Origin of the sequence: Streptomyces sp. NBC_00353 (genome assembly GCF_036108815.1) — a bacterium.
Taxonomy (GTDB): domain Bacteria; phylum Actinomycetota; class Actinomycetes; order Streptomycetales; family Streptomycetaceae; genus Streptomyces.
On the sequence record NZ_CP107985.1, the window covers coordinates 5,092,983 to 5,322,389 of the forward strand.

Consider the following 229,407-nt stretch of genomic DNA (forward strand, 5'->3'; position numbering starts at 1 on the left):
TTGGCGGCGGCGGCCTTGGCCAGCAGCTCCTGGCCGATGGCCAGGTTGTCGGCGAGGGTCTCGGCCGAACCGTCCCACATGTGGGACTGGAACAGCGGGTTCAGGCCCTTGGCGACGCGCTCCGCGGAGATGTCGAGCAGCGGACGTACGTAACCGTCCAGCTTGTCCTTGGGGCAGTGGTCGGTGTGCAGCGCGACCGTGACGTCGTACTTGGCGGCGACGATGTGCGCGAACTCGGCGAGGGCGACGGCGCCCGTGACCATGTCCTTGTTGTGCTGGCCGCCCAGGAACTCCGCCCCACCGGTGGAGATCTGGACGATGCCGTCGCTCTCCGCCTCCGCGAAGCCGCGCAGTGCAGCGTGCAGGGTCTGGGTCGACGTCACATTGATGGCCGGGTAGGCGAACTTGCCTGCCTTCGCCCGGTCGAGCATCTCGGCGTAGACCTCGGGGGTTGCGATGGGCATCTGTCCGCTCCTTGGGATGTGCGGGTGTGCGTTGCTGGTTCCCTGACCTGGGGGCGACGTCATCGTCGACCCCATCTTCCCAGACTCTCGCTTCGGCTCCACCCGGCGTACTCCCTCAACGTTCCGGCCGGGGAACTGAAGGCATACGACAAGGGCGGACGGTTTCACGTGAAACCGTCCACCCTCGAAGAAAATCGCAGGTCAGGCCAGCGATCAGGCCAGGTCGAGGTCCGCCACCGTATAGGCGTGGACGTACGGGAGACCGGCCTCGGCAATGGCCGGAGCGGCACCCCGCTCCACGATCGTGGCGACGGCGACGACTTCGCCACCGGCCTCACGCACCGCCTCGACGGCCGTCAGCGGCGAACCGCCGGTGGTCGAGGTGTCCTCGACCACCAGACAACGGCGGCCCTTCACGTCCGTGCCCTCGATCCGGCGCTGCATGCCGTGCGCCTTCTGCGCCTTGCGGACGACGAACGCGTCCAGGGTCTTCCCGCGCGCGGCGGAGGCGTGCAGCATCGACGTGGCCACCGGGTCGGCGCCCAGCGTCAGCCCGCCCACGCAGTCGTAGTCCAGCTCGGCGGTCTCGTCGAGCATGACCTGACCGACCATCGGAGCGGCCGTGCCGTCCAGCGTGATGCGACGCAGGTCGATGTACCAGTCGGCTTCCAGACCCGAGGAGAGGGTCACCTTGCCGTGCACCACGGCCTTGTCCTTGATCTGCTGGAGCAGCTCAGCGCGTACGTCAGTCATGGCTACGAGCTTAAGGGCTGTCCCGGAGGGCGTGTCCGGCTCAGAGCCTGCGCCAGCTCCAGGTCGTCGCGATCTCCAGCGGCTCGATCGGGGTCACATACCGGGGCGCGGTGTTCAGTCCGTTCGGCGGGCCCGACTGCGGCTCCACGCAGACCGCCTCGGCCTGTTCGTCGTAGACGACGACCCACTCGGCCCGGCTCTTCACCTTCAACTCCATTTGCTCCGGCCAGGTGAGCGTCACGTCGACCCCGTCGGGCATCCCGAAGCAGTCGTCCCACGGGCCGGGCATGACCGGGATCCGGCGACCGGTCGGCAGATGGTCCTCGCCCCGCTCCTCCTGCCAGGCGGCGTCGAAAGCGATCTGTACGTCGCCGCCGGTGCCGAGGTTCCGCAGGAACCACGGGTGCCAGCCCGCCTGCGCCGGGAACGAGTCCCCGTACGTCTCGATGCCGAACGCGACCGTGAGTGAGTCCTCGGCCAGTTCGAAGGTCTGGGTCACCCGGCCCGGATACGGCCACGGCTCGGCGAGGTCGTAGTAGAACGCGGCCTGGGACTCGCCCGCCTTGGCGGTGCGCCAGGCCGTGTCGCGGCCGGTGCCGTGAATGGCGTGCGGCGGAGAGCTCAGAGGCAGCTGATGAGGCACATCGCCGTTGAGGAAGTGGCCGTACCCGGTCCGCCCGCACCACGGCACCATCGGGAAGCAGCCGTACCGCTCCCCCTGCCGCAGCAGCTCGGTACCGCCGATCCGGAGGCTGCTGATCCGGCAGCCGTTGGCGGGGTTTACGGTCAACTCGGTGTCGCCGACGGACAGCCGGACGTTCTTCTCGCTACTGCTCACACGACGACACTACTGGCGCCGCTACCTCCGGCGCCGCAGCGCCCGGCCCACCACGACCGCGGAGGCGAGCGCGAGGGCGGCCGCCGGGGCCACCCAGCGCAGGGTGGCGCCCGCGGTGGTCGAGTCGGGCGACGGCACGGGGGCGTAGCGCCCGCGCGGCGGCGCGTGGTCGACCTCCTCGGCACTGCGCCCGATCATCGTCCGCCGGGCGTGCGCGGCCTCGGCGGGCGGTTCGTCGGGGACGGTGAACTCCATGTCCGCGACGGGGTCGAGCGACGGCGGGGGGACGGGCGCGTCGAATACCGAACCGGTACCGGGCAGCGAGCCGGCGGCACCGTCCTGAGCGGGCCCGTTCTCGGGGGACTCTTCGGAACCGCCCTCGGGGGCAGCCTCGGGGAACTCCCCCACCGTCGTCTCGTCCGCCGTCTCCGCGGCCTCCTCGATCGCCCGGTCCACGGCTTCGTCGACGGCCAGGTCCACGACCGCCCCGGCCGGCCCGTCGGACTCGCCCGCCGATCCGTCGGCAGCCGGTCCGTGGGACGCCAGCGTCTCCGTCACCAGCTGCTGCGTGAAGCGGTCCAGCAGCCGGTGGGCCGCCGTGAGCGTCGCCTCGTGTTCCAGTTCCACGATGCGGCCCTCGCCGCCCGCCGTGCCCGTGAAGCCGATCGTCGTACCGCCGTCCGTCTCCGTCAGGCGGATCGTCAGTGCGAGCTTCGCCGAGCCGCTGCCCCGCGCCTCGACGCCCTCGCCCTCCACAGAGATCCCGGCCCCGTCCGGCAGCGCGGCCGAAGTCAGCGTGCCGCGGTATGTGATCGTGTGGCTACCGATCCGGATCTTGAGCCGGCCGGACAGGGGGCCCGCGGACGCGTCGGCGTCCTGCTGGAGGCCCGGTACACAGCGCGCGACCCGGGCAGGATCGCCCAGCGTCCGCCGAAGGGACGGGACCGGAACCGGAACGAACACCTCATGCTCCATGGAAACCGAGCCTACTCAGGCCCGGCCGCCCCGTCAGCGCTTCCGCACCCGGAAGCGGCACTCAGCACCCAAGACCTCCCCCGCCCCCTCACGGCTCCTCCCAGTACCGCGGGTGCACCAGCGTCGACGGCGCCTGCTCCGGCAGCCGCCCCCGCTGCGCGTACCGGGCCGCGCCCGCCAGTACCCCTTCCGTCAGGGAGCGGAGCTTCGGTGCCCGGGGGGACAGGCCCAGCGCCGGGGCTCGCGGCCCCGGGCGGGCGAGGACGAAGCCCCAGCCGTGCGGGGCCTTCGCTCGGTCCGTCGTGCGGTCCGGGTCCGCCGCGCAGCCGGTGCGGCGGCCGCTGATGCCGTACGGGCGGGTGCTCAGGCCCGCCGCCCGTACGGATGCCTCGACCGTCCAGAACGTACGCGGCCGGGTGTCCGGCGGCCCCCCGTGCACCACCAGGCGGCCGCCCGGGGCCAGGGCCTCGGCGATCAGGCCGTAGAACTCCGCGGAGTACAGCTTCGTGCTCGCCGTGATGCCGGGGTCGGGCAGATCGGAGATCACCACGTCGTAGCCGCCGTGCCCCGCCCGCAGCCAGTTGAACGCGTCCGCCGTCACGGCCGTCAGCCGCGGGTCGCGGTACGCGTGCGCGTTCAGCGCGGAGAGCGCCGGGTCCGTACGGGCCAGTCGGGTGACGCCGGGGTCGATCTCGACGAGCGTGACGCTCCGTACGTCCGGGTAGCGCAGCACCTCGCGTGCGGCCAGACCGTCGCCGCCGCCCAGGATCAGCACCCGCGCGTGGCGCCCGTCCATCGCCGGGTGGACCAGCGCCTCGTGGTACCGGTACTCGTCCCGGGCGCTGACCCGCAGCCGCCCGTCCAGATAGAGGTCCAGGGAGCTGCGGCCCGTCCCGGTGAGGACCACCTCCTGCACATCGGTCTGCACAGCGACCCGCACCTCGTCCCCGTACACCGCGCGCCGCGCCGCCCGCTCGAAGTCGTCGGCCAGGACCGTGGCGGTGGCCAGCAGGGCGATCACCGACACATTGACGAGGATCAGCAGCCACCGCGAGCGCGGGGTGAGGTCCCGGCGGAACACCCACAGCACCAGCGCCCCGCCCGCTGCCGCGTTGACCATGCCGGTGAGCAGCGCCCCGGTGAGCTGGCCGAGGACCGGCAGCAGCAGGAAGGGGAACGCCAGTCCGCCGACGAGCGCCCCCACATAGTCGGCGGCGAACAGGTCCGCGACCGTCCCGCCCGCGTCCTGCCGGTCGACGCGCTGGATCAGGGTCATCAGCAACGGGATCTCCGCACCGATGAGGACGCCTATCGCGAGCGAGAACCCGACCAGCGCGAACCGGGACTCCCCGATCCAGGCGAACGACGCGTACAGCACGAGCGCGGAGGAGCCACCGATCAGTGCGAGCCCCGCCTCGATCAGCCCGAAGCCCACTGCCGCGTGGCTGCGCAACCGTTTCGCGAGCAGCGAGCCGATGCCCATCGCGAAGACCATCACGGACAGCACGACGGAGGCCTGGGTGACGGAGTCTCCGATCAAGTAGGAAGCGACCGCGACCAGTTCGAGCTCGTACACCAGTCCGCAGGCGGCGCAGACGAACACGGCGGCCAGCACGAGGAGCCGGCCGGTCCGCGGCCGCACGGGGATTCGCGCCGCGCCCCCTCGCAGCGACACCTGCTGGTCGATCATGGTGCGAACGCTACGTCACGACGGCGTCGCCACCTGTCACCCACACGGGTGCAAGTGCCGCATGCCCAACGGAGTTTGGACAATCAGTGAGCCACCGCCGGCATCCGCACGCCCACGCGGGTGCGGGTCACCACCAGCTGACCCTCCTGCGGGTACGCATGCCAGGTGCGCCACCGCACCTGGCCTTCCGTCCGCTGCGCGAGCATGGCGGTGAAGGCGTGCGGACTGCCGGGAAACGTCCCGGCGAGGCCCTGCGGATGGTCGGTCACCAGCGCGAGGAGTTCCTGCGCACGCCCCGCGAAGGAGTCCGCGGAGAGCGTCTCGACACGCGCCGCGAATTCGTACTCCCACTCCCCGAGCCGTTTGGCGACTCCGAGCGGCAGCGGTGTGCTGCTGCCGGGGATACAGGCCACCGTCTCGGAGCAGCTGCCGCCGTCCTCCTCGAGAAGCACCTGATGGGAGGCGCCGAGCAGGCGCAGTTGCAGTTGGGCACCGCCGAGCTGGAGATCGAGCACGGCCAGGGCGGGGAGCGGTTCACGCCCCAGCGCCCAGGCCAGGTCGGCAGCACGGGTGTCGGAATAGGCCGTCTGGAGGGTCGTGAGCATGGGTCGGCTCCGCAAAACACGCGTGGACACATGGACAGGGGACGCCCCCGTGGCGACATACGTGGGAGGTGGGGAGCGCCCGATCAGGTCCAACTGGGGTCCGAGGGCTGGATGTTCTCTCCAACGAGGGAATCACGAAGTGCGACGATCCACAGCATTTTTGCCCAACTTGCCGTGGTTTCCATCCCCTCGGGGGCCCTACGGTTCAGGTGTTCACCGGGCACGCGCTGCCTGACCCAACAAAAAGGTGCCCGGCGGGAGTTCACCCGCCGGGCACCCGGTGACGCGGACCAGCTGCCCCGTGTCAGCTGCCTCCGCCGCATCCGCCCCCGCCGCCGCACGACGAACCACCACCGCACGAGGAACCGCCCCCGCACGAGTGACCACCGGAGTCACCACCGGAGTGACCGCCCGAGTGACTGCTGCCTCCGCAGGACGCGCCGCCGCCGCCGTCGCCGGCACTACGGCGCCCGGAGCGCCGGGAGGACAACGACTTGCTGCTGTTCGCCGACCGCCACATCGCGACGACGCAGCAGATCACAACGATCCCGGCCACCACCCAGAAGAAAGCCACCGCCCTCACGCCCTTCCGTCCCCCGAAGCGAGGTCCCCCGCTTCATGTTCCTTCCGCTACTTGCGTGAGTGGGGGATGCCCCCGGCCCCGCGGAGCCAAAGCAGACTTGAGCAACTTCAGAGGGTTCTATCGAGAAAACGGCCCCTGACCTGCACGTAAGCGCAGGTCAGGGGCCGCCCGGGGCTCACTGGGCCGTCTGTGGGCCGTGATCTTCCCCGAAGATGCGCTGAAACACCGAGTCGATGGCGCGGCGGGCGCGCTCACGGCTGTCAGGCATCAGGTGGGAGTACACCCGCAGCGTCAGTCCCGGATCGGCATGCCCCATGTACTCGCTGACGGCCTTGATGTTCTCGCCCGCGTCCAGCAACGCGGAAGCGTAGAAGTGTCGCAGGGCGTGCATGCCGTGCTCGCGCGCTGACTCGTACTTGCCGTTCTCATCCACCGCTTCGGGGATGAGCCCGGCTGCCGCGAGAGCAGGCTTCCACTCCTTGCCGTTGAAGTTGTTCCGCCACACCATGCCCCCTTGCTCAGCCGTGAAGATCAGCCGGAAGGACACCTTCGGACCCTCCGGTGTGTCCCACGGCAACGTGATCTCCACGGGCTTGAAGGCGTCCATATGCGCTCTCAGGGATTCCGCCACGTAGTCGGGCAGCGGCACATCCCGCGTCTTGCCGCCCTTGGGGAGAGCGAACACCGGGTGCCCTTCCACGTGCTTGATCTGCCGAACCACACGAAGCGTGCGCCCGTCGACGTCGATGGGGCCAGCGAAAACCCAGGCGGCAAGACTCGGTATCAAGACCAGGAAGACACAGCCGTTTTCGTCGCCTCCCTCTCGAAGTCCTGCCCTAGAGCTCCGGATGTCCTCCGGAGGTATCGGCTCTACCGGCGAAGCACGCGAGCACCGCACCGTCCGAGATCTACAACGTGAGCGCCATCGAAACGAGAGCGGCAAGGAGGAAAAGACACACCGTGAGCCCAAATGTGAACATCTCCGGAAATCCAAGAGTAATCACCCTCCCGATCCCCTTCCCCTCTCCTCGGGGCTCCCCCCTTCTCCTCATCAACTCGAGGGCCACCGAGTCCCTTTTCCGTCTCCCAACAAAAGAAACGTCAAGGGCATCGACAGGAATTTGACCATGACTTCTTGTATTTATTACAAGACTACACTTCCCGCCACACGACAAGATTTCCGCATACGGGATGGTATATCTACTGAAAGCATTATTGACACAGACCTCGCCCTCTTCGAACTTCACGTATGGATTAAGGTAGAGGCGCCATATGATGTACATCACAAGCGGCATCGGCGCAAGCATCCAAAATCGCCGATCCCACGACAGGTCTCCGCCCCACTGGCTAATGAATTCCAAACCAATGATTCCAATTTGGCCAGAAGTGGCCAGAAAAACCTTGCTGAGTCTTCTAATCTTCACGATGACTTGCCCCTCGAAGTCTCGACATAACTCTCACATGCGGACACATCAACACCGCGCTGACCAACGGCGACCGGGAACACTCACCGGGTCATGCGAGAGACGATGCTTGTGTGATCAGCGGCGGGTAGTGCCGGCCTGGCGCAGCTCGGCCAGGGGCTCAGCTCGGTAGGCCTCTGCGGGAGACCCGCCGACAAGGGACTATCCAGCCGGCCATGTCGGTTCCTTCGCGTGCTCTCCACCGGTCTGGCTGATCGTCTCAGCGGCCCCCGCGCATGGAGACGGCTCAGGTGCGGTTCAGAGCCATGAACACATACTCGACCTGTCCGGGAGGGGCGGCAATGAGCACGTCACCCTCTGAAGAGGTGCACTCAATGACCATGTACCGGATGGAGGCATTGACCTCGCGCCCATCGCCCGTGGACGCTTCCCGCACCCCTGCCACCTGCAGATCGGCAGCCAGCGCGCGCATCTCTCCTCGTCTGGGCTCCCAGGTCCACGATCCCGAGTCGATCACGAAATGTCCGATTGTCCATCGGGTCATCTGTGAACTCTTCACGTAGCAGTGGATCTTGATCTGCCTCCCGTCGACGAGGCTTCTTGCGAGCCGTCGCTGGCCCCAGCGGAAGAGCCGACCGGCCAGGATTACGCCGAGCAAAACCCCTGCTATGAGCAACTTCAGCGTATCCATGCGCGCATTCAAGCAGACAACCTTGGTTTTCAGGTCGTCCGTACGGCGATTACCGCTGCCGTGACCTGCAGTTACAGACGTGATGATCTTGTGGCGGCCGGTGTGATCACGGCAGTCGGAGCCGTCTTGGACGGTGCCGTTCATCGGCCTGAGTCCACGCCGTCTCGTGGACCAGTTCCACGTGGTCGCTCTGGATATACCTCTGGAGGCCGACCTCGCGAGGGTCCAACGGCTCCTGGAACATGGCGAGTCTAGGGGGTGGTGGGAGTTCGAGGGGGATGCGTAACCCGCGCGTGGAGGGCAACTCGGGAGTCGGCCTGACATCCGCAGCTGACATCAACGACGGCGGACAGTGGTGGAAGTGGACGTACGGGGATCCACTCACCCGTCAGGCCCGAGGTCGCTCTCCGCAGGCCGAGATCAGCCCCGCGATAGAACTCCTAAAGCGAGTGTCGGCCCACCCGGCTCTGGCCGGGTCAGGGGGCCAAACGGGGGGCCAAAGACAGCAACCTTCCTCGTACTCCCATGGACAGAGCCTTGCGCGCCAGTCCAAGTCAAACGGCCGGCACCCAAGGTCACTTGAGCCCGCGATCGCGTTCGGGACGAAGAGGTCGTCGACAGGTGCGCGCGGCCAACCTGGACGGCGACTTCCGCGGCGCCTCAGAACTCCTAACACAATGTGGAGTGCGCCGTCCTGTGACCGCGTTGCTCGCGTGCGTGAAATCGTGAACCTCAACCATGGTGCTGCCACGGTGATTTGCTGGCACAGGCGAACGGCTGGGCGAGTGCGGCTCGCCGCCTCGTCAGGAGCCGGACGGGCACGGTGGGAGATGGCGCGCGACGACTGCGCGCATCCCGTCGACGTCCGCTCCGTCACGCAGCCCGCGCTTCGGCAGCAGGGTCATTCCTCCCACCGTGTCGTCGATGACCAGTACGAAGAGGTTCACCGTCTCGATGTAGTGGCGGAACGACGCCCAGGGGATCCTGGTCTCTGCGAACGCCGTGGCGCCGTATACGCCGTCGTCGTCCGCCCGCATGGTGTACCCGCCCTGGGCGCGCGCGTACCTGGTCATCTGTCGCACTCGGTACTGATGGTGCACCCACCCGACCGCGAGGCTCCCCAGCACTGCCACCAGGACTGGCACGAGCACTGCCACCAGGCCAGGCATGGCCGCCGCTGCGGTCATGCCCTTGGGCACCTCGAGCATCAGGAGAACAACGAGAACGGCCACCGTGATCAACCCGGCGATCAATGGAAGACGCCACAGTGCGGCGGGACTGGTCCGTGTCCGCGCACGCAATGCCTCGGCCATCTCGGCCCGGGTCGGCAGATAGGCCAGCTCGACCCAGTCCGGCCCCGGTGCCGTCTCCCGTTCCTCGTTCTCCATGGAGCGGCATCGTAATGGCGTCCGGCGGACCGCCCAGGCGCGGGGCTCCCGGACGCCGTGCGTCACCCTGTCGGTCAGAATGCGGCGAGCCGCCTCCAGCAGATGAGCGCGCATCCGACCATGGGCAGCATTCTGAGCCGAGCCCGGACCGAGAGGCAGCCACGTTGGGCAGATCCGTGACCCATGTGCCCGAGACCGCGTACGGGCTGCTGCTCGTTTTCAGCAATCCGGATCACTGCCCGAGGCCAACTTGTGGCCAGGGAGTTTGCGCCGCTCTGCCTCGGCGGACTGACTGAGTTGGCGTGCGCGCGCCGGTCTCAGTTGCGGTCTCGATAGCCGACCGATCCGGAGCGGTCCGCCACCGTCCGTGACAGTACGAATCACCCCCTGACCAGCCATGCGGGCAACGCGGCGGACGACGGCGGGCACCTGCGGAGCGAGATCGGACAACTCGTAATGCCTAGGTCTCGGGTTCGAGTCCCGAAGGCGGCTCAGAGGAACCCCAGGACTCACTCACCGTGACCTGGGACTTTTGCTCTTGTCGGACGCGGCGTCGTCCTCGCCCTGTCCGCGATGTGCCCTGATACGTTCCCGTCCGGGCCTGGACCCGGCGGCGACCGGGCCTGAATCGTTTGCTTGGATCAGCTGCATGACGGACTGGTCCCGGCTCAACCACGCCTACGGCACCGCCCAAGACATTCCCAGCCTCCTCGACGCCATGAGCCCGGATCCGCAGGACGCCGGGTGGGACGCGCTGTGGTCCCGCCTGTGCCATCAGGGCACGGTCTACTCGGCCAGCTATGCGGCACTCCCCGCATTCGCCGATACGGCCCGCCAGTGGTCAGCCACGGAGCGAAGGGCGCCGCTCTATCTGGCCGGCGCCATCGTCGCCAGCATCGACCGACCCGACAGCGGAGAAGACCCCTACCTGTCCCACCCGGCCGCGATCGCCGAGTTGCGCGGGCTGACCGAGGAAGCCCTGCAGGACCCCGGGCTGACCGGAGACCCCCTCAACTACGTCCAGCTGCTGGGGACCCTCCTCAGCTTCGAGGGCGTCGAGGTCTGGGGCGAGCAGATCGACGGACTCAACGGCGAGGAGTACGAACTGCCCTGCCCCGCCTGCGAGACGGAGAACTTCGTCGTCTTCGGCGAGCACGGCTACTTCTCGACCACGGACGACATGTACATGCGACACACGCCCGCCAAGCAGCTCCCCCTCCAGCCACAGGACCCCTCGGTCATGCAGGGCCTGGCCAGAAGGCTGCACGCGCGCATGGTCACGGACGGCCACCCTGACCTCGCGCTCAAGCTGACCTACGTCTTCGGCAGGGCTCAGTGCGCGGACTGCGGCATGCCCTTCAGCGTTGAGGAGGCCGTCGTCACCCGATGGGGCGCCTGACACGCCGTCCGCTGAGCCGATCCGGAAAGGCGCTCGGGTTCAGCCCGATGAGGGAGTCCGCGCGCCGGTCTCATTTGTGGTCTCGATAGGCGACCGCTCCGGACCGGTCCGCCACCGTCCGTGACAGTACGAAGCACCCCCTGACCAGCCATGCCGGCAACGCGGCGGACGACGGCGGGCACCTGCGGACCGAGATCGGACAACTCGTAATGCGTAGAACGCCAGCATCCTGTGCCTACTGTCGTTCCATCCTTGCTTGGCCTTCTCCCGGGCCGCCTGGGGCCGTCCGAGGGCGGCCCATGATGACCGGCAACGACCAATGACGCCCACAACCACGCAGCTCTCCGGCATGTTGCGGGGAGCTGCCGCACCCCCGCCGGAGGGGCGGTTCAATACCAGGAGAGCTGCGGGCGGGGTGTGGGTCTTAGCGGTCGACAGTGCGGGCGGTGTCAGCGGTCCTCGTCTGGCCAGGACTTCAGCACCCGCCCGCCGTCCGCCTCGTCGGTACGCGTGATCTGGGCGCCGTCGCGGCCGCCGCGCTCGCTGATCCACCGCAAGTACTTCCGCTCGGCCGTCGCCAGGTCGGGCCACCAGCCGCGCATGACGGGTTTACCGCCGGTCGACAGGGTCAGGTGAAAGCGCTGGTTGTCCACGGCGGCAGGCTACGGCTCGTCGGTCACGATGGTCAGGTCGACGCCCGCCTCCCGGGCTGCCTCCCGCAGCACGGGGTGCCGTTAACGAGCGGCGAACCAGGTGGCAAGTGACTCACCAGTAGTTTTCGGACCGAAAGCGGCCCCCTTGCCGAGACGTGGCGAGGGGGCCGAGTGGTATGCCTTTGTCTTCAGGCCGCGGCCAGCTCCAGTTCTGGCTTGAGGTCGGGGTCGGGGTCGGTCGGGGCGGGGATCGCGAGGTGGAGGCGGCTGCCGATGTTCAGCCGGACTTCGCCGTAGGGCTGGATGTGCATGCAAAAGAGCGGGGTCAGAGCGCGTTTATCCTCGTCGGTGAGGACGTCGGCCCATACGGGGTCGGCGAGCATGTCCTGGATCATCAGGGCGTTCACGAAGACGAGCGCCGTTTGCAGGAGATGGAGCGCGAGAACGGACAGTTCTTGCTGGTCACGGCGATTGGAGGAGAGCTCGCCGCTCCTGCCGAAGAAGATGATGTCGTTGGCGCCGTTCCAGCCCTCAACGACGTTGAGGCCTTCTCCACTCAACCTGACAACGCCACCTGCCCTGCTGCTCAACTGCGATGCCGCCCAGTAGTCGCTGCCGCCCGAGATGTCGCTCAGCCCACGGAGACGGCGGCCGTGATGCGCGAGCCGGCCGCGGAGCCCATGTTTCCTGACCGTGTGTGACGCACGCCACGGGAACCTGCCCTGCCGTCTGGACAAAGCTTGACGTGGACTACTCATTGCACACCCGAATACGGGCAGGCGACCCCGAGGCGTTCCGCGAGCTCTTCCGTGACCACGCCCGACTGGTCCACCGGCACGCGGTGCGTGTGACCGGGGACTGGACCGCCGCCGAGGACATCGTCTCGCTGACCTTCTTGGAGGCGTGGCGGCTGCGCGTCAAGCTGCGGGACGAGGGCGACAGTCCGCGCCCCTGGTTGATGGGCATCGCCGTGAACGTACTGCGCAACACCACCCGCGCTGCGCGCCGCCACCAGCGGGCCCTGCAGCGTCTACCGGCCAAGGAAACGGTCCCGGACTTCGCCGACGAACTCGTCGGCCGCATAGCCGATGCCGACCAGCTGGCTGCCGCCCAGCGAGTGCTGAAGAAGCTGACCCGGAGCGAGCGCGAGGTCTTCACGCTCTGTGTGTGGTCCGGGCTCGGCTACGCGGAGGCGGCGGCCGTACTCGGCGTCCCGGTCGGGACCGTGCGCTCGCGCCTGTCCCGCGCGCGCAGACGGCTGAGCAAGCTGGCCGACGAAGAACTGAGAAAACGCAGGGAACCGCTACCGCGCAACGGACAAGTACAGGGCGGCCGCACTTCTGCGGCCCGGTCACACGAGTCGTACAAGGAGAGGTCCGAATGATCCGCAAGAAGTCACGGCGTGAGGAGTCGCTGGACCACGCGGAGCTGGCCCGGTTGCTGCCGGCGCCGGGAGACCCGCACCTGTCGCTCGACCGTCACCTGCTTCTCGAGGAGCACCTGATGAACGAGATCCAGCCCACCGCACCCGCCCCTGTGCCGTCCCGCCGCCCGGCACGCCGTGCCCTGCTGATCGGTGTCCCGGTCACCGCCGCCGCCCTGGCCGGCGCATTCGCCTTCACCATGCTGACGGGTTCCGGGGGCAGCGGCACCACCACGGCCACCCCGCCTCCGGTTGAAGCGCCAGTCGTCCGCATCGAGCCCGGCAGCACCGCCCAGCTCGCCTCCACCGTCGAGCACATCGCCGCCGCCGCCTCGGCCAGCAAGACGCCCGAACCCGGTCCGGGCCAGTACATCTACATCAAGAGCAAGGTCTCCTACCTCTCCGTTTCGCACACCGACACGGACAAGTCCAAGACCTGGGTCCAGCCCCTGCATATCCGTGAAACATGGAATTCCCCCGACGGCAAGCAGGGCTGGCTGGACGAGCCCGGCTACCAGCCCAAGGGCGGCATCACCCTCGACAGCGACGTCGAAAACTACTTGGGTGCCCCCTCCTACGACTACCTCAAGACGCTGCCCACCGACCCGGACGCCCTGCTGAAGAAGATCTACAAGGAGACCAAGGGCCAGGGGAACTCCCCGGACCAGCAGGCATTCACCACGGTCGGCGACCTGGTCAAGGAGCAGCTCGCACCGGCCAAGCTGAACGCAGCGCTGTACCGGGCCGCGGCCAAGATCCCCGGGGTCGTGGTGGTGGACCATGCCAAGGACGCCGCGGGACGCGAGGGCATCGCCGTGGCCCGCCTCGACCAGCAGACCGGCGACCGCACCGAATGGATCTTCGACCCCAAGACGTACACCTACCTCGGCAGCCGCGCTGTCCAGGTCAAGCAGGCCTACGACGTCAAGCCCGGCACGGTCACCGAATCCACCGCCGTGCTGGAGCGGGCCGTCGTCGACGCCCAGAAGCAGCGCCCCGGCGCGCAAGGTGCCGATGCGTGAGAACGCGATCGCCCCGCTGGGATCCACTCGGTCGCCCCGCCCTTGGCGGTGATCCTGCCGCGCTTGTCCTGCGGGTACAGGTCTTCCACGTTCAGGCACAGCACCTCATCGGCCCGTGCGGCAGACTCGTAGAGCATCATCACACTGCGCCTTTTCCCGCAGGGCGACCTCCAGGCGCCACAGGGCGGCGACCTCGCCCCCGGCATGTATGAGGTCCCCGCACCCGACCGCGAAGCCATCGCGGCGACCTGGCTCTCCTACTTCAACAGGTGATCACCATGACCATCACGGCAGACCACATCCGCACCACCCTCACCGCCTACCTCGACCAGCATCCCGAGGACAAACACGAGCTCGGTACCGTCCTTGGCTTGCTCGACGACGGGGACGACCTCACCAGCCGGAAAACGCTGCCCGGCCACGTCACCGCCGGCGCGATCCTTATCGGCCCCGACAACCGCGTACTGCACATTCTCCACAACGCAACCCAAAAATGGCTCCTACCCGGCGGTCACCTGGAGCCCTACGACCAGACGCTCCTGCAGGCCGCCCGCCGCGAACTCACCGAGGAAACCGGAATCCCGCCACACCTCGTCACCCCGCGCAGCGACACCCCGCTCCACATCGACATCCACCCCATCGACGCCAACCCCGCCAAGGACGAACCCGCCCACCAGCACATCGACTTCCGCTTCCTCTTCCACACCACCGCCGACATCGGCGAACTACAGACCGAAGAGATCAGTGACGCCGCCTGGCGCGAGACCGACAGCCTCCACGACGAGCAGCTCAAACGACGCGTCACCCAAGCACTCCGCTAGCCCGCTTCGGACTCAGTACGAGTCAGGCCCGCCGGCGCAGCGCCAGAGTAGGCAGGCGGCGGGCGCCTACCGCACCCGCAACGTCTACGACCGCACGCCTCGCGGCCTCGACCTCTACGGCAGCGTTCTGCGCTGCTACACGGCCCACTCCACTCGTCCGCGAGCGGTGCTCGGGGGCCGCCGCGTGGCGTGGTGGCGATGAGGCAGGACATGCACCGGTCGAGCCAGCGGCGGCCGGACCCGGGCACGGTGACGACCCCGGTTGCTCTCGCGGGCTCGCCGCAGCGCACGCAGCGCCCACTCCACCGGCGGGCCGGGCCGTCTGTGGGCCGTCCGAGGGCGGCCGCCGACGACAGACAACGACAGCTACCGACCACTCTCGCCCTGCTCAGCGACGGTCCGGTGGGTACCGCCGCAGGTGCCAATCTTCGAAGGTAAGTTGAGCAACTCCAGAGCTTCGGCACAGGATGGCGGTCATGACACAGGGACGACCGCTGCTCAACCGCCGCCTCGCCGAATTCGGCACGACGATCTTCGCGGAGATGTCGGCGCTGGCCGTACGGACCGGCTCCATCAACCTCGGCCAGGGCTTCCCCGACACCGACGGCCCCGAAGAGATCCGGGAGGCCGCGGTCCGCGCGCTGCGCGCCGGACACGGCAACCAGTACCCGCCGGGCCCCGGGGTTCCCGAGCTGCGCACCGCGATCGCCGCCCATCAGCAGCGGCGGTACGCGCTCACGTACGACCCCGACTCCGAAGTGCTCGTCACGGCGGGTGCCACCGAGGCCATCGCCGCCACCCTGCTCGCCCTCGTGGAGCCCGGCGACGAGGTCATCGCCCTGGAGCCGTACTACGACTCGTACGCCGCCTGCATCGCCATGGCGGGCGGCGCCCGCGTCCCGGTCACCCTGCACCCGGACGCGGGGAGCGGTACGTACCGGCTCGACCTCGACGAGCTGCGCGCCGCCGTCACCCCCCGCACCCGGCTGATCCTCCTCAACACCCCGCACAACCCCACCGGCACCGTCCTGGCACGCGAGGAGCTGGCGGCGATCGCCGAACTCGCCTGCGAACGGGACCTGCTCGTCGTCACCGACGAGGTGTACGAGCACCTGGTCTTCGAGGGTGAACACCTGCCCATCGCCGGGTTCCCCGGAATGCGCGAGCGGACCGTGACCATCGGTTCGGCGGGCAAGACGTTCTCGTTCACCGGGTGGAAGGTGGGCTGGGTGACCGCGAGCCCCGGGCTGGTGACTGCGGTCCGCTCGGCCAAGCAGTTCCTGACGTACGTCTCCGCGGGCCCGTTCCAGTACGCCGTCGCCGAGGCGCTGAACCTCCCCGACAGCTACTTCGAGGGGCTGCGCGCGGATCTGCGGGCCAAACGGGATCTGTTGAGCGGCGGGCTCGCGGAGGCCGGTTTCGAGGTGTACCGGCCGGCCGGGACGTACTTCGTCACCACCGATATCCGCCCGCTCGGCGGCGGGACCGACGGCTTCGCCTTCTGCCGCGCGCTGCCCGAGCGGTGCGGGGTCGTCGCCATCCCCAATGCGGTGTTCTACGACGATCAGGAGGGCGGCCGCAGCAAGGTCCGATTCGCCTTCTGCAAGCGCGAGGACGTCCTTCGCGAGGCCGTTTCACGGCTCAAGGGCCTATGACTCCAGGGAGATCCACCGTGCCGGAGCTCGCCTTTCCGGTGTGTGGAGCGACAGAAGCCCGGCCTGAGGCGGCGGTCGTGGTGACCGTCGCCCCGGCCGGGCTGTCGTTCGCAGGCGCTCCGGATCAGGCGCTGGGCACCGCGTCGTCGCCGTCGGTCTTCTTCTCGGCCGGCTCCAGGCCGAGACGCTCCAGCAGCCACTTGTCGAACTCGATCGAGGCCCGCACCCAGCTGACCGTCGACGAGACGAAGTGCTCCAGGCTGACGCCCGTACCGATGAGCATCTGCGCCTCACCGATCAGACGGACCGAGGTCTCGGTGGCCTCGGCGCCCTCCTCGGCCTCGTGGACGTGCGTGTAGACCTTGGGCCACAGCGTGCGGCGGTTCCAGTCGTCGATCGCGTCGAGGAGGACCGGGCGCTGGTCCATGGCGTGGGGGCGGTCGTAGAACGTACGGACCGAGAAGACCTGCTGCTCGTCCTCGCCACGGAACATGAAGTACGTGCGGAACTCTTCCCACGGCGCCGCGAGGTCGCCCTCGTCGTCGACGACGTACTTCAGCTCCATCTGCTCGAGGAGCTGCTTGACGAGGTCCTGGTCAGGGACGACGGGGCCCTCCGGTCCTGCCGCCTGCGGTTCGGGCTGGCCCCCGAAATTCGGAATCGAGGACGGGTCGATGCTCACCGTGAATATCCCTTCGTACGGTTGCCGCCATCCTCTCCCATGGCAGGCGGGGGATGGCAACCCCCAGCTGGGCCGATCAGCTACAGGCTGACACGATCCGGCCCGCTCGGAGCTCCGGGGGAGCCTGTCCGGAGGGGGAATGTCATGGAAGGGACACGCAGACGGACCCATGTGGGCCCGGACAGCCGTGTGCGAGGGCGGGGACACCGCCCTCGCACACTTCAGTCGGTCCGGCGTCCGACGCCCGCCGGGTCCGTCACCCCACGGCGCCCACGATCAGGCCGGCCTCCTCGCCCTCCCCGAACACGTCCACCCGTACGGTGTCCCCGTCCGTGACCTCGCCCGCGAGGATCTCCTTCGCGAGCCGGTCACCGATCGCGGTCTGGATGAGGCGACGCAGCGGCCGCGCCCCGTAAGCCGGGTCGTTGCCCTCCTTCGCCAGCCAGGCCAGCGCGGCCGGGGTGACGTCGAGGGTGAGCCGCCGGTCGGCCAGCCGCTTGGCGAGCCGGTCGATCTGGAGCGCGGCGATGTGCGCGAGCTCGTCGCCGGAGAGGGCGGAGAAGACCACCAGGTCGTCGAGCCGGTTGAGGAACTCCGGCTTGAACGAGGCGCGTACGACCTCCAGGACCCGCTCCTTCTTCTCCTCCGGCTTCATCAACGGATCGACCAGGAACTGACTGCCCAGGTTCGACGTCAGGACCAGGATGGTGTTGCGGAAGTCCACCGTCCGGCCCTGGCCGTCGGTGAGCCGGCCGTCGTCGAGCACCTGGAGCAGGATGTCGAAGACCTCGGGGTGGGCCTTCTCCACCTCGTCCAGCAGGATGACGCTGTACGGACGGCGGCGGACCGCCTCCGTGAGCTGGCCGCCCTCCTCGTACCCCACATAGCCGGGCGGGGCACCGACCAGCCGGGCGACGCTGTGCTTCTCGCCGTACTCGCTCATGTCGATGCGGACCATGGCCCGCTCGTCGTCGAACAGGAAGTCGGCGAGCGCCTTCGCCAGCTCGGTCTTGCCGACACCGGTCGGGCCGAGGAAGAGGAACGATCCGGTGGGCCGGTCCGGGTCGGCGATGCCGGCCCTGGTGCGGCGTACCGCGTCCGACACCGCCTGCACGGCCTCGGTCTGGCCGATCAGCCGCCTGCCCAGCTCCTCCTCCATGCGCAGCAGCTTCTGTGTCTCGCCCTCCAGGAGCCGGCCGGCCGGGATGCCGGTCCAGGCGCCGACGACATCGGCGATGTCGTCCGGGCCGACCTCCTCCTTGACCATGGTGTCCTTGGCGGCCTCCTGCTCCGCCTCGTCGGCCTCCGCGAGCTCCCGCTCCAGGCCCGGGATCTCCCCGTACAGCAGCTTGGAGGCGGTGTCGAAGTCGCCGTCGCGCTGGGCACGCTCGGCCTGTCCGCGCAGGTCGTCGAGGCGCTCCTTCAGCTCACCGACGCGGTTGAGGCTCTGCTTCTCCTTCTCCCAGCGGGCGGTGAGGCCGCGCAGCTCCTCCTCCTTGTCGGCGAGGTCGCGGCGGAGCTTCTCCAGACGCTGGACGGAAGCGGCATCGGTCTCGTTCTTCAGCGCCAGCTCCTCCATCCGCAGACGGTCGACGGCGCGCTGCAGTTCGTCGATCTCGACGGGCGAGGAGTCGATCTCCATGCGCAGCCGGGACGCCGCCTCGTCGACGAGGTCGATGGCCTTGTCGGGGAGGAACCGGGAGGTGATGTAGCGGTCGGACAGGGTCGCGGCGGCCACCAGCGCGGAGTCCGCGATCTGCACCTTGTGGTGCGCCTCGTACCGGCCCTTGAGCCCGCGCAGGATCGCGATGGTGTCCTCGACGGACGGTTCGGCGACCAGGACCTGCTGGAAGCGGCGCTCCAGCGCGGCGTCCTTCTCGATGCGCTCGCGGTACTCGTCGAGCGTCGTCGCGCCGACCATCCGCAGCTCACCACGGGCCAGCATCGGCTTGAGCATGTTGCCGGCGTCCATGGCGGAGTCCCCGCCCGCCCCGGCGCCCACGACGGTGTGCAGCTCGTCGATGAACGTGATGATCTGCCCGTCGCTCTCCTTGATCTCGGAGAGGACGGACTTCAGCCGCTCCTCGAACTCGCCGCGGTACTTGGCTCCGGCGACCATGGCCCCGAGGTCCAGTGAGACGAGCCGCTTGTTCCTCAGGCTCTCGGGCACATCGCCCTTGACGATGCGCTGGGCGAGCCCTTCGACGACGGCCGTCTTGCCGACGCCGGGCTCGCCGATGAGCACGGGGTTGTTCTTGGTACGCCGCGACAGGACCTGCACGACGCGCCGGATCTCGTGGTCACGCCCGATGACGGGGTCGAGCTTGCCCTCGCGCGCGGCCGCCGTGAAGTCGGTGCCGAACTTCTCCAGGGCCTTGTACTGGCCCTCCGGGTCGGGTGTGGTCACCCGGCGCCCTCCCCTGCTCTTCTCGAATGCGTCCAGCAGCTTCTTCGCACTGGCACCCTGCTGGGTGAGGATCTCACCGGCGCGGCCGCCCTCGGCCGCGATACCGATCAGCAGATGCTCGGTGGAGAGGTAGTCGTCACCGAGCTCCTTCGCTCGCTGCGCGGCGTCGGAGATGACGGCGAGCAGCTCACGGTTGGGCTGCGGCGGGGCGACGGTCGCCCCGGTGACGCTGGGCAGCGACGCGAGCAGCCGGTCCGTCTGGCTCCGTACGGCGACCTGGTCGGCGTCTACGGCGGCGAGCAGGTCGGTGATGTTCTCGTTGTCCTCGCCCTCCAGCAGAGCGAGCAGCAGATGCCCCGGGGTCAGATCGGCGTGCCCGTCCTTCACGGCCCTGCTGGTGGCCGCATTGATGGCGTCCCGGCTCTTGTTGGTCAGCTCGGCGTCCACGTGCGCTCTCTCCTCCTTGCGGTGGCTGGTCCGTCCACTTCTTTCGCGACAACTGACTCAGTCAACGTCCACAAAGTTGAGTCTATTCCACTCAAGGCGAGCCCCTGGCGAGAACCGCCGGACTCCGGCAGCAACTACCGACAGAAACCCGCTCGTGTCCGAGTCAACCGGCCGGACAACCCCTGCGCCACCGCAGGGCCGGGCGACGGCTGCCTACCCTTGGTCCATGGCCGTAGACGTACGCAACCCCAGCCCCGAGTACCTCGCCTTCTGGCGCGAGTACCACGTGTGCACCCTGACCACCCTCCGCCCCGACGGCACCCCTCACGTGGTGCCGGTCGGCGTGACGTACGACCCCGAGGCCGGGCTCGCGCGCATCATCACCAACAAGAGCAGCAGAAAGGTCGCCCACGTCCTGGCCGCCGGCCCGGACGGGGCACGGGTGGCGGTCTGCCAGGTCGACCGGGGCCGCTGGGCGACGCTGGAGGGCCGCGCGACGATCCGCACGGAGCAGGACGTGGTCGACGACGCCGTACGCCGCTACGCGGAACGCTACGAGCGCACCCCGGCGCCCAACCCGGACCGGGTCGTCATCGAGATCACCCTCGGCCGGGCCCTCGGCAGGGGCGCACCGGTCCGCACGGCCTGACCCCCGGCAGCTCCCCGCCGCCCGTTCCCGGACAGCACAGCGGCGCCACCGTGTTCAGGTCACGATGACGCCGCTGTGTGGGGGAAGTGTCTGAGCGACATGGAACGACGGGGGATCGCTCAGGCACTGCGGGGGGTGGCGGTGATGGTTTCGGGTTCGATCAGCTGGTGGTCACGCTGATCGAGGTTGACGAAGATCATTCCGTACCGGATGGCACAACGAACGGGCTGCGGCGCCCCGCGGGGGCGACGAAGGCATCGGTAGGCGCGCACCTCTTCGTCGTCCTCCAGGACAACGACGATCGGCTCCCCGAGCAGGGTGACCATCAACGAATCGCCATGGCGGGGGAGTGCCGTGAGCAGATCGATGAAGTGCCACCCTGAGCGGTAGGCAGAGGCCATCTCCCGCCGGAAAACCCGGTCGTCCGGCGGGATGGTCATGCGCCCGCCAGATTCACCGGAATGCTGTCCCAGGTGATATCGCCGGGCACGTTCAACGACTCAGCACCCCGGGCGGCAGCGCTCGGCGCGGACGCTGCAGCGGCGCCCCCTCCGAAATCACCGCCACTCAGTACGCCACAGGCCAATGCCGCGACGAAAGCAGTGGCAAGCACCGAGCGAAGCATTCGCTTGTACATAGTCGGCTTCGTCCTCACTTGATGGGTTCATCTCCCCCGCACTAAGAAGATGTCTCACCTGGGCACGCGAACACCACCGGGTCGATGCATCATGTTCCTGCACGTTCAGGAACATGGGGGGTGGAGAAATGACCACAAGCAACACAAAACCGGCACATCCTCATGGGATCACCGACCTATGCGAGGCGGGAAAGCGGCTTTACGCCAGTGCATTGCGCTCCGGACGCATATCCCGTCCCGAGGTGGAACCGGCACCGTGCTTGATGGACTTCGCGCTCCTGCACCCCGACCCCGACGACGCCGACTGGCTCCGCCCGGTTCCGCCGTCCGCCGCGCTGGCCAAGCGCCTTCACCCCATAGAACGCGAAATCCAGGAACGCCGACACGCCGCTGTCGAACTGACCGACTCCTTCGAACCGTTCATGGACATCAGCGCCCAGGACCCGCCGACCACGCACGCCATCACGGTGCTCGAGGGCGTCAATCGGATCAACGCAGCCATCGACCTCGCCACCGCAGAGTGCCGCACCGAGGTACTCACCATCCAGCCCGGAGGCGGCCGGAGCGAGCACATCCTCAGCAAGGGCCTGGAACGCGGCCAGGCAGTGATAGACCGCGGCGTCAGCATCCGCACCCTCTACCAGCACACGGTCCGGCACAACCGCGGCACCTTCGTCTACGCGGAGCGGCTGGCCGAGGGCAAGGTGGAGATCCGTACGCTCGAGGAGCTCATCGAGCGCCTGATCATCTTCGACGGGACAGTCGCCTTCATCCCCGCACAGGATGATCGCCAAGTCGCCCTGGAGCTCCGCCACCCAGGACTGGTCTCGTACCTGACGAAGGTCTTCGAACAGCTCTGGCAGCGCGCCGACCCACTGCTCGAAGAGATCCAGTACGACCCCGTCCCCAAGGGCATCAGCGGCGTCCAGCGCTCCATCGCCCAACTCCTCGTCGAGGGACACGTCGACGACTCCATCGCTCGCCGCCTGGGAATGAACGTACGCACCTGCCGCGCGCACATCGCCAAACTGAACGCCGCCCTCGGCAGCGGCAGCCGGGCCCAACTCGGATACCTCATAGCCCAGTCGGGAATTCTGAACCAGAACCACTGACCACGACGCACTCCTACCGGACGCGGGCGGCCGCGACCGCGACACGGGGAAGTGCGGCCACGCTTCCGCTGCACAGGAGGAGTTCACCACCCGGCGGGGACAACACTCCCCCGGTGGCCACGCTTCCACCACCGTCATCTTGCTGCAGTGCACAAAAGTAGGGGATCCCGAATGAGCAGAGACGAGGAGATACCACGACATTCGCACGGCGATCTGGAACTGTGCGACCCCGCACTCCAGCTCTACACCGAGGCGCTCCGCAGCGGCCGGATCGCCCGCGCCGACCTCGCACCCGCCCCGTGCCTCATCGACATGGCGCTCGTCCACCCCGACCCCCGGGACGACGCGTGGATGCGCCCCGTGCCACCGTCCGCCGCCCTGGCACATCTGCTGCAGCCCGTCACCCGCGAGATCCACGAACGGATACGGCGCACCGCGGCCCTCGCGGACTCGCTGGCCCCCCTGGCGTCGGTGGTCAGTGAGGACCCCAACCTCGCCATCACCGTCATCGAGGGAAAGCCGAAGATCAGAGCGGCTGTCTACGATGCGACGGCGAACGCGTCGGAGGAGGTTCTGACGATGCAGCCCGGCAGCACCCGGCCGCTTGAGCGGCTGGAGGAGGCGCTGCCCTACGCCCTCTCCGTCGTCGATCGGAGGGTCAGCCTCCGGCACCTGTATCAGCACTCGGCACGCTACAGCCCGCACCTCAAGGGCTACCTGGAGCAGATACCTCCCGGCCACCTCCAAGTGCGGACCATCGAGCAGACCGCCGAACGGCTGCTCATCTTCGACCGACGGGTCGCCTTCGTCCCCGCCACCCCGGAGCGCGACGTCGCCCTGGAGATCCGCCACCCCGCCCTGGTTCGCTATCTGGTCCAGGTGTACGAGGCGCTGTGGGCCCAGGCCATCCCCATCGAGGAGCACCCGCACCAGGTGTCCCCCGGCACCCCCGTCACCGCCGTACAACGCAGCATCGCGCGCCTCCTGGTCGAGGGCCATGTCGACGACGCCGTCGCCCGCAAGCTGGGCATCAGCGTGCGCACCTGCCGGTCCCACGTCGCCAAACTCATGCAGGCACTCAACGCCTCCAGCCGGACCCATCTCGGCGCGCTCATCATCCGGTCGGGCATCGTCGAGCCGGACGGCACCGCTGCCGGCGCCGCCGACGCGGAAGGCCCGCCACCCGTTTCCGGGTGACGGGCCTCGGCCGCCGTGCGTGCGCCGTAACCGCGCCTATTCCTTCGGCCTCTTCGGCCGCCAGACCACCAACGCACTGGTCTGCTGCACATCCTGATACGGCACCAGATCGCGCCGGTACGACGCATGCACCTGCGCCTCGCGCTGCTGCATCGCCGCCGCCGCGCCGTCCACTGCCGCGGAGAGTTCGGCGACGCGCTGCTGGAGCGCGGCCACCTGATTCTCCAGTTCGATGATGCGCTTGATGCCCGCCAGGTTGATGCCCTCGTCCTGCGACAGTTGCTGCACGGTGCGCAGCAGCTCGATGTCACGGGCCGAGTAGCGCCGGCCGCGGCCGGCCGTGCGGTCCGGGGAGACCAGGCCGAGGCGGTCGTACTGGCGCAGTGTCTGCGGATGCAGGCCCGAGAGCTGGGCCGCGATCGAGATCACGTACACCGGTGAGTCATCGGTCAGTTGGTACGGATTACGTCGTCGGCCGTCCACATCATGCTCCCTTCGCGGCCTGGAACAGCTCCGCCCGCGGGTCCTCCCCCGCGGTCGCCTTCCGGTAGGCCTCCAGCGCGTCCTGCGCCTCGGGACCCAGTTCCTTCGGCACGGCCACCTCGACGGTGACCAGCAGGTCGCCCCGGGTGCCGTCCTTGCGCACCGCACCCTTGCCCCGGGCGCGCATCGTACGCCCGTTGGGGGTACCGGCCGGCAGTTTCAGGGTGACCGGGGGTCCTCCGAGCGTGGGGACCTTCACCTCGCCGCCGAGCGCCGCCTCCACGAAGGTGACGGGCACGGTGACCGTGAGGTTGTCGTCCCTGCGGCCGAAGACCGGGTGGGCGTCGACATGGACGACGACGTACAGATCGCCGGCCGGGCCGCCGCGCTCGCCCGGAGCGCCCTTGCCGCGCAGCCGGATCCGCTGGCCGTCGGAGACGCCCGCCGGGATCCTGACCTGCATGGTGCGCGACGAACGCGCCCGCCCGCTGCCCTTGCAGACATCGCACGGGTCCTGGGCGATGAGGCCCCGGCCCTTGCAGTCCACGCAGGGATCGGTGAGCGAGAACCCGCCGCCGCTGCCACGCGACACCTGGCCGGTGCCGACACAGGTCGGGCAGACCCTCGGGGTGCCGTTCTTGTCGCCGGTGCCCGAACACGCCTTGCAGGGCGCCTGGCTGGACATCCGCAGCGGGACCGTTGCCCCGTCGACCGCCTCGGTGAAGCTGAGCGTCACCTCGGACTCGATGTCCTGGCCGCGGCGCGGCTGCACGCGTGTCCCCGCACCGCCGCCCCGGTTGAACAGGCCGCCGAAGACATCGCCGAGACCGCCGCCGCCGCCGAAACCACCGGGGCCGCCGGCTCCGCCGCCCTGGGTGCCTCCGAAGAGGTCGCCCAGGTCGAAGTTGAAGTTGCCTCCCGCACCACCGGGACCGGCCCGGAAGCCGCCGTTGCCGAAGAGGGCGCGCGCCTCGTCGTACTCCTTGCGCTTCTTGGAGTCGCCGAGGATGTCATTGGCCTCGGAGATCTCCTTGAAGCGCTCCTCCGCCTTGTCGTCGCCCTTGTTGGCGTCCGGGTGGAACTCGCGGGCGAGCTTGCGGTACGCCTTCTTGATCTCGGCGTCGGTGGCGTCCTTGGGGACGCCGAGGACCTTGTAGTAGTCCTTCTCGACGAAGTCCTTCGTGCTCATCGACGTCCCTCCTTCCGGACGATCGGCCGGGCGACCGGCCCGAGGGCCGGTCGCCGGGGCAGACGGTGGGCCCCGCGGTGGTCGGACGAAATGTCAGACCTCCTCGGTGCCACCGCTCTCCTCGTCGTCTGTCTTCTCTTCCTTCGCCGCCGCAGGGGCCGCCCCCGGCTGGGGTTCGGCCACCGCCACCCGCGCGGGGCGGATGGTGCGCTCGCCGATGCGATACCCCGGCTGGAGGATCGCCACGCAGGTCGTCTCGGTGACGTCCGGCGCGTACGAGTGCATCAGCGCCTCGTGGATCGTCGGGTCGAAGGGCTCGCCCTCCTTGCCGAACTGCTGCAGGCCCAGCTTGGCGACGACCGTCTCGAGCGATTCGGCCACCGACTTGAACCCGCCCACGAGCTCGCCGTGTTCCCTGGCGCGACCGACGTCGTCGAGCACGGGCAGGAGCTCGGACAGGAGACCCGCGACAGCGATCTCCTTGACCGTGACCCGGTCCCGCTCGACGCGGCGGCGGTAGTTCTGGTACTCGGCCTGGAGCCGCTGGAGGTCGCCCGTGCGCTCTGCGAGCGCGGTGCGGACCTGGTCCAGCTGGGCGGTGAGGCCGACTGTCTGTACTGCGTCCCCGGCCGGGGACGCCCCCTCCTCCGAAGAGGGGGCGGCGTCCTTCGGCTCAGCTCCGTCAGGGGTGGCGCCGGAGGGGACGTCAGGCTTCTCCTCGAAGCCCGGAGTCTCCTCGGTCACACCGCACCGCCCTTGGCGTCCCGCTCGTCGTCCACGATCTCGGCGTCGACGACGTCGTCCGCGCCGTCGGCGTGCGCCTGGCCGGGCTGCGGGTCACCCTGCGGGCCACCCTCGGCCTGTGCGTTGGCGTACATCGCCTGGCCCAGCTTCTGCGAGACGGCCGCGACCTTCTCGGTGGCGGTACGGATCTCGGCGGTGTCCTCGCCCTTGAGCTTCTCCTTCAGCTCGGTGAGCGCGGCCTCCACCTCCGTCTTCACGTCACCGGGGACCTTGTCCTCGTTGTCCTTGAGGAACTTCTCCGTCTGGTAGACGAGCTGCTCGCCCTGGTTGCGGGACTCGGCGGCCTCGCGACGGCGGTGGTCCTCCTCCGCGTACTGCTCGGCCTCCTCACGCATCCGGTTGACCTCGTCCTTCGGCAGCGAGGAGCCACCGGTGACGGTCATCTTCTGCTCCTTGCCGGTGCCGAGGTCCTTGGCAGCGACGTGCATGATGCCGTTGGCGTCGATGTCGAACGCGACCTCGATCTGCGGGACACCACGCGGGGCCGGCGGCAGACCGGTCAGCTCGAACATGCCGAGCTTCTTGTTGTACGCCGCGATCTCGCGCTCGCCCTGGTAGACCTGGATCTGCACCGACGGCTGGTTGTCTTCGGCCGTCGTGAAGATCTCGGACCGCTTGGTCGGGATCGTGGTGTTGCGCTCGATGAGCTTCGTCATGATGCCGCCCTTGGTCTCGATACCGAGGGACAGCGGCGTGACGTCGAGGAGCAGAACGTCCTTGACCTCACCCTTGAGGACACCGGCCTGGAGCGAGGCACCGATGGCGACGACCTCGTCGGGGTTCACACCCTTGTTGGCCTCCTGGCCACCGGTCAGCTCCTTGACGAGCTCGGCGACGGCCGGCATACGGGTCGAGCCACCGACGAGAACGACGTGGTCGATCTCGGAGAGCTGGATGCCCGCGTCCTTGATGACGTTGTGGAACGGGTTCTTGCAGCGCTCCAGGAGGTCCGCGGTGAGCTGCTGGAACTGGGCGCGCGTGAGCTTCTCGTCCAGGTGCAGCGGGCCCTCGGCGGACGCCGTGATGTAGGGCAGGTTGATCGAGGTCTCCGTCGAGGAGGACAGCTCGATCTTCGCCTTCTCCGCGGCCTCACGGAGACGCTGGAGAGCCATCTTGTCCTTGGACAGGTCCACACCGTGACCGTTGGCGAACTGCTTCACCAGGTAGTCGACGACGCGCTGGTCCCAGTCGTCACCACCGAGGTGGTTGTCACCATTGGTGGCCTTCACCTCGACGACACCGTCGCCGATCTCCAGAAGCGACACGTCGAAGGTGCCGCCACCGAGGTCGAAGACGAGGATCGTCTGGTCGTCCTTGTCGAGCCCGTACGCCAGCGCGGCGGCGGTCGGCTCGTTGACGATACGCAGGACGTTCAGGCCCGCGATCTCGCCGGCCTCCTTCGTCGCCTGACGCTCGGAGTCGTTGAAGTACGCCGGGACGGTGATCACCGCGTCGGTGACCTTCTCGCCCAGGTACGCCTCCGCGTCGCGCTTCAGCTTCTGCAGGATGAAGGCGCTCATCTGCTGCGGGTTGAAGCTCTTGCCGTCGAGGTCGATCTTCCAGTCGGTGCCCATGTGGCGCTTGACCGAGCGGATGGTCCTGTCGACGTTGGTCACCGCCTGACGCTTGGCGACCTCGCCGACCAGCACCTCGCCGTTCTTCGCGAAGGCGACGACGGACGGCGTGGTCCTGGCGCCTTCGGCGTTGGTGATGACGGTGGGCTCGCCGCCTTCGAGAACGCTGACGACGGAGTTAGTCGTGCCCAGGTCGATGCCGACCGCACGTGCCATTTCAATTCCTCCAACTGACTACTTGAGTGGATCTGACTCAAGGATGCATGACACCCGCCTCAGAGTCAACAGACCTGAGTCGAGTCGACTCAACTATCGTGCACACACCACGCGCCACCTGCAGTTTCTCCGAGATCCGAGGGGTACATATCCGGGCACATGTCCGGCTCCCACTACCGGCGATCGAGGGTGACACCTGCCGACCCGACGGCCCACACGCCCCGCTCCATCATCGCCGCATGGGATCGTTCTGTCACAAAATGCCGCGAGATGCACAAAACCGGCATCCGACCCGTCCAACCCGGCAGGTGTGCACGATGCAGACGCAGATGACGGCGAAGCGCGCGCTGGATCTGACCCTCGGCTCGGTCCTGCTCGTCCTGGCCGCCCCCCTGCTCGCCGCAGGAGCCGTCGCGCTCGCCGCACGGCGGCCTCCCGGCGGCGTACTGACCCGCTCCGTGCGGATCGGCCTGGCCGGCCGGCCCTTCGTACTGCGCACCCTGCGCACCCGCCGACTGCGCCTCGACCTGCTCTCCCGGCTGCCTCATGTCGTACGCGGAGAGCTCTCCCTCGTCGGACCGGAACCGCTCACTCCGGACGACGAGCGGGCCGGAACCGCCGACGGAGCGACCGGCGGCACCGGGGACGGGGCCGGCGCGCGACACTGGCGGCAGGAGCTGAGACCCGGCCTGACCGGCCTGGCCCAGATCCGCTCCCGCTCCGGAATGCCGTGGGACGAACCGGCCCTGCTCGACCAGCACTACGCCGAGCACCACTGGCTGGGACTCGACCTGACGATCCTGGCGGCGGCGGTACACATTCCGCTTCGCGCCGCGGTCCACAGGCCCACCCACCGCGGCAAGGCACACCTGAGCGACACAGATCACCGACTGCGCGGCTACAGCGCGGCGGAATAAGTGGATAGTGTCAGCACAGACTGATTAAGTTACTGCTTAGTAATCGCTTGTACTCCGACACGTCCCACAAGTGCCGGATCCCACCCTCGCAGGCCCGAGGAGCCCCCAAATGCAACTCGCCGCGATCATCGTGTCGCTGGTGCTGACTGTGGTCGGCGTTGCGCTCATCGCCCGAGCCGTCGCGCAGATCTACCGGTTCGTCAAACTCGGACAGCCGGTCCCGGCAGGCAGCCGCACCGACAACCCGAAGCAGCGCACGATCACCCTGGCCAAGGAGTTCCTCGGCCATACCCGGATGAACCGGTGGGGGATCGTCGGCTTCGCGCACTGGTTCGTCGCCATCGGCTTCCTGACGCTGCCACCGACGCTGCTCCAGGCGTACGGACAGCTCTTCAAGGCCGACTGGGTGCTGCCGATCATCGGTGAATGGCTGCCGTTCGAGCTCTACATCGAGTTCATCGGCCTGATGACAACGGTCGGCATCCTGGTGCTGATCGCCATCCGGCTGCTGAACCTGCCCTCCCGGGCCGGCCGCAAGTCCCGCTTCGCGGGCTCCAAGGCCTGGCAGGCGTACTTCGTCGAGTACGTCATCCTCATCATCGGCCTGGCGATCCTGACCCTGCGCGGTCTCGAGGGCGCGATCCACCACGTGGGGGGCTACGAAGCCGCGTACTTCGTCTCGTACCCCCTGGTCCTCGCCTTCAAGGGACTCGGCCTCGGCGCGCTCCAGAACCTCATCTACTTCACCGCGATGATCAAGATCGGCACCTCGCTGATCTGGATGATCACGGTCTCGCTCAACACCAACATGGGTGTCGCCTGGCACCGCTTCCTCGCCTTCCCGAACATCTGGTTCAAGCGGAACGCGGACGGCGCGGTCGCACTCGGCGCGCTGCAGCCGATGACGTCCGGCGGCAAGGAGATCGACTTCGAGGACCCGGGCGAGGACGACGTCTTCGGTGTCTCCCAGGTCGAGCAGTTCTCCTGGAAGGGCATCCTCGACTTCTCCACGTGCACGGAGTGCGGTCGCTGCCAGTCGCAGTGCCCCGCCTGGAACACCGGCAAGCCGCTCTCCCCGAAGCTCCTGATCATGTCGCTGCGCGACCACGCGCACGCCAAGGCCCCGTATCTGCTCGCCGGTGGCGGCAAGGACATGGAGGGCAACGAGAAGGCGTCCGAGGAACAGCTGAAGGACGTCCCGGCCGCGGCTCTGGCGGAGGCCGAACGCCCCCTCATCGGCACGGTCGAGGAGAACGGCGTCATCGACCCGGACGTGCTCTGGTCCTGCACCACCTGCGGTGCGTGCGTGGAGCAGTGCCCGGTCGACATCGAGCACATCGACCACATCGTCGACATGCGCCGCTATCAGGTGATGATCGAGTCCGCGTTCCCGTCCGAGGCGGGCACGATGCTCAAGAACCTGGAGAAGAAGGGCAACCCCTGGGGGCTCGCCAAGAAGCAGCGCGTCGAGTGGACCAAGGAGGTCGACTTCGAGGTCCCGATCGTCGGCAAGGACGTCGAAGACCTGTCGGAGATCGACTACCTGTACTGGGTCGGCTGCGCGGGCGCCCTGGAGGACCGGGCCAAGAAGACCACCAAGGCCTTCGCCGAGCTGCTGCACATCGCGGGCGTGAAGTTCGCGATCATGGGTGGCGACGAGAAGTGCACGGGTGACTCGGCCCGCCGTCTGGGCAACGAGCCGCTGTTCCAGCAGCTCGGCCAGGAGAACGTCGCGATGCTGAACATGGCGTTCGGCGAGGACGACGAGGACGAGACGACGAAGAAGCCCAAGTCGTCCAAGAAGATCGTCGCGACCTGCCCGCACTGCTTCAACACCATCGCGAACGAGTACCCGCAGCTCGGCGGCGAGTACGAGGTCATCCACCACACGCAGCTGCTCCAGCACCTGGTGGACGAGGGCAAGCTGATCCCGGTGACCCCGGTCGAGGGTCTGATCACGTACCACGACCCGTGCTACCTGGGCCGGCACAACAAGATCTACACGCCGCCGCGCGAGATCATCGCGAAGGTGCCGGGTCTGCGGAACGAGGAGATGCACCGCCACAAGGAGCGCGGCTTCTGCTGCGGCGCCGGTGGTGCCCGGATGTGGATGGAGGAGCGGATCGGCAAGCGCATCAACAACGAGCGTGTCGACGAAGCCCTCTCCCTCAACCCGGACATCGTCTCCACCGCCTGCCCGTTCTGCCTGGTCATGCTGACCGACTCGGTCAACGGCAAGAAGAACGACGGCAAGGCGAAGGAGTCGATCCAGGTGGTCGACGTCTCGCAGCTGCTGCTCGACTCGGTGAAGACCCCGGCGGACCCGGCGGGCGAGCCGGAGTCCGAGAGTGCGCCGGAGCCGGAGCCGGTGAAGTAGCTTTCGGCCGCAGGAGGGGCTGATGGGGAACTCCCCATCAGCCCCTCCTGTCATTTCCGGCCCCTCCGCCCCCACCGCTACCCCTCCTCCACCCCACCGGCATCATGGGCGAGTTGCAGTCGAGGCACGGGCGGGGTCACAGCTGATGGTGCACAGGACGGTGCACCCGGGCGCCGACGGTGGCGGCTTCGTCGCCAAGAAGCCTCACGTCACCTTCTCCCCGAAGGAGTTCACCGCCTGATGCGTCCGTTCCGCCGGCTGTCCGCGTCCTTCCGCCCGCGTACGTTCCCGGCGGCGGCCGCCGTCCTGTGCGGCGCCGCCCTCCTCGCCGGCTGCACCGCCGACCCGCACCCGCTGACCTGGTCGAAACCCGACGCCGGGAAGCGCTCCGCGCACGGCCCGAGGCCGCGCTCGGCCGGGCCGTCTCCACCTTCGACGGCCCCGCCACCCCGGGCACCGGGGACGCCGACGGGGACGGCATTCCCGACCTGCTCCTGCCGACACCCGGCGCCCGGGGCGGCGTCACCGTCCGCTACGGCGCCGCGTCCGGGCTGGGGACGGGACGTTCGGACACGGCGCTCGGCACCGGGCGGCGCGAGGACTTCGGCGACGGGCCCGTCGTCGGCGAGGTGAACGGGGACGGCAAACCCGACGTCCTTGTCGACACCCCCGGCTTCCGCCGCCACGACGGAAAGATCACGCTGCTGCCGGGCGGCGCTTCCGGTGTGCCGTCCACCGACGGTGAGCAGTCGGTCGACGCGGAGAGCGACGGGCTGCCCGGCAGCCCGAACCCGCACTACTGGAACTACTTCGTCCACTCGGGCCCGCTGCTCGACGTCAACGGCGACGGACACGATGACGCGATCGTGTTCGGGGAGCTCTACAACAAGCGCAAGGGCCAGTACATCGTGCTGCGCGGCACGGCCGACGGCCTCGATCCGCACCGGTCGCAAGGGTTCACACCGCACGACATCGGCATACGACTCCGGATCGAATAGCCGCGCCCGGCCCGACGCCACGCGGACGTGGCGGCGGGAGCACCCGGCGCGAACGCGAGGTGGGGCGGGATCCCGTATCGCGAGGCCGACGAGGAACCGCCGTGCCCGGGCGTGGTCCCGGTGACGCCGGGAAGGGACTTCGGGGCGGTTTCGTACAGGCTGTGCTCGCCCGGCAGCGGGAGTCTCAGGGGAGGCCCCGCGCCTCCTCCCTCCCGCCTCCACCTCCCGCCCCAGAAATAGTTGCACCCCCCATACAACCCTCCACCCCCACCGCGAGTCTCCTGTTCGCCAACCGCAGGGCCACACCTGGGACAACTCCCGGCAAACGCCCATGGAACGCACCCCATTGACTGCGGATGCCCGCCAGGCATCCCCGCATGTTGCAGGAGAACCCGCATGCAGAAGCACAAGCGCACCCCCGCTCCTTCTCCCACGCGCATACGCCTCGCCACCGCGACGGCGGCGGCCGCCGCGCTGACCGCGGGGCTGCTCGCCGTGTCGGCAGGCAGCGCGTCCGCGGTGACCGGCGTGGCCCGCGCCGACGCCGATGCCGACTTCAACGGCGACGGCATCGGCGACACCGCCGTCTCCGCCTCGCACGCCTATGTCGGCGGCCACGCGGATGCCGGGCAGATCGCCGTCGTCTACGGCGGCACGGTCTCCAAGAAGTACGCGACGATCAGCCAGAACACGGCAGGCGTACCCGGCAACGCCGAGAGCGGCGATGTCTTCGGCGCAGACTCGGCGTACGGGGACTTCGACGGCGACGGATACGACGACCTGCTGGTCAGCGCCCCCGGAGAAGACGTCGGCTCCGACAAGGACGGCGGCACGGCGGCGATCCTCTGGGGCTCGCCCTCGGGCCTCACCGGCGGTACGACGGTCGCCGACCCGCGGCCCACCAAGCACGACGGCTTCGGCGGGCCGGCCGAGGCCGGCGACTTCAACGGCGACGGCAAGGCCGACTTCGCGATCGCGTCCGAGCACGGTTCCGCCACGGTGGACATCTTCACCGGCCCGTTCACCCGCACCAACACCACAGGCCGGCACACCACGCTCTCCGCCGCCGTCTACAGCGGCGACGGCGCGGGGGTCTGGAACCTCCACTCGGGCGACGCCAACGGCGACGGCAGCGACGACCTGATCGTCAACGGCTACTCGACCGAGACCGACTACAACGCCAACCTCTGGATCCCGGGCAGCACGTCGGGCCTGAGCGCGGCACGCTCCCAGCGCCTGCCCACCGGTGTCATCACGGATCTCGGCGACACGGACAGCGACGGCTACGACGACGTCGTCATCGGCAACTTCTGGGCCGACTCCAACAGCAAGGCCGAAAGCGGGGCTGTCTCCGTGGTGCACGGCACCGCGTCGGGCCCGTCCGCCGGCGACACCCAGAAGTTCACGCAGGAGACCCCCGGCGTCCCCGGCGGCAGCGAGGGCGGCGACGGCTTCGGTGCCGAGGTCGACCTCGGCGACGTCAACGGCGACGGCCACCTCGACCTGGTCGTCGGCACCCCCGGCGAGGACCTGACCGGCGGCGCCGACACCGGGGCGGCGACGGTCCTGTACGGCGCCGCGGACGGCTCCGGAATCACCGGCTCGGGCGCCCTGTTCCTCGAGCAGAACAACGCGTACGTCCCCAACACCAATGAGAAGAACGACCAGTTCGGTTCGGACGTCCACCTCGACGACCTCAACGGTGACGGCCGCGACGAGGTGTACGTGGGCGCGCTGGGGGAGAACGGCTCCAACGGCGCTCTCTACCCGGTCCGCGTGAACGCCGACGGCACCCTCGCCTCCTCCTCCGGCATCTACACCTCCACCCTCGGCATCTCCGCCACCGGCACCCCGCGCCTGGGCGCCAACTTCACGGACTGACGCCGGCCCCGCACCACAATCCGGCCGGGCCCGCGCATCCGTCGTGGGTCCGGCCTCCCCCCTCCCGGAAGCCTGACATCATGCGCAAACGCACCATCGCGACCGTCGTCGCGCTCACGGCGGCGGCCTTCACCCCCCTGACTCTCCCGACCACCCCGGCGACGGCCGCGCCCGCGAAGTACGCGGACGACTTCAACGGCGACGGGTACCGCGACCTCGCGACCGCCGCCGTCGGTGCCACCGTGGGCGGTGCGAGCCGCGCCGGCGCCGTAGTGGTCAACTACGGTTCGGCATCCGGCATCAGCGCCTCCCGGCGCACGGTCCTCAGCCAGAACTCCAGCGGTGTACCCGGCACCGGTGAGAAGAACGACGCCTTCGGTTCCGTACTCGCGTCCGGCGACCTGAACAACGACGGATACGCCGACCTCGTCGTCGGGACCGGCGGCGAGGACGTCGGCGCCGACACCAACGGCGGCACCGTCGTGGTCCTCTGGGGCAGCGCCCGTGGCCTGTCCGGCGGGACGACCATCGGCGATCCGGACCCGTCCGGCCACGATCTCTTCGGCAAGTCCCTGGCCGTGGGCGACTTCACCGGCGACGGCAGAGCCGACCTCGCGGTGGGCAGCACGGGCAGCGCAGTCTGGATCTACAGGGGTGGATTCACCAAGTCCTCCGGAGCCGCTTCCAAGTTCGAGCTGAGCACCGACCTGGAACCCGGCACCTCCCACGGGGCCAGGACGCTCACCTCCGGGGACTTCAACGCGGACGGCTACAGCGACCTGCTGGTCACGGGCTTCTACAACCCGAACAGCTACAGCGCCGCCGACGGCAGCCTGGTCTATCTGGGGTCCGCGGCCGGCATGGCCTATCAGGACATCCTCGCCGATGGCGACACCGTGGCCACCGGTGACCTCAACGCCGACGGCTACGACGACGTGATCGTCAGCTGGGCCTGGGGTGGCAGTCAGGGCGACGCAGGCGGCTCCATCGTCACCTACCTAGGTGGTGACGAAGGGGTGCGTACCGGCACGGCACAAGTCATCGACCAGGACACCCCGGGTGTGCCCGGCGACGACGAGTCGAGCGACTACTTCGGTAACGCGATCTCCATCGGCGACATCGACGGTGACGGACACGACGACGCCGCCGTCTCCAGTTACTACGAGAGCATCGGCGACGCCACGCTGGCCGGCAGTGTCACCGTGTTCCGCGGGAACCTGCGCGGCCTGTCCACGAGTGGGGTCAAGGTGGTCCACCAGGGCACCACCGGAGTCCCCGGCGCCAACGAGGACAACGACCACTTCGGTTCGGCCGTGCGGCTCGCCGACCTCAACGCGGACGGCCGCGCGGACCTCTCCGTCGGCGCGGACGGCGAGAACAGCGCGGACGGCGCCGTCTGGAGCCTGCGCGGCACCTCTTCGGGCGTGACCACCAAAGGCGCCGTCAGCTTCGGCGCGTCGGCCGTGGGCATCTCCACGGCCGGATACCCGTTCTTCGGAAACGTGATGGCCGACTGACCACGCACGTGCCGTGTGAGCGCAGTGAGCCCGTCCCGGGTGGTGGACAGCACCGGGACGGGCTCGTCGCTTTCGCAGAGGAGAAGGGGCCCTGTTCCCGGCCCTGCCCTGCCGGACCCTGCGTGGCCCTGGCCGCACAACCCTGGCAGCGCCCGGATCAGCCAGGCCCCGGCATCCCCCGCGTCGCCGAGGCCGGGGACCCCTTCGGAACCCCCTGACGGCCGACGGCCGCGGCGGCTACGGCGACGGCCTGCCCGACGCCACGGCCGGCTCCCCCGGCGAGAACGGCTCGCTCGGCGCGGCCTGGCAGCTGCGCGGCGACGGGGACGCCGCGCCCAGCCCGTTCTCCCCGCGCACGCTCGCACTGCCCTCGTCCGTCGATCCCCTGCGGTACGGATCCGTGCCTCCGACCGCCCCGTAGACACCCCTCACTGCTGCCTCGGGACACCCTTAGGGGATGTCACAGCTCGGCCGCAAAGCCGGGCCCGATCCTCCGGGCCCAGCACCTCACTGTCCCGGACCAGGTACGTTCGATTACGTGGCTGGATTCAGGATCGGACGCGGCCGGGACAACCGCACCCCGCAGCAAGGGCAACAGCAACCGCGGCAGCAGCCGTACGGCACGCAGGCACCACCGCCGCCGTACGGTCAGCAGCCATGGCCGCCGACGGGAGGCAACGGCACCCCGTACACAGCCGGCCGGCCCGGGGCACATCAGGGCAACGGCGGCTACGGCGGCGCACACGGCGAGCCCGAATACTTCGGCGACCCGTACAACCAGCCCCAGCAGCCCCACCGAGGCGACCCGTACGCCAACAACCCGGGTCACACGCAAGCGTTCAGCATCAACGAGGACCCGTACGGCGACGGCAACACCTACCGCGCCGGCCAGGCCCCCGCCCAGCCCGCAGGCCCCCGCCTGCACTGGAAGGACCTGCTGAGCGGCATCGTGCTGCGCCCCGGCCCGACGTTCTGGCAGATGCGCGACTACCCCGTCTGGGGCCCGGCGCTCATCGTCACGTTCCTCTACGGCCTGCTGGCACTCTTCGGCTTCGACCAGGCCCGCGACGACGCGATCCACGCGACGCTCTCCGCCGCCGTCCCGTACGTCGTCCTCACGGGCGTCGGCTTCGTCATCGGCGGCCTGGTCCTCGGCGCGGTCACCCACACCCTCGCCCGCCAGCTCGGCGGCGACGGCGCCTGGCAGCCGACGGTCGGCCTCTCCATGCTGATCATGTCGATCACGGACGCACCGCGCCTGATATTCGCACTGTTCCTGGGCGGCGAGAACTCCCTGGTCCAGGTCCTCGGCTGGGTCACCTGGCTGGCGTCGGCCGCACTCTTCACCTCGATGGTCAGCAAGTCGCACGACCTGCCGTGGCCGAAGGCACTCGGCGCATCCGCCATCCAGCTGATCGCGCTTCTGTCGATCATCAAACTCGGCACGATCTGACGCACCCGCACCACAGAAATGACCCCCGGCGCCTCGGCACCGGGGGTCATCCACTTTCCACTGCTGCTCCCGCCTCAGGCGTCGAGAACCTGCCCACTGCGCCGCACGACAGGCTTCTCGACACTCCACGGGAAGTTGATCCAGCGATCGGTCTTCTTCCACACGTACTCGCACTTCACGAGCGAGTGCGACTTCTCGTAGATGACCGCGCTGCGCACCTCGGCGACGTGATCGATACAGAAATCACGGACCAGCTTCAGCGTCTTGCCCGTATCGGCGACATCGTCGGCGATCAGGACTTTCTTGTCCGAGAAATCAATGACATTCGGAACGGGCGCCAGCATGACCGGCATCTCCAGAGTCGTCCCGACCCCGGTATAGAACTCCACATTCACCAGGTGGATGTTCTTGCAGTCCAACGCATACGCCAGTCCGCCCGCGACGAAAACCCCGCCCCGCGCGATGCTGAGCACCACATCCGGCTCGTAGCCGTCGTCGGCCACGGTCTGCGCGAGCTCCCGCACGGCATGACCGAACGCCTCGTAGGTCAGGTTCTCCCGTACGTCATTCATGGTCCGGCATCACACCTGAGTCCGATGGAAGTTCATGAACGAACGCGAGGCCGTCGGCCCACGCTGCCCCTGGTAGCGCGACCCGTACCGCTCCGAGCCGTACGGGAACTCCGACGGCGAACTCAGCCGGAACATGCACAGCTGGCCGATCTTCATTCCCGGCCACAGCTTGATCGGCAGCGTCGCGAGATTCGACAGCTCCAGGGTCACATGCCCGGAGAACCCGGGATCGATGAACCCGGCAGTCGAATGCGTCACCAGCCCGAGCCGGCCGAGCGAACTCTTGCCCTCCAGCCGCGACGCAAGATCGTCGGGCAGCGAGATGACCTCGTACGTCGAGGCGAGCACGAATTCGCCGGGATGCAGGATGAACGCCTCGTCCCCGTCCGGCTCGACCGTACGGGTCAGGTCCGCCTGCTCGACGGCTGGGTCAATATGCGGATAGCGGTGGTTCTCGAACACCCGGAAGTAGCGGTCGAGCCGCACGTCGATGCTCGAGGGCTGCACCATCGACGGATCGAACGGATCAATGCGGACCCGCCCGGCGTCGATCTCGGCCCGGATGTCCTTGTCTGAGAGAAGCACGTCCCGAGGATACGCAGAACGCGCGGGCCCGCCCCAACCGGACCGCCCCGCGCGCTCTGCCACAACCGTCTGCCGACGCCTCTACCGCTCCTCGAACACCACAGGAACGGCATGCCGCAACCGGGCACAACGCGGGCAGCGAATAAGCCTCCCGGGACCGATCCGACCGGCCCCGAGCTGCTGCATCGGGAACGAAGCGGTAGCGAAAATGTGCCCTTCGGCACAGCGGACGACGGTGCGCTCCATGGAGTCCATCAAGTCCCTTCCCCAACAAGCCTTGGACGAGAACGCCACATTAGGGGATGAAGAGGACGCCGCTCCAGGCGGCACTCCGACTACGTACGCTACGCCCCAACTCCCGCCCCCGGCACCCGCATCCACACCTCGGACACGACACCCAGGCCCCCGGCTCACGCACCGGGGGCCTGCCATGGGGTAGAGTGTGCGACGATGAGCGTTGATCAACCAGCGCTCCGCGCGGGTGTAGTTTAATGGTAGAACATGAGCTTCCCAAGCTCAGAGCGCGAGTTCGATTCTCGTCACCCGCTCCATACAAAAGCCCCAGGCCATCGGCCCGGGGCTTCTTTGTTGTCTGGACCAGTTCAAGCGTCCCGTGCCATATCCGTGCCAGATGCCTGGTCATCCACTGCTTCGCGCCGAGCCCGTACGAGCTGGTCGAGGCCGGCTGCCACCTCGCGCTGCCGCTCCAGGTCGGAATGCTGATAGATGAGCGCGGCGCGTTCGGTCGACTGCCCAGCGCGCACCATCGTGTCCTTCAGCGTCGCCCCGGAACGGGTCGTGAGCGTGTGCCCGGTGTGACGAAGGTCGTAGAAGCGGAAGCCGTCAGGAAGACCAACCTTCGTACGCGCAGCACGCCACTTCCGCCCGAAGGTGGACCGGCGGAACGGCTTACCCTTCTCCCCCACGAACAGCAGTCCGTCCGGACCTTTCTCGGCGTACCAGTCGAGATGCCGACGGAGGTCGGCCCGCAGAAAGGCCGGCAGGACCACGACCCGCTTGCCCGCTTCCGACTTGGTGTCGCCAGGAGCACGACGGCCGGTGGTCAGCTCGGGTGCGGCCATGCGGACGCGGATGGTCATCTCGTCCAGGTCGACGTCCCTGCGACGCAGCTCGGCCTGCTCCTCGGGCCTCAAGGGACCGTACGCACCGAGGAAGACCATCAGCCGCCAGCGAGGCCCAAGGGCATCGGCGAGCGCGTCGACCTGGGCGACGGTGGCGATCTGGCGTTCGGCAGACGACTCCTTTCCGGCGCCCCTGATCCGGCAGGCAGGGCGTGCATGGGGAGCTCCCATCCCGTCCACCGTCGACCCAGGCAGAGCCGAGCAGACGCGGCCCATGGCGTCCAGGTCGTTCGTACAGTGGCGCGCTCCACCTGGACGCCATGAACCACGCCCGCTCCACGGTGTGTGGGTCGACGGCGGACGGGATGGGAGCTGGGGAAGGTGGTGGGTTAATCCGGTTGGTCAGTTCACGCAGCCAGGCACCGGGACTGCGCTGCCAGCGCAGTTGGTGGGCTTGTTGTGCTTCACCTTGCTGTCGTTCAGGGCCACCGTGCCGGACTTGTTGTTGATTCCGCCGGGAGGGGCGCTGCTGGTGTTGTGCTCCACCTGGCTGCGGGTGAGCGTGGCGGTCCCACCGTTGTTGGTCAGACCACCGCCCTGGGCACCCGTGCCGGTGGAGGTGTTGTGTTCGATCTCCAGCCGCTTGGTGCTCAGCGTGCCCTCGTTGTAGACGCCACCACCCTGGGCGTTGGTCCCCTCGGCCGAGTTGTGTCCGATCTTTCCGCCGTCAATCGTCACCGTGGCGGCCACTCCCTGGTTCGAAATCCCCCCGCCCACGCCCGGCGCGTTCGCCGTTGCGGTGACCGTGTTGTGCTCCACACGGGTGTGGTGCAGGTTCACCTTGCCGGCGTTGAGGTTGAAGATCCCTCCACCGCCCCTGAAGCCACCGGTGCTGGCTGCGCTGTTCGAGAAGATCTCGGAATCATCGATCGTCGTCGGGCCGCTGTTGGCGAGTCCGCCACCGACGCCGCCGGTGGCGTTATTGCTGATCGTGGTGCCGTCGGCGATGGTGAGGTCGCCTCTGCTCGAGATGCCGGCGCCGAATGCTGCCGAGGTGTTGTCGCGGATGGCACTGTGACGGATCCGCACGGTGGCAGAGGCGAGAATGAAGAAGCCGCCGCCGTCGAAGGCGGTGCCGTTCCTCACGGCGCTACGGGTGAGGTCGATGGTCCCACCCGCATTGGCGATGTTGCCGCCGTCGGTGGCGGTGCCGTTCGTCACAACGCTACGGGTGAGGCTGAGTGTCCCACCCGGAATGACGAGGATGTTGCCACCAGCAGTACCCGGGACGCTGCCGTTGCGGACGGTGAGATCGTTGAGTGCCAGGTTCCCGGGTCCATCGATTTCGAAGATGCGGAACAGGGCTGCCGTCGTCGGGTCTCGTTGGATGGTGGCGTCGCGTCCATTGATGGTGAGTTTCTTGGTGATCACGGGCAAAGCGTTGTTGGCGTTGTCCGGCGTGGTGTAGCTGTAGACGCAGTTGTGGGCCAGCACCAGCGTGTCCCCGGAGTTGGCGCTAGTGATCGCGTTCTTCAGTGCGGTCGGGTCACAGGGCACGTTGGTTGTCGCGGCCTGGGCCGTCGCGGGCATGGCCACCAAACTCACCACCATGCCGGCCACAGCGATCGCACCGCGCAGACAGGCGCCTCGAAACGCCGCCATGGGGCCTCCTTCTTCTCGGGCGGTAGCCCCGGTCCAGAGCTACACGTCAATCACGTCTGCTATCGCTCACAGTGACGGCAGGCCGGATGTCAGCCCCTGCACGGCACGCCGACCTCCATCGAACAGACCACAAGAGCGGCGAGCGCAGCGGCTGCCCCCGACATCACCGGTTGACATCAACGACGACGGACCGGAGCGCACAGGGGCGGCCACGACCCGGAAACTAATGCAGCCCCACGAGCGCGTTGCCGGACGTCGTATGGGTCGGTGATCGAACTCCTAAAGCGGGTGTCAGGCGGGCAGCCCATCGCCGATGATGCGCCCATGAGCCATGACGTGGTGGAGTTCCTGCGAGCGCGCCTGGACGAGGTGGCCGAACTGGCCGGCCAGTGCGACAGCGATGACTGCGGGCAGTGGACCGCCGACGGAGACACTGTCGATTTCTGTCAGATGGATCTCTCCGGATTTCACCCGACGATCGCCCAGCACGTGGCTCACCACGATCCGGCCCGCGTTCTCCGTGACGTAGAAGCCAAACGCCGGGTCTTGGCGCGACACGTGCTCAGCCCCGCAATCGACGACCCAGAGTTGCCCTGGGACAACCGAAACGACTGCCAGTACGACGGCGAGGACTGGCCCTGTCCCGACCTCCTGGACCTGGTCCTGTCATACGCCGATCATCCAGACCACCGTGAACAGTGGCGGCCGCACCAGATGCGCACCAGGTAGGCCAGGGATCAGCGGTCAACCACGGTCACGGCGGTACGCCTCTTCCCACCCCCATCCCGGCTGTTTCCGCAGTTCAACAGGCCCATGGCGTCCAGGTCGTTCGTACAGTGGCGCGCTCCACCTGGACGCCATGAACCACGCCCGCTCCACGGTGTGTGGGCCGACGGCGGACGGGATGGGAGCTGGGAAAGTAGTGGGTTGGGGAAAGAGGTCGGGCGCGGGCCCATCGCCTCGGCCAGTGCGAAGACCTGCTCGACCGTGGCCACCGGCCGCTCGTCGGGTTCTTCCTTGCTGGCGCCCTTGATCCGGCAGGGGTTGCGCTGGAGCAGTTCATCGTCGACGGCAGTTTGAAGGATCGCCTTCAGCCCAGATGGCTTGCCGCCAAGGGTCGACCTGTCCGGCGGGAGCTTCGTGTGCTTGTCCACCCATTGGGGATCCAAGCCCATTACGTGGATCTTGTGCCCCCGTAGGTGCCGTAACGGGCGGCACGATCAGGACCGCAAAGGACGCCGCTGCTGATTAGACGCGCGTCCTGTGGGCGGCGCGCCATCAGAGTTCGCCGTCCCTTCGGCGCGCCGTTGTCCGATGTCGTGTCCCGTCCTGTGTCATGCCGTCTGTCGAAGATCTTGCACCCAAAGAGATATGACGGGACATCACATGATGAGATCTGTTGGTCGGGCTCGTACGGTCGTCGCCGCGGCGGCCACCGTGGGTGCGGTGGTCGCGGGTGCGGGTCTCGGGCAGGCGACCGCGCTGGACAAGGTCCGGTTGGCTGACGATGTGTCCGTGGCACCGGGCATCAGTTACCGGGCGTTCTCGGTGACGGGCTCGCACGGGGTGGTGTCCGGGCATCTGGTCACCGCCGACCTCACCGACCGGCATGTCTCGGTGGACCTGCTCACCCCCGGCACTGTCTCCAGCCGCGTCAAGCTGTCCCAGATGGCCGCCGCCCAGGGCGCGGTGGCGGGCGTCAACGCGGACTTCTTCAACATCGAGGAGTCCCAGCACGTGGGGGTGGCCCCGACCAACTCCGCGGTCGGCCCGGCGATTGCTCACGGTGAGGCACTCAAGGCGGCTGTGCCGGACGGCCAGCGGTTCGGCCCCGGTCTGCCGCCCGGCACATCGACGCGCGATGTGATCGGGGTGGGCTCCGACAAGCGGGCCCGGCTGGACGAGTTGACGCTCAAGGGAAGCGTCCGCACCAAGTCCGGTTCGTTCGACCTGGGCGGCTTCAACCAGTACGCCATCCCGGTGGGCGGGGTGGGAGCATTCAGCCCGAAGTGGGGCGAGGTCTCGCGGCAGCGCTCGGTGTGCGGGACCGACACCGTCCGGGCTGCGGCCTGCTCCACGAACACCTACGAGGTCACCGTCCACAACGGCCGGGTGGTCTCCGGATCCCCGACGATCGGGGCCGGCGCGATCGCCGAGGACACCGTGGTGCTGGTCGGCCGGGAGGCCGGAGCGGACCGGCTGCGCGCGCTCCGGACCGGGGACGAGGTCGAGGTCTCCGACCAGCTGAGGACGGCGAGCGGCAAGCAGTTCCAGTTCGCCGTGGGCGGCTTCCCGGTGCTCCGGGACGGCGAGCCGCTGCCCGGCCTCGACACCAAGGCCGCCGCGACCCGGACCGGCGCGGGTGTCGGTGACCACGGTCAGCTGCTCTACTTGCTGGTACTGGACGGAAGTGCGGAGAGCGGCTCGGGCCTGACGGTCGCCGAGGTCGCCGACGTACTCGGCACCGTGGGCGCCGACGCGGGCGTGAACCTGGACGGGGGCGGTTCGTCCACCCTGGTGACCCGGGACCCGGTGACCGGCACCCCCCTCGTCCGCAACCACCCGACCGGTGGCGCAGAACGCCCGGTCCCGGAGGGCATCGGGCTCTTCTCGCGCTGATCCAATGGCCGGGCGGGCCATGGTGCGTGGCAGGTGCTGCCCCCCGGAAGCGAACCTCGGCAAGATCAAGAAGCTCCTCCACCACGGAACCGATCAGGAGTGGTGGCACATGGAAGAGGGCTGCGTCACGGAAGCTTGGCGAACCACCGAGGTTGCTTAAGACCACCGCTTGATGATCTTTGCTGGAGATTCCGGGGCCGGCCACACCTGGATACGCATCTTCTCGGTGGTTTCGGGGCTCTCGTCAGAGTCGATGTCGGCCTGAGCTGCCCGAGCCAAGTTGCTCCGGGACACGCGGACACGGTTCCAGCCTGACGGGACCTCGAACGTAGCCGCATCGGGGGCGTAGTCCGTGCAACCCAGAACCATCAGGCGACCCAACGACACGTCGAGGCTGGCCTCGACCACGTGATCGAATTCCGAGCTGTCATCACTCGGCTCCTGAGGCAGGATGAAAACAGTGACGGATACGTTGACATTGACCGCCGTGCCGATGCCCAGCGCATCCTGTGCAACCGCGAGGTGACCGGCAACGGCCTGGTCCGTCCACGCGTCGCTTAGATCACCGTCCGAATCCGCATCGGATACGTGTATCTGAAAGTAGTCCGCGAAGAGGGTGAGCTCTGCCGTTGTCGTCATGGCGGCACAGTGCCATGCAGCACTGACAGCCGGAGATGCCGTATAGCAGAGAAGCACAGCAACCGTGTCAGCTGTCCGTGGCCTGCGTAGCCGTGTACTGACCGGAATGCCTGAGGCTGACCGACCTGCATTGAGCTACGGATCAGAAGTTCCCCTGTGCCACAACCGCGCCAGATCGGGCGGGGACTCGCGGGGAACTGCGGCTGCTGGCGGTGGGCGAAGCCAGTAGCCGCCGAAGTCGGCATCCCGCAGGTCAGATCCCAACTCGCCCCACCACGCTCCTAAAGCGGGTGTCGCAGGTTCGAATCCTGCCGGGGGCACCAGGCAAAAGGCCCCGGACCGATCATGGTCCGGGGCCTTTGGCATCAGTTTTTGACACCAACGGGGCGGTCACTCACGGCCGGGGCGCCTCTTGAGCAGCCAGTCCATGTAACTGATGGCCTCGCGCTGCGTGTCGTGAACGACGTGCGTGTAGACGTCCATGGTGATGCTGATCTGGCTGTGCCCGAGGATCGCCATCACGACGCGGGGCGCGACCCCGGCCGCGGTGAGGAGCCTCGCGCAGCCGTGCCGGGCCGCGCCATGCGGAGATGGCGCGGCCCCCTTTCTGCCGCCTGGTGTTCCTGTCGTGCGTGCTGTCCGTGGCGGGTCGTCAGTCGTGGTGTGGCTGCTGCTTACTGTGTGCGTCGTGTCGCTTCTTGTGGTGTTTGCCGTTGTGGTGGTGCTTCTTGTGGTGTTTGCCGTTGTGGTGGTGCTTTTCGCAGTGTTTGCCGCGTTTGATGGTGGTGGGGTCGGTGGCGGTGTCGGGGGTGCTGCCGCCTCCGGTGACCGTGGCGGTGTTGGTGACCTTCTTCGGCGCGCTGCAGGACGCTTTGACCGTGAGCTTGATGGTCGGGTAGCTGCGGCCGGGGGCGAGGGCGTCGCTGCGGGTGCAGGTCAGTGTGGCGCGGGTGCAGGACCATCCGGTACCGCGGAGCGAAACGGGGGTCAGCCCCGTGGGCAGGGTGTCGGTCACGGTGACGGTGGTGGCGTCGGTCGGGCCGGTGCCGTGGTTGGTGACCGTGATCCTGTAGGTGTCCCTCTTGCCCTGAACGAACGCGCCGCGGTGCGTCTTGGTGACGGTCAGGGAGGAGGGGAACCGCGGCGTGACGATGGCCACACCGATGGGGCCATCGTCGATGGGGATGGTGTCGGTGACCGTGTTCGTCGCGGTGTCGATCACCGACACCGTGTTCGAGCCCCGATCGGCGACGTAGGCCTGGGTGCCATCCGAGGTGAAGGCCACACCGACCGGGACGGTGCCGACGTGGATGGTGGCGGTGACCATGTTCGTCGCGGTGTCGATCACCGACACGTCGCCGGAGCCCTGATTGGTGACGTAGGCGTGGGCGCCGTCGGGGGTGATGGCCACACCGACCGCGTTGTCGATGACGGGGATGGTGGCGGTGACCGTGTTCGACGCGGTCTTGATCACCGACACGTCGTCGGAGATCTCATTGGCGACGTAGGCCTGGGTGCCGTCGGGGGTGATGGCCACAAAGGCCGGGGTAGTGCCGACGGGGATGGGGGCTCCGACCACCGTGTTCCCGGTCGTTTCGATCACCGACACCGTGTTCGCGTTCTCATTGGTGACGTAGGCGTGGGCGCCGTCGGGGGTGATGGCCACACCGACCGGGCCGTCGCCGACGAGGATGGTGGCGGTGACCATGTTCGACGCGGTGTCGATCACCGACACGTTGTCGGTGTCGAAATTGGCGACGTAGGCGTGGGTGCCGTCGGGGGTGATGGCTACACCGGCCGGGTGGAGGCCGACGGGGATGGTGGCGATGACCGTGTTCGTGGCCGTGTCGATCACCGACACCGTCGTCGAACCGAAATTGGTGACGTAGGCGTGGGCGCCGTCGGGAGTGATGGCCACAATGAACGGGCTGGTGCCGACGGTGATGGTGCCGGTGACCGTGTTCGTGGCCGTGTCGACCACCGACACGGTGTTCGAATTGAAATTGGTGACGTAGGCGGTCGGCGTGGGGGCGGCCGCCTGCGCCGGGGCCGCGGCCAGGACCGGCAGGGACAGTCCCGCCAGCATGGCCAGCATGGTCAGGGCCCCGATGACCGGCCGCAAGATGCCCAGGCGTAGCCCAGGCCTGCCCCGGTCCGGTACCGGGCCGCCCTGCGGCCTGGGTTCCTTGCCCGCATGTGGGATCACGAATGCCTCGCTTCGTCAGCGTCAGGAAGGGCGGCCGCGAGCGGACATACCGTGGGAGCCGACAGCGCACCGCAGCCACACACACTATGTGACTATTCATCACTCTATGTAGATGATCGCGGAGAGCAAGCGACCCGCCTCACGCGTGCCCCTTTCGTGCCCGATCGAGCGGGAACTGACGGGGAACCACGGTGGCCGACGGGCAGCGCAAATGAGGACGGCCCCTGACCGGTTCATCTGGTCAGGGGCCGTTCACTTGCGGTGGGTGTGGGATTTGAACCCACGGTCACATCGCTGCGACGACGGTTTTCAAGACCGATCCGTCAGGTCAGCGCTTGGCCCCGTGACCTCGGACTACGCTCCGAAGTGGTCTGATCGACCGTCATCCTGGCCACGGGTTGGCCGCGCACCCCTTCTCTGCGGCCCAGATGCCGCCTTGGGTCGCGCACGCATTCCAACTCTGCACGGCCCCTTTCGTCCTGGGTCACGGTCGTCCGTGGGCCGGCCCCCTGAACTGCCTGCAGGAGAGCTGAACGGCCGCGAACGGCGACGAATGAGACCGTCGATGAGACTGCTTGCCCGCTCGGCCGGCAGTCGGGACCTCGCAGCACGTTCAACTCAGGACGCGTGGGCTGACACCCGCTTTGGGAGCGAGATGCGGCCATGCTTGGAGGCCGGACCTTGCCGCGGCCGCGCGCCGCATGACCACGGTCGGGTTGTCGTGCCAGGGACCGCTACTGAACGGCGACGTAGTCACCCGTGGCCTTGACGGCCGGGGTGGTGGAGGTGCCGAGGAAGTAGTAGCGCCAGTAGCCCGAGTAGGTGGCGGTGTACGTGGTCTTCAGCGAGCCCGTGGAGGACGACGTGACCGTCTTCAGGTAGGTCGTCGGGTACGACGACGAGCTGGTCTTGCGGAACTGCAGCTTCACCGGCTGGACGGTGTAGCCGGCGTACTTGTGGGTGTCCCAGTTCGCGCGGGTCAGGGCGCCCGTGATGGTGAGCGTGCCGCCCTTCTTCACCGGCTCCGGCGACGCGTTGACCGTGAGCTTGGAGTAGCGCTGGAGGGCGTTGGAGGACACGGCGTCCTGGTACGCGGTGCCGACCTTGCTCCAGTCGACGTTCGGGTCGCTGGGGTCCTGGCCGTTGTAGGCGGTGGCGAACGCCTCGCCGGTCCAGTGGGCGCCGGCGTCGGCGTTGGTCAGCTCCTCCTGCGGGTGGATGTCGATGCTGCCCTTGCAGTTCGCGACGGTCGACGAGGCGGCCGTGCAGGTCGCCGGAGCGTCGCCGAACAGGAAGTTCCCGTCGTCCGTGTTGCGGTAGAGGTCGATGCCCGAGACGAAGTCGTCGGCGGTGGGGTCCGCGTCCGAGCCGTGGGTGAAGGTGAAGCTGTACGAGACGTGGACCGCGTTGGTGGTGCCGACGACGATCGCCGACTTGCTGCTGTTCACCTTGATGTTCGAGAAGGTGGCGTTCAGCTCGTACGGGTCGCCGGAGTCGGCGGCCGTCAGCGAGCGCGCCTGCATGCCCGACTGGTGGCCCGAGGCCTGCTGCGCGAGCTTGTGGGCCTGCGCCAGGCCCGTTCCGTCGGTCGCCTGCGCGGCCGGCACGGCGAAAGCGGCCAGGGCGAGAGCGCCGGAGACCGTCGCGGCGGCCAGGGTGGCACGTATGCGCATGTGTTCCCCATGTGGAGAAGGGGTCCCGCGGTGCAGAAGTCGTCACGCGGGGCCCAAGTGATCTAGGAGCCTGTTGGCTCGCGTGATTCTGACCTGTGACCCCGGCGAGGGTTATACGGCAGGTGAATGCTTTGTACACGCTTTGCCGAGCCGCACCGGCCTTTGCCAACGTCACACCGGCCTTTGCCAACGTCACACCGGATGCATACAGACCCGCGGTCCGGCGTCTGTCGAACAACCGCACCCGCGCCCCGGTGCACCGGATGTCACGCCAGGTACCCCGACCCGTGGGTACTGGACGTGAACGAGCCGATGCCCTACGCCTGGGCGCGAGAGTCCGACGAGCCGACTCGTCAGAGCGTCCGGACTCCTGACATCAGCGACTGACACCAACGAGCGCGAATCTCACCGATCGACGCTGAACCCCAGCGGCAGGCCAACAAGGGCACGTAGCGCGTTGGACAAGGTCCACGAGTCCTCGTGATCGACCTGATAGGGATGAGGCCACAGGTTCAAATTTCGAGGCCGCCGAGGAGCCGATTGCGGGCGGTGCCGGCCGCGTGAGCTACCCCGGAAATACCAGGAGGGGTGTCACTGGACCCCACTAGAGTCGGCATCCACAACAGAATCACAGCAGTGGGGCGGGACAGATGAGACTGCGATACACCGCGGCCTGCGTAGGGGTCACGGCGGCGGCGCTGATGGTGACGTCCGCGTGCGGCACGGACGGCGCGAAGACGGCCGCCAAGGCCGTCGACAAAGCCGACATGATCATGGCGGCGCTGGCGCGGGCAACTGACCAGACCGAGAACCTGGGGTCCGCCCAGGTCAGGACGACGACCGAGACGCCGACGGCCAGCCCGGTCACCATGGACGGCACGTACTCCTGGGGCCACGGCCTGGCGTTCGACGTCTTGATGGACACCAAGGCCGCCCACTTGCAGCAGCTGCACGCCGCCGCAAAGACCCGCACTGTGTACGTGGACGGCGCCTACTACTACGAGATCGACCCGCAGCCTTCCGGCCCGTTCAAGGGCAAGGAGTGGATGAAGATCGACGCGTCTGCGGTGTTCGGCAACAAGGGCGCCGAGGCGTTGCAGGGGAGCTCCGGCGCGGGCAGCCCAGCGGCCGCCATGAAAGGCCTGAAGTACGCCAACAACGTCGACGACCTCGGCAAGGAGACCGTCGACGGGCAGAGTGCGACCCACTACCGGGCCGTGGTCGACAAGGAGCACATGGGCAAGTTCAAGAAGGCCTACGGGAACAACCTCTTCGGCTCAATGACCGGCGGCAGTGACTCGATCACCATGGACATCTGGGTCGGTGCCAAGGATCTCCCGGTCCGTATGAAGCAGTGGTTCGGCAGTTTGACGGTGACGATGGACTTCGAGAAGTTCGGCGCCACGGCCGCGATCAAGGCCCCGCCCGCCGCACAGACCGGTGATGTCACCGAGCAGGTGAAGAAGGCCACCGCGCAGCAGCAGGGCTGAGCAGGGCCGGACCCGGGCGGTGAAGGTCGGCCATACGGACTGGTAGCCGGACTTCCACGACTGCCGCCACGCCTTCGCCAGCCGGTTGCACGAGCGGGGCGTGCCCGAGGTGATCACACAGGAGATCCTCGGGCACGCGCGCGGGCGAGGGGACGTGGATCTACACCCACGCGGCCGTGGACTACGCGGGCCAGCGTCCTGGCCGCGCTCGAGGACGGGAAGTCTGGTGCCGCGTGCCAGCCCGCCTGCGTTGCTTCGGGACGAAGAGCGGTCGTGCCACATCCGTGCCAGAACGGGACGGTACTCACAGGGAATCGGGGTGGGTAGGGGCACGCACCGCCCGACTCGGCGCAAGGTAGGGAACCGCTGGTCACACCAGTGATGGCCCAACCTCGCTCCTGAAGCGGTGATTACTCGCCCGCCTGCAGCCGCACCAACAGATGCCGTTCCATAGCCATCCCCGCGGTTGTGACGGGAGGGCGAGGAGCTCACATGCCGCTTCGGTCGGTGGAGAGCCAGGTTGGATGCGCCGTCCTCAGTGCGTCACGGGCGACAGCGCTGGGGGCGAATATATCTACGCCTCCTGGATAGGGACTGTAGAGCCAGCCAACATCACTCGGGATCAGCGTGACCTCGACGTCGAGATCGTCGGCGACCAACCGCTCGGCGTCTTCCGAACTGGGGCTGGTCATCCACGCGACCGCCACCAGGGGTAGCCTTCCCGTCCGTTCGAAGGTCCCTGGAGGCTCCCTGTGCACACCACCGCTTTCCTGCTGCGGAGCGCGCTGGGCCTTGGTGGTGGCCTGGTGGGCATCTGGGAGCTGACCCGCCAGGCTTCAGGACCGGGCTGGAGGAAGCTGCGCGTCTTCTTCGCGGTGGCGGCTTTGATGTTCGCCGGGCTGCTCGCCGTCTAGCGATGGCCAGTCGACGTGCCCATCCCGTGCCCGTTCGGTCGGAAGACAGCGGGAAACCGCGGTCGCCGGCGGACAACGCTCACGAGAACGGCCCCTGACCGACTTACCTGGTCAGGGGCCGTTCACCTGCGGTGGGTGTGGGATTTGAACCCACGGTGACATCGCTGCCACGACGGTTTTCAAAACCGTTGGCAGCTCGCTCCCGGTCCACCAACCGGGCCCCTATGGCCTGTTGGGCATGTCTGCTTCTGGAGCGTCGACAGAGAACTCACCGTCTGGGCAGTCGGTGCGTTGGAGTTGACCTCGTGAAGCGGCACGCGCAGTTCGGGGGAGCTGCACCTCTGCCCATTGCCCGTCAAGGAGCATCCACAGGCCGAAGAGCACATCGTTCTCGTTGTGGAGCAGGAGCTGCACGCCGTGAGGACACTTCCACGGAGCCGCTCGGAGTCGCCGTCGCAGCGTCTCTGTGTCCAGGTGGTTGAAGGTCCCGGCAACAGCGTGGCACTCGGCACCGACGTGTCCACCCCAGTGTCCGCTGGGATGGTCTGCGCTCACGCGCTTGAGGTCGCCACCGCCGACGCCTTGCTCCTGAAGGTCCAGCCCGACGAGGTACTCCATCGCGTCGTCTTCCAGACCGCTGAAGAGTAGGAGGACGTCAGTGAAGTCGCTCATGATCGGTGCCTTCCATGCGTGGAGCGAGGGAAGGTTACTCCCACGCTTGTGTCCCTGCCTGGCTGGGCCGTCCCTGGGCCTTCCGAGGAAGAGCCCCGTGCCACAACCGCGCCAGATCAGGCTGGGGACTCACGGGGAACTGCGGCTGCTGGCAGAGGCCGGAGACAGCAGACGCCGAAGTCGGTATCCCGCAGGTCAGACCCCAACTCGCCCCACCTCGCTCCTGAAGCGGTGATTACTCGCCCACCCGCCGTACGCCAGCGCAGGCCACCAGTGCGCCGCCGTCCGCGGTGAGGAAGAGCATGAGACCCATGTCCGGACGACGCACAGCCCCCTGCACAATCGTCCGTTTTCTGCGGTCTAGGAACTGCACGCTCCGGGCGACATCGCTCAACAATCTCGCGAGCAGTGCTCAGACTGCGCGTAGAGGCGTCGGGCAAACGAGCCCAGGGCTGTTCCATAACTGAAGGTCTCGTCGCCACTGATGTTCACCGCGACGACACTGCCGGCCCCGCCCGCGCCGAGGTCGACGATGTAGGGGCCCCCGCTCGACCCGACGCCCATGACGCAGGGGATCCGCAGCAGGGCACTACCGTGGTATTCGCGCGAATTGCCGCCTTCACAGTGCAAGAGCCGGTTCGTGTACGGGTAGCCGAAGAAGTGGGTACGAGTACCCACTTCAGCCGTGAACGAGATCCGCTGGACGCCGGTCACCTCGGAAATACTCCGTCCGTCGTCGCCGGGGTTCATCTCCAGCACGGCGACGTCCAGGCCCTCGTCCTGCCACTCCTCGGCCATCCGCACCCGGCGCACAGTGAAGCCGCCGTAGGGGCTCTTGCCGTCGTGGTAGCCGGGCACGAAGTAGAGCTGCTGGTCCCACGTCGCCGACCGGGAGGGCTCTCCGGCATCCGACGTTCTGACACAGTGCGCGGCGGTTATCACCGTGTTCGTGCCGACCGCAGTCGCCGTACAGGCACCCAAGCCGCCCCCTGCGCCCCGGGCGTACAGGCGACCGACAGTACGGGCGATGACACCGCCCTCCGTCCATTCGGGCTGCACGGGGTCGCCAATGGCGTCCCCGTGGGCCACATTCGCGATGCCCGTGTCGGTCCAGTACGCCTCCACCCGAGTGCGATCCCGCTTCGTGACCGCTGCGTCATGAACAACAATTTCCGGCCCGGCCCCCCTGTGACCGTAGCCGACCATTACCAACGTGATCAGCACGGCCGCGACCGCACTAGCCCACGCGCGTCTCTTCCCCATACCGCTGCCCAGCAGGTTCATCGGTCTGTCCGCACCAGCCACAACAACCCCACAGGCCAAGCCCCTGATCCCCGCGACCTGGCGGCTGACGGATCTTGCACCACCAGCACGTCCCCAAGCAAGGAATTCACAGGCTCACCCACCGTCGCCCCACCACAAGAAGATAGGGGCCGCTGCTCTCCGCAGCGTCCACGACGGTATCCACGATCTCGCCGATGGCAGCCTGAGACACGTCCCTTGGGCTGTCCACGACGACCGGCTCCGAGGCGGCGATCACTTCGTCCGTAGCCGGGTCCGTGAGCGTTACGGCGACCACGCTCGGGTGACTACGTCGACGTGCAGTAACTCGACGCCCATCAAGTCGACGTGCAATATTCCGTAACCCGTAATCTGTAATTCCAGATTCGTTACCCATAGTCGGTTAATGGCTATGGGTAACGGACTCCGAAATAACCCGCATAAACGCGTACTCGAAAAAACTTCACGGAATCGCACAACCATTCACTGGTGCCCCACGTCTGATCAGTGGAGTCAGCAGACTCCAGAGACTGACTGGATCGGGCGCCGCGGAAACATGCGACAAAGCTGTCCCGTGCGCCCCTTTTTCAGACGTGGGGAAACACATGCGCATTCGTGCCTCTGTCGCCGCCGTGACAGGCGCCCTGGCCCTCTCCGCCCTCGCCGTCCCGGCGGCGCAGGCGGATGACAGCAACACCGTCTCCTCGTTCACGCAGAGCGTCGAGACCGACGCGGCGATCAACCCGGCCGACGACGTCAGCGGAGACACCACGATCTCGAACGTGGTCGTAAACGGCGGCAAGGCCGTCGTCATGGGTGCGACCACGAAGAAGACCTTCACGGTCAGCTTCACCGCCACGGACGACTCGGGCATCGAGTGGGCGACCGCGGTGCTGTGGCACGGTTCGACCTTCGACAACCTCGACGGCGGCGTGGTGCCCAACGAGGACGAGGCCGTCTGCACCAAGGTCAACGACACGACCTCCACCTGCAAGCACACCTTCACTGTCGACGCCAACTACGACCTGCTGAACAAGCTGGCCGGCGGCTGGAAGGTCTGGGCGATCGCTCAGGGCACGGACGCTGACTACGTCCAGAAGGACAACGCCAAGGGTTTCAGCCTGCAGCGCATGTCGAAGCTGACGGTCAACGCGTCCCCGGAGCCGGTGGTGAAGGGCAAGACCATCACGGTCACCGGCGCGCTGACCCGTGCCGACTGGGAGTCGAACAAGTACGTGGGTCTCAGCGGCCAGTCGGTGGTGCTGCAGTTCCGCAAGGCGGGCACCACCAACTACACCAACGTCAAGGGCATCAAGTCGACCACGGGCGGCGCGCTGAAGACCACGGTCACGGCGTCCACCGACGGCTATTACCGCTTCACCTACGCGGGTATCGCGTCCACCGCGACAGTCAGCGCCGCGGGTGATTACGTCGACGTGAAGTAAGTCGGCGTGAAGTAAGCCGACGTGAAGTAACCCATAGCCCCGTAGACGCGGGGCCCGTAACGGATTAACGGATTCCGCGGGAAAGCGGCGGTCCCCCCACCTCCACACGAGCTCCAGGGTGGCCGCCGCCACCACGGCGATACCCACCGCGACCCACGGCATCGTCACCCCGACCAGCTTCAGCGCGAAGAAATCCTGAAGCCAGGGCACGGCGAGCACCAGCAGGAAGGCCACGCCCATCGCGGCGACGAGGCAAATTCGCCACCAGGCGTACGGCCGGGCGATGATCACGCGCACTGCGCGTCCGGTAGGGCGCGGGCGCCAGAGGCGCCTTCCTTCTCTCAGGAAAACGCGCACCGCTTCGCACCACCTCCGCACCATCTGCGGCGGAAAATCACGGTCAACAGCGGTCAACGCCACCGTGGCGCGAAGCGATCACTGGACGGTATCCGTGCAGGCCGGCGCGCCCACAGCGGGACGTCTTCTCAGGATTCCCGAGCTCAGAGCGAGAGCCGAGCGAGACCGTGCCTGCCCGAACATCATCGCCAATCCCTTCCGCGCTGGAGCAACTGGGTTCCCCGGCCGATCCCCTCAGATTCGCCTGCCACTGGCCCTGGACCGACGTGATCACCAGCGCGGTCCAGCGGCTCGGCGCTCTCCCGGACCCAGGCTGACCAGCAGGCGACCGTCCCGCCAAACCTGATCGACCCGCCGGCGCCGTGGAACCCGGCGCCCACCCGGCGCGGCAGACCGGCCACCGGCGAACCCGCGATCGGCCTGAGGCCTCAGCCTGCGAAGCAGCCAAAGTCTTCGTTGTCACGGCTCTCGTAGTCCTTCAGCGACTCACCCTTGCCACTACTGAAGACCACTTGTCCGACCGCGAGCTGGTCCGGCCGGAAGGTAAGGAAGCCAGAGACCAGCTCGTCCGAGGTCATGTTCGTCCGCAAGGCGTACGTAGTTCCTGAGCCGAGCTCAGTAGTCAAGGGGAGCCGGGTCGTGAAACCCGTCGGCGCTTCGCCGAGGGAGATACGGTGCAGGACGTGGCCTTCGTCGGCTTCGATGTGCCACAGCAGCTCACCCGGGTCATCCGCGGTGCCGCTACGCGCCCACTTGTAGAGACCGACCTCCGCGATCCCGTCGTGCTCAGCACCCGGGCATTCGCGCCAGCCGATCACCGGTTTGGATACCGCGCCCCCGATGAAGAGGGGGTCGTACTCCGCCCCGCACGCGCTCAGCAGCGAGACAAGCCCCAGCACGACCAACGCTCTCCCCCACCTCATGCTGTGGGAGTCTACGAGCCGGGGGTTCGTAGCGGGCTGCATCGGGAACAACCCTGCGCCACAACCACGCCACATGGAGCGGGTTCTCACGGGGAACTCCGGTGGCCAGCAGGGGTAAGGAGCCACCAAGTACCACGACCTGCCGGCCGCACTCAGCAATTGAGACTCCGACGCCCTCCATGAGTACGCTCCACCAGCTTGGGCTGACGAGGGCTGGCGATCACGCAAAGTGGCGATGGACCTCGGCTCCTCTTCGCTGCCCTGGATGGTTGTCTCATCCCGTTCGCTGCCCGGCTCCCCGGGGGACCTCATGCGGCGGGGCATGGCCGTGTTCATCGATCTGGTGATCGCCGTGGCTGTCATTCCCGGCCCGCTGATCGCCCTCGACCGGATCCTCGTGGCGGCGTCGGTGGACGGCGTCTGGTTGCCCTCGGCCGCGGTGTGGTCGCTCGCCTTCCTGCTGCTGTACTCGCCACTGAGCGTGTCGCGGTGGGGCGGCACGGTGGGCAAGCGGCTCCTCGGCATGGAGGTCGTGCGGGACGCCGACGGCGGACGGCTCTCCTGCGGCGCACTGGTACGCCGCCTGGGCAACCTCGCGGTGCACGCGGTCCCGGTACTCATGATCGCCCACGTGACGGTGACCAACCTCAGCCCGAAGAAACAGGGCCTGCACGACCGACTGGTCAGCAGCAGGGTGGTCATGCGGGGCCGGTAACGGTGCAGCCATGACAGGGCGATCACGAGCAACAACCCGGGCCGGCCGCACAAGCGCTCGCGGGCGGTCCCGAGCGGAGTTCGCATCGAGAGAGGCGGTCCGTGCCACAGACGTGCCAGACGGAACGGGGAACCGCGATGACTCCGGGGACCTGACGATTGCTCAGGCCGGCTGCGGCCACGGCTGGGATCCTGCAGGTCAGTCACGACGCGGCCCAACCTCGCTCCTGGAGCGGGGGTCGCAGTTCGCAGTCCGCTCCGGTCGAGATCATCGCCGGACGGCGTCGCTCACCCTTTCCTCGGGCGGATCAAGGGCACAGACGCCAGTCGCGCCACAGAGGAGACCAGCCCTGGTACGAGGAACCATGCCGGCAGATTCTCCGCCGGCATTCCGATGGAGAGGGCCACTACGGACAGCATCAGCTGCACCGCTGCCACGAAGCAGCCGAACGTCCGGTTCGGAGGCAGCCAGGGCAGCGCGGCCCAGGCGACGGGCAGCAGTAGCCATAGAACGAGTGCGAGAACCATCAATACCTTCAACTCCCAGAGCGAGGCTCTGAGTTGTTGCGCGACCTTTCGGAGGATCGGGCCCGTGCCAGTGGAGCCCAGGCGCTTCCCCTTGCCGGAGACCGAGCGCCAGGGCGACGACCCACCGCGCAACTGCGGAAAGGTCACCTACGAGTGTTCGGAGGTGACCTTTGCCATCCACGGGGGCGGTCGCTGACGACCGGGGTGTCTCCCGAGCAGCCGTTGTTCCATGTGGCTCGTGGCTTCGCACTGCGTGTCCTGCACGATGTGCGCTCCCGGGTACCGCCCCGAAGCCGGTCAGGGACCGGTGACGGACTTGATCGTGCCCGGGTGGGTGGCCTGCTGCCAGATCACCGTGAACCGAGAGCTCGGGCGGGCGTCGACCTGGGGTACCCGGCCGTCCGACGTGAGTGTCTTCGTGGTGCCGAAAACGCCGGAACGGCTGACCAGGCGGGCGCTGCTCTTGGTGTAGCTGTACGGGATCGTTGACGTGGGGACGACCGTGTGGAACACCAGCATGCCGTCGCCGTCGTCGTCGAGAGCGAGGTCGGGCCGGTCGCCGGGACCGAGGGTGGTGACGCTGCCGCGGGTGCCGCCCGCGGACAGCCGACGGCCGGCCAACTCGAGCTTGCCGCTGCTGTTGTAGCGGGTCCACACGATCACCGAGTCGCCGTCGAGGTCGGTCGCGAGGGCGTGGTGGAAACCCACGTTGTCGGTGGAGGCCGAGATGCGCAGGGGGGACGCCGGCGTGCCGGTGCGGCTCCAGCGCGAGGCCCAGACCTGCGAGCGATCACCGCCGCCGGAGTGGTAGCTGATGACCGCGTCGCCGTCCCGGTCGACGCCGACACGCACCATGCCGAAACCGCCGTACGACGCGATCGAAGAGGTGAGCACCTTCGCCGAGGACACGGACGTCGACGTGATCCGCTTGGCCACCACCTCCGAGCCGCGCACCCAGGCGATGACGAACTGGCCGTTGCGGTCGACGCCGATGGCCGGCTTCTCGGCCGAGCCCGAGCCGAGGGTGATGGGCGCGCCGAGCGTTCCGTCGAGCTTGAGGCGGCGGGCAACCGCGTACCAGCTTCCGTCGCGGATCTCCGTCCACGCCGTCATCGCGGTGCCGCCCGGTGTCACGGCGACCACCGGGCCGGTCGCGGGACCGGACGTGGAGAGCTTCTGGACCGGTCCGACGAGGCTGCCGGAGGCCGCGACCCGTCGACCCACGACCTGGCTGTCCTGTTCCCAGACCACAGCCGAGTCGCCGGTGTCGTCGGAGTCGGCCTCCGGCCAGGCCACCGAGGCGCCGTCCGGCGACAGGGTGCGGATCGCTCCCGTCGTGCCGTTCGCGAATTTCACCCTGGTCTGGACCCGGCGGTAGGAGTACGTCGTCGACAGGTCGCCGGCCGTCCAGGCCAGCAGAGCGTCACCCTGCCGGTCGACCGAGACCCTGGGGGAGTCGTCGGCCATCCAGCCGGAGGCCGACACATTCGACGCCGACGTCCACGCAGCCTCGGCATTCATGGTCAGCGTCGCGGTGACCGCGATCCCGGCCGTAGCGGCGACAGAAACCCCGGCGACAACACGACGTTTCACTGAACGCCGGTGTCGTGCTGCACGCGGAGCCATCCGCATCCTCCTGGTCATTGGCCGCCATGGTTTGGGCACAGCCGTCACAAAGGCAGCCCGGTACATCAAGCGCAGCTGCAGTCTCAAACGTCACAGGGCGGTGCGGGGGCAGTCATTCGAGTTCTCGCCGTAGACAGCGTGCGGTGGCGGAACCGATCTGGCGTCCGTGCCCTGGATGAACGGGATCGGGCCGTTGTGACGGCCCGGGGCCGGCTGATCGTGGATCGTGGCCCCTCCTGCGACGTGCACGGTTGCGATGAACTGGCGGCACCCTCATGACTGACCTGTCCGGGACCCGTCGTCGTGCCTCCGGCGGATTCGGAATGATCAACCAGCCGTTGTGAAGCGACGTTCAGCTGCTTACAGTTGGCCCCTCATCGCGCCCGCCGTGTCATGTATCCGGCGGGCGTGTCCTCTTCACTGTGAGGAGATTCATGCGCAAGCGCGCAATCTTCGCTGTGCTCGCCGCCGCCTCCGCGCTGGGCGGATTCATCGGCCCCGCCGCGTACGCGGACGAGACCGTCGGCGACATCCAGATCACCGACGTCTCCGTCAACGGCGGTAAAAGCATCGCTGTCGTCCTCACCGACAAAACGGTCACGGTTTCGGTGACCGCCACTGATCCGTCGGGCATCTGGGACGCCGACTTCCACTTGTGGCGCGGAACGGATCCCAACAACCCCGACGACTACATCACGCCGAATGAGGACACCACCCCCGCGGACTGCGTGGCCGCCGGCACGACCACCTCCACCTGCTCGAAGACCTTCACCTTCGAACCGGACTGGTGGCTCACCAACGCCGACGCCGGAACCTGGAAGGTTGGAGTCGACGTATGGGCCAACGACGACAGTTGGACCCAGCGGGACGCCTATGCGACCACCCGCCTCCAGCGGTTTTCCAAGCTGACCGTCAACGCCGGTCCGGAACCGATAGCCAAGGGCAAGGCCCTCACGGTCACCGGCAAACTCACCCGGGCGAACTGGGACACCGATGCCTACGCGGGCTACACCGCGCAGCCGGTCAAGCTCCAGTTCCGCAAAGCGGGCACCAGCACCTACACCACCATCAAGACGGTGAACTCCTCCAGCACGGGTGACCTCAGGACCACGACCACCGCTTCAGTGGACGGCTACTGGCGCTGGAACTTCGCCGGCACCTCGACCACCCCTGCCGTTTCGGCGACCGGCGACTACGTCGACGTGCAATAGCAGGTATTCCTGAGCGGCAGGCTCCGCGCTGTAGCGCTCCCTGACGTCGCTTCGAGCTCTCGGCTCGTCATGATGAGGAGAAACCCCGCCTCATAGCGACGCAACGGCCGAACCCCCGGACGCAGTGTCCGGGGGCTTGGGGGCCCGGAGTGGCTGGGCGCGGCGGACGGCCGCGAAAGTGCCGCCCCAGAGGTCCCACGCCCATCCCCCTCAAGGACCGATGCCAGTCAGCTGCCGAGAGGGCAGCTCGGAGCGACGGACCAAGTGATGCCGTGCCACAACCGCGCCAGATCCCGCGGGGACTCACGGGGAACTGCGGCGACCAGCGCCTCAGATGGGGCCGTCGCTGGGCCGCCAGGTGCTTGATCGGGCCGTATCCAAGACAGCGGCCACTTCCGTGCGCGTACACACAGAGCGCGAGCCCGGGCCCCTTACCGGCGGCAAGCATGCCATGCAAAGATCACGCCTGGCGGCCATCGAGTCGCACACTTGTTGCATGGGGGCTCGCTGTGGATGTCATCGGATGGACCGCGTCGGCCCTGTTTTGGCTCGTGACGTTCGTTCCTGGCATTGCCGCCATCTGCGTCGGATGGGTCCCCCCGTGGTTCAGGAAGACGGTTTCGTCACCGCGACTTGGAGGCTGGGCGGACATCTGCGCAGGCGTCGGGGGCACGATCCTCGTGGGTCCTGTGCACCGCCACTTGGAATCGACGCCAGTGGCAACTTTCGCCACAATCGTGGGCTTCTGCTTCCTCTTCAGTGCCTTCGGCCTCTACCGACGGTCCTACCGGCCGGAGCCATCGGGGGCAACGGCATACCAGTACACAGCAGCCCCAGCCTTCCAAGCCGGTGCTGTACAGCAGCGAGATACAGCAACCAGCGAGCCCACAACCGACACCCACCAGCCTCATACGCCCAACTGACGCAATTGGCGGACCCCCGTGACCGCCGTGCCCATAGTTCGCATCGAGATGGTGGGCGCCCCGCATCCGTACTGCGCGGGGGAGCCGGGGTTGTGTACGTCGACCCGCAAGGCCGCGTCCTTCCGCCACCACTCGACACGCACCCGCCTGGGCAATCAGTTCGCGGCCTTTGCAGGGAAGCGAACCAGGGGAACCGGCATCAGGCAGAGCGCGAAGAGGACCTGCGCCAGGACTGGGACGAAGAGCAGCGCCACGAAGTTCTGGAAGAGCAGGAACCACGTGGGCAGGAGGAGCAGCCCCGCCAGACGGATACGGAATGCCGCCCCCTTGCGCTCGTTGAGCAGCCCGAACAGCAGGATTATCAGCAGCGAGGGGATACCCACAATCAGCCCCACCCAGGCAATGGAGTCGTCCCGCAGGTAGTAGACGGTGTCCTCCCAGTACGAGCGGGTGCGGGGCAGGTAGGACACAAGCTCGTGCTGGCGGGGAGCCGTCAGGGCATAAACGAGCCATGCCGCCACCCAGGTCAGCAGATAGCGACCGGTGGCATCAGCGATGCACACGCCCACACGGCCGAGTCGGCGCCAGGGAGAGGTGATCACGGAGGGCATAGCACATAGTGACATGCCTTTTGAACACGTTCAAGAAGGTCGAGAGGTAGGCCGGGTGGTGATCCGAGTCAAGGGTTCCCACAGCCTCCGAGCGAGGCCGCACGCCGACAGGTGGTGAAGAAGGCGATGGCCTCCGTGCGTGGCGGAGGAGTTGAACAACACCGTGGTGAACCATTGGCCAACGCCGTACGCTCCCTCTGATCGATCAAAGCTCCTGTGGGGGGATTCATGCGCACAACCACGCGCCTCGGCCTGCTCGGTACCGGCGTCGCACTGGTCGCCACCGCGATCGGCGCCACCGCCGCCCAGGCGGAGGACGGCGGCGAGGGCAACATCACCATCGACAAGGTCGTCGTCAACGGCGGCAAGCCGGTCGTAGTTGGTACCACCAAGGTGGTGTCCGCCAAGGTCTCCGTGACCGCGTCGGACGATTCGGGCATCGCCGAGACCACGTACATCAGCGCCTTCGGTCCGAAGCCGAACTTCGCGCAGGTCTGGGACGACGAGATCACGTGTGTGAAGGCGAGTGCCACCACGTCGACCTGCACGGGCACGCTGACGTTCGACCCGCAGGCGTCGACCGGCTTCGTCGGCAACAGCGCGGCGGCCACCTGGAACCTCGGCACGCTGGTCTCCGCCAATGACTACGACTACATCCACCGGGACGCGGCCACCACGTTCAAGGTGCAGCGCTACTCGCGGCTCACCACGAACGCCTCGCCCGAGCCCGTCAAGAAGGGCAAGACCATCACGGTCACCGGCCTGCTGTCCCGGGCCAACTGGGACACCAACAAGTACATGGGCTACACGCAGCAGAAGGTGACGCTGCAGTACCGCAAGAAGACCTCCAGCACGTACACCGACGTCAAGACGGTCACGTCGTCCTCGACGGGCTCCCTGAAGACGACAGTCACCGCGTCCGCGGACGGATACTTCCGCTACAAGTTCGCCGGCACCTCGACCACCCCGGCCGTGACCTCCACCAGCGACTTCGTGGACGTCCAATAGCCACGCACCAAGGGCGTTTCTGACGGCTCTTGAAGCCGTCCGATGGCTGTCACCAACGGCCCCGGCGAGACAGTCGGCGCCTCACGAAGTGACGGCAGGGCCGCGGCCTGGTGTCATTCATGCCAGGCCGCGGCCCTGCCGTCGTCATGCGCGGGCGGGACACCCTCGGCGTCCCGCCCGTCCCCGATCCCCGATCCGGAGAGCCGCTTGTGCTCGCTGCAGCGCCTGAGGGTGCTGTCGTCGGCGGGCAGTGATCGGTGTGCAGGTCCACTTCCCGGCCGCGTCCACCGTCGCGGTGCAGACGATGCTGCCCGCGTCGGTCAGCCTTACCGTGCTCCCCGCCCTCCCCGGTCCCGGCGAAAGCCGGAGTGCCGTCGCGGAGAGTCCGGCCGTCCGCGGGTGTCGTCGGCCAACCCCAACGCGATCTGCTGGGGTTCCTGCCCCGGGAATTGCGGTCTCCTTCGTTCTCCTCGGCGTCTCCAGCGTAGCGTTCACTTTCGTTCTATTGCAACGAATGAAGAGCAAGCGTTGCGTTAGATTTGAAGCCGTTGCAACGATTTCACGGCTTTCACCTGCACTGATTGCAGTCATGCGCAACGAGTCTATTGAGGGATTCTTGAACGCAACGTAGCTTTTCCTTCATCGGAAACACCGAGCCGAAGGAGAGCACGATGCAGAAGTTCGACACCCCCGCCCCGATCTCCGCCATCCTCGACGTCCCCGCGGGACGCATCCGGTTCATCGCCGCCGACCGGGCCGACACCGCGGTCGAGATCCTGCCCGCGGACGCCTCGAAGGGCCGCGACGTGAAGGCTGCGGAGCAGATCACTGTCGAATACGGCGACGGCGTCCTGCGGGTCGAGGCCTCACCGGCGAAGAACCGGATCCTCGGCAGCTCCGGATCCGTCGAGGTGACCATCCAGCTGCCCGTCGGCTCCCGCATCGAGGCGAAGGCGGCCAGCGCCGAGTTCCGGGGCGTCGGACGACTCGGCGACGTCGGCTTCGAGGGCGCGCAGGGCTCGGTCAAGCTCGACGAGACCGCCAGTGCCCGCCTCACCCTCCTCGCCGGTGACGTCTCGGTCGGCCGCCTGGGCGGCCCCGCGGAGATCAGCACCAAGAAGGGCGACATCCGGATCGCCGAGGCCGTGCGCGGCACGGTCGTGCTGCACACCGAGGCCGGTGAGGTGTCGGTCGGCGCCGCCCGCGGGGTCTCCGCCTCCCTGGACGCCGGCACCACCTACGGCCGGATCCACAACGCGCTCAAGAACACCGACGGCGCCGCCGGCCTGAACATCCACGCGACCACCGCCTACGGCGACATCGTCGCCCGCAGCCTCTGAAGGAGCACCGATCATGACCAACCCGGCCATCGCGGCGAACGGTCTGCGCAAGTCCTACGGCGACAAGGTCGTGCTCGACGGCATCGACCTGACGGTGCCGGCCGGCACTGTCTTCTCCCTGCTCGGCCCGAACGGCGCAGGCAAGACCACCGCCGTCAAGATCCTCTCCACCCTCATCACCGCCGACGCCGGCGAGATCCGCGTCGGCGGCCACGACCTGACCACCGACCCACAGGCCGTACGCGCCACGATCGGCGTCACCGGGCAGTTCTCCGCCGTCGACGGGCTGATCACCGGCGAGGAGAACATGCTCCTCATGGCGGACCTGCACCACCTGTCCAAGCGCGAGGGGCGGCGGGTCACCGCCGAACTGCTGGAGCGCTTCGACCTGGTGGAGGCCGCGAAGAAGCCCGCCTCCACCTACTCCGGCGGCATGAAGCGCCGCCTGGACATCGCCATGACCCTGGTCGGCGACCCGCGGATCATCTTCCTCGACGAACCCACCACCGGCCTCGACCCCCGCTCCCGCCACAACATGTGGCAGATCATCCGCGAGCTCGTCTCCGGCGGCGTCACCGTCTTCCTCACCACCCAGTACCTGGAGGAGGCCGACGAGCTCGCCGACCGCATCGCGGTACTCAACGACGGCAAGATCGCCGCCGAGGGGAGCGCCGACGAGCTGAAGCGGCTGATCCCCGGCGGACACGTCCGGCTCCGCTTCACCGACCCGGCCGCCTACCAGTCGGCCGCCTCCGCGCTGCGCGAGGTCACCCGGGACGACGAGGCACTGTCCCTGACCATCCCCAGCGGCGGCAGCCAGCGCGAGCTGCGCTCCATCCTCGACTGGCTGGACTCCGCCGGCATCGAGGCCGACGAACTGACCGTGCACACCCCCGACCTCGACGACGTGTTCTTCGCCCTGACCGGCTCCAGCGTGCCCAGTCAGACCAACCAGCCCAAGGAGGCTGTCCGATGAGCGCCCTCTCCCTCGCGGTACGCGACTCGAACACGATGCTGCGCCGCAACCTGCTGCACGCGCGCCGCTACCCGTCCCTCACCCTGAACCTGCTGCTCACCCCGGTCATGCTGCTGCTGCTCTTCGTCTACATCTTCGGCGACACCATGAGCGGCGGCGCGGGCCGCTCCGCCTACATCGCCTACATCGTCCCCGGCATCCTGCTCATGACCATCGGCTCCACCGTCGTCGGCACCGCCGTCTCGGTCTCCACCGACATGAACGAAGGCATCATCGCCCGCTTCCGCACCATGGCCATCCACCGCAGCTCCGTGCTGTTCGGGCATGTCGCCGGCAGCGTGCTGCAGGCGATCATGAGCGTGGTCCTGGTCGGGGCCGTCGGCGTCGCGATGGGCTTCCGCTCCACGGATGCCACGGTCCTGGAATGGCTGGCAGCATTCGGGCTGCTCGCGCTGGTCGCCCTGGCATTCACCTGGATCGCGGTCGGCATGGGCCTGGGCAGTCCCAACGCCGAAGCCGCCAGCAACAACGCCATGCCGCTGATCCTCCTCCCCCTCATCTCCAGCGCCTTCGTCCCCCTGAACTCGATGCCCGGCTGGTTCCAGCCGATCGCCGAGTACCAGCCCTTCACCCCCGCCATCGAAACCCTGCGCGGCCTCCTCCTCGGCACCGAGATCGGCCACAACGGGTGGATCGCCCTCGCCTGGTGCCTGGGCCTGACCGTCCTCGGCTACCGCTGGTCCAAGGCACAGTTCAACCGCGACCCCAAATAGGCGACATGACGCGGGCTGCCTTCCGCCACTCGTCCCGCCCCAAGGCGGCGTACACCGACACCGCGTCGGCGTACGCCGCCCCGTCCGCGTCATCGGCCGCCCCCGGGCCCGGACCGCAGACCGGATCGCCAACAAGATCTCCCAGAAGCTGGGCTGCCCCGCAAGGCCGCTGTTCGCCCCCGAGACCTCGGCGCGCGATCCGGGAGGATCGACTCGCCTTCCAGCCGTTCTCCGGAAACGCGCGGGTGCTGGATGTCGGGGCGCTGGAAGCACTCAGTGCCCTACAGCCGCTCTCACCCTCGCCGGCCCCCAAGAATTCCTTCCGGTTCTCATACAACTCTTCAAGGTCGTCGGGGGTCTTCAGTTCGCCACCCGCTCGCGTCTCTCGTGGGTCACCGAGGACGCCCCCGGCGGACTCGGGCCCGACCGCACCCCAAATGACTCGGGCCCGCTCTCGGCGGGCCCCGCATGCCGCCGGAGAACTCTGTATGCACTTCCTCCAGCACCTCCGCACCGCCCTGGCCGTCGCCATCCTGGCCACCGGCCTCACGCCGCTCGCCACCGCTGCCCCGGCGCGGGCCGCCACTCCGGCCAAGTACCCCGACGACTTCAACGGTGACGGCTACCGGGACATCGCCGTCGCCTCCCCGTGGGCCCAGATCGGCAGCAAGAAGGAGGCCGGTCACGTCAGCGTCCTCTACGGCTCCGCCTCCGGCACCTCCACCAGCCTCCCGTTCGCCGTCCACCAGGGCCGGGTCGGAGTCCCCGGCAGCCCGGAGGCCGGGGACGAGTTCGGCCGAGTCATCACCAGCGCCGACCTCGACCGCGACGGGTACGCCGACCTCATCGCCGGATCCCCGAACGAGAAGGTGGGCACACGGACCGGCCAGGGTGCCGTGACCGTGGTCTGGGGCGGTTCAGCCGGGCTCAACCAGGGCGCGTCCATCTCCAACAAGAAGCCCACCGTCGAGGGCCACTACGGCAGCGCCCTGGCGGCGGGCGACTTCACCGGAGACGGCAACCCCGACCTGGTGGCCGCGGAAGGCGAGGGGCTGCGCCTGTTCCGGGGGCCGTTCACCCGCACCGGCACCCCCCGTTCCACCTCCTACATCAGCCTCGGCGGATATGGAGCGCTGCGACTCGTGGCCGGGAAGATCAACAACAACGCCTATGTCGATCTCGTCGTCGTCAACGAGCGGAACACCCGTGTCCTGAAAGGCACCGCTACCGGGCTGACGATGACCGGCAAGACCACGGTCGCGGGCGAGTTCTCTGCATACGGGTGCAGCGCCGCCGCCACCATTGGTGATTTCGACAAGGACGGATACGGCGACGTCGTCGTGGCGAAGGGCTGGGCAACCGGGAACGGAGTGGCGTACGCGGGCAGTCTGACCGTCGCGTACGGCAGCTCCACCGGCCTCAGCACCACCCGCGCCACCAAGACCTTCACCCAGGCGACCTCCGGAGTCCCCGGCACCCCCGAGAAGCAGGACCACTTCGGCTGCTCGGTGTCGGCCGGTGACGTCACTGGCGACGGTCGCGCCGACCTGCTCGTGGGCGTCCCCGGTGAGCTCGGCAGCGGTCTCGGCGCCGGTGGTGTCACGCTGCTCAAGGGCTCGTCTTCCGGGCTGACCGGCGCGAACTCCCGCTGGCTGGACGCCAACACCAGCGGCGTGCCGAACGAGTACACCCAAGACTTCGGGCTCGCGGTCCATGTCACCGACACGGACGGCGACGGCCGCGCGGACGCCGCGGTCAGCGACCCCGGAGCGCACGCCTATGACGGTGCCGTCTGGTACCTCCGCAGCACTGGTGCCCAGCTGACCGGCGAAGGCTCCTCGATCATCTACGCCCCGCGCACCGAGACCACGGGCACGGACGCCTGGCACAACTTCGGTATGGCTTTCGCGGACTGACGGGCAGGCAGGGAGGACCCGAGCGGACCGCTCCGCTCGCGTCGCCCTGCCCCTCGCACGCTCACCGCATCCGCCGCACCAACGTGCCAAGGAGCCCCGTCAACCATCCGGCTCTGGCTGCGCTCCTACCTTCGGCCCGCTCAGCCCGAAGCGGGTGTCGCAGGCCTGCCGGGGGCACGCGACCGAGGGCCGACTCAGGAGCGGTTTCCTCCCAGCCCCCTTTTGCCGCTCTCGGAGCCGTGGGTATGGCAGGTCGAACACGGGGTCGGACATGACGGGTCAGGCCGGCCGCCGCCTCGCGCTGCCGCCCAAGGTCCCAAGGGTGCGCGGGCGCTGGCATGAAGCTGTCCTGCACCGTGCAACATGTTGACACCGAAGTCTCTTTATCGGACGCCCTGCCGCTGGCATTGTTTTCCCCGCAAGCACGGTCCGGTGAATTCGGGGGAATCAATGACCGCCAATGCCAGGCGCACTTCGCAACGCGTCATCCAGTTTGTCGCGCCGTCTTTCTTGGCCGAAATTCCCTCGTTCGCCGTACGGTCCGTTCACCCGGTGAACGGGTGGCAGTGATCCGGACCGTAGAGAGAGAACAGGGGAGAACATGAAGAAGGCAATCGCTGCTGCCGGTATCGCACTCGGTGGTGCGGCTCTGGTGCTGTCCGTCCAGGGCTCGGCCCAGGCCGCTCCCGCGGCACCGGTTCTGCAGCAGGCGTCCGTCACCAAGGGCGGCCCCGAAGCCGCTCCCATGTGGATCGGATCCGTCGCCAAGATCGCCCAGAAGGCGTACGTGCACGGCAAGGCGGCCGCCGGCACTACCGCCCTCCGTAACCAGGTCGGCAACATGACGAAGATCGCCAGCCTTGGCTCAGCCCCCAAGGACGGCGCCGGCGCCGGCACCCGGTCGGCAGAGACGATCTTCGACAAGTGATGGCACACCGCATGACCAGGAGGGCGGTGCTGCTTGTCGGCGCCGCCCTCCTGGGCCTTCATTTCCTCCTCGCCGCCTTCTCGCAGAGCCCGTACACCCCGATAAAACTGCGTTACTACGACAAGGTGAGCGACTATCTGGACCCCTATTTCGCACAGAACTGGATGCTTTTCGCACCCGACCCGCTCGCAGACGACCGCGGAATTCTAGCCCGGGCGAAATGTGCGGACGGCCGGGTCACCGAGTACTACGACGTGACGTCGCCGTACATTCACGCCGCGCAGGACAGCCGGTTCTTCCCCTCCCGTATGTCACGGCTGGTCGGCAGCAGCCTGCAGTCCCTCTACAACTCGGACCCGCTGCTCGACCGGCTGCGCAAGTCGGAGAAGGAGAAGGAGAAGCCGGTTCTTCCCCTCATGCCGTACGAGAAGAGCTCACGCGAGGACGCCGTCCGCTTCCTCTCCCGGTACTCCATGACGCAGATGCCTCAGGCGTGCGGAGGCGATCCCCGGAGCATCCAGATCCGCATGTACGTAAGGGAGTTGCCGCCCTGGTCGAAGCGCGACGACCCGAGCGCGAAGGACAGGATCAGCGTGCAGGACTTCGACTGGCAGAAGGCAGGTGACCTGCGATGAGCAACTCCGTCCCGCTGCTGGACAGATGGAGCAGCCAACCGGTGAGCGTGCTGGGCGTGTCCGGCACGCGGGCGCTGATCGGCTTTGTCGGGCTCATGTTCTACGTCAGCCAGTACAGCGACCGCGGGTATCTCTTCGGGCCGGACGGCGTGTTCCCGTGGAAGGACTTCCTGGCCGCCCTCGACCGGGACGGCACCTTCAGCCTGTACGCGCTCAGCAGTTCGGCGTCCTGGTTCGAACTCGTCTTCCACGTCGGCATGCTGAGCGCGCTGGCCGTCACCTTCGGCGTGGGCGGCCGTCCCGTGCTCGTCATGCACTGGGTACTGCTGTGGTCCGTCTACCAGCGTCAGCCACTCATCCTCGACGGCGGCGACAATCTCGCCTACCTCGTCATCCCGATGCTCGTTCTGACCCGGTGCTACGACCGGCTCTCGCTCTCGCCGGGACTCACCGGGCGCTGGACCCGTCGGATGCCCGAAGGCCTCGGAGCGCTGCGGGCCCCGCTTCACAATCTCGGCGTACTCGCCATCGCCACCCAGATCTGTCTGGTGTACGTCACCAGCGGCCTGTACAAGGTGCAGGGCAAGCTGTGGCAGGACGGAACGGCGCTCTTCTACATCATGCGCATTCCCGAATTCTCCCTGCCCGGCGTGTCCGACCTGGTCTACGGCAACGACATGCTGGTCTTCGTCGGCACCTACTCGACCACCTTCTTCCTGGTGTACTTCCCGCTCGGCATCCTGGTGCCGAGGCTGCGCCCATGGGCCGCCGTTGCGTCCATCGGATTCCATGTCTCCATCGGATTCTTCATGGGACTCACCGGCTTCGCCCTGACGATGGTGGCGTGTGACCTCATCTTCCTGAGTCGGCCACTCGGAGAGGGTGTTGCCTTCGCGACCCGCGCCACGGCCCGGATCGAGCGGTCCCTGCGTGAAAGGCTGCGGCGGCCGGAAAAGGACGCCTGCAACACGACCGCCCGCGGGGCGGTGGAAAATACTGGCTGATCGTCAGGCCGGTTCCCTGAGAACGCATTTCAGATCGAACCCATGGCAATACGCGAACGGTGGAGTCAACTGTGGCAATGGTCGGGCTGTTCTGGGTCTCCGAGGATGCGGTCCACCTCGGTGCACCACCTGGTGAGTCGGCCGCCGGCGTCCGGGTGGCCGCCGCGGGCCTCGATGCGGTCGGACCACGGTCCGGCACCTGGAAGTGGACCGACCTCAGCTCGGTGGCCGTCGTCGGTGCGCCGGTGCGAGCGACTCCCGGCCGGCAGCTGTCGATGACGCTGGACGTGGTGCTCGGAGCCATGGGGCTGGGCGGACCGGAGGGTCCCGCCGAGATGACCGTACGTGTCCAAGCATCCGACGGCGTGGATGAATTGCTCGTACACTCGGCCGCCGCCGGCGGGTACACCCCTCGTGAGGTCGAACTGTCCCATCAGGTACTGGACCGCTTCGTCGCCGGGACTCTCAGCCCGGCGGTCCTCAGCGCATGGGGGCGTGCGCACGGTGCAGGGAAGACTCCGCGCCCCGCCGAACGCGAGGCCCTTCTCCAGCAGTGGGCGCAGTCCTGATGGCGGGCTTGTCACTGCGACCCGTTCCGGTCTGCGTGCTCAGGAACTCGGCTCCGCCGCTGGCCCGGCACGGGCACGATCCGGCCGCCTTCGTCGAGATCGGGTCCCTGACCAAGGTTCTCACCGGCACCGCACTGGTACGGATGGTCCGGGCGGGCCTGCTCGGCCTCGACGACCCGGTGGAGCAATGGCTCCCGACGCCGCCCGGATCGGGGATCACGCTACGGAACCTGGCAGACCACACCTCGGGCCTGCAACGGCTGCCACCGGGCCTGACCGGCCCCGATCCCTACGCGGCCTTCGACGAGGACGCGCTGCGGGCCCTGCTGGGCCGGCTCGGCGAGGTCACCGTGAGGCAACCGGGACAGGAGGCCGAGTACTCCAACCTCGGTTACGCCGTGCTCGGTGCGGCCCTCGTGTCCGCGGCCGGGCGGCCGTACGAGGAATTGCTTCGTGAGCACGTGCTCACGCCGCTGGGGGTGGACGAGGTGACCGCGCATCCGCCCGCCGATCGACTGCTGGGCGCACGGAGCCTGTTCGGCAGGGAACGCGACCGGTGGACCTTGGACGGGCCGATGCTGCCCGCGGGCGGTCTGTGGGCCACTCCTCGCGCGTTCGCCACCGTGGTCACCGGACTGCTGCTCGGGCGTGCGCTGGGCGAGCCGGCGCCGTCCTGGCAGTCGGCGGGACCGCTGTTGTGGCACAACGGGGCGACCCGCGATGCCTCCGCCTTCACCGGGGTGATCCCCCGGACGGGGAACTGGGTGCTCGTGCACCGGCTCGGCGGTTCGCCCGACCGCACCGACAAGATCGGACTCGGTCTGCTCGCCGCCGGGGACACGGCGGGACAGAACGAAGGCGAACGCGCATGACCAGCATCGACGCCGCGGTCGTCGGCACCGGCCCCAACGGACTCGCGGCCGCCGTCACGCTGGCACGCGCAGGCCTGAGGGTGGAACTGTACGAACGCGCCGACGACATCGGCGGCGGGCTGCGCAGCAAGGCGCTCTTCGACGAGGACGTCATGCACGACATGTGCGCCGCGGTGCATCCGATGGCCGCGGCCTCGCCTTTCTTCCGCGAGTTCGACCTCGGCGCGCGCGGCGTCGAACTGCTGAACCCGGATATCAGCTATGCCCACCCGCTCGACGACGGCCGAGCCGCCCTCGCCCACCGGGACCTCTCCGCGACCTGTGAGCAGCTGGGGCCGGACGGAGAGCGCTGGCGCAGCCTGATGCAGCCGCTGCTCGATCACAGTGCGGGCGTCGTCGACTTCGTCCTCGCGGGCCGGCGGACCCTGCCGCGCGATCCCCTCGCCCCGCTTCTGCTGGCTCGGAGGGTGCTGCGCCACTCCACCTCACTCGGCGGTTTCCGGGGAGAAGACGCGGCGGCACTGCTGACCGGCGTGGCCGCGCATGCGATGGGCCGGCTGCCCAGCATCGCCTCCGGAGCGGTCGCGATGCTGCTCGGCCACCTGGCCCACGGATCGGGCTGGCCGCTGCCGCGTGGGGGAAGTGCGCGCATCGCGGAGGCGATGGCCGTCGACATCACCGCGCACGGCGGCCTCTTCCACACCGGCGCGCCCGTCACCGACCTACGCCAACTGCGGCATGCCAGGACCGTGTTCCTCGACACCAGCCCCAAGACCTTCCTCGCTCTCGCCGCTTCCCGGTTGCCCGCCCGGTACGCCCGCGCGCTGGCCGCCTTCCGCTACGGCCCCGGCGCGGCCAAGGTCGACTTCCTGGTCTCGGAACCGATCCCGTGGCGCAACCCGGCGGTGGGCCGGGCCGGCACCGTACATATCGGTGGTACCCACGCCGAGATGGTGCGTCAGGAAGGCTTCACCGCCAGGGGTGTGCCGACCGGCGAGCCGTTCGTCCTGCTCTCGGATCCCACGGTCACCGATCCCGACCGGGCTCGGCCGGGCAGGCGACCGGTGTGGGCCTACGCCCACGTGCCCAACGGCGATGCGCGTGACCCGATCCCGCTCGTACGATCCCGGATCGAGCGATACGCACCCGGCTTCGGTGACACGGTCATCGCTCAGCGCGCCATCACCGCGGCCGACTACGAGTCGTACAACCCGAACTACGTCGGCGGGGACATCGGCGCAGGCGCGATCACCCTCACCCAGTCCCTCCTGCGCCCGACCCCGCGCCTGGATCCCTACCGCACTCCCCTGTGCGGGGTGTACCTGTGCTCCGCCTCCACGCCGCCCGGGCCCAGCGTGCACGGCATGTCCGGCTACCTGGCGGCCGTTTCGGCACTGCGTCGCGAGTTCGGCGTCCGCACGGCTCCCGTCCTCTCTCCTGCCGCGACCGCGTCGACGCGGTGACGTCCTCGCGTGAGGAACCGACGGAGGTCGTTCTGGTCCGGCAGCAGGCATCGGCCGCACCGGGTGCGGTCGCCGTGGTCCGGCTGCTCGCCGGGCTGCCGCCGCACTGGGCATGTGCCTGGGCCGTCGGGGGCGACCGGATCACGCTGCGCGTCGGGACGCCGGCCCCGGGCGGGGCGGAGGCGGTGGCCACAGTGGTGGCGGGCAGCGCGCCCCCGGGCTGGGCCGTCCCCCGGTGACCCGGTGGCCGGCGCGCCCGGAGGACACACGCCCCCTCCGATCGGATCCGGTGATCAGATCCAGCCGCGTTCGCGGGCCACCAGGGCGGCGTGCGGGCGGCTGGAGGCACCCAGGAGCCGCAGCAGCTCCGCGACATGCCGTCGGTAGGTGCGTATGGAGATGCCCAGGGCACGGGCACCGATCTCGTCCTTACTGCCGCGGCACATCGCTTCCAGCACCCGCCGCTCGATCTCCCCGGGACCGCTGCCATCGGCGTCGGCCTGTCCGTCGGCACTGTCCGTCAGGTCCTCGGCCTGGTCCCAGATCTTCTCGAACAAGGCCACGATGTTGGCGACCAGGCCCTCCTCATGGGCCAGCAGGGCGCCACGTGCGGTGTCGGCGGGGTCCTTGGGCACCAGGGCGGCACGCCGGTCGTAGACGAGGATCCGCTCGGAGATGTCCTCGGCCACCCGGATCGTGGCGCCCTGCGCCGCGAGCTCACGCAGGTAGACCATGGTGGGCGGGTGATCGAGCGCCTCCTTGCGGACCACGCTGCGCATGCGGACACTCCGGCGCAGACAGCGCTGGTCGAGCCTGCGGGCGTGCGCGATGTTTTCGGGCGTCAGCGCGGTGTAGGGCTCGATGGAGAGGATCTCCTCACGCGCGAAGAAGGCGAGTTCGTCGATCCTGTCACGGATCTGCGGCAGGCTCTGTAGGTGCTCCACGCCGTGCACCGGGACGCCCTTCGGCCCCTGCTCGGTGCGGAGTTCGGAGATGAGGTGCTGGGATCGGATGACGCGTTCGAGCTCCTGGTGCAGCTCGCGCAGGCGCAGCTCGGTGAGGCGCCCGACCGCGGTCTCCGGACTGACGGCGGACAAGAGACCGGGAGCGGTGCGTTTCAGCACGCCGACCGCACACAGCCGATTCACCGACTCCATGGCCTGTTGCGGAGCAATGCGCAAAAGTTGATGGATCTCATCACTGGATGACTTCTGATTTCGCAAGAGATGCCGATATATCGCCTCTTCCGTCTGTGACAATCCGAAAACAGACATGCTTGTGCTCACGATGTCTTCCCCCTGGAACAATGAGCGACTCTCTCGCCGCGCTCGCTGGTCAGGCGGGCTCGGCCGTCGACGGGTCTCTGTTCGATCCGCGAGTCTAATAGCGCACCACCTGGGCGTAGTTGCCGAGGGGGGAGGGCGCGGGTACGTCCTGGACCTGGCCACCCGTGAGGTCCGCGCCGTCACGACCGACCACCAGGCAGGGTCGACGCCCGCCGACCGGTCCCCCGACGGGCAGCACGTCGTCCAGTCCACCGGGCACGGTCTGCGCATCACGGACGTGACTGCGCGCCGAAGCGTCCGCCACTTCGACCGAGGCCGATCGCTACCGCGCGAGGCGCACGGTCGACCTGCCCTGCAGTCCTCAGCAACTGTCTCGCCGGTGGTGCGCGTCGAGAGGAACAGTCCGTGCCCGACGGACGGCACCTTCGCAGAAACACTTCGTTCACGGTGAGCCAATATGTGTGGTCGCGAAGTGAGAAATCAGAACAAGGCGCAATGAGGGTATCTCACACAGCAGGCCGAACGAAATCATTCACCACGCAGAGCTGATCCCACCGTGCTAGTGTCGATGTCAGTTGCAGTTGTGGTTCCCAAAAACTCCAAGTGCCTCCATCGGCTTTTACTGTCGTTGGGAGCACTTTTGTATTTCCGGTCATTTTCCGGGCGGGGCAATCATCGCGCGACGCGGAGTCGGCACAGTGCGGACTCCGGGCACTGCCCCGAAGGAGATTTGACATGGCATCTGGCACCGTGAAGTGGTTCAACGCAGAAAAGGGCTTCGGCTTCATCGAGCAGGACGGTGGCGGCGCTGACGTGTTCGCCCACTACTCGAACATCGCCGCCCAGGGCTTCCGCGAGCTGCAGGAGGGCCAGAAGGTGACCTTCGACATCGCGCAGGGCCAGAAGGGCCCGACGGCCGAGAACATCGTTCCCGCCTGACGCTGACGCGTAGTACGAGCCGGGTTCCGCACACCCTTGGGGTGCGGGACCCGGCTCGTTCCATTTGAGGGTGCAGCCCTCCCCTGTAGCCGACGGCACTTCCAGCGGCAAGCATCCCGGCATCGCAGCCCCGTCGTAGGGGGCGCCCCGTACGGCTCCAGACGAATATTCCGTATGAGATTCCACTCCGGAAGTACGACCCTGGCCCCGAGGTTCTGCACGAATTTCAGCGACTGATGCCGTTTCTTCGCTCGGATCAGCTTTCGCTTTCACTTCGGCCCGTTCTCGCGATTCACCGTGCTGCTCATTTGCTGCGGGAACGCCTTGATGCCTGCCGCATCGAGGAAGGTGCGTGTCGTCCGGTCCTCGTCCTGACGGGGCTCAGTGGTAACTGAAGTCGCCCACGGTCCAGGCGCTTACGTCCTCGATCGATACCCGGTACATCCCGCCCGTCTCCGGGATCCCCACAGCTCCCTGCAGGATCCTTGCGACGTGGAAGTGCAGATGCGTGGGCGGCCCGTCCTTGGGGGTGGAGGCGGTGAACGTGCCGGCGAACTCGCCCAGGTGGGCCGAATCCGTCAGGACCTCCGACACCCGCTGTCGCCAGACGGCTTCGGGAGCCAGTCGACCCGTGATGACAGCACCACCGGTGACCACGGTCAGGGACATCTGATTGCTTTGCCCGGACTCCACCATGGCGGCGACGTCAACGAGCAATTCGTCGGGCTTCGACATGAGCCGATTCTATTCACCGGACCGTCCGATCAGCTCCGGCAGTGCGGCCATCGGCTGAATGCCGAATGCCGCCGCGCCGCGGCAAAAACGGTCGAGAGCTCCGGCTGAGCCCGTCGGCGCTCGGAGCCGGCACCATGCTCCGGCCTGTGCACGCAAGCGTGCGCAGATGCGGGAAGGCGAGGGCGGTACCCACGCCTGCTCCACCCACCGATCGCCGGCGAGGTAATTCCAGAGCCCGGAGCGCGCGTTCGATTCCCTTCACCCGCTCCACGCAAATGCCCCCGGTCCGGCGGCCCGGGCCGGCGAAGCCCAACCGCTCATCCCGGTATTCGTGACGACATGTCCGGGAGCAGGACGCACCATCGCCAGCAGATCTTTGCAGCAGCGTCACAAGGGCTGCGCATCACCTTCGGCGAGTGCCAGTAGCGTTACTGCCCGCTCGATCCCGCGTGCGAACTCGAGACAGGTCGCCGGCGTCCCTGGCGGCGCAGCCATCACAGAAAGATCGCAGATGGACTACTGCTCCGCGTGCCGCCGAATTCTCAATGGGGCGCTGGTGTGCCCGGGGTGCGGCGCATACGCTCCCGACATTGCCCCGCCCGCCCATCACTCCCACGGCACGGCCGCCTCCACCCCAACGGCGAATCAGCCATGGCGCGCGGAGGAGTGGCCTGCTCCGGGGTCCTACACCGGCACTCATCGCTCCGAGCCGGACCCGATCGGCAGCGGCGCGTCCGGAGACGCGTCGGTGGACGCATCGGCCACTGGTTCGTCCAGCGGCCACGAAGGCACTGCCTCCACCGGGCAGGGCCGGGCGGCTCGCCGTCGGCAGCTGGCGCGTTGGAAGAAGAACAAGCGCCGGGCCGTGGCCGCAACGGCCGTTGCCCTCGTCGGTGGCGGCCTGACCGTGGCCGCCCTGCCGGCCACCAGGTCTTCCAACAGCCACACACACGCAGCCTCACCGCCGGAGCCGGTGTCCGCGGCCACACCCCGGACAGCGACCACCGACTCGGTATCGGAGCAACCGGACACCCAGGTTCCGCGGCATCCCAGCCCTCACCGCCCCGCGACAACGAGCCGACAGCAGAGCGCCGCCGTCGCGGTGCCGCACACCGCGACGCCGAGCCGACAGCCGAAAGCCGCCGCCACGGCCTCCTCTCCCGCGACCTCGAACACCACACCGCACACCACACCCGAGTCGGCCACCGGGACGCACACAGGCAACGCCGAGACGCCGCCCCAGGCCCAGGCCCCGGCGACGACGCCGCCCGCTTCCACCGAACACCCCGCCTCAGGCCCATCGGCTGTGCACCTGCTGCCGATCACGTCGGCGGGTGATCCGACATCTCCGGCACAGATCTGTCTGATCGCTGTGTGCATCGGCTGATCGCGTCGCTGTCATCGCACGCAGACGTCCACGTGCGCGGACGGAAACGCTGTCCGCGCCCGGACGGACAGCGCCCCCGTGCCCCCTGGGGTGCGAGCGACCGTACGCCGCCCGGCACACCCCAGGGGCGTATCGGCTCAGGGCTGGACGAGGACCTTCAGGGCCTCGCGGTCGGCCATGGCCCGGTATCCGTCGGGCACCTCGTCGAGGCCGACGGTGCGGTTGAAGACGCGGCCCGGCTCGATCTTCCCGTCGAGCACGTCGGGCAGGAGCTCATCGATGTAGGCGCGGGCCGGGGCCACGCCACCGGTCAGGGTGATGTTGCTCAGGAACTCGGGGAAGCCCAGCGGGACCTGGTCGTACTGCGGCGCGCCGACCCGGCTGATCGTGCCGCCGGCGCGGACCACTCCGATGGACATCTCCAGGGCCGGCAGCAGACCGACGCACTCCAGGACGGTGTGGGTGCCGTCGCCGCGGGTCAGTTCCCGAACACGCTCGATGCCTTCTTCGCCGCGTTCCGAGACGATGTCGGTCGCGCCGAAGTCGCGGCCCAGGTCGGTGCGGTCCTTGTGCCGGCCCATGAGGATGATGCGCTCGGCGCCGAGCCGCTTGGCGGCCAGCACCGCTGACAGTCCGACCGCACCGTCGCCGATGACGGTGACCGTGGTGCGCGGGTTGACCCCGGCCGTCACCGCGCAGTGATGCCCGGTGCAGAACACGTCCGACAGGGTCAGCAGGGACGGCAGCAGCGCGGAGTCCTCGGCGACGGGCAGCTTCACCAGCGTGCCCTGCGCCTGCGGGACCCGCACGGCCTCGCCCTGGCCGCCGTCCACGTCGTCAGCGGCCCAGAATCCTCCGTGCCGGCAGGAGGTCTGGAGGCCCTCGGCGCAGAAGTCGCAGGTGTTGTCGGCCCAGACGAACGGGGCGACGACCAGGTCACCGGCCTTCAGCCCGGACACGTCCGAGCCGGTCTCCTCCACGACGCCGAGGAACTCGTGGCCGATGCGGTCACCGTGCTCGGTGGCCGGCCTCGACCCGTAGGGCCACAGATCGCTGCCGCAGATGCAGGAGCGGACCACGCGCACGATCGCGTCGGTGGGCTGCTGGATCCGCGGGTCGGGCACGTTCTCCACGCGCACGTCACCGGCACCGTAAATCAATGTTGCTCGCATGAGATCTTTCCGATCGATTCTTCTCTTGGGTACGGGGGACGACTTGACGGTGTGCCAGTGGTCAGTAGCGGCCGCCCTCCGGCGCGGGCAGGGCGTCCAGATCCGCCAGATCAGCCGGGCTCAGCTCCACGTCCCCCGCCCCGGCGTTGTCCGCCAGGTACTTCGGGGTCTTGGTGCCGGGGATGGGGATGACGTGCTCGCCCTGGGCCACGACCCACGCCAGCGCCACCTGCGCCGGGGTGATCCCCGCCCGGTCGGCGATCTCGCGCACCCGGCCGACGATGGCGAGGTTGGCGCGCAGAGCGTCCTGCTGGAAGCGCGGCAGCCGGCGCCGGAAGTCGTTCTCGGGCAGGTCGTCGAAGGACGAGAACCGTCCGACGAGAAATCCGCGCCCGAGCGGTGAGTAGGGCAGGAAGGCGATGCCCTGCTCCCGGCAGTACGGCAGTACCTCGGCCAGCACGTCCCGGGTCCACAGCGAGAACTCGGACTGCACCGATGCGACCGGGTGCACCGACTGCGCCCGCTTGATCTGGTCCACCGTCGCCTCGGACAGGCCGATCCGTCGGGCTTTGCCCGCCTCGACGGCCTCGGCCATGGCGCCCCAGGTCTCCTCGACGGGCACCTCGGGGTCCACACGGTGCAGCTGGTACAGGTCGACGTGGTCGGTACCGAGTCGGCGCAGGCTCTCGTCGATCGCCTTGCGTACGTGTTCGGGGCGGCCGTTGTTGACGATGAGCGGGGAGCCCTCGGGACCCCCGGTCGGGTCGGCCACCTCCAGACCGACCTTGGTGGCCAGCACGGCCCGGTCCCGATGCCCCTCGAGGGCTCGGCCGACCAGCTCCTCGTTGGTGTAGGGCCCGTACACGTCTGCGGTGTCGATCAGCGTTGCGCCCAGATCGAGGGACTGCCGGATCACCGCGATGGACGTGTCGTCGTCCCGCGGGGTCTTCATGTCGTACGAGAACGTCATGCCCATGCACCCGAGTCCGATCACGCCGACCTCGGGGCCGTTGCTGCCCAGGGTGGTGGTGCGCATGCTGTGCTTCCTCTCAGTCGGTCGGGGTCGGTGCGGTGCGGGCCGGGCGTGGTGCTCGTCGTCGGTGACGTGCTCGCCCCACGTCCTCTCGGGGCCGCCGTCCGGGCCGGCTCCTCGGCAGAATCTCCAACGTGCTTCTCCTTGCTGCTCGGCGTCGGCGTACTGGCTCGGCGCCGGTGGCTTCGCCCGGGACTCTCTCGACGATGCCTTTCGGCCGCATGACCGCGCCCATGGCGCAGGGCCATCCGACGTAGAAGGCGATGCGGGTGACGGGCCTCGGTCGGCTCGTCCTGGCCACCAGGTCGCTGGACCTCCGTAGGCCGCCGCATGGGGGAAGCCGATCTTCCACGTGTCCAGCCTGCTCCCCGGGCCGGCATTCCGGCAGGCCGCGCTGTGCCGGGGAATGGCGTTCCGAGGTATGACAGGGCCCCCCACACGTCTGCCGGGCAGGTCACGGCGCCCGCCGCACCGGAGGGCATGCCGAGTGAGCAGCGGAACGGCAGCGAGCCGGGTCGCTTCCTGCGCGCACGCCGGGCTCGGGTGACCCCCGAGCAGGTCGGTCCCACAGCAGGCCGCGGCCTGCGCAGCACGCCCGGTCGTCGCACCGCGGGCTGCGGCTGATGATGGGAGTACGGCCGAGCACTCGGAGATGATCATGACGGGTTGGTTTGTCAGGGACTACTCCCAGGACGATCTCGAGGCGGTGATCCTCCTGGACACGGAGAGCGGCACGACCGGAGAGCCTCCCGTCTTCCAGCTCTCCGACACCGTGGCGGCCCTCCAAGCCCTTCATCCGGCCGTGGTTGCGGTGGCGGACGATGTGATGATCGGGGCTGCCGTGAGCAGGGTGGAAGGCGACAGGGCGTGGATCCTGCGCATCTGCATGGCCCCGTCCTGGCGGCATCGAGGTCTGGGCAGTGCCCTGATCACAGCTCTTGAGCACCGGCTCTTCGCCGGTGGTGTCCGGACGGTGCACGCGGTACTGCCCGAGGGCGAGACCGGTGTCGCCGCTCTGCACAACTGCGACTTCGTCACCCGCTCCGGCCTGGTGTTCTTCGAGAAGCGCGGGCCCGTGACGCCCCAGGCGATCAGCATGCTGGCCGCGCTCGGAGCGGAGCTGCCGCCCGGGGGGCTGTGGCAGAAGGTCGCGGGCATGGAGCGGGAGAAGCGGCTCATCGAGCGGCGTCTGGTCCTGCCGCTGGCCCATCCCGAACTGGCCGCCCAGCACGGGGTGGAGCTGCCACGCGCGGTCATGCTGTTCGGTCCGCCCGGGACGGGCAAGAGCACTTTCGCGCACGCGATCGCCAGCCGTCTGGGATGGCCCTTCGTCGAACTGTTCCCCGCACGTCTCGCCGCCGAATTCGGGCTGGCGGCCGGGCTGAACCGACGGTTCGACGAAATCGCCCAGCTCGACCACGCACTGGTCTTCATCGACGAGGTCGAGGAGATCGCCGTCGAACGCTCGGGCGCGGACCCGACCGCGGTCGGCATCGTCAACGAGCTGCTCAAGGCGATCGTGCGGTTCCGCAGTCAGGACGGCCGACTGCTGGTCTGCGCCACCAACAACGTGACCACGCTGGACTCGGCCTTCCTGCGGCACGGTCGCTTCGACTACGTACTGCCCATCGGCCCTCCCGACCACACGGCCCGGGCCGCGCTGTGGGAGAGCTACCTGGCACGAGCGGGCGCGGAGGCCGACAACGCGGCACTCGCGTCCGCCAGTGAGGGATTCACGCCCGCCGACATCGCCCACGTCGCGCGTACCGTCTCCCAGGCCCAGTTCGAGCGCACCGTCGACACCGGAACCCGGGCCCGCCCCACCACGGACGACTACCTGGAGACGATCGGCACCACCCAGCCCACGGTCAGCAGCACCATGGCCCAGGAGTTCTCCGACCAGAGCGACAGGTTCGCCCGCATCTAGCGTCCTGGCTCGCGCGTGACGACCGCTCAGGCACCCGAGCGCGAGCGCCGGGAACTCCTTGCCCCGGTGCGCACGTCGGGCGAGCCGCGCAGCGGGTCCTGCGGCGGTAGTTGCAGCACTCCGCGCCGCCGCATCCGCGGTGAGAATTCGGTCACCTCCGCGCAATGAAATGTGCCGGAAACGCATGGGTGTTCGTTACGAAACGCGACCCGGCCACCCTCTCTGTCGCCGGACCCCCACGCCGCCCCGAGGAGGGACTCCCTCTTGACCCCCGTGACCCTGGCCGCGGCAGGCCTCGACACAGGCGACACCGCCTGGCTGCTCGCCGCCACCGCGCTTGTCCTGCTGATGACTCCCGGGCTGGCCCTGTTCTACGGCGGCATGGTCCGCTCGAAGAGCGTCCTCAACATGCTGATGATGAGCTTCGTCTCCATCGCGCTGGTCACCGTCGTCTGGCTGGTCGCGGGCTATTCGCTGGCCTTCGGCGACGACGTCTTCGCCGGCCTCATCGGCAACCTCCACCACGTGGGCCTGGCGGGCATCGGTCCCGGCACCCTCACCGGCAGCGTCCCCACCCTGCTGTTCACCACGTTCCAGCTCACCTTCGCGATCATCACGGCGGCACTGATCAGCGGCGCGATCGCGGACCGCATGAAGTTCGCGGCCTGGCTGGTCCTCGTGCCGGTGTGGACCCTGCTCGTATACGTTCCCGTCGCACACTGGGTGTGGGGACCCGGCGGCTGGATCGCGCACTCCCTCGGTGCCCTGGACTTCGCCGGTGGACTCGTGGTGGAGATCACGTGCGGAGCGTCGGGTCTGGCACTCGCCCTGGTGGTGGGCCCGCGGATCGGCTTCAAGAAGGACGCGATGCGCCCGCACAACCTGCCGATGGTGATGCTCGGGGCCGGCCTGCTCTGGTTCGGCTGGCTCGGCTTCAACGGCGGCTCGGCCCTCGGCGCCAACGGTCTGGCAGCGGCCTCTCTCCTCAACACCCTCGTCGCCGGATCCACCGGCCTGCTCGGCTGGCTCTTCGTCGAGCAGAAGCGCGACGGCCACCCGACCACCTTCGGCGCGGCGTCGGGCGCGGTCGCCGGCCTGGTGGCGATCACGCCCGCATGCGGCACGGTCAGCATCCTGGGCGGCGCCGTGGTCGGACTCGCGGCGGGCGTCGTCTGCTCGTACGCGGTCGCGTGGAAGTTCCGGTTCGACTACGACGACTCGCTGGACGTGGTCGGCGTGCACTTCGTCGGAGGCGTCGTCGGCACGTTGCTCATCGGCCTGTTCGCGACGGCCACGATGACCGGCGGCAAGGAGGGTCTCCTCTACGGCGGCGGACCGGGCCAGCTCGCCCGGCAGGCCGTCGCCGTGCTTGCCGTGGCTGCGTACACGTTCCTGGTGACCTACGGGATCGGTAAGGCGATCGACAAGCTGATGGGGCTGCGGGCCTCCACGGAGGAGGAGCTCACGGGCCTGGACCAGACGGTGCACGCGGAGAGCGCCTACGATCACGGCGTCCTGGGTCATGCCGCCCCGCAGGCCCTGGCCCTCTCGACACCTCATTCCAAGGACAGGAGCCCTGCCACATGAAGCTCATCACCGCGATCGTCAAGCCGTACCGCCTTGACGAGGTGAAGACCGCACTGCGGGAGCTCGGCGTGCACGGAATGACTGTTACGGAGGCCAGCGGATACGGGCGTCAGCGCGGCCACACCGAGGTGTACCGGGGCGCCGAGTACCGGGTCGACCTGGTGCCCAAGGCCCGCATCGAGGTCGTCGTCGAGGACGCGGACGCGGACCCGGTCATCGACGCGGTGGTCCGGGCCGCACGGACCGGCAAGATCGGCGACGGCAAGGTGTGGGCGGTGCCCGTGGACACGGTGGTCCGGGTCCGCACGGGCGAGCGGGGCCCGGACGCGCTGTAGGCGGTGCCGACCGCCGCGACGTCCCCTCCGAGGTCACCGGCACCACACGGCACTACGAGTACGCCGACCAGCTCAACGAGGACATGATCAACGCCCGTGTGTACGGCGGAATCCACTTCCGCACCTCGGACGTAGCCGCGCTGTCTCGGCGATGCCGAGATGGTGCTGGGTGGCATGGTCGCGGAGGGCCGTCCGGATCTGCACCGTCGCTGCCGTTCGGGTCTTTCCGGTGGCCCGCTTCCGCCGGCCACTACTCGCCGATGCGTACGACCGCCAGCGTGATGTTGTCGGGGCCGCCCGCCTCGATGGCGGCTTTCCACAGCTCGAAAGCGGCCCTGCCGTCGTTGTGCACCCGCAGCAGGCTGTCGAGTTCGTCCTCCGTCACCGGGTCGGTCAGCCCGTCGGTGCAGACCAGGTAGCGATCGCCTGCGGACAGCGGCGACGTCGTCACGTGGGGCGTGACGGCGCTGAACCGGGAGGCGCCACCGAGCGCCTGCGTGATGAGCGACGTGGTGCGCCGGCCCGGCGCCAACGGCGGGCTGTCGTCGACGCTCACCCGGCGAAGTCCCTCCTGACTCGCGTCGAGCACCCTGCTGTCACCGACGTTGAAGGCGAGCAGCGTGTCCGCCAGCACCACGGCACCCGCGACCGTGGTACCCATGGCGGCCAGCTCCGGATGGCCGTCGGCGGCTGCGTACACCGCACGATTGCAGGCCTTGAGAACGTCACGAACGGCTTCCTCGCTGTCCAACGAAGAGCCGATCGCAGCGAGTTGGCGGACGACCAGCGCACTGGCCACCTCGCCGGCCGGCTGCCCGCCGATACCGTCGGCGACCGCTACGACGAGCGGTGCGCCGAGAGGGAACAGCAGCGTCTGCGGGTTCTCGGTCACGGTGCCGCACAGCGTCCACGGCCCGACCACGAGGCTGTCCTCGTTGTGATCGCGGATCAGCCCGGTGTGGCTCAATGCAGTGACAGCTACGTACGGCATCAGAGGGTCCCGCTTCTCCGCAGCGGACGACGGACGCGTCCCGCACCTCCATTGTGGCGCTGCGGCCCTGCGGATGCCCTCGCCGCTGCCCGGTTCTCGTCGGGAGACGCGCGCCAGACTTACTAGCGGGCGAGATAGTATCTTTTGCGAAACCATCTGTCCGGCCGGATGGCCAGGAGGTGCGTCTTGCACCGCTTCATCGGACGGGCCCGGGAGCTGCGCATCCTGGGACGGACACTCGACGAGGTCCGGGCAGCCGCAGGGTCCGCGAGGCCCGGGCAGTGCACGCTCCTGCGCGGTCGGCGGCGGGTCGGGAAGTCCAGCCTGGTCGAAGAGTTCCTGCAGCGTGCCGGGGTGCCGCATCTGTTCTTCACCGCGGCCGGCGGGTCGGCCGAGGACGAGCTCGCCGAGCTGGCCGATGCGGTGGCGACCTCCACCCTGCCGGAGCGCGGCCTGTACTGCGAGGAAGCGCCGAGCCAGTGGAACGCGGCCTTCAGACTGCTGGCGGAGATCGTGCCCGAGGACACTCCGAGCGTCGTCGTCATCGACGAGGTCCCCTACCTCATGGACCGCGTCGACGCCTTCGAGGGGATGCTGCAGCGAACCTGGGACCGCCTGCTCAGTCGCAAGCCGGTACTGCTGCTCCTGATCGGTTCCGATCTGTCGATGATGGAGGCGCTCGGCAGCTACGACCGTCCCTTCCATCAGCGTGGCCGCGACATGGTGCTGGGGCCGCTCGACCCGGCCGACATCGCCGAGATGCTCGACCTGGACCCCGCCACCGCCTTCGACGCCACGCTGATCACCGGCGGGCTCCCGCTGCTCTGCCGGGAGTGGCGCCCGGGGGCCTCCATGTGGGAGTTCCTGAGCACCGCGCTGGACAACCCGACCTCTGCCCTCCTGGTCTCCGCGGAACGCTCACTGGCCGCGGAATTCCCACCCCAGGCGATGGGCCGGGAAGTCCTTCGCGCGATCGGCACAGGAGAGCGGACCTTCAGCAACATCGCACGGGCCGCCGGAGGCATCGCGCACAGCACCCTCAGCCGGGCGGCGGAGCTGCTCATCGACAAGCGTGTGGTGGCTGCCGAGCTGCCGGTCTCCCTGCGGCCCTCCAAGGAACGCCGCTACCGGGTGGCGGACCCCTACCTGCGGTTCTGGCTGGCCTTCATCGAACCCCACATGGCGGAGATCGAGCGCATGCGCGGGGACCTCACGCTCGCCCGGATCAGGGACCGGTGGACCACCTGGCGCGGGCGTGCGGTCGAGCCGCTGATCCGCGAGTCGCTCGCACGCGCCCTGCCCGACGACCAGTTGCCCGCCACACCGGCCATCGGCGGCTACTGGACCCGCAGCAACGACGTCGAGATCGACCTGGTGGGCGCCGACCGGCAGCCCGTCGCAAAGAAGCTGCTGTTCCTCGGCTCGATCAAGTGGCTGGAGACCTCGCCGTTCGACAGCCACGACCTCGCCGCACTGCGCAGGCACCGGGCAGCCGTAACCGATGCCCCCGTCCCGCTCGTCGCGGTTTCGCGCAACGGAGTCGCCTGTCCGGGACTGCAGGCGGTCTACGGCCCCGACGAACTGCTCGCCGCGTGGCGCACACGCCCCTGACCGACGGCGCGCCATGCGGCTTTCGCACCGCCTGTGCCACATGAGCCCCGTGAGTCTCCCCGGGGTGAGGCGTCACGGCCGGCGTTACGTCCTCCGGCCTCACGGGCAGGCATCGGACCATGCCCATGCTCGTCGGAACGTCAGGGTGGCAGTACAAGGACTGGCGCGGCGTTCTCTATCCACCCGGGCAACCGCAGCGGCTGTGGCTGGAGGAGTACGCCCGGCAATTCGCCACGGTGGAGAACAACAACGCCTTCTACCGGCTTCCCACTGCGGAGATCTTCGCCTCCTGGCGGGAGCGGACCCCGGAGGGGTTCGTCATGGCGGTCAAGGCCAGCCGCTACCTGACCCACCTGAAGCGGCTGCGCGACCCCGAGGAGCCGGTGCACCGGCTGATGGATCACGCCCGGGGTCTCGGCGATCGCCTGGGACCCGTGCTGCTGCAACTGCCGTCGCACTTCCGGGAGGACATCGAGGCTCTGGACGCCTGCCTGACCTGCTTTCCCGACACGGTCCGGGTGGCCGTCGAACTCCGGCACACCTCGTGGTGGGAGGCGGAGCGGAAGCTCCGGGCGGTGCTGGAACGGCATGGCAGCGCGCTGTGCTGGGCAGATCGGGGGTCCCGCCCGGTGACGCCGCTGTGGCGTACGGCGTCGTGGGGGTACGTACGGTTTCACGGCGGCATCGCAGAGCCGCTGCCGCGCTACGGCCGCCAGGCGTTGAAGTCCTGGGCCCGTCGCATCGTCGACACCTGGCCCGACAAGGACGACGTGTATGTGTACTTCAACAACGACCTGGGCGGTGCGGCCGTCGTGGACGCCGCGAAGTTCGCGCGGGCGGCAGCCGCGTTGGGCCGGACGGTGAGCCGTACGCCTCCGGCCCCGCCGGCACGGTCCACGTCCTGAGGGAAGCGGCAGACCGGAAGCAGCGCCTGCACCACGGGCGGCACGGCGAGGCCGGTGCACCCGTCGTCCCGTGACATCAGCCACACAGACTTTTGGCACTCAGGTCGTCGAATAGTAGGTCGAGGCTTGACGGCATAGTGCGTTTTATCCGTCTTGATGCAGAAATCCTCCGAGCGGGATCGAGCGGTATTCGACCTGCTCAACACTTTCGCCCGTTCGCGCAGCGAACAACGGCTTCTGACGGACCAACGGACTCCTTCGCCACCCCGCGAGCCGGACCAGCACGCCCACGCGCCCGTTTCAAGAGCCGTCCATGGCTACGGGCCGAGGTAGTACTGGCGCCTGTTGCCGCACCCCGGCACCAGTTCCAAGAATGTCGGCCGCAAGGCGTCTCCGCGGCCCAGGTGCAGGAACTGGGCAGAGCCGGACCCCCTGGGGGCGCTCCGCGATCACCGAGCGAGGTCACGCATGAGGAAGCACCGCAGGAAGTCGTACTACCGGCCGATAGCCATCGCTGCCATCGCCGTAGGAGCCGTGGGTGTGCCCTCCGCCGCCATGGCCTGCCTGGATACTCAGGGTGATGCGGGCGGTCGCCCCTCCGGCCACTGGGAGCACGTGAGCTCCCACAAGCGGTGGACGGGCTCCTCCTGGGGTCACGGGCCGACTGCGGGAGCGTCGAAGAGTCCCACTGCGGCTCCCAGCGCACCGCAGGCCACCGCGTCTCCCAGCGCACCTGCTACGACCGCACCGGCATCCGGGGCCACGGCCCGCGTACTGACGCTCGTCAACAACGAGCGCAGCAAGGCCGGATGCTCTCCGCTGACCATCAACGCGAAGCTGACCAAGGCCGCTCAGGACCACAGCAAGGACATGGCATCCCACCAGAACATGTCCCACACGGGCTCCGACGGGTCGTCGCCCGGCGACCGCATCACGCGTGCCGGCTACAGCTGGAGCTCCTACGGCGAGAACGTCGCTTACGGCTACTCCACGCCCGAGAAGGTCATGGCGGCCTGGATGTCCAGCCCGGGCCACAAGCGCAACATCCTCGACTGCTCGTTCAAGGAGATCGGCATCGGCCTCGCGCAGCCCGACAACTACTGGACTCAGGACTTCGGCACGGCCCGATAGGGAACTGCGGGGATGGTGCGCAGCCTGCATCGGTGAAGGCCCCGACCGGCTCGCCGGCCGGGGCCTTCACCATGGGTGCAGTTCCATGCGGTTGGGCGACCGTCGCCGCATGTCATGGCGCAGCTGGGGCGGGCCGCCCCGGCGGCCCGGCAGCAGGGTTCCCCGGGCCGGCGTCAGGAGGCACCGCTCGGGCCCTCCTGGAGATACGCGGCGATATCGGCCATGTCGTTCCCGATCGCCAGCACGCCCTTGATGTCGGGCGCCGACGCACCGTTCACCCCGGCGAAGAACACGTCGTAATGCCCCTTGCCGGTCTCCAGATACCCGGCGATGGTCTCCGCGCCCACGCTCAGCCGGTCGTTGAGGAGGTCTCCACCCGCGACGGTGCCGGTCTTCGCGGAGACCTTGCCGCGGGCGGGGCAGTTCCGGCAGGAGATCGCGAGGGACCCGTCGACGCCCAGCGTGGGCAGCGCCTCCCGGAAGCGGGTCGCGTCGGGGGTGCTCTGCCAGTGCGTGAGGATCTGGGCGACGGCGCGGGGCGTGGTGCGGTCGTTCGGGTTGCCGCCGCGGCCGTCGGCGAGCTGAACCGTCTTGCGGTCCACCTTGGCGCTGTCCAGGAACTTCGCAAGCACGGGAAAACCGTCCGCGCACCGGGAACTGCCCGTGCTGACGGCCATGAGGCAGATCCCGAGGTTCGCCCCGAGGTTGTGGCTCACCTTGAGGATGAGCCGGGCGTACTCGTCGTAGGACGGAGAGGCGAACCGGGCCACCTCCGGCGCGCCCTCGTACGACCGGGGCAGCCGGCCGGCCGGGTTGGGCCCCACGGGTTTGGCGGTGACCTCGACCCCGGCCCGCTTCAGTGCCTCGATCAGGGCAGTACGGCCGAAGGTGTTCGGATCGCGGATGTCGGACACCCGCAGAACCGGGTCGGAATCGGCGGCGATGGTGCCGGAGAGCTTGATGCGGGTGCCGTCGGCGGAGGGTTTCACCGTGATGTCGGTGGGCTTGCCGGCCGCGACGGTACGGACGGTGGACGACACGGTGTACGGCGCCACCCGCGGACGCCAGTCGAGCCGGGCCGGCGTGCCCGGACCGTCGCCGGGGGTGGTGAGCAGATCGATCAGGTTGTCATTGATGATCAGCGGCGTCGGGGTCGGATCGAGCTCCGGGTCGGGGCGGAACAGCCGCGCGTCCACGATCACGTCGCCGTCCACCTTGGTGATCCCCGAGGCGCGCACCTGCCGGGCCAATTGGTCGATGCCGGCCAGCGGGTTCTGCGGGGTGAGGGTCGCTCCGGGGACATCGTCGGCGTAGGTGTGGTCGATGGTGGTGAAGGCGACGGTGCCGTCCGCACGCGTGCGGCCACCGAGGGTCAGGTCACCCTGGGCAACGAGATCCAGGTCCCCGGTGAGGGTCGTGCCCCGGCGCTTTCCGACGGCGTGCACCGGTGTGACGAAGCGGTGATCGCTGCCGAGCGTGTGCCAGGTGCCGCTGACGCTGAACAGTTTGGCCACCGACCCGGGGACGAAGAACTCGTCGGCGGCGCGCGTCTGCAGGATCTCGCCGGTCGCCGGGTTCTGCTGGAACAGCCCCCACTGGGCATGCGGGTAGTAGGGCTTGTGCATGATCGCCGCGATGCGCGGGTCGAGGCCGGCCAGCTCCTTCGACGGCGTCACCCAGGCAAGGCCGAACGCGGCCACACTGCCGGCGAGCAGGAGGCCGAGGACGGTGAGGACACGCTGACTGTTCCGGCTTCGGCTCCGGTCTGGCGTGATGGCTGATGACATGCGGACTCCACGTGGTGTGTGGTTCGCGGTGCTCACTGGGACCGAAAAAGGGTGCTTCGAGGCTATGGGCCGTGAAGGGCGGAACGTTTCGGCGCGGCGAGCGGGTCCCCCGGACGGTCGCGGAACGGGGCGCCGGATGCGCCCGTATGGTCGCGAGGGGGCGTCGGCTCACGCCTCCAGCGGCGCGGGCAGGTGGCTCACTTCCCCAGCAGCGCGGGCAGGTCCGCGAAGGAGTCCAGGACGTGGTCCGGGGTGCCGGTGGCGGACCTGTGTGTCTCGGGCAGGTATTTGCCGGTCCTGACCAGTACGCCGGTGATACCGAAGCGCTGCGCCGCCAGTACGTCGGTCTCGATGTCGTCGCCCACCATCAGCGTCTCGGACGCGACGGCGCCGAGGTGGGCCAGCGCGGTGGCGTAGAACGCCTCGGCGGGCTTGCCGGTGACTTCCGCCTCGACCCGGGCGGCCCGTTCCAGCCCCGGGAGGAACGCCCCGGTGTCGAGGTCGAACCCTTCCGACGTGCGCCAGTACAGGTTCCGGTGCATCGCGATCAGCCTGGCGCCGCGCTGGAGGTGGCGGAAGGCCGCATTGAGGGCCGCGTAGCCGAACGCGTCGCCCGCGCCTCCCACGACGACCACGTCCACGTCCCCCGGGGCGCCCTCCCCCACGTCGACGAGTGTCACGCCCGCCAGGTCTTCGCGGACATCGCCGCTGTTGAGCAGCGCGCACCGGGCGCCGGGGTAGCGCTCGCGCAGATACGCGGCGGTGACCGACGGTGCGGTGAGGATGTCGTCCTCGCCGATGGGGAAGCCCGCCCCGGCCAGTTTCGCGGCGATGCGGGCGCGGGTGCGGGACGTGGTGTTGGTGACCAGGGCGAGCGGGAGTCCGGCGGTACGCAGCCGCTCCATGGCCGCCACAGCGCCGGGCAGCGGCTGCCAGTCCACGGTGAGCACGCCGTCGATGTCGATCAGGGCCGCTCCGGACACTCCGATTCGTTCCATACAGTCGAATGTCGCCGACTTGCGGGACCGCCGCACATGGGGTTGCTTCGAAGTAGGTACGTACGTGGTCACTGTCTCCCCTGGGTCGGGGGTGAACCACTGTGTTGTTCACCGATCGCACGGATGCGGGGCAGCGCCTCGCCGAAGCGCTCAAGCATCTGGCGGGGGAGAAACCCGTGGTGCTGGGTCTGCCGCGCGGCGGGGTTCCCGTGGCCGCGGCGGTTGCCACGGCCCTCGGCGCCCCCCTCGACGTGATCGTGGTCCGCAAGCTCGGCGTCCCGTACCACCGTGAGCTGGCCTTCGGTGCCATCGGGGAGGGCGGTGTGCGGGTGATCAACGACGACGTCGTCCGACGCGGAGGGCTGAATCCCGCGGACATCGCCACTGTCGAGCGCGCCGAGCAGGCGGCACTCGTACGGCAGGCCGAACAGTTCCGTGACGACCGGCCCCGGCTGCCGCTCGAGGGCCGTACCGCGATCGTGATCGACGACGGGATCGCGACCGGTGCCACGGCCTCGGCGGCCTGCCAGGTCGTACGGGCACAGGGCGCGGCCCGCGTGGTGCTGGCCGTTCCGGTGGCTCCCGCGGACACGGTGGCCTGGCTGCGTACGCAGGTGGACGAGGTCGTCTGCCTCTCCACGCCGGTTCTGTTCTCGGCCGTCGGCGAGTGGTACCGGGACTTCTCCCAGACCTCCGACGAGGAAGTCCTCTCCCTGTTGAAGGCGTAGAGCCACCCCGATCCCTGATCCATACCCTGATCCCTAGATCCCTACGGGGCCGGGTGGAGCCGCCCGGAGCCGCTCCATCGATTCACGCCTGCCGCCGTACAGACCCGTATACAGTGCGAAAAACATGCAACTTCAAGTACATGGGGGGCCGACATGGCACTGTTCGGGAACGCGCACACCATCGATACGGCGACGGCGCAGCAGGACTTCGCGCGGCTGCTGGGCCAGGGCGAACAGGTGCACGCCGCGTACCTGCTGATACGCGACACCATCCTCTTCACCGACCGGCGTCTCCTCCTCGTCGACAAGCAGGGGATCACCGGCAAGAAGGTGGAGTACCACTCCGTGCCGTACCGGAGCATCACGCATTTCGCCGTGGAGACCGCCGGCACGTTCGACCTCGACGCGGAGCTCAAGATCTGGGTCTCGGGCACCTCGTTGCCGATCCAGAAGACCTTCACCAAGGGCGTCGACATCTACGAGGTGCAGGCGATCCTCACCCAGTTCGTGGCGAAGTAGGGTCCCGTCGGCTGCGCGGGCGGGACCCTGCTCGGCCCATTCAGTCCACGCAGTACGCGTCCTCCGCCGGGCGTACCCCCGTCGTGAGGAACTCGGTGACCTTGCCCGTGCCGCACACGTTGCCGTTGCCCAGGTAGACGCCGTGGCCCCCGTGGTCGACCGTGACGAGTCGCGCACGGTCGCCCAGGGCCTCGCGCATCTTCAGCGCACCGAAGTACGGGGTCGCGGGGTCCCGGAGGTTCTGGATCATCAGGATGTTGGACGGGCCCTCCGAGGTGATCGTGGTCGGCTTCTCGGCGGGTGCGTTCTTCCAGAACGCGCAGGGCGTGATGTTGGCCGGCATCCCGGCCGTCAGCGGGTGACGCACCCGGTCGGCGGCCACCGCCCTCCGGTACGAGGAGACGGATGCCGGCCAGCGCACGTCGTTGCAGATGACGGCCACCATGACCGCGGCGTCCTGGTCCGGCAGCGGGTTCGCGAGATCGGCCGGGAGAACCGGTGTGGCGGCCGGGTCCTGGGCCGCCAGGACGAGCCGGGCCGACTGCTCGAACGAGGCGTCGCTGTAGAGGGCGCTCTGCAGCGCCTGCCGCAGCCGGTTGCCGGTCAGCGCGACGCCCGACGTGGTCGTCGCCTTCGGCTCACGGTCCAGCTTCGCCGCCAGGGACAGGAACAACGGCCGTACGTCCTCGGCCCGTCGGGCCAGCCGCAGCCCCTTGGTCTCCTGCGCCGGATCCGATGCCCAGGCCGCGAAGTCCCGGAAGCGGTCGTCCGCCGCCTGCGACATGTTGGCCAGCCAGCCGCGCGCGACCCGGGCCGGGTCGGGGTCACCGGCGCTGTCCAGCACCCAACGGTCCGTGTGCTGCGGGTACTTCTGCGCGTACACGGCGCCTACGTACGTACCGTACGAGACCCCCCACGCCGACAGTTTCTCCTCGCCCAGCGCCTGCCGGAAGCGGTCGATGTCGCGCACCTCGTTCGCCGTGGTGAAGCTGCGCAGCACGGCGCCCCCGTTGCGTGCGCAGGCCTCGGCGGTACGCCGGGCCCGGGCGACGTTCTCCGTGATGCCGCCGCCCGGCTCCGGCCAGGAGCGCAGGCTCGTCATGTACCGGTCGTCCTCGTCGAGCCCGCAGTTCGCCCGCGTACTGCCGCCGACCCCGCGCGGATCGAGGCCTACCAGGTCGTAAGCCCCCGCCATTTCCTTCTGCAGTGCCGCCCCCTTCTGCGTCAGCCGCTGCACCCCGGCGCTGCCCGGCCCGCCCGGGATCACGATCAACGTGCCGCGCCGCGCCTCGGGACGGTCACTGCGCAGACGGGAGACGGCGAGGGTGAGCTGCGGGCCGGCCGGGTCGGCGTAGTCGAGCGGTACGGGCAGGTCGGCGCACTCCTGCCCGGCAGGTCCGCCGGCCCGGGCGCAGGGTCGCCAGGTGAGGGCGGGGACAGAAGTGCTGGACTTCGCCGGTACGGCCTGGGCCGTCGGGGCGGCGGCGGCCGTCAGGGACGTGGCGACGGCGGCTGCGGAGAGCACGAGAAGCAGAGCCCGATTGCTGGAAGTGGTCATGGGCCAAGGCTTGTTGAGCGGAACCCTCTTTCCCATCCGGCAGGCGTGACGGCCTCCGGTGGGGGTAGCCCCCGAGGCCCTCAGGGCGGTCACCCGAGCGTCGTGCCGGGCCACGGGCGCGGGACGGCCCGGTGTCCACCGGTGGTCAGGGCAGAGGGACTTGCTCGACATGCGGCCGTCCGGAGAACGAACCGGAGGTCAGCCGTTCCTCCTGCCGAACAGCAGCTTCCACGGTGCGATCGCCGACTCGATCTGTACGCGCAGCCCGAGCTTCGATTCGCCGTTGACCCGCTCCTCGAATCTGATCGGCACCTCGACGATTCTCAGTCCGCGCCTGACCGTCCGGTAGTTCATCTCCACCTGGAAGGAATATCCGTTGCTGCGGATGGACGGCAGATCGATCGCCTTCAGGGCGTCCGCACGCCATGCCTTGAAACCGGCCGTGGCATCCTTCACGTGCAGTCGCAGAATCGCGTTGACGTAGAAATTCGCCCAGGCGGAGAGCGCCTTGCGGTGCCAAGGCCACTCGGTCGCGAGCGAACCGCCCGCCACATAACGGGAGCCGATCACGACTGCGGCATCCTCGGCGAAGAGTTTCTCGATCATGAGCGGGACCACCGAGGCCGGGTGGGAGAGGTCGGCGTCCATCTGAATGACGACGTCCGCTTCTTCTGCGAGCGCGCGCGTCATACCGGCGACATACGCGCGGCCCAGCCCGTTCTTCTCCGTTCGGTGCAGAACGCCGACGATGCCCGAGGTCTCGGCCGCGAGCCGGTCCGCCACCTCGCCCGTACCGTCGGGCGAATTGTCGTCCACCACGAGAATATGCAGGTTCGGTACGTGCAGATCTGTGAGCAGATCGACGAGGACGGGCAGGTTCGTCCGCTCGTTGTAGGTGGGGACGACCACCACGACCTTCGGGGAAGTCTTCTCCACGACCATTCCCTTGCGTTCTCAGGCGTTTGCCGGTGATTCACGCTCTTGATCCGCGCGAGCCTAGCAGTCGGGAACGGCGCCTCCGCGAGTTCGCCCGGGCAGCTGCGCGCATCGCACCGGCCGCCCGATCCGCAAGACAGCTGCTGTCGCCGAGGCGATACGGGCCCGGCAGAAGTCGATACGCGCGCCCCACTTACTTCAAGGGCCCGAAGCGATGAAAAAAGGCCATCTCGATTCCGCACGCGCCGTGCGGGAACAGGGCTGAATCTTCCCGGACTTCCCGGGTTCTGGGTACGCTGACGAGAGCGCAGACCCGGGTCCGTTGCACCCTTTCGCCGCCGAATCGGAGTGCGCCATCAACCTTCCGCAGACTCCGGCCGCTCTGCGCGCGACGCGCCGTCCCGAGAGACGCCACGAACCGGGTTCGCAACGGGACTCCGCGCCACTGTCCCGATACCGGGCCGGCTTATTGCCCGCGCTGCTGGCACTGCTGATGGGCCTCTGGGGGATCCGTCGCGAGAACTCCATGTGGCGCGACGAGTCGGTGACGTACCAGGTCGCCCATCGAAGCCTCTCCGAGATCTGGCATCTGCTCGGCAATGCCGATGCGGTGCACGGCCTCTACTACTTCTTCATGCACGCGCTGTTCGCCGTGGGGGGCGACAGTCTTGCGACACTCCGGCTCCCGTCGGTGCTCGCGACTTCGGTGTCCGCCTTTCTGGTGGCGTCTACCGGAAGCCGCCTCGTGGGCCCCCGTACCGGACTCATCGGCGGTCTCGCCTTCGCTCTCCTGCCCATGGTCCAGATGTACGCGCAGGAGGGCCGCTCCTACGCAATGGTGTGCACGCTCATCGCCCTCTCCACCTATCTGCTCGTCGGCGCCGTCGACAATTCCTCCCGCCGGCGGTGGACCGCGTACGCACTCACCGTCGTCGCCGCCGGATGGCTCCACGAATTCGCGGTCCTCGCCCTGCCCGCCCACGGCCTGACGCTGTACCTCGCGCGGCTGCCCCGTGCGCTGATGCGGTCCTGGGCGGTCGCCGCAGGACTGTCCGTGGCCGCGGTCGCCCCGCTCGCCCTCCTGTCCACGGACCAGTCGGGGCAGGTCTCCTGGATCGGGTGGCCGCATCCGGGCGAATGGCTCGTCATCGCGGCCGTCACCCTCGTCGGCGTGCTCTGCGCCGGGTACGCGACGAAGCCGGCGGAACCGGCCACGGCTACGAGGGCTCGGGCGGGCGTGCTCCGTCTGGTCAGGCTGACCCTCCCGCTGCTGATCGTCCCCACGGCCACGCTCCTCCTCGCCTCTCTCCACGACCCGATGTACCTGGACCGCTATGTCCTCTACTCCCAGCTCGCCCTGGCCCTGCTCATAGGGGTGGCCGTGGACCGGCTGTGGGACGCCGCGGGACGGACCGTCCGGCCGGCGGCGTCCCGGTCGCGGGCGGCGGCGTTCGGCATCGCGGCGGCCGGTGTGGCCGCCGCGCTCCTCCCGGTGACGCTCCAGATGCGCACCCCCGACAGCCGCAAGGACAACGTCACCGCCATCGCCGCCCAGGTGCGGACCATGGCGCCGGACGACGCCGGCGTGCTCTTCATGCCGTCGCGACGGCGGGAATGGGCCCTCTCCCACCCGGACGATTTCCGGGGCCTGACCGATCTGGCCCTGCAGCGGGGACCGAGGGCCGACAACACCCTTGAAGGCACCGAGTTCTCGGCCGACCGGATCCGGGTCCGGCTGCGCGCGTTCGACCGGATCGTGGCGCTCACCGATCCCCCGGGGCAGCCGGAGGACGCGTTTCCCGAAGAGGCGGTCAAGCGGGACGTCCTGCGGCAGGAGTTCGTCGTCTGCCGCCGGGTGCAGGCCAAGGGTGGCCAGGTCACGCTGTACGCACGGCCGGGCAGGTGCTGACCCGCCGAGCCGGCCATCCGGAGCCTCTGCGCCGGGCGGGGCGCACACGCGGGCGATACTCTGGTGCGAGCAGGGACTGTGATGGTGACTGACGGTTGCTGCGCGGCGGTGGGGCCCGCCGTACCCGAACCGCGGCAGCAGTGCCGCCAACGGTCCCTACTTGCGGTGGAGTGTGCCCGCGTACGGGCACCCAGCAGGTAGGAGACGTATGCCCATGGGAGCCCAGCAGCCCCACGTGTCCCCCGTATCCACAAGGTCTCAGGGATCTGCGGCGGATGAACCCGACGACGCCGAGGCCGCCATGTCCGTACCCGAGCAGCGGGCCGAGCGGTCGCGCCGGCGGTGGTCCGGCAGGCGGTGGCCCGGCAGGCAGGGGCCCGTCGTCGCCGTCGTCGCCCTCGGCGGTGCGCTCGGGGCGTGCGCCCGTTACTGGGCTTCCCTGATCTGGACGACTCCACCGGGCGGCTTCCCCTGGACGACGCTGCTGGTGAATGTCGTCGGGTGTGCGGTGATCGGCGTCTTCATGGCGGTCATCGGCGAGATCCGGTCGGTGCACCGGCTGGTGCGGCCCTTCTTCGGTACGGGGGTGCTGGGCGGGTTCACCACGTTCTCCACGTACGCGGTGGACATCGAGCGGCTCGTGGACGCCGGACGGGCCCGTGCAGGTGTCGCGTATCTCGGGCTGACCCTGCTGGCGGCGCTGGCCGCGGTGTGGAGTGCGGTGTGGCTGACGCGCCGTGTGCTGGCGTGGAGGCAGCCGTGACGAGGAAGTCCAAGAAGACGCACGAGACCGAGGAGACCGGGGAGAGCAAGGTGACCGAGGGGACCAGGGTGACCGAACGGGGCCTGCGCCTGACCGTCCTCATCGGGGAGTCCGACGGCTGGCACCACCGGCCCCTCTACTCGGAGATCGTGCACCGGGCACACCGGGCGGGGCTGGCGGGCGCGAGCGTGTTCCGGGGCATCGAAGGGTTCGGCGCCTCGTCGATGATCCACACCCAGCGGCTGCTGTCGCTGAGCGAGGACCTGCCGGTGGCCGTCGTGATCGTGGACACGGAGGAACGGATCCGCGCGTTCCTTCCGCTCGTCGACGAGGTGATCGGGGAAGGCGTGGTCGTCCTGGACGCCTGCGAAGTCATCCACTACCCCGGCCGGGAGGAGGGCCGGTGAACTGGCTGCTGGTGATCGTCGGCGCGGCGATCGGCGCACCACTGCGCTATCTGACTGACCGGGCGGTCCAGTCCCGGCACGACACGGTCTTCCCGTGGGGGACGTTCACGGTCAACGTGGCCGGCTCCCTGGTGCTGGGCCTGCTCACCGGAGCGGTGGCGGCCGGCGCGGCGTCGTCGCAGGTGCAGCTGTTCGTGGGTACGGGGCTGTGCGGGGCGCTGACGACGTATTCGACGTTCAGCTACGAGACGCTGCGACTGGCGGAGGACGGGGCGAAGTTCTACGCGGCGGCCAACGTGGTGGCGAGCGTGGTGGCGGGGCTGGGCGCGGTGTTCGCGGGGGTCGCGGTCGCCGATGCGCTGTGGGCGTAGGCCCGTTCGGTACGCACGTGCGAAAGGGCCGGGGGCCAGGACACGCGTCCCGGCCCCCGGCCCTCGTGCCGCTCACCCGACCGGGTGTCAGACGGTCGTCGCCGATCCGAGCATCGCCGACGCCGCCTCGAGCGGCGTCTGCGCGGTTGCCGGGACGGGCACGTCCGCGGTACGGCAGGTGAAGCCGAGCCGGGTCAGCGCGCGGGTCACCTCGCCGGAGGTGAAGTCGCGGCGGTCCTGGCGGGTGATCACCTCGCCGACCTGCTTGACCGGATAGACCCGGCGGCCGATGACCACCGAATCACCTGTGACGGGCTCCGGCTTGATGCCCTTCATCGAATCCATGACCTCGCTCTTGAACAGGTCGAAGGGGAAGCGGGCGATTACGCAGCGCATAGTGCCTCAACGGGGTTGAAGAGAAGGAACGGGATCAGTGGGCCGAGTCTCACTCAGGCCGCGCGGTTGCCCGAGGACCTGTGCGGCGAACTGCCGCTCCCCCCGCGGGCCGAGGACGACGACTGCGACGACGAGGACGACGTGCGGCGCGCCTGCGCCGGGCGGCTGCGGCGGCCACGGGACGACGACGCGCCGCTCCTGGCACGCTCCGTCACCGGTGCCGTGATGGTGACCGGTACACCCGACGGGGCCTGCGCCCCGGTGATCCGGTTCAGTTCGGCCTCGCCGGAGCGGACCTGGGCGATCTTCGGGGTGATCCCCGCGTCGGCCATCAGGCGGGTCATCTCACGGCGCTGATTGGGCAGCACCAGCGTGACGACGCTGCCGGACTCGCCGGCGCGGGCGGTGCGGCCGCCGCGGTGCAGGTAGTCCTTGTGGTCGCTCGGCGGGTCGACGTTGACGACCAGGTCGAGGTTGTCGACGTGGATGCCGCGGGCCGCGACGTTCGTGGCGACCAGCACCGTGACGTGCCCGGTCTTGAACCGGGTCAGGGTGCGGGTGCGCTGCGGCTGCGACTTGCCACCGTGCAGCGCGGCAGCCCGTACACCGCTGTTGAGGAGGTGGTCGGTGAGCTTGTCCACAGCGTGCTTGGTGTCCAGGAACATGATCACCCGGCCGTCGCGCGCCGCGATCTCCGTCGTGGTGGCGTACTTGTCGGCGCCGTGGACGTACAGCACGTGGTGCTCCATCGTCGTGACCGCACCGGCCGCCGGGTCGACGGAGTGGACCACCGGGTCGTGCAGATAACGGCGGACCAGCAGGTCGACGTTACGGTCCAGGGTGGCCGAGAACAGCATCCGCTGGCCCTCGGGCGCCACCTGGTCGAGCAGCTCGGTCACCTGCGGCATGAAGCCCATGTCGGCCATCTGGTCGGCCTCGTCGAGGACGGTGATGGTGACCTGGTCGAGGCGGGCGTCGCCGCGCTCGATGAGGTCCTTGAGCCGGCCGGGTGTGGCGACGACGACTTCGGCGCCGCCGCGCAGTGCGCCGGCCTGCCGGCCGATCGACATCCCGCCGACGACGGTCGCCAGGCGCAGCCTCAGCGACTTGGCGTACGGGGTGAGCGCGTCGGTGACCTGCTGGGCCAGCTCCCGGGTGGGGACGAGGACCAGGGCCAGCGGGGAGCGGGGCTCGGCGCGCCGGCCTGCGGTACGGGCCAGCAGGGCGAGGCCGAAGGCGAGTGTCTTGCCCGAGCCGGTGCGGCCGCGGCCGAGGACGTCGCGCCCGGCGAGCGAGTTGGGCAGCGTGGCCGCCTGGATCGGGAACGGCGTGGTCACGCCCTCGGTGGCGAGCGCCGCCAGCAGGGGCGCGGGCAGGTCCAGATCGGCGAACGCCTCGGCGGCGGGCAGCGCGGGGGTGATGGTCTTCGGCAGGGCGAACTCGCCCTGCTTGGCGGCGGGCCGACGGCCGTAGCCACCGGAACCGGAACGCGAACCGGAGGCGGAGCGGCCCGGGGCACCGTAGCGGCTCTGGCCACCCTGGCCGCTGCCGGCCTGGGAGCGGAAGCCGCCGCTGCGGGAGTATCGGTCGTTCGTGCGAGCTGTGCGGTTCATGCAGAACCCTTCCTCGATATGGCGCGTATCGAGGAATTCACTGCGGCGGAGCGGCGCAGGAATCGCAAGAACGGGCCGATGAAATGCGTGGACGAAGCCCGGCTGCGAAGAATGAGCCGTGTCCGACACGGGTGAACCGTGTCCGTCACAGGGACTGGGGGGCGGCGCACGGTGGCGGGCCCGGAAAAAGCAACGAGCTGGGGCCCGCACCCCAAGGTGCGGGCCCCAGCTGCGCAAGTGCGTGTCAGCGCGTCAGCGCCGGAGCATTCGCAGGATCACGCGGGGGTGATGTTCTCCGCCTGCGGGCCCTTCTGGCCCTGCGTGACGTCGAAGTTCACCTTCTGGCCCTCCTGCAGCTCACGGAAGCCGCTCGCGGCGATGTTCGAGTAGTGGGCGAAGACGTCAGCGCCGCCACCATCCTGCTCGATGAAGCCGAAGCCCTTTTCCGCGTTGAACCACTTAACGGTGCCAGTAGCCATGTTTTATCTCCTTCTGGGGCAGTGCCCGGGGATCCACACTGTGCGGAACCCGCGTCGCCGCGATGATTACCCCGTCCGGAATAAGAATGCCGGAAATACAAAAGCGCGCTCACCGGCACATTACGTCGGCGAGAGCACTTGGAGTTTTGGGAACCACAACTGCAACTGACATCCACACTAGCACGGTGGAGCCGTCCGGGCGCGGCAAGTAATTACACTCCGTCCGATGTGTCATAAACCCTCATCGCACATTGCATAAAATTCTGCGCTTGCCGCAGCAGATATTCTGTGCCGTGGACAGGTCTCAGGACCCCGCACCCGCCCCACCGGCCGAACCCGCCGTGGGCCGGCGCAGCTCCGCGTTGAGGCGCAGCGCCTCCTCCAGCTGGTCCTCCAGGATGACGATGCGACAGGCCGCCTCGATCGGCGTACCGCCGTCGACGAGCTCACGGGCACGGGCCGCGATCCGCAACTGATAGCGGGAGTAGCGACGGTGGCCGCCCTCGGACCGCAGGGGCGTGATCAGGCGGGCGTCACCGATCGCCCGGAGGAAGCCCGGCGTGGCGCCGATCATCTCCGCGGCGCGCCCCATGGTGTAGGCGGGGTAGTCGTCGTCATCGAGTCGACCGGCGGCATGCGGAGGGGTCTCTGCGGGCATTTGCACCTCTTCCGGGCCCGCGGCGAGAGACATCGGAAGCGTCTCTGATTTCGTTGACCGAAAAAGAAACTCTCAGGGTGCGAGCCATCATCTCTAGCATAGCCGCGACAGATTTCCCGGGCCTGCCAGGTGAAATTATCTGCCTGCCGGAGAGGGCGACACCCCGGGGCGCGAGGACCGCCGTGCGCCTCGCCGCACACATCTCCGTACGCCTGTCCGCACACCCGGTCGGGACACACTGACCGGCCGGTCAGTTGATGACGGCCCGGCCGACGGCCATAATGAACGGGTAGCCCTTCACGCATCCCCCGTCGTGAAGGGCTACGACTCGTTGCGGGCCCGCGCGGACGCACGACGACTTCATGGGCAAGGGACTCCCCTCGTGGTCCCTTGCCCATGTTTTTTCGAGTTAACAGTGACGTAGAGTGTTTGCGCAAGCCCGCTCCTGGCACCGGAGCAGGATGTTCCGCTCGGACGGACGCGCGTACGGCGGACGTGGACGTGGGGGCCCCGATGGACAACGGCGAAGAACACGCGCCGGAGCTGCGGACGCTGCAGCAGAAGGTCGAGTACATGGTGGAGGAGACCTTCCCCGGCCAGAAGATCTCCGGGCGGGTCTTCGCGGACCTGGTCAAGGAGCGCGGCGGCTCACTGTCGCACAGCTACTTCTCGAACATCCTCGCCGGGAAGGTCACCCAGCCGTCCGAGGAGATCCTCAAGGCCCTCGGGCTGGGCTTCGGCGTCGACTGGCGCTTCTTCAAGGAGGAGTCCGAGGTCGTCGACGATGTCGTCGCGGGGCTGCGGTTCCTCGCGAAGCGGCGTACCGGGGAGATCAGCGGGCTGGCCGGCCGTGGCCTCGACGACGACGGTCTTCCGCCGGAGCTCCTGCAGTTCGCGCTCTCGCTCCTGGAGGACGCGAAGGACCGCCGGGGCGACGCAGCCGACGGCCGGTCGGAGCAGTAGATCTCATGTCCCTGCGTGCGCTGCGGAAAGAGTGCGAGGCCGGGCTGGCCGACCTTCCCATCCCCGCCCCGTTCTCCGTCGCCGGCCTGGTGACGAACATGGAGGCGGCCCGCGGGCGCACCATCGTGCTGCATGAAATGCCCGACCGGCTGGCGCGGGTCAACGCCGCCTGCGGGCTGCGCCTGGCCTCCGGCCGGACCAGCTTCGTCCTCTACCGGCGGCGCCCGACCGCGTACCAGACACAGCACGTCATCCTGCACGAGCTGTGCCACGAGTGGTTCGACCACGGCACCTCGCTCGACGCGGAGCAGCTCCAGCGACTGCTGCCCGTCTTCGACACGTCCCTGATCTCCCGAGTCCTCGACTCCGGTGTCGCGGACGCGCTGCGGGCGGGCGACGGCACGGTGCAGGCGCGCGCCCAGTACGACACCCATGACGAGCGGGTCGCCGAGTTCGGTGCCTCGCTCATCCCCCGTATGGCCAGGGACGTGACGAGCGACGACATGATGGGCCGCCTCGCCAACTCGCTCTCCCGCCCCGTCGCGCACCGCCGTCGCAGCGGCCTGTTCCGCCGGACCTGACCCTCCGGCTCTCCCCGCCCCACCCTCCAGCTGTCCCCCACCCAGAGGAATTTCGCCGTGACCCCGCTCGACCTCGCCGGCTATCTCATAGCCGCCCTGATGACGGCCGTCGCCGTGTGGCGCATGCCGGCCGCCCTGTGGGGCGACGAGGAGGACAAGCGTCGCCGGGCCCTGTGGGGCTGCTACGCCGGATTCGCCGCCGCCCTGTGGACCAAGACCCGGGTCGTCCGGATCGGCCTCAACGACAGCCCGGTCACCGACCTTTCGGTCCTGATCAAGCACTACACCGCGACCGTCGCGATCCTGGCGATCCTCAGCTACATCGTCGCCATCTACGGCCAGTACCCCGACGCCGGTGACATCCCGCGGCACGTACGGTTCGCCCGGACGATCCAGCAGGTGGCGGCGAAGGCGTCCGTCGCCACGCTGGTCCTGCTGACGGTGCTCTTCTTCACCGTCGTCGACCGTTCCGTGCCGTCGGACCGTTTCGTCTCCGACCACGCAGGCCAGTGGGGCGCCACGCTGTACATGAGCGTGTTCTACCTCTACCTGGGTGCCGCGTCCGCGGTCTGCGCGTACCAGTGGGCGCTGGCCACCGCCGGCGCCCGGCTGCGCCATCTGCGGGTGGGGCTCGGAATGATGACGTTCGCGATGTTCATCGGGGTCGGCTACACCGTCAGCCGCACGCTGTTCCTGTGGGTCAGTGTCATCGACCGGCCGAGCCCGGCCCTCGCCCTGGAGTTCGACGAGGTCACCGAGGCCGCGCAGCTCGTGCTGTTCGCGTTCTTCGCGGTGGGCGCGTCCGTCCCCGCCTTCAGCAAGGGCGGTCGCCGGGTGAAGCTGTGGCGGGCCCAGAGCCGGCTGCACGCCCTGTGGTACGAGCTGATGACCGCGTTTCCCGACCAGCCGTTCGAGCCGCCGCGGTCGCTGCGCCGTGAACTGACCCGGTTCGACACCCCCGCCGATCTGCGGATCGACCGGTGGACCGCCGACATCGCGGACGCGGTCGAGAAACTGCGCCACTACGTACCGGACGGCCTGCTGCCGGCCGCCGAGGCCGCGGCCGCCGCCGACACGCCGGACCCCGCGAAGTCCGGACCGCTCGCCGACGCCTACTGGATCAAGGCCGCCCTGACGGCCAGGAACGCCGGCGCCCCCGCGGGGCCGGCCGGGGCGGTCGGCACGCAGCACGCCACCGACCAGGACGGCGAAGTGGCGTGGCTGGTGCAGGTGGCGGCCGCGTACCGAACGATCACCGACGACCGGGCCCGGCGCGTCCTGGCGTCCCTCACCGACCGGGAGAAGACAGCGTGACGTCCACCGTCGACCCGACCCTCGACTCCACCGTCGGCACCGAGGCGTCGGCCGCCCGCAGGGTCACGGACGTGCTCCAGCCCCGCAACGTCCTGCTGGTCGGCATGCTCGCCATCGGGTCGGCCGCCGCGGGCCACTGGACCGGTCTGCTGTGGGGCCTGCTCGGGGCCCTGTGCGCGGGGCTCGTCCCGGCCGGCTACATCGAGTGGGAGCGGGGGCGCGGCACCTGGGGCGACCGGCATGTCGTCGACCGTACGAAGCGTGCGCCGATCTTCTTCGTCATCCTGGGCTCGATCGGTGCCGGCTCGGTCGTCATGGTCCTCGGGCACGCGCCGACCGGGATCCTGGTGGCGATGCTGGCGCTCTGGGCGATGACGGTCGTCCTGCTGGCCGTCAACACCGTGTGGAAGATCTCGGTGGACGCGTCGGTTGCCTCGGCGGTCGTCGCGCTGCTCGCCGCCGTCCACTCCCCGTGGTGGCTCCTGGCGTACGCGATGACGGCCGCCGTGTGCTGGTCACGGGTGGCGCTCGGCTACCACACCGCCGCACAGGTGGTGGCGGGAGCGTCGCTGGGCGCGGCGACGGCGGGTGCGTTCCTGCTCGTCTGACGGCCGTCCGGCCACCGGTGCTTCTCCCGGCGCATCCCCGGTTGCGTAACGTCAGGCATGCCCAAATAGTCGTGTACCGACGGACTTTTACGGACTGAAGCGTCCTGCGGTACGGGGCCGGGACGGCGCTTCACGTGCCCCGGGAGGGATTCGTGGGCGACGCCATCGGTCAGATGCCCAGCTCGGCGGCTGGTATCGCCATCGGCCCCAGGAGATCAGCATGACCACAGCCGCCGCATCGGGCACACCTGCCGCTCCGGTAACGCCGGACTTCGCGGACCGCACCGATTTCGAGAACGCCGACCGGGGCTTCGTGGCCGGCCCCTCGTCCACGACCATCACCACCGACGACGGACGCATGGTGTGGGACTTCGCCGGCACCGCTTTCCTGGAGGGGGACTGCCCGGACACCGTCAACCCGAGCCTGTGGCGGCAGTCCCAGCTGTGCGCCCGCGCCGGCCTGTACCGGGTGACCGACGGCATCTACCAGGTCCGCGGCTTCGACATGTCGAACATGACCCTCGTCGAGGGCGACATCGGTGTGATCGTCGTCGACCCGCTCGCCTCCGCCGAGACCGCCGCGGCCGGCCTCGCGCTCTACCGCGAGCAGCGTGGCGACCGTCCGGTCACCGGCGTGCTCTTCACCCATTCGCACCTCGACCACTTCGGCGGCATCCACGGCGTCATCGGCGGAGGCGAGCGGGTCGACGGCGTACCGATCCTCGCCCCGCAGGGCTTCATGGAGCACTCGGGCACGGAGAACCTGTACGCCGGTACGGCCGTGCTGCGGCGCGGCGCCTACTGCTCGGGCAAGAACCTCGACCGCGGCCCCACCGGTCTGGTCGGGACGGGCCTCGGCTTCACCACCTCCACCGGAACCCCCGGCCTCCTCCCGGCCACCATCGAGATCACCCGCACCGGGCAGGTCGAGACGGTCGACGGCGTGGTGTTCCACTTCCAGCTGACGCCCGGCACCGAGGCACCCTCGGAGATGAACTTCCATCTCCCCGAACACCGCGCCCTGTGCATGGCCGAGAACGCCACCCACACCCTGCACAACATCCTGTCGCTGCGCGGCGCCGTGGTCCGCGACGCCCGGACCTGGTCCCGCTGCCTCGACGAGGCCGTCCAGCTCTTCGGCTCCGAGAGCGACGTCCTCTTCGCCTCCCACCACTGGCCCACCTGGGGCACGGAGCGGCTCACCGCATTCCTGTCCGCGCAGTGCGACCTGTACGCCTATCTGCACGACCAGACCCTGCGCCTGGCCAACCAGGGCCGCACCGCCGCCGAGATCGCCGAGGTGATCGAACTGCCGCCCGGCCTCGCCCGCTCCTGGCACGCCCGCGGCTACTACGGTTCCGTCAGCCACAACGTGAAGGCGATCTACCAGCGCTACCTGGGCTGGTACGACGGCCACCCCTCCTCGCTGTGGGAGCACCCGCCGACCGAGTCCGCCCGCCGGTACGTCGACTGCATGGGTGGCGTCGACGCGGTGGTCGCCCGCGCCGGGGAGTACGTCTCCGACGGCGATCTGCGGTTCGCCGCCCAACTGCTCAAGCACGCGGTCTTCGCGCAGCCCGACCACACCGGGGCCAAGGAACTGCTCGCCCGGACCTTCGAGCTGCTCGCCCACGGGGCCGAGAACGCGATCTGGCGCAACTGCTACCTCATGGGCGCCCTCGAACTGCGCCAGGGCGTCACCGGGGCCGCCCCCTCCACCGGAGGCATGCCCGACACACTGAGCGTCGAGCAGATCTTCGATGCGCTCGCCATCCGCATCAACGGCCCCGAGGCATGGGACCACCGGGCCACTCTGGACTGGCACTTCACCGATCTGGACGAGCAGTTCCGCACCAGCCTGCGCAACGGCGTCCTCGTGCCGACGAGGATGGATCCGGCGGACGCCGCCGTCGGCTTCGAAGGCGCCCCCGGCTTCGAAGACACCCCCGCCGACGTGACGTTCACCCTGACCCGGCCGCAACTGCTGGACCTGCTGGCCGGGAAGGGGCTCGACACCATCGAGCACACCGGGGACATCGGCGCGCTCCGGACCCTGGTCTCGGTCCTGGACACCACCGACCCGGACTTCCCCGTCGTCACGCCCTGACCGCGCGCGACCCGGCGATCCTGGTCCTTACGCTCCGGTGACGTGCCCGTACGGCGCCGCAGCGGAGCGCGCCCGGGGACCTAACGTGGCGTCATGCGCGTACTGCTCACCGGCGGAGCCGGGTTCATCGGGGGACACATCGCCGAGGCGCTGGTCGCGCGCGGCCATGAAGTGGTCGTGTTCGACGCGCTGCTGGAGTCGGCGCACGGTGGGGGTGCCCGCAGCGGCCGGGAAGGAATGATCGTCGCCGATGTACGGGACCGGGACGCCGTGGCCGATGCGCTGCGGGGCGTCGACGCGGTGTGCCACCAGGCCGCGATGGTCGGCCTGGGCAAGGACTTCGCGGACGCCCCTGAGTACGTCGGCTGCAACGACCTGGGGACGGCGGTCCTGCTGGCGGAGACGGCCCGCGCCGGGGTGGGCGGTCTGGTGCTCGCCGGGTCGATGGTCGTGTACGGCGAGGGGCGGTACGACTGTCCCCGGCACGGGCAGGTCCGGCCCGGGCCGCGAGCCGTGGACGATCTGGCCGCGGGCCGGTTCGAACCGCGCTGCCCGCGTTGCGGGGCCGAGTTGACCCCGGGCCTGGTCGCCGAGGACGCCCCGGCCGACCCGCGCAATGTGTACGCGGCGACGAAGCTCGCCCAGGAACATCTCGCCGCCGCGTGGGCGCGTGCGACGGGCGGCCGGGCGACGGCCCTGCGGTACCACAACGTGTACGGGCCGGGGATGCCGCGCGACACCCCGTACGCGGGTGTCGCGTCCTTCTTCCGCTCGTCGCTGGCCAGGGGCGAGGCACCGCAGGTCTTCGAGGACGGCTGCCAGCGGCGGGACTTCGTCCACGTACGCGACGTGGCGGCCGCCAACGCAATGGCGCTGGAGGCCGTGCGGGAACGGGCAGCCGGCAGCTTCACCGCGTACAACACGGGCAGCGGCGAACCGCACACCATCGGCGAGATGGCCACGGCACTGGCCTGCGCGCACGGCGGCCCGGCACCGGAGATCACCGGTGGGTACCGGCTGGGGGACGTACGCCATGTGACGGCGGACTCGCGCCGGCTGCGCGACGAGCTGGGCTGGCGGCCGGAGGTGGGGTTCGCGGAGGGGATGAAGGAGTTCGCGGGGGCGGAGCTGAGGTCGGGCCCGGCGGGCGGTCGAGGGCGGCCCGCTCATGCCTGAGCGGCCGCCGGCAGGGTGACCTCGAAGCAGCAGCCGCCCGTGACGTTGCGGACCTGCGCCCGGCCCTCGTGCGCCTCCACGATGCCGCGGACGATCGCCAGCCCGAGTCCCGCACCGGCGGGTGGCGTACGGGCGTGGCTGCCGCGCCAGCCCGTGTCGAAGACCCTCGGCAGGTCCTCCTCGGGGATGCCACCGCAGCCGTCCGTCACCGAGAGCACCACCCCGCCGTCGGCGCGGCGAGCGGCCACCGCGACCGTGCCGTCTGCCGGGGTACGGCGGATCGCGTTGATGAGGAGGTTGCCCAGGACCCGGCTCATCTCCTTGCTGTCGACCTCCACCGGCACGGCGTCGATACGGTCGCCGACCAGCCGCACCCCGTGCTCGCGCGCCAGCGGGTCCGCGCCCGCAAGGGCGTCACCGACCAGGTCGTACACGGAGATGCGGGTGGGGGTCAGGGTGAGCGATCCGGCGTGGATCCGGGAGAGTTCGAAGAGGTCGCCGACCATGTCGTTCATGCGTTCCACCTCGGTCCGTATCTGCCGCAGGTAGCGGCCGGAGTCGGCGGCCATGCCGTCCTCCAGCGCCTCCGACATGGCCCGCAGCCCGGCGAGCGGGGTCCGCAGATCGTGCGAGATCCATGCGACGAGCTCACGGCGCGACGTCTCCAGTGCGCGTTCGCGCTCCCGGGAGCTGTCCAGCTTGGCGCTGGTGGCCGCCAGTTCCTCTGCCAGGTGGGAGAGTTCGGCGGTCGCCTGCTCCTCGGGGGCGGCGAACGTGCCGCCGTCGCCGAACGAACGGGCCGCGAGCGCCAGGTCCCGGCTCCTGGCCGCGACCCAGCGGCCCAGCAGCATCGCGGTGGCGAGGGACACCACGGCGGCCATGGCGACGACGGTCGTGACGACGGTCAGATCGTGCGCCGACAGGAACATCGCCCAGGCGACCGCGAGGGTCCCGGCGAGCATCGCGGTCACGGCGACGGCGGCGACGACGGCCAGCGACACGACGAGCGAACGGTGCCGGAAGACGCGCAGGACCAGTGCGCCGAGAAGCCCGGCCGCCGCGGCGCCCAGGAACGCGAAGAGCGCGATGAGGAGGAGGTCGGTCATGAGGGGTCCGCATCGGTGGTCGGGGCGCCCGGCGGGGCGGCTTCCGTGCCGTCCGGGCGGGCCGGGACGGGGGCCGGGTCCAGGCGGTAGCCCAGCCCCCACACCGTCTGGATCAGCTGCGGACGCGCCGGATCCGTCTCGACCTTGCCGCGCAGCCGCCGCACATGGACCGTCACCGTCGACAGGTCCCCGAAGTCCCACCCCCAGACCTCCCGCATCAGTTCCTCCCGGGTGAACACCCGGCCGGGGTGGCGCAGGAAGAAGGCCAGGAGGTCGAACTCCCGGAGGGTGAGGGTGAGCTCGCGGCCGTCCCGCACCGCGCGGCGGGCCGCGGGATCGAGACGGAGTCCGGCGCACTCCAGCGGGGCCCGGACGGCGTACGCGCCGGGCCCCGCTGCCCGGCCCCGGCGCAGCACCGCGTCGACGCGCAGCACGAGCTCGCGCGGGCTGAACGGCTTGGTGACGTAGTCGTCCGCGCCCGTCTCCAGGCCCAGGATGCGGTCGTCCTCGTCCCCGCGCGCCGTCAGCATGATGACCGGCACACGGCCGTGCGCCCGCATCCGGCGGCAGACCTCGAAGCCGTCCATGCCGGGCAGCATCAGGTCGAGGACGACCAGGTCCGGCCGGCGCGCCGTGAAGCACTCCAGCGCCGCGGGACCGTCGCCGGCCCGCCGGACGTCGTAGCCCGCCCGGTCCAGATAGCCGACGACCACCTCGGCGACCGTCGGATCGTCGTCCACGACGAGGACATGGCCGCGCGGAACGCCCGGGGCGGTGCCGGCACCCGGGGCGTCCGGGATGTTCTCCATACAGCCACTCTGGCATCCCGGTTGCCGGGAGAGCCGGTCGGCGGTCCGCCGAAGGGCCGACGTCCGGCTTTCGTAAGAACATGAAGCCCGAAATGCCGGTTTCCGCTCCGTAGGGTGAGCGAGGTGACCGACTCCTTCCGCACTCAGTCCCCGCGCGCCGATGTGGTGCTGCCCTGTCTGAACGAGGTCGCGGCGCTGCCCCGGGTGCTGGCCGGCATCCCGTACGGCTGGCGCGCCGTCGTCGTCGACAACGGCTCCACCGACGGGTCGGCGGACCTCGCCCGCTCCCTCGGCGCGACCGTCGTGCACGAGCCGCGGCGCGGCTTCGGCGCCGCGTGCCATGCCGGTCTGCTCGCCGCCGGGGCGGAGTTCGTCTGCTTCTGCGACTGCGACGGTTCCCTCGACCCGGGGCTGCTGCCCGGCTTCGTACGCCGGATCGCCGACGGGGAAACGGATCTGCTGCTGGGCCGCCGACGCCCCGAGGGCCGCGGCGCCTGGCCCCTGCACGCCCGCGCCGGGAACCTGGCGCTCGCCCGCATGCTGCGCCGCCGGACGGGCCTGCGCCTGCACGACCTCGGTCCGATGCGGGCCGGGCGCCGGGCGGACCTGCTGGCACTGGACCTCACCGACCGGCGCAGCGGCTACCCGCTGCAGATGGTGGTGCGCGCGTCGGACGCCGGGCTGCGGGTCACGGAGACGGATGTCCCCTATCTCCCGCGCACCGGCAGATCCAAGGTGACCGGCACCTGGCGGGGAACCTGGCAGGCGGTACGCGACATGCGCGCCGTCCTGCGCGAGCCGCCGGAACGGACCTCGGTGCGGGCGGTACGCCCGGGGGCGTCCCGATGAGCGTGGCGCGCGCCCGCCGCGGCGTCGCGACCGGCCCCACCACCCTCCTCGTGATCGCCAAGGAACCGCTGCCCGGCCTCGTCAAGACGCGGCTGACCCCGCCCTTCACCCCCGCCGAAGCCGCGCAGCTCGCCGAGGCCGCGCTCAGAGACACGCTGCGCACGGCGCTCTCCCTGCCGGCCCGGCGGCGCGTCCTCGTGCTCGACGGACGGCCCGGTCCGTGGCTGCCGCCCGGCATCGAAGTCGTCGCACAGTCCACCGGCCGCCTCGACGAGCGGCTCGCGGCGGCGTTCGACGGCTGTGCCGGACCGGCGCTCCTCATCGGCATGGACACCCCTCAGATCACCGCCGCCGATCTGACGCCCGCGCTCTCCCCGGACGCGTGGGACGAGTGCGACGCCTGGTTCGGGCCCGCCGACGACGGTGGCTTCTGGGCGCTGGGCCTGGCCGCACCCGACCCGGACCTGGTGCGCGGCGTGCCGATGTCCGCCCCGGAGACCGGCGCCGTCCAGCGGCGCCGGCTCGTCGACGCGGGGCTGACCGTGCGCGATCTGCCGCCGCTGCGGGACGTGGACACGGCAGCGGACGCCGCGCATGTCGCAGCCGCCGCACCGCACGGGCAGTTCGCCGCGACCCTCGCCCGGCTGACCGGGGCGGCGACCCGATGAGCGGGACGGTGCCGAACCGCTCGGTGCTGGCTCCCGTGCCCCCGGACACCCGGCACCCGGACACCGACCACCCCGGCACCGCGCATCCGGACATGGTCCCGTGGAGCACCGACCCGTACACCGACGCGCTGCGCAACGGCCACGGTCCGCTCTTCCTCCGCCGCACGGACGGATGGCTGCTGCCCCTGGACGTCGAGCGCTGGTGCGGGGGCGCCGACCCCGCCGACCTGTCCGCGCTGCGCCGCTGCGAAGGGCCGGTCCTCGACATCGGCTGCGGGCCCGGCCGCCTCGTCGCGGAACTGGCCGCCCGCGGCCACCGTGCGCTCGGCATCGACGTCAGCGAGACGGCCGTCGACCACACGCTGCGGATCGGCGGATCGGCGCTGCGCCGTTCCGTCTTCGACCCGCTGCCCGGCGAGGGCCGCTGGGGCACCGTCCTGCTCATCGACGGCAACATCGGCATCGGCGGCGACCCGCACGGCCTCCTGCTCCGCACCGCGGAGCTGCTCGCCCCCGGCGGTCTGCTCATCGCGGAGACCGTGTCGCCGGACATCGACGAGCGGGTCCAGGTCCGGTTGTACGACGGCCGCCGCGCACCGGACGAGGCCGGCGGGCCGGACCGTACCGATACCGGGGACGGGCACTTCCCGTGGGCCCGGATCGGCACCCCTGCCCTGCTCCGGTACGCGCAGCCGAACGGCTGGCACCCGGTCGATCAGTGGGTGGCGGACGGCCGCCCCTTCGTCGCCCTGCGCCGCGACCGGAGGGTCCCGACCGTGAGCCAGAGCGCCGACACCGCGAACAGCGCAGCCGTAATCAGCAGCCAATTCCCGAGGAAGACATCGGGGGACAGCCCGCTCGCCGGCTCGTAGTGCTTCGCCTGCCGGGTGATCAGCGGGAACCACATCAGCAGGAGCAGCCCGGACAGGAAGGCCGGTACGCGGACGAAGTTGACCAGGCCGGTGCGCGGCCCGAGCGCCATGCGTACGGCCCGGTCCGCCGTCGCGTACACCGGCAGCAGCACCAGATCGTGCAGCAGCGCCGCCCCGACGAACCACACCGCCACGGCGAACGTGTCCCCCTCCAGCAGCCGCACCCCCGCATAGCCCGCGAGCGCGAACGTGGCGGCCAGCAGGACGAGGTGCAGCGGCCCTTCCCCGTACCAACGCCTGAGGACCGCCGCCGGCCCGGTCGGCCTCGTCCGCTTCGCCCGCTCGCCGCTCCGTCTCATCACAGCTCTCCGAACGTCAGCCGGGTCACCCATTTGGTGTTCAGCACACCGGGCGCCGCCGGCACGATGATCCGTGCCGGGAACCCGTGATCCGGCGACAGCGTCTCGCCGTTGACCTCCAGCGCCAGCAGCGAGCTCGGGTCACGCACCTGGTTGTCCCGCAGTGCCGCCTTGCGGAACGGTCCGCTGCGCTGCACCGACTCGACCAGCACCCCCGGCGGCCGGTCCGGATACCCCGCGAGCGCCGCCAGGTCCCGCAGCCGCACCCCGCGCCACCACTGGTCCGAGGTCGACCAGCCCTCCACGCACGCGATCGGCAGCGCCGCGCTGCACTGGTCCATGGCCAGCAGCTGCTCCCGGGTGAACGTGAGCTCCCCGGCAGGGCCTTGGACGGTCAGCCGCCACCGTTCCCCCGTGTCGGCCGGGGTGACCCGGACGGACGCGGCCGTCTTGTTGATCTGGAACCCGTTGGGTCCCGATCCGGGGTCGGCGACCCCGCGCGGGGTGAGGAGAGCGGTGCTCCGCAGCGCGTCGAAACTCCGGCCCACCGAGGTGACCAGCAGAAGCAGCGATCCGGCGCCCACCATGGCGAACGCATCGCGCCGGGAGATGGTGGGCGCGTCGGGGGCAGGGGCTGCCAACTCGTCCATCTCACCGTGCAGTTCCCCGCTGCGCAGCACCCGTACGGCCCGTGGGAGCTTCAGCCCGACATGGGCGACGAACCCGGCGAAGAACACCCACGCGCCGTAGAAGTGCAACGGATAGAACGATCCCGGAAACACGTACTCCACCTGGATGTTGAGCAGCCCCGTGACGAACTCGAACAGCGCCCCGCCGACGAGCAGCAGCAACGAGACCCGTTCCAGCGCGTGCCCCACCGACCGGGCCGGTGGCAGCGCGAAGAGTTTCGGGATCACCGACCACAGCTTCGCCAGCAGCACCGGTACGAGCACGATGCCGCCCGTGACATGCACTCCCTGGTCCAGCCGGTACAGCCAGTGCGGCCCGGTCGGCCAGGCGAAGAGGTAGAACCCCAGCAGCCCCTTGCCCGGCGTCTTGTCGTTGACCGCGGCAAGATCCGGGTTGTACGCGGCGTACGACAGCAGACCCGTCACGAACACCAGCGTCAGCCCGACGAGGAGGACGAGACCGAGCACCGCCGTAAACCGGACACCGCGCACCGGGCTGCGCCAGAACCCGGGCGCGGAAGGCAGCCGTTCCCGGACCCGGGACCGGTCCGGGAACGACGGGAACGGGAAGCGGGATGCTCTGCCGTGACGTGTGTCGCCCATGCCCCGAAGCTATGCCCGGGCTGCCGGGCCCGGGTCCGCACGACTCCTGACGAAACGCTGACGTCACTCCCCGCGACGGCCAACCGGGCCAAGATCTCCGGGCCGGATCTGACAGTTCGGTGACGTGGCCCGGTGGCACCGCCCGCAGCCGCCCCGCCCTGCATAGCGTGCCTGCGTGAAGACCGAGGAACGCACCACCGGCCACCACCCCCCGCAGCAGCGCACCACCGGCCGCCGCGGCGATCTGATCGCCGCCGCCGCGGGTGTCCTGCTCGTCACCGCGGCCGTCCTGATCGGGCGCGCGATCCAGGACGCCCACGGAACCCTGTTCGCCCACTGGCCGCCCCTGCTGGCCTCCTGGTATCCGCACACCGGCCCCGGCACCCCGGCCGCCGTCGTCGTCGCCGCGGCCGTCGTCGCGTACGGGCCGGGCCTCGCCGGCCGGCTGCCCTGGCGGGGCCTGCTCGCCACCGCGTGGGGCGCCTCCCTGGTCTGGATCCTCTCGCTGGCGATGATCGACGGCTGGGGCCGGGGCATCGCCGACCGGCTCACCACCAAGCACGAATATCTCCAGGTCATCGGCCGGTTCGGCGACATCGGGGCGGCCCTGCACAGCTTCACCGGCCACATCCTGATCGGCCGTCCGGACAACTGGCCCGCGCATGTCGCCGGTCATCCGCCGGGCGCCACACTCACCTTCGTCCTGCTGGACCGGATCGGACTGGGTGGCGGCGGATGGGCCGGTGTCTGGTGCATCGTGCTCGGCGGCTCGGCGGTGGTCGCCGCGCTGATCGCGGTGCGCGCCCTGGCCGACGAACGCCTGGCGCGGGGCGCCGCGCCGTTCCTCGTCCTCGCGCCGATGGCGGTCTGGACGGGGGCCTCGGCGGACGGCTACTTCGCCGCGGTCGCCGCATGGTCGGTCGCGCTCCTCGCCCTGGCCGCGACGCGACGGCCCCACAGCCCCCGCCCGGCCGCCGCGGCCGCCGCCCTCGGTTCCGGGCTGCTCTACGGCCTGACCTGCTACCTCTCGTACGGTCTGACGCTCATCGCGCTCCTGCTCCTCACCGTCCTCCTCCTGACCCGCACGGCCCGCCCCGTGCCCCTCTTCCTTCTCGGGGCGCTCGTGGTCCCCGTCGCGTTCACCCTGGCGGGCTTCAACTGGTGGGAGGGGTACCGGCTGCTGGTCGAGCGGTACCACCAGGGGGCGGGCGGGATCCGTCCGTACTCCTACTGGGTCTGGGCGAACCTCGCGGCCACCACGGTCTCCGCCGGTCTCGCGACGGTCGCCGGCCTCCGCCGGGCCGCGGCCGGCGCTCCGGGGTCCGTACGCGCCCTGCGCACCGGCACCGCCTCCGCCCGGCAACGGCTGATCCTGCTCACCCTGGCCGCGCTCCTCGCTCTCCTCGTCGCGGATCTGTCCGGGATGAGCAAGGCGGAGACGGAACGCATCTGGCAACCGTTCGTCCTCTGGCTCCTGCCCGCCGCCGCGCTGCTTCCCCCGGACACCCGCCGCGGCTGGCTGACCGCACAGGCCGTCGTCGCCCTGCTGGTCAACCACCTGCTCTGGACGGGGTGGTAACGCAGTGGCGAATGGCCGAACAGCCGCCCTTGAAGCGATCACGTCCCGGGTACAGGTGCCCCGTGCCGACATTCGAGATCACCACAGCAAGCGCCGACGACATCGAGATGCTGGGCGAGTGGGCCCACGCCGAGGGCTGGAACCCGGGCCGGACCGACAGCCACGCCTTCTTCGCCACCGACCCGCGCGGCTTCCTCATCGGCCGGCTCGACGGTGCGCCCGTGTCCTCCGTCTCCGTCGTCCGGTACGGCTCCGGCTTCGGGTTCCTGGGCTTCTATCTCACCCGCCCGGAACTTCGCGGCCAGGGTTACGGCATCCAGGTCTGGCGCGCCGGAATGGACCGGCTCGCCGGGCGCAACGTCGGGCTCGACGGCGTCGTCGACCAGCAGGCCAACTACCGGAAGTCCGGGTTTCGTTCTGCCTGGACGAACATGCGGTGGGCCGGCCGGCCGGCCGCGGACATCGCCGTACCGCCCGGGCTCACGCTCGTCGACGCCCGCTCGCTCCCCTTCGACCGGCTGGCCGTCTACGACCGCCGCTTCTTCCCCGCCGAGCGCGACAGCTTTCTCGCCCCGTGGATCGCCGCCCCCGGACGCACCGCCCTCGCCGCCGTCGGTGACGACGGGGAGTTGCGGGGATTCGCCGTGATGCGCCCCTGCCGTACGGCGTCACGCATCGGCCCCCTCCACGCTTCGTCGCCCGAAGTCGCCGCCGTCCTGATGAGCGCACTGTCGGCCACCGCACCGGACACCGAGATCGCCGTCGACGTACCCGACATCAACCCGGCGGCGGTCGTGCTCGCCGAACAGCTGGGCCTCGCTCCGTCGTTCGAGACGGCCCGCATGTACACGGGCCCGATGCCGGACGTCGATCACACCGGGCTGTTCGGCATCACCAGCCTGGAGCTCGGCTGACCGCGGGGCCCGCTAACGCCGGAGCTTCTCCAGCACCCGGTCGCGGAGCAGTTCGTACTCCTCGCGCAGCCGTACGATCTCCGCCGGCCGGGGTATCACCGTGCCGCCCGAGACGATCTCCTCCGGCCCGAACTGCTCCCGTGTGAGGTCGATCTCCACACCCATGCCCAGCCGGTTCCACCAGTGGAAGTCGGTGCGTTCGCCGTCGACCCGGACCTCGCCGCGGATCAGCTCGCCGCCCAGCAGGTCGTTGAGCACCATGGCGGTGACCCCGCACTGGTCGCGGGCCGGGTTGTCGGCCGTCCAGTGCGGCCGGTGGCCGGGTGTGGCCGTGTCGGCGCCCCAACTGGCACGGACGGCGGCTTCGATGTCGGCGAGAAGCAGTGGCTCCGAGGACTCCATGACACCGATCCTCGCAGCGACCACTGACAACACCGCCGGAAAGTGTCCTGCTCCGGGGCCGGGAGCCGGGACCGTGAAGCCGGCACCGCGATGTCGTCGCCACGCCCGGGGCCTCTCGTTTGGATCACGCTGGGCTCGCAGGGTCCGGCACGCACATCTGCCGCGCGGTACGTCACGGGCGGCGCACGGCCGCGGCGTCGCCCCCGGCGCGCAGCCGGTCGTAGTCCAGCGTGCCGTCCGACGCCGGTGCGTCCAGCGGCAGCCGGAGGGCGGCGTCGACCGCCGCCGGGAGCGCGGACAGTCCCAGCAAGCCCCTCACCAGGCCGGTCGTCATCGTGTGCCACGCCCGGGCCCGGCGGAGCATCGCATGGTCGCTGGCGCGGATCGTCACCAGACAGGAGCGGGCACCGGCCCGGCGGGCACGGGTGGCGAGGGACTGGGAGGCCTGAGGGCTCGTCACACGGTCACGGCTGCTGTGCAGCAGAACAACGTCCCGGTCCGCGAGTTGGGTGACCGGATCACCGGGCGGACACCACGGCGCAAGGCCCACCACTCCTCGTACCAGGGGATGCCCGGCCGCGCGCAGGGCGGCCCGGGCGCCCATCGAGTGCCCGACGAGCACGACCGGCACCTCGCCGAACTCACGCCGCACGCCGTCCAGCGCCCGTACCGCATCGTGCAGGGCATCCTCCCGGGACCCGTTCCACCCGCGGTGTCCGTACCGGACCTCCCGTACCGCCACGTCCACCGGTTCGTCCCGGGTCACACGGACCACGCCCCGCGCGAACGGCCGCATGCGCAGCGACGGAAGGTTCAACGGCCCGGGCGGGGGCGGCCCCAGCCCCGTCTCGCGCCCGCCGTGCAGGAGGAGCACCGCCGCCGACGGTGGTCGCCGATCCGCCATGCGTACCTCCTGGTCGCGGAAGCCACCACCGTACCGAGCATGCTGTACCGAGACATCGCCGTATGCCGTACACCCGTCGCACACAAGGGGACCCGCCATGGGATCGTCACCACAAGTCGGCCAGCCCGTCCAGGACTTCACACTGCCGGGCGGAGCGCTCGCCGGAGACACGTTCGAACGCAGCGACTACACACTCTCGGACGCCCGCGGCCGTACCGTCGTGCTCGCCTTCTACCCCGGCGACAACACGACCGTCTGCACCAAGCAGCTCTGCTCGTACTCCTCCGGCATGGAGACCTTCACCGGTCTCGACGCGGAGGTCTGGGGAATCAGTCCACAGGGTGTGGACAGCCATGAGTCGTTCGCCCGCACATACGGTCTGCGGATGCCGCTGCTCGCGGACGCCGGGCGGGAGATCGCCCGGGCTTACGGGATCACGGCGCCCGGGATCGGGGTGCGCCGAGCCGTGTTCCTGATCGGGCCGGACGGAGTGCTCCGGTGGAAGCATGTCGCGGTCCTCGGGGCCACCTTCCAGTCCCTGGACACGCTCGCCGAGCACATCGCCGGCATCAAGGGCCCGACGGGCGGCACCGCTTAGCCCACTCCCGAGCAGCCGGCCGACGGCAGGACCGGGACCCGGCTGACGGCGTTCCCCACCCCACGTGCCCGGCGGTGAGCAACAGGCCGCCGGGCACGGCTGCGTCCTGGCCCCGGCAGCCTCCCGCGCCGTGCCGATCGGTGCGGCGCGGGAGGGCACGGCAGGCGGTCCGCGACACGTGCCCCGCAAGCGGCGGAAGTCTCCGGTTAAGGTAATGAGACGTTAAAGAGATCGCCAAGTGCGTCGCCGTGCCGTCGTACACCTCGGGAGGAAGCCATGGGAACCCACCGGACCACGCTGCCCGGAGTCGGTGTGCAGTACGACTACACCACCGAGTCGGGACAGCACATTTCGGTCGTCGTCCACCACGACGGGCGGCGGTTCATCGGCTTCTACGAGCACGACGACCCCGATTCGTGCCGGCTCTCCGTGCCGCTGACTCCGCAGGAGGCCACCGCACTCGCGCATCTCATCGACGCCGCGCCCATCGATGCCGTACGGACCGACGGCATCGATCTCGTCACCGAGCACATACCGCTCGGGTCGCGCTCCCCGTACGGGGGGCGGCTGCTCGGGGACACCCGGGCGCGGACGCGGACCGGAGCATCGATCGTGGCCGTCCTGCGGACGCACAGTGCGCACCCGTCGCCGGGGCCGGACTTCCGGCTGGCCATCGGGGACACGCTTGTCGTCGTCGGTACGCGTGAGGGCGTCGACGCGCTCTCCGAGATCATTGCGGAGGGCTGACCGTGCACGACACGACCGCACTGCTGGTGGAGCTCGGCTCCGTCATTCTGGGGCTCGGGATCATCGGGCGGTTCGCCGGGCGGATAGGGCTCTCGCCGATTCCGCTCTATCTGCTGGCCGGCCTGGCGTTCGGGGACGGGGGGCTGCTGCCCCTCGGGGCCAGCGAGGAGTTCACCGCCGTCGGCGCCGAGATCGGCGTCATTCTGCTGCTGCTCCTGCTGGGGCTGGAGTACAGCGCGTCCGAGCTGGTGACCAGCCTGAAGACGCAGTATCCGTCCGGGGCCGTCGACTTCATACTCAATGCGACGCCCGGGGCGGTGGCCGCACTGCTTCTCGGGTGGGGGCCCGTCGGGGCCGTCGCGCTGGCCGGGGTCACCTGGATCTCCTCGTCCGGCGTCATCGCGAAGGTGCTCACCGATCTGGGGCGGCTGGGTAACCGGGAGACGCCCGTCATTCTCGGGGTCCTCGTCATCGAGGACCTGTCGATGGCCGTCTATCTGCCGCTGCTCACCGCGATGCTCGCCGGCGTCGGCCTGGCCGGCGGCAGCATCGCCCTGCTGGTCGCGCTCGGCACCGTCGGGTTCGTGCTGTATCTGGCGCTGCGGCACGGCCGGCTCATCAGCCGGGCCGTGTCATCCGACAATCCGGAGATGCTGCTCCTCGTCGTCCTCGGGCTGACCGTCCTGGTGGCCGGGGTCGCCCAGCAGTTGCAGGTCTCCGCGGCGGTCGGGGCGTTTCTCGTCGGGATCGCGCTCTCGGGGGAGGTGGCGGAGGGCGCCCGCAAGCTGCTGACGCCGCTGCGTGATCTGTTCGCCGCCGTCTTCTTCGTGTTCTTCGGGCTCTCCACCGATCCGGCCCAGATTCCGCCCGTGCTGCTGCCGGCCCTGCTGCTGGCCGTCGTCACCGTCTTCACCAAGATCGGAACCGGGTGGTACGCGGCCCGGCGTGCCGGGATCGGGTCGCCCGGGCGGTGGCGGGCCGGTGGCACGCTTGTGGCGCGCGGTGAGTTCTCCATCGTGATCGCCGGTCTGGCCGTGGCGACCGAGCCCCGGATCGGGCCCATCGCCACCGCGTACGTCCTGATCCTGGTGATCGTCGGTCCGCTCACCGCCCGCTGGACCCAGCCCGTCGTGGCCCGGATCCGGAAGCGGCGGGACCGTGGGGGCGGTGTTTCCGGGGGCGGCGTGCCTGTCACTCACGAGGAGCTTCCGGTCGTGGAGCGCGCCTCGGCCGTCGACTGAGCCGTCGTCAGAGCGGGGTCGCCGCGTGCAGGATCCGTACCAGTGTCACCGTCGCGTTCAGCGACGACAGCGCCGACATCGTGGTTCCGGCGGTGGCCACCAGTCCCGCGAAGGCGACATGGGCGGACGACGGCGGCCAGAGCCGGGTCGGCGGGACGGGGTCCAGGAGTGCGGCGACCCGGCGCGGGATCGGGCCGACCGCCGCGAGCGCGGGCAGGGCGTCCGGTGACCGGTGCGCGAAGAGCGCCGCCTTGCCGACCGCGCCCGCCACTGCCCGCCGGTCGCCGGTCGCCTGCGCCGCCGCCTCGTCCGCCCATCGTTCCGTGCTGTATGCCACCGCCGTACGCAGCGGCAGCAGGAACGGGTTGGCCCGGGCGGCGAGCTGGGTGGCGAGGAGGTAGCGGTGGTGGCGGGCGGTCAGGTGGGCCCGCTCGTGGGCGACGAGCGCCCGGCGTTCGCGGGCGGTCAGGCACTCCATCATCGCCGTCGACACGACCACCCGGCCGGGGGCGCCGGGGAGTGCGTACGCGTACGGCTCCGGGTCCGGCAGGACGGCGACCCCGGACGGCTGCTCCGGGAGGGACCGCAGGGCCCGTGCGGCGCGGATGCGTTGGCGTACGTGGTGGTGGACCGCCGACCCGCATGCCACGACCACCGCCGCCAGCACCCCGATCGCGACGATGCCCGCCTTCTCCTCGTACGGCACCGCCGCGCGCACCTCGGGGTCCGACCAGCCGTCCGGCAGCGGGTTGCCGGGGAGTTGGGCCGTGCCCACCACCATCAGCAGCGCCAGGGAAACCGTGCTGCACAGGGCGAGCGTCGTACCGACGGCCGCCAGCAGGCGGGTGGCGCTGCGTGGGTGCAGATGCTGTTCGGCCAGGCGCGCGATCGGCAGCGCGGTCAGCGGCAGCACGAGGGGCAGGTAGACGAAGACGCCCATCGGTCAGTCCTCGTCCTTCTCCGTCGTCTGTGCCAGCAGCGCGCGCAGGCGTTCCTCGTCGCCCGGGGACAACGCCGAGACGAACCTGGCGAGTACGGCTTCGCGGTCCCGTTCGCCGTCCAGGACCCGGCGCATCCGCAGCGCGGCAAGACCGGCCTCGTCGGAGGCGGACGTCCAGACGTAGGAGCGCCCCTGGCGGGAGCGGGTCACGCACTTCTTCTCGTACAGACGGGACAGGATCGTGATGACGGTGGTGTACGCGAGATCGCCGTCGAGGTGTTCCTGTACCCAGCCCGCCGTCGCGGGGCCGTTCGCCGAGCGCAGAACGGCGAGGACCTGGGCCTCCAGCTCGCCCTGGCCGCGCTTGCGGGGGCGCCGGGCGTCGGAGGCGGAGCCCGCCGGGGGCACGTTGTCGTGAGGCAGTTCGTTGTGCGGGTGGTGGCTGGCCCCGGCCGTGTCCATCGTGGTGACTGCCCTTCGTGCGATACCGCGTCGTCCACGGCGTCGCAGCATCGTACTGAAGGCCGGTTCCCGGACACAGCGGGCGATCATCCTGCTAACTTCTACACGTCTGTAGAGTTGGATCTCGTTCCGGCAACGCAACGCAACGTATGGAGACGTCATGGCACTGTGGGATCGGATCAAGGAATCCGCGACGACGATGCAGTCGCAGCTCGAGGCGAAGAAGAACGACCTGAAGAGCGGTGCGTTCCGGGACGCGAGCATGGCCATGTGCGCCCTGGTCGCCGCCGCCGACGGTTCCATCGACCCGTCCGAGCGCCAGCGCGTCGCCTCGCTGATCGCCTCCAACGAGGTGCTGCAGAACTTCCCGGCGGACGACCTGCAGCGACGCTTCAACGAGTACGTCAACAAGCTCACCGCCGACTTCGCCTTCGGCAAGGTCAGCGTGCTCCAGGAGATCGGCAAGGCGAAGAAGAAGCCGGCCGAGGCGCGCGCCGTCATCCAGATCGGCATCGTCATCGGCGGCGCCGACGGCGACTTCGACAAGTCGGAGCAGGCCGTCGTGCGGGAGGCGTGCTTCGCACTCGACCTTCCGCCCCACGAGTTCGACCTCTAGACACCTTCGTCGGGCACCCTCTCCGGGCCGGCCCGACAGCCCCCCGTACCGCCGGGAACACACCGCGGTCCGACTGACCATCGGACCGCTCCCGGCCCGGCCGGGGACTCGCGACTCCCCCGAGCGGGTCCCCGGCCGCCCACCTCCGCCCGCACCGCCCGGCGTCGATGTCACCGTGGGCGGAGCCTCGCTCGCCGAGGGCGCCGACCGGTTCGGTGCGCGCGGACGTCAGGCGCGGACCGGTGCCGCGTCCTCGACCAGTTGCGGGCGGGGCGCGCCCCTGCGGTACAGGACCACGGTGACCAGCAGCCCGAGCGCGAAGTATCCCGCCGACCACCAGTACGCGGTGGAGTAGCTGTGCAGCTGGGCCTGGGCGATGTTGGCGGGGGTCGGCGGGCGTCCGACGAGGTAGCTCGTGGCGGCGCCGGTGGCGAGCGTGTTCAGCAGCGCCGTACCGATGGAACCGCCCACCTGCTGGCTGGTGCTGACCATTGCCGAGGCCACACCCGCGTCACGGACGGCCACCCCGTACGTGGCCAGGTTCATCACGGTCGCGAAGACCATGCCGAGGCCCAGACCGAGGCAGAGCAGGTTCGGCAGCACATGGGTGACGTAGCCGCTGGTCAGGTCCAGGCCGGTCATCCACACCATGGCGGCCGCGGCGATGCCCATGCCGAGCGGCACGATCGGTTTCGCGCCGAACCGCGGCACCAGCACATTGGTCGTCGTCATCGACGTCGCGATCATCAGGGCGACCATCGGGATGAACGCGAGACCGGTGGCGACCGGCGAGTAGAGCAGAGTCCTCTGCAGGTAGTAGGTGAGGAACAGGAAGACGCCGAACATGCCGCCGCCGGCGATGAACATCGCCAGATACGACGCCCCCCGGTTCCGGTTCAGCACCACCCGCAACGGCAGCAACGGATGCGCGGCCCGCGTCAGCCACCAGGCGAACGCCGCCACGAGCACACCGCCCGCCGCGAGAAAGCCCCAGGTGTGCGGTGAACTCCACGGGTGCGACTCCGCGTTCGAGAAGCCGAACACGATACAGAAGAGGCCCGACGAGACCAGGACCGTGCCCGGGACATCGAGCTTCGGACGGTGGGCGGGGGCGCCGGCGGTCAGCAACCGGGCGCCGCCGACAAAGGCGACCAGGGCGAACAGCAGGTTGACGTACAGACACCAGCGCCAGTTCAGGTACTCGGTGAGCACCCCGCCGAGCAGCAGTCCCACCGCGCCGCCCGTGCCCGCGATCGCACCGTAGATCCCGAAGGCCTTCGCCCGCTCGTTCGGGACGTTGAACGTCGTGGTGAGGAGAGAGAGCGCAGCCGGCGCCAGCAGCGCGGCGAACATGCCCTGGAGAGCGCGGGCGACGACCAGGACCTCGAAGCCCGGGGCGGCACCGCCGATCGCCGACGCCACCGCGAAGCCGACCAGACCGGTCAGGAAGACGATCTTGCGGCCCACCAGGTCGGCTATCCGGCCGCCGAGCAGCAGCAGCGAGCCGAAGGCCAGGGCGTACGCCGTCACGATCCACTGCCGGTTGCCGTCGGAGAAGCCGAGGTCCTGCTGGGCGGAGGGCAGGGCGATGTTCACGATGGTGGCGTCCAGGACCACCATCAGCTGCGCCAGACCGATCACCCCGAGCACCCACCACCGATGCGTCGGTCGACGCTCACGCCCGGCCGCGGAGCGAGCCGGCGAGGAGGTCGTGGTCCCTCTCACGCCACCCACGGAGCGTTCCCCCTCGAACGGCTCTCGCGCATGACGTGCGTGACGGGCCATGGTCCTGGGTCTCCCTCGGTGCGCACCCCGAAATCCCCCGCACTTCACGCTAAGCGCGGGTCAGGATCGCCGCACGCGGTGAGCAGCGCCCGGGTTCGGGCCTGCCGGGAGCCGGCAGCGGGGCAGGCGCACCGGGATCCGGCAGCGGGGCGGACCCGCCGGTCAGAGCTCCTTGGCGGGCCAGTCCAGCAGCCGGGCGCCGATGACCGCCGTCTGCAGCGTGTACCGGTGCATCGGGTCCGACGGGTCCGAACCGGTCAGCTGATGGACCCGCTCCAGCCGGTACGTGAGCGCCCGCACGCTCAGCGCCAGCCGCCGGGCCGTCTCCGCGGCGACACAGCCCGCGTCGAAGTACTCGGAGAGCGTCTTCAGCAGTGGTTCGGCACCGCCGCGGGCCTGCTGGAGCGGGCCCAGCTGGCTGCGCACCAGATCGGCCATCGCCTGCCGGTCCCGGGTCAGCACCGGGTAGACCAGCAGGTCGGCGGCGTACAGCACCGGATCGTCCAGGTTCATCCGGTCCGCCAGGTCGAGTGCGGCGAGCGCCTCGTCGTACGACTGGACGACACCGCCCGGCCCCCGGTGCGGGCGGCCGACCGCGACCCGGCCGCCGTCCGTCGCCGCGTGCGCCTGTTTGGCGAAGTAGCGCAGGACGTCCGGCTGGGAACCCGGGGCGATACAGACCAGACGCCCGTCCTTCGTCGTCAGCAGGATTTTCCGGCCGTCGAAGCGGGTCAGCAGCGCCGACTCCACCTGCCGCGGCACGGTGTCCGTCTCGGTATACGCCTGGGGGCCGGCCGCCACCGCGACCGCATGGGCGCGTGACAGCCGGAGCCCGAACCGGGTGGCCCGCTCGGCGAGCCGGCCCAGGTCGCTGCGCCCGTACAGCAGGTCGTCGATGAACTCGCGGCGCGCCGCCTCCTCCCGCCGTACGGTGAGCCGCTGGGCCCGCTCGAACCCCTCGGCGAACGCGTCGACGGACTGCTCGACCGCGGCCAGCACACAGTCGGTGGACGGGTCGGTGGCGTCGGCGCCGGGCCAGGCGGTGCGGGTCGCCGCCAGGTGGAGACGGACCAGGGAGCGCAGCTGGAATCCGGCCTCGGCGGCCTCCCGCCCCAGGGCCCGGCGGCTCTCCAGCTCGTCGCGGGTCAGCCGGCGGCCGGTCGCGGCGACCTCCCCCAGGATGCGGGTGTAGTCCCCCAGATACTCGTCGGGAATCTCCGGCTCCGGCACGTCCATGCCCCCAGTCTTGACGCGTCACTGACACTCGCTCAACGCATCGGAGCAGGTGCTGGTGCCCGGCATCAAGGGCGTACAAAGATTGCCGGATTCCGGCAATGCGGAACGGCGGCATCGGCTGTCACGATCAGGCCCAGCACCACCGGGGGAAACACGGGGGAGCACGGGGGATACGGGGACGGGGGAAGACCCGGCTGCTGCGGCGCCGCTTGTCGGCGACGTCGCGGCACCGGGGTCACCGCCGAACAGCACATCCGCCGCACCCCCCGCTCACACGCAGGGGGGAGTGGACCGATGCAGGAGTTCCTGAGCGCGGCGCTCTCCTTTCCCGCCGCCCTCTTCGGCGCGGCCCTGGTCGTCGTCATCTGCTTCTGGCTGCTGGTCCTGGCCGGTGCGGCCGACCACCACTCGTTCGACGCCGACCTCGACACCGACCTGGCCGGGATCGGCGGTGTGCCGGTCGCCGTCTCGGTGTCCGTGATGATCGTCGTCGCCTGGTTCACCAGCCTGACCGGCACCGTCCTGCTGCACCGCAGTTCGGTCACCGGCACCCCGCGCGCCGCGCTCGCCTGTGCCGTGCTCGCCGGGGCGCTGCTGGTCTCCTGGGCCGTGGTCCGGATGCTCGTCACCCGCTACCGTCGCCGTTTCCCGGCCGAACCTCCGCCGTCCCGCCAGGACTTCCTCGGCCGGGTCTGCACCATCCGTACCGGCTCCGTCAGCTCCGACTTCGGCCAGGCCGAGGTCGCGGCGGCCGACGGGTCCACCGCGATCGTGCAGGTCAGGCAGTTGCGGCAGACGGACGAAGCGGTCTTCACGGCGGGCAGTGCGGGGCTTCTCTACGCGTACGACGACGAGGGCGAGTTCTTCTGGGTCTCGCCCTACGACGTGACACTCGACCCGGGACCACCGACGCCACCGCGGCAGCTGCCGCGTACCCGGCCCCGCCGGACCGGCTGAGCCACCGGCCGCCGCCGTACGCCGCGATCCGGCGCGCACACGGCTGCCCGCCGCCGCTCGGGCGGTCCGGCTCCTCTCACCTTCCTCGCCTTCGTCACCAGCCGCCAAGGACTGTCATGGATGCCATCTCCCTGGGCTTCGGTGTGCTCATCGCCGTGGTCCTGCTCATCGCGATCGCTCTGCTCCTCGTCGTCAGCAGGCTCTTCCGCAAGGTCGAACAGGGCAAGGCCCTGATCATCTCCAAGACCAAGAAGGTCGACGTGACCTTCACCGGCGCCGTCGTCCTGCCGGTGCTGCACAAGGCCGAGTACATGGACATCTCGGTGAAGACGATCGAGATCCGGCGCACCGGCCGCGAGGGCCTCATCTGCCAGGACAACATCCGCGCCGACATCCACATCAACTTCTTCGTACGGGTCAACAAGACCGTCGAGGACGTCATCAAGGTCGCCCAGGCCATCGGCACCGAGCGGGCCAGCGACAAGATCGCCATCCAGGACTTCTTCGCCGCGAAATTCGCCGAGGCCCTCAAGACAGTCGGCAAGCAGCTGGACTTCGTCGATCTGTACACCAAGCGCGAAGAGTTCCGGGACCGCATCATCCGGGTCATCGGGACCGACCTGAACGGCTACCACCTCGACGACGCGGCGATCGACCACCTCGAGCAGACACCGATGGCGCAGCTCGACAGCGCCAACATCCTCGACGCTCAGGGCATCCGCAAGATCACCGAACTGACGACGATCGAGCACGTACGCACCAACGAGTTCCAGCGCACCGAGCAGAAGGAGATCACCCGGCAGAACGTCGACGCCCGCGAGACCATCCTGGAGCTGGAGCGCCGGCAGGCCGAGGCCGAGATCAAGCAGCGGCGCGAGGTCGAGACGCTGCGGGCCCGCGAGGAGGCGGCCACCGCCCGGGTCCAGGAGGAGGAACGACTGGGCGCGCAGGCGGCGTTCATCCGTACCGAGGAACAGCTCGGCATCCAGCGCGAGAACCAGGCGCGGGAGATCGCCGTCGCGCAGAAGAACCGTGAGCGGGTCATCGCGGTCGAGAACGAGCGCATCGAGAAGGACCGGCTGATCGAGGTCATCGGGCGCGAACGGCAGACCGAGCTGAATCGGATCGCCGCGACGAAGGAGGTCGAGGCAGAGCGCCGCGAGGTCGCCGATGTGATCCGGGAGCGGATCGCCGTGGACCGTACGGTCGCCGAGCAGGAAGAGTCGATCAAGACACTGCGGGCCGTCGAGGAGTCGGAGCGCACCCGCAAATCGGTGATCATCGCCGCCGAGGCGGAGGCCCAGGAGAAGCTGGTCAAGGACATCAAGGCGGCGGAGGCGGCCGAGGCGGCGGCCACCCACCGGGCGGCGGAGCAGCTGACGCTCGCCGAGGCCCGGCTCAAGAGCGCGGATCTCGACGCCCGGGCCAAGCTGCGGCTCGCCGAAGGCGTCCAGGCGGAGTCCGCGGCGCCCGGCCTGGCGGAGGTGCAGGTGCGGGAGGCGGCGGCCGACGTCATCGAGAAGACCGGTCTCGCCGAGGCAGAGGCCACGTCCGCCCGGCTCAGGGCCGAGGCGGAGGGCGCACGGCTGAAGGCCCTGGCGACCGCCGAGGGCACCCAGGCGCAGGCCACCGCGGACGCGGCGATGATCGGCGAGAAGCTGAAGGCAGAGGCGGCCGGGCTCACGGAGAAGGCGGCGGCCATGGCGGCACTGGACGACGCGTCACGCGGGCACGAGGAGTACCGGCTGCGGCTGGCCGCCGAGAAGGAGGTCCGGCTGGCCGGACTCGATGTGCAGCGGCAGGTCGCGGAGGCGCAGGCGACGATCGTGGCCGCCGGTCTGGAGAACGCCGACATCGACATCGTCGGCGGCGAGTCGGTCTTCTTCGACCGGCTGGTCTCGTCGATCTCGCTCGGAAAGAGCGTGGACGGGTTCATGGAGAACTCGGACACGGCGAAGGCCCTCGCCGGGCCGTGGCTGAACGGGTCGTCGTCGTTCACCGAGGACCTGACCCGGGTGCTCGGGTCGGTATCCACGGGCGATGTGCAGAACCTGACGGTGTCGGCGCTGCTGATGCGGATGATGGCGGCGCCGGGGATCGGGGCGGATGCCGGCCAGGTCCGGCAGCTGCTGGAGTCGGCGCGGAAGCTCGGGCTGGCGGATGTACGGGTCGGGGCGCCGGCGGAGGCGCCTGACGTGGCGGCACGCAACGGGACGCCGGCGGCGTAGCGGGGCGGTCCCGTCCGGCGGCCGGTCCGTCCTCGATCGCCGGACAGGCTCGACATGTCCGACCGCCACCTCGATCCCGGCCGGCGATCGAGGGCGACGTGCGGCCGGAGGCCGCGCAATCCGCAAGCACACCCCGTAGGGAGCCGTACACATGGACACCGACCCCGCCCTCACCGTGGACGCGGGCACCTACGACGTGCTGCGGCGCCGCCTCGCCGCGCACGCCGCCGAACTCGCCCGCCGCGCCGAAGCCCTCAACGCCCGCCGCACCGAGGCGTTCGGCTCGACGGAACTGCGGTTGCTGGCCACCGAGCAGATCCGTACGGAGCAGCCGTCGCTGCCGCGCGATCTGGTCGCCGTGGGCGGACAGTTGCTGTTCGGCTTCGAGCGCGGGCCGGGCGCGCGCGGCGAGGCCGCCGTCGCCGACGTACTCGCGCTGTACGGACCGGACCTGGCCGGGAGTGGCGACACGCTGCTCGCCGACGAGGCGTTCGTACGCGAATTCACCGCCCTGCACCGCTACTACCGCGACGCCCGCCTGCTCCGCCTGCGCCGCGTCGACGGCCGGCTGCTCGCCGTGTTCCGTACCGGCGAGACCGCCGACGACATCCGTGTCCTGCGCTGGGCGCTCGCCGCGGACGGCTCCCCCGGCCCGTTCCTCGACGCGCGCGGCGACCGCGACCACGTCTTCCCGCCGTCGCACGACTTCACCTGGACCCCGGCGGGCCGCGACTCGCACATCCCCGGCCGCCACCCGCACATTGCGATCGGGGACAGCGGCACCCTCTTCGTCGACACGCTCGGCGGCACCCTGACCGTGAAGACGGCCGACGACACCGACACACCCGACGGCATCTACGAGGAGCCGGTCACCGAGCCGCTCCAGTCCCTCGCCGACGCCGACGTCGAGTACGCCGAGGTCGGGCCGCTGATCCTGCTGCGCATCCGCCCGTACAACGAGGACTCCTGGCGCCACCTGGTCTTCAACAGCCTGCTCTCCACCGTGCAGCGCCTCGACGCCATCGGTCCGGCCTGCCGCCGGCTCCCCGAGGACCAGGGGATCATCTTCCCCGGCGGCACCTATCTCACCACCGGCACCGCGAAGACCTTCGACCTCGCCGAGCCGCTCGCCGACCCGGTGTTCGAGGGCGCCGTCCGGTCCCCCAACGGCGAGGACGTCCTCTACCTCTTCCGCTCCCGGGACGGCGGCCGCGGCCTGCTCCTGCCCTACAACCTGATCCGCCAGGAGGTCGCCGCCCCGCTGCTCGGCCGCGGTCACGCCCTGCTCGACGACGGCGCGCTCGTCCTCCTCAAGGACACGGCGTCGGCCGAGCCCGCGCGTGTGCACACGGTGCAGCGCTGGCGGACCCCGTACGTCTCCGACACCTACGCCGCCTCCCGCCCGGCAGGAACGGGTCCGCTCGCCCGGGTCGGCAACGCCGATCTGGTCCGCGGCATCTCCGACTGTCTCGCCCTCGCGCACAGCGCCACCGAGACCTCGCCGACCGCCGCCGTGTATGCACAGCTGGTCGCCGACTGCACCCGCACCACCGACCGCTACCACTGGCTGACCGACCCCGAACTCGGCGTACTCACCGCCCCGTTGACAGATCTCCGAGACACTGCGCAGCAGGTCCTCACCGAATTCGAGACGGTGCAGGAGCTGACCCGGCAGGCCGCTGACGCGCTCGCGGAGTCGGCGGACCGGATCACCGCGCTCGTCCGCCGCATCCGCGGCGAAGCCCCGCGCTCGGCCGCCGCCTGGGTCTCTCAGCTCAACGAACTGCGCCGCGCGCACGGCCGCTTGGCGACGCTCGCCGAGATGCGGTACGCGGACACCGACCGGATCGCCGCACTCACCGCCACCACCGGCGCCGACATCGGCTCCGCCGCCCAGCGCGCGGTCGCGTTCCTGAGCCGGGACGACGCGTTCACCGGCTACCACCGGGACATCGAGCAGCTCACCGCGGACGCCTCCGCACTCGCCACCGTCGTCGACGCCACCGCGCTCGGCGACCGGCTGACGGAGATGACGGACGGGCTGGCGACGGTCACGGACGTCGTGGCCGGGCTGGAGATCGGCGACGGAGCCGTCCGTACATCGATCCTGGAGCGGATCGCCGAGGTCCTCGGCGGTGTGAACCGGGCCCGCGCCACGCTCGACGCCCGCCGCCGGGAGCTCATCGACCACGAGGGGCGGGCGGAGTTCGCCGCCGAGTTCGCCCTGCTCGGGCAGGCGGTCACCGGCGCGCTGTCCACCGCGGACTCCCCCGACGCATGCGACGAACAACTGGCGAGACTTCTGCTCCAGTTGGAGAATCTGGAGTCCCGGTTCGCCGAGTTCGACGACTTTCTCGCCCAGCTGTCCGAGCGACGGACAGAGGTGTACGAGGCGTTCTCGGCCCGCAAGCAGACGCTGCAGGACGCCCGGGCGCGCCGCGCGGAACGGCTGGCCCAGTCGGCGGCCCGGGTCCTCGAAACGGTCTCCCGGCGTCTGTCCGCCCTCCCCGACCTGGACGCGGTCCACACATACTTCGCCTCCGACCCGATGGTCGCCAAGGTCCGCCGCACGGCGGACGAGCTGCGCGGGCTCGGCGACCCGGTGCGGGCCGAGGAGCTCGACGGGCGGCTGAAGGCGGCCCGCCAGGAGGCGGGGCGGGCGCTGCGCGACCGCAGCGAGCTGTACGCGGACGGCGGTGCGACGATCCGGCTCGGCCGGCACCGGTTCGCCGTGAACACCCAGCCGTTCGACCTGACGCTCGTGCCGTCCGGGGACCGGCTCGCGTTCGCCGTCACCGGAACCGACTACCGGGCTCCCGTCACCGACCCGGCGTTCGACGCGGCCCGCCCGTACTGGCAGCAGCAGCTGCCGTCGGAGTCCCCGGGGGTCTACCGCGCCGAGCACCTCGCCGCCCGCCTCCTGGACGAGCACGGCGCGGACGCGCTGGCCGCCCGCGCACCGGCCGAACTGGCCCTGCTGGTACGGGAGTCGGCGGCCTCCGCGTACGACGAGGGATATCAGCGCGGCGTCCATGACGAGGACGCCACCGCCATCCTGGCCACCCTGCTGCGACTGCACGCCGGAGCAGGTCTGCTGCGCGTCCCGCCGGCGGTGCGCGCGGCGGCACAGCTCTTCTGGACATGGGAGGCGGACGACGCCCTGCGCACCTCCTGGACGCGCCGGGCCGTCTCCCTGGCCCGGGCGCGCGAGACGTTCGGCCCGGCGCCCGCGATCACCACGCTCCAGGAGGAGTGGGCGGCCAGGATCGGGGCGGATGACGCGCAGACCACCGCCGCATATCTCTTCGAGGAGCTGACCTCCGGCCCCGCCGGGTTCGTGACGAGCGCCGCCGTCCGCACCTTCCTGGACAAGTTCCGCCGCACGACCGGCACTTCGGCGTACGACGAGGACCTGTCCGCCCTCCGCGACGACCTCCCCGCACGCCGCCAGCTCGTCGAGGGCTGGCTGACCTCGTACGCCCGCGCTGGCGGCGCGGACATCACGAACGGTGACCTCGCGGAGGCGGTCGCCGTGGAGCTCTGCCCGGAGCCGGGGACCGAGCGATACGACTGCGAGGCACCGATCGCCGCTACCGTGGACGGCCTGCTCGGCATCCACCCCCGCATCGACCGTGGCCGTCTCGCCGTGCGCCTGGACGAACTCCTCGCCCGCACGGCGGAGTTCCGCACGACTGCCGTCCCCGGCTTCCGCGCCTACCAGCGGCAGCGCACCACCCTCGTCGCAGCCGAACGCACCCGGCTGCGGCTCGACGACCACCGGCCGCGGGTGATGTCCACGTTCGTCCGCAACCAGCTCATCGACGAGGTCTACCTGCCGCTGATCGGCGACAGTCTCGCCAAGCAGCTCGGCACGGCCGATGCCGACCGGCGCACCGACTCACAGGGCCTCCTGCTGCTCCTCTCGCCGCCCGGCTACGGCAAGACGACCCTCATGGAGTACGTGGCCGACCGGCTCGGCCTGGTCCTCGTCAAGATCAGCGGCCCCTCGCTCGGCCGCGAGGTGACCTCCCTCGACCCGGCGCAGGCACGCAGCGCGACCGCCCGCCAGGAGATCGAGAAGATCAACTTTGCACTGGAGGCGGGCAACAACACGCTCCTCCACCTCGACGACATCCAGCACACCTCGCCCGAACTGCTCCAGAAGTTCATCCCCCTCTGTGACGCCACCCGCCGCGTCGAGGGCGTACGGGACGGCCGACCGCGCAGCTACGACCTGCGGGGCAAGCGGTTCGCGGTGTGCATGACGGGCAATCCGTACACCGAGTCCGGCGAGCAGTTCCGGATCCCGGACATGCTGGCGAACCGGGCCGACGTGTGGAACCTGGGCGAGGTGCTGAGCGGCCGCGAGGACGTCTTCGCGCTCAGCTTCGTCGAGAACGCGCTGACCGCCAACCCGGTGCTGGCGCCCCTCGCCGGCCGCTCCCGGGAAGATCTCGCGCTGCTCGTGCGCCTGGCCTCCGGCGCGGGCCCGTCCCCGATCGCGCGCACGGACCGTCTCGACCACCCGTACACACCCACCGAACTGGACCGGATCGTCTCGGTCCTGCGCCACCTGCTGACCGCCCGCACCACCGTTCTCGCGGTGAACGCCGCATACATCGCCTCGGCCGCACAGACCGACGCGACGCGCACCGAACCGCCGTTCCGGCTGCAGGGCTCGTACCGCAACATGAACAGGATCGCCGAACGGATCGTGCCCGTGATGAACGACGCGGAGCTCGCCGCAGTCATCGACGACCACTACGCGGGCGAGGCCCAGACGCTCACCACCGGCGCCGAGTCCAGCCTGCTGAAACTGGCTTCCCTGCGCGGGAGGCTCACCGCCGAACAGGCCGACCGGTGGGCGGCGGTCACCGCCTCGTACGTGCGCACCCAGGCACTGGGCGGCCCGGACAGCAGCCCCATGACCCGGGCGGTCGCGGCCCTCGGTCTGCTCGCGGACCGGGTCGCGGCAGTCGAGTCGGCGATCCGTCGATCCGGCGGGTCGATCACCGGGGCGAAGATCACCGACCGGTCCGAATAGGAGCGTCCGGCAATCGGGGGGCGGGCAAGGCATGCTGGGTTCCGTGTCGACACTTCCCCAGCAGCCCCAACGCTCCCCGTTCAGCGGCCACATGGTCGTCTGCGGCGACGACGCACTCGCCCAGCGGCTGGCGGTGGAGCTGCGTTACGTCTACGGGGAGCGGGTCACGCTGCTGCTCCCGCCGGGGCGCGACCCGCGCCGCCCGGAGCTGCCGCTGACCCAACGCGGGCGGGCGGCCACACTGTTCGGCCGGATGTCGGCGGCGATGAACCGCAACCTGGGCAACGGCGGCACCGTCGCCAACGGCGGCTCCGACAGCGACACCGGCGCCGGCCTGGAGGCGGTCCGCATCCTGGAGGCCGCGGAGCCGTCCGACGAGGCGTTCGAGGAGGCGGGTGTCGACACGGCCGCCGCGCTGGCACTCGTCTACGACGACGACGAGCGCAACATCCGCGCCGCGCTCACCGCCCGCCGTCTCAACCCCCGTGTCCGGCTGGTCATCCGGCTCTACAACCGCAAGCTCGGCCAGTACCTGGAGACCCTCCTCGACCAGGCCGCCGCCGTCGCCGTGCCCGGACTCGACCCGACGGCACTGGACACGTCCACCACTGTCCTCTCCGACGCCGACACCGCCGCGCCCGCGCTCGCCGCGACGGCGCTCACCGGCTCCAGCAAGGTCGTCCAGGCGGAGGGCCTGCTCCTGCGGGCCGTCGAACGCACCCCGCCCCGGCAGGGCGAGGTCGCCGACCCGGGCCTGTGCACGCTCGCCCTGCTCTCCTCCACCACCCATGACCCGGCGGGCGCCGAAGGCTCCGACAGCAGCGGCGCCGAGGGCCCCCAACTCCTGCCCGACCAGCAGTCGGTGGCCGCCGCGACCGGCCGTGGCACGGTGGTCCTCGAGGCCATCCGGGAGGCCGCACCGGACCGGCCGGCCCCGCGAATGGGCGGCAGGAGCGCGCCCCTGAGCCAGATCTTCTCGCGCCGGCTGCGCCGGTCGGTGCTGGGCGTCGCAGCGGCGGTGCTGGGCCTCGCCGTCGCCTCCACGCTCACGACGGGCGAACACCCGCTGCACGCCGTCTACTTGACGCTGCTCGACCTGTTCGCGATGGGCGACCCGGCGGTCGACGACTCCGCCGCCCGGCAGGTCATCCAGCTGCTCTCCGGCGTCGCCGGGCTGATGCTGCTGCCGCTGCTGGTGGCGGGTGTCCTGGAAGCCTTCGGCTCCCTGCGTACGGCATCGTCGCTGCGCCGCCCGCCGCGCGGGCTCTCCGGCCATGTGGTGCTGCTCGGACTCGGCAAGATCGGCACCAGGGTGCTGGTCCGGCTCCGCGAGCTCAACATTCCTGTGGTGTGCGTGGAGGACGACCCGGCCGCGCGCGGCATCCCCGTCGCCCGGCGGCTGCAGGTACCGGTCGTCCTCGGGGACGTCACCCAGGAGGGCGTCCTGGAAGCGGCGAAGATCCAGCGCTCCCGCGCCCTGCTCGCCCTGACCAGCTCCGACACCACCAATCTGGAGGCCACCCTCTACGCCCGCTCGGTCAAACCGGACCTGCAGGTGGCGCTGCGCCTCTTCGACGACGAGTTCGCCACCGCCGTCTACCGAACCCTGCGCACCGCCCACCCGCAGGCCCTGACCCGCTCCCGGTCCGTCTCCCACCTGGCTGCCCCGTCCTTCGCCGTCGCGATGATGGGGCGGCAGATCCTGGGCGCGATCCCGGTCGAGCGGAAGGTGATGCTGTTCGCGGCGATCAAGGTGGCGGGCCACCCGCAGCTGGAGGGCCGGACGGTCGAGGAGGCGTTCCGGGCGGGGGCCTGGCGGGTACTGGCGCTGGACGCCACACCGCCGGAGGACCGGCACCCGGACCTGACAACGGCCGGTCCCTCGTCCTCGGACCGACCGTCGGGCCTGATCTGGGATCTGCACCCCGGGTACGTACTACGCGCCGAGGACCGCGTGGTGATCGCGGCGACCCGGCGCGGACTTGCGGAGCTGTTGCGCAGACGGCGGGCGGTGACACCGCGATAGGGCGTCCGGTACGGGTGGACACCCCTCCCGTACCGACCGACCAGACTGACGTGACCTGATCCGACGGGATCCGCTACAGCACGCCCCCCATCACCTGTCGCACCTGCGCCAGCGTCGCGTCGGCCACGGCACCGGCCCGCTCGTTGCCCTCCCGCAGCACCGACCGTACGTACGCCATGTCCCGCGCGTACGCGGCCCGTCGCGCCCGCACCGGCGCCAGCCGCTCGTTGACGGCGTCCGTCACGGTCCGCTTGAGCGCGGCGCCGCCGCCGTCACCGATCTCCTCTGCGACCTCGTGCGGGTCGCGGTCGAGGCAGAGCGCGGCGAGGAGGACGAGCCCCGACACTTCGGGCCGGGTCTCCGGTTCGTACGTGATGCGCCGGTCGGCGTCCGTCTTCGCACCGCGGATCAGCCGGGCGGTCTCGTCGGCGGTGGCGCCGAGCGCGATGGAGTTGGCCCGGCTCTTGCTCATCTTCGTGCCGTCGGTGCCGAGCAGCAGGGGTGCGGCGGAGAGCAGGGCGTCCGGTTCCGGGAAGACCGGCCCGTAGCGCTCGTTGAAGCGGCGGGCGACGCTTCTGGTCACTTCGAGGTGCGGCAGCTGGTCCTGTCCGACGGGGACGAGGTTGCCCTTGCAGAACAGGATGTCGGCGGCCTGATGCACGGGATACGTGAACATCAGCCCGCTGACGGCGGACTGCCGGGAGTGCGCGATCTCGTCCTTGACGGTGGGATTGCGGCTCAGCTCGGCGACGGAGACGAGGCTGAGGAACGGCAGCATCAGCTGGTTCAGCGCGGGCACCGCGCTGTGGTTGAAGATGGTGGTGCGGGCGGGGTCGATACCGATGGCCAGATAGTCCAGCAGCATCCCCTCCATGTGCTCGCCCAGCCGCTCGGCGACGTCCCGGTCGGTGAGCACCTGGTAGTCGGCGATGATCACGAAGACGTCCACACCGAGGTCCTGGAGCCGTACGCGATTGTGCAGGGTGCCGAAGTAGTGCCCGAGGTGCAGCGCCCCGGTGGGCCGGTCCCCGGTCATCACGCGGAACCGCCCGGGATCCTGCTGGATCTGCTGCTCCAGCTCGGCACTGCGACGCTGAGCGGGGGTGGTGACGGGTGCGGCGACGGTAGTCATGGGTCTCTCCTCGCGGGTGCTGGTTGCGTGGAGGACGGCCCGCCGGGATCGGCATCCGTACCCGTACGAGGGCAGAGAAAAGGGCCGTCCATATCGAACGGCCCTGGTTCCGTGCAGATGAGGCGGCCGCTCCTAGAAGGAGCGCCACCGGTTTCGGCACGGTACGGAGGTCATGGGGCCACTGTAACGCGACCCGGCGACACCCTCACGGGACTTCCACGCGGAATGCGGGTTGCCGACGGCGTGGTGCCGGTGCGCGGTGGCCGGTACAGCGCAGGGCCGGGGGCGCCGTTCGACGACGCGACCGCCCGCTCCCGCAGACCCGGACTCGATCCACCGAAGGTGCGGACGCGGTGAGTTGTGTGTCGGACCCATGTCCTACTCTGCGATCACCGCACCCGGATACACGGGCCGGTTTCACAGTGGGGGGATACCACTCGTGCCCAGACGCACTCTCACGGCTGCGACAGCTCTCGCGGTCCTCTTCAGCTCGGCCGCACTGGTGGCCGGCACAGCGGGGTCGGCCGCGGCCGACTCCAGCAAGGTTCTGCCGGTGAAGTCCGCCGGTGACATCGTGGTGGACGGCGTCCACCAGAAGATCTTCATCAGCGATCCGTACGGCGGGACGCTCATCGCCACCGACTACTCCGGTACGGTGCTGGCCACTCTGACCGGTCTGACGGGCGTGGACGGGCTCGCCCTGTCCGCCGACTCGGGGCAGCTGTACGCGGCCGTCCCCGGCGACGACTCCATCGTGTCCGTCGAGACGCAGACGGTCACCCGGACCGCCCGGTACGCGACCGGCGACGGCACCGACCCGGAGCACCTTGCGCTCGCGGGCGGCAAGATCTGGTTCGGGTACGGCAGCAACGACCACGGCGACATCGGTTCGCTCGACCTGTCCGGCGCCGAGCCCGTGGTGACCCTCGGCCAGGACCCCGAGACCGGTTACGCCGTCGCTCCGAAGCTCGCCTCCACTCCGGGCGCCCCGAACATGCTGGCCGCCGGCTCCCCGGATTACAACGGGTCCTCGCTCGGCGTGTACGACGTATCCACCGGCACGGCGAACCGTACGGCTCAGTATTCGAGCGGCCCCGGCGTGCCGTGGCTGGGGATAACGTCCGATCTCGCGCTCACGCCGGACGGCAGTGGGCTCGTCACCGCCAATCCGGGCGACCATCACCGGCTGTGGCGGACGTCGGACCTCACCGACGTGGGGTCCTACCCGTCCGCGTACCACCCCGACGCGGTGGCCATCGCCCCCGACGGCACGGTCGCGGCGGGCACCTCGTCCCCGTACGACCCGGACCTCTACGTCTTCACGCCCGGGACCACGACCGCGGTCCGGCAGTACGACCTGCCCGACACGGACGACTCCATCAGCGGCGGCGACGAAGTCGTCCCCGGCGGTCTGGCCTGGGAGCCGGGCGGGAGCCGCCTGTTCGCGGTGACCAGCAACAGCAAGGGCGACCGCGCTCTCCGTGTCCTGACCGACCCCACCAAGTCGGCCCCGACGATGACCGTGACCGCGCCGGCCTCCGCGCCCCGCGCCAAGTCGCTCACGGTCAAGGGCACGCTCAAGGCCACCCTGCCGCTTCCGGCCGGAACGCCGCTGACCGTCACCCGTACCGACATGGAGTCCCCGAGCGGCAAGTCCCTCGGGACGAAGGCGCTCGGTGCGAACGGTGCGTTCTCGTTCACGGACACCCCGCCCGCGGGCGGCAAGGTGACGTACAAGGTGTCGTACGCAGGTGACGCCACGCACACCACGGCCTCCGCGTCCGCCTCGGTCGCCGTCTCGCGGGCGACGCCCTCGCTGACGCTGAACCACAACGGCGCCCTGTACTCGTACGGCGCCGATGTCTCGTTCACGGCGCACCTCGGTACGACGTACAAGAACCGGACGGTCGAGATCTGGGCCGACCCGTTCGGCACGGACAAGCCGAAGAAGCTGGTCAAGCGGGGCACGGTCAACTCCAAGGGCAACCTGTCCGCCACCGTGGACATGACCCGTGACACCACGGTCACCGCCGTCTTCGCGGGCGACGCCCGCTACGCGTCGAAGACCGCGAAGTCCGTCGCGTACGCCAAGGTCAAGGTCTCCACGTCGGTCGCCAAGCAGTACAAGACGGCGAAGATCGGCTCGACCTCGTACGCGTACTTCCACAAGAAGACCGACCCGGTCTTCACCACGACCATGACGTACTACAAGGGCCGCTCCCAGAAACTGAGCCTGGAGATCTACTACCAGGGCAAGTGGTACGACGCGGGCTGGCAGTACTTCAAGCTCGGCACCAGCGGGAAGTCCGTCGTGACGCTCGGCGGCACGCACGACACCGGCTACCGGATGCGCATGCGCTCCTCCTACGTCAACAACTCCTCCGGCGACAACGTGAACTCCACCACCCACGGCGCCTGGAAGTACTTCACCTTCACCAAGTAGGGCCCGGCAGGTCCTCAGCCCACGGCCGTGGGAGTTCGCGCCGCGATCGCGGCGAGAACTCCCACGGCCGTTCGCGTTCCGTCCGGCGAACGGCTCACTTGTGGGCGTGCTCGCCCACGTAGAACAGCAGGTAGACGAAGCCGGCGAAGAGATGCGTGGCGAAGACGTACACGAAGACGCGCAGCGCGACGCCCCGCTCCTTCCAGCGCTCGCTCTCGCTCACCGACCCTGCCTCTCCCGGTCCCGGGTGCCCGGCGTGCACCGGGAAGTCCTCGTCCAGGGTACGCATCGCCGGCAGCTCTCCCCCGGACGCCGGAATAGAGACGGCAGGTGCCCCGTTGTACGCGGTGAAAGAATTGGTTTAAGGTTCAACCATCGCTACTCACGCTTACGGAGGCGGGCGCCATGCAGTTCGGGATCTTCACCGTCGGAGACGTCACCACCGACCCCACGACCGGTAGGACACCGACCGAGCACGAGCGGATCAAGGCGACTCTCGCGATCGCGCTGAAGGCCGAGGAGGTGGGCCTCGACGTCTTCGCGACCGGCGAGCACCACAACCCGCCGTTCGTCCCGTCCTCGCCGACGACCACGCTCGGCTACATCGCCGCCCGCACCGAGAACCTGATCCTGTCCACGTCCACCACCCTCATCACCACCAACGACCCGGTGAAGATCGCCGAGGACTACGCGACGCTCCAGCACCTCGCGGACGGCCGTGTCGACCTGATGATGGGTCGCGGCAACACCGGTCCGGTCTACCCGTGGTTCGGCAAGGACATCCGCCAGGGCATCCCGCTCGCCGTCGAGAACTACGCGCTGCTGCACAAGCTGTGGCGTGAGGACGTCGTCGACTGGGCGGGCAAGTTCCGCACGCCGCTGCAGTCGTTCACCGCGACCCCGCGCCCGCTGGACGGCGTCCCGCCGTTCGTCTGGCACGGCTCGATCCGCTCCCCGGAGATCGCCGAGCAGGCCGCGTACTACGGCGACGGCTTCTTCCACAACAACATCTTCTGGCCCATCGAGCACACCAAGAAGATGGTGAACCTCTACCGCCAGCGGTACGCGCACTACGGGCACGGCACCGCCGAGCAGGCCATCGTGGGCCTCGGCGGCCAGGTGTTCATGCGGAAGAACTCGCAGGACGCGGTACGCGAGTTCCGCCCGTACTTCGACAACGCGCCGGTCTACGGGCACGGCCCGTCCCTGGAGGACTTCTCGCAGCAGACGCCGCTGACCGTCGGCTCCCCGCAGGAGGTCATCGAGCGGACCCTGTCGTTCCGTGACGCCGTGGGCGACTACCAGCGCCAGCTCTTCCTGATGGACCACGCGGGACTCCCGCTGAAGACGGTCCTGGAGCAGCTCGACATCCTCGGCGAGGAGGTCGTCCCGGTGCTGCGCAAGGAGTTCGCCAACCTGCGGCCGGCCGGAGTGCCCGACTCCGCACCCGTCCACCCGGCCGTCGTCGCCCGCACGAAGGAGATCTGACCCACCATGCAGACCGAGGCTCTGAAGATCGTCGCCGTCTCCGCCGGACTGAGTCAGCCGTCGTCGACCCGGCTGCTGGCCGACCGGCTGGCGGCGGCCGCCCGGGAGCGGCTGGCCACCGAGCAGGACAGGCCGGTCGAGATCCGGGTGATCGAGCTGCGCGATCTGGCCGTCGACATCGCGAACCACCTGGTGACGGGTTTCCCGCCGCACGCGCTGGACGAGGCGATCGACGCGGTGGCGGCGGCGGACGGCCTGATAGCCGTGTCGCCGGTCTTCACCGCCTCGTACAGCGGCCTGTTCAAGTCGTTCTTCGACCTGATCGAGCACACGGCGCTGACCGGCAAGCCCGTCCTGATCGCGGCGACCGGCGGCACCGCCCGGCACTCGCTCGTCCTGGAGCACGCGATGCGGCCGCTCTTCGCGTACCTGCGGGCCACCGTCGTACCGACATCCGTGTACGCGGCGTCGGAGGACTGGGGCTCGTCCGGCGACGAGTACACCGAGGGGCTGCCGTCCCGGATCCGGCGCGCGGGCGGCGAGCTCGCAGGGATGATCTCGGGCGGCCGGGCGGTCTCCGGAGCGTCGAGGGCCCTCGGGCTCGACGACGAGGTGGTGCCGTTCGAGCAGCAGCTCGCCGACCTGCGGCTGGACTGAACGCCGGGGACACACGGGCACCCGGACGCCCGAATGACGGCGGTCGGACCGACAGTCGCGCCCATGTCCGGTTTGATGATAGTTATCCGCAAAAATGCGCTGCGGCGTATCGGCAGATGCGTGCTGAACCGAGCTGGAGGCAGAGATGGGCAGGATCGTGGTGGGCGTGGACGGCTCCGAGTCGTCGATCAAGGCGCTGCACTGGGCCGTACGCCAGGCCGAGCTGACCGGTGACTCGGTGGAGGCCGTCAACAGCTGGGAGTACCCCGCGACCAGCTGGGCGTCCATGATGCCGGGCATGCCGGAGGACTTCGATCCGCAGGCCGTGGCGATCGTCTCGCTCACCGAGGCATTGGAGGAGGCCCTCGGTGCGGAGGGCGCGGCCGCGGTCAGCAAGATCGTGGTGATCGGCAACCCGGCGGAGGCCCTGCTGGACCGGGCGAAGGGCGCCAACCTGCTGGTCGTCGGGGCGCGCGGGTACAGCGGGTTCAAGGCGACACTGCTCGGCTCGGTCAGCCTGCACGTCACCCAGCACGCGCCGTGCCCGGTGACGGTCGTCCGCGACTGAGAGACCTGAGCGATCCGGTGAGACGGACGGCCCCGCGCGCCGGTGCGCACGGGGCCGTCCGCGTCTACAGCGCCACCACGTCCGCGACGACGCAGGCCACGTTGTCCGGGCCACCCGCCGCATGCGCCAGGGCGACCAGTTCCCGTACGGCTGTGTCGGGGCCGTCCGCCGCGCCCAGCGCCCCGGCCAGCTCCGTACCGTCGACCACCGCCGACAGACCGTCCGAGCAGAGCAGATAGCGGTCGCCGGGCCTGGCCTCCTGCAGCTGTACGTCGGCCCGCGCCGGACCGTCCTGCCCGGGCCCGCCCACCAGCGCCTTGAGCAGCAGCGCGCGCTGCGGGTGCGAGGCCGCCTCCTCCTCGGTGAGCGAACCGTCGTCGATCATCGACTGGACCAGGCTGTGGTCGTGCGTGATCCGGAACAGTTCGCCGCCACGCAGCAGATACGCCCGCGAGTCCCCGATGTGCACCAGCCCCAGCTGCGAACCGGTCCACACCATCGCGGTCAGCGTCGTCCCGGACTCGTCCGGCGCACCGCTCCCCGCGACCGCGTCCCGTACCGCCCGCGCGGCCAGGTCCGCCGCATCCTCCAGGGCGTTCAGGAGCTCCGCGGCCGGCACCGCGCTGCGCACCGCACCCTGCGCCACCGGCTTCAGCGCATCGATCGCCGCCGTGCTCGCCCCCGCGCCGCGTTCCCCGAAACCGTCGGCGACCGCGAGCAGCCGGGCCCCGGCGAACGCCGCGTCCTGGTTGGTCCCGCGCACCGCACCCGGGTCGGACTGCGCCGCGTACCGGATTCCGAGCGTCCCCAAGGTTCCCCGGTCCATGTCCACCTGTGACATCTCGACTTCCTCCGCTGACAGATGGTCGACGAGGAAGGTCGCCAGGTCCCGCCGGGCCGCCGTCTCGGCCTCCACCTGCGCCCAGTACGCCCGGATCGCCGCGGCGGCCGCGCCCGCATCGAGCGCGACCACCTCCTTGATCCCGGCCAGCGGCATCCCGATCCGGCGCAGCCAGGCCACCAGCCTGGCCGTCTCCAACTGCGTCCCGTCGTAGTACCGGTAGCCGTTCACCGGATCGACCAAGGCGGGCCGGAGCAGTCCCAGTTCGTCGTAGCGGCGCAGGGCCTTCGCGGACAGCCGTGACGACCGGGCGAACTCCCCGATCGTCACGAGCGCCGACGTGCCCTTCGCACGCGCCTCGCGTTCCACCACAGACCTCCTCGTACCGGGCGGTCCGCCCGGCCCCACCGATGCTGGGGCTTCCCCCGCGGAGAAGGTCAAGGATGACGGAGACGGAAGGAGAAGGGCGGGGCTCAGTCCTTTGTCACGTAGAACGCATAGAACGCGCACACCAGCATCCCGGCACCGGTGACCAGGCCCAGGACGATGGCCGCGAGCACGGTCGTCTTGTCGGACAGGCTGTAGAGGAAGCCGACCGAACCGCCGAACAGCGTGCCGTACGCGATGGCCTTGGCCTCCACCGGCAGTCGCTTCTGCGCCCGGCCGACGGCGTAGCAGAGCGCCGCCAGCACGGCGCCCGAGATCAGACCGAGCGCGAGCTGCGTGCCGGTGAGCACGCCGCCGCCGCGCACGATGGACGTCGCCCACCAGCCCAGGATCACGCCCAGCGTGACGGGCATGGCCCAGCTGAGTGTGCTGGGGTGCTTGGTGCGCGTCGGCGCGGCACGGCGTGGCATCGAAGCGTGTGTGGCCATGGCCGAGAACTCCTTCCGTGGCCCCCTGTTCACTCAAGGGCACACCCGGTTGCGCCGCCCGGCAACTCGAATGGCTCACTGCGCCTGGGCGCGGCGTCGCCATCCGGGATTCCCTTGAGGGGTGCGCACTTATATCTCAGCGGCCCTGTCGGCGGTAGTGCTGGTGCTGCTCGCTGTCCTCGTCCCGCTGAGCGCGCTGTCCGCCTGGGTCGATCTGGAGATCGACAACACGGACCGGTACGTCGCGGCGGTGGAGCCGCTCGCCTCCGACCCCGACGTGCAGGCCACCATGTCCACTCTGATCACCGACGAAGCGACGAAGCAGATCGACCCCGGGCTGCTCCAGGACACCTCGCGGGACTTCCTGCACGAGGCGGTGCAGTCGTTCACCACCACGGATGCCTTCCGTTCCGCCTGGGTGGCCGCCAACCGCACCGCCCACGAGGCCGTCACCGCCGCGCTGAACGGTGAGAGCGGCAAGGCCGTGGGCATGGACCTGGCGCCGGTGATGCAGCAGGCCAAACAGAGCCTGGTGGACAGTGGGGCGCCGTTCGCCGACGGAATTCCGGTCCGGCGGACCGACATCACCCTGCTCTCGGCCGACCGAGCCGACCAGCTGCGCCAGACGTTCCGCCTGCTGCGGGCCGGCAGCATCTGGCCCGCCGTCGGCACGCTGGTGTTCGCCGTCGCCACCGTGCTCGTGGCGGCGGTGCGCGGCGGGCCCGGACGACGGGGCGCCGCCCTCGCCGCGCTGGCCGCCACGGCGGTCGTCGGGCTGGGCTTCGCGATCGGTGCGCTGGTGCTGCGCGGGGCGATCGCGGTCGCCCGGAACCGGGTGCTGGCCGGGGTGTCCGGCAGTGATCGCGACGGGGCGGCGGCGGTGTACGACGCGCTGACGAGTTCGCTCCGTACGGCAGTGTGGGTCGTTCTCGCTGCCGGGCTGGCGGTGGCGCTGTGCGCGGTGTTCGCGCGGATGTGGGCGGGGCGCGGGTCCACACGGCCCGAGCCGGTCGCACCCGGGAGTGGATCCGGGACTTTGACACCGCTCACCGCGAAAGGACCCGTCCCCGGGTACAGCTCCGGGCACGACCGCTGACGCCGGGTTCGACGTGCGGCGACGCGCGGGCCGGGGAAGAGTGGAGCCCGAGACTGCGTCACTGTCTGGGCGACTGAGAGGTCATCCCTATGCGAGCCGTAGCCGTCAGCGCGTTCCGGGCCGAGCCGACCCTGGTCGAGGTGCCCAAGCCGATTCCCGCAGCAGGCGACGTACGGGTGCGGATCGAGTACGCCGCGCTCAACCCGTCCGACTGGCAGACCGCGGACGGCGCCCTGGAAGGACAGGCGCCGCATGTCTTCCCCCTGGTCATCGGCGTGGACTACGCGGGCCGGGTGGACATGATCGGCACCGGCGACAACCGCTTCCGGGTCGGCGACGCGGTCTTCGGACGGGTCACCGGATCGCCGGTGGGCACAGGCACGTACGGCGAGTACGTGTCCGTCCCGCAGGACTCCGCGATCGCCCTGGTCCCGGACGGCCTCCCCCTGCGGATCGCCGCCGCACTGCCGACCGCCGGGATGACCGCCGCCCAGATCCTGGAGACGGTGGTGCTCCGCGGCCACGAGAGCCTGCTGGTCATCGGGGCGGCGGGCGGCGTCGGCAGCTGTCTGACCCAGCTCGCGTCCGCCCGGGACCTGCGCGTCCTCGCGGTGGTGCGGGGCGACGAGGGGTGGCGGATGGGGGCGCTCGGCGCCGCCGTCACCCTCGACACGACGGCTCGTCCGCTCGAAGAGGCGGTAAGGGAGGTGTCTCCGGGCGGCGTCGATGCGCTCGTCGACCTGGTCTCCACCACGCCGGAGGCGTTCGCGGCCATGGCGTCGCTGGTGCGGAGCGGCGGTGCCGCCGTCAGCACGCGGGGCGTCGCCGGCCGGGCCAATGTTCCCGAGGGCGTCGGGTCCATCGACTTCCGGCTCGAACCGACACCCGTTCTGCTCGACGTCCTGGCGGCGGGCGCCGCGGAGGGCGTGCTGAAGGTGCTCATCGACATCGAGCTCCCGCTGGAGAAGGCCCCGCAGGCCCTCGACCGGAACCGCACGGGCGGCGCCCGTGGCAAGACCTTGTTCGCGCTCTGACCCGCGCCCCGGAAGAACCACTCGCAGAGGGAGTCCGAACAAGTCCGAACGAGCCCGAAGGAGGCGTCATGGACGACCGGGAGATCATCGACAACATCGGCGGTCTGGTCTCCGAGGAGCGAAATCTGCGCGACCGCTCCACCCGGGAGATGGGCCTGTCCGCGAACGAGAAGTCACGCCTGCGCACGGTGGAAGCCGAACTCGAACAGTACTGGGACCTGTTGCGGCAGCGGCGCGCGCTCAGCGAGTTCGGTGAGGACCCGTCCGGAGCGAAGGTGCGCCCGGCCGGTGAGGTGGAGGGCTACCAGAACTGACGCACGGCACCGGAGGCTGAGCGCATTGGCAGATGCCGAGGCGGACCGGAAACGGTACGCGCCGCCGGCCTGGCTGCTGACGGGACTTCGCCCACAACCGGCCCCCGTCCCGTGGGCCGCGGCTGTCCGCGCCTCCGTTGCCCTGGCCGCACCGCTCGCCGTCGGCTTTGCGCTGGACCGGCCCGCGTACGGCGCGCTCGTCTCCATGGGCGCGCTCTCCGGTGTCATCGGCGACACCGCCGACGCGTACCGGATGCGGATCCTCAACATCGCTGTTCCGCAGCTGTTCGGCGCGCTCGGCATCATGCTCGGCTCGTTCGTGTACGGGACGGGCTGGGCGGCCGTCGGTGCGCTGACCGCCGTCGCCCTGGTCTCCGGCATGATGTCGACGATCGGCGCCGTGGCCTCCCTGTCCGGGCTGCTGCTCCTGCTCAACTCGGTTGTCGGCACCGGGCTGCCGCTGCCGAAGCCTTGGTGGGTGGCGCCGCTGCTGCTGATGCTCGGCGGCCTGTTCGTGCTCGCCCTGACGCTGCTGGCGTGGCCGCTGCGGCGGAAACTGCCGGAGCGGCTCTCGGTCGCCGACACATACTTCACGGTCGCCGATCTGCTGGCCGCCGCGGGCACCGACGCGTACGAGGAGCGAAGGCAGGCGGTCACCCGGTCGCTGAACACCTCGTACGACCTGATCCTCGCCCGCCGGGCCCGGTACCACGGCCGCAGCGGCTCGATGGTGCGGCTGCTCACCCAGCTCAATGTGGTCATCCCGCTCGTCGAGGCGGCGCCCGCGGTGCATGTACGGCAATGTCCGCTGCCCGACGCGATCCCGGCGGCGGTGCGTGAACTGGCGGAGGACGTCGAGGAGAGCCGCGCCGGCGGCGCCGAACCGGAGCTGCCCGCACCCGACTCACCCGCCACCCGGGCGGTGGACAGCGCGCTGCGCCACGCGGTGGCCGTCGTGCACAACGCCGATGCCTACAACATCGACGACCGGCTCGGACGCCCCGCCGCGCTCGGGGTGAGGATCCGGCGGGCGACCCGCTCCGTGCTGTTCTCCGGGACCTCCTGGCGCTACGGGCTGCGGCTGGCCCTCTGCATCGGCCTGGCCCAGGCGCTGACCTCACTGGTCTCCATGGACCGCTCCTACTGGGTGGCGCTGACCGTCACGTTCGTGCTCAAGCCGGACTTCGGCTCGGTCTTCTCCCGTGCGGTGCTGCGTGCGGTGGGCACGGCGGCCGGTCTCGTCGTCGCCGCGCCCGTCCTCGCCGAGGTGCCGATCGGGTGGTGGGACGTACCGGTGATGGTGCTGCTGGCCCCGCTGATCCCGGCGCTCGCGGTCAAGGGGTACGCGTTTCAGACCGCGGCCATCACACCGGTCATCCTGCTGCTGTCCGATCTGCTGAACCACCGGGGCGTCGCTCTGGTGCAGCCCCGCCTGGTGGACAGCCTGATCGGCTGTGTGATCGTGCTGGTGGCGGGCTATCTGCTGTGGCCGGAGAGCTGGCACACCCGGATCGGCCACCGGCTCGCGGACACGGTGACGGACCTCGCCGACTATGTGGGGTCGGCATTCGGCACGGCGGGCGACGGCGGCGGGGTCACCCGCCCCGACCAGGCGGAACGGGCGCGGGCCCGGCGCCGCATCTACCGCGATCTGTCCTCCATACGTTCCGAGTTCCAGCGCGCCCTGACGGAACCGCCGCCGGTCGGCACCCGGGCCGCTGCCTGGTTGCCGCTGGTCGTCGCGGTCGAGCGGATCGTGGACGCGACGACGGCGGCCCGGGTCCGGGTGAACCACGGGGCGCCGGAACCGGCGCCCGCGGAGGTGGCCGAGATCCGGCAGCAGCTGCGGGAACTGGCCGAACGGCTGCGGGCGACCGTGGTCCTGGTGGGAGTGCGCACCGAACTGCCGGGCGACGAGGAAGGGGTGCTGGCGCCGCTGCGCCAGGAGGTGGCGGCGGCACGCGCGATCGCCTCACCACAGCCGTAGGGGACCGCGGGAACGCGACAGGTCAGGGTGCATGTACGCGTTCCCGCAGAGGTGTGCGGTCCACGACGAGCCCGCGACTGCGCGCCCGTGTCCGGCTCAGGCCGGGTGGTCCCCGGGGCCACGGCCCTGCAGGCGCTCCATCTCGCGCCGGTCGCGTTTGGTCGGACGGCCCGTGCCCCGGTCGCGGACCGGCACCTGGATCACCGCTTCCCGCGGCGGCGGAGGCGGACTGTTGTCGACGAAGCACTCCGCGGCCACCGGAGGGCCGACCCGCTTCTTCACGATGCGCGACACCACGACGATCCGGTCCCGGCCGCCGTGCCGGAGCCGTACCTCGTCCCCCACGTGCAGGGTCTGCGCGGGCTTGGCCCGGTCGCCGTTGACCCTGACGTGTCCGGCGCGGCAGGCGGCAGCGGCCTGCGAGCGGGTCTTGGTCAGCCGTACCGACCAGATCCAACTGTCGACGCGGACGCTTCCCTCCGCCTGCGGTGCCTCACCGGAAACCATGGATCCGACTCTAGACGCCGTGCAGACGTCGCGTAACGCTCGTGGCGGCCAGGTCCACTCAGCTGTAATCACAGGACTACGATGCGGTCAGTCTTCCCGAACGGACCGACCGCTTCCGTTCGGATTTTCGAAGATCTGTTTCTGACATGCCGCCACATGTCGTGCCGCTGACGGATGTACGGGACTCCGGCCGGGGCACGGCACACTTCCGGAAGCAGTTGAGAACAGCGATGCGCAGCATGCCCGACCGGCCCGGCCGTGGGCTCCAGCCCAATGTCCTCGGCACGTTCCACACGATCGTGATGGCCGTGGCGGGCAGCGCCCCCGCCTACTCGCTGGCCGCCACCAGTGCCGTGCTCGTCGGCACGGTCGGTCTCGGCGGGCCCGCCGCCCTGCTGTACTGCGCGATACCGATGCTCGGCATCGCCCTCGCCTACCGGCAGCTCGGCCGGATCGACGTCAACGCGGGTGCCGGCTACTCCTGGGTGGGCAGGACCCTGCACCCGTTCCTCGGCTTCCTGAGCGGCTGGGCACTGGTCGTCGCGGCGACCCTGTTCATGGTCGCGGGATCGCTGCCCGCCGGGACGATGACGCTGACCGTCATCGACTCCCGGTTCGCCGACGACACGACGCTCGCCACCTTCATCGGGGCCGGCTGGTTCCTGGTGATGCTGCTCGTCGTGCTCGGCGGAGCCCGGCTCAGCGCCCGCACCCAGCTGGTGATCTCCGGGGTCGAGCTGGTGATCCTGCTGGTCTTCGCGGTCGTCGCACTCGTCCGCGGGTCCGCCCCCGGTGAAGGCACCGGAGCCGGACCCGGCGTCGCGCACGCCTTCGACTGGTCCTGGCTCGGCTTCGAACACTTCGACGGCGTCTCCGGCTTCGCCTCCGGTGCGCTGATCGCCGCCTTCTACTACTGGGGCTGGGACGTCACCGGCAACCTCAGCGAGGAGACCCGCAACAGCCGCCGCACCACGGGCCTGGCCGGGATCGTGGGCGTGCTCACCGTCTTCGCGCTCGTCGAGGTGTTCACCATCGCGGTGAACGTGGTCCTCTCCGCCGACGACATCGAGCGGCACAGCGCCAACGTACTGACCGTGCTCGGCGAACGGGTCTGGCCCGGCGTCGGCGGAAAGCTGCTGGTGGTGGCCGTGATGCTGTCGACCGTCGCGACGCTGCAGACCACACTCATCCAGGTCACGCGCTCACTGTTCGCGATGGGCCGCGACCACACGATGCCGGCCGCGTTCGGCCGGGTGCACCGCAGCTGGAACACCCCGTGGGTGGCGGTCGCCGCCGTCGGGGGCGTCGCCCTCGCCCTGATCCTCGCCTCCCTCGCCCTCGGCCCGGTCCACCACATCCTGGGCGTGGCCGTCGAGGCGATCGGGCTGCAGATCGCCGTGTACTACGGCCTCGCGGGCCTGGCCGCGGTCGTCGCGTACCGCAAACTGCTGTGCCGCTCGGTCGCCGATCTCGTCCTCGGCGGACTCTGGCCGCTGACCGGCTCGCTCTTCATGTTCTGGATCTTCTTCGAGGCGCTCGGCGACTTCAGCGCAACGGCGCTCGCGCTCGGCCTCGGCAGTCTCGCCGTGGGAGCCGTCCCGATGCTCTGGTACTGGCGACGCGGCAGCTCGTACTACCGGCCGGCGAAGCTCGACGCCTCGCAGACCGTACGGACCGAGGAACCGTCCGACTACGCCCACTCCACCACGATCGTCACCGATTACTGATGGCTGCACGCCGCCGTACACCCCCGCCGGTGCACTTCGACCCGGATCTCGGCGACCGGCCGCTCACCGCGGCCCGCCAGGACATCGTCATCGGCCGCTGGCAGGGCGTACGCGATCTGCTGCACGCCACCGGCAACCGGTGGGCCCTGCGGACCCACCGGATCCGGATCCTCGCCCACGCCGTCGCGGGCAGCACCACCGTGGAGACCTGGCTGGCCGCCGAGCCGAAGAGCGCCGACGCGCAGGTACTGAAGGCGGCGACCGAAGTGGTCCGGCTGTTCGGCCGGGCCGTCGCGGCAGGACGTGGCACCGGACTCGACCAGAACCGGGTGGACCGGGTCGTCGACTGCTGTCTGCGGGCCGCCGACGTCTGCCCGCCCGATCCGATGCCCTGGGCGTCGCTGCTGACAGCGGCCCGGCTGTACGAGGACGGGGCCAGGCGACGCGTCACACAGTGGTGGGACGAGCTGCTCCGCCGCGATCCGCACCACATGGAGGGGCACACCCAGCTGCTGCGGTACTACTCGGCGCGCTGGCACGGCACCCACGGCACCATGTACGACTTCGCGCGCTACGCGGCGAGTGCGGCGCCGCCCGGATCGCCACTGCCGGTGCTGGTGCAGATCGCCAGGGTCGAGGAACACCGGTACGTCTCCGACGACACGCACGGGCGGCCCGTCGTCGCGCCGCTCACCGGGCAGCAGCACTGGAACCACGAACTGGCCGTCACGGACGTGCGCCGCACCTGGGACCGGTGGCTCGGGATGCGTGAGGCGGGACCGGTGGAGGCGGAGGAGGTCGGCGAGCTGAACTACCTGGCGCACGCGGCGTGTTACGCGGGGCGGCCGGCGGAGGCCGCGGACGCTTTCCGGCTGCTGGACGGGCGGGCGGTGCGGGTGCCGTGGTCGTACACCGGGGACGCGGCGGCCCAGTTCGCGCGGTGGCGCCGCCAGGTCGCCACCGCGTGAACCGGAGTGCGCGGACGGAGCCCCCGGCGCCGACGCCGCGGCCGCTCCTGCGCCGGACGACGACGAGCACCCGGCGGTCCTGGATCGGCGTGTCCGCCGTGACGGTAGGTGCGCAATCACGCGGTACGAGAGACTCCAAAAGAATGCAGAGTGAAGTCCGGGCCACCGCCGTCCGATTGACACGGAGGCGGGCCGCGCCACCGAACGGCCGGATCCGGCCGCTAACCTTACGTATCCGCCCTGGCCAGGGATCAATTCCCGCAGTACGGACATTCATCGCACTCAACTCATGCGAAAGGCCTCGCCCATGGGCATTCGGAGCTTGCTGCGCAAGGTGTTCGGCCGCGACCGTACGGAGCAGGACGAGCCGACGACGGCCACGGTCCCGCCCCAGACGGAGCGCACCCGGCCCACGGAGTCGGAGTCGGTCGCGGTGGACGAGCCGGTGGCCGAGACCGCACCGGCAGTCGAACCCGCGTCGGCCGCAAAGGTCTCGGTACCCGCTCCCGCCTCGCCCCGGACCCTCTCGGGCGACAGCGGCCTGGCGACGGACCTGGTGGCGGAGGCCTTCGACAAGGCATCCGCATCCAGCCCGAAGCCCACCCCCACGGTCCCGCCCCAGGGCTCGGCCTCGAAGCGCGTCGCGGCCGCGGCGAAGGCGGAGCCGGTGCCGGCTGCCGCCGAAGCAGAGGTGGAGGTAGCGCCGGTCACCGCCACGGCCGAGGTGGAGGCCGAGGCAGAACCGGCTGCCGCCGAGGTGGAGGTTGAGGCAGAACCGGCCATCGCCGAGGTGGAGGCCGAGGCAGAACCGGCCACCGCCGAGGTCGAGCCCGCGGCTGCACCGGCCGAGATCAAGGCCGAAGCAGAACCGGTCACCGTCACCGCCGAGCCGGAGGCCGAGGTCGCCCAGGTCCTGGAGCCGGTCCCCGCCGAGGCCGTCACCGAGCCCGAGCCGGTCATCGTCGTGGCCACCGCCGAGGCCGTCACCGAGCCCGAGCCGGTCGCCGTCGAGGTGGAGGCCGAAACCGCACCGGCCGCCGAGGTCGAGCCCGCGGCTGCACCGGCCGAGATCAAGGCCGAAGCAGAACCGGTCACCGTCACCGCCGAGCCGGAGGCCGAGGTCGCCCAGGTCCTGGAGCCGGTCCCCGCCGAGGCCGCCGCCGAGCCCGAGCCGGTCATCGTCGTGGCCACCGCCGAGGCCGTCACCGAGCCCGAGCCGGTCGCCGCCGTGGCCGCCGCCGAGCCCGAGCCGGTCGCCGAGCCGGTCGCCGTGGCGGCCGACGCCGCGCCGGTCGCCGACGCGCTGCCGCTCGAGCCGGACGCCGAACCCGAACCCGCACCCGCAGAGGTCACCGAGGCGCCCGCCCCCGCAGTCGCCGCCGAGGCATCCGCACCGGCAGAGGTCACCGAGGCCCCCGCCGTCGCCCTCACCCGGGTCGAGGCCGGCGCACCCGCGCTCGTCGACGCCTACAAGGCGGCCCAGGCCGGACTGAAGACGCACGGGCTGACCGGGCTTCGGGCCACCGTGTACCTGGTGCTCGACCGCTCCGGCTCGATGCGGCCGTTCTACAAGGACGGCAGCGCGCAGCACCTGGGCGACCGCACGCTCGCCCTCGCCGCGCACCTCGACGAGAACGCCACCGTGCCCGTCGTCTTCTTCTCGACCGACATCGACGGCACCGGCACGATCGGTCTCACCGACCACGAGGGCCGGATCGACGAACTGCACGCGGGCCTCGGACGCCTGGGCCGTACGAGCTACCACCGCGCCGTCGAGGAGGTCGTCGCGCACTACGAGAAGTCGGAGGCCACCGGCCCCGCCCTGGTGATCTTCCAGACGGACGGACCGCCGGACGCCAAGCAGCCCGCCAAGCAGGCGCTCGCCGAAGCGGCACGGCTGCAGCTGTTCTTCCAGTTCGTCGCGTTCGGCGACGAGGACGCGAAGGGCTTCGACTTCCTGCGGAAGCTGGACGCCCCGAACGCCGCGTTCTTCCACGCCGGCCCCGCCCCGAGCGAGGTGCCCGACGCCACGCTCTACCAGGAGATCCTCGCCGCGCTCCCCGCCTGGCTCGCGGCCCGCGAGAACGCCGCCGACAACGGCTGACCAGGCAGGTCGACCGGCGGACGTACGGTCACGGCGAGCCCGCCCTCGGGCCGGGCACCGCCGTGACCGTACCGCCGGGCACCACCGCTGCAGAACGTACGGTCGAAAGGCCGAGCACCGACCCCGCCCCATCCGGCGGCAGGTCCAGCGCCAGGTCGTCCCGGGACACGCCGCACCGCACCGTGTCGAGCCGGACGCCGTGCCGCCCCGGCTGCGGCGGACGAATCCCGCCCGGCACAATCCCGTGACGACGAGTTCCGCGAAGATCTCCGCTCCCTCCCAGGACGGGTCCTGGTCACCGGAAGAGGCTGCGGCGTTTATCGGTGTGAGTGGATCACCCACGGGCCGTTAGGATTTCGACCATGGCGGCCACTGGATCCGAGAAGCAGGGGGCGACGGCGTACTACGTCTCGACCCCCATTTACTACGTCAACGACGCTCCTCACCTGGGCCACGCCTACACGACCGTCGCAGGCGACGTGCTCACCCGCTGGCACCGCCAGCGTGGCGAGAAGGTGTGGTACCTCACCGGCACGGACGAGCACGGTCAGAAGATCATGCGCACTGCCGAGGCGAACAACGTCACCCCGCAGGAATGGTGCGACAAGCTCGTCGAGGAGGCCTGGAAGCCCCTCTGGGAGCACCTGAACATCGCGAACGACGACTTCATCCGTACGACGGAGAAGCGGCACACGGACCGTGTGCAGGAGTTCGTGCAGGACCTGTACGACAAGGGTGAGATCTACAAGGGCGGGTACGAAGGCCCGTACTGCGTGGGCTGCGAGGAGTACAAGCTCCCCGGCGACCTCATCGAGGCGGAGGACGGCACGAAGCTGTGCCCGATCCACAAGAAGCCGGTGGAGATCCTCAAGGAGGAGAACTACTTCTTCAAGCTGAGCGAGTACGGCCCGAAGCTGCTGGAGTTCTACGCGAACAACCCCGGCTTCATCCAGCCCGAGTCGGCCCGCAACGAAGTCGTGAACTTCGTCAGGCAGGGCCTGCAGGACTTGTCGATCTCGCGCTCGACCTTCGACTGGGGCGTCCCGGTGCCGTGGGACGAGAAGCACGTCATCTACGTGTGGGTCGACGCGCTGCTCAACTACGCGACGGCGGTCGGCTACGGCGCCAACCAGGAGAAGTTCGACGGGACGTTCCCGGCGAATGTGCACCTGGTCGGCAAGGACATCCTCCGCTTCCACGCGGTCATCTGGCCGGCGATGCTGATGGCGCAGGGCCTGCCGCTGCCCGGCAGGGTCGCGGCCAACGGCTGGCTGATGGTCGGCGGCGAGAAGATGTCGAAGTCGAACCTGACCGGCATCAAGCCGCAGGACCTCACCTCGCACTTCGGTGTGGACGCGTACCGCTGGTACTTCCTGCGGGCGATCGCGTTCGGCAGTGACGGCTCGTTCTCCTGGGAGGACTTCACCGCCCGCTACACCTCCGAGCTCGCCAACGACTACGGCAACCTCGCCTCGCGCGTCGCCGCCATGGTCGGCAAGTACTTCGGCGGGGCGCTCCCGGAGGCCACCGCCGCCGGCGAGGCCGAGAAGGCGGTCCAGGAGGGTCTCGCGAAGGCCGTCGCCACGGCCGACCGGAAGATCGGCGAGGAGCTGGACTTCCAGGCCGGCATCCTGGCGATCTTCGAGTTCGTGAAGCAGGTCAACGGCTACATCACGGAGCAGGAGCCCTGGAAGGTCGCCAAGGACGAGTCGCCCGAGGGCCGGGCCCGGCTCGCGACGATCCTGTACACGGCCGCCGAGGCGCTGCGCGGTGTCGCGGTGCTGCTGAACGCGGTGATGCCGGAGACCTCGCAGAAGCTGTGGGAGTCGCTGGGCGCCGAGGAGTCCCTGGGTGCGCTGCCCGACCAGCGCGTGCAGGACGCGGGCGGCTGGGGGCAGCTGCCGGCGGGCGCGACGGTGACGAAGGGTGCGGTGCTGTTCCCGCGCCTCGAGGAGAAGCCCGCGTAGGGCCACGGCTCGGTACACGGAGGCCCGCACAGGGCTCGGTACGCAGATGAGGGGCCCGGACCGGTGACGGTCCGGGCCCCTCCCGTATGCGTGCGTACGGGCAACTCGTATACGTGACATCCGGTCAGCGGGCCAGCGCCGCCCCGTCACCCATCACGATCACCGGAACCTTTGCCGGGTCGAGGATGCGCAGCAGCTCCTCCATCCGGTCCTCGGGAAGCGAGATGCAGCCCTGGGTCGGCCCGCCGTGGTCGACATGGAGCCAGATGCCGCCGCCCCGGTCCTCACCGAGCGGACGGGTCGGGTCCAGCGGGGAAGCGCCGGGGACGCGGTTGTAATCGATGGCGATGACGTAGTCGAACGAACCCTCCAGGGACTCCCCGTCGAACCCTACGCCGCTCACCGTGAAGGCCGGGCTCTGCACATAGGGCAGCTCGGTGCCCGGCGCTTCGAGCAGACCGCCCGCGGCCGTCAGCCCGTAGACGCCGATGGGGGTCCGGAGGTCGTTCACCCAGTGCTCGTCGGTCCACCCGTACAGGGCGTTGTGGGCGGGCCACGGGCCGGCGGCCGGCTGCCAGCCCACCGTGGGGTCGTCGCGGGTGTAGAGGACGGCCGTGGCCTCGCTGGAGTCGGGGGAGTCCCCGGTGACGACGAGCGCTTGCCGGGACTCGGCCGGGATCGCGGACCTGGCCACCTGCCCCAGCATCCGGATCTCGCGGGGCCCGGTCGGGGCGGCCGGCCCGCGCGCGGCAGCGGCCCCGGGGCCCGCCGCGCCGGCGCCGCCGGTGGGCGCGTGGGCGCCGGCGCGCACCGCGGTGGGTCCGGGTGCCGTACCTGCCGCAGCGCACCCGGTCAGCAGGAGGAGGAGCGCCGCACAGACCGCGTACGGGGTACGTCCGGACGCGCGAGGGCCGGCACGGGGCACGGGTTCGGGAACAGGCACGGGGGGCTCCTAGCAGTCGGCGTCGAGGGCAGCGGGGACAGAGATCCCCGCACCAAAGCCCCCGAGCCAGTCTTTGCCGAGCCGATCGACGATTAATCAGACAAAGCGGCCATACGGCCGCATCCGATCCGGTGCGACCCGTCATCTCGGGCGTGTCCTGCTGTGCGAATGTGGCTGCGCACGCAAGGAAAGGGCCCGGAACCGCGCCCTGTCGTGGCGATTCCGGGCCCGTCCCCTCGCGGGGGAACGGGGCGTCAGAGGTCCGTTCCGTCGTGCGTCTCGTCCGGGTCCACGCCCATCGTGATCGAACCGACGACGCCACGCGCCATGTGGTTCTTGCGGTACGAGAGCTTCATCAGCCCGCCCGTGACACCGCTCTGGTCGTAGATGGTGTCCTCGGTGAGGGTCGTACGCGTGGTGGTGCTGGTCGAGTACGGCGCGATCTTCGCCGAGTCGAGCACCGCGGACTCCGAGAAGAAGAACTGCCCGGTGTGGCAGGTGCGTCCGCCCTCGTACCCGGCGTCGGTCATCTTCCCGCCGACGTGCACCTTGGTGTGGATGTGCACACAGCGGCCCTGGTACCAGCCCGGGAAGATCGTCTTGAACTCCACATAGCCGTGCTTGTCGGTGAGCTGGGTGCCGCGCAGATAGCGCTCGTCGTCGGTGGGCTCCGAGTGCCCGCCACCGCCGCCACCGGGCCCGCCGGACGGGGGCGTACCCGTCGGGGCGTCGGTGGGGGTGCCGGTCGGGGCATCCGTCGGGGCACCGCTCGGCGGAGTGCCGCCACCGCCGGGGCCGCCCGAGCTCATCGACTCGTAACCGGAGTAGATGCCCAGCGCGTCACAGTGCCAGATGTCGACGGCCGCCCGGCTCACGGGCTTGCAGGTGTCCGAGTCGATCACCTTGAGGCGGAGGGTCATCGGGATGCCCTCCTTGTCCTCGGTGATGTCCTTCCGGATCTTGTCGGCGTCGATGTAGTACGGGCCCTCGGTGGTCTCCGAGGTCAGCCGGTAGCACTCCTCGCCCTGCCCGGCGGCGGACTTCTTCCCACTGCCGCTGCTCGTGACCTCGTCTGCCGAGGCACCGGCAACCACGCCCGCCCCGATCCCGGCGGCCACGACCGCCGCACCACCGGCGAGCACCATCCGGCGACGCGTCATGTCTTTCTTGTGTGCGGGTCCTTGAGTCTCTGTCATGCGAAGTGAGGCTAGGCAGGGGAGCTGGCAGGGGCGTGTGTGTCAGCTGTGCGTTGCTGTGGAAGGCGGCCATGACGCGGAACAGCCCCTGGCCGACGGCCAGGGGCTGTTTCACGTGGAACAGAAGCGGAACCGCTGACGCTTACTTCGCGCCGGTGTCCCTCGCTACCGAGTCCTTGGCCTCGGCCTTCTCCTTCACCGTCGCGGCGGGCTTGCGGAGCTGGATGTTCAGCTCGCGCAGCCGCGCCTCGTCCAGCACGGTCGGCGCGCCCATCATCAGGTCCTGCGCGTTGCCGTTGAGCGGGAAGGCGATCGTCTCGCGGATGTTCGGCTCGTCGGCCAGCAGCATCACGATGCGGTCGACACCCGGGGCGATGCCACCGTGCGGCGGGGCGCCGAGACGGAACGCGCGGAGCATGCCCGCGAACTCGTGCTCGACGGTCTCGCGGTCGTAACCGGCGATCTCGAACGCCTTGAGCATCAGCTCGGGCTCATGGTTACGGATGGCGCCGGAGGACAGCTCGATGCCGTTGCAGACGATGTCGTACTGCCAGGCAAGGATGTCCAGCGGGTCCTTCGTCTCCAGGTCCTCCAGGCCGCCCTGAGGCATGGAGAACGGGTTGTGCGAGAAGTCGATCTTGCCGGTCTCCTCGTCCTTCTCGTACATCGGGAAGTCGACGACCCAGCAGAACCGGAAGACGCCCTCCTCGAAGTGGCCGGCGCGCTTGGCGGCCTCGACCCGAACGGCCGACATGATCTTGGAGACCTCGTCGAACTCGCCGGCGCCGAAGAAGACGGCATGGCCCGGGACGAGCGCCAGGCGCTCGGTGAGGGTCTTGATGTCCGTCTCGGTGAGGAACTTGGCGATCGGACCGGCGAGGGTGCCGTCCTCGCCGACGCGGACCCAGGCGAGGCCCTTGGCGCCCTGCTCGACGGCGTACTCACCGAGGCCGTCGAAGAACTTACGGGACTGGCCCGCGGTGTCCGGCACCGGAAGGGCGCGGACGTGCTTGCCGGCGAACGCCTTGAACTCCGAGCCGGCGAAGACGTCGGAGATGTCGACGAGCTCCAGCTTGGCGCGCAGGTCGGGCTTGTCGTTGCCGTACTTCAGCATCGACTCGCGGAACGGGATCCGCGGGAACGGCGACGTGACGTGGCGGCCGTTGCCGAACTCCTCGAAGAGCTCGGTCATCAGCTTCTCGATCGGCTGGAAGACGTCCTCCTGCTCGACGAACGACATCTCGACGTCGAGCTGGTAGAACTCGCCGGGCGAGCGGTCGGCGCGGGCGTCCTCGTCGCGGAAGCACGGCGCGATCTGGAAGTAGCGGTCGAAGCCCGAGATCATCAGGAGCTGCTTGAACTGCTGCGGGGCCTGCGGCAGCGCGTAGAACTTGCCGGGGTTCAGCCGGGACGGGACGACGAAGTCACGGGCGCCCTCGGGGGAGGTCGCGGTGAGGATCGGGGTCGCCATCTCGTTGAAGCCGAGAGCCACCATCTTCGAGCGGATCGAGGCGATGACGGCGGAGCGCAGCATGATGTTGCGGTGCATGCGCTCGCGGCGCAGGTCGAGGAAGCGGTACTCCAGACGCCGCTCCTCGTTGACCCCGTCGTCGGTGTTGATCGTGAAGGGCAGCGGGGCGGCCTCGCCCAGCACCTCGACCTCGGTGACCTCGATCTCGATCTCGCCGGTCGGGAGGTCCGGGTTCACGTTGTCGTCGCCACGTGCGGAGACCTTGCCGTCGATCCGGACGACGGTCTCCTTGGTGAGCTTCGACAGGGCTTCGTTGCCGGGCGTGCCGGGGCGGGCGACGAGCTGCACGAGACCGTAGTGGTCACGCAGATCGATGAAGAGGATGCCGCCCAGGTCTCGACGATTGTGCAGCCAGCCGCTCAGCCGGACGTCGGTGCCGACGTCAGAGGCGCGGAGCTCGCCGCAGGTGTGGGACCTGTACCGATGCATCGTCGTTCATCCAGTCTTCGCGGTTGGGGTGGATTCAGCCTCCCCAGGCTACCGCCCGCGCCCCCACGACTTCATTGTCATAGTCACTTCAAGATCATCCGGCGAGGTCAGGACCACCCGCCGACGGCCGCCCTCGGTGGCGTCGGCCGAGCACATCTTCATAAAGTGGGGCAATGCGCACCGAGGAAGTCCTGGCCGCGACGGCGACCGGCCTGTGGCGCTGGGACCACGGAGCCGGTTCGGTCACGCTCGATGCGGAGGCGGCCCGGCTGCTCGAGCTCCCGGCCGAGGCCGGCGTCTTCCGCGAGGCCTCGGTGCGCGCGCGTTTCCACCCGGTCGACTGGAACGAGATCTACGGGGTGGTGAACCTCGCGCTCGACGAGGGCACCCTGGCCGAGGCCAGGCTGCGGATCGTGGACGAAGGCGGCCGGGTGCTGCGTACCGTACGCAGCCGCTCCAAACCGCTGCCGGTCGCATCGGCCGGCAGCGAGAGCTACGTACTGGTCGGCACCCTCCAGGAGGTCGCCGAACCGCAGCCGGGCACCATCGGGGCGCACACCCCCATCACCGGGGACTGGCGCCGGTCCCGCGAGGCATTCCTGCTGGACGCGGGGCGGGCGCTCGCCGAGGCCCGTTCCACGGCGGAGGTGCTGCGGGTCGCCGCCTCGCTCTCCATGCCCGGGTTCTCACCGGACGGGCTCGCCGTCTTCGGTGTCGCGGGCGAGCGGCTGACGATCATCGGCCACCACGGGCACAACAAGGGTGACGAGGACCCGTTCGACGACATGCCCCTGGAGACCGACTACCCGGCCGCCCAGGTCGTGCGGACCGGGCGGGCGATCTACCTCCCGTCGCCCGAGGAGTACCACCGCCGCTTCCCGGCCACCTGGCCGTTGGCCAGCCGCTTCGGGCGTCGTTCCTGGGCCTTCCTTCCGCTGATCGTGTCGGGCCGGACGATGGGTGCCTGGATGGCGGGGTTCCGGCACCCGGTGTCGTTCTCGCCGGACGAGCGTTCGGTGCTGACGACGGTGGCCCGGATGCTCGCCCAGGCCCTGGCGCGGGCCGGGGAGGCCGAGACCGAGCGGGAGCTGTCGCAGGGGCTCCAGCGGTCGATGATGCCGACCCTGGGGCCCGAGATCCCCGGCATGACGGTGGCCGCCCGGTACGTGCCGACCGGTGGCGGGCTCCAGGTGGGCGGCGACTGGTACGACATGATCCCGCTCCCCAACGGCCGTATCGCCCTCGTCATCGGCGACGTCCAGGGCCATGACGTGCGGGCGGCCGGGCTGATGGGCCAGTTGCGGATCGCCCTGCGCGCGTACGCCTCCGAGGGGCACCGCCCGGACGCGGTGCTCGCCCGTGCCTCCCGGTTCCTCTCCGGGCTCACCGACGCGTACGACGACGGGGAGGAGACCGGTCCGCGGTTCGCGACATGTCTGTACGCGGAGGCCGACCCGGAGACCGGCACCCTCGACATCGCCCGAGCGGGCCACCCCGACCCCGTGGTGATCAGCAGCGACGGGACCGCGGTGATCCGGCAGACCGGCGGCGGACTACCGCTCGGTGTCGAGACCGACGCCGACTATCCGACGACCCGGCTCGTCCTGGAGACCGGCGAAACGATCATGCTGTGCACGGACGGGCTGATCGAGACCGGCGGCCACGACCTGGCCACCGGCTGGGACCGGCTCCGGCCGGTCCTGGAGCAGCAGAGCGGTGACCTGGAGAAGCTCTCCGACGAGCTGGTGCAGGCCGTGCACGGGCCGACGTCGCACTACACGACGGGCCCGCTGGCCGACCGCCGCGAGGACGACATCGCGGTGCTCCTACTGCGTCGCGAGGCCGGCACCATGCCGCGGACCGCGCCGCGCCGCACCGCGATGACCATCGCCCAGGCCGAACCCGAGCGGGTCTCGGCCGCCCGGCAGCAGCTGCGGGAGCTGCTGCACGACTGGGAGGACCCGGAGCAGATCGACGCGGCCGTGCTGATGGTCTCGGAGATGACCACGAACGTCCTCGTCCACACGGACGGCGACGCGCTGATGGTCGCCGAGGCCACCGGGGAGCGGGGCGAACGGCGGCTGCGGGTGGAGGTGGCGGACGGCAGCGACGAACTGCCGCACAGGCGGCGGCCCGGCGAGATGGCTTCCAGTGGGCGGGGCCTGGTGCTGATGGAGATGCTGGCCGATGCGTGGGGGGTGGATCCGCGAGGGGCGGGGAAGTCGATCTGGTTCGAGCTGCACGAGTCGTAGGGGGCGGCCCGGGTGCGTCCGGTGGCCGCTCCGCCCTCAATCGCCGGGCGGGCCCGATGTCCTGGGTGGTGGTGTGTCCGGCGGCGTCGGTGGGTCGGGCGGGGTGGAGGGGGACGGTGGGTTCGGGTCGGGGCTGTAGCCCTTGCGGAGTTCACCGAGGACGCCGAAGGCCGCCGCGCACACCGGTACCGCCAGCAGCATCCCCAGCAGGCCCGCCACGCTCGCCCCCGCGGTCAGCGCGATCATGATCATGGCCGGGTGCATCTGGACCGTACGGCTCTGGATCACCGGCTGCAGCACGTGCCCCTCCAGCACCTGGACCGCGAGCACCACTCCGAGCGCCCAGAGCGCGATCACGACACCCCGGTCCGCGAGCGCGACCAGGACGGCGACGGCACCCGAGAGGAACGCGCCGAGGTACGGGATGTACGCGCCGACGAAGACCAGCGCCCCGAGCCCCACCGCGCCCGGCACCCGCAGGATCAGCAGGCCGACCGTGATGCAGACGGCATCGATCAGCGCGATGAACGTGGTGCCGCGCATGAAGCCCTCGACGGCCTCGAAGGCCCGCCGCCCCATCGCCTCGACCAGCTCACCGGTGCCGCGCGGGGCGATGGCGTGGGCGAGGTCCACGGCCCGGTGGGAGTCGCGCAGGAAGAAGAAGGTCAGCAGCAGGGCGAGGACGCCGGTCGCGATCAGTGAGCCGACCAGGCTGATCCCGGTGAGCAGCCCGCCCGCGGCGCTTGCGCCGAACTTCTCGACGAGCTTCTGCGCGTTGGCGGCGAGGTCGTCCACATTGATGTCCCGCGCGAACCCGAAGTGGTCGACGACCCACTGCCCGGCAGCCTTCAGCGACTGGACGATCTGGCCGCCGCTGTCGATGAGCGCGGTGACGACGATGTACCCGGCGCCGCCGCCCACCGCGACGAGCAGCGCGCAGGTGAGCCCGGCGGCCACCGACCGGTTCACCCGGTGCTCGGCCAGCCACCGGTGGACGGGGCCGAGCAGCGCCGTACCGAGCAGGGCGAGCAGCACGGGTGTGACCGCCGTCTTGAGGACGATGCACAACCAGATCGCAACCGCGGCGACACCGGTGACCAGCAGAAGTACGGCGCACCAGGCGGCTGTCCGCCACGCGGCGTCGGGCAGGAGGGGCTTCCGGGTATGCACCCTCCCACCCGATCACGGTGCGGCAGTCATGTCCCGCCTGCACGGCCGTACGGGTGACGGACCGTCAGCGCGGCCCTTGCCGCAGGATCACTCACCCATGCCGTGGACCGCGGGCACGGTGCCGAGACGGCCGGCCTGGAAGTCCTCGAACGCCTTCTTGAGTTCGGCCTGGCTGTTCATGACGAACGGCCCGTAGTGCGCCATCGGCTCCCGGATCGGACGGCCGCCGAGCAGCACGACCTCCAGGTCAGGAGTGTTGCCGTCCTGCTTCTCGTCCGCGCGGACGGTCAGCGACGACCCGGCGCCGAAGACCGCGGTCTGCCCCTTGTGGACCGGGCGGCGCTCCTCGCCGACCGTGCCGCGGCCGGCCAGCACGTACGCGAGTCCGTTGAAGTCCTCGCGCCACGGCAGGGTCACCTCGGCGCCGGGGCGCACGGTGGCGTGGACCATCGTGATCGGGGTGTGGGTGACGCCCGGGCCCTCGTGTCCGTCGAGCTCACCGGCGATGACGCGGAGCAGCGCGCCGCCGTCCGGGGAGGCGAGGAGCTGGACCTGGCCGCCGCGGATGTCCTGGTAGCGGGGGGCCATCATCTTGTCGGCCTTGGGCAGGTTCACCCAGAGCTGGAGGCCGTGGAAGAGGCCGCCCGACATGACGAGGGACTCCGGCGGGGCCTCGATGTGCAGGAGGCCGGATCCGGCCGTCATCCACTGGGTGTCACCGTCGCGGATGGTGCCGCCGCCACCGTTGCTGTCCTGGTGGATGAAGGTGCCGTCGATGATGTACGTGACGGTCTCGAAGCCGCGGTGGGGGTGCCAGGGAGTGCCCTTGGGCTCGCCCGGCGCGTACTCCACCTCGCCCATCTGGTCCATCATGATGAACGGGTCGAGGTGCTTGTAGTTGATCCCGGCGAACGCGCGGCGAACCGGGAAGCCTTCGCCCTCGAATCCGCTCGGCGCCGTGGTGACGGCGAGCACGGGACGGGCCGTGGCGTCGCCAGAGGCGGCGACCTTGGGCAGGGTCAGTGGGTTTTCGACGGTCACTGCGGGCATGGGAGCCACCTCCGGGATTGTTCTGCCTTCAATTTAGTTGAACAGTGAACATCTTGCAAGGGGCACCGCATTCCCGGCCTGTCGCACGCAGCGGTAGGGGCCCGTACCTGAGCGGTACGGGCCCCTACTGGCGTCCGGAAGGCCGGCAATGAGCCGTCTGCGGGCGACGACGTCAGCCGTACATGCGGCGCATCGCGAAGTCGACCATCTGCTCCACGGCCTTGGCGTCGAAGACCATGCGGTGCTCGCCCTCCATGTCGAGGACGAAGCCGTAGCCGGTGGGCAGCAGATCGATCACCTCGGCGCCGGTGATCACGAAGTACTTGGACTCCTTGCCTGCGTACAGCCGCAGCTCCTTGAGCGTGGTGAACATGGGGATCACCGGCTGCTGGGTGTTGTGCAGGGCGAGGAAGCCGGGGTTGTCGCCGCGCGGGCAGTAGACCTTCGAGGTCGCGAAGATCTGCTGGAAGTCCTCGGCGGACAGGGATCCGGTGGTGAAGGCCCGTACCGCGTCACCGAGGGACGGCGGCGAGGGTTCGGGATACAGCGGCTGCTCGCCGTAGCCGCCACCCATCTGCTGCTGTGCGCCCTGATTCTGGTCGTAGCCGTACATACCCCAAAGAGTAATGGGACACATCCACCCCTCGAGGGGTTGCGTCTTATTACTGACGGGTAGCATCATCGGGGAGGTCAGCTGATATGCCTACCGCCAGCTCGTCGCCCGCCCGGCCCTCACGCCTTGACCGGGGCGCTGTGCGCCACTGCTATTGATTACGGAGCCTTCCCATGGGGCACTACAAGTCGAATCTCCGCGACATCGAGTTCAACCTCTTCGAGGTCCTCGGGCGCGACAAGCTGTACGGCACCGGCCCGTTCGCCGAGATGGACGTCGAGACGGCGAAGAGCATCCTCGACGAGGTCGCCCGCCTCGCGGAGAACGAGCTGGCCGACTCCTTCGCCGACGCCGACCGCAACCCGCCGGTCTTCGACCCGGAGACCAACACGGCGCCGGTCCCGGAGACGTTCAAGAAGTCGTACCAGGCGTTCATGGACTCCGAGTACTGGCGCCTGGGTCTGCCCGAGGAGATCGGCGGCACGACCTCCCCGCGCTCCCTGATCTGGTCCTACGCGGAGCTGCTGCTCGGCTCGAACCCGGCCATCTGGATGTACTCCTCGGGCCCGGCGTTCGCCGGCATCCTCTTCGACGAGGGCAACGAGGCGCAGAAGAAGATCGCTGAGATCGCCGTCGAGAAGCAGTGGGGCTCGACGATGGTGCTGACCGAGCCGGACGCCGGTTCGGACGTCGGCGCGGGCCGCACGAAGGCCGTCGAGCAGGAGGACGGCTCCTGGCACATCGAGGGTGTGAAGCGCTTCATCACCTCGGGCGAGCACGACATGTCCGAGAACATCATTCACTACGTGCTGGCCCGTCCCGAGGGCGCAGGTCCGGGCACGAAGGGTCTGTCGCTCTTCATGGTCCCGAAGTTCCACTTCGACTGGACCACCGGTGAGCTGGGCGAGCGCAACGGCGTGTACGCGACGAACGTCGAGCACAAGATGGGCCTCAAGGCGTCCAACACGTGCGAGATGACGTTCGGCGACCAGCACCCCGCCAAGGGCTGGCTGATCGGTGACAAGCACGACGGCATCCGCCAGATGTTCCGCATCATCGAGTTCGCCCGGATGATGGTCGGCACGAAGGCCATCGCCACCCTCTCGACGGGGTACCTGAACGCGCTGGAGTACGCCAAGGAGCGGGTCCAGGGCACCGACCTGGCGAACTTCATGGACAAGACCGCGCCCAAGGTCACCATCACGCACCACCCCGATGTGCGCCGCTCGCTGATGACGCAGAAGGCGTACGCGGAGGGCATGCGCTCCCTCGTGCTGTACACCGCCTCCGTCCAGGACGCGATCCAGGAGAAGGAGGCCGCGGGCGAGGACGCGAAGGCGCTGCACGGCCTCAACGACCTGCTGCTCCCGATCGTGAAGGGCTACGGCTCCGAGAAGTCGTACGAGCAGCTGGCGCAGTCGCTCCAGACGTTCGGCGGCTCCGGGTACCTGCAGGAGTACCCGATCGAGCAGTACATCCGGGACGCCAAGATCGACACCCTCTACGAGGGCACCACGGCGATCCAGGGCCAGGACTTCTTCTTCCGGAAGATCGTCCGCGACCAGGGTGCCTCGCTGAATGCGCTGTCCGAGGAGATCAAGAAGTTCCTCGCCGGCGCCCAGGGCAACGAGGAGCTGTCCGGTGCGCTGGACTCGCTCGCCAAGGCGGCCGTGGACCTGGAGGCGATCGTCGGCACGATGATCACCGACCTCACCGCGACCGGCGAGGACGTCAAGAACATCTACAAGGTCGGCCTGAACACCACCCGCCTGCTGCTGGCCTCCGGCGATGTCGTCGTCGGCTACCTGCTGCTGAAGGGCGCGGCCGTGGCGGCCGAGAAGCTGCCGACCGCCTCCGCCAAGGACGTCGCCTTCTATCAGGGCAAGATCGCCGCAGCGAAGTTCTTCGCGGCCAACGTCCTGCCGGGCGTCTCGGCCGAGCGCGCGCTCGCCGAGGCGGTCGACGGCTCGCTGATGGACCTGGACGAGGCCGCGTTCTAGCCTTCGGCCCGCAGCATCGGTCAACGAGGCGCCGCCACCCGAATACTTTCGGGCGGCGGCGCTTTCGTGTCGTCCCGCCGCCTGCGGGGGGGCAGGTCCGGTGGTCATCCGGCAGCAGGCTGCCCTCTTCGAACCTCGACCGGGCCGGTCCTTATGATCAGCATCCGCATCCGCCGGGGCCCCTTCGCCACCGTGATCGCGGAACGCGCGCAACAGGCGCAGGACGGCACGCAGCCATCGGCGACGATCACAGACGAGTAGGGCTCACCTTGAAGAACCAGCGGTTGTACGTGCGGTGCGCGGCGGCGATGGCGGCAATGGCGCTGTTCACGGGCTGCGGTGGAGGAAGCGGAAGCATCGACTCCGACAGTCGTGCCGCAAAAGTGGCCAAGTCCCTGAACACGAAGCAGGTCCTGTCGGTCCTGCCGGACGCGCCTGCCATGGCGGGCTGGCGCAATGTCGAGGAGGCTGTGGCACGTCGCTCGACATACCCGGAGCAGACCGAGAACCCGCCTTCCATGTGCCCCCTGGCGATGTCCGACAAGACGCCGTGCACCGATGTCCGCCTCGACGGCAGAACGGACTTCTTCGACCCCGAGAGCAAGACCGACGCGCTGTTCTGGGTGTTCACGTACCGCGACGAGAAGGCCGCCGCGGCAGCCCACACGGCGCTGTGGAAGAACTTCTACAGCCATACCCTGCGCGAGGACCCCACGCAGGTGGACCTGGAGAACATCGGCGACGAGCGCTTCGCCGGCCGTGGCAACCATCCCGTCTTCGGCCGGTCCACCATGTCACTGATCCGAGTCGGGACGACCCTGCTGGGAATCAGCACCTCCCACAGCCGCACCGCGCTGCCGGACGAGCAGCTCACCGCCCTGGCCACCATGTTCGCCGAGCGCGCGCAGCAGGCGCAGGACGGCAAGGAGCCGACAGCCGTGGCGGCCGCGGGATAGGTATGTGCCGGGGGTGGCGGTACGCGGATTCTTCCCGGCCCATCGTCGTTACAGTGAAGAACATGAGTTCTCCCCTCCGCTTCGACCGCGGTCACACCGACGACCTGATGGCCTTCCTGATGGCCAGCCCCTCCCCCTACCACGCCGTGGCCACCGCCGCGGCGCGGCTGGAGAAGGCCGGCTTCCGGCAGGTCGAGGAGACCGCGGCCTGGGACGCGTCCACCGGTGGGAAGTACGTGCTGCGCGGCGGGGCGATCATCGCCTGGTACGTGCCGGAGGGCGCCGGGGCGCACACCCCGTTCCGGATCGCCGGGGCGCACACCGACTCGCCGAATCTGCGGGTGAAGCCGCTGCCCGACACGGGGTCGTACGGCTGGCGGCAGATCGCCGTCGAGGTGTACGGCGGCACCCTGCTCAACACCTGGCTGGACCGGGACCTCGGCCTCGCGGGCCGGATCAGCCTGCGCGACGGCACGCACCGGCTGGTCGACATCGACCGGCCGCTGCTGCGCGTGCCTCAACTGGCCGTGCATCTGGACCGGTCGGCCAACACCGACGGTCTCAAGCTCGACCGGCAGAAGCACATGCAGCCGATCTGGGGACTCGGGGACGTCGAGGAGGGCGACCTGATCCGGTTCGTCGCCGAGGAGGCAGGCGTCGACGCCGAGGAGGTGACCGGCTGGGACCTGATGCCGCACGCCGTGGAGCCGCCGGCCTACCTGGGCCGGGACCGCGAACTGCTGGCCGGGCCGCGGATGGACAACCTGCTTTCCGTGCACGCGGCGACGGCCGCGCTCGCCGCCGTCGCCGGACAGCCGGACGACGAGATTCCGTACATCCCGGTGCTGGCCGCGTTCGACCACGAGGAGAACGGTTCGCAGTCGGACACCGGCGCGGACGGACCGCTGCTCGGCACGGTGCTGGAGCGCTCCGTCTTCGCCCGCGGCGGCACGTACGAGGACCGGGCCCGGGCCTTCGCGGGGACCGTCTGTCTCTCCTCCGACACCGGTCACGCGATCCACCCCAACTACGGCGAGCGCCACGACCCGACACACCACCCGGTGGCGAACGGCGGGCCGATCCTCAAGGTCAACGTCAACATGCGGTACGCGACGGACGGCAGCGGCCGGGCCGTGTTCGCGGCGGCGTGCGAGAAGGCGGGCGTGCCGTGGCAGACGTTCGTCTCCAACAACTCGATGCCGTGCGGCACGACGATCGGCCCGATCACCGCGGCCCGGCACGGCATCCAGACCGTGGACATCGGCGTCGCGATCCTGTCGATGCACAGTGCGCGTGAGCTGTGCGGTGCGGACGACCCGTATCTGCTGGCGAACGCGCTGGCGGCGTTCCTGGCGGGCTGAGCGGGTCCGTCTCCGGGCCGGCCCCTTCCGTCGGGGCCGGCCCGTGCACCGTCGGCCGGGCCGGTCCGTCCGTAACTCCGAAGAATTTCCGGAAGTCTGTGTAACGCGCGCCGCAGGCTCGGGCGTCTTCCCTGTGCAGGGAGTTCGCGGGGCCGACGGCTGAGGGGTGACGCAGGTGACCGGTGGGACGGACGGGTTCCAGGAGTTCGCCCGCGCCACCGGTCCGCGCATGTTCCGTACCGCACTGCTGATGTGCGGGGACTGGCATCTCGCCGAGGATCTCGTGCAGACCGCGCTCGGGAAGGTGTTCGCCTCCTGGTCGCGGGTGCTGCGCGCGGACAGCCCGGACGCGTACGCGCGGACCGTCCTGATGCGCACGTACTTCTCGTACCGGAGGCTGCGACGGTCCGCCGAGCGTCCGGTGGCCGCGCTGCCGGATGCCGCCGCGCCCGAGGGCGACAGCGCCCTGCGGGTCACCCTGCTCCACGCGCTGGCCACGCTGCCCGCCAAGGACCGGGCCGTGGTCGTCCTGCGCTACTGGGAGGACCGCAGCGTCAAGGAGACCGCCGACGCGCTCGGGATGAGCGAAGGCAGCGTCCGGGTGCGGTGCACCCGCGCGCTGACCCGGCTGCGCGCGCTGATCGGCGAGGACACAGGAAAGGACGGTGCTTCCCATGGACTCGTACGACGGTGAACCGGCCTACGCCGCCGAGCTGTCCCGGACCATGGACGTGGCTCTGGCCCGGCTCCCGGTGGACGCCGAACTGCTGCTCACGGGGTCGCTGGTGCGGGGCACCCGCCGACGGCGGCGTCGACGCGCCGCCGCCTGGGGCACGGCCTGCTCGGCGGCGGTGGCACTGACCGCCACCGCGCTTCTGGTGGTCCTGCCCGGCGGACGGTCCGGTCCGGTAACGGTCGCACTGCCCGAGTTCGCGGCGACCGGAGCCCCGGCCCCCGCAGGACGTGAACCGGCGACCGGGGCCGCCACGGCCGCGCTGCTGGTGGAGCTGCTGCCGGGACAGCCGGAGGTCACGGATGTGCAGACCCGGGACAGCGACCCGGCATACACCTCCGTGCAGACCTACGGCCGGGTGACGCTGGCGAGCGGCGGGACGGTGGCGGTGTGGCTCCAGGGCGACTACGTCCGGGAGCCCGTCCGGCAACCGCTGCCCCGTGGCACGGCCGGCGCGCGGGACCCGAAACAGCAGCCGTGGAAGGACGGCAAGGGCGCCGTCGCGACACCCACGCACGCCCCCGCCCGGGACGACTTGGAGCAGCACTACTCGTGCCCCGCGGAGCAGGAGGCCAAGACGTGCCGGATCGTCAAACTCACCGACGGGTCCGTGCTGCTGGCCTACGAGGACCCGTCGAACTCCCTGACCTCGCGCACGGCCGACGTCCTGCGGCCCGACGGCACCCGGGTCACGGTGACCGCAACCGGAACCGGGTTCGGCATGGACCAGCTGCGGGCCGTCGCGACCAGTGACCGCTGGTCGGAATGGGTGGATCCGGCCACGAACGACGCCGCCGACCGATCCGATCCCGCCACGTCGAAGAGCCGGCCATGATTGGCAAGATCTCGATATGCGCAAAAAGGGCGGAATTACACATACCGGCTGATCGGCGTGGACGTCACACCCACCGCCGAAGACTCACCGAATGCCCGGTATCAGAGGCAACCCCAGGCGAACATGCGCACGAAACCTCATACAGGAATGAGAAGCGGTCAAAGTCCCAACTCTGCTGTCTCAAACCGCTGTTAGCGTCTCGCAAGCCCCACCGGACCACAGCAGTCGACCTGTGCTCCCGGGGTCTCATCCATCCGCGAGACGAAGCAGGAAGAGACACATATGTCCAAGCGCATCGCCGCCGCACTGCTCTCCACCGCCGCAGCCCTCGGCCTGGGCAGCCTCGCCCTTGCGGCCCCGGCCTCAGCCGCGGACCGGGACGGCGTCTGCAACACCGGCGAGGTCTGCTACTTCTTCAACAGCAACTTCGGCGGATCGCGTTCCGACTTCTTCGGCAACGACGCCAACCTCCAGGACAACAACTTCCTGAGCTCCGGCAGCGGCCAGGGGCAGACCGTCAAGAACAACGCAGCCGGCGGCCGCAACCTGGACGCGACGTACAACGTCACCGTCTGGTTCAACAGCAACTACAACAACGGTACGTACACGGGCCGTTCGGACACGCTGCCGACCAACTACGGCGACCCGCAGTTCGACAACGTGTACAACGAGAACGCCTCGCACAGCTGGTGGCGCTCCTAGTCCGCGTCCGCACACCGCAGCACGCGAGTCGGGTGCCCTCCGGTCTCCGGAGGGCACCCGCCCGTCGCGCCCGTCGCGGCGCCGCTTCCCCTCCCACCGCCGCCATGCACACCGCCGCCGCGCGCACCTCCGACTGCTCCGGCGCCCGTGCCCGTGCCCGTACGATCCCGAGCGGAGCCATGAAGTCCGTTGCGTCACGCCCTCTCGCGGCGTCCCTGCTGGCCCTGAACTGCCTGTTACTGAGCGCCTGTTCCACCGGTGGGACGCCGGTCCCCGCTCCGTCGCCGTCCACCGGGCAGAACAGGCCGTCGTCCTCCGCCGCGGCCGAGGACGTACACATCCAGCAGCCCCTTCCGATGCCGGTCGACCCGTACCGGCTGAGCGGCGCCGACCGTACCGTTCTGTACGCCGCCGAGCAGAAGCTGGTCGCCTCCTGCATGCGGACGTACGACGTCGGCTACCGGGCCCCGGACACCGGCAACGCGCGACCCGCGCCCGAGGCCCCGTACGGCGTCACCGACCCGCGCTGGGCCCGCGACTACGGCTACCGGCTTCCGCCCGGCCTCCTCGGGGGCCGCCCCGCGTCGGCCGCGCAGCCCGACCTCACCACGGTCTCGCTGATCACCGGCGGCATCTCGTACGACCCCGACGGGCACGTACTGAGGAACGAGGACCAGCAGCGCCTCACCACGTACAAGGGGAAGCCCGTACCACCGGGCGGCTGCCTCGGACAGGCCCGCCGCACCCTCGCCGGCAACGACGGCAACCGGGACCTGACCCGCGTCGGGAGCCAGATCTACGGCACCGCGTACGCGAAGTCCAAGCAGGACCGGCGGGTGACCGCGGTCATCGCGGCCTGGTCGGCCTGCATGAAGAAGCAGGGCTTCGACTACACCTCCCCGCTCGATCCGGCCAACGATCCCGGCTTCCCCAAGGCGCCGCCCGCCGACGCCCGGGAGAAGAGGACCGCCGTCGCCGATGTCGCCTGCAAGAAGAAGACCGGTCTGGTCGACGTCTGGCACCGGGCCGAGAGCGCCGTCGAACGCTCCCTCATGACGAACCGCACAGCCGAGCTGGCAGCCGCCAAGGCCGACAGGGACACCCGGCTGAAGAACGCACGCCGCGTCATCTCCTCGTAGACCACCCCGTAATGGAGCAGCCACGATGAACCTCCCCTCCGCCCGCCCGGCCGGCCTCCGGCTGGCCGTTCCCGCGCTGGCCCTCGTCGCCGTCACCGCCGTCGCGGGCTGCGGCGGCCAGTCCGACGACGACTCCGCCGCACCCGGCACCGGCGGCAAGGGCTCCACCGCGCAGGGCACGGCGGGCGCCTCGGAACCCCTGCCGCTCACCGCCTACCTCCAGAACTCCGACGACGACGCCCGAACCATTCAGCGGGCCACCAACCTGCTCATGGTGTCCTGCATGAAGCGGTACGGCTTCGACTACCGCGCGCAGCCCGAGGTGGTGGAGGCCAAGCCGGCCCGCGACTCGGAGTACCGGCAGTTACCTGCCGCGCAGGCCGCCTCCTACGGCTACCGCTCCCCGGCCGCGGCCGACGCGGCCGCCCGGGAGACGGGCGACGACGGCAAGACCGGCTCCGCGGCGGAGGAAGCCGTGCGCATCGGCACCGGCGCCGCCACCGTCGGCGGCAAAGCCGTACCCGACGGCGGCTGCAAGGGCGAGGTGTCCCGGACGATGGCGAAGGGCCTGCCCGAGCTCCCCGTGCCCAGCCCGGTCGACGAGGCGGCGAACGCCGCCGCGCAGAAGGCGCAGGCCGACGCCTCGCTGACCACGGCCGTCGGCAAGTGGAGTGCCTGCATGAAGGAACAGGGCTTCGTCTTCGCCCAGCCGCAGGACCCGCTCGCCCAGTTCTCCGGCAAGAGCGGCCGCGACAGCGGCGGCAGTCCCGACGGCGGCGACCGGGTCGCGGCGACCGCGACCGACGAGGAGAAGAAGGTCGCCGTCGCCGACAGTGCCTGCAACAAGAAATCCTCGCTCGAACAGACCTGGTACACGGTCACCAAGCCTCTCCAGCAGGCCGAGATCGACCGGCGGGCCGAGGAGTTCAAGCTCGTGGAGGAATGGAACCAGGGGTACGTGAAGAACGCCCAGAAGGCCCTCGCCAAGAACTGATGAACAGTCAGGACGAGTACATGAATGAGGACCCGCAGCTGCTGGACGACGAGACCGAAGCGGGCGCGGGCCTGTCCCGTGCCCGCCGCTGGGTGATCGCCGTGGCCGTCGGAGCCGTGGTCCTCACCGGTACGGGCGTCGGGGCCTCGCTGCTCATCAAGTCGCCCGCGCAGGCCGCGGCCGACTCGGCGCCGCCGCCTGCCGATGTGCTGACCGCACCGGTCGACAAGCGCGTACTGCGGTCCTCGGTGATCCTGCGCGGCACGGTCGTCGCCGGACAGAGTCTGGATGTCACCCCCGTCGCGGCCGGAGCGGGCGACGGCGGCACCACGCCGACCGTGACCAAGACCCCGCTGAAGGCGGGCGACGCCGTCCTGGCCGGCAAGCCCCTCATCGAGGTGTCGGGGCGTCCGGTCATCGCTCTCCCGGGGGCGCTTCCCGTCTACCGGGACCTCAAGCCGGGGGCCGAGGGCAACGACGTGACCCAGCTCCAGCGGGCCCTGGCCGGCCTCGGACACGGAACCGCTCCCGACCCCTCGGGGACGTACGGCCCGGGCACGAAGGGAGCCGTGAGCAAGCTCTACGCCTCGCTCGGATACGACCCCGCCGTGGCGGGCGGCGACGACGGGGAGGGGCTGAAGGCGGCCGAGCAACTGGTGAAGTCCCAGGAACGTGCGGTCGAGGACGCGCAGGACGCGCTGGACACGGCGCAGGCCGCGGAGGGGGCTTCGGAGGCTTCAGGGACGTCGGGTGGCGCGGGTTCGTCGGATGACGCGGGAGACGCCGGTGCCCCGGGCACCCCGGGCGCAGCGGCAGCCGGCGGGCGGGCCGGCGGAAGCGGCGGCAGCGGGCTGAAGGAACTGCGCAAGAACCTGAGCCGCTCCCAGCAGGACCTCGCCGACGCCCGGACCGCCCTGGCCGCGGTGCAAGCCGCCGACGGTCCCATGCTGCCCGCATCCGAAGTGGTGTTCCTGGAGAAGTTCCCGGCCCGGGTGGACAGCGTCTCGGCTCACGTCGGCAGCCAGGTGTCCGGCCCGGTGATGAAGGTGTCCGCCGGTGCACTCGTCGTCCACGGCTACCTCCAGGCCCATCAGAAGGGTCTGATCAGGGAGGGTCAGAAGGTGGATGTGCTGTCCGAGATCACCGGCGCACAGGCAGCCGCCCGGGTGCAGTCGGTGGCCGGCAGTCCGACCGTCCAGCAGTCCGGTTCCTCGGGCCAGGGCGGCGAACAGACCGGCGCGCAGGCACCTGCCACAGGCGGCGGGTCCGGGTACCTCATGGTGGTCAGGCCCGACCGGAAGCTCCCCGCGGAGCTGGCCGGGCAGGACGTACGGCTGACCGTGGAGTCCAGCGCGACCGAGGGCAAGGTCCTTGTCGTCCCGGTGAGTGCGGTGTCCGCCGGGGCCGACGGCAGGACGGTCGTCACGGTGGTCACCGGCCAGGGCCAGGAGAGCGAACGCCGCCGGGTGTCCGTACGCCCGGGAACCAACGGCGACGGCTTCGTCGAGGTCACCCCGCTCTCCCCCGGCACCCTCCGCGAGGGCGACCGCGTCCTGACCGGGCTCAAACAGCCGGACGGCAGCGGCGGCGAGGGGGCCACGCCATGACCGGCATCGAGGGGGAGGCCGGCACCCCCGACACCCCGGTGATCGAATTCCGCCGGGTCGCGCTCACCTACCCCGGCCCGCCCCCGGTGCACGCCTTCCGGCCCTGCGACCTCACCGTCCACCGCGGCGACTTCATGACGGTCGTCGGCCCGTCCGGGTCCGGCAAGTCCACGTTCCTCAACATCGTGGGTCTGCTCGACGCCCCGACCGCCGGCACCTATCTGCTGGACGGCATCGAGACCGGGGCGCTCGGCGATGGCGACCGGACCGCGTTGCGCGGCCGGCGCATCGGCTTCGTCTTCCAGGCATTCCATCTGATGCCGCACCGAAGCGCGCTGGAGAACGTGATCCTGGCGATGGTCTACTGCGGCGTCCCGCGCACCGAACGCCCCGACCGGGCCCGCGCCGCACTCCAGCGGGTCGGGCTGGGCCACCGGGTGCACGCGTTGCCCAGCCGGATGTCCGGCGGTGAGCGCCAGCGCGTCGCCATCGCTCGCGCCCTGGTGGCCCGGCCCTCCCTGCTGCTGTGCGACGAGCCGACCGGCAATCTCGACTCCGTCAACGCCGGCACCGTGCTCCGGCTGCTGGAGGAGCTGCACACCGAAGGCATGACGATCGTGCTGATCACCCATGACGCGGAGGTCGCCGCCCGCGGTCTGCGCACGGTCGCCATCCGCGACGGAGTGCTCCGCGAGCAGGTGACCGTCGCGTGAGTGACCGCCGCACGGGAGCCCGCCGCACAAGCGCCGCTCTCATGAGTGCCCTTCGCAGGAAGCGCACCCGCACTCCTCGCATCACCCCCTCCTCCTTCTCACCCCGCGACCTGCTCTCCGAAGCTCTCGCCGGAGTGCTCCAGCGGCCCGCCCGCTCGGTGCTCACCGCCCTCGGAACCGTCCTGGGGGTGGGCACGTTCGTCGCCGTACTCGGACTGACGGCGACGGCCTCCTCGCAGATCGACTCCCGGTTCAGCCTGCTCACCGCGACCGAGGTGACCGTGGGGGACGTGGCACGCGAGAAGGACGAGTTCGCCGGGCCGGCCTTCCCCGACGACGCGGGACCCCGCGTGGAGAAGCTCGGCGGCGTACGCCACGCAGGCGTGTTCTGGCCGGTACGCCCCACCGGCGGCAGCCCGGACGTCCGGTCCTCACCGGTCGGGGACTCCGCCGGTCAGAAGATCGATGTGGTCGCCGCGTCACCCGGCGCCGTGCAGGCGGCCGAACCGCGGCTCGCCCAGGGACGGCTGTACGACACGTACCACGCGGCCGACGGTCTGCAGGTCGCCGTCGTCAGCAGGGGAATCGCCGCCCGGCTCGGCATCAGCACCCTCGAGACGGCGCCCGCCGTGTTCATCGACGACCAGCCCTTCACAGTGATCGGCATCATCGACGATGTGCGGCGCAAGCCCGAGGTACTGATGTCCGTCATCGTCCCGGACACCGCGGCCCGCAGACTGTGGGGTCCGCCCACCGAGGGGGCGCAGATGCTGATCGCCACCGACGTGGGGGCCGCACGGCAGATCGCGTCGGAGGTGCCCACCGCGCTGCGCCCCGACCATCCGGAGTACCTCAAGGCCGTACCTCCGCCGGACCCCAGGGCCCTGCGGTCCTCGGTCACCTCCGACCTGGACCAGCTCTTTCTGCTGCTCGCGGCGATCTGTCTGGTCATCGGCGCGGTGGGGATCGCCAACACCACGCTCGTCGCCGTCCTGGAACGGACCGGTGAGATCGGGCTGCGCCGGGCACTCGGGGCGCGCGGGCGCCATGTCACGGTCCAGTTCCTCGCCGAGTCGGGCGCGCTGGGAACCCTGGGCGGGCTGGTCGGCACCAGCATCGGCACGATCGCCGTGGTGGCCGTGGCGGTGGTCCGCGACTGGACGCCGGTGGTGCACACCGCCACGGTCGCCGCCGCACCGGCGATCGGGCTGCTCACCGGGGTACTGGCCGGGATCTACCCGGCCTGGCGGGCCGCCCGCATCCAGCCGGTGGAGGCCCTCCGGCGCTGAGGGCCGGTGAACGCGCCGACGCCGTCCCCGGCGGACCGATCCACCTTCCACACATGGATGTTGCCCGGCCGGGTACGCGATCCGTACACGGTCCGGAGCCTCCGGACCGCCGAGGAGGCGTGACCCATGGGACTCGGAGGATTTATCATCCTCATCGCCGTCGGGGCGACACTCACCTTCGCCACCGACTGGAAGATGGACACCGTCAATGTCGACCTGGTCGGCTGGATCATGATGATCGTCGGCATCATCGGAGTCTTCGTCTACGCGAGCATCGCGCGGCGCCGCCGGATGGTCGTACCGCCCAGCACCACGGTCGTGTCCGAGGACGAGCGCCGCGGAATCTGAACCGAATTCCGGCCTCTTTGCTGTTGGCTCACGGCGGTTGGTTCGGCGGGGCCCCCGGGTGGTGATCTCAGTTCTTTGCCCGGGGGAGGAGTGACAGTGGAGTTCCACCTGCTCGGTGCGCTGTCCGTAGCCACCGAGTCCGGTGATCTGCCACTCGGCCCCGCCGAGCGCCGCATTCTGCTCGCCGCACTGCGCCTGCCCTGCTCACCGGCAACAGTGCGGACGAGTACGACCGAGCTCCGCAACGGCGCCGGCGACTTCTGAGCCTGTCAGCCCGTCAGGCCTGCTCGTCCATTCCGGCGAGCACCAGCGGCAGCCGCGCCGTCCCCTGCGCGCTCACGCGGACGGGGACACCCCAGTCCTGCTGGTGGACGTGGCAGGCCGGGTACTCGTTCTCCGGGTCGTCGTCACAGGACGCCGCCATCGCGGACACGTGCAGGACGCCTTCGGTGACGCCGTCGGCCAGGACCAGGTCCCGGAAGAGATCGGTGCCGGGGCCGGCACCCTCCGCCAGCAGCTCGGGCGGGGTCGACGAGACCAGCAGCCGGGTCGAGGGGCCGTACCGGGTGTCCAGCTTCTGACCGGCGGGCGCCTGGAAGACCACGTCCAGCCGGAGCGTGCCGGGGGCGATCTCGGTGGCCGCGCGCTGAGTGTGGTGCGCCTGGTCGGCGACGCGTACGGCCTCCTCGGGCAGCCGCAGCCGGGTCAGCCGGTGCCGGGCGGACTCGACGACGACGAGATCGCCGTCGACCAGCACGGCATCGCTCGGCTCGCGCAGATCCGTGGCCAGCGTGGTGACCTCGCGGGTGGCGGGGTCGTAACGGCGCAGGGCGTGGTTGTACGTGTCGCTGACGGCGACGGACCCGTCGGGCAGCGCGGTCACGCCCAGCGGGTGCTGGAAGAGCGCCTGGTCGGCGGCGCCGTCACGGTGACCGAAGTCGAAGAGGCCGGTGCCGACGGCCGTGTGCACGGTCCCGTCCCGGTCCACGTACCGCAGCGCGGACGTCTCCGAGTCGGCGACCCAGAGCCGGTCGCCGTCGGCCGAGGCGGCGAGTCCGGACGGCTGGGCGAACCAGGCCTCATCGGCCGGACCGTCGACAAGTCCTTCGTTGGTCGTGCCCGCGGAGACCTGCACGGTTCCGGACCCCGGGTCGTACGACCACAGTTGGTGGACGCCGGCCATGGCGATCCACAGCCGGTCGGCGAACCAGGCGACGTCCCACGGGGAGGAGAGGTCGACCTCTCGCGCCGGGCCGGACGTCGGGGAGCCCTGCCACCACTGGTGGCCGGTGCCCGCGAGGGTCGTCGTCACCCCGGTCGTGAGGTCGAGGGCGCGGATGGCGTGGTTGACGGTGTCGGCGACGGCGATCCGGCCGTCGGGCAGCACGGCGAGCCCCTGCGGCTCACTGAACCGGACCTCGTCGGGCCCGCCGTCCGCGAGCCCACGGTCCCCCGTGCCGAAGTGACGGCGGACCGTCTCGCCGTCCCGTTCGATCTCGACGAGGCGGTGCCGGGTGGTGTCGGAGACGAGGAAGCCGCCGTCCGGCAGCAGCAGGGCCTTGCCGGGGAAGCGCAGATGCGTGGCGACGGGCTCGGGCGCCACGTACGGGCCGTCGCCGCGGCGCAGCGTGCCCTTCGCGGCGTGCTCCGCCTCCAGCTCCTCGACGAGCTTCTCGATGGCGTGCGCATGGCCCTCGCCGGCGTGCTGGGCGACGACATAGCCCTCGGGGTCGATGACGACGAGGGTCGGCCAGGCGCGTACGGCGTACTGCTTCCAGGTGGCGAGCTCGGGGTCGTCGAGGACCGGGTGGTGGACCTCGTACCGCTCGACGGCGTCGACGACGGCCTGGTGCTCGGCCTCGTGGACGAACTTCGGCGAATGGACGCCGATGATCACCACGGTGTCGCGATGCTTCTCCTCCAGCTCGCGCAGCTCGTCGAGGACATGCAGACAGTTCACACAGCAGAACGTCCAAAAATCCAGAATGACGATGCGTCCTCGCAGGTCAGCGAGGGTGTATTGCTGGTCGCCGGTATTGAGCCAGCCACCCTTGCCGACCAGCTCGGGGGCCCTGACGCGCGCACGTGTTGCCATGTGAACAGTCAACATCACCGTCGTGCGTCCGCATTCCGGAGGGTCTCAGGCATGGCGGACGCCCCAGACGTCCCAGCCGTCCCGGGGAGTCCCACCGGGACGTTTCACGTGAAACCGGGCCCCGCCCGACGCTGGGGCGAGGCCCGGCCCGACGGATACGTCAGCGGATACCCGACGGTGGTGCGATTTCCGTCCGGCCGATGCGTCAGCGACCGCTCGACGGCGGGGCAAGACCCAGCCGCCGGTCCTTGAGCGCCGGGAACTGCTCCCGCGTGGCGGTGACCCCGGCCGGGTCGAACTCCACGGTGAGCACCTCCTCGTCCGCGCCCGCCTCGGCGAGCACCTCGCCCCACGGGTCGACGGCGATGCTGTGCCCGGCCTGCTCCACCCCGGCGTGGGTGCCCGCGGTGCCGACGGCCAGGACGTACGCCTGGTTCTCGACGGCGCGTGCCTGGGCCAGCAGCGTCCAGTGGGCGCGGCGCCGCTCCGGCCAGCCCGCCGGGACGACGAGCGTCTGCGCGCCCGCGTCGACAAGGCCGCGGAACAGTTCAGGGAAGCGCAGGTCGTAGCAGGTGGCCAGGCCGAGCGTGGTCTGCGGCAGGGCGACCGTCACGAGGTCCTCACCGGCGCCCATCATCACCGCCTCACCCTTGTCGAAGCCGAAGCGGTGGATCTTGCGGTAGGCGGCTGCCCGCTCGCCCTCGGGGGTGAAGACCAGCGAGGTGTTGTAGAGCGTGCCGTCGTCGGCACGTTCTACGAAGGAGCCGGCGTGCAGCCAGACTCCGGCATCGGCCGCGGCCTTCGCCATCAGGTCGTGGGTGGGCCCCCGGAGCGGTTCGGCCTCGTCGGCGAAGGCGGTGTACGCGAACGCGCCGACCGGCCAGAGTTCGGGGAGGACCACCAGATCGGCGCCACGCTGGTCCGCGACCAACGACGCCACGCGATCCCTACGGGAATTGACGGATTCGTCCGGGTCTACTGCGATCTGGATGAGGGAGGCGCGCACACTACCACCGTCCTGGCATTCGAGCCGTCAACACGGGCCTACGATCGTCACACGAAAGCACTGCCGGGGTGCCTGCTCGCAGCGTAACTTAGCGACCGAGCCTCCCACGCAGCCCGCAGCCGCCACCCGCCGACCGCGCCCAGCCCATGCACCGCAGAACCGCACGAGGGGTCCCGTGACCGTCCATCCCAGCCTCCAGACCTACGCCGATGCCTGGACCCACTCCGTCGAGTCGATAGCCGAGCTGGTGAAGCCGCTCGCCGAGGGGGAGTGGAACCGCCGTACACCGTGCCCCGGTTGGTCGGTGCGCGACATCGTCTCGCACGTCATCGGCATGGAGTGCGAGCAGCTCGGCGATCCGCGGCCGATCCACACGCTGCCGCGCGATCTGTACCACGTACAGAACGACTTCACCCGCTACATGGAGATGCAGGTCGATGTGCGGCGCCACCACACCGCACCCGAGATGACCTCCGAGCTGGAGTACACGATCATCCGCCGCTCCCGTCAGCTGCGGAACGAGTCGCGTGACCCGGAGACCATGACCCGCGCGCCGCTCGGCGCCGAGCAGACCCTGGAACTGGCGCTGCGGATGCGGGCCTTCGACGTCTGGGTGCACGAGCAGGATCTGCGGACGACGCTGGGCAGGCCCGGCAACCTGGACTCCCCCGGAGCCACCATCGCCCGGGACACGCTGCTCGCCGCGCTGCCGAAGGTGGTCGCCAAGGACGCGGGCGCGCCGCCCAACTCGGCGGTCGTGCTCGATGTGCACGGGCCGGTGGAGTTCCTGCGCACGGTCAGGGTCGATGCGGACGGCCGTGGTTCGGTGGACGGTTCGCCTTCGCTGGGGCCCGCGGTGACGCTGTCGATGGACTGGGAGACCTACGTCCGGCTGGCCTGCGGCCGGGTCCGCCCGGCGGCGGTCGCGGACCGGATCAAAGTCGAGGGCGACCAGGAGCTGGCGACGGCGATCCTGCAGAACTTCGCCGTGACCCCGTAACGGCACGGTCGGCGGCGCCCGTCTTTCGTGAAGTGACGAGACGGGCGCGCCGCCGAGCCGGCTGCCGCAGGGGTCACGCGGGTACGTGCACAGCCTCCACGCGGCTGATCACATGGTGGTTCCGCTCCCGCAGCGTGGCACGGGCGTGCAGCCGCAGAATCTGGACGACCCCGAGCGCCTCCAGCACGAAGACGGAGGCAAAGGCGATGCGGTAGTTGTCGCCTGTCGCGTCGAGCAGCACACCGACGGCGAACAGGGTGGTCATCGAGGCGGTGAAGCCACCCATGTTGACGATCCCCGACGCGGTTCCCTGCCGCTCCGGCGGGTTGGCCGGGCGCGCGAAGTCGAAGCCGATCATCGAGGCGGGACCGCAGGCACCGAGCACCACGCAGAGCGTGATCAGCAGCCACATCGGCGCGTGGTCGCCCGGGTACAGGATGGCCGACGCCCACAGGACGGCGGTCAACGCGACCGTGCCGAGGGCCAGTGGGGCACGCGCGGCATGGTGGCGGGCGATGACCTGCCCGTAGACGAGGCCGACGGCCATGTTGGAGAGCACCACCAGGGTGAGCAGCTCACCGGCGGTGGACCGGCTCAGCCCCTGCGCCTCCACCAGGAACGGCATCCCCCACAGCAGCAGGAACACCATGGCCGGGAACTGCGTGGTGAAGTGCACCCACATCCCGAGCCGGGTGCCGGGCTCCCGCCACGAGGCGGCGATCTGCTTGCGTACGTAGGCCGCGCCGGCGTGCTCGGCGGGCGGCGGCTCGTGCCCCTCGGGGTGGTCCTTCAGGAAGAGGAGCAGCAGCACCAGCACCACGACCCCGGCGACCGCGCTGCCCGCGAACGTGGCAGTCCAGCCGAAGCCGTGGAGGGCGCGGGCGATGAAGAGCGTCGAGACGAGGTTGCCCGCCATGCCGAAGAGCGCGGCGATCTGGCCGATCAGCGGCCCGCGCCGGGCCGGGAACCAGCGGGCGCCGAGCCGCAGCACACTGATGAACGTCATCGCGTCGCCGCAGCCGAGCAGCGCACGGGAGGCCAGCGCCGTGGCGTACGAAGGGGAGAACGCGAAGCCGAGCTGCCCGACGGTGAACAGGACGACCCCGATGGTGAGGACCTTCTTGGTGCCGAGCCGGTCCACCATCAGGCCGACAGGTATCTGCATGCCCGCATAGACGAGCAGCTGAAGGATGGAGAACGTCGACAGGGCGGAGGCGTTGACGCCGAACCGGTCGGCGGCGTCCAGGCCGGCGACACCGAGGCTCGTACGGAAGATGATCGCGACGAAGTAGACGGCGACACCGATGCCCCAGACCCCGGCGGCACGCCGGCCGCCGGGCGGATCACCGGGCAGGGACAGGCTGGGAGCGGCGGCAGAACTCACCGGTCCTCACCCCGGACCAGCACCTTGACCCGGCTGACGTGGCGCCGTACGACCTGTGCGGCACCGTCCGCGTCACCGGCCCTGATCGCGTCCAGCAGCTCGCCGTGCTCGGTGATGTTGGCGGCGATCCTGCCGGGGTGCGCCTCCATCACGGCGACGCCCATCCGCAGCTGCCGGTCGCGCAGCTGGTCGTAGAGGCGCGACAGGATCTCGTTGCCCGCGTGGCGCACGATCTCGGCGTGGAAGCAGCGGTCCGCGACCGAGACGGCTGCGAGATCCCCGGCCGCCACGTGCTGCCGCTGCTCGTCGAGCAGCTCCTCCAGCCGGGAGATCAGCTTCGCCGAGGCAGGCACGGCCTTGCGGGCGGCGAACTCCTCGACCAGCAGCCGGGTCTCCACCACGTCCGCGATCTCCTGCGCGGAGACGGCGAGCACCAGCGCCCCCTTCTTCGGGTAGAGCTTGATCAGTCCTTCGACCTCCAGCCGCAGCAGCGCCTCGCGCACCGGGGTACGGGAGACGCCGACGGCCTCCGCCAGGTCCCCTTCGGTGAGCAGCGTCCCGCCCTCGTACCGGCGGTCGAGAACCGCCTGCTTGACGTGGGTGTAGACGCGCTCGGCGGCGGGCGGCTGCTTGACGGGCGGGCGGGTCACGGCAGGGGGTGCGGCAGGCATGCACACAGCATAGATACAACATGCGCGCATGCCGGGACACCGTCCGGGATCCGGACGGTAAATCCCTGGAAATTACCTCGGGAATCGGCACATCCATCTACTCGTCTCATGAGTCTCACCACCGAGCGGCACCTTCATGTAGCCGCATTCCAGGGGCATTTGGAGCGTTCAAGTTGAAAATCGGCATTAAGGGCATAAACCGCGCATCCGCCACTGTCACCGTGGCCCTGACCGCGGGCGCCGTCCTTGCAGGCAGCGTGTTCGCTGCCACGGCGCAGGCCGCCACGCCGCCCACACCCACGATCGCCGCCAAGGGCGGCTACGTGATGAACAACGGCACCGCGAAGACTCTCTTCACGAAGGCCGCGGACACCCGTCGCTCCACCGGCTCCACCACCAAGATCATGACGGCCAAGGTGGTGCTGGCGCAGAAGAACCTGAACCTGGATTCCAAGGTCACGATCCAGAAGGCGTACAGCGACTACATCGTCGACAAGGGCGCCTCGTCGGCCCACCTGATCGTCGGCGACAAGGTCACCGTCCGCCAGCTTCTGTACGGTCTGATGCTGCCGTCCGGCTGCGACGCCGCGTACGCCCTCGCCGACAAGTTCGGCACCGGCACCTCCCGCGCGGCCCGGGTGAAGTCGTTCATCGGCAAGATGAACGCCTCCGCCAAGTCCCTCGGTCTGACGAACACCCACTTCGACTCGTTCGACGGCATAGGGAATGGCTCGAACTACTCGACGCCGCGCGACCTGACGAAGATCGCCAGCAGTGCGATGAAGAACTCCACGTTCCGCACGGTCGTCAAGACCAAGTCGACCAAGCAGAAGGTCACCACGAAGAGCGGCGGCTACCGCTACATGTCGTGGTCCAACACCAACACGATGCTCAGCAGCTACAGCGGTGCGATCGGTGTGAAGACCGGCTCCGGCCCGACGGCCAAGTACTGCCTGGTCTTCGCCGCGACCCGGAACGGCAAGACGGTCATCGGCACCGTACTCGCCTCCACGAGCGCGACCACCCGGACCGCCGACATGAAGAAGATCATGGACTACTCCTTCAAGAAGTAGTCCTGCATCCCGCACCCGGGACACCAGGAGGGGCCTGCCGCGCACTGCGGCGGGTCCCTTCCCGTACCCGGGCCCTCCCCGCCATCCGGCCTGAAAGGGCAACTCGGACTTGACCAGTATTTCTCACAGACGCCTGCGCACCGTCGCCGCGCTGTCGGTCGCCGCGACCTCCTGCAGTCTGCTCACGGCTGTGAGTACCACGACCGCTTCGGCGGCGACGACGTGCGCCTCGCCCGTCTTCGAGCGGCAGTTCTTCGCCAACACCACGTTCTCCGGAACGCCGAAGAAGACCGACTGCGACTCGGTGATCGACCAGAACTGGGGCACCGGCGCACCCGCCTCCGGTCTGCCGACGAACAACTTCGGTGTCCGCTGGTCCCTGACCCGGGACTTCGGCTCCGGGGGCCCGTTCACCTTCACCGCGTCGGCCCTGGACGGCATCCGGGTCTACGTCGACGGAGTGCGCAAGGTCGACATCTGGAAGAACGTCTCCACCACGCAGAAGAAGACGGTCAACGTCACCGTCCCCAAGGGCAAGCACTCCCTGCGCATCGACTTCGTCAACTGGACGGGCTCCGCCAACGTCAAGTTCGTCTACACACCCCGGACGTCGGCCACCGTCGACAAGGTCAAGCCGCTCGCCCCGGTCGGCGTGAAGGCGGTCCTCGACAACGCCACGGCCAACGCCGAGGTGACCTGGACGAAGAACAACGAGATGGACCTCGCGGGCTACCGGGTCTACCGCCGGCTCGAGGGCTCCAGCACCTTCACCCACGTCAAGACGACCACCGCGACCTCGTACGCGGGTCTCCCGCCCGAGGCCGGGAAGACGTACTACTACGAGGTCCGCGCCTACGACAAGGCCGGAAACGTCTCCACCGGCAGCACCGACCAGCCGGTGACCACCGTCGCCGTCACAGCTCCGGCGGGTCTCACCGCGCAGGGCACGGACGCCGCGATCGTGCTGACCTGGCAGCCCGTCCCGGGTGCGGTCCGCTACAACCTGAGGAGCAACGACCTGAAGGTCCGCTCCGTCACCGCCACGTCCTTCAGCGACACGACGGTGAAGCGCTCCAAGGAGTGGACCTACGAGGTGGCCGCCGTGGACGGCGCCGGGCGCGCCTCCGCGTACAGCTCCGGCGTGACGGCCTACCGTCCGGTCGCGGCGCCGAAGGACATCGTCGCGACGCCGGGGATCAGCAGGGCGACGTTCACCTGGACGACCGATCACGCCGTCGACGGTGCCGTGTACGACTACCACGTCTACCGTTCCGAGACGCTCCCGGTGGACACCTCGGCCGAGCCGGTCCGGTGCACCACCAGCTGGAAGTCGCTCGGCGACGGGCGGCTCCAGTACACGTGCACCGACACCTCCCCGGCCGGCGGGCGTACGTACCACTACGTCTTCAAGGCGTACGACGACGCGAGCAAGGAGTCGCTGCCTTCCGCGACCGTCGACGTCACCACGCTCGCGCGGGACACCACACCCCCCGCGGCGGTCACCGGGCTCACCACCGAGGCGACCGAGTACGGCATCGAGCTGCACTGGAACGCCAACACCGAGCCCGACCTCAAGCGGTACGTGGTGTACGTCGGCGAGCTGATCGACAGCGAGGACGAGCGGGTCTGCTACGGGATCTCGTCCGTGTACCTCGGCACGGGCACCACGTCCTACACGGACGAGCGGCTGCCCGACGGCGAGGAGCGGTGCTACTTCGTCGACGTCGAGGACACCTCCGGCAACTCCAGCTTCCGGATGACTCACGACGCCGAGATCGGCGTCGTGACCGAGCTGGATCTGACACCGTCCGTCGAGACGCCGGACAACGCGTCCCTCACGCTCACCGCGCTCAAGGGCGCCACCGGTTCCTCGGTGGACTTGTCTTGGAACGCGGACGCGGTCACGGACGCCGCGGGCTACCTGGTCGAACGCTGGAACCCGGCCACGGACGCCTACGAGCAGCTGACCACCGGACCCGTCACGGGGGTGTCGTACACGGACGCCACCGCTCCGGCCGGCACCACCCACTTCTACCGGGTGACGCCCGTGCTCGACGACGGGACCGAGGCGGCACCCGCCGCGGCCTGGGTCGTCCTGGCACCCGCCAAGTGACCTGACCCGGCAGCGGAAGCGGGCCTGCGCGGAGGACACTCCGCGCAGGCCCGCTTTCTCATGTCTCACACAGCCGTCAGGCCCAGGTGATGAGCCTCTTGGGCTGCTCCAGGATCGCGGCGACGTCCGCCAGGACCTTGGAACCGAGCTCACCGTCGACCAGGCGGTGGTCGAACGACAGCGCCAGCGTGGTGACCTGGCGGGGCTTCACCTTGCCCTTGTGGACCCACGGCTGCAGCTTGATCGCACCGACCGCAAGGATCGCGGACTCGCCCGGGTTCAGGATCGGCGTACCGGTGTCGACGCCGAAGACGCCGACGTTGGTGATCGTCACCGTGCCGCCCGCCATGGCGGCGGGGGACGTCTTGCCCTCGCGCGCCGTGGTGACCAGCTCGCCCAGCGCCGCGGCGAGCTGGGGCAGGGTCTTGTCGTGCGCGTCCTTGATGTTCGGCACGATCAGACCGCGCGGGGTGGCGGCCGCGATGCCCAGGTTCACATAGTGCTTCTGCACGATCTCCTGGTTGGCCTCGTCCCAGGCGGCGTTGACCTCCGGGTTCCGCTTGATCGCGACCAGGAGCGCCTTGGCAATGATCAGGAGCGGGTTGACCCGGACCCCCGCCATGTCCTTGTCTTCCTTGAGCTCCGCCACGAGCTTCATCGTGCGCGTGACGTCGACCGTCACGAACTCGGTGACATGCGGCGCCGTGAACGCACTGCCGACCATCGCCTGCGCGATGGCCTTCCGTACGCCCTTGACCGGGATACGGGTCTCCCGGGCGCCCGGGACGGGGGCTGCGGCAACGGGCACCGCAACAGCCTCGGGTGCCGCGGCCTGGGCGGCGGGTGCGGCTGCCGGCGCCGGTACGGGCGTGGCCGCCGCGTGCACGTCCTCGCGGGTGATGATCCCGCCCGGACCGGTCGGGGTGACCGTCGCCAGATCGATGCCCAGGTCCTTCGCCAGCTTGCGCACCGGCGGCTTGGCGAGCGGGCGGCTCTCCGGGACGACGGTGGCGGCGGGGGCGGGGACTGCGGTGGTGGTGTGACCGTTCAGCTCGCCCTGGATCGCGGCAGCCGCGGCAGCCGGCGGCTCGGTGCCCTTGCGGGCGCGCCGCTTGGTGGAGGACTCGGCCACGCCGTAGCCCACCAGCACGGGCTGGCGGCCCTTCGGTGCCTCCGGTTCCGCAGCCGGTTCCGGTTCGGCCACGGCCGGAGCCACCGGCTCCGCCGCCGCTTCGCCGCCGCCCGGCACCACGTCCACCGCGATGATCACCTGACCGACGTCGACGGTCGTGCCCTCGGGGAAGCGCAGCTCGTGCACCACCCCGTCGAACGGGATCGGCAGCTCCACGGCCGCCTTGGCGGTCTCGACCTCGCACACGACCTGGCCGTCGGTGACGGTGTCGCCCGGCTGGACGTACCACTTGAGGATCTCGGCCTCGGTCAGTCCCTCGCCCACATCGGGCATCTTGAACTCACGGAAGCGAGCAGACGTTTCGGTCATCGTCGTCACGAACCTTCTCCTCAGTACGCCAGCGAGCGGTCGACGGCGTCGAGCACGCGGTCCAGGCCCGGCAGGTACTCGTCCTCGAGGCGCGCCGGCGGATACGGGGCGTGGTAGCCACCGACCCGGAGCACCGGTGCTTCGAGATGGTAGAAGCAGCGCTCCGTGATGCGGGCGGCGATCTCGGCCCCGGAGCCGTAGAACACCGGCGCCTCGTGGACCACGACCAGCCGGCCGGTCTTCTCGACCGACGCCTGGACGGCGTCGAAGTCGATCGGGGACATCGACCGCAGGTCCAGGACCTCGATGGACTTGCCTTCCTCCTGGGCGGCCGCGGCCGCTTCGAGGCAGACCTTCACCATCGGGCCGTACGCGACGAGGGTGAGGTCCGAGCCCTCCCGTACCGTCGCGGCCTTGTGCAGCGGTCCGGGGATGAGGTCGGTCTCGACGTCGCCCTTGTCCCAGTAGCGCCGCTTCGGCTCGAAGAAGATGATCGGGTCGTCACTCTGGACGGCCTGCTGCATCATCCAGTAGGCGTCCGAGGCATTGGACGGCGAGACCACCTTCAGCCCCGCGACATGTGCGAACAGGGCCTCGGGCGACTCGCTGTGGTGCTCGACGGCGCCGATGCCGCCGCCGTACGGGATCCGGACGACGACCGGCAGCTTGATCTTGCCGAGTGCGCGGGCGTGCATCTTCGCGAGCTGCGTGACGATCTGGTCGTACGCCGGGAAGACGAAGCCGTCGAACTGGATCTCCACGATCGGCCGGTAGCCGCGCAGGGCCAGACCGATCGCCGTGCCGACGATGCCGGACTCGGCGAGCGGGGTGTCGATGACCCGGTCCTCGCCGAAGTCCTTCTGGAGTCCGTCGGTGATCCGGAAGACTCCGCCCAGCTTGCCGACGTCCTCACCCATGATGAGGACCTTGGGGTCGGTGTCGAGGGCCTTGCGCAGCGACTCGTTGAGCGCCTTCGCGAGGGACATCTTCTGGGTGGCCATGACTAGTTGCCCTCCTCGGCGAACGAAGCCTGGTAGGCGGCGAACTCGGCGCGCTCCTCGTCGACGAGCGGGTTCCCGTCGGCGTAGGCGTGGTCGAAGATCGCCATCCGGTCGGGGTCGGGCATGGCCCGTACCGCTTCGCGGACCCGCTTGCCGAGGGCTTCGCTCTCCTCGTCCAGCGCGGTGAAGTACGCCTCGTCGGCGAGTTCCTGCTTCTCCAGGTACGTACGCAGCCGCAGGATCGGGTCCTTCGCCTCCCAGGAGACGCGCTCCTCGTCCGCCCGGTACTTCGTCGGGTCGTCGGAGGTGGTGTGCGCGCCCATCCGGTAGGTGAACGCCTCGACGAGGGTGGGGCCCTCGCCCCGGCGGGCCCGCTCCAGCGCCGACTTGGTGACGGCCAGGCAGGCGAGTACGTCGTTGCCGTCGACCCGGACGCCGGGGAAGCCGAAGCCCTGTGCGCGCTGGTAGAGCGGCACCCGGGTCTGCTTCTCGGTCGGCTCGGAGATCGCCCACTGGTTGTTCTGGCAGAAGAACACCACGGGCGCGTTGTAGACCGCGGAGAAGGTGAACGCCTCGGCGACGTCGCCCTGGCTGGAGGCGCCGTCACCGAAGTACGCGATCACGGCCGAGTCCGCGCCGTCCTTGGCGACGCCCATGGCGTAGCCGGTGGCGTGCAGGGTCTGCGAGCCGATGACGATCGTGTACAGGTGGAAGTTGTTGGTGTTCGGGTCCCAGCCGCCGTGGTTCACACCGCGGAACATCCCGAGCAGATTGGTCGGGTCGACCCCGCGGCACCAGGCGACGCCGTGCTCCCGGTAGGTCGGGAAGACATAGTCGTCGTCGCGCAGCGCCCGGCCGGAGCCGATCTGGGCGGCCTCCTGGCCGAGCAGCGAGGCCCACAGGCCCAGCTCGCCCTGACGCTGCAGCGCGGTGGCCTCGGCGTCGAAGCGGCGGGTCAGGACCATGTCCCGGTACAGACCGCGTAGCTCGTCCGCGGTCAGGTCGATCGTGTAGTCCGGGTGCTCCACCCGCTCGCCCTCGGGCGTCAGCAGCTGTACAAGCTCGGGCTCGGAACTCTGTGGCGTCTTTGCGGCGCTGGTCCGCTTGCTGCTGCGTCGCGGTTTGCGCGCGGCAGTGCTCTCCACGGTCACGTGCGTGCTCCTCCGTCGGTCCGGCCCCCGGGGTCTGCCGGGAGACCAGTGCGGCTCGCCTGTGTCCGTACCCGTGCACGGGGTGGGTGCCGCTCGGCCGGGAACAGGCGTGACAGGTGCCCCGGCGAGCGTCCTGTCAAAGGCACGTTACCCAGTGCGTCGCACAACTGCGAAACCCTATCTGACCTGCGATTTTGCTTGGATTTCCAAGTAAATCGAAAAAGTCGGGAACTTTCGCTGGTCACAGCACTGGTAACAGCCTTGCAGGCCGCCGGAACAACGGCACGTTATCCCGCCGTTCAGCGGCAGGGAAGAGGGGAGTGTGTGAGACTGCATTTGTGCGCGAAGAAGGAAAAATCACCGTATTTCTGCTGGATGACCACGAGGTCGTCCGCCGCGGAGTGCACGAATTGCTCGCGGTCGAGGACGACATCGAGGTCGTCGGCGAGGCGGGCACGGCGGCGGACGCGCTGCTCCGTATCCCCGCCACCCGGCCCGATGTGGCGGTGCTCGACGTGCGGCTGCCGGACGGCAGCGGGGTGGAGGTCTGCCGGGAGATCCGCTCCAAGGACGAGAGCATCCACTGCCTGATGCTGACCTCGTACGCCGACGACGAGGCCCTCTTCGACGCGATCATGGCGGGCGCGTCGGGATACGTGCTGAAGGCGATCCGTGGCAATGAGCTGCTGACCGCGGTACGGGACGTGGCGGCCGGAAAGTCGCTGCTCGACCCTGTCGCGACCGCGCGCGTGCTGGAGCGGCTGCGCGAGGGCAAGGAAGCCCGGGGCGACGACAAGCTGTCCGCCCTCACCGACCAGGAACGCCGCATCCTCGATCTCATCGGCGAGGGCCTGACGAACCGGGTGATCGGCGAACGGCTGCATCTCGCCGAGAAGACGATCAAGAATTATGTCTCCAGTCTGCTGTCCAAGCTGGGCATGGAGCGGCGCTCGCAGGCCGCCGCCTATGTGGCGCGGCTGCAGGCGGAGCGGCGCTGAGCCGCGCGGGCGGGCCTTCGCGAGAGGTTTGGCGGGTTTCGGGACCTTGGTCCCCGATCACCGGGGCCCGCGGCCTCTTTCTGCGCCCGTCGAGGTACCGGAAAGTGGACCCATGTCCTCTGCGGAACCCCGAGCGATGGAAGCCCAAGTGATGGAAGTCCGAGCGATCGAGCTGATCAGCCGGGTGCGGTACGGCCGGCTGGCGACCACCCGCCGGGCTCTCCCGTTCCTGGCGGTGGCCCGCCATCTCGTGATCGACGGGCGCGTGGTCCTGCGGATGCACAGCGGTCTCGGTCACCACGAGTCGTGCGACGGCACCGTCGTCGCGTACGGGGTGGACAACTTCGACGCGGCGGCCACCGGCGAGGGCGGCGGCGAGGACACCGACGCCCTGTGGTCGGTGCAGTTCACCGGGCCCGCCGAGGTCGTGCACCCCACGGAGGAACAGCGCACGCGCTTCGGTGCGACGCCGCTGCAGGTCAACGGCGAACCCTTCGAGCCGGTCTATCTCCGCCTCGACCCGCACTTCGTCACCATGCACACTCTGGACTTCCACGCAAGTCAACCGAGCCACCACACAGCGTGATCTAACATTTGGTGAGTGCCGCGCTCATCTGTAACCCTCCCGCCTGTTCCGCCGGTCGGCGAGGTGCTGCGCCGCTATCCGAACGCCGGTGAGCCCCTCACCTGCAAGCCCATCACCCTGGGCCTCCTCAACCATGGCTACCGCGTCTCCACCACCCGCGGCTCGTACTTCCTCAAGCACCACCTCGACGACTCCACCGGCGACCGCGCGACGATCGTCCGCCAGCACCGCGCCACCCAGCGGCTGCAGTCGCTCGGGGTGCCCGTCGCCCCGCCCGTCGAGGACACGGAGGGCGACACGGTCACGGAGATCGGCGGCCGGTGCTACGCCCTGCACCCCTGGGTCGACGGACTGCACCGGGTCGGCGCCCAGCTGACCACCGCCCAGTCGCAGCGGCTCGGGGCGCTCCTCGGAGCCGTACACACCGGGCTCGCGCAGGTGATGGAGAGGGGGGTGGCCCAGGCGCGCGGACATGCCGGCCCGGACGCCGCCGACACGTTCGCCCTGATCGACGATCTGCTGGCCGCGGCGCGCGGCCGGCGCCCCCGGGACGCCTTCGACGAGTTGGCCGAACACCGCCTCGTCGAGCGGCGCGCCCTGCTGGAGCAGTACGCCGACCACCGGCCGCCCACCCCCGACATCCCGGCGACCGGCTGGGTGCACGGCGACTTCCACCCGCTGAACGTGCTGTACCGGGACGCGGACCCGGTGGCGATCATCGACTGGGACCGGCTGGGAGTGCAGCCGCGCGCCGAGGAGGCCGTGAGGGCCGCGGCGATCTTCTTCGTCCAGCCGACCGGGAAGCTGGAACTGGAGAAGGTACGGGCGTACGCACGGGCCTACCGGCGGGCAGCCGGGGCGAGCGCCGCCGAACTCGCCGCCGCGGTGCACCGGGTGTGGTGGGAGCGGCTCAACGACTTCTGGATACTGCACTGGCGGTACCGCCTGCACGACCGAAGGGCCGACCCGCAGTTTCCTGCGGTGTCGGCCCTGGCGGTCTGGTGGACGCGGGAGTACGAGGCGGTGCGCGAGGCCTTCACGGAGTGAGGGCCCGGGGCATCAGGGAGTGGCGCCCGCGGCAGTTCCGGCGGTGCCGTTGGTACCGGTGGTGGTCCCGCCGTCGGTGGTCGTACCACCGTCGGTCGTCGTACCACCGTCCGTACCGGTGCCACCGTCCGTACCGGTGCCGCCGTCCGTACCGGTGCCGCCGTCCGTACCGGTGCCGCCGTCCGTGCTCGTACCGCCGCCGGTGGTGCCTGTGTCCGGCGGGGAAGCCGTCTCGGACGGGGTCTCGGACGGCTTGCTGGGCGTGGTGGACGGCGTGGTGGACGGCTGCCAGCTCGGCTGCTGCTCACCACCGGTGGTTTCGTCCTGCGGCGGGACCACCTTCGTCTCCTCGTCGCTGGGCGCCTCCGAACTCTTCGTCGGCGCCGGGGAGCTGGAGGTCGTGGTCGGCGTCTTTCTGTGATTGTTGTCGCCGGTGTTCGCCGCGTTGACCGCGATGGCGACACCGGCCCCGATCGCGATCAGCGCGAGGACGACGAACAGCCAGAGCTTGCCGCGGCCGCCGCCGCCCCCGTGACCGCCGTCGTATCCGCCGTCGTCCGGGTTCATCGGCGGCAGGATCGGACCCTGCGAGGTGTCCCCGTGCTGCGGGTGCCCCATCGCCATCGTGCCGCCCGCCATGCCCATGGCGGGGGTGTGGCCGCCCTCGTGCATGGCGACCGGGCCGGTGTTCCAGGTGCCCGTGTGACCGCCCTGCACCTGAAGCATCTGCAGGCTGTACTGGACCAGCCCGCGCATCTCCTCGGCGCTCTGGAACCGGTCGTCCGGGTCCTTCGCGAGCGAACGCATGACGAGCCCGTCCAGCTCCGGCGGCACCACGTCCGCGACCTCGGACGGCGGGACCGGGATGTCCTGGACGTGCTGGTAGACGACGGAGAGCGGCGTCTCACCCGTGAACGGGGGCCGCAGCGCGAGGAGTTCGTACAGCAGACAGCCGGTGGCGTACAGATCGGAGCGGTGGTCGACGGCCTTGCCGAGTGCCTGCTCGGGGGAGAGGTACTGCGGCGTGCCCATGACCATGCCGGTCTGGGTCATGGTCGACTGCGCGCCGTGCAGCGCACGGGCGATGCCGAAGTCCATCACCTTGACCGCACCGGAGTGCGTGATGATCACGTTCGCCGGCTTGATGTCACGGTGCACGATGCCGTGCTGATGCGAGTAGGCGAGGGCCTCCAGCACCCCCGAGACGATGATCAGCGCCTGCTCCGGCGGCGGGGCCTCGGCATTGAGCAGCAGATCACGAATGGTGCGGCCCTCGACGAGCTCCATCACGATGTACGGGACGGTCTGGCCGCCCACGACGTCCTCGCCGGAGTCGTACACCGCGACGATCGCGTGGTGGTTGAGGCCCGCGACCGACTGTGCCTCACGTGTGAACCGGGCCTTGGAGACCGGGTCCTCGGCAAGATCGGAACGGAGGAGCTTCACTGCGACCGTACGTCCGAGCCGGACGTCCTCGGCCGCGAAGACCTCGGCCATGCCGCCCCGGCCGAGCCGGTGCGTCATCCGATAACGTCCGTCACCGACCACACCGCCGATGCCCCAGGAGTCGGCCGCATCCGAAACTCCGCCGCCGTTTGCTTCGGGTTCGGGTGCCATCAGTCCTCGCCGTCGTATCTGTCCGCGCGTCCGCGCGTTCTCACGGTGTCTTGCATGCCTTGCTGCATTGCCACGTCACGCTACAGCCTCTGTCGGACACCCCGTTTCGAGAGGGACGGGCCATCCAACCGGCTGCCGCACCGCTCACGCAAATTCCATCCGGTTCCTGTAACGCTTCCGAGACGCTTCCTGTGCGTAGGGTCACGGAACGGGCACCCGGCTTGACGTGTCGTACCCCTCGGGCAGACTTGGCGCCTAATAGGGATCTTCGCGTGAGACGCGCGCCGAGGGGGAGCAAGTCATGAGCCAGGACGGCGCACACGGTGCCCAGGGTCGCTACGCGGGCGGTTCGGTCGCCGGCGGCCGTTACCAGCTCCGCGACCTGCTCGGCGAAGGCGGAATGGCGTCCGTATATCTGGCGTACGACTCCGCGCTCGACCGCCAGGTGGCGATCAAGACGCTGCACACGGAGCTGGGGCGCGAGCAGTCCTTCCGCGAGCGGTTCCGGCGCGAGGCGCAGGCTGTTGCCAAGCTGCAGCACACCAACATCGTCTCGGTCTTCGACACCGGCGAGGACGAGCTCGGCGGCGCGCTGATGCCGTACATCGTCATGGAGTACGTGGAAGGGGAGCCGCTCGGCTCCGTACTCCAGGCGGACATCCGTAATTACGGTGCGATGCCGGCCGAAAAGGCTCTCAAGGTGACCGGCGACGTGCTGGCCGCGCTGGACACCAGCCACGAAATGGGCCTGGTCCACCGCGACATCAAGCCCGGCAACGTCATGGTGACCAAGCGCGGTGTCGTGAAGGTCATGGACTTCGGTATCGCCCGCGCCATGCAGTCGGGCGTCACGTCGATGACCCAGACCGGCATGGTCGTCGGCACTCCCCAGTACCTCTCTCCCGAACAGGCCCTCGGCCGTGGCGTGGACGCGCGCTCCGACCTGTACTCGGTCGGCATCATGCTGTTCCAGCTGCTGACCGGCCGGATCCCGTTCGACGCGGACTCCCCGCTCGCCATCGCGTACGCACACGTCCAGGAGGAGCCGGTCGCGCCGTCCTCCATCAACCGGTCGATCACCCCGGCGATGGACGCGCTGGTGGCCCGCGCGCTGAAGAAGAATCCGAACGAGCGCTTCCCCAGCGCGGCGGCGATGCAGGACGAGATCACGCGCGTGCTGAACGCGGGCGGCCGGACGGGCGCCCCGGTGATCATCGGCGGCGCACCGGCGAACAGCGGCTCGGGCGTCGGCTCGGCGGTCTTCCCGCCGGTCGACCAGGCCACACCGGCGCCGCAGAGCGTGCAGATGCCGTACCAACCGCAGCAGTACCAGCAGCAGCCCGGCCCGTACGGCCCGCCGACACCGACACCGACACCGGCCCCTTCGCCGTCGTACGGCTACCCGCAGGCGAACCCGGCGTACGGGACACCGGCTCCGATGCAGCATCAGTACCGGACACCGGCGCCGTACGACATCGCACCGCAGCCCGTGGGTGGCGGCGGTTCCGGCAGCGGTGGTGGCAACAAGCGGAACATGCCCGTGATCGTGGGCTCGATCGTGGTCGCGCTGATCGCGATCGGCGGGCTGATCACAGTGCTGTCGCTGAAGGACGACCCGGGCTCGGACTCGGGCAACGGCGGTGACCCGAGCAGCTCGGCGGTGGCCGGCGAGCACAAGGATCCGGAGCGGAACCGGACGATGAAGACCGAGGACTGCACGGACGCCATGGAGGACAGCGACGACCCGAACAAGGTCGACGCACCGAGCTTCCTGTACAAGGACATCGTCTCCGCGAAGGAATGCGCCCTGGCCGCGGGCTGGACGATCAAGACGATCGAGGTCGCCGGGAACACCTATGCCGAGGACCAGATCATCGACCAGTTCCCCTCTGCGGGTACCGCCATCCCCGAGAAGGGCGCCCACTTCGAGCTGCGCATCTCCACGGGTGACCCGGCCTGAGCAAGCCGGTGACGCTGTTCGGCGGTAGCCCGTTCAGCGGTACCACTGCCCGGCGGCAGCGCTGTGCATACGGAAGTGACGGCCCGGCACGCGTGAGGTGTGCCGGGCCGGTTCGCCTCCCGATCCACCGGATGCCGGACATATCGGGGCATGTGACGCTGGCCTCATGGTTTCAGGACTCCTCCCCCCATGGGCTTCGAGGTGCCTTGCCTGTCTGGTGATAGCGACGGGGGCGGCGCTAGGGCCGGTGCAGGGTCAGGCACGCGCGGACCAGCGCGAAACCGGCTGGACGCCGGGGTCGGCACGCAGGTCGCCCAGCCCTTCGGCAGCCGCTCCGACGGCCCCCGAGACCCCCACGACTCCCCCCTCCTCTCCGTCCACCGGGCTGCCCGGTGGCTCCCCGGCCGGTCCGGCCGCGGCTCCCCCGGCCGGTCCGGCCGCAGCTCCCCCGGCCGATCAGCCCGCCGCCCCCTCGGCTGATACGCCCATAGCCCCATCGGCCGATCCGCCCCTCGCCCCTTCGGCCGAACCGCCGTCGAAACCTCGCACTCCGGCGACTGCGACCCCGTCGGACAGCGCCCCGGCCACCCCCTCCGCCTCCGCCTCGGCTTCTCCGTCCGCTTCCGCCCCGTCGTCGCCCTCACCCTCGCCCTCGCCCTCGCCGTCCACTTCCGACTCCCCCTCGCCCTCGCCGTCCGCTTCCGACCGGCGCTCCCCCTCACCCTCCGCCGGTCCGTCCACCCGACGGCCCGCGCACCCCAAGGCGCAGCCCCCGCTCGCCGGGCGGCAGGCCGGGGAAGGGCGGCTGCGGCCCGGGCGGCCGTACTCCCCGCGGGAGCTCGCGAAACGGGACGACTCTTTCGAACAGTCCGACCAGCTGCCCGCCGCGACGGCCCCGGCGATGCCGCCCTCGGCGACGATCGTGGCGACCACCACGGCCGGCGGCTCCCCGGTGCCGGGCCGGCTCGCGCCGCAGGCCCTCGAACAGCCCGCCGTGCGGCAGGTACGGCTGGTGTCACTGGGCACCGGAATCGCCCTGATAGGGCTGGGTCTGGGCTTCCTCGGGCTCCGTCTGCGCCGTACGAACTGAAGGGGGCGGGGCTTGCATCGACCAACATACTCGGTATACATACTGAGTATGTCGATCCGCCACGGGCTCCTGGCCCTCCTGGAGCGCGGGCCTCGCTACGGCTCCCAGCTCCGCACCGAATTCGAGTCGCGCACCGGCTCCACCTGGCCCTTGAACGTCGGCCAGGTGTACACCACGCTCAGCAGGCTGGAGCGCGACGGCCTGGTCGTCCAGGACGGCGAGGACGATCAGGGACACGCCCTCTACTCGATCACCGACGACGGCCGCGCCGAACTGCGGAACTGGTTCGAGACGCCCGTCGACCGCAGCAGCCCGCCCCGCGACGAGCTGGCGATCAAGCTCGCCATGGCCGTCGGGGCGCCCGGGGTCGACATCCGGGCCGTCATCCAGTCCCAGCGCCACCACACCGTGAAAGCGATGCAGGACTACACCCGGCTGAAGGCGCAGGCCCTCGCCGACGTCCCGGGCAACCGCGACGAGGTGGCCTGGCTGCTCGTACTGGAACAGCTGATCTTCCAGGCCGAGGCCGAGGCCCGCTGGCTGGACCACTGCGAGTCGCGGCTGGTCCGCCTCGCCGAGGCCGCCGCCACGGATCCGGTACCTGAGGCGCGGACCGCCAACCACGCCCAGGCGCGCACGCCTGCCCGCCCGCGTACACGGCGCTGACCACCCGCGCACGCGGCACCGGCTGTCCTCGATCGCGGCGCTGCCCGCCCGCCTACGCGGCGTCCACCGCCTTCGACCGCATCGCCGACCGCCCGCCTGCGCGGTATCGACCACAGACCATTCCCGAGGGGGAACCACTCACCATGTCCTCGCACGAACCGTCCACAACCCCGTCGCCCCGGCTGTCCGCCGCGCCCCTGCCGGTCGACGCTCCCGTGCTCGAACTCCGCGCCCTCACGCGTACCCACGGAACCGGCATCGCCGAGGTGCACGCCCTGCGCGGCATCAATCTCTCGGTGCACACCGGTGAACTCGTCGCCGTGATGGGCCCGTCCGGCTCCGGCAAGTCCACCCTGCTCACCCTGGCCGGTGGTCTCGACACCGCGACCGGCGGCCAGGTGATCATCGAGGGTCAGGACATCTCCACCCTCGGCCGCAAGGGCGTCGCGGCCCTGCGCCGGCGCAGCGTCGGCTATGTCTTCCAGGACTACAACCTGATCCCGGCGCTGACCGCGGCCGAGAACATCTCCCTGCCGCGCGAGCTCGACGGGGTCTCCGTGCGCAAGGCACGCAAGGAGGCGCGGGCCGCGCTGGAGGAGATGAACCTCCTGCAGATCGCCGACCGGTTCCCCGACGAGATGTCCGGCGGTCAGCAGCAGCGGGTCGCGATCGCCCGCGCGCTGGTGGGGGACCGGCGCCTGGTGCTCGCCGACGAACCGACCGGGGCGCTCGACTCCGAAACCGGTGAGGCCGTCCTCGCCCTGCTGCGCAACCGGTGCGACCAGGGTGCGGCCGGGGTGATGGTGACGCATGAACCGCGGTACGCCGCCTGGGCGGACCGGGTCGTGTTCCTCCGGGACGGCTCGATCGTCGACCAGACACTGACCGCCGATGCCGACTCGCTGCTCGCCGCCGAGGGCGCCAAGTGAGCGTGTTCACGGGCTGGCGTGCCGCCCTCCGGATCGCCCGGCGCGACGCCATGCGGGCCAAGGGCCGCAGCGCACTGGTTGTCGCGATGATCGCGCTGCCGGTGCTCGGGGTGACGGCCGCCGATGTGACGTACCGCAGTGTGGAGCCGACCCGGGCCGAGAAGCTGATGGCCTCGATGGGCTCCGCGGACGCGCTGTTCAGCGATCCGGGGATGGGGGCGGGCGCGATCCAGCAGATGCCCGACGGGCAGTCGTACGGCCCGGCTTCGGAGGACATCGCGCGGCCGGCCGACGAACCCGTTCCGCCGATAGACATAAAGGCCGCGCTCCCCGAAGGTGCGCACGCGATCAGCATCCAGTCCGCCCCGGCCACCGTCACCACCAAGTACGGCATCACCACCGCCGACATCGTCGAGTTCCGGACGTCGGACCCGATGGCCCGCGGCAAGGTCACCCTCGTGCGGGGCGCCTTCCCGCACGGCGACGGCGAGATGGCAGCCACCGAGCCGTTCCTGGCCAAGTCGGGGCTGCACGTCGGTTCGCGCACCACTCTGCACGGCGCCGAGCGCACGTACACCATCACCGGTGTCGTGGAACAGCCCGACGACCTCAAGTCCGCGGCGCTGTACGCCGAGCCGGGGGCGGTCATCGCCCCGTGGACGAACAGGGCCGAGCACGACAAGAAGGTGCTGCCGCCGAACGCCGACTCCAAGGACTGGCTGGTCAGGGGAGCCGAGGGAGCCGGCGTGAGCTGGTCCGACGTGCTCGCCGCCAACGCGCGGGGCGTCCTCGTCGTGTCCCGGCAGGTCGTCATCGACCCGCCGCCGGACTCCGAGGTCCCGATGGCCCGGTCCATGAACGGCGGCTCGTACGGCGGTTCCGAGGAGCTCAGCGCGGCGCTGATCACCGTGGTCGCCATGGCCGTCCTGGAGCTCGTACTGCTCGCCGGACCGGCCTTCGCGGTCGGCGCCCGCCGCTCCCGTCGCCAGCTCGGCCTCGTCGGTACGTGCGGTGGAGACCGGCGCCATGTCCGGGCCGTGGTGCTCTCCGGCGGGCTGGTGCTCGGCGGCGTCGGTGCCGTGGCCGGTGTCGCGTCCGGATTCGCGCTCACGGCGGTGTTCCGCCCGATGATCGAGGGCTGGGCCGGAAACCGCTTCGGATCGCTGGCTGTGCACCCGTCGGAGCTGCTGATCATTGCCGTGATCGGTCTGGTCACCGGTCTGCTGGCAGCGCTCGTACCCGCGATCGTGGCGAGCCGGCAGTCCGTGCTGGAATCGCTCAGCGGCCGCCGCGGAATCCGCCGCAGCTCCCGGGTACTGCCGGTGCTGGGCTCCATCACCCTGCTGATCGGCATCGCGGTCTCGGTCTACGGCGGCACCAGCGGCAACTCGACACTGGTCGCCGGCGGGTCGGTCGTCGCCGAACTCGGCCTGCTCGGCTGCATCCCGGTGATCGTCGGCTTCCTCGGACGGCTCGGCCGCAGGCTGCCACTCTCCCCGCGGATGGCGTTGCGCGACGCGGCCCGCAACCGAGGGCGTACGGCCCCCGCGGTCGCGGCCGTGATGGCAGCCGTCGCGGGTTCGGTGGCCATCGCCACCTACATGTCCAGCGGCCAGGCCGAGTCGGAGTTCGAGTACACCGCGAGCCTCACCCCGGGCACGGTCGCGCTCGTCGCCTCCGACGACAAGGCGGCCGACCGGCTCCCGCTCGCCCGCGCCGCCGTCGAACGCAACCTCGCCGTCACCGGTGGACACGCCGACGTCGGCCGGTTCTGGGCGGGCAGCGACTGCAACATCTACTACGAGGAGGGGGACAGCTGCGGTTCGGTCGAGCTGATCAAGCCCGCCGGCAAGGGCCACTCCTGCCCGCTCGTCGGCAAGGGAGCCAAAAAACTCGCGGCGAGTCTCTCCGCCGAAGAGCACAGGAAGCTGATGCGGTCCCCCGCCTGCCTGGACGAGCTCATGTACGCGAGCCCGTTCATCGGCATGGCGGACGGCGTCGTCCTGGGCGACGCCAAGTTCCTCTCCACCTATGTGAAGCTCCGGGACCCCGCGGCCGCCAAGGCCCTGGAGGCCGGCACACCCGTGCTGCTCAACCCGGCGTACGCGAAGAACGGCGAGGTCACCCTCAAGGCCGTCCACAGGTACAGCGACCGCGACAAGAACCGCAAGCTGCACCCGGGCAAGGCCGAGACCCGTACCGACCGGCTGAAGGTGTATCAGGCACCCGAGCAGTACGCCACCACACCCGGGGTCCGCATGATCCTGCCCCTGCAGACAGCGAAACAGCTCGGTCTGCACACCGAGATGAACGGCAGTGTCTACGCGGTCGCCCATGAGCCGACGGACAGCGAGGAGCAGCGGGTCTCGGCGGCGGTCGAAGTGGCCGGCGGCGGAATCTATCTCCAGTCGGAGAGGGGACCGTCCGGGCGGCAGGACACGATCCTGCTGTTCCTCTCCCTGTTCGCCGGTGTGGTGACCCTGGGCGCGGCCGCGATCGCGACCGGTCTCGCCAAGGCCGACGCGGAGGCGGACCTCACCACGCTCAGCGCGGTGGGCGCACCCCCACGCGTACGGCGCACCCTCTCCGGTTTCCAGTGCCTGGTCGTCGCGCTCACCGGCGTCCTGCTCGGCACGGCAGCCGGTCTGGTGCCCGCGGTGGCGCTCCGGCTCATCGATCTGCGTGCGGCCGTGAAGAACATGCGGATGCAGCCGATGGAGTCCGCATACACGCCGATCGTGCTGCCGTGGGCGACCATCGGGTTGCTGGCCGTGGTGGTGCCGCTACTGGCCGGGCTGGGTGCGGCGGCGTTCACCCGCTCACGGCAGACCGTGGCGCGCCGGGCCGGGTGACGCGCGGCCGGACACTGCGGTCGAAGGCTGATTGCGGGGCTGACCGGGCGGTTTCGTTGCCCCCGAGAATGGTGGATCAACCGTAATCGGGGGCACCACCCTGTTGAACAGCACGTGTGCGAGACAATGGCGGCATGGAGATGCCGAGGAATGAACGGTCGCACGAGCACCCCCAAGTCCTCGTAGTGGGACAGGACGGCATGGCGATCGGCGGCGGCGGTGGCACTGACGACGAATCGCGTGAGGTCCCGGTGACAGAAATGGTCGAACAGCCCGCGAAGGTCATGCGCATCGGCAGCATGATCAAGCAGCTCCTGGAAGAGGTCAGGGCGGCTCCTCTCGACGAGGCGAGCCGGGTCCGGCTCAAGGAGATCCACGCAAGCTCCGTCAAGGAGCTGGAGGACGGCCTCGCGCCGGAGCTGGTGGAGGAGCTCGAACGGCTCTCCCTGCCGTTCACGGAGGAGTCGGTCCCCTCCGAAGCGGAACTCCGGATTGCGCAGGCCCAGTTGGTGGGCTGGCTGGAGGGTCTCTTCCACGGCATCCAGACGGCACTGTTCGCCCAGCAGATGGCGGCCCGCGCGCAGTTGGAACAGATGCGCCGCGCGCTTCCGCCGGGCAGCGGTCACGAGGACGACGACGGCTCGGACCCGCACGGGGCGATCCGGTCGGGCCCGTACCTGTAAGGCCGTACGCCGGTTTCCGTACCTCAACCTCATCCACGTACATACGAACAGCGGGCCCGGCACACAGGAACGTGTGCCGGGCCCGCTGTGTCTCCGGCTGCGTTCAGGCCGCCGGCGTGGCCAGGAGCACCTTGCCGATGTGGGTGCTGGACTCCAGCACCCGGTGGGCCTCCGCTGCGTCCGGCATCGGCAGCGTACGGTCCACGATCGGCCGGACCACGCCACTGCCGATCAGCGGCCACACATGCTCTCGCACGGCGGCGACGATGGCGGCCTTCTCGGCGAGCGGACGCCCGCGCAGGGACGTTGCCGTGATCGCCGCGCGCTTGTTCAGCAGAGCGCTCAGATTGAGATCGCCCTTGACGCCACCCTGGAGGCCGATGATGGCGAGCCTGCCGTTGACGGCGAGCGCCTTCACATTCCGGTCCAGATACTTCGCACCGACGATGTCGAGGATGACGTCCGCGCCCGCCCCGTCCGTCGCCTTGCTCAGCTCCTCGACGAAGTCCTGCTCCCGGTAGTCGATCAGGATGTCGGCTCCGAGCTCCGCGCACCGCGCCAGCTTCTCGGGGCCGCCCGCGGTCACCGCGACCCGTGCGCCCACGGCCTTGGCGAGCTGGATCGCCATCGTGCCGATACCGCTGGAGCCTCCGTGCACCAACAGCGTCTCGCCGGGGCGCAGATGGGCCACCATGAACACGTTCGACCAGACCGTGGCTGTCACCTCGGGCAGCGCCGCGGCCATCGCCGGATCGACGCCGTCCGGCACGGGCAGCAGTTGCCCGGCAGGTACGGCGACCTTCTCCGCGTAACCGCCGCCCGCGAGCAGCGCACACACCTCGTCGCCGACCGACCAGCCGGTGACACCGGGGCCGACCTCCGCGATCCGGCCGGCGCACTCCAGACCGGGATACGGGGACGCGCCGGGCGGTGGGTTGTAGAAGCCCTGCCGCTGCAGAACATCGGCGCGGTTGACCGCGCTGGACACGACCTCGACGAGAACCTCGCCCTCGCCGGGTACGGGATCGGGGACCTCGGCCCAGACGAGCGCCTCGGGGCCACCGGGTGCGGGGATTGTGATCGCATGCATGGCGGCGAGGCTACTCCGTGGCGGCGGCGCGACGGGTCGGCGGCGGGTTTACGACGCGCCGCGGTCGCCTGCCGTCCGAGGCGGACGGCACGTTGCCCGACTTCTGTCCGAAGCGCGCGACTCGCCGCGGGCGAGTCACCGCAGGCTCTCACGCCCCTTGCTGGCGCGGCGCATTCAATGGCGTGCCGCCGCCCGAGACACGCACGATCGTGATCAGGCGGTCCGTCAACTGCAGCGGACTGGCCGCCGGATCGTCGTAACCGATCAGCCGGTGGCCGCGCAGCACACTCACGACCAGATCGTCGGTCTCCCGGACGCTCTTGCCGACCTCGGCCTTTATCACCGGCCGTTCGACAAGATCGAGGCCGGTGCCCTGCTGGATGAGATCCTCCATCACCGTGCCCGCACTGGGACTGAGGACGGAGAGACCGAGCAGCCGGCCTGCCGCACTGGCACTGGTGATCACGGCGTCGGCGCCGGACTGCCGCAGCAGCGGAGCGTTCTCCTCCTCGCGGACCGCAGCGACGATCTTCGCGCCGCGATTGAGCTGCCGCGCGGTCAGCGTGACCAGCACCGCCGTGTCGTCCCGCTGAGTGGCGATGATGACCTGCCGCGCCTTCTGGATCTCGGCACGCAACAGAACATCGCTGCGCGTCGCATCGCCGGCGACACCCACGAACCCCTCGGCGTTGGCCGACTCGATCACCTTGGTCGCCGGGTCGACGATCACGATCTGTTCCTTCTTCAGACCGGTGGCACAGAGCGTCTGGATCGCCGACCGTCCCTTGGTGCCGAAGCCGACGACAACTGTGTGGTCACGCAAGTTGGTTCTCCAACGGTTCAGCCGGAAGTCCTCCCGGGTCCGCTCCGTCAGGACCTCCAGGGTGGTGCCGACCAGAATGATCAGGAAGAGCACGCGCAACGGTGTCACGAGCAGCACATTGGTCAGCCGTGCGGTGTCGCTGTACGGGGTGATGTCGCCGTACCCGGTGGTGGAGAGGGTGACCGTCGAGTAGTAGACGGCGTCCAGCAGATCCACCGAGCCATCGGCAGCGTCGTGATAGCCGGAACGGTCGAGCCAGACGATCAGCACCGTGGCGGCCAGGACCAGTATCGCCATCAACAGCCGCTTGGCGACCTGCCGGAGAGGCCGGTCGACGACTCGGCGCGGAAGCAGGATCCGGGTGGGCACAAGGTGCTCGTCGACCCGCCGGGCCATCGCATCGTGGCCGGGAAGTTTCACGTGAAACACCCTTCCGTCCACGGCGTCGCCGAGGCCCACGGCAGATCGAGGATCTCCACCTCGGTGCCGGACCGTACCCCGCCCGGTGGTACGACGGCCAGCCCGTCGGCGGCGGCGATCCCGCGGAGCATGGCCGGCCCGTTGTAGTGCAGAGGAACGACCTGCTCGACGCCGGCACCGGCCCCGCTGCCCGCACCCTCTGTCGATCTGACCCGATGGACGACGGGTACCAAGCGGGTGTCGTGCGGATGGCCGTGCACCTCGTCGCGCACGACGACCCGGTACGGCTCCTCCGGTGCGCGGCCACCCAGCCCGCGCAGGAGAGGCTCGGCGAGCGTGAGGAGACCGGAGACGGCAGCGAGCGGGTTGCCGGGCAGTCCGACGAGATACGGGCCACCGGAGGGCAGCCGGGCCAGCAGCATCGGGTGGCCGGGGCGTACGGCCACGCCGTCGACCAGCAGCCCGGCGCCGATCTTGGCGAGGACCGGGTGGACATGGTCGACCGGACCCGCCGCGGTGCCCCCGGTGGTGATGACAAGGTCCGCGTCGGAGGTGGTGAGGGCGTGCTGGAGAGCCTCCGCGTCGTCGCCGAGACGGCGGGGGGCGGAGACCTCGGCGCCCAGAGCCCGCAGCCAGGGTCCGATCATGGGTCCCAGAGCATCCCGGATCAGCCCGTCGTGCGGCAGACCGGCGGTGAGCAGTTCGTCCCCGAGGACGAGGACGTCGACACGCGGGCGGGGCACCGTCACCAACTCGTCGTACCCGGCAGCGGCGGACAGACCGAGGACAGCGGGCGTCACCAGGGTTCCGGCGGGCAGCAGTTGATCGCCGGAACGGCACTCCTGGCCGCGCGGCCGGATGTCCTGCCCGGGGACCACGTGCCGTTGTGCGTACAACAGCCCCTTGGCCTCGTCCACATGGGCGTGCTCGCTCCGGATCACGGCAGTGGCGTTCGCCGGGATGCGGGCGCCCGTGGCAATCCGTACGCCATCACCGTCGGGAAGCGGGACCGGCGTGCTGTGCCCGGCGAGGATGCCAAGCTCTCCGCTCCCGCCTTCGCCCCTGCCGAGAGCCCAGGGGCCGGGTCCGGCGACGACCCAGCCGTCCATGGCGGACGTATCGAACGACGGCAGATCCGTCAGCGCGGCCAGGGGTTCGGCCAGCACGTGTCCGAGAGTCCGGTCGAGGGGAAGCCGCTGGGTACGGGGGGCGGCGCCGCGCCCGGCCCGCGCGGCAAGAGCACGAGCCTCACGCCAGTCGGTGGCCTGTCTGCGCCGGTCGCGAGCGGGGGCCTGACCGGAACCTTTGCCAGGGCTGTTGCCTGGCTTCTGATCAGGGCTGTGACCGGGGCTCGGGGCGGCGCTGTGACCAGAACTGTGGTCAGAACTCTGGTGCGGACTGCCCCCGGAACTGCCGGTGCTGGGGCCAGGTGTGTGTTCGGAGCTCTGGCCGGAACTGTGACCAGCGCTCTGCCGAGGGCTCTGCGCCGAGGCCCCGACCTGGGGCTGCGACTGAGCCACGAATCGAGGCTCACGCGAAGACTGTCCCGCAACCAGCGCAAGAGCCTGATCGACAGCACGGTCCTCCTCGGCAGCACGGGTCGCCTCGGCGGCATGGGCCTGCTCAGCGGTGCGGCTCGCGTCGGCAGCACGGGGCACGTCGGCAGCACGAGTCACCTCCGCCACCGGGTCTTGCTCATCGTCGTGAGCCACTCCGGCCGCCCGGCCTGATGCCGTCGAGCAGGCCTGCTCGACGGCACCGGTTTCCTCCGCGGCGCCGGTCACCCAGGCTGCCCCGACCGTCTCGACCGACCCGGCCGCCCCGGCGTCCGGCGGAGTAACCGCGGAGGCATGCTCAGCCGTCGGAGGCCCGCTCCCCGGATCCGGCGGAGGAACCGGTGCCCCTTCCGCCGCCGGGCCGCCTTCGGCCTTGCGTGAGTACGCCGTCATGGCGTCTCGTTCTCGTCCGCCCAGCGGAGGGCGAGCGCGGCCGCCTTGCGAGCAGCCTCGGCCACCGCCTCGGGTCCGCCCCCGCCGTCGCTCGCCTTCGCCGCCGCGTACCCGACCAGAAACGTCGTCAGGGGCGCGGCGGGCCGGGCGACACCGTGGGCGGCATCGCGGGCGAGGTCGAGCAGGACGCCGGTGTCGACGTCGAGTTCGATGCCCAGTTCGTTCTTGACTGCGGTGATCCATTCGTCCAGCACGGTTCCATGCTCTCTGATACGGGCCCGGGCTGCGGCAATGTCTTCCCAGGTGTCGCAGTCGAACGAGGCGAGCGGACCCGCCTCGACGCGGGCGAGGTCCAGTTCGTGTGTCAGCAACCGCAGCGGCAGTCCGGCCAGACCGCCGTGCTCGGTGGCGAGCAGCGCCAGCTCGCGGCGGAGCGGTTCGGCGCGGTAGACCGCGACCAAGGGCTGGTCCCGGCCGTCCTGATCGACGCACAGGGCCCCGTCGCGGTCCCCGTGCCCGGCGGCGGCCAGCAGCGCCTCGACCGTGCTCTCCCTCAGGAACGGGAGGTCGGCGGAGAGTACGAGCACGCGCTCCGCGCTCGTATGCCGTACCCCGGCGCCGAGTGCCGCCAACGGGCCCCCGCCCTGGGGCTCTTCGCGTGTCCAGGTCACAGCGCGCGTGGTGGGCCGCCGACCGCCCACCACGACGGTGGCAGCGGCATCGGCGCAGGCGGCGAGCACCCGGTCGAGCAGTGCCCGGCCACCGACCCGAACGGCCGGCTTGTCGGCACCCCCGAGGCGCTTGGCGGCCCCTCCGGCAAGAACGATGGCGTCATACGCGGTCATGCCCCGAGTATGCGTGCCACACGCTCCCGTTGAACCTCCCCGCCCCTCCCTCCTCTTCCTCCTCCTACAACGTGCGCAGCAACAGCGCCGGTTGTTCCACGCAGTCGGCCACGTATCGCAGGAAGCCGCCCGCCGTGCCGCCGTCGCAGACCCGGTGGTCGAAGGTCAGCGAGAGCTGGACGACCTGGCGCACGGCCAGCTCCCCCCGGTGCACCCACGGCTTGGGCACGATCCGGCCGACACCCAGCATCGCCGCCTCGGGGTGGTTGATGATCGGCGTCGACCCGTCGACCCCGAACACCCCGTAGTTGTTCAGCGTGAAAGTGCCGCCGGTCAGATCAGCCGGGGTCAGCGTGCCCGTCCGGGCCGCCTCGGTCAGCCGACCGATCTCGGCGCCGATCGACTCCGCGTTACGGGACTGCGCATCCCGTACGACAGGGACGACCAGCCCTCGCTCCGTCTGGGCCGCGAAGCCGAGATGAACGGCGGGCAGCCGCACGATCTCCCGGGCCTCCAGGTCCACCGTCGAGTTGAGCTCGGGGAACCGGGCCAGGGCCGCCGTGCAGATACGGGCCAGCAGGGCGAGCACCGACACCTTGGGCCCCGCGGTCGTCGGACCACCGGCGCCGTTCATCGCGGCTCTGGCAGCCATCAGCTCGGTGGCATCCGCGTCGACCCAGCACGTGGCATCGGGAATTTCGCGCCGACTGCGCGCCAGCTTGTCGGCGACCGCGCCCCGTACACCGCGCAACGGAATCCGCTCCCCGGCAGCCGAAGCCGACACCGGGGCCGGCCCCGAGGCAGAGGGCGACACCCGGACCGGTACCGGCGGCGCCACCGCCGTCCCGTTCGCCGCAGCCTTGATCGCCGATTCGACATCAGACCGCAGAATCAGCCCGTCGCGGCCCGACCCCGTCAACTGCCGCAGATCGAGATCGTGCTGCCGCGCCAGCCTCCGTACCAACGGAGAGACGACCGCCACGGGCCCCGACGCCTCAACGGGAACCGGCGCAGGGACCGGTCCCTGCGCCGGAGCAGGAGCCATCACAGGCACCGGTCCCGGCTCCGCCGCCGGCCCCGCGGCAGCCGCAATCGCCTCGGGCCGCACCCGCCGACGTCGTGCCGCCGGCGCTCCCGTCCCGTATCCCACCAGCACATTGCCGGACGACTCGGCCCCCGCGGCGCCCTTGCCGGAGAGATCCCCGGGAAGGTCGCCTTCCGTGGACCCCACGGCCACCGTCAACAACGGTGCACCGACCGGAAGTTCCGTACCCTCGTCGCCGAAGCGGGCGGTCACCACACCCCCGTACGGACATGGCACCTCCACCATCGCCTTGGCCGTCTCGACCTCGACGACCGGCTGGTCGATGGCGACCACATCGCCGACCTCCACCAGCCAGCGGACGATCTCCGCCTCGGTCAGGCCCTCGCCGAGGTCGGGCAGCTTGAATTCGAGCACCTGTGGCATCAGCTCTCCGCCTCCCACTGCAGCCGCGCGACGGCATCGAGCACCCGGTCCACGCCCGGCAGATGGTGCCGCTCCAGCATCGGCGGCGGATACGGGATGTCGAACCCGGCGACCCGCAGCACCGGCGCCTCCAGGTGGTGGAAGCAGCGCTCGGTGACGCGGGCCGCGATCTCGCCGCCGGGGCCGCCGAACCCGGACGACTCATGGACGACGACCGCTCGACCGGTACGCCGCACGGAAGCGGCAACCGTCTCGTCGTCGAAGGGCACGAGCGAACGAAGGTCGACCACTTCGAGGTCCCAGCCCTCCTCGACGGCCGCCTCCGCGGCTTCCAGGCAGACCGGCAGGGACGGCCCGTACGTGATCAGCGTCGCGCTGCGCCCGGGACGGCGGACAACGGCCCGCCCGATCGGCTCGACCTCCACCGGCGCGTCCGGCGACCATGCCGCCTTCGACCAGTACAGCCGCTTCGGCTCCAGGAAGATCACCGGATCGTCGGAGGCGATCGAGGCCCGCAGCAGCCCGTACGCGTCGTCGACCGTGGCAGGCGTGACGACATGCAGGCCCGGCGTCGCCATGTAGTAGGCCTCCGAGGAGTCGCTGTGGTGCTCGACCCCGCCGATCCCGCCGCCGTAGGGCACCCGCACCGTGATCGGCAGCGGCATGGCGCCCCCGGTCCGGTTCCGCATCTTGGCGACATGGCTGATGAGCTGCTCGAACGCCGGATAGGCGAACGCGTCGAACTGCATCTCCACCACAGGCCGCAGTCCGTACATCGCCATGCCGACGGCCGCACCGAGGATGCCCGCCTCGGCCAGCGGCGTGTCCGTACAGCGGTCGTCGCCGAACTCCTTCGCCAGCCCGTCGGTGATCCGGAAGACCCCGCCGAGCGTGCCGACGTCCTCACCGAGGACGTGCACCGTCGGGTCCTCGGCCATCGAGTCACGCAGCGCACGCCCGAGAGCCTGCGCCATGGTGGCCGGCTTGGCCTTGTCCGTCTGCTCGCCGGCCATCGCCGCCGTCGTCATCGGCCGTCCCCCGCACCACTCGTACCGTCCTGGCCCTGCTCGGCGTCCAGCTCCACCCGCAGCCGGGCCGCCTGCTCCCGCAGTTGCGCGGTCTGTTCCGCATAGACATGGGCGAAGAGGTCCATCGGGTCGAGCACCGGATCTGCGTTCATCTGCTCGCGCAGCCCGGCCGCCATCCTCTCCGCAGCCGCGCGCGCCTCCTCGATACCGTCCTCACCGAGCAGCCCGCGCGCGGTCAGTTCCCGCTCCAGGAGCTGGATCGGGTCGTGTGCCCGCCACGCCTCCACCTCGCTCTCGCCGCGGTAGCGCGTGGCGTCGTCGGCGTTCGTATGCGCGTCCATCCGGTACGTCACGGCCTCGACCAGGGTCGGACCGCCACCCGCCCGGGCCCGCGCCACCGCCTCGCCGAGCACCTGGTGCACGGCGGCCACGTCATTGCCGTCGACCAGCCGGCCCGGCATGCCGTACCCCACCGCCTTGTGCGCCAGCGACGGCGCCGCCGTCTGCTTGGCCAGGGGCACGGAGATCGCAAAGCCGTTGTTCTGCACCAGGAAGACCACCGGGGCCCGCCAGACGGCCGCGAAGTTCAGCGCCTCGTGGAAGTCGCCCTCGCTGGTCCCGCCGTCGCCGACCATGGCGAGCGCCACCACGTCGTCCCCCTTGAGCCGCGCCGCGTGGGCCAGGCCCACGGCGTGCGGCAGCTGGGTGGCGAGCGGGGTGCAGAGCGGGGCGATGCGGTGCTCGCGCGGGTCGTAACCGGTGTGCCAGTCACCGCGCAGCAGGGTCAGTGCCTCGACCGGGTCGAGGCCGCGCGCCACTGCCGCGAGGGTGTCGCGGTAGCTGGGGAAGAGCCAGTCGCGCTCCTCCAGCACCAGCGCCGCAGCTATCTCGCAGGCCTCCTGTCCGGTGCTGGACGGGTAGACGGCGAGCCGGCCCTGCTTGGTGAGGGCGGTGGCCTGGGCGTTGTACCGCCGACCGCGCACCAGCTCGGCGTAGAGCCGCAGCAGCAGCTCGGGGTCTGCGTCGGCCACGGCGTCCGTACCGAGCACGCGGTACGGCTCGGGGTCCGGGAGCAGCGGCGCGGGGTCGGTGAGCGGCTTCCAGGCCGGGGGCGGCGTGGGCCGGTAGGCGGCCGCGCCGGGCAGCTCTTGGACCGTCATGACAAGCACCTCCTGGCATCGAGGGGTATCGAGCAGCGTGTGGCGATATCGAGGGGTCGCCCAATATCGAGGGGTGGCTGAATACGTCGAAATGTCGAGCACTGGCCGAGGCGCGGATGTGGTGTGCCTCACCTACCGATTGTTCGGTCGCGAGCGCATTTTGGCTACAGGCACCGTCAGCCTGTGGACAAACGGTTCTCCACAGCCTGGGATAGGGGCAGGTCGTCCAAGGCAGGGAGGCACGGGGACATGGCAGCTGAACAAATGGCCGACGGGGCCGAGGACCCCGGTCAGGTTCCGCCCGCGCGCCCGCTCGACTCGATCGACCGCGACATCCTCCGACTGCTCCAGACGGACGGCCGGGCCTCGATACGGTCGGTGGCCGACCGCGTCCATGTGTCGCGCGCCAATGCCTACGCCCGGATCAACCGGCTCATCGACGACGGAGTGATCCGCGGCTTCAGCGCGCGCGTGAACCATGAGCGGGCGGGGCAGGGCGCCTCCGCATACATCACGCTCAAGATCGTCCAGAACTCCTGGCGGACGGTGCGGGAGCAGCTCCAGGCACTGCCGGGGGCCACACACATCGCGCTGGTCAGCGGCGACTTCGACGTACTGCTGCTGGTGCACACCCCGGACAACCGGTCGCTGCGCGAGCTGGTCCTGACGAGGATCCAGGCCATCCCGGAGGTGCTCTCCACCCGCACGCTCCTGGTGTTCGAGGAGACCGACCTGGCCCCGGGCCCGGACCGCCCCACCGAACTCAGCTAGCGCGAATCACGCGCAGCCGCGCCCCTGCCGCGGGTCGACGGCACGGCACCGAGCATCACCGCAGCTCAGGAAGGCAGGCATCCGCAGGAGGGCAGCCATTGAGCAGGGTGGCGGTCTTCCCTCTCCGGCCATGGGCGGCTCAGCGGCTGGAACGCATCCCCTCGAATGCCAGCTGAACGACCGTGTCCGCCAGCTGCTCCCCCTCGGCGCCACCGCCCGGCTGCGGCCGGTACCACTCCACCAGGGAGTTGACCATCCCGAACAGCAGCCTCGTCGCCAGCCGTATGTCCACGTCGGAGCGGAGATCACCGTCCGCGACCGCCGCCTTCAGCAGTTCGGCCACCCGCTGGTCGAATTCGCGCCTTCGCTCCATGGCCCAGCGCTCGGCCGTCGTATTGCCCCGCACGCGCAGTAGCAGCGTGACGTAGGGCAGTTCGGCTATCAGCACCTCGACGGTGCGGCGAGTGACGTATTCGACCCGCTCGATCGCGCGCCCCCGACTCGCTCCCGACTCGTCGAGAATCCCGAAGAGCCCGTCCAGCGCCCGGCTGACCGCACGTCGCAGGAGCTCTTCCTTGCCCGCGACATGGTGGTAGATCGACGACTTGGAGATGCCCGCCGCCTTGGACAGGTGCTCCATGGACGTGCCGTCGTAACCGCGTTCGTTGAAGACACGGACGGCGACGGTGAGGAGAGTCTCCGGGGTGTACGTGTCCCGCTTGGCCGTGGTCATGTCCGCGATCCTCCCCTACGAGTTGTCCACAGGTTCCGTGGGGCCCCTTGTCCCGACCGATCGTTCGGTTACTCTAACTCTGTCCGCCCGTCCCTGCCCAGCTCGATGAGGAGTTGGTCCGTCATGGCCGCCGAGCTCTCCCCGCAACTGCTGTCCGAGAAGCACCGCCCCACGCTCGACCAGGCCCTCGACGCGATCCGTACGCGCGCCTACTGGTCCCCGCATCCCGAGCATCCGAAGGCGTACGGCGACGGCGGCGCCCCGGGCAGCCTGAGCGCTGCCGAGGGCAAGGCCGCGTTCGACGCCGTGCTGCACACCCGGCTCGACCTCGGCCAGCCGGGCACCGACGGCTGGACGGGCGGGGAGGTCTCTCCCTACGGTCCGGAGCTCGGTGTCGAATATCCGCATGCCGATCTGGACGTGCTGCTTCCGGCGATGCGTGCGGGGATGGCTGCCTGGCGCGAGGCGGGGCCCGAGACCAGGGCCCTGGTCTGTCTGGAGATCCTTTCGCGGATCAGCGCCCGCACCCATGAGTTCGGCCACGCCGTGATGCACACGAGCGGGCAGGCCTTCATGATGGCGTTCCAGGCGGGCGGCCCGCACGCTCAGGACCGCGGCCTGGAAGCGGTGACGTATGCGTACGAGGAGCAGATCCGCACCCCGCGGACCGCGGACTGGTCCAAGCCCCAGGGCAAGCGCGACCCGCTCCAGCTGCACAAGTCGTTCATCGCGGCGGGCCGCGGCATCGCGCTGCTGATCGGCTGCAACACGTTCCCCACATGGAACGGCTATCCCGGCCTCTTCGCCTCCCTCGCCACCGGTAATCCCGTCCTGGTGAAGCCGCATCCGCGCGCCGTGCTTCCCCTGGCGCTCACGGTGCAGGTGGCCCGCGACGTGCTGAGTGAGGCGGGCTTCGACCCCAATCTGGTCTGTCTGGCCGCCGAGCGGCCGGGCGAGGGCATCGCCAAGACCCTGGCGGTCCGGCTCGAGATCAGGATCATCGACTACACCGGATCCACCGCCTTCGGCGACTGGCTGGAGGCCAACGCCCGCCAGGCCCAGGTCTACACGGAGAAGGCCGGGGTCAACACGATCGTCGTCGACTCCACCGATGACTACCGGGGCATGCTGGCCAATCTGGCCTTCTCCCTCTCCCTGTACAGCGGCCAGATGTGCACCACCCCGCAGAACCTGCTGATCCCCCGCGACGGCATCACGACGGACGCCGGCGACAAGACGTACGACGAGGTGGTCGGTGACATCGCCGCCTCGGTCACCGGTCTGCTCGGAGACGACGCCCGGGCCAACGCACTGCTCGGTGCGCTGGTCAACCCGGAGGTGAAGGCCCGGCTGGAGGCGGCGGCCGGACTGGGCGAAATCGCCCTGGCGTCGCGTGAGGTGGCCAACCCGGAGTTCCCGGACGCGGTGGTCCGCACCCCGCTCGTCGTCAAGCTCGACGGCACCAAGCCGGACGACGAGGCGGCCTATCTCGCGGAGTGCTTCGGACCGGTCGCTTTCGCGGTCGCGGTCGACTCGACGGCGGACGCGGTGGAGCTGCTGCGCCGCACGATCCGCGACAAGGGCGCGATGACGGTCGGTGCGTACACGACCTCGCCGGAGGTGGAGCGCGCGGTGGAGGACGTCTGCCTGGACGAGTCGGCCCAGCTCTCGCTGAACCTGACGGGCGGGGTGTACGTCAACCAGACGGCGGCCTTCTCCGACTTCCACGGCTCGGGCGGCAACCCTGCGGCGAACGCCGCACTGTGCGACGGAGCATTCGTATCGAACCGCTTCCGCATGGTGGAGGTCCGCCGCCAGGCCTAGCAAGGGCCCGTGTGTCAGTCCTTCCGGCGCCGGGGGGCGCAGGAGCAGGAGCCAGGGGGCAGGCAGAACCCCCTGGCTCCGGTGTGCCGCCCCCCTCAGACCCCGGCCTCCGGAATGTCGGCGTACCGCTGCACCCACGCATGCATGGCGATGGCCGCCGCAGCCCCCGCATTGATCGACCGCGTCGAGCCGAACTGCGCGATCGAGCAGACCATCGCCGCGTGCTTGCGGGCCTCTTCCGTAAGCCCCGGCCCTTCCTGCCCGAAGAGCAGCACACACCGGCGCGGCAGCTCGGTCCGCTCCAGCGGCACCGCCCCCGGCAGATTGTCGATCCCGATGATCGGCAGCCCCTCCGCCGCCGCCCAGGCGGTCAGATCGGCCGTGTCGGGATGGTGCCGCACATGCTGGTACCGGTCGGTGACCATCGCACCGCGCCGGTTCCAGCGCCGCCGGCCCACGATGTGGATCTCCTTGGCGAGGAAAGCGTTCGCGGTGCGCACCACCGACCCGATATTGAAGTCGTGGCCCCAGTTCTCCACCGCCACATGGAAGTCATGTCGTCGCAGATCCAGATCGGCGACGATCGCCTCCCGCGTCCAGTAGCGGTACTCGTCGCCGACATTGCGCCGGTCGCCGTGGGCGAGCAGCTCCGGGTCGTACCGCTCGCCCTCGGGCCAGGGCAGCGCATGCGGCCCGACACCGATCTCCGCCCCGAACCCGTCGTCGTACTGCATCGGTTCCACGGGCGGCTCACCCGCGGCGAGGGCTGCGTTCGACGGATCCTCGCTGCTGGGACTGCTGCTACTGCTGGTACGGCCGGTGCTGCCGGTATCGCTGCTCACCCGACGAGCGTATGGCCACCGCTTCCGCTGTGCTGCGGGGCCTCCTCCTCGCCGCTGCGCCGCTGCTCGGGCACTCGGTCCGCGCGCGAGAACAGCAGCTGCCGCCCGAGCGTCACCCGGCCGCCCAGCCAGACCAGGAAGACCGTGGGCAGGAAGACGGAGTCTGCGGCGATCATCGCCATCGAGAAGAAGGGCAGACCCAGCAGCAGGGCGATGCCGGCGTGCTCGCACATCATGGCGACGAGCAGGACGTTCTTGACGCGCCGGTTGAAGAGGGTGAAGGGGAAGGCGACCTGCACGATGACCGTGCCGTACGTCAGGATCATGACCATCACACCGCTGGACGCGAGGATGTCGGACAGTGCGGGCCAAGGCGTGAAGTAGTCGAGCTTGAGCGGGTAGTACAGCGCCGTGCCGTCCTGCCACCGCGAACCCTGGATCTTGTACCAACCCGCTGTCGCGTAGATCAGACAGACTTCGGCCATGATCACGACGAGCGTGGCGTTGTGGACGAGGTTGGCGATGACATCGAGCAGAGTGCGCGGCTCGCTCTGCGGTGCGTAGCGGTTCACGGCCCACCAGGCCCCGTGGCCGATCCATATCACCCAGAAAAGGGCCGGCAGCCACCAGGTGCCGCCGAAGCCGTCGGCCACCGAGCCCGCCACGAGAGCCAGGCCGAGCACCACCCAGAGGACCGCCCCGGCCACATTCCGCACCGGCCGACCGGCGCCCGTCCCTTCAGGGGGCGCTTCCCGCGCCACCCGCGCCGCTCGCCGCGCGTCCAACGACCAGACCTGCCCGCAGCGCGTCAGCACCAGATAGATCGCCATCAGATGGATGACGTTGTCGCCACCGTCGCCCAAGAAAATGCTGCGGTTCTGCAGCGAGAGCACACCGACCATGAAGAGAACGGACATCGCACGGGTGTGCCAGCCGAGCATCAGCAGTGCGGCGGACAGCAGGGCGACCGCATAGACGATCTCGAACCAGACCGTGCTGTCCGACCACAGGAGCGCAGAGAAGGCTTCGTTGCCCGATATGAGCTGCTTCGCCATGCCCCAGCTCCACGGGGAGTCGGGGCCGTACATCTCGTGGCGGTGCGGCAGCTCGCGCAGCAGGAACAGCAGATACGTGACGGAGAAACCAATCCGTATGACAGCGCTCTGGTACGGGCCGAGGGCCGAGGACGTGATGCGCTGGACACCGCGTGCCAGTGGGGAAGGCGTGCTCACTTGTCCGCCTCCTTGGCGCTCTCGGGAAGGTCGGCGGGGGTGACGGTCCACCACGGCAGCACCCGGTAGTTCGGCCTGGTACTGATTTTCTCCGTACTCCACGGCGGCGCCGCGACGGAGCGCACTTCGGAGCGGACCTGGATGCGCTCGACGGTGCCGCCGTAGTCGTGCTCACTCAGGCGGAGCATCACGATGCGGCGGATGTAGCGCTCGGCGAGTTCGCCGCGCAGGCCGTTCGGACGGTTCTCGGTGTCGTGGGAGTTGAGGTAGAAGTCCCAGCCACGGCGGAGCTCGTTCTGATGGACGTGGCTGGGGAGGAGATTGCCGCGTATCGCCTTGCCGTCCTCGCCGGAGAGGCTCATCCAGGGAGTCGTGCGGCGTCCGTCGGCGCCGGCTATCTCGGCCCGGACGTGCACGCCGACGTTCTGCTGGAGCGGATTGGGCGCGAAGAGCTTCCAGTTCTGTTCGAACTCGGGATAGACCCAGTCGTCGACCACTTTGCCGTGCTGCTTGGTCAGGGTGTTGGACGGTGCGACGTGCAGAAACACCATGGCCAGGTGAGTGCAGGCAATCAGCCCGATGATCGACAGCGCGACTGCGGCACCGATCTGGTACGGAAGAGACAGGCCGGAAATGCCGGCACGGAGCCGCGCGGGCGCTGCGGCGGAACCGGCGTCCCGGCCGGCGTCGAACGGTGCGTCCTCGCGCTGCTCCGCCTCTGACCCGACGCTTCCGTTCCCGCCTCCGACACCCCTGTCGTCGTACGAATCCATCCCGCCCCGATCCCCGTCGATCCCCGGTCAGTTATCCACAGGGTTGACACCCTACGGGCCGCCGACTCACCATTGAAGTCAATGAACCGAACGATCGGTCGGTAGGGAGCCCGGGATGGCGGCAGTGACTGCGGACCAGACGACGCAGGCGAAGGCGCAAGGGACGGTGCAGGCGACAGCAGGCGGCCCCGACGGGGCTGACGGTGCCCAGCTGGCCGCGTTCGACGCCGCGGTGGCAGCCGAGGAGCGCATCGAGCCGCGTGACTGGATGCCGGACGCCTACCGGGCCTCGCTGGTCAGGCAAATGGCCCAGCATGCCCACTCCGAAATCATCGGCATGCAGCCCGAGGCAAACTGGATCAGCCGCGCCCCCTCACTGCGCCGCAAGGCGATCCTGATGGCCAAGGTGCAGGACGAGGCAGGACACGGGCTCTATCTCTACAGCGCGGCGGAGACCCTCGGGACGAGCCGCGAAGAGCTGCTCGACAAGCTCCACGCGGGCCGCCAGAGGTATTCGTCGATCTTCAATTACCCCACGCTGACCTGGGCTGATGTCGGCGCGATCGGCTGGCTGGTGGACGGCGCCGCGATCACCAACCAGGTGCCGCTGTGCCGCTGCTCGTACGGTCCGTACGCCCGGGCCATGGTCCGCATCTGCAAGGAGGAGTCCTTCCACCAGCGCCAGGGGTACGAGCTGCTGCTCACTCTCGGCCGCGGCACTCCGGCGCAGCGTGAGATGGCCCAGGACGCGGTGAACCGCTGGTGGTGGCCGTCCCTGATGATGTTCGGTCCGCCGGACGACGCGTCGGCGCACTCGGTGCAGTCGATGACCTGGAAGATCAAGCGGCACTCGAACGACGAGCTGCGGCAGCGGTTCGTCGACATCTGCGTTCCGCAGGCCGAGGCGCTGGGGCTCGCCCTCCCGGACCCGGACCTCCGGTGGAACGAGGAGCGTGGACACCACGACTTCGGGTCGATCGACTGGACGGAGTTCCAGGAGGTCCTGAAGGGCAACGGCCCGTGCAACGAACAGCGCCTCACCCAGCGGCGCCGGGCGCACGAAGAGGGCGCCTGGGTACGGGACGCGGCGGCTGCGTACGCCGTGAAGCACCACGCAGAGAAGCACACCACACAGACACCGACCGCGGAGGCGACAGCATGAGCAGCTCGACGGACTGGCCGCTGTGGGAGGTGTTCGTGCGGTCGCGGCGCGGCCTCTCCCACACCCACGCGGGCAGCCTGCACGCCCCGGACGCCGAGATGGCCCTGCGCAACGCCCGCGATCTGTACACGCGCCGCTCCGAGGGCGTCTCCATCTGGGTGGTGCCGTCCACCGAGATCACGGCCTCCTCGCCGGACGAGAAGGACTCGTTCTTCGAGCCGGCCGGCGACAAGCCCTACCGGCACCCGACCTTCTACGAGATCCCGGAAGGGGTGAAGCACCTGTGACCGCGGCCCTCGCCCTCGGCGACGACGCGCTGGTGCTGTCGCACCGGCTGGGGGAGTGGGCGGGCCATGCGCCCGTGCTGGAGGAGGAGGTGGCCCTCGCCAACATCGCCCTGGATCTGCTGGGGCAGGCGCGGGTGCTGCTCTCGCTCGCCGGGGACGAGGACGAGCTGGCGTTTCTGCGCGAGGAGCGGGCATTCCGCAACGTCCAGCTGGTCGAGCAGCCCAACGGCGACTTCGCCCACACCATCGCCCGTCAGCTCTACTTCTCCGTCTATCAGCGGGGGCTGTACGAGCAGTTGGCAGCCGGTGAGGGAGAGTTCGCCGGGCTGGCGGCGAAGGCCGTCAAGGAGGTCGCCTACCACCAGGACCACGCCGAGCACTGGACGCTGCGGCTCGGCGACGGTACGGCGGAGAGTCACCAGCGGATGCAGCGCGGGGTCGACACCCTGTGGCGGTTCACCGGTGAGCTGTTCCAGCCGGTCGAGGGCGTGGACATCGACTGGCAGTCGCTGCAGAACAGCTGGCTGGCGACCGTCACCGGCGTGCTGGAGCAGGCAACGCTGACCGTACCGGCCGGCCCGCAGTCCGGGGCCTGGACAGCCGGGGCGGGACGGCAGGGCATCCACACGGAACCCTTCGGCCGGATGCTCGCCGAGATGCAGCATCTGCACCGCAGCCACCCGGGAGCGTCATGGTGACCGGAACGCTGCTCGAGGAAGAGGTACGCAGGCTCGCCGGGTCCGTGCCCGACCCCGAGCTGCCCGTCCTGACCCTGGAGGAGCTGGGCGTGCTCCGCGGGGTGGAGGTGCTCGCCCCCGGCAAGGTCACGGTCCGCCTCACCCCGACGTACACCGGCTGCCCGGCGATCGAGGCCATGTCCGCCGATATCGAGCAGGTCCTGCACGACCACGGGATACCGGAGGTCTCCGTGGTCACCGTCCTCGCACCGGCCTGGTCGACGGACGACATCAGCGCGGAAGGGCGGCGCAAGCTCGCCGAGTTCGGCATAGCGCCGCCGCGCCCGCATGACGCGGCCGGCCCGTCCGGCGGGCCGGTGCCGCTCACCCTGTCCGTACGCTGCCCGCACTGCGGCTCCACGGACACGGAGCTGCTGAGCCGGTTCTCCTCCACCGCCTGCAAGGCACTGCGCCGCTGCGTGAGCTGCCGCGAACCGTTCGACCACTTCAAGGAGTTGTAGATGTTCCATCCGCTCCGGGTCCGCGCGATCGAGCGGCTGACCGACGACTCGGTGGCCGTCACCTTCACGGTGCCGGCCGAGTTGCGCGAGACCTTCCGCCACAAGCCCGGCCAGCATCTCAACGTGCGTTACACGGTCGACGGCGAGGAGATCCGACGTTCGTACTCGATCTGCGCCCCGGCCACCGAGGCGCCGGCCGATCCGGCTCTGCGGGTGGGCATCCGGCTGGTCGACGGCGGTGCGTTCTCCACGTACGCCCTCAAGGAGCTCGCCGTCGGCGACCAGGTCGAAGCGATGCCTCCGATGGGACGCTTCGTGCTCACGCCGCGCGCCGGGCATTACGCGGCGATCGTCGGTGGCAGCGGCATCACCCCGGTGCTGTCGATCGCGTCGACACTGCTGGCCCGGGAGCCTGCGGCCCGGTTCTGTCTGATCCGGAGCGACCGGACCGCGGCCTCGACGATGTTCCTGGACGAGGTCGCCGACCTCAAGGACCGCTACCCGGACCGCTTCCAGCTGGTGACGGTGCTCTCCCGCGAGGAGCAGCAGGCCGGTCTGCCGTCCGGCCGGCTCGACCGGGAGCGACTGACCGGGCTGCTGCCCGCGCTGCTCTCGGTGGGGGAGGTGGACGGCTGGTACCTGTGCGGACCGTTCGGTCTGGTCCTGGCAGCGGAAGGCGCGCTGCACGGCCTCGGTGTCGACCGGGCCCGTATCCACCAGGAGATCTTCCACGTCGACGACGGGCCGGCCGCGACCGCCCGCACCCGCGTCGAGGCGCCCGCACACAGCACACTGACCGCGAGGCTGGACGGCCGCTCGGGCAGCTGGCCGGTTCAGGACGGCGAATCACTGCTGGAGACGGTGTTGCGCAGCCGCGCCGACGCGCCGTACGCCTGCAAGGGCGGGGTGTGCGGGACGTGCAGGGCCTTCCTGGTCTCCGGCGAGGTCCGGATGGACCGCAACTTCGCGCTGGAACCGGAAGAGACGGGGGCGGGTTATGTGCTGGCCTGCCAGTCGCATCCGGTCACACCGGAGGTGGAGCTCGACTTCGACCGCTGACACCAGCGGGTCCCCGGCCCGCGCCCTCTCCTTCTGCCCTCCTCCTCTCTGCTGTTCCCTTCTTGTAGAAGCTGTTCTATCTTGACGACCCGTCAGGTCCGAGTACGAGCGCAGCGGTTCGCAGGAGGCCAGGGCAGTGGACTTCACCTTCACAGAGGAGCAGCAGGCAGCCGTCGAGGCAGCGAGGGCGATCTTCTCGGGCGTGGAGCCCGACGGAGTGCCCAGCCCCGCCCTCACCCCGGGCGCGGTGGCCGAGGACATCGACCGTCCCCTCTGGGCCCAGCTGGCCGCGGGCGACCTGCTGGGCCTGACGCTGGCGCCGGAACACGGCGGGGCCGGGCTCGATCCGGTCGCGCTCTGCCTGGTCCTGCGGGAGTCGGCCAAGGTGCTCGCCCGGGTGCCGCTGCTGGAGACCTGCGCGGTCGCGATGTCGCTCCAGCGCGACGGCGATCCCGGTCTGGCCGCCGAACTGCTGCCCCGTGTCGGCCGGGGCGAGCTGGTCCTCACCGTCGGGGCCAACGGCCGCACCGGCCACGACCCGGCCGAACTAGCCGTCACCGCCCTCCGGGACAGCAACGGGAAGAACGACCGGTCCAGCAGTAGCGACAGCAGCGACAGTTCGGTCTGGGTACTCGACGGGGTGCAGTCAGGCGTGCCGTGGGCTCACTCCGCAGACTGGATCGCCGTGCCCGCCCACACAGCCGACGGCCGCGCCGTCCTGGCCCTGGTACACCGCACCGCCGAAGGCGTCACGCTGGCCGAACAGGTCTCCACCAGCGGCGAGTTGCTCGCCGAGGTCCGGCTCGACGGGGCACGGATCGAGGACCGCGCACTGATCGACACCCCGGGAGCCTGGGAGTGGCTCCGCGCCGCGCTCACCACCGGAACCTGCGCGCTCGCACTGGGACTTGGCGAGACGGCACTGTCCATGACGAGCGAATACACGGGTAAGCGCGAGCAGTTCGGGTTCCCCGTCGCGACGTTCCAGTCCGTCGCCGTCCAGGCCGCCGACCGGTACATCGATCTGCGGGCCATGGAAGTGACACTCTGGCAGGCAGCCTGGCGGATCTCCACGGGGACAGCCGGCGCGCTGCCCGTCGCGGGCGATATCGCCGTGGCGAAGATCTGGGCCTCGGACGGCGTCCGCCGGATCGTGCAGACGGCGCAGCATCTGCACGGCGGCTTCGGCGCGGACACCGACTACCCGCTGCACCGCTTCCACGCCTGGGCAAAGCAGATCGAGCTCTCGCTCGGCCCGGCGGCGGCGCATGAGGAAGCGCTGGGCGACCTGCTGGCCGCTCATCCCCTCGGCTGAGAACCACGAGCCCGGCCCCGGACCACCCGGGGCGGACCCGACGGGACCCCGGCCGGGTCAGAGAACGAAGGCCGGGGTGCCGTTGTCGGTGACCATCGGGCGTCCGGCACCGTCCCAGGCGAGCATCCCGCCGTCGATGTTCACGGCGTCGATGCCCTGCTGCACCAGGTACTGCGTGACCTGGGCGGACCGGCCACCGACCCGGCACATCACATGCACGCGCCGACCGTCCTCGGCCGCCTCGGTCAGCTCACCGAAGCGGCCGACGAAGTCACTCATCGGAATGTGCAGGGCACCTTCGACATGCCCGGCGGCCCATTCGTCGTTCTCCCGGACGTCCAGCACCAGGCCGTCCGACGGCACCGCCGCGACATCCACCGAGGGCAGCGGAGCGAAATTCATGGGTCATGCCTTCTCTCGTGCGTACGCTCCGGAGTCACGCTCCAGAGTCACCAGAAACGCTACTGCACCAGTCCCGCAAGCTCCGCCTCGCGCTGCGAGACCTCGCCCAGCAACTGCTCGGCGATCTCGTCGAGCAGCCGGTCCGGATCTTCGGGTGCCATCCGGAGCATGGCCCCGATCGCGCTCTCCTCCAGCTCCTGGGCAAGGACCGCCAGCAGCTCCTTGCGCTGGGTCAGCCAGTTCAGCCGGGCGTAGAGCTCCTCGCTCTCGCTGAGCTCCGCCCGTTGCGTGGACGGTCCGGCAGCCCACTCCTGCGCCAGCTCCTTCAGCAGCGCTTCGTCCCCAAGCCCGTAAGCCGCGTTGACGCGCGTGATGAACTCGTCCCGGCGCGCCCGCTCCGTCTCGTCCTGAGCCAGATCCGGGTGGGCCTTGCGCGCCAGCTCGCGGTAGAGCTTGCGCGCCTCCTCGGTCGGCCGGACCCGCTTGGGCGGCCGGACCGGCTGCTCGGTCAGCATGGCCGCCGCCTCGGGGGACAGCCCGTCGGAGTCGATCCAGTCGTGGAAGAGCTCCTCGACACCCGGCATCGGCATCACGAGCGCCCGCGCCTCCTGCGCCTTGCGCAGGTCCTCGGGGTCACCGGTCCTGGCGGCCCGGGCCTCCGCGATCTGCGCATCGAGCTCGTCGAGGCGGGCGTACATCGGGCCGAGCTTCTGGTGGTGCAGCCGGGAGAAGTTCTCGACCTCGACCCGGAAGGTCTCCACGGCGATCTCGAACTCGATCAGTGCCTGCTCCGCCACCCGCACAGCTTTCGCCAGCCGCGCCTCGGGACGCGCCCCATCGGCAGCACTGCCGGCATCGGCATCCGGGCCTGCGCCCGCACCCTCGTCGGCCCTGCGGCCAGGCTGCTCGTCCTGCGCATGCTGCTCGTACGGCACCTGCTGCTCGTGCTGCCGGTCGTTGTCCTGCCGGTCATCGTCGTTCCGGGTGGTCGGCACCCCGGCGGCTTCGTGGGTCACCCGTCCAGCGTATGGCCCCGCCCCGCGCCCCGAAGCCGCGAGGTCGGCGGAACCGTGCCTCACACCCCGAGCTCGGCCGCTATTCGACCCGAACCGACGGCCCGCACCAACTCCGCATGATCCGCCTCCGTACGGTCCGCGTACGTCACCGCGAAGTCCGCCATCGCCTCGTCCAGCTCGTCGTTCTTCCCGCAGTACCCCGCGATCAGCCGCGGGTCGGCGCTGTGCGCATGGGCCCGCGCCAGCAGCGCACCCGTCATCCGCCCGTAGTCGTCGACCTGGTCGGCCGTCAGGGCCACCGGGTCCACACTGCCCTTACGGTTCCGGAACTGCCGCACCTGGAACTGCCGACCGTCCACGGTCGCCCACCCCAGCAGAATGTCGCTGACGACCTGCATCCGCTTCTGCCCGAGGACCACCCGACGTCCCTCGTGCGCCACCTCAGGCACGTCGAACCCGACGGCCGGCAGATACGGCGCCAGCGCGGACGGCCGCGCCTCCTTCACCTGGAGCACCAGCGGCTCGCCCCGGTGATCGAGCAGCAGCACCACGTACGACCGGGTGCCGACGCTCCCCGTGCCGACCACCCGGAACGCCACGTCGTGGATCGCGTACCGGGCGAGCAGCGGCACCCGGTCCTCCGAGATCGTGCCCACATAGTCGCCGAGCCCCGCCGCCACCGCCGCGGCCTCCGCATCCGGCACCCGCCGCAGCACCGGCGGTGCGTCGACGAAGCGACGTCCGCCGTCCTCGGACTCCTCCGTGGACTTGGCCGCGAAGCGGGCGCTGGTGTTGTTACGGGCCTTCTGCGAGACCCGTTCCAGTGTGCCGAGCAGATCCCGCGCGTCCGTGTGCGAGACGAGCTCCTCATCGGCGATGGCATTCCAGGCATCGAGAGCGGGAAGCTTGGCCAGCAGTCGCATCGTCCGCCGGTACGCGCCCACCGTGTCGTACGCGCCCTGGCGGCAGGTGTCCTCGTCCGCCCCGGCCTCGCGCCCCGCAAGCACCAGCGACGTGGCGAGCCGCTTCAGATCCCACTCCCACGGGCCGAACACGGTCTCGTCGAAGTCGTTGAGATCGATGACCAGGCTGCCCCGCGCATCGCCGTACAGCCCGAAGTTGGCCGCATGCGCATCGCCGCAGAGCTGGGCGCCCACCCCCGTCACGGGTGTGCCCATCAGGTCATGGGCCATCAGCCCGGCCGAGCCTCGCAAGAACGCGAACGGCGTGGCAGCCATCCGCCCCACCCGGATCGGCGCGAGGCCGGGGACGCGGCCCCGGCTCGACTCCTCGACCGCCTGCACCGCGTCGGGCCGGCCGACCGGAAGGACAAGGGAGTCGTGCGAGGCCCTGGGCACCCGGTCACGCAACGCCTTGCCGGCCTCTCGGGGCGACCGCGGCGCACTCTGCTCCGGCACGGCCACACGCCGTGCGAACCCGGGCACGACCGGAATGCGCGGGCCATCCGTCACAGCCCGCTGCACCGGCACCGTCGCCTCGAACTGATCCATGGCACGCAGCCTCCCCCGCCCTCGACCGGCGTCCTTGTCCAACATCAACTGGCGACGACGGTACCGCCGTCCGCCAACAGGCGTCTGCCCCTGTGGAAAACGGGGGCAGACGCCTGTGGACAACGTCCTGCCCTGGTCAGACGCCGACGGTCTCCTCGAGTTCTTCCTCCAGCTCCTCGCCAGCCTCCGCCTCGGACCGGCGCCCGGCCTCGGACAGGCTCTCCGCCCCGGAACGGCTCGCTGTCACCGACCGGCTCTCCGCCCCGGCCCGGTGTTGGGACCCGACCGCGCCCTGGGCATGCGCGGCGACGCTCCGCCGCTTCGCTTCGGCCATCCCGGCCACGCCCATCACGGCCAGCCCCGCCACGAACCACAGCGTGAGCACCAGCACATGTCCGCCGAGCGCGTACCCGCCGAAGTACACATGGCTGCGCACACCCTCGACAAAGCCCGCACCGTTCCAGAAGGCGTGCAGCGAACCGAAGAAGCCGGGCTGCAGTTCGGGCCGGAAGATGCCGCCGGAGCTGGTGAAGTTGAGCATCACGAACAGCACCATCACGCCGAGCGTCGTCCACCGCTTCAGGAACGTGTGCAGCCCGACCCCGACCAGCAGGATGCCCGCCGAGTAGAGCCATGCCATCGCCCAGACACCGCCGAGTCCGTAATCCACCAGTCCGAACAGCGGCCCCGCGAACGCCGCACCGATGGCGCTCACCGCCAGCGACGCGCCGACGACCAGCGCCGCCCTGATCCGCAGCGCCAGCGCCGCGCCCGCGCCACCGATCACCGCGACCGATGCGTACGACCCGATACTCACCGCGACGAGCAGGAAGAAGATTCCCTGGCCGGTCGGATCGCCGTCCGCGGTCGGCGCCGTGTCCGTCACCTTCAGCGGGTCGCCCTGCGCGGCCGCCACCTTCGTGAAGACCTTCTCGACCACCGTGGCGCTGGTGTCCGAGGAGGCGGTGGCCACCAGCAGCTCGGGGTGCTTCCCCGGCAGGTAGGCGCCGTAACTCTTCTGTGTCTTCAGGTGGTTCACCGCAGTGGCCCGATCGGCGACCGTACGCACGCTCAGCGCCCGGTCGCCCTTGTCCTGCAGCGTCTGCGCGAGCACCTGGGCCCTCGGCCCGGCCCCCACCACGTCCACCCGCAGGTCGTGCGGTTCCGGAGCGTGGAACGCCCCCAGGTAGGCGAGCCCCATACCGATGCACATCAGCAGTGGAGTGACGAGGTGGCCCAGCACGTGACGCAGGGCGCCTGCGGTGGAGCCGGCGGCGGCACTCTGGCCTGTGGACATCGGAACTCCAATGGTTGGCTTTTACAACTCCCCTATCTGTTGTACTATACAACTGAAATTTTAGGAAGGTGAGCTCCGTGACAGGCACCCCCCGGGAACGCGAAGAGTCACTGGATGTCATTCAGCGGGAATTGACCGCGTTCGCACGCCGAGCGCGCGCCGCCGCAGCCCGTCTCCATCCCGAGCTGCCCCTGGTCTCGTACACGCTGCTGGCACACATCGACGACCAGCACGGCTGCCGCGCAACAGACCTGGCGGCGCACTACATGCTGGACAAGTCGACGGTCAGCCGACAGATCGGCACCCTGGAGAAGCTCGGCCTGGTCGAGCGCCACCCGGACCCCGCGGACCACCGCATCCAGGTGCTGCATCCCACCGAGGCCGGAACCCGGGCCCTCACCTCGACACAGGCCAGCCGCCGCGCGGCCTATCAGGAACGCCTCGCGGAGTGGACGGCGGACGATCTGGCCCGGTTCGCGGAGTATCTGCTGCGCTACAACTCGTCGGGCGGGACGACCGCCCAGGACGCACCCCAGCAGCCATAGCCACAGCCCCGGCCGCAGAAGCTATTGCCGGGTCCTGAACCGCTAGCAGCCGCCGTCGTCCGCGAGGTACGTCTTCGACCAGAGCGCCAGCTCCTTGAGCGCGGGCTCCATCGCGGCGCCCGCCTGCGTCAAGCGGTACGAGACCCGCAGCGGCGGCCCCTCGTCGACCTCGCGGACCACCAGCCCGGCAGCACCGAGCTCGGACAGCCGGTCCGAGAGCATGCGCTCACTGATGCCCGGAATCGCCCGCCGCAGATCGGCAAAGTGCACCGGATGCTGCATGAGTACGGAGACGATCGGGCCCGTCCAGCGCTTCCCGAACAGCTCGAAAACGCGCGTGATGCCCACGTCGACCCGCCGACACGCCTGTTCGCTGTGCTCCGCCATACACCCAGAGTACTGCGTCGCTGTGCGGGACTTACGAATAGTAAGGGCCTATGCTATTACTAGGTACGCACGAAAAAGACGCCCTCCCATCCGGCCGGGCACCATCCCTAGATATCCGTGGAGACCCCCCATGGCCACGCTCCTGCACCTCGACTCCGCCGTCTTCCCCCAGGGCTCCGCGTCGCGCGAGGTCACCGCCACATTCGTCCAGACGTGGCTCGAGCAGCACCCCGACGGCCAGGTCGTCTACCGCGACCTCGCCGCGAACCCGCTGCCCCACCTGGACGCCGCCGCGGCCGCCGCCGGCGCCGGGGACCCGCTGCGCAGCGAGCTCGCCGCCGAACTGGCAGCGGCGGACGCCGTCCTGATCGGCGCGCCGATGTACAACTTCAGCATTCCGTCCACCCTGAAGGCCTGGCTCGACCAGGTGATCATCGTCGGCCACAACGCGGGCCCCGACAGCCCCGTGGCCGGCACCCCGGTCACCGTCGTCGCCAGCCGCGGCGGTTCTTACGCCCCCGGCACGCCGCGCGCAGACTCCGAGTTCGTCCAGAACTACCTGGAGAAGCTGCTCACGAGCATGTTCGGCGCCGAGGTCGACTTCATCGTTCCGGAGCTGACCCTGGCCCACTCCCAGCCGACGATGGCCGAGCTCATCCCCCTCGCCGAAGCCTCCCGCGCCAAGGCGTTCACCGATGCCGCGGAGAAGGCCAAGGCCCTCGCCGCCCGCCTCGCGGCCTGAGCCATGCAATGAAGGGCCGGGGCCCGCGGCGTTCGACCACTCCGCGGGCCCCGGCCCTTCGTCACGCTCATACACACCGGAACACCCACCCGGGCCGCCCCGAATCGGGCGTTTCACGTGAAACAACGCGCCGAATCCACCGGGGAACGAAGAAGCCCCACAGGCCGTTGGCCTGTGGGGCTTCTCTCTTGTGCGCGAGGGGGGATTTGAACCCCCACGTCCCTAAGGACACTGGCACCTGAAGCCAGCGCGTCTGCCGTTCCGCCACTCGCGCATGAGTGGTGTTTTCAGACTCTCTCACCTGTTGGTGCGAGCGCCTGGCGACATCCGGAAGATTAGCACGCTGGACAGGGTGGATTCACATCCGTTGTTTCGCAGACGGATGCAGAACGAATGACGGACAGCGGGAACGCGCGACGACCGCCCCCACTCCTCCTCAGTGCACCCCGGGTGCGGGACACTGTCAGGACACCACCTCTACGATCCGTGTGAGAGGTGACACTCATCCACAGGGCAGACAAGGGGAACCAGCCGATTTCCCGACGCGTGGATACGATCAGTAAGCAGTACAGGGACGAGAACACCGGAGGAGGTGCCCCATGGGAGTCATGAAGCGTTTCGAGCAGCGTCTCGAAGGTCTGGTCAACGGCACCTTCGCCAAGGTGTTCAAGTCCGAGGTCCAGCCGGTCGAGATCGCGGGTGCCCTCCAGCGCGAGTGCGACAACAACGCAACAATCTGGAACCGCGAGCGAACCGTCGTCCCCAATGACTTCATCGTCGAGCTCAGCGCCCCGGACTACGAGCGCCTCAGCCCGTACTCCGGCCAACTCGGCGACGAGCTCTCCGGTCTGGTCCGGGACTACGCCAAGCAGCAGCGCTACACCTTCATGGGACCCATCAAGGTCCACCTGGAGAAGGCCGACGACCTCGACACCGGGCTCTACCGCGTACGGAGCCGCACTCTCGCGTCGAGTTCGTCACAGCAGGGCCAGCAGGCTCCTCAAGGCCACCTGGGACAGTCCGGCCACCCGGGCCAGGGGCGGCCCGCCGCCCCCCAGCCCACCGGCGGCTACGGCTACCCGCCCAGCTCCGTCCCGCCCATGCCCGCGGCCCCGCCGCCGGGCGGCGGCCGTCCCGGAGCACCCACCGCCGACCGGCGCCCGCCGGCCGCGCCCGGCCCCATGCCGAGCGCGCAGGTGCGACGCTGGATCGAGATCAATGGCACCCGCCATCAGATCTCCCGCCCGACGCTGGTGCTGGGACGCAGCACCGAAGCCGACGTGCGGATCGACGACCCCGGTGTATCCCGCCGGCACTGTGAGATCCGGACCGGAACGCCCTCGACGATCCAGGATCTCGGGTCTACCAACGGCATCGTGGTAGACGGGCAGCACACAACCCGCGCTACGCTCCGCGACGGCTCGCGGATCGTCGTGGGCAGCACCACCATCGTTTACCGGCAAGCCGAAGGGTGAAGCGGGGGCAATGTCAGAGCTGACCCTGACGGTCATGCGGCTAGGTTTCCTGGCTGTTCTGTGGCTGTTCGTGATCGTGGCCGTCCAGGTCATCCGCAGCGACCTGTTCGGAACGCGCGTCACGCAACGCGGCTCACGCCGCAGCGCGAGCGACGCACGTCCGCAACAGGCACGCCAATCTGCCGCGGCACCGCCGCAGCAACGCCAGCAGCCCGGCCGCCAGCGCCGGGGGGCACCGACAAAGCTGGTCGTCTCCGAGGGCACCCTCACCGGCACCACGGTGGCGCTCCAGGGGCAGACCATCACCCTGGGACGGGCCCACGATTCAACGATCGTGCTGGACGACGACTACGCGTCCAGCAGGCATGCCAGGATC

The 229,407-nt window shown here is 69.8% G+C and carries 208 protein-coding genes, 4 tRNA genes and 7 pseudogenes (2 of these 219 running past the window's edge); 119 read left to right on the forward strand and 100 right to left on the reverse strand.

Features of this window, described 5'->3' with window-relative positions; translation table 11 throughout:
* From fbaA to OHA88_RS23040, 10 genes are all read right to left on the reverse strand, one after another.
* A protein-coding gene (gene fbaA, locus OHA88_RS22995; RefSeq protein WP_326604963.1) for a class II fructose-bisphosphate aldolase crosses the window boundary here: on the reverse strand, window positions 1-464 show its beginning. Its footprint begins 559 nt before the window's first position; 464 of the gene's 1,023 nt are visible here — the first part of the coding sequence; it begins with the start codon at window positions 462-464; its stop codon lies off the left edge, out of view.
* A 213-nt stretch (window positions 465-677) separates the two neighbouring features.
* The gene (gene pyrE / locus OHA88_RS23000) at window positions 678-1,217 is read right to left on the reverse strand and encodes an orotate phosphoribosyltransferase (RefSeq protein WP_267003667.1); all 540 of its coding nucleotides are present in this window, start codon (window positions 1,215-1,217) and stop codon (window positions 678-680) included.
* Between the two features lie 40 nt (window positions 1,218-1,257).
* Window positions 1,258-2,055, reverse strand: coding sequence for an aldose epimerase family protein (locus OHA88_RS23005; RefSeq protein WP_328626885.1), 798 nt, complete (start codon window positions 2,053-2,055; stop codon window positions 1,258-1,260).
* A gap of 21 nt (window positions 2,056-2,076) precedes the next feature.
* The gene (locus OHA88_RS23010) at window positions 2,077-3,030 is read right to left on the reverse strand and encodes an SRPBCC domain-containing protein (protein WP_328626886.1); all 954 of its coding nucleotides are present in this window, start codon (window positions 3,028-3,030) and stop codon (window positions 2,077-2,079) included.
* 88 nt (window positions 3,031-3,118) lie between these two features.
* Complete coding sequence (locus OHA88_RS23015) at window positions 3,119-4,720, reverse strand: polyamine aminopropyltransferase (protein WP_328626887.1); 1,602 nt, start codon at window positions 4,718-4,720, stop codon at window positions 3,119-3,121.
* Between the two features lie 83 nt (window positions 4,721-4,803).
* Window positions 4,804-5,325, reverse strand: a complete 522-nt coding sequence (locus OHA88_RS23020; RefSeq protein ID WP_267003675.1) for a DUF2617 family protein — start codon at window positions 5,323-5,325, stop codon at window positions 4,804-4,806.
* 758 nt (window positions 5,326-6,083) lie between these two features.
* The gene (locus tag OHA88_RS23025; RefSeq protein ID WP_443044280.1) at window positions 6,084-6,629 is read right to left on the reverse strand and encodes a tyrosine-type recombinase/integrase; all 546 of its coding nucleotides are present in this window, start codon (window positions 6,627-6,629) and stop codon (window positions 6,084-6,086) included.
* Window positions 6,630-6,816: 187 nt separating this feature from the next.
* The gene (locus OHA88_RS23030; protein ID WP_328626888.1) at window positions 6,817-7,332 is read right to left on the reverse strand and encodes a hypothetical protein; all 516 of its coding nucleotides are present in this window, start codon (window positions 7,330-7,332) and stop codon (window positions 6,817-6,819) included.
* Window positions 7,333-7,618: 286 nt separating this feature from the next.
* Window positions 7,619-8,167 (reverse strand): hypothetical protein, encoded by a 549-nt coding sequence (locus OHA88_RS23035; protein ID WP_328626889.1) that lies wholly within the window; start codon window positions 8,165-8,167, stop codon window positions 7,619-7,621.
* Window positions 8,168-8,826: 659 nt separating this feature from the next.
* Window positions 8,827-9,411, reverse strand: coding sequence for a YcxB family protein (locus tag OHA88_RS23040; RefSeq protein ID WP_328626890.1), 585 nt, complete (start codon window positions 9,409-9,411; stop codon window positions 8,827-8,829).
* Between the two features lie 649 nt (window positions 9,412-10,060).
* Here OHA88_RS23040 and OHA88_RS23045 point away from each other — a divergent pair.
* The gene (locus tag OHA88_RS23045) at window positions 10,061-10,810 is read left to right on the forward strand and encodes a hypothetical protein (protein WP_328626891.1); all 750 of its coding nucleotides are present in this window, start codon (window positions 10,061-10,063) and stop codon (window positions 10,808-10,810) included.
* Between the two features lie 449 nt (window positions 10,811-11,259).
* Here OHA88_RS23045 and OHA88_RS23050 read toward each other — a convergent pair whose 3' ends face one another.
* Entirely contained in the window at window positions 11,260-11,463 is a 204-nt protein-coding gene (locus OHA88_RS23050; protein WP_328626892.1) for a hypothetical protein, read from the reverse strand.
* Window positions 11,464-11,651: 188 nt separating this feature from the next.
* Window positions 11,652-12,023 (reverse strand): Tn3 family transposase, encoded by a 372-nt coding sequence (locus tag OHA88_RS23055; RefSeq protein WP_328626893.1) that lies wholly within the window; start codon window positions 12,021-12,023, stop codon window positions 11,652-11,654.
* A gap of 185 nt (window positions 12,024-12,208) precedes the next feature.
* On the opposite strand from OHA88_RS23055, the gene OHA88_RS23060 reads away from it, so the two are divergent.
* The 4 genes from OHA88_RS23060 to OHA88_RS23075 all read left to right on the forward strand — a co-directional run bounded on the left by OHA88_RS23060 (window position 12,209) and on the right by OHA88_RS23075 (window position 16,384).
* Window positions 12,209-12,847, forward strand: coding sequence for an RNA polymerase sigma factor (locus tag OHA88_RS23060; RefSeq protein WP_328626894.1), 639 nt, complete (start codon window positions 12,209-12,211; stop codon window positions 12,845-12,847).
* Window positions 12,844-13,908, forward strand: a complete 1,065-nt coding sequence (locus tag OHA88_RS23065; RefSeq protein WP_328626895.1) for a CU044_5270 family protein — start codon at window positions 12,844-12,846, stop codon at window positions 13,906-13,908. Before OHA88_RS23060 ends, OHA88_RS23065 begins: the two co-directional genes overlap by 4 nt.
* A gap of 278 nt (window positions 13,909-14,186) precedes the next feature.
* Window positions 14,187-14,729, forward strand: a complete 543-nt coding sequence (locus OHA88_RS23070) for an NUDIX hydrolase (RefSeq protein ID WP_328626896.1) — start codon at window positions 14,187-14,189, stop codon at window positions 14,727-14,729.
* Between the two features lie 476 nt (window positions 14,730-15,205).
* Window positions 15,206-16,384: a pyridoxal phosphate-dependent aminotransferase gene (locus OHA88_RS23075; RefSeq protein WP_328626897.1), complete on the forward strand. Its 1,179-nt coding sequence runs from the start codon at window positions 15,206-15,208 to the stop codon at window positions 16,382-16,384.
* Between the two features lie 124 nt (window positions 16,385-16,508).
* Here the strand turns inward: OHA88_RS23075 and OHA88_RS23080 are convergent, their stop codons facing one another.
* Both OHA88_RS23080 and clpB read right to left on the reverse strand, forming a co-directional pair.
* Window positions 16,509-17,066 carry a YbjN domain-containing protein gene (locus OHA88_RS23080; RefSeq protein ID WP_328626898.1) on the reverse strand — a complete coding sequence of 186 codons (558 nt, stop codon included), beginning with the start codon at window positions 17,064-17,066 and terminating at the stop codon, window positions 16,509-16,511.
* Between the two features lie 256 nt (window positions 17,067-17,322).
* Window positions 17,323-19,920, reverse strand: coding sequence for an ATP-dependent chaperone ClpB (gene clpB, locus OHA88_RS23085; RefSeq protein ID WP_328626899.1), 2,598 nt, complete (start codon window positions 19,918-19,920; stop codon window positions 17,323-17,325).
* A 226-nt stretch (window positions 19,921-20,146) separates the two neighbouring features.
* Between clpB and OHA88_RS23090 the strand changes: the two genes are divergently transcribed.
* On the forward strand, window positions 20,147-20,569 hold the full coding sequence (locus OHA88_RS23090) for a pyridoxamine 5'-phosphate oxidase family protein (RefSeq protein WP_328626900.1): 423 nt from the start codon (window positions 20,147-20,149) through the stop codon (window positions 20,567-20,569).
* A 119-nt stretch (window positions 20,570-20,688) separates the two neighbouring features.
* Here the strand turns inward: OHA88_RS23090 and OHA88_RS23095 are convergent, their stop codons facing one another.
* On the reverse strand, window positions 20,689-21,009 hold the full coding sequence (locus tag OHA88_RS23095) for a hypothetical protein (protein ID WP_030929305.1): 321 nt from the start codon (window positions 21,007-21,009) through the stop codon (window positions 20,689-20,691).
* A 325-nt stretch (window positions 21,010-21,334) separates the two neighbouring features.
* On the opposite strand from OHA88_RS23095, the gene OHA88_RS23100 reads away from it, so the two are divergent.
* Both OHA88_RS23100 and OHA88_RS23105 read left to right on the forward strand, forming a co-directional pair.
* On the forward strand, window positions 21,335-22,318 hold the full coding sequence (locus OHA88_RS23100) for a helix-turn-helix transcriptional regulator (RefSeq protein ID WP_326604955.1): 984 nt from the start codon (window positions 21,335-21,337) through the stop codon (window positions 22,316-22,318).
* 171 nt (window positions 22,319-22,489) lie between these two features.
* A complete protein-coding gene (locus OHA88_RS23105; protein WP_328626901.1) occupies window positions 22,490-23,515 on the forward strand; it encodes a helix-turn-helix transcriptional regulator in 1,026 nt (341 codons plus the stop codon).
* Window positions 23,516-23,551: 36 nt separating this feature from the next.
* Here OHA88_RS23105 and OHA88_RS23110 read toward each other — a convergent pair whose 3' ends face one another.
* From OHA88_RS23110 to dnaK, 4 genes are all read right to left on the reverse strand, one after another.
* Window positions 23,552-23,998: a heat shock protein transcriptional repressor HspR gene (locus OHA88_RS23110; RefSeq protein WP_030929299.1), complete on the reverse strand. Its 447-nt coding sequence runs from the start codon at window positions 23,996-23,998 to the stop codon at window positions 23,552-23,554.
* 1 nt (window position 23,999) lies between these two features.
* Window positions 24,000-25,187, reverse strand: coding sequence for a molecular chaperone DnaJ (gene dnaJ, locus OHA88_RS23115; protein ID WP_313938427.1), 1,188 nt, complete (start codon window positions 25,185-25,187; stop codon window positions 24,000-24,002).
* A gap of 93 nt (window positions 25,188-25,280) precedes the next feature.
* Entirely contained in the window at window positions 25,281-25,931 is a 651-nt protein-coding gene (gene grpE / locus OHA88_RS23120) for a nucleotide exchange factor GrpE (RefSeq protein ID WP_326604953.1), read from the reverse strand.
* Complete coding sequence (gene dnaK, locus OHA88_RS23125) at window positions 25,928-27,781, reverse strand: molecular chaperone DnaK (RefSeq protein WP_326628562.1); 1,854 nt, start codon at window positions 27,779-27,781, stop codon at window positions 25,928-25,930. Before dnaK ends, grpE begins: the two co-directional genes overlap by 4 nt.
* Window positions 27,782-28,098: 317 nt before the next feature.
* On the opposite strand from dnaK, the gene OHA88_RS23130 reads away from it, so the two are divergent.
* From OHA88_RS23130 to OHA88_RS23155, 6 genes are all read left to right on the forward strand, one after another.
* Complete coding sequence (locus OHA88_RS23130; RefSeq protein ID WP_328626902.1) at window positions 28,099-28,698, forward strand: sugar transferase; 600 nt, start codon at window positions 28,099-28,101, stop codon at window positions 28,696-28,698.
* Window positions 28,699-28,807: 109 nt separating this feature from the next.
* Complete coding sequence (locus OHA88_RS23135; protein WP_328626903.1) at window positions 28,808-31,075, forward strand: (Fe-S)-binding protein; 2,268 nt, start codon at window positions 28,808-28,810, stop codon at window positions 31,073-31,075.
* A 308-nt stretch (window positions 31,076-31,383) separates the two neighbouring features.
* Window positions 31,384-32,073: an FG-GAP repeat domain-containing protein gene (locus OHA88_RS23140; protein ID WP_328626904.1), complete on the forward strand. Its 690-nt coding sequence runs from the start codon at window positions 31,384-31,386 to the stop codon at window positions 32,071-32,073.
* A gap of 396 nt (window positions 32,074-32,469) precedes the next feature.
* A complete protein-coding gene (locus OHA88_RS23145; RefSeq protein WP_328626905.1) occupies window positions 32,470-33,954 on the forward strand; it encodes an FG-GAP and VCBS repeat-containing protein in 1,485 nt (494 codons plus the stop codon).
* 80 nt (window positions 33,955-34,034) lie between these two features.
* Complete coding sequence (locus tag OHA88_RS23150) at window positions 34,035-35,471, forward strand: FG-GAP repeat domain-containing protein (RefSeq protein ID WP_328626906.1); 1,437 nt, start codon at window positions 34,035-34,037, stop codon at window positions 35,469-35,471.
* Window positions 35,472-36,009: 538 nt separating this feature from the next.
* Window positions 36,010-36,924, forward strand: a complete 915-nt coding sequence (locus tag OHA88_RS23155) for a Yip1 family protein (RefSeq protein ID WP_328626907.1) — start codon at window positions 36,010-36,012, stop codon at window positions 36,922-36,924.
* Window positions 36,925-36,998: 74 nt separating this feature from the next.
* Here OHA88_RS23155 and OHA88_RS23160 read toward each other — a convergent pair whose 3' ends face one another.
* Both OHA88_RS23160 and dcd read right to left on the reverse strand, forming a co-directional pair.
* Window positions 36,999-37,496: a phosphoribosyltransferase gene (locus tag OHA88_RS23160; RefSeq protein WP_267003717.1), complete on the reverse strand. Its 498-nt coding sequence runs from the start codon at window positions 37,494-37,496 to the stop codon at window positions 36,999-37,001.
* Window positions 37,497-37,505: 9 nt separating this feature from the next.
* A complete protein-coding gene (gene dcd / locus OHA88_RS23165; protein WP_030977663.1) occupies window positions 37,506-38,081 on the reverse strand; it encodes a dCTP deaminase in 576 nt (191 codons plus the stop codon).
* Window positions 38,082-38,558: 477 nt separating this feature from the next.
* Between dcd and OHA88_RS23170 the strand changes: the two genes are divergently transcribed.
* A tRNA-Gly gene (locus tag OHA88_RS23170) sits at window positions 38,559-38,632 on the forward strand.
* A 51-nt stretch (window positions 38,633-38,683) separates the two neighbouring features.
* Here the strand turns inward: OHA88_RS23170 and OHA88_RS23175 are convergent.
* Together OHA88_RS23175 and OHA88_RS23180 are read right to left on the reverse strand one after the other, a co-directional pair.
* Window positions 38,684-39,376 (reverse strand): annotated as a pseudogene (locus OHA88_RS23175) (tyrosine-type recombinase/integrase); the annotation flags it as partial.
* Window positions 39,377-39,565: 189 nt separating this feature from the next.
* The gene (locus OHA88_RS23180; RefSeq protein ID WP_328626908.1) at window positions 39,566-40,783 is read right to left on the reverse strand and encodes a hypothetical protein; all 1,218 of its coding nucleotides are present in this window, start codon (window positions 40,781-40,783) and stop codon (window positions 39,566-39,568) included.
* 366 nt (window positions 40,784-41,149) lie between these two features.
* On the opposite strand from OHA88_RS23180, the gene OHA88_RS23185 reads away from it, so the two are divergent.
* A complete protein-coding gene (locus tag OHA88_RS23185; RefSeq protein WP_328626909.1) occupies window positions 41,150-41,554 on the forward strand; it encodes a DUF6221 family protein in 405 nt (134 codons plus the stop codon).
* Between the two features lie 215 nt (window positions 41,555-41,769).
* On the opposite strand, the pseudogene OHA88_RS23190 reads toward OHA88_RS23185, so the two are convergent.
* A pseudogene (locus OHA88_RS23190) lies at window positions 41,770-41,919 on the reverse strand (tyrosine-type recombinase/integrase); the annotation flags it as partial.
* A gap of 292 nt (window positions 41,920-42,211) precedes the next feature.
* On the opposite strand from OHA88_RS23190, the gene OHA88_RS23195 reads away from it, so the two are divergent.
* A complete protein-coding gene (locus OHA88_RS23195; protein ID WP_328626910.1) occupies window positions 42,212-43,444 on the forward strand; it encodes a phosphodiester glycosidase family protein in 1,233 nt (410 codons plus the stop codon).
* Window positions 43,445-43,600: 156 nt separating this feature from the next.
* On the opposite strand, the gene OHA88_RS23200 is transcribed toward OHA88_RS23195, so the two are convergent.
* From OHA88_RS23200 to OHA88_RS23220, 5 genes and pseudogenes are all read right to left on the reverse strand, one after another.
* A complete protein-coding gene (locus tag OHA88_RS23200; RefSeq protein WP_328626911.1) occupies window positions 43,601-44,083 on the reverse strand; it encodes a hypothetical protein in 483 nt (160 codons plus the stop codon).
* A 390-nt stretch (window positions 44,084-44,473) separates the two neighbouring features.
* Window positions 44,474-44,686 (reverse strand): annotated as a pseudogene (locus OHA88_RS23205) (tyrosine-type recombinase/integrase); the annotation flags it as partial.
* Between the two features lie 49 nt (window positions 44,687-44,735).
* On the reverse strand, window positions 44,736-46,169 hold the full coding sequence (locus OHA88_RS23210) for a YncE family protein (RefSeq protein WP_328626912.1): 1,434 nt from the start codon (window positions 46,167-46,169) through the stop codon (window positions 44,736-44,738).
* Between the two features lie 382 nt (window positions 46,170-46,551).
* Window positions 46,552-46,643, reverse strand: a tRNA-Ser gene (locus OHA88_RS23215).
* A 380-nt stretch (window positions 46,644-47,023) separates the two neighbouring features.
* A complete protein-coding gene (locus OHA88_RS23220) occupies window positions 47,024-47,962 on the reverse strand; it encodes a hypothetical protein (RefSeq protein ID WP_328626913.1) in 939 nt (312 codons plus the stop codon).
* Window positions 47,963-48,612: 650 nt separating this feature from the next.
* Here OHA88_RS23220 and OHA88_RS23225 point away from each other — a divergent pair.
* Entirely contained in the window at window positions 48,613-49,452 is an 840-nt protein-coding gene (locus OHA88_RS23225; RefSeq protein WP_328626914.1) for a hypothetical protein, read from the forward strand.
* 488 nt (window positions 49,453-49,940) lie between these two features.
* Here OHA88_RS23225 and OHA88_RS23230 read toward each other — a convergent pair whose 3' ends face one another.
* Entirely contained in the window at window positions 49,941-50,144 is a 204-nt protein-coding gene (locus tag OHA88_RS23230; RefSeq protein WP_328626915.1) for a DUF3885 domain-containing protein, read from the reverse strand.
* 60 nt (window positions 50,145-50,204) lie between these two features.
* Between OHA88_RS23230 and OHA88_RS23235 the strand changes: the two genes are divergently transcribed.
* Window positions 50,205-50,366 (forward strand): hypothetical protein, encoded by a 162-nt coding sequence (locus OHA88_RS23235; protein ID WP_328626916.1) that lies wholly within the window; start codon window positions 50,205-50,207, stop codon window positions 50,364-50,366.
* 129 nt (window positions 50,367-50,495) lie between these two features.
* Here OHA88_RS23235 and OHA88_RS23240 read toward each other — a convergent pair.
* Window positions 50,496-50,582: transfer RNA gene (locus OHA88_RS23240), tRNA-OTHER, on the reverse strand.
* 132 nt (window positions 50,583-50,714) lie between these two features.
* Here OHA88_RS23240 and OHA88_RS23245 point away from each other — a divergent pair.
* Complete coding sequence (locus tag OHA88_RS23245) at window positions 50,715-51,014, forward strand: hypothetical protein (RefSeq protein WP_328626917.1); 300 nt, start codon at window positions 50,715-50,717, stop codon at window positions 51,012-51,014.
* Window positions 51,015-51,428: 414 nt separating this feature from the next.
* On the opposite strand, the gene OHA88_RS23250 is transcribed toward OHA88_RS23245, so the two are convergent.
* A complete protein-coding gene (locus OHA88_RS23250; RefSeq protein WP_328626918.1) occupies window positions 51,429-52,262 on the reverse strand; it encodes a trypsin-like serine peptidase in 834 nt (277 codons plus the stop codon).
* Window positions 52,263-52,428: 166 nt separating this feature from the next.
* Window positions 52,429-52,617, reverse strand: coding sequence for a hypothetical protein (locus OHA88_RS23255; RefSeq protein WP_328626919.1), 189 nt, complete (start codon window positions 52,615-52,617; stop codon window positions 52,429-52,431).
* 307 nt (window positions 52,618-52,924) lie between these two features.
* Between OHA88_RS23255 and OHA88_RS23260 the strand changes: the two genes are divergently transcribed.
* On the forward strand, window positions 52,925-53,764 hold the full coding sequence (locus OHA88_RS23260) for a DUF5707 domain-containing protein (protein WP_328626920.1): 840 nt from the start codon (window positions 52,925-52,927) through the stop codon (window positions 53,762-53,764).
* A 75-nt stretch (window positions 53,765-53,839) separates the two neighbouring features.
* Here the strand turns inward: OHA88_RS23260 and OHA88_RS23265 are convergent.
* Window positions 53,840-54,061, reverse strand: a pseudogene (locus OHA88_RS23265) (hypothetical protein); the annotation flags it as partial.
* A 488-nt stretch (window positions 54,062-54,549) separates the two neighbouring features.
* Complete coding sequence (locus OHA88_RS23270) at window positions 54,550-55,020, reverse strand: hypothetical protein (RefSeq protein ID WP_328626921.1); 471 nt, start codon at window positions 55,018-55,020, stop codon at window positions 54,550-54,552.
* Between the two features lie 289 nt (window positions 55,021-55,309).
* Between OHA88_RS23270 and OHA88_RS23275 the strand changes: the two genes are divergently transcribed.
* A complete protein-coding gene (locus OHA88_RS23275) occupies window positions 55,310-55,759 on the forward strand; it encodes an RDD family protein (protein ID WP_328626922.1) in 450 nt (149 codons plus the stop codon).
* 287 nt (window positions 55,760-56,046) lie between these two features.
* Here OHA88_RS23275 and OHA88_RS23280 read toward each other — a convergent pair whose 3' ends face one another.
* Both OHA88_RS23280 and OHA88_RS23285 read right to left on the reverse strand, forming a co-directional pair.
* Entirely contained in the window at window positions 56,047-56,286 is a 240-nt protein-coding gene (locus OHA88_RS23280; protein ID WP_328626923.1) for a hypothetical protein, read from the reverse strand.
* Window positions 56,287-56,583: 297 nt separating this feature from the next.
* The gene (locus tag OHA88_RS23285) at window positions 56,584-57,879 is read right to left on the reverse strand and encodes a hypothetical protein (protein ID WP_328626924.1); all 1,296 of its coding nucleotides are present in this window, start codon (window positions 57,877-57,879) and stop codon (window positions 56,584-56,586) included.
* A 467-nt stretch (window positions 57,880-58,346) separates the two neighbouring features.
* On the opposite strand from OHA88_RS23285, the gene OHA88_RS23290 reads away from it, so the two are divergent.
* Window positions 58,347-59,123, forward strand: coding sequence for a calcium-binding protein (locus OHA88_RS23290; protein WP_328626925.1), 777 nt, complete (start codon window positions 58,347-58,349; stop codon window positions 59,121-59,123).
* A 1,078-nt stretch (window positions 59,124-60,201) separates the two neighbouring features.
* Here the strand turns inward: OHA88_RS23290 and OHA88_RS23295 are convergent.
* Complete coding sequence (locus OHA88_RS23295; protein ID WP_328626926.1) at window positions 60,202-60,648, reverse strand: hypothetical protein; 447 nt, start codon at window positions 60,646-60,648, stop codon at window positions 60,202-60,204.
* Window positions 60,649-60,885: 237 nt separating this feature from the next.
* On the opposite strand from OHA88_RS23295, the gene OHA88_RS23300 reads away from it, so the two are divergent.
* The 12 genes from OHA88_RS23300 to OHA88_RS23355 all read left to right on the forward strand — a co-directional run bounded on the left by OHA88_RS23300 (window position 60,886) and on the right by OHA88_RS23355 (window position 72,380).
* A complete protein-coding gene (locus OHA88_RS23300) occupies window positions 60,886-61,665 on the forward strand; it encodes a calcium-binding protein (protein WP_328626927.1) in 780 nt (259 codons plus the stop codon).
* 671 nt (window positions 61,666-62,336) lie between these two features.
* A complete protein-coding gene (locus tag OHA88_RS23305) occupies window positions 62,337-63,005 on the forward strand; it encodes a DUF4097 family beta strand repeat-containing protein (protein WP_328626928.1) in 669 nt (222 codons plus the stop codon).
* A gap of 13 nt (window positions 63,006-63,018) precedes the next feature.
* Window positions 63,019-63,981 (forward strand): ATP-binding cassette domain-containing protein, encoded by a 963-nt coding sequence (locus OHA88_RS23310; RefSeq protein ID WP_328626929.1) that lies wholly within the window; start codon window positions 63,019-63,021, stop codon window positions 63,979-63,981.
* Window positions 63,978-64,754 carry an ABC transporter permease gene (locus tag OHA88_RS23315; RefSeq protein WP_328626930.1) on the forward strand — a complete coding sequence of 259 codons (777 nt, stop codon included), beginning with the start codon at window positions 63,978-63,980 and terminating at the stop codon, window positions 64,752-64,754. Before OHA88_RS23310 ends, OHA88_RS23315 begins: the two co-directional genes overlap by 4 nt.
* A gap of 488 nt (window positions 64,755-65,242) precedes the next feature.
* On the forward strand, window positions 65,243-66,670 hold the full coding sequence (locus tag OHA88_RS23320; RefSeq protein WP_328626931.1) for an FG-GAP and VCBS repeat-containing protein: 1,428 nt from the start codon (window positions 65,243-65,245) through the stop codon (window positions 66,668-66,670).
* 601 nt (window positions 66,671-67,271) lie between these two features.
* Window positions 67,272-67,598, forward strand: coding sequence for a hypothetical protein (locus tag OHA88_RS23325; RefSeq protein WP_328626932.1), 327 nt, complete (start codon window positions 67,272-67,274; stop codon window positions 67,596-67,598).
* A gap of 11 nt (window positions 67,599-67,609) precedes the next feature.
* Window positions 67,610-68,233, forward strand: a complete 624-nt coding sequence (locus OHA88_RS23330) for a DUF5819 family protein (RefSeq protein WP_267003793.1) — start codon at window positions 67,610-67,612, stop codon at window positions 68,231-68,233.
* A complete protein-coding gene (locus OHA88_RS23335; protein WP_328626933.1) occupies window positions 68,230-69,237 on the forward strand; it encodes an HTTM domain-containing protein in 1,008 nt (335 codons plus the stop codon). Before OHA88_RS23330 ends, OHA88_RS23335 begins: the two co-directional genes overlap by 4 nt.
* Window positions 69,238-69,308: 71 nt before the next feature.
* Window positions 69,309-69,806: a hypothetical protein gene (locus OHA88_RS23340; RefSeq protein WP_328626934.1), complete on the forward strand. Its 498-nt coding sequence runs from the start codon at window positions 69,309-69,311 to the stop codon at window positions 69,804-69,806.
* An 8-nt stretch (window positions 69,807-69,814) separates the two neighbouring features.
* Window positions 69,815-70,678 (forward strand): serine hydrolase domain-containing protein, encoded by an 864-nt coding sequence (locus OHA88_RS23345; RefSeq protein WP_328626935.1) that lies wholly within the window; start codon window positions 69,815-69,817, stop codon window positions 70,676-70,678.
* Window positions 70,675-72,141 (forward strand): phytoene desaturase family protein, encoded by a 1,467-nt coding sequence (locus OHA88_RS23350; RefSeq protein WP_328626936.1) that lies wholly within the window; start codon window positions 70,675-70,677, stop codon window positions 72,139-72,141. The genes OHA88_RS23345 and OHA88_RS23350 overlap by 4 nt, the downstream gene beginning before the upstream one ends.
* Window positions 72,138-72,380, forward strand: coding sequence for a hypothetical protein (locus tag OHA88_RS23355; RefSeq protein WP_328626937.1), 243 nt, complete (start codon window positions 72,138-72,140; stop codon window positions 72,378-72,380). Before OHA88_RS23350 ends, OHA88_RS23355 begins: the two co-directional genes overlap by 4 nt.
* A gap of 54 nt (window positions 72,381-72,434) precedes the next feature.
* On the opposite strand, the gene OHA88_RS23360 is transcribed toward OHA88_RS23355, so the two are convergent.
* Entirely contained in the window at window positions 72,435-73,415 is a 981-nt protein-coding gene (locus OHA88_RS23360) for a helix-turn-helix transcriptional regulator (RefSeq protein ID WP_328626938.1), read from the reverse strand.
* A 106-nt stretch (window positions 73,416-73,521) separates the two neighbouring features.
* The gene (locus OHA88_RS23365; RefSeq protein ID WP_328626939.1) at window positions 73,522-73,686 is read right to left on the reverse strand and encodes a hypothetical protein; all 165 of its coding nucleotides are present in this window, start codon (window positions 73,684-73,686) and stop codon (window positions 73,522-73,524) included.
* A 476-nt stretch (window positions 73,687-74,162) separates the two neighbouring features.
* Here OHA88_RS23365 and OHA88_RS23370 point away from each other — a divergent pair, with 476 nt between their 5' ends.
* Window positions 74,163-74,366: a cold-shock protein gene (locus OHA88_RS23370; RefSeq protein ID WP_019056860.1), complete on the forward strand. Its 204-nt coding sequence runs from the start codon at window positions 74,163-74,165 to the stop codon at window positions 74,364-74,366.
* Between the two features lie 381 nt (window positions 74,367-74,747).
* Here the strand turns inward: OHA88_RS23370 and OHA88_RS23375 are convergent, their stop codons facing one another.
* Window positions 74,748-75,101 carry a hypothetical protein gene (locus OHA88_RS23375; protein ID WP_267003805.1) on the reverse strand — a complete coding sequence of 118 codons (354 nt, stop codon included), beginning with the start codon at window positions 75,099-75,101 and terminating at the stop codon, window positions 74,748-74,750.
* Between the two features lie 511 nt (window positions 75,102-75,612).
* Here OHA88_RS23375 and OHA88_RS44660 point away from each other — a divergent pair.
* Window positions 75,613-76,059 (forward strand): annotated as a pseudogene (locus tag OHA88_RS44660) (SCO2400 family protein); the annotation flags it as partial.
* Window positions 76,060-76,157: 98 nt separating this feature from the next.
* Here the strand turns inward: OHA88_RS44660 and OHA88_RS23380 are convergent.
* The 3 genes from OHA88_RS23380 to OHA88_RS23390 form a co-directional block, all read right to left on the reverse strand.
* Complete coding sequence (locus OHA88_RS23380; protein ID WP_328626940.1) at window positions 76,158-76,379, reverse strand: hypothetical protein; 222 nt, start codon at window positions 76,377-76,379, stop codon at window positions 76,158-76,160.
* Window positions 76,380-76,625: 246 nt separating this feature from the next.
* Window positions 76,626-77,660, reverse strand: coding sequence for a zinc-dependent alcohol dehydrogenase family protein (locus OHA88_RS23385; protein ID WP_328626941.1), 1,035 nt, complete (start codon window positions 77,658-77,660; stop codon window positions 76,626-76,628).
* Between the two features lie 61 nt (window positions 77,661-77,721).
* Entirely contained in the window at window positions 77,722-78,696 is a 975-nt protein-coding gene (locus tag OHA88_RS23390) for an aldo/keto reductase (RefSeq protein ID WP_328626942.1), read from the reverse strand.
* A gap of 655 nt (window positions 78,697-79,351) precedes the next feature.
* On the opposite strand from OHA88_RS23390, the gene OHA88_RS23400 reads away from it, so the two are divergent.
* From OHA88_RS23400 to OHA88_RS23410, 3 genes are all read left to right on the forward strand, one after another.
* Window positions 79,352-80,620, forward strand: coding sequence for an ATP-binding protein (locus OHA88_RS23400; protein ID WP_328626943.1), 1,269 nt, complete (start codon window positions 79,352-79,354; stop codon window positions 80,618-80,620).
* A gap of 264 nt (window positions 80,621-80,884) precedes the next feature.
* Window positions 80,885-82,207 (forward strand): ammonium transporter, encoded by a 1,323-nt coding sequence (locus tag OHA88_RS23405; protein WP_326814725.1) that lies wholly within the window; start codon window positions 80,885-80,887, stop codon window positions 82,205-82,207.
* A complete protein-coding gene (locus tag OHA88_RS23410; protein WP_328626944.1) occupies window positions 82,204-82,542 on the forward strand; it encodes a P-II family nitrogen regulator in 339 nt (112 codons plus the stop codon). The genes OHA88_RS23405 and OHA88_RS23410 overlap by 4 nt, the downstream gene beginning before the upstream one ends.
* A 250-nt stretch (window positions 82,543-82,792) precedes the next feature.
* Here OHA88_RS23410 and OHA88_RS23415 read toward each other — a convergent pair whose 3' ends face one another.
* Complete coding sequence (locus OHA88_RS23415) at window positions 82,793-83,533, reverse strand: PP2C family protein-serine/threonine phosphatase (RefSeq protein ID WP_328626945.1); 741 nt, start codon at window positions 83,531-83,533, stop codon at window positions 82,793-82,795.
* Window positions 83,534-83,719: 186 nt separating this feature from the next.
* Between OHA88_RS23415 and OHA88_RS23420 the strand changes: the two genes are divergently transcribed.
* From OHA88_RS23420 to OHA88_RS23430, 3 genes are all read left to right on the forward strand, one after another.
* A complete protein-coding gene (locus OHA88_RS23420; protein WP_328626946.1) occupies window positions 83,720-85,144 on the forward strand; it encodes an ATP-binding protein in 1,425 nt (474 codons plus the stop codon).
* Window positions 85,145-85,263: 119 nt separating this feature from the next.
* Complete coding sequence (locus OHA88_RS23425) at window positions 85,264-86,049, forward strand: DUF72 domain-containing protein (RefSeq protein ID WP_328626947.1); 786 nt, start codon at window positions 85,264-85,266, stop codon at window positions 86,047-86,049.
* A gap of 468 nt (window positions 86,050-86,517) precedes the next feature.
* Window positions 86,518-87,180, forward strand: a complete 663-nt coding sequence (locus tag OHA88_RS23430) for a CAP domain-containing protein (RefSeq protein ID WP_328626948.1) — start codon at window positions 86,518-86,520, stop codon at window positions 87,178-87,180.
* Between the two features lie 173 nt (window positions 87,181-87,353).
* Here the strand turns inward: OHA88_RS23430 and dacB are convergent, their stop codons facing one another.
* Both dacB and OHA88_RS23440 read right to left on the reverse strand, forming a co-directional pair.
* Window positions 87,354-88,967, reverse strand: coding sequence for a D-alanyl-D-alanine carboxypeptidase/D-alanyl-D-alanine endopeptidase (gene dacB / locus OHA88_RS23435; RefSeq protein ID WP_328626949.1), 1,614 nt, complete (start codon window positions 88,965-88,967; stop codon window positions 87,354-87,356).
* 197 nt (window positions 88,968-89,164) lie between these two features.
* Window positions 89,165-89,965 (reverse strand): HAD-IIA family hydrolase, encoded by an 801-nt coding sequence (locus OHA88_RS23440; protein WP_328626950.1) that lies wholly within the window; start codon window positions 89,963-89,965, stop codon window positions 89,165-89,167.
* A gap of 101 nt (window positions 89,966-90,066) precedes the next feature.
* Here OHA88_RS23440 and OHA88_RS23445 point away from each other — a divergent pair.
* Both OHA88_RS23445 and OHA88_RS23450 read left to right on the forward strand, forming a co-directional pair.
* A pseudogene (locus OHA88_RS23445) lies at window positions 90,067-90,684 on the forward strand (phosphoribosyltransferase); the annotation flags it as partial.
* A gap of 162 nt (window positions 90,685-90,846) precedes the next feature.
* Window positions 90,847-91,212, forward strand: a complete 366-nt coding sequence (locus tag OHA88_RS23450; protein ID WP_030931508.1) for a PH domain-containing protein — start codon at window positions 90,847-90,849, stop codon at window positions 91,210-91,212.
* A 40-nt stretch (window positions 91,213-91,252) separates the two neighbouring features.
* Here OHA88_RS23450 and OHA88_RS23455 read toward each other — a convergent pair whose 3' ends face one another.
* Together OHA88_RS23455 and OHA88_RS23460 are read right to left on the reverse strand one after the other, a co-directional pair.
* A complete protein-coding gene (locus OHA88_RS23455; protein WP_328626951.1) occupies window positions 91,253-92,770 on the reverse strand; it encodes an alpha/beta hydrolase in 1,518 nt (505 codons plus the stop codon).
* A 198-nt stretch (window positions 92,771-92,968) separates the two neighbouring features.
* On the reverse strand, window positions 92,969-93,706 hold the full coding sequence (locus tag OHA88_RS23460; RefSeq protein ID WP_328626952.1) for a polyprenol monophosphomannose synthase: 738 nt from the start codon (window positions 93,704-93,706) through the stop codon (window positions 92,969-92,971).
* 469 nt (window positions 93,707-94,175) lie between these two features.
* On the opposite strand from OHA88_RS23460, the gene OHA88_RS23465 reads away from it, so the two are divergent.
* The 4 genes from OHA88_RS23465 to crcB (OHA88_RS23480) all read left to right on the forward strand — a co-directional run bounded on the left by OHA88_RS23465 (window position 94,176) and on the right by crcB (OHA88_RS23480) (window position 97,156).
* Window positions 94,176-95,615 carry a glycosyltransferase family 39 protein gene (locus OHA88_RS23465; protein WP_328626953.1) on the forward strand — a complete coding sequence of 480 codons (1,440 nt, stop codon included), beginning with the start codon at window positions 94,176-94,178 and terminating at the stop codon, window positions 95,613-95,615.
* Window positions 95,616-95,916: 301 nt separating this feature from the next.
* The gene (crcB, locus tag OHA88_RS23470) at window positions 95,917-96,378 is read left to right on the forward strand and encodes a fluoride efflux transporter CrcB (RefSeq protein WP_328629771.1); all 462 of its coding nucleotides are present in this window, start codon (window positions 95,917-95,919) and stop codon (window positions 96,376-96,378) included.
* 50 nt (window positions 96,379-96,428) lie between these two features.
* Window positions 96,429-96,785 (forward strand): DUF190 domain-containing protein, encoded by a 357-nt coding sequence (locus OHA88_RS23475; protein WP_328629772.1) that lies wholly within the window; start codon window positions 96,429-96,431, stop codon window positions 96,783-96,785.
* Window positions 96,782-97,156 (forward strand): fluoride efflux transporter CrcB, encoded by a 375-nt coding sequence (gene crcB, locus OHA88_RS23480; RefSeq protein ID WP_328626954.1) that lies wholly within the window; start codon window positions 96,782-96,784, stop codon window positions 97,154-97,156. Before OHA88_RS23475 ends, crcB (OHA88_RS23480) begins: the two co-directional genes overlap by 4 nt.
* A gap of 87 nt (window positions 97,157-97,243) precedes the next feature.
* Here the strand turns inward: crcB (OHA88_RS23480) and OHA88_RS23485 are convergent, their stop codons facing one another.
* The 4 genes from OHA88_RS23485 to OHA88_RS23500 form a co-directional block, all read right to left on the reverse strand.
* Window positions 97,244-97,552 carry an SCO5918 family protein gene (locus OHA88_RS23485; protein WP_267003839.1) on the reverse strand — a complete coding sequence of 103 codons (309 nt, stop codon included), beginning with the start codon at window positions 97,550-97,552 and terminating at the stop codon, window positions 97,244-97,246.
* A gap of 53 nt (window positions 97,553-97,605) precedes the next feature.
* A complete protein-coding gene (locus OHA88_RS23490; protein WP_328626955.1) occupies window positions 97,606-99,165 on the reverse strand; it encodes a DEAD/DEAH box helicase in 1,560 nt (519 codons plus the stop codon).
* Between the two features lie 275 nt (window positions 99,166-99,440).
* Window positions 99,441-99,644 (reverse strand): cold-shock protein, encoded by a 204-nt coding sequence (locus OHA88_RS23495; protein WP_015609674.1) that lies wholly within the window; start codon window positions 99,642-99,644, stop codon window positions 99,441-99,443.
* A gap of 304 nt (window positions 99,645-99,948) precedes the next feature.
* Window positions 99,949-100,302 carry a MerR family transcriptional regulator gene (locus OHA88_RS23500; RefSeq protein ID WP_267003843.1) on the reverse strand — a complete coding sequence of 118 codons (354 nt, stop codon included), beginning with the start codon at window positions 100,300-100,302 and terminating at the stop codon, window positions 99,949-99,951.
* 513 nt (window positions 100,303-100,815) lie between these two features.
* On the opposite strand from OHA88_RS23500, the gene OHA88_RS23505 reads away from it, so the two are divergent.
* The 6 genes from OHA88_RS23505 (at window position 100,816) to OHA88_RS23530 (ending at window position 107,051) form a co-directional block, all read left to right on the forward strand.
* The gene (locus tag OHA88_RS23505; protein WP_267003845.1) at window positions 100,816-101,265 is read left to right on the forward strand and encodes a hypothetical protein; all 450 of its coding nucleotides are present in this window, start codon (window positions 100,816-100,818) and stop codon (window positions 101,263-101,265) included.
* A 5-nt stretch (window positions 101,266-101,270) separates the two neighbouring features.
* Window positions 101,271-101,846 (forward strand): toxin, encoded by a 576-nt coding sequence (locus tag OHA88_RS23510; protein ID WP_328626956.1) that lies wholly within the window; start codon window positions 101,271-101,273, stop codon window positions 101,844-101,846.
* Between the two features lie 57 nt (window positions 101,847-101,903).
* On the forward strand, window positions 101,904-103,160 hold the full coding sequence (locus OHA88_RS23515; protein WP_328626957.1) for an MAB_1171c family putative transporter: 1,257 nt from the start codon (window positions 101,904-101,906) through the stop codon (window positions 103,158-103,160).
* A complete protein-coding gene (locus tag OHA88_RS23520; RefSeq protein ID WP_328626958.1) occupies window positions 103,157-103,768 on the forward strand; it encodes a hypothetical protein in 612 nt (203 codons plus the stop codon). Before OHA88_RS23515 ends, OHA88_RS23520 begins: the two co-directional genes overlap by 4 nt.
* A gap of 220 nt (window positions 103,769-103,988) precedes the next feature.
* Window positions 103,989-105,875 (forward strand): alkyl/aryl-sulfatase, encoded by a 1,887-nt coding sequence (locus tag OHA88_RS23525; protein WP_328626959.1) that lies wholly within the window; start codon window positions 103,989-103,991, stop codon window positions 105,873-105,875.
* A gap of 93 nt (window positions 105,876-105,968) precedes the next feature.
* Window positions 105,969-107,051 carry an NAD-dependent epimerase/dehydratase family protein gene (locus OHA88_RS23530; protein WP_328626960.1) on the forward strand — a complete coding sequence of 361 codons (1,083 nt, stop codon included), beginning with the start codon at window positions 105,969-105,971 and terminating at the stop codon, window positions 107,049-107,051.
* On the opposite strand, the gene OHA88_RS23535 is transcribed toward OHA88_RS23530, so the two are convergent.
* Together OHA88_RS23535 and OHA88_RS23540 are read right to left on the reverse strand one after the other, a co-directional pair.
* Window positions 107,042-108,157: a sensor histidine kinase gene (locus OHA88_RS23535; protein WP_328626961.1), complete on the reverse strand. Its 1,116-nt coding sequence runs from the start codon at window positions 108,155-108,157 to the stop codon at window positions 107,042-107,044. The two genes, OHA88_RS23530 and OHA88_RS23535, sit on opposite strands and share 10 nt — an antisense overlap.
* Window positions 108,154-108,966, reverse strand: a complete 813-nt coding sequence (locus OHA88_RS23540) for a response regulator transcription factor (protein ID WP_328626962.1) — start codon at window positions 108,964-108,966, stop codon at window positions 108,154-108,156. The genes OHA88_RS23535 and OHA88_RS23540 overlap by 4 nt, the downstream gene beginning before the upstream one ends.
* A 114-nt stretch (window positions 108,967-109,080) precedes the next feature.
* Here OHA88_RS23540 and OHA88_RS23545 point away from each other — a divergent pair, with 114 nt between their 5' ends.
* From OHA88_RS23545 to OHA88_RS23555, 3 genes are all read left to right on the forward strand, one after another.
* On the forward strand, window positions 109,081-109,815 hold the full coding sequence (locus OHA88_RS23545; RefSeq protein ID WP_328626963.1) for a glycosyltransferase family 2 protein: 735 nt from the start codon (window positions 109,081-109,083) through the stop codon (window positions 109,813-109,815).
* Entirely contained in the window at window positions 109,812-110,483 is a 672-nt protein-coding gene (locus OHA88_RS23550; protein WP_328626964.1) for a TIGR04282 family arsenosugar biosynthesis glycosyltransferase, read from the forward strand. The genes OHA88_RS23545 and OHA88_RS23550 overlap by 4 nt, the downstream gene beginning before the upstream one ends.
* A gap of 92 nt (window positions 110,484-110,575) precedes the next feature.
* Entirely contained in the window at window positions 110,576-111,355 is a 780-nt protein-coding gene (locus OHA88_RS23555) for a class I SAM-dependent methyltransferase (protein ID WP_328629773.1), read from the forward strand.
* A 358-nt stretch (window positions 111,356-111,713) separates the two neighbouring features.
* Here OHA88_RS23555 and OHA88_RS23560 read toward each other — a convergent pair whose 3' ends face one another.
* Window positions 111,714-113,006 (reverse strand): molybdopterin-dependent oxidoreductase, encoded by a 1,293-nt coding sequence (locus OHA88_RS23560; protein WP_328626965.1) that lies wholly within the window; start codon window positions 113,004-113,006, stop codon window positions 111,714-111,716.
* A 175-nt stretch (window positions 113,007-113,181) separates the two neighbouring features.
* On the opposite strand from OHA88_RS23560, the gene OHA88_RS23565 reads away from it, so the two are divergent.
* Complete coding sequence (locus OHA88_RS23565) at window positions 113,182-114,585, forward strand: hypothetical protein (protein ID WP_328626966.1); 1,404 nt, start codon at window positions 113,182-113,184, stop codon at window positions 114,583-114,585.
* Window positions 114,586-114,647: 62 nt separating this feature from the next.
* The gene (locus OHA88_RS23570) at window positions 114,648-115,499 is read left to right on the forward strand and encodes a GNAT family N-acetyltransferase (protein ID WP_328626967.1); all 852 of its coding nucleotides are present in this window, start codon (window positions 114,648-114,650) and stop codon (window positions 115,497-115,499) included.
* A gap of 12 nt (window positions 115,500-115,511) precedes the next feature.
* Here OHA88_RS23570 and OHA88_RS23575 read toward each other — a convergent pair whose 3' ends face one another.
* Both OHA88_RS23575 and OHA88_RS23580 read right to left on the reverse strand, forming a co-directional pair.
* A complete protein-coding gene (locus OHA88_RS23575) occupies window positions 115,512-115,901 on the reverse strand; it encodes a YunG family protein (RefSeq protein ID WP_328626968.1) in 390 nt (129 codons plus the stop codon).
* A 172-nt stretch (window positions 115,902-116,073) separates the two neighbouring features.
* Complete coding sequence (locus OHA88_RS23580) at window positions 116,074-116,805, reverse strand: serine aminopeptidase domain-containing protein (protein WP_328626969.1); 732 nt, start codon at window positions 116,803-116,805, stop codon at window positions 116,074-116,076.
* Window positions 116,806-116,902: 97 nt separating this feature from the next.
* Here OHA88_RS23580 and OHA88_RS23585 point away from each other — a divergent pair, with 97 nt between their 5' ends.
* The 3 genes from OHA88_RS23585 to OHA88_RS23595 all read left to right on the forward strand — a co-directional run bounded on the left by OHA88_RS23585 (window position 116,903) and on the right by OHA88_RS23595 (window position 119,391).
* Window positions 116,903-117,403: a peroxiredoxin gene (locus OHA88_RS23585; protein WP_328626970.1), complete on the forward strand. Its 501-nt coding sequence runs from the start codon at window positions 116,903-116,905 to the stop codon at window positions 117,401-117,403.
* 276 nt (window positions 117,404-117,679) lie between these two features.
* Window positions 117,680-118,150 (forward strand): cation:proton antiporter regulatory subunit, encoded by a 471-nt coding sequence (locus OHA88_RS23590; protein WP_328626971.1) that lies wholly within the window; start codon window positions 117,680-117,682, stop codon window positions 118,148-118,150.
* Between the two features lie 2 nt (window positions 118,151-118,152).
* A complete protein-coding gene (locus tag OHA88_RS23595; protein WP_328626972.1) occupies window positions 118,153-119,391 on the forward strand; it encodes a cation:proton antiporter in 1,239 nt (412 codons plus the stop codon).
* Between the two features lie 7 nt (window positions 119,392-119,398).
* On the opposite strand, the gene OHA88_RS23600 is transcribed toward OHA88_RS23595, so the two are convergent.
* Together OHA88_RS23600 and OHA88_RS23605 are read right to left on the reverse strand one after the other, a co-directional pair.
* Complete coding sequence (locus OHA88_RS23600; protein WP_328626973.1) at window positions 119,399-120,331, reverse strand: M56 family metallopeptidase; 933 nt, start codon at window positions 120,329-120,331, stop codon at window positions 119,399-119,401.
* Between the two features lie 3 nt (window positions 120,332-120,334).
* The gene (locus tag OHA88_RS23605; RefSeq protein WP_328626974.1) at window positions 120,335-120,793 is read right to left on the reverse strand and encodes a BlaI/MecI/CopY family transcriptional regulator; all 459 of its coding nucleotides are present in this window, start codon (window positions 120,791-120,793) and stop codon (window positions 120,335-120,337) included.
* A gap of 160 nt (window positions 120,794-120,953) precedes the next feature.
* On the opposite strand from OHA88_RS23605, the gene OHA88_RS23610 reads away from it, so the two are divergent.
* Window positions 120,954-121,409 carry a tellurite resistance TerB family protein gene (locus OHA88_RS23610; protein ID WP_030931413.1) on the forward strand — a complete coding sequence of 152 codons (456 nt, stop codon included), beginning with the start codon at window positions 120,954-120,956 and terminating at the stop codon, window positions 121,407-121,409.
* Between the two features lie 228 nt (window positions 121,410-121,637).
* Here OHA88_RS23610 and OHA88_RS23615 read toward each other — a convergent pair whose 3' ends face one another.
* On the reverse strand, window positions 121,638-123,194 hold the full coding sequence (locus OHA88_RS23615; protein ID WP_443044288.1) for an MFS transporter: 1,557 nt from the start codon (window positions 123,192-123,194) through the stop codon (window positions 121,638-121,640).
* Window positions 123,195-123,356: 162 nt separating this feature from the next.
* Window positions 123,357-124,424 carry a PucR family transcriptional regulator gene (locus OHA88_RS23620; RefSeq protein WP_328629775.1) on the reverse strand — a complete coding sequence of 356 codons (1,068 nt, stop codon included), beginning with the start codon at window positions 124,422-124,424 and terminating at the stop codon, window positions 123,357-123,359.
* Window positions 124,425-124,724: 300 nt separating this feature from the next.
* Here OHA88_RS23620 and OHA88_RS23625 point away from each other — a divergent pair, with 300 nt between their 5' ends.
* From OHA88_RS23625 to OHA88_RS23640, 4 genes are all read left to right on the forward strand, one after another.
* Window positions 124,725-125,387, forward strand: a complete 663-nt coding sequence (locus tag OHA88_RS23625) for a hypothetical protein (RefSeq protein WP_328626975.1) — start codon at window positions 124,725-124,727, stop codon at window positions 125,385-125,387.
* A 116-nt stretch (window positions 125,388-125,503) separates the two neighbouring features.
* Window positions 125,504-127,615 (forward strand): flotillin family protein, encoded by a 2,112-nt coding sequence (locus OHA88_RS23630; RefSeq protein ID WP_328626976.1) that lies wholly within the window; start codon window positions 125,504-125,506, stop codon window positions 127,613-127,615.
* Window positions 127,616-127,766: 151 nt separating this feature from the next.
* On the forward strand, window positions 127,767-132,659 hold the full coding sequence (locus OHA88_RS23635) for a DNA repair ATPase (protein ID WP_328626977.1): 4,893 nt from the start codon (window positions 127,767-127,769) through the stop codon (window positions 132,657-132,659).
* Window positions 132,660-132,690: 31 nt separating this feature from the next.
* Window positions 132,691-134,685 (forward strand): NAD-binding protein, encoded by a 1,995-nt coding sequence (locus OHA88_RS23640; RefSeq protein ID WP_328626978.1) that lies wholly within the window; start codon window positions 132,691-132,693, stop codon window positions 134,683-134,685.
* Window positions 134,686-134,758: 73 nt separating this feature from the next.
* Here OHA88_RS23640 and trpS read toward each other — a convergent pair whose 3' ends face one another.
* Window positions 134,759-135,817, reverse strand: coding sequence for a tryptophan--tRNA ligase (trpS, locus tag OHA88_RS23645; protein WP_328626979.1), 1,059 nt, complete (start codon window positions 135,815-135,817; stop codon window positions 134,759-134,761).
* Between the two features lie 439 nt (window positions 135,818-136,256).
* On the opposite strand from trpS, the gene OHA88_RS23650 reads away from it, so the two are divergent.
* Window positions 136,257-138,260, forward strand: coding sequence for an Ig-like domain repeat protein (locus tag OHA88_RS23650; RefSeq protein WP_328626980.1), 2,004 nt, complete (start codon window positions 136,257-136,259; stop codon window positions 138,258-138,260).
* A 94-nt stretch (window positions 138,261-138,354) separates the two neighbouring features.
* Here OHA88_RS23650 and OHA88_RS23655 read toward each other — a convergent pair whose 3' ends face one another.
* On the reverse strand, window positions 138,355-138,483 hold the full coding sequence (locus OHA88_RS23655) for a DUF6126 family protein (protein WP_234322255.1): 129 nt from the start codon (window positions 138,481-138,483) through the stop codon (window positions 138,355-138,357).
* A gap of 182 nt (window positions 138,484-138,665) precedes the next feature.
* Here OHA88_RS23655 and OHA88_RS23660 point away from each other — a divergent pair, with 182 nt between their 5' ends.
* From OHA88_RS23660 to OHA88_RS23670, 3 genes are all read left to right on the forward strand, one after another.
* Entirely contained in the window at window positions 138,666-139,748 is a 1,083-nt protein-coding gene (locus tag OHA88_RS23660; RefSeq protein ID WP_328625470.1) for an LLM class flavin-dependent oxidoreductase, read from the forward strand.
* A 6-nt stretch (window positions 139,749-139,754) separates the two neighbouring features.
* Window positions 139,755-140,405 carry an FMN reductase gene (locus OHA88_RS23665; protein ID WP_328626981.1) on the forward strand — a complete coding sequence of 217 codons (651 nt, stop codon included), beginning with the start codon at window positions 139,755-139,757 and terminating at the stop codon, window positions 140,403-140,405.
* A 145-nt stretch (window positions 140,406-140,550) separates the two neighbouring features.
* The gene (locus tag OHA88_RS23670) at window positions 140,551-140,973 is read left to right on the forward strand and encodes a universal stress protein (RefSeq protein WP_030931386.1); all 423 of its coding nucleotides are present in this window, start codon (window positions 140,551-140,553) and stop codon (window positions 140,971-140,973) included.
* 64 nt (window positions 140,974-141,037) lie between these two features.
* Here the strand turns inward: OHA88_RS23670 and OHA88_RS23675 are convergent, their stop codons facing one another.
* Together OHA88_RS23675 and OHA88_RS23680 are read right to left on the reverse strand one after the other, a co-directional pair.
* Window positions 141,038-142,183, reverse strand: coding sequence for a MerR family transcriptional regulator (locus OHA88_RS23675; protein WP_328626982.1), 1,146 nt, complete (start codon window positions 142,181-142,183; stop codon window positions 141,038-141,040).
* Between the two features lie 104 nt (window positions 142,184-142,287).
* Entirely contained in the window at window positions 142,288-142,689 is a 402-nt protein-coding gene (locus OHA88_RS23680; protein WP_267003905.1) for a hypothetical protein, read from the reverse strand.
* Window positions 142,690-142,810: 121 nt separating this feature from the next.
* Here OHA88_RS23680 and OHA88_RS23685 point away from each other — a divergent pair, with 121 nt between their 5' ends.
* From OHA88_RS23685 to OHA88_RS23700, 4 genes are all read left to right on the forward strand, one after another.
* Window positions 142,811-143,785, forward strand: coding sequence for a hypothetical protein (locus OHA88_RS23685; protein WP_328626983.1), 975 nt, complete (start codon window positions 142,811-142,813; stop codon window positions 143,783-143,785).
* A gap of 89 nt (window positions 143,786-143,874) precedes the next feature.
* Window positions 143,875-144,819: an NADP-dependent oxidoreductase gene (locus OHA88_RS23690; protein ID WP_328626984.1), complete on the forward strand. Its 945-nt coding sequence runs from the start codon at window positions 143,875-143,877 to the stop codon at window positions 144,817-144,819.
* Window positions 144,820-144,887: 68 nt separating this feature from the next.
* Window positions 144,888-145,133 carry a DUF2630 family protein gene (locus OHA88_RS23695; protein WP_326604853.1) on the forward strand — a complete coding sequence of 82 codons (246 nt, stop codon included), beginning with the start codon at window positions 144,888-144,890 and terminating at the stop codon, window positions 145,131-145,133.
* 25 nt (window positions 145,134-145,158) lie between these two features.
* Window positions 145,159-147,120 carry an FUSC family protein gene (locus OHA88_RS23700; protein ID WP_328626985.1) on the forward strand — a complete coding sequence of 654 codons (1,962 nt, stop codon included), beginning with the start codon at window positions 145,159-145,161 and terminating at the stop codon, window positions 147,118-147,120.
* Between the two features lie 96 nt (window positions 147,121-147,216).
* Here OHA88_RS23700 and OHA88_RS23705 read toward each other — a convergent pair whose 3' ends face one another.
* Complete coding sequence (locus OHA88_RS23705; protein WP_326608522.1) at window positions 147,217-147,627, reverse strand: RNA-binding S4 domain-containing protein; 411 nt, start codon at window positions 147,625-147,627, stop codon at window positions 147,217-147,219.
* 239 nt (window positions 147,628-147,866) lie between these two features.
* Here OHA88_RS23705 and OHA88_RS23710 point away from each other — a divergent pair, with 239 nt between their 5' ends.
* The 3 genes from OHA88_RS23710 to OHA88_RS23720 all read left to right on the forward strand — a co-directional run bounded on the left by OHA88_RS23710 (window position 147,867) and on the right by OHA88_RS23720 (window position 152,426).
* Window positions 147,867-149,354, forward strand: coding sequence for an APC family permease (locus tag OHA88_RS23710; RefSeq protein WP_328629776.1), 1,488 nt, complete (start codon window positions 147,867-147,869; stop codon window positions 149,352-149,354).
* On the forward strand, window positions 149,354-150,322 hold the full coding sequence (locus OHA88_RS23715; RefSeq protein ID WP_328626986.1) for a hypothetical protein: 969 nt from the start codon (window positions 149,354-149,356) through the stop codon (window positions 150,320-150,322). The genes OHA88_RS23710 and OHA88_RS23715 overlap by 1 nt, the downstream gene beginning before the upstream one ends.
* A gap of 307 nt (window positions 150,323-150,629) precedes the next feature.
* Entirely contained in the window at window positions 150,630-152,426 is a 1,797-nt protein-coding gene (locus tag OHA88_RS23720) for a VWA domain-containing protein (protein WP_328626987.1), read from the forward strand.
* Here OHA88_RS23720 and OHA88_RS23725 read toward each other — a convergent pair.
* Window positions 152,357-152,556: pseudogene (locus OHA88_RS23725) on the reverse strand (two-component sensor histidine kinase); the annotation flags it as partial. The gene OHA88_RS23720 and the pseudogene OHA88_RS23725 sit on opposite strands and share 70 nt — an antisense overlap.
* Window positions 152,557-152,788: 232 nt before the next feature.
* Here OHA88_RS23725 and metG point away from each other — a divergent pair.
* A complete protein-coding gene (metG, locus tag OHA88_RS23730) occupies window positions 152,789-154,393 on the forward strand; it encodes a methionine--tRNA ligase (RefSeq protein ID WP_328626988.1) in 1,605 nt (534 codons plus the stop codon).
* Window positions 154,394-154,517: 124 nt separating this feature from the next.
* Here the strand turns inward: metG and OHA88_RS23735 are convergent, their stop codons facing one another.
* The 3 genes from OHA88_RS23735 to aspS form a co-directional block, all read right to left on the reverse strand.
* On the reverse strand, window positions 154,518-155,336 hold the full coding sequence (locus OHA88_RS23735; protein ID WP_328626989.1) for a hypothetical protein: 819 nt from the start codon (window positions 155,334-155,336) through the stop codon (window positions 154,518-154,520).
* A 254-nt stretch (window positions 155,337-155,590) separates the two neighbouring features.
* Window positions 155,591-156,532, reverse strand: a complete 942-nt coding sequence (locus tag OHA88_RS23740; RefSeq protein WP_328626990.1) for an intradiol ring-cleavage dioxygenase — start codon at window positions 156,530-156,532, stop codon at window positions 155,591-155,593.
* A gap of 142 nt (window positions 156,533-156,674) precedes the next feature.
* Complete coding sequence (gene aspS, locus OHA88_RS23745) at window positions 156,675-158,492, reverse strand: aspartate--tRNA ligase (protein ID WP_326628758.1); 1,818 nt, start codon at window positions 158,490-158,492, stop codon at window positions 156,675-156,677.
* Between the two features lie 173 nt (window positions 158,493-158,665).
* Between aspS and OHA88_RS23750 the strand changes: the two genes are divergently transcribed.
* Window positions 158,666-160,744: an ATP-binding SpoIIE family protein phosphatase gene (locus OHA88_RS23750; RefSeq protein WP_328626991.1), complete on the forward strand. Its 2,079-nt coding sequence runs from the start codon at window positions 158,666-158,668 to the stop codon at window positions 160,742-160,744.
* Window positions 160,745-160,780: 36 nt separating this feature from the next.
* On the opposite strand, the gene OHA88_RS23755 is transcribed toward OHA88_RS23750, so the two are convergent.
* The 3 genes from OHA88_RS23755 to OHA88_RS23765 form a co-directional block, all read right to left on the reverse strand.
* Window positions 160,781-161,914 carry an AI-2E family transporter gene (locus tag OHA88_RS23755; protein WP_328626992.1) on the reverse strand — a complete coding sequence of 378 codons (1,134 nt, stop codon included), beginning with the start codon at window positions 161,912-161,914 and terminating at the stop codon, window positions 160,781-160,783.
* Window positions 161,915-162,001: 87 nt separating this feature from the next.
* Window positions 162,002-162,964 carry a pirin family protein gene (locus OHA88_RS23760; RefSeq protein WP_328626993.1) on the reverse strand — a complete coding sequence of 321 codons (963 nt, stop codon included), beginning with the start codon at window positions 162,962-162,964 and terminating at the stop codon, window positions 162,002-162,004.
* A 172-nt stretch (window positions 162,965-163,136) separates the two neighbouring features.
* Window positions 163,137-163,577: an SseB family protein gene (locus OHA88_RS23765; protein ID WP_030930244.1), complete on the reverse strand. Its 441-nt coding sequence runs from the start codon at window positions 163,575-163,577 to the stop codon at window positions 163,137-163,139.
* Between the two features lie 173 nt (window positions 163,578-163,750).
* Here OHA88_RS23765 and OHA88_RS23770 point away from each other — a divergent pair, with 173 nt between their 5' ends.
* The 13 genes from OHA88_RS23770 (at window position 163,751) to OHA88_RS23830 (ending at window position 176,518) form a co-directional block, all read left to right on the forward strand.
* Window positions 163,751-165,577 carry an acyl-CoA dehydrogenase gene (locus OHA88_RS23770; protein WP_328626994.1) on the forward strand — a complete coding sequence of 609 codons (1,827 nt, stop codon included), beginning with the start codon at window positions 163,751-163,753 and terminating at the stop codon, window positions 165,575-165,577.
* Window positions 165,578-165,894: 317 nt separating this feature from the next.
* Window positions 165,895-166,533, forward strand: a complete 639-nt coding sequence (locus OHA88_RS23775; protein WP_328626995.1) for a hypothetical protein — start codon at window positions 165,895-165,897, stop codon at window positions 166,531-166,533.
* 62 nt (window positions 166,534-166,595) lie between these two features.
* Entirely contained in the window at window positions 166,596-167,894 is a 1,299-nt protein-coding gene (locus OHA88_RS23780) for a M18 family aminopeptidase (protein ID WP_328626996.1), read from the forward strand.
* 175 nt (window positions 167,895-168,069) lie between these two features.
* Entirely contained in the window at window positions 168,070-168,588 is a 519-nt protein-coding gene (locus OHA88_RS23785; protein ID WP_267003940.1) for a SigE family RNA polymerase sigma factor, read from the forward strand.
* Window positions 168,569-169,462 (forward strand): hypothetical protein, encoded by an 894-nt coding sequence (locus tag OHA88_RS23790; protein ID WP_328626997.1) that lies wholly within the window; start codon window positions 168,569-168,571, stop codon window positions 169,460-169,462. Before OHA88_RS23785 ends, OHA88_RS23790 begins: the two co-directional genes overlap by 20 nt.
* Window positions 169,463-169,744: 282 nt before the next feature.
* Window positions 169,745-170,164, forward strand: a complete 420-nt coding sequence (locus OHA88_RS23795; RefSeq protein ID WP_267003944.1) for a peptidase inhibitor family I36 protein — start codon at window positions 169,745-169,747, stop codon at window positions 170,162-170,164.
* Window positions 170,165-170,343: 179 nt separating this feature from the next.
* Window positions 170,344-171,303 (forward strand): hypothetical protein, encoded by a 960-nt coding sequence (locus tag OHA88_RS23800; protein WP_326628772.1) that lies wholly within the window; start codon window positions 170,344-170,346, stop codon window positions 171,301-171,303.
* A gap of 25 nt (window positions 171,304-171,328) precedes the next feature.
* Window positions 171,329-172,297, forward strand: a complete 969-nt coding sequence (locus OHA88_RS23805; RefSeq protein WP_328626998.1) for a hypothetical protein — start codon at window positions 171,329-171,331, stop codon at window positions 172,295-172,297.
* A gap of 20 nt (window positions 172,298-172,317) precedes the next feature.
* Window positions 172,318-173,904 (forward strand): peptidoglycan-binding protein, encoded by a 1,587-nt coding sequence (locus OHA88_RS23810; RefSeq protein WP_328626999.1) that lies wholly within the window; start codon window positions 172,318-172,320, stop codon window positions 173,902-173,904.
* The gene (locus OHA88_RS23815) at window positions 173,901-174,617 is read left to right on the forward strand and encodes an ABC transporter ATP-binding protein (RefSeq protein ID WP_328627000.1); all 717 of its coding nucleotides are present in this window, start codon (window positions 173,901-173,903) and stop codon (window positions 174,615-174,617) included. Before OHA88_RS23810 ends, OHA88_RS23815 begins: the two co-directional genes overlap by 4 nt.
* Before the next feature lie 41 nt (window positions 174,618-174,658).
* On the forward strand, window positions 174,659-175,906 hold the full coding sequence (locus OHA88_RS23820; RefSeq protein WP_328627001.1) for an ABC transporter permease: 1,248 nt from the start codon (window positions 174,659-174,661) through the stop codon (window positions 175,904-175,906).
* Window positions 175,907-176,032: 126 nt separating this feature from the next.
* Window positions 176,033-176,254 carry a DUF6458 family protein gene (locus OHA88_RS23825; RefSeq protein ID WP_328627002.1) on the forward strand — a complete coding sequence of 74 codons (222 nt, stop codon included), beginning with the start codon at window positions 176,033-176,035 and terminating at the stop codon, window positions 176,252-176,254.
* A gap of 96 nt (window positions 176,255-176,350) precedes the next feature.
* Entirely contained in the window at window positions 176,351-176,518 is a 168-nt protein-coding gene (locus OHA88_RS23830) for a hypothetical protein (RefSeq protein ID WP_328627003.1), read from the forward strand.
* A gap of 13 nt (window positions 176,519-176,531) precedes the next feature.
* Here the strand turns inward: OHA88_RS23830 and OHA88_RS23835 are convergent, their stop codons facing one another.
* A complete protein-coding gene (locus OHA88_RS23835; RefSeq protein ID WP_328627004.1) occupies window positions 176,532-178,349 on the reverse strand; it encodes an NHL domain-containing thioredoxin family protein in 1,818 nt (605 codons plus the stop codon).
* A 205-nt stretch (window positions 178,350-178,554) separates the two neighbouring features.
* On the reverse strand, window positions 178,555-179,355 hold the full coding sequence (locus tag OHA88_RS23840) for a carbon-nitrogen family hydrolase (protein WP_328627005.1): 801 nt from the start codon (window positions 179,353-179,355) through the stop codon (window positions 178,555-178,557).
* Window positions 179,356-179,530: 175 nt separating this feature from the next.
* Here OHA88_RS23840 and OHA88_RS23845 point away from each other — a divergent pair, with 175 nt between their 5' ends.
* Window positions 179,531-180,355, forward strand: coding sequence for a maleylpyruvate isomerase family mycothiol-dependent enzyme (locus OHA88_RS23845; protein WP_267003962.1), 825 nt, complete (start codon window positions 179,531-179,533; stop codon window positions 180,353-180,355).
* A gap of 73 nt (window positions 180,356-180,428) precedes the next feature.
* On the opposite strand, the gene OHA88_RS23850 is transcribed toward OHA88_RS23845, so the two are convergent.
* Entirely contained in the window at window positions 180,429-181,739 is a 1,311-nt protein-coding gene (locus tag OHA88_RS23850) for an MFS transporter (protein WP_267003964.1), read from the reverse strand.
* The gene (locus OHA88_RS23855; protein WP_267003966.1) at window positions 181,736-182,410 is read right to left on the reverse strand and encodes a GntR family transcriptional regulator; all 675 of its coding nucleotides are present in this window, start codon (window positions 182,408-182,410) and stop codon (window positions 181,736-181,738) included. Before OHA88_RS23855 ends, OHA88_RS23850 begins: the two co-directional genes overlap by 4 nt.
* Before the next feature lie 173 nt (window positions 182,411-182,583).
* On the opposite strand from OHA88_RS23855, the gene OHA88_RS23860 reads away from it, so the two are divergent.
* A complete protein-coding gene (locus tag OHA88_RS23860; protein ID WP_328627006.1) occupies window positions 182,584-183,483 on the forward strand; it encodes a D-alanyl-D-alanine carboxypeptidase family protein in 900 nt (299 codons plus the stop codon).
* A gap of 190 nt (window positions 183,484-183,673) precedes the next feature.
* Window positions 183,674-185,596, forward strand: coding sequence for a fibronectin type III domain-containing protein (locus OHA88_RS23865; protein ID WP_328627007.1), 1,923 nt, complete (start codon window positions 183,674-183,676; stop codon window positions 185,594-185,596).
* A 76-nt stretch (window positions 185,597-185,672) separates the two neighbouring features.
* Here the strand turns inward: OHA88_RS23865 and OHA88_RS23870 are convergent, their stop codons facing one another.
* The 3 genes from OHA88_RS23870 to pdhA (OHA88_RS23880) are packed head-to-tail and all read right to left on the reverse strand — an operon-like array spanning window position 185,673 to window position 189,249.
* Window positions 185,673-187,106 (reverse strand): dihydrolipoamide acetyltransferase family protein, encoded by a 1,434-nt coding sequence (locus OHA88_RS23870; RefSeq protein WP_328627008.1) that lies wholly within the window; start codon window positions 187,104-187,106, stop codon window positions 185,673-185,675.
* Window positions 187,107-187,117: 11 nt separating this feature from the next.
* On the reverse strand, window positions 187,118-188,098 hold the full coding sequence (locus tag OHA88_RS23875; protein WP_030930280.1) for an alpha-ketoacid dehydrogenase subunit beta: 981 nt from the start codon (window positions 188,096-188,098) through the stop codon (window positions 187,118-187,120).
* 2 nt (window positions 188,099-188,100) lie between these two features.
* Window positions 188,101-189,249 carry a pyruvate dehydrogenase (acetyl-transferring) E1 component subunit alpha gene (pdhA, locus tag OHA88_RS23880; protein ID WP_313938299.1) on the reverse strand — a complete coding sequence of 383 codons (1,149 nt, stop codon included), beginning with the start codon at window positions 189,247-189,249 and terminating at the stop codon, window positions 188,101-188,103.
* Between the two features lie 338 nt (window positions 189,250-189,587).
* On the opposite strand from pdhA (OHA88_RS23880), the gene OHA88_RS23885 reads away from it, so the two are divergent.
* From OHA88_RS23885 to OHA88_RS23895, 3 genes are all read left to right on the forward strand, one after another.
* Window positions 189,588-190,247: a response regulator transcription factor gene (locus OHA88_RS23885; protein WP_326604825.1), complete on the forward strand. Its 660-nt coding sequence runs from the start codon at window positions 189,588-189,590 to the stop codon at window positions 190,245-190,247.
* Window positions 190,248-190,359: 112 nt separating this feature from the next.
* Window positions 190,360-190,833 carry a pyridoxamine 5'-phosphate oxidase family protein gene (locus tag OHA88_RS23890; RefSeq protein WP_406428527.1) on the forward strand — a complete coding sequence of 158 codons (474 nt, stop codon included), beginning with the start codon at window positions 190,360-190,362 and terminating at the stop codon, window positions 190,831-190,833.
* A gap of 63 nt (window positions 190,834-190,896) precedes the next feature.
* On the forward strand, window positions 190,897-191,880 hold the full coding sequence (locus OHA88_RS23895; protein WP_328629777.1) for a phosphotransferase: 984 nt from the start codon (window positions 190,897-190,899) through the stop codon (window positions 191,878-191,880).
* 12 nt (window positions 191,881-191,892) lie between these two features.
* Here the strand turns inward: OHA88_RS23895 and OHA88_RS23900 are convergent, their stop codons facing one another.
* Window positions 191,893-193,497, reverse strand: a complete 1,605-nt coding sequence (locus OHA88_RS23900) for a protein kinase domain-containing protein (RefSeq protein ID WP_328627009.1) — start codon at window positions 193,495-193,497, stop codon at window positions 191,893-191,895.
* 301 nt (window positions 193,498-193,798) lie between these two features.
* Between OHA88_RS23900 and OHA88_RS23905 the strand changes: the two genes are divergently transcribed.
* Window positions 193,799-195,457, forward strand: a complete 1,659-nt coding sequence (locus OHA88_RS23905) for a protein kinase domain-containing protein (protein WP_328627010.1) — start codon at window positions 193,799-193,801, stop codon at window positions 195,455-195,457.
* 456 nt (window positions 195,458-195,913) lie between these two features.
* Here OHA88_RS23905 and OHA88_RS23910 read toward each other — a convergent pair whose 3' ends face one another.
* Window positions 195,914-196,393, reverse strand: coding sequence for a hypothetical protein (locus OHA88_RS23910; protein ID WP_328627011.1), 480 nt, complete (start codon window positions 196,391-196,393; stop codon window positions 195,914-195,916).
* Between OHA88_RS23910 and OHA88_RS23915 the strand changes: the two genes are divergently transcribed.
* The 5 genes from OHA88_RS23915 (at window position 196,380) to OHA88_RS23935 (ending at window position 201,677) form a co-directional block, all read left to right on the forward strand.
* The gene (locus OHA88_RS23915; protein ID WP_328627012.1) at window positions 196,380-196,547 is read left to right on the forward strand and encodes a hypothetical protein; all 168 of its coding nucleotides are present in this window, start codon (window positions 196,380-196,382) and stop codon (window positions 196,545-196,547) included. The two genes, OHA88_RS23910 and OHA88_RS23915, sit on opposite strands and share 14 nt — an antisense overlap.
* 48 nt (window positions 196,548-196,595) lie before the next feature.
* Window positions 196,596-197,213: a PadR family transcriptional regulator gene (locus tag OHA88_RS23920; protein ID WP_328627013.1), complete on the forward strand. Its 618-nt coding sequence runs from the start codon at window positions 196,596-196,598 to the stop codon at window positions 197,211-197,213.
* A gap of 143 nt (window positions 197,214-197,356) precedes the next feature.
* Window positions 197,357-198,142, forward strand: coding sequence for an ABC transporter ATP-binding protein (locus OHA88_RS23925; protein WP_326814700.1), 786 nt, complete (start codon window positions 197,357-197,359; stop codon window positions 198,140-198,142).
* On the forward strand, window positions 198,139-200,994 hold the full coding sequence (locus OHA88_RS23930; protein WP_328627014.1) for an FtsX-like permease family protein: 2,856 nt from the start codon (window positions 198,139-198,141) through the stop codon (window positions 200,992-200,994). The genes OHA88_RS23925 and OHA88_RS23930 overlap by 4 nt, the downstream gene beginning before the upstream one ends.
* A 134-nt stretch (window positions 200,995-201,128) precedes the next feature.
* On the forward strand, window positions 201,129-201,677 hold the full coding sequence (locus OHA88_RS23935; RefSeq protein ID WP_078879122.1) for a bacterial proteasome activator family protein: 549 nt from the start codon (window positions 201,129-201,131) through the stop codon (window positions 201,675-201,677).
* 103 nt (window positions 201,678-201,780) lie between these two features.
* Here OHA88_RS23935 and OHA88_RS23940 read toward each other — a convergent pair whose 3' ends face one another.
* The 3 genes from OHA88_RS23940 to OHA88_RS23950 form a co-directional block, all read right to left on the reverse strand.
* Window positions 201,781-202,767 (reverse strand): NAD(P)H-quinone oxidoreductase, encoded by a 987-nt coding sequence (locus tag OHA88_RS23940; protein ID WP_328627015.1) that lies wholly within the window; start codon window positions 202,765-202,767, stop codon window positions 201,781-201,783.
* Between the two features lie 148 nt (window positions 202,768-202,915).
* Window positions 202,916-204,049 carry a potassium channel family protein gene (locus OHA88_RS23945; protein WP_328627016.1) on the reverse strand — a complete coding sequence of 378 codons (1,134 nt, stop codon included), beginning with the start codon at window positions 204,047-204,049 and terminating at the stop codon, window positions 202,916-202,918.
* Window positions 204,007-205,566 (reverse strand): molybdopterin molybdotransferase MoeA, encoded by a 1,560-nt coding sequence (locus OHA88_RS23950; protein ID WP_328629778.1) that lies wholly within the window; start codon window positions 205,564-205,566, stop codon window positions 204,007-204,009. Before OHA88_RS23950 ends, OHA88_RS23945 begins: the two co-directional genes overlap by 43 nt.
* On the opposite strand from OHA88_RS23950, the gene OHA88_RS23955 reads away from it, so the two are divergent.
* The gene (locus OHA88_RS23955) at window positions 205,468-205,740 is read left to right on the forward strand and encodes a hypothetical protein (protein WP_328629965.1); all 273 of its coding nucleotides are present in this window, start codon (window positions 205,468-205,470) and stop codon (window positions 205,738-205,740) included. The two genes, OHA88_RS23950 and OHA88_RS23955, sit on opposite strands and share 99 nt — an antisense overlap.
* Window positions 205,741-205,955: 215 nt before the next feature.
* Here the strand turns inward: OHA88_RS23955 and OHA88_RS23960 are convergent, their stop codons facing one another.
* The 4 genes from OHA88_RS23960 to pdhA (OHA88_RS23975) form a co-directional block, all read right to left on the reverse strand.
* Window positions 205,956-206,804 carry an NTP transferase domain-containing protein gene (locus OHA88_RS23960; protein WP_328627017.1) on the reverse strand — a complete coding sequence of 283 codons (849 nt, stop codon included), beginning with the start codon at window positions 206,802-206,804 and terminating at the stop codon, window positions 205,956-205,958.
* Between the two features lie 64 nt (window positions 206,805-206,868).
* Entirely contained in the window at window positions 206,869-208,272 is a 1,404-nt protein-coding gene (locus OHA88_RS23965) for a dihydrolipoamide acetyltransferase family protein (protein WP_328627018.1), read from the reverse strand.
* Window positions 208,272-209,300 carry an alpha-ketoacid dehydrogenase subunit beta gene (locus OHA88_RS23970; RefSeq protein ID WP_328627019.1) on the reverse strand — a complete coding sequence of 343 codons (1,029 nt, stop codon included), beginning with the start codon at window positions 209,298-209,300 and terminating at the stop codon, window positions 208,272-208,274. Before OHA88_RS23970 ends, OHA88_RS23965 begins: the two co-directional genes overlap by 1 nt.
* Window positions 209,297-210,460, reverse strand: coding sequence for a pyruvate dehydrogenase (acetyl-transferring) E1 component subunit alpha (pdhA, locus tag OHA88_RS23975; protein ID WP_328627020.1), 1,164 nt, complete (start codon window positions 210,458-210,460; stop codon window positions 209,297-209,299). Before pdhA (OHA88_RS23975) ends, OHA88_RS23970 begins: the two co-directional genes overlap by 4 nt.
* Before the next feature lie 264 nt (window positions 210,461-210,724).
* Here pdhA (OHA88_RS23975) and OHA88_RS23980 point away from each other — a divergent pair, with 264 nt between their 5' ends.
* Window positions 210,725-211,231, forward strand: coding sequence for an Lrp/AsnC family transcriptional regulator (locus OHA88_RS23980; protein WP_382829386.1), 507 nt, complete (start codon window positions 210,725-210,727; stop codon window positions 211,229-211,231).
* A gap of 139 nt (window positions 211,232-211,370) precedes the next feature.
* Here the strand turns inward: OHA88_RS23980 and OHA88_RS23985 are convergent, their stop codons facing one another.
* Entirely contained in the window at window positions 211,371-211,964 is a 594-nt protein-coding gene (locus OHA88_RS23985; RefSeq protein WP_267004007.1) for a TetR/AcrR family transcriptional regulator, read from the reverse strand.
* A 123-nt stretch (window positions 211,965-212,087) separates the two neighbouring features.
* Between OHA88_RS23985 and paaN the strand changes: the two genes are divergently transcribed.
* The gene (gene paaN, locus OHA88_RS23990) at window positions 212,088-213,788 is read left to right on the forward strand and encodes a phenylacetic acid degradation protein PaaN (protein WP_328627021.1); all 1,701 of its coding nucleotides are present in this window, start codon (window positions 212,088-212,090) and stop codon (window positions 213,786-213,788) included.
* 95 nt (window positions 213,789-213,883) lie between these two features.
* On the opposite strand, the gene OHA88_RS23995 is transcribed toward paaN, so the two are convergent.
* Genes OHA88_RS23995 through OHA88_RS24005 form a run of 3 tightly spaced genes read right to left on the reverse strand, consistent with a single transcriptional unit; the run spans window position 213,884 to window position 216,635 of the window.
* Window positions 213,884-214,630, reverse strand: coding sequence for a TrmH family RNA methyltransferase (locus tag OHA88_RS23995; RefSeq protein ID WP_328627022.1), 747 nt, complete (start codon window positions 214,628-214,630; stop codon window positions 213,884-213,886).
* On the reverse strand, window positions 214,627-215,862 hold the full coding sequence (locus tag OHA88_RS24000; RefSeq protein ID WP_328627023.1) for an HTTM domain-containing protein: 1,236 nt from the start codon (window positions 215,860-215,862) through the stop codon (window positions 214,627-214,629). Before OHA88_RS24000 ends, OHA88_RS23995 begins: the two co-directional genes overlap by 4 nt.
* The gene (locus OHA88_RS24005) at window positions 215,859-216,635 is read right to left on the reverse strand and encodes a DUF5819 family protein (protein ID WP_328627024.1); all 777 of its coding nucleotides are present in this window, start codon (window positions 216,633-216,635) and stop codon (window positions 215,859-215,861) included. The genes OHA88_RS24000 and OHA88_RS24005 overlap by 4 nt, the downstream gene beginning before the upstream one ends.
* Before the next feature lie 115 nt (window positions 216,636-216,750).
* Here OHA88_RS24005 and paaA point away from each other — a divergent pair, with 115 nt between their 5' ends.
* From paaA to OHA88_RS24035, 6 genes are all read left to right on the forward strand, one after another.
* Complete coding sequence (gene paaA, locus OHA88_RS24010) at window positions 216,751-217,797, forward strand: 1,2-phenylacetyl-CoA epoxidase subunit PaaA (protein WP_328627025.1); 1,047 nt, start codon at window positions 216,751-216,753, stop codon at window positions 217,795-217,797.
* The gene (paaB, locus tag OHA88_RS24015) at window positions 217,794-218,084 is read left to right on the forward strand and encodes a 1,2-phenylacetyl-CoA epoxidase subunit PaaB (RefSeq protein WP_030972485.1); all 291 of its coding nucleotides are present in this window, start codon (window positions 217,794-217,796) and stop codon (window positions 218,082-218,084) included. Before paaA ends, paaB begins: the two co-directional genes overlap by 4 nt.
* On the forward strand, window positions 218,081-218,782 hold the full coding sequence (paaC, locus tag OHA88_RS24020) for a 1,2-phenylacetyl-CoA epoxidase subunit PaaC (RefSeq protein ID WP_328627026.1): 702 nt from the start codon (window positions 218,081-218,083) through the stop codon (window positions 218,780-218,782). Before paaB ends, paaC begins: the two co-directional genes overlap by 4 nt.
* Window positions 218,776-219,282 (forward strand): 1,2-phenylacetyl-CoA epoxidase subunit PaaD, encoded by a 507-nt coding sequence (paaD, locus tag OHA88_RS24025; protein ID WP_267004020.1) that lies wholly within the window; start codon window positions 218,776-218,778, stop codon window positions 219,280-219,282. Before paaC ends, paaD begins: the two co-directional genes overlap by 7 nt.
* The gene (locus OHA88_RS24030; protein WP_328627027.1) at window positions 219,283-220,341 is read left to right on the forward strand and encodes a 2Fe-2S iron-sulfur cluster-binding protein; all 1,059 of its coding nucleotides are present in this window, start codon (window positions 219,283-219,285) and stop codon (window positions 220,339-220,341) included. It abuts the gene before it with no gap.
* 136 nt (window positions 220,342-220,477) lie between these two features.
* Window positions 220,478-221,656 (forward strand): acyl-CoA dehydrogenase family protein, encoded by a 1,179-nt coding sequence (locus OHA88_RS24035; RefSeq protein WP_328627028.1) that lies wholly within the window; start codon window positions 220,478-220,480, stop codon window positions 221,654-221,656.
* A gap of 57 nt (window positions 221,657-221,713) precedes the next feature.
* On the opposite strand, the gene OHA88_RS24040 is transcribed toward OHA88_RS24035, so the two are convergent.
* From OHA88_RS24040 to OHA88_RS24055, 4 genes are all read right to left on the reverse strand, one after another.
* On the reverse strand, window positions 221,714-222,058 hold the full coding sequence (locus tag OHA88_RS24040; protein WP_030930368.1) for a rhodanese-like domain-containing protein: 345 nt from the start codon (window positions 222,056-222,058) through the stop codon (window positions 221,714-221,716).
* A 59-nt stretch (window positions 222,059-222,117) separates the two neighbouring features.
* The gene (locus OHA88_RS24045) at window positions 222,118-223,074 is read right to left on the reverse strand and encodes a hypothetical protein (protein WP_328627029.1); all 957 of its coding nucleotides are present in this window, start codon (window positions 223,072-223,074) and stop codon (window positions 222,118-222,120) included.
* A 59-nt stretch (window positions 223,075-223,133) separates the two neighbouring features.
* The gene (locus tag OHA88_RS24050; protein WP_328627030.1) at window positions 223,134-224,585 is read right to left on the reverse strand and encodes a DUF2252 domain-containing protein; all 1,452 of its coding nucleotides are present in this window, start codon (window positions 224,583-224,585) and stop codon (window positions 223,134-223,136) included.
* Window positions 224,586-224,721: 136 nt separating this feature from the next.
* Entirely contained in the window at window positions 224,722-225,882 is a 1,161-nt protein-coding gene (locus OHA88_RS24055) for a hypothetical protein (protein ID WP_328627031.1), read from the reverse strand.
* Between the two features lie 77 nt (window positions 225,883-225,959).
* On the opposite strand from OHA88_RS24055, the gene OHA88_RS24060 reads away from it, so the two are divergent.
* The gene (locus OHA88_RS24060) at window positions 225,960-226,427 is read left to right on the forward strand and encodes a MarR family winged helix-turn-helix transcriptional regulator (RefSeq protein ID WP_267004032.1); all 468 of its coding nucleotides are present in this window, start codon (window positions 225,960-225,962) and stop codon (window positions 226,425-226,427) included.
* A 42-nt stretch (window positions 226,428-226,469) separates the two neighbouring features.
* Here OHA88_RS24060 and OHA88_RS24065 read toward each other — a convergent pair whose 3' ends face one another.
* Window positions 226,470-226,814: a winged helix-turn-helix transcriptional regulator gene (locus OHA88_RS24065; protein ID WP_030972465.1), complete on the reverse strand. Its 345-nt coding sequence runs from the start codon at window positions 226,812-226,814 to the stop codon at window positions 226,470-226,472.
* 130 nt (window positions 226,815-226,944) lie between these two features.
* Here OHA88_RS24065 and OHA88_RS24070 point away from each other — a divergent pair, with 130 nt between their 5' ends.
* Window positions 226,945-227,556: an FMN-dependent NADH-azoreductase gene (locus tag OHA88_RS24070; protein WP_328627032.1), complete on the forward strand. Its 612-nt coding sequence runs from the start codon at window positions 226,945-226,947 to the stop codon at window positions 227,554-227,556.
* A 191-nt stretch (window positions 227,557-227,747) separates the two neighbouring features.
* On the opposite strand, the gene OHA88_RS24075 is transcribed toward OHA88_RS24070, so the two are convergent.
* A tRNA-Leu gene (locus OHA88_RS24075) sits at window positions 227,748-227,830 on the reverse strand.
* A 325-nt stretch (window positions 227,831-228,155) separates the two neighbouring features.
* On the opposite strand from OHA88_RS24075, the gene OHA88_RS24080 reads away from it, so the two are divergent.
* Window positions 228,156-229,031 carry a DUF3662 and FHA domain-containing protein gene (locus OHA88_RS24080; protein ID WP_326604797.1) on the forward strand — a complete coding sequence of 292 codons (876 nt, stop codon included), beginning with the start codon at window positions 228,156-228,158 and terminating at the stop codon, window positions 229,029-229,031.
* A gap of 10 nt (window positions 229,032-229,041) precedes the next feature.
* A protein-coding gene (locus OHA88_RS24085) for an FHA domain-containing protein FhaB/FipA (protein ID WP_030930391.1) crosses the window boundary here: on the forward strand, window positions 229,042-229,407 show its 5' portion. It continues 150 nt past the right edge of the window; only the first 366 of its 516 coding nucleotides appear in the window; its start codon is at window positions 229,042-229,044; the stop codon falls past the right edge of the window.

Bases quoted from the DNA above. Each gene is read 5' to 3' on its own strand.
- pyrE (WP_267003667.1), bottom strand. From the start codon at position 1,217: ATGACTGACGTACGCGCTGAGCTGCTCCAGCAGATCAAGGACAAGGCC.
- OHA88_RS23010 (WP_328626886.1), bottom strand. From the start codon at position 3,030: ATGGAGCATGAGGTGTTCGTTCCGGTTCCGGTCCCGTCCCTTCGGCGG.
- OHA88_RS23015 (WP_328626887.1), bottom strand. From the start codon at position 4,720: ATGATCGACCAGCAGGTGTCGCTGCGAGGGGGCGCGGCGCGAATCCCC.
- OHA88_RS23020 (WP_267003675.1), bottom strand. From the start codon at position 5,325: ATGCTCACGACCCTCCAGACGGCCTATTCCGACACCCGTGCTGCCGAC.
- OHA88_RS23035 (WP_328626889.1), bottom strand. From the start codon at position 8,167: ATGAACGGCACCGTCCAAGACGGCTCCGACTGCCGTGATCACACCGGC.
- OHA88_RS23040 (WP_328626890.1), bottom strand. From the start codon at position 9,411: ATGGAGAACGAGGAACGGGAGACGGCACCGGGGCCGGACTGGGTCGAG.
- OHA88_RS23045 (WP_328626891.1), top strand. From the start codon at position 10,061: ATGACGGACTGGTCCCGGCTCAACCACGCCTACGGCACCGCCCAAGAC.
- OHA88_RS23065 (WP_328626895.1), top strand. From the start codon at position 12,844: ATGATCCGCAAGAAGTCACGGCGTGAGGAGTCGCTGGACCACGCGGAG.
- OHA88_RS23070 (WP_328626896.1), top strand. From the start codon at position 14,187: ATGACCATCACGGCAGACCACATCCGCACCACCCTCACCGCCTACCTC.
- OHA88_RS23075 (WP_328626897.1), top strand. From the start codon at position 15,206: ATGACACAGGGACGACCGCTGCTCAACCGCCGCCTCGCCGAATTCGGC.
- OHA88_RS23090 (WP_328626900.1), top strand. From the start codon at position 20,147: ATGGCCGTAGACGTACGCAACCCCAGCCCCGAGTACCTCGCCTTCTGG.
- OHA88_RS23095 (WP_030929305.1), bottom strand. From the start codon at position 21,009: ATGACCATCCCGCCGGACGACCGGGTTTTCCGGCGGGAGATGGCCTCT.
- OHA88_RS23100 (WP_326604955.1), top strand. From the start codon at position 21,335: ATGACCACAAGCAACACAAAACCGGCACATCCTCATGGGATCACCGAC.
- OHA88_RS23105 (WP_328626901.1), top strand. From the start codon at position 22,490: ATGAGCAGAGACGAGGAGATACCACGACATTCGCACGGCGATCTGGAA.
- dnaJ (WP_313938427.1), bottom strand. From the start codon at position 25,187: ATGAGCACGAAGGACTTCGTCGAGAAGGACTACTACAAGGTCCTCGGC.
- dnaK (WP_326628562.1), bottom strand. From the start codon at position 27,781: ATGGCACGTGCGGTCGGCATCGACCTGGGCACGACTAACTCCGTCGTC.
- OHA88_RS23130 (WP_328626902.1), top strand. From the start codon at position 28,099: ATGCAGACGCAGATGACGGCGAAGCGCGCGCTGGATCTGACCCTCGGC.
- OHA88_RS23135 (WP_328626903.1), top strand. From the start codon at position 28,808: ATGCAACTCGCCGCGATCATCGTGTCGCTGGTGCTGACTGTGGTCGGC.
- OHA88_RS23145 (WP_328626905.1), top strand. From the start codon at position 32,470: ATGCAGAAGCACAAGCGCACCCCCGCTCCTTCTCCCACGCGCATACGC.
- OHA88_RS23150 (WP_328626906.1), top strand. From the start codon at position 34,035: ATGCGCAAACGCACCATCGCGACCGTCGTCGCGCTCACGGCGGCGGCC.
- OHA88_RS23160 (WP_267003717.1), bottom strand. From the start codon at position 37,496: ATGAATGACGTACGGGAGAACCTGACCTACGAGGCGTTCGGTCATGCC.
- OHA88_RS23185 (WP_328626909.1), top strand. From the start codon at position 41,150: ATGAGCCATGACGTGGTGGAGTTCCTGCGAGCGCGCCTGGACGAGGTG.
- OHA88_RS23195 (WP_328626910.1), top strand. From the start codon at position 42,212: ATGATGAGATCTGTTGGTCGGGCTCGTACGGTCGTCGCCGCGGCGGCC.
- OHA88_RS23200 (WP_328626911.1), bottom strand. From the start codon at position 44,083: ATGACGACAACGGCAGAGCTCACCCTCTTCGCGGACTACTTTCAGATA.
- OHA88_RS23210 (WP_328626912.1), bottom strand. From the start codon at position 46,169: ATGCTGGCGGGACTGTCCCTGCCGGTCCTGGCCGCGGCCCCGGCGCAG.
- OHA88_RS23220 (WP_328626913.1), bottom strand. From the start codon at position 47,962: ATGCGCATACGTGCCACCCTGGCCGCCGCGACGGTCTCCGGCGCTCTC.
- OHA88_RS23225 (WP_328626914.1), top strand. From the start codon at position 48,613: ATGAGACTGCGATACACCGCGGCCTGCGTAGGGGTCACGGCGGCGGCG.
- OHA88_RS23230 (WP_328626915.1), bottom strand. From the start codon at position 50,144: ATGACCAGCCCCAGTTCGGAAGACGCCGAGCGGTTGGTCGCCGACGAT.
- OHA88_RS23260 (WP_328626920.1), top strand. From the start codon at position 52,925: ATGCGCATTCGTGCCTCTGTCGCCGCCGTGACAGGCGCCCTGGCCCTC.
- OHA88_RS23275 (WP_328626922.1), top strand. From the start codon at position 55,310: ATGGTTGTCTCATCCCGTTCGCTGCCCGGCTCCCCGGGGGACCTCATG.
- OHA88_RS23280 (WP_328626923.1), bottom strand. From the start codon at position 56,286: ATGGTTCTCGCACTCGTTCTATGGCTACTGCTGCCCGTCGCCTGGGCC.
- OHA88_RS23290 (WP_328626925.1), top strand. From the start codon at position 58,347: ATGCGCAAGCGCGCAATCTTCGCTGTGCTCGCCGCCGCCTCCGCGCTG.
- OHA88_RS23300 (WP_328626927.1), top strand. From the start codon at position 60,886: ATGCGCACAACCACGCGCCTCGGCCTGCTCGGTACCGGCGTCGCACTG.
- OHA88_RS23305 (WP_328626928.1), top strand. From the start codon at position 62,337: ATGCAGAAGTTCGACACCCCCGCCCCGATCTCCGCCATCCTCGACGTC.
- OHA88_RS23310 (WP_328626929.1), top strand. From the start codon at position 63,019: ATGACCAACCCGGCCATCGCGGCGAACGGTCTGCGCAAGTCCTACGGC.
- OHA88_RS23315 (WP_328626930.1), top strand. From the start codon at position 63,978: ATGAGCGCCCTCTCCCTCGCGGTACGCGACTCGAACACGATGCTGCGC.
- OHA88_RS23320 (WP_328626931.1), top strand. From the start codon at position 65,243: ATGCACTTCCTCCAGCACCTCCGCACCGCCCTGGCCGTCGCCATCCTG.
- OHA88_RS23325 (WP_328626932.1), top strand. From the start codon at position 67,272: ATGAAGAAGGCAATCGCTGCTGCCGGTATCGCACTCGGTGGTGCGGCT.
- OHA88_RS23330 (WP_267003793.1), top strand. From the start codon at position 67,610: ATGACCAGGAGGGCGGTGCTGCTTGTCGGCGCCGCCCTCCTGGGCCTT.
- OHA88_RS23335 (WP_328626933.1), top strand. From the start codon at position 68,230: ATGAGCAACTCCGTCCCGCTGCTGGACAGATGGAGCAGCCAACCGGTG.
- OHA88_RS23350 (WP_328626936.1), top strand. From the start codon at position 70,675: ATGACCAGCATCGACGCCGCGGTCGTCGGCACCGGCCCCAACGGACTC.
- OHA88_RS23360 (WP_328626938.1), bottom strand. From the start codon at position 73,415: ATGTCTGTTTTCGGATTGTCACAGACGGAAGAGGCGATATATCGGCAT.
- OHA88_RS23370 (WP_019056860.1), top strand. From the start codon at position 74,163: ATGGCATCTGGCACCGTGAAGTGGTTCAACGCAGAAAAGGGCTTCGGC.
- OHA88_RS23375 (WP_267003805.1), bottom strand. From the start codon at position 75,101: ATGTCGAAGCCCGACGAATTGCTCGTTGACGTCGCCGCCATGGTGGAG.
- OHA88_RS23385 (WP_328626941.1), bottom strand. From the start codon at position 77,660: ATGCGAGCAACATTGATTTACGGTGCCGGTGACGTGCGCGTGGAGAAC.
- OHA88_RS23390 (WP_328626942.1), bottom strand. From the start codon at position 78,696: ATGCGCACCACCACCCTGGGCAGCAACGGCCCCGAGGTCGGCGTGATC.
- OHA88_RS23400 (WP_328626943.1), top strand. From the start codon at position 79,352: ATGACGGGTTGGTTTGTCAGGGACTACTCCCAGGACGATCTCGAGGCG.
- OHA88_RS23410 (WP_328626944.1), top strand. From the start codon at position 82,204: ATGAAGCTCATCACCGCGATCGTCAAGCCGTACCGCCTTGACGAGGTG.
- OHA88_RS23415 (WP_328626945.1), bottom strand. From the start codon at position 83,533: ATGCCGTACGTAGCTGTCACTGCATTGAGCCACACCGGGCTGATCCGC.
- OHA88_RS23425 (WP_328626947.1), top strand. From the start codon at position 85,264: ATGCCCATGCTCGTCGGAACGTCAGGGTGGCAGTACAAGGACTGGCGC.
- OHA88_RS23430 (WP_328626948.1), top strand. From the start codon at position 86,518: ATGAGGAAGCACCGCAGGAAGTCGTACTACCGGCCGATAGCCATCGCT.
- dacB (WP_328626949.1), bottom strand. From the start codon at position 88,967: ATGTCATCAGCCATCACGCCAGACCGGAGCCGAAGCCGGAACAGTCAG.
- OHA88_RS23440 (WP_328626950.1), bottom strand. From the start codon at position 89,965: ATGGAACGAATCGGAGTGTCCGGAGCGGCCCTGATCGACATCGACGGC.
- OHA88_RS23450 (WP_030931508.1), top strand. From the start codon at position 90,847: ATGGCACTGTTCGGGAACGCGCACACCATCGATACGGCGACGGCGCAG.
- OHA88_RS23455 (WP_328626951.1), bottom strand. From the start codon at position 92,770: ATGACCACTTCCAGCAATCGGGCTCTGCTTCTCGTGCTCTCCGCAGCC.
- crcB (WP_328629771.1), top strand. From the start codon at position 95,917: ATGTCCGTACCCGAGCAGCGGGCCGAGCGGTCGCGCCGGCGGTGGTCC.
- OHA88_RS23485 (WP_267003839.1), bottom strand. From the start codon at position 97,552: ATGCGCTGCGTAATCGCCCGCTTCCCCTTCGACCTGTTCAAGAGCGAG.
- OHA88_RS23490 (WP_328626955.1), bottom strand. From the start codon at position 99,165: ATGAACCGCACAGCTCGCACGAACGACCGATACTCCCGCAGCGGCGGC.
- OHA88_RS23495 (WP_015609674.1), bottom strand. From the start codon at position 99,644: ATGGCTACTGGCACCGTTAAGTGGTTCAACGCGGAAAAGGGCTTCGGC.
- OHA88_RS23500 (WP_267003843.1), bottom strand. From the start codon at position 100,302: ATGCCCGCAGAGACCCCTCCGCATGCCGCCGGTCGACTCGATGACGAC.
- OHA88_RS23505 (WP_267003845.1), top strand. From the start codon at position 100,816: ATGGACAACGGCGAAGAACACGCGCCGGAGCTGCGGACGCTGCAGCAG.
- OHA88_RS23510 (WP_328626956.1), top strand. From the start codon at position 101,271: ATGTCCCTGCGTGCGCTGCGGAAAGAGTGCGAGGCCGGGCTGGCCGAC.
- OHA88_RS23525 (WP_328626959.1), top strand. From the start codon at position 103,989: ATGACCACAGCCGCCGCATCGGGCACACCTGCCGCTCCGGTAACGCCG.
- OHA88_RS23530 (WP_328626960.1), top strand. From the start codon at position 105,969: ATGCGCGTACTGCTCACCGGCGGAGCCGGGTTCATCGGGGGACACATC.
- OHA88_RS23535 (WP_328626961.1), bottom strand. From the start codon at position 108,157: ATGACCGACCTCCTCCTCATCGCGCTCTTCGCGTTCCTGGGCGCCGCG.
- OHA88_RS23540 (WP_328626962.1), bottom strand. From the start codon at position 108,966: ATGGAGAACATCCCGGACGCCCCGGGTGCCGGCACCGCCCCGGGCGTT.
- OHA88_RS23550 (WP_328626964.1), top strand. From the start codon at position 109,812: ATGAGCGTGGCGCGCGCCCGCCGCGGCGTCGCGACCGGCCCCACCACC.
- OHA88_RS23555 (WP_328629773.1), top strand. From the start codon at position 110,576: ATGGTCCCGTGGAGCACCGACCCGTACACCGACGCGCTGCGCAACGGC.
- OHA88_RS23560 (WP_328626965.1), bottom strand. From the start codon at position 113,006: ATGGGCGACACACGTCACGGCAGAGCATCCCGCTTCCCGTTCCCGTCG.
- OHA88_RS23575 (WP_328626968.1), bottom strand. From the start codon at position 115,901: ATGGAGTCCTCGGAGCCACTGCTTCTCGCCGACATCGAAGCCGCCGTC.
- OHA88_RS23580 (WP_328626969.1), bottom strand. From the start codon at position 116,805: ATGGCGGATCGGCGACCACCGTCGGCGGCGGTGCTCCTCCTGCACGGC.
- OHA88_RS23585 (WP_328626970.1), top strand. From the start codon at position 116,903: ATGGGATCGTCACCACAAGTCGGCCAGCCCGTCCAGGACTTCACACTG.
- OHA88_RS23590 (WP_328626971.1), top strand. From the start codon at position 117,680: ATGGGAACCCACCGGACCACGCTGCCCGGAGTCGGTGTGCAGTACGAC.
- OHA88_RS23600 (WP_328626973.1), bottom strand. From the start codon at position 120,331: ATGGGCGTCTTCGTCTACCTGCCCCTCGTGCTGCCGCTGACCGCGCTG.
- OHA88_RS23605 (WP_328626974.1), bottom strand. From the start codon at position 120,793: ATGGACACGGCCGGGGCCAGCCACCACCCGCACAACGAACTGCCTCAC.
- OHA88_RS23610 (WP_030931413.1), top strand. From the start codon at position 120,954: ATGGCACTGTGGGATCGGATCAAGGAATCCGCGACGACGATGCAGTCG.
- OHA88_RS23615 (WP_443044288.1), bottom strand. From the start codon at position 123,194: ATGGCCCGTCACGCACGTCATGCGCGAGAGCCGTTCGAGGGGGAACGC.
- OHA88_RS23625 (WP_328626975.1), top strand. From the start codon at position 124,725: ATGCAGGAGTTCCTGAGCGCGGCGCTCTCCTTTCCCGCCGCCCTCTTC.
- OHA88_RS23630 (WP_328626976.1), top strand. From the start codon at position 125,504: ATGGATGCCATCTCCCTGGGCTTCGGTGTGCTCATCGCCGTGGTCCTG.
- OHA88_RS23635 (WP_328626977.1), top strand. From the start codon at position 127,767: ATGGACACCGACCCCGCCCTCACCGTGGACGCGGGCACCTACGACGTG.
- OHA88_RS23640 (WP_328626978.1), top strand. From the start codon at position 132,691: ATGCTGGGTTCCGTGTCGACACTTCCCCAGCAGCCCCAACGCTCCCCG.
- trpS (WP_328626979.1), bottom strand. From the start codon at position 135,817: ATGACTACCGTCGCCGCACCCGTCACCACCCCCGCTCAGCGTCGCAGT.
- OHA88_RS23660 (WP_328625470.1), top strand. From the start codon at position 138,666: ATGCAGTTCGGGATCTTCACCGTCGGAGACGTCACCACCGACCCCACG.
- OHA88_RS23665 (WP_328626981.1), top strand. From the start codon at position 139,755: ATGCAGACCGAGGCTCTGAAGATCGTCGCCGTCTCCGCCGGACTGAGT.
- OHA88_RS23670 (WP_030931386.1), top strand. From the start codon at position 140,551: ATGGGCAGGATCGTGGTGGGCGTGGACGGCTCCGAGTCGTCGATCAAG.
- OHA88_RS23680 (WP_267003905.1), bottom strand. From the start codon at position 142,689: ATGGCCACACACGCTTCGATGCCACGCCGTGCCGCGCCGACGCGCACC.
- OHA88_RS23690 (WP_328626984.1), top strand. From the start codon at position 143,875: ATGCGAGCCGTAGCCGTCAGCGCGTTCCGGGCCGAGCCGACCCTGGTC.
- OHA88_RS23695 (WP_326604853.1), top strand. From the start codon at position 144,888: ATGGACGACCGGGAGATCATCGACAACATCGGCGGTCTGGTCTCCGAG.
- OHA88_RS23705 (WP_326608522.1), bottom strand. From the start codon at position 147,627: ATGGTTTCCGGTGAGGCACCGCAGGCGGAGGGAAGCGTCCGCGTCGAC.
- OHA88_RS23710 (WP_328629776.1), top strand. From the start codon at position 147,867: ATGCCCGACCGGCCCGGCCGTGGGCTCCAGCCCAATGTCCTCGGCACG.
- OHA88_RS23715 (WP_328626986.1), top strand. From the start codon at position 149,354: ATGGCTGCACGCCGCCGTACACCCCCGCCGGTGCACTTCGACCCGGAT.
- OHA88_RS23720 (WP_328626987.1), top strand. From the start codon at position 150,630: ATGGGCATTCGGAGCTTGCTGCGCAAGGTGTTCGGCCGCGACCGTACG.
- metG (WP_328626988.1), top strand. From the start codon at position 152,789: ATGGCGGCCACTGGATCCGAGAAGCAGGGGGCGACGGCGTACTACGTC.
- OHA88_RS23740 (WP_328626990.1), bottom strand. From the start codon at position 156,532: ATGACAGAGACTCAAGGACCCGCACACAAGAAAGACATGACGCGTCGC.
- aspS (WP_326628758.1), bottom strand. From the start codon at position 158,492: ATGCATCGGTACAGGTCCCACACCTGCGGCGAGCTCCGCGCCTCTGAC.
- OHA88_RS23750 (WP_328626991.1), top strand. From the start codon at position 158,666: ATGCGCACCGAGGAAGTCCTGGCCGCGACGGCGACCGGCCTGTGGCGC.
- OHA88_RS23760 (WP_328626993.1), bottom strand. From the start codon at position 162,964: ATGCCCGCAGTGACCGTCGAAAACCCACTGACCCTGCCCAAGGTCGCC.
- OHA88_RS23765 (WP_030930244.1), bottom strand. From the start codon at position 163,577: ATGTACGGCTACGACCAGAATCAGGGCGCACAGCAGCAGATGGGTGGC.
- OHA88_RS23770 (WP_328626994.1), top strand. From the start codon at position 163,751: ATGGGGCACTACAAGTCGAATCTCCGCGACATCGAGTTCAACCTCTTC.
- OHA88_RS23775 (WP_328626995.1), top strand. From the start codon at position 165,895: ATGGCGCTGTTCACGGGCTGCGGTGGAGGAAGCGGAAGCATCGACTCC.
- OHA88_RS23780 (WP_328626996.1), top strand. From the start codon at position 166,596: ATGAGTTCTCCCCTCCGCTTCGACCGCGGTCACACCGACGACCTGATG.
- OHA88_RS23790 (WP_328626997.1), top strand. From the start codon at position 168,569: ATGGACTCGTACGACGGTGAACCGGCCTACGCCGCCGAGCTGTCCCGG.
- OHA88_RS23795 (WP_267003944.1), top strand. From the start codon at position 169,745: ATGTCCAAGCGCATCGCCGCCGCACTGCTCTCCACCGCCGCAGCCCTC.
- OHA88_RS23800 (WP_326628772.1), top strand. From the start codon at position 170,344: ATGAAGTCCGTTGCGTCACGCCCTCTCGCGGCGTCCCTGCTGGCCCTG.
- OHA88_RS23805 (WP_328626998.1), top strand. From the start codon at position 171,329: ATGAACCTCCCCTCCGCCCGCCCGGCCGGCCTCCGGCTGGCCGTTCCC.
- OHA88_RS23810 (WP_328626999.1), top strand. From the start codon at position 172,318: ATGAATGAGGACCCGCAGCTGCTGGACGACGAGACCGAAGCGGGCGCG.
- OHA88_RS23815 (WP_328627000.1), top strand. From the start codon at position 173,901: ATGACCGGCATCGAGGGGGAGGCCGGCACCCCCGACACCCCGGTGATC.
- OHA88_RS23820 (WP_328627001.1), top strand. From the start codon at position 174,659: ATGAGTGCCCTTCGCAGGAAGCGCACCCGCACTCCTCGCATCACCCCC.
- OHA88_RS23825 (WP_328627002.1), top strand. From the start codon at position 176,033: ATGGGACTCGGAGGATTTATCATCCTCATCGCCGTCGGGGCGACACTC.
- OHA88_RS23835 (WP_328627004.1), bottom strand. From the start codon at position 178,349: ATGGCAACACGTGCGCGCGTCAGGGCCCCCGAGCTGGTCGGCAAGGGT.
- OHA88_RS23855 (WP_267003966.1), bottom strand. From the start codon at position 182,410: ATGCCTGCCGCACCCCCTGCCGTGACCCGCCCGCCCGTCAAGCAGCCG.
- OHA88_RS23875 (WP_030930280.1), bottom strand. From the start codon at position 188,098: ATGGCCACCCAGAAGATGTCCCTCGCGAAGGCGCTCAACGAGTCGCTG.
- OHA88_RS23890 (WP_406428527.1), top strand. From the start codon at position 190,360: ATGTCCTCTGCGGAACCCCGAGCGATGGAAGCCCAAGTGATGGAAGTC.
- OHA88_RS23900 (WP_328627009.1), bottom strand. From the start codon at position 193,497: ATGGCACCCGAACCCGAAGCAAACGGCGGCGGAGTTTCGGATGCGGCC.
- OHA88_RS23905 (WP_328627010.1), top strand. From the start codon at position 193,799: ATGAGCCAGGACGGCGCACACGGTGCCCAGGGTCGCTACGCGGGCGGT.
- OHA88_RS23920 (WP_328627013.1), top strand. From the start codon at position 196,596: ATGTCGATCCGCCACGGGCTCCTGGCCCTCCTGGAGCGCGGGCCTCGC.
- OHA88_RS23925 (WP_326814700.1), top strand. From the start codon at position 197,357: ATGTCCTCGCACGAACCGTCCACAACCCCGTCGCCCCGGCTGTCCGCC.
- OHA88_RS23935 (WP_078879122.1), top strand. From the start codon at position 201,129: ATGGAGATGCCGAGGAATGAACGGTCGCACGAGCACCCCCAAGTCCTC.
- OHA88_RS23940 (WP_328627015.1), bottom strand. From the start codon at position 202,767: ATGCATGCGATCACAATCCCCGCACCCGGTGGCCCCGAGGCGCTCGTC.
- OHA88_RS23960 (WP_328627017.1), bottom strand. From the start codon at position 206,804: ATGACCGCGTATGACGCCATCGTTCTTGCCGGAGGGGCCGCCAAGCGC.
- OHA88_RS23965 (WP_328627018.1), bottom strand. From the start codon at position 208,272: ATGCCACAGGTGCTCGAATTCAAGCTGCCCGACCTCGGCGAGGGCCTG.
- OHA88_RS23970 (WP_328627019.1), bottom strand. From the start codon at position 209,300: ATGACGACGGCGGCGATGGCCGGCGAGCAGACGGACAAGGCCAAGCCG.
- pdhA (WP_328627020.1), bottom strand. From the start codon at position 210,460: ATGACGGTCCAAGAGCTGCCCGGCGCGGCCGCCTACCGGCCCACGCCG.
- OHA88_RS23980 (WP_382829386.1), top strand. From the start codon at position 210,725: ATGGCCGACGGGGCCGAGGACCCCGGTCAGGTTCCGCCCGCGCGCCCG.
- OHA88_RS23985 (WP_267004007.1), bottom strand. From the start codon at position 211,964: ATGACCACGGCCAAGCGGGACACGTACACCCCGGAGACTCTCCTCACC.
- paaN (WP_328627021.1), top strand. From the start codon at position 212,088: ATGGCCGCCGAGCTCTCCCCGCAACTGCTGTCCGAGAAGCACCGCCCC.
- OHA88_RS24005 (WP_328627024.1), bottom strand. From the start codon at position 216,635: ATGGATTCGTACGACGACAGGGGTGTCGGAGGCGGGAACGGAAGCGTC.
- paaA (WP_328627025.1), top strand. From the start codon at position 216,751: ATGGCGGCAGTGACTGCGGACCAGACGACGCAGGCGAAGGCGCAAGGG.
- paaB (WP_030972485.1), top strand. From the start codon at position 217,794: ATGAGCAGCTCGACGGACTGGCCGCTGTGGGAGGTGTTCGTGCGGTCG.
- paaD (WP_267004020.1), top strand. From the start codon at position 218,776: ATGGTGACCGGAACGCTGCTCGAGGAAGAGGTACGCAGGCTCGCCGGG.
- OHA88_RS24030 (WP_328627027.1), top strand. From the start codon at position 219,283: ATGTTCCATCCGCTCCGGGTCCGCGCGATCGAGCGGCTGACCGACGAC.
- OHA88_RS24040 (WP_030930368.1), bottom strand. From the start codon at position 222,058: ATGAATTTCGCTCCGCTGCCCTCGGTGGATGTCGCGGCGGTGCCGTCG.
- OHA88_RS24050 (WP_328627030.1), bottom strand. From the start codon at position 224,585: ATGGATCAGTTCGAGGCGACGGTGCCGGTGCAGCGGGCTGTGACGGAT.
- OHA88_RS24055 (WP_328627031.1), bottom strand. From the start codon at position 225,882: ATGTCCACAGGCCAGAGTGCCGCCGCCGGCTCCACCGCAGGCGCCCTG.
- OHA88_RS24065 (WP_030972465.1), bottom strand. From the start codon at position 226,814: ATGGCGGAGCACAGCGAACAGGCGTGTCGGCGGGTCGACGTGGGCATC.
- OHA88_RS24070 (WP_328627032.1), top strand. From the start codon at position 226,945: ATGGCCACGCTCCTGCACCTCGACTCCGCCGTCTTCCCCCAGGGCTCC.
- OHA88_RS24080 (WP_326604797.1), top strand. From the start codon at position 228,156: ATGGGAGTCATGAAGCGTTTCGAGCAGCGTCTCGAAGGTCTGGTCAAC.